Origin of the sequence: Candidatus Sulfotelmatobacter sp. (assembly GCA_036500765.1) — a bacterium.
Classification (GTDB): Bacteria; Acidobacteriota; Terriglobia; order Terriglobales; family Acidobacteriaceae; genus Sulfotelmatobacter.
In genome coordinates this window covers 1,611,532-1,842,217 of record DASYBM010000004.1, presented here as the reverse complement: position 1 = coordinate 1,842,217, position 230,686 = coordinate 1,611,532, and the positions used below count along the sequence as shown (strand labels likewise).

Genomic DNA, 230,686 nt, shown 5'->3' with positions numbered 1-230,686 from the left:
ACCCGCTTCGCAAGCGCTGCATTTACCGTCGGAATGCGGTTAATCGTCCGCGACACGGTAGCCGTCGAGACCCTGGCGCGCTTCGCGATTTCCCGTATGTCCATGTGATGCCCTGCCTATTTAGAAACACACGCTGTCGCCTCGACCGCACCGCGATCCGTTCCACCACACGACGGCGCCGGGTTGCCTAAGAAGTCTCGCCCGCCGTTATTCTCAATCGCACGCCCTGAATTAATCGCGGGAGATCCGGCTCGCAAACCGTATCCAGAGACGCTATGGAGGCCCGCCGTCGCGGCCCCGGGCGCTTGCAGCATCGGATTGGTGAGCAAAGCATGGGGATCCTGAGGCGCGTCCGTGCCTCCAAAATAAATGTTCGAGTCGAAAACGTTACTTGTACTTTTGCCAGGCCCCGGCGCGGTGTCGTAAGACCCATCCGGATTCCCCGTCACTCCGTACGAAAAGAATCGCGCCGTCCCGTCGACGTAGAAGATGTTGTTATAGAAGTAGGTATCCGCGGCCCACCCGGTCCAGTCCGTGTGGAGAACCACGTCCACGTTCTCCTCCTTTCCGACGTAGATCGTGTTGTTGTAGATGAGCGTGTTTTTGACCGGACCGGAAAGTTTGATGCCGCGATGATGATCGTTCTGGCTGATGTTGTAGCGAACGATGGTGCCAACATTTCCCGCGCTCACGCTCGGACTCTGGCTGCCTTCGTTGCAAATCAGCAGGAATCCGCCGTCGTTGTCGTGGCTGTAGTTGTACTGGATGATCGTATTGCGGCTGTTCCAGTCGGAGTCAAACCCCTCCGCATCGTGCTGGCCGTGGGTTCCATAAACTTCGTTGAACTGGATGATGGTGTTGTCGGCGCTCCACGGCCAGATGCCGACGTTGTAATCCTGCGAACGCTGACTGGCATGGGAGACGACGTTGTGTTCGACAAGCGCGCCATCCGTCGCGACATTGACGATGCCGTCGCCGCCGATGTCGTCCAGAACGTTGTTGCGAATCACCACGCCCAGGCTGGGATACCATTTCGAGCGCATCCAGTGAGTCGACCATCCCATGATTCCGCTGCGATCGACACGCGAAATGCGATTGCCCTCGATGCGCAGATCGACGAAGCGGCTCGGCCTGGAGTCGCCGATCGCGCTGTAGTCAATTCCGCCGTTGACCTTTTCTTTCTCCGTGCCGTTCACATCATGAATCGTGAGATTCCTCAGATAAATGTGATGCAAATCGCCGACATTCTCCGCAACCACATGGACGCCGCGGCGAATTGTTGAATTGTCTTCCTGGTTCGTAAGCGCATGGTTCGTAAGCCCCCGGTTCGTAATCTCCAGGTTCTGAATTTCCCAGTACTCCTGGTTCTTGAGCAGAACCGCGTCCTCGGCAAGCCCGTCGCCGTTAATGACAGGCAGCGCATCGCCGCCATACTTGTCGATGACAACAGGATGCTGCGCCGTGCCGGAACCCTTAGGCCAAAGCTGCCCGGTCCAGGTCGAACCGGACTTGAACAGGATGCGATCGCCAGGATTAAAGTTGGTGGCGTTGACTCTAGTCAGAGTCCTCCAGGCCTTCTCCGGCCGAATGCCGGAATTTGCGTCGCTGCCGTAGCGCGAGTCGACGTAATAACTAACGACTCTGTCTTTGGGGGTTCGCGATGAACCGGGCAGGGCCTGGGCCCCAATTCCGCCCAGAGTGAGAAAAAGCAAGAGAACCGAGGCCATAACAAAGCGTCGGAGCTGTAGTTCTTTCGCTGAACGATGCTTTGCAGGCATTTGGGTATCCGCAGTCTGTACGGCTGGCCGCTCAAGGCGACGGAGACAACTGCCGAGGGCGAAACTCTCCGGCTGCTTTGGTCAGAAGTCGAAGCGAATCGCGAATTGCCCGGTTCGCGGGTTATCAATGACTCCAAGAATTTCACCAAAGGTGTCCATGTTACCTGGGGTTTGGATCAGCGACTTATTGCCTCCACAACCGTTGATGTTGTAGTAGTGGCGGTTGAACAGGTTGTAGAACTCAGCCCTGAAGGACAGCTTGTATTGCCCCTCAGAGCCCATCGGAACATATTTGAGAATGCTGGCATTCTCGTTGGCTTGGCCGGGGCACCGCAGTGCGGAAAGATCAAGAGGGCCAGTTCCCAACGTGCCCGGGGCGGGCGCGCTCGCCACACTCTGCGGCATGTAAATATCCTGCGGGGGAATAATCGTCTGGCCGGATGGTATAGGCACAAAATGCCTCGGGTTCGACGGACCGCTGAAACCCTGCAGGTTGAAGTTGGGATAAAGATTGCCCCACATCGGCCAGTACTGATTATTCACAACAGCCTGGAACGGTTGACCGGATGTGTACAACACTAGCCCGGAGAGCGTCCATCCGCCTACAATTCGATTCACAATGCGGTTTTGACCGGCCAACCAACGCTGTCCTCTGCCAAAAGGTAACTGGTAGCTTACAAATCCCTTCACGATGTGTGTTTGATCGTAGTTGGTGAGGGAATGAGCGGCCGCACCTATGTTGCCGAAATCTTGAATCGCAGTGTAATAATTGTTGCCCTCCTGCTGCGCCGAGAAAGTGTCGCCTTCCTGGCGGGAAAGCGTGTAACTCATGTCCATAGTCAATCCACGCCCTGTGCGCTTTACCACGTCGATGACCATGGAGTCGTAATAACTCTGACCCAACGGTAGACCTACATAAATTAGGTTGGGATAATACCAACCAGCGTAAGTGTAGGGGTTAAAGAAAGACTGCGCTACCTGCGGGTACGGCGTGATGGCCTCCATTAGAGTTCCGCAGAAGCCCGGATAGGGATAGGCTATTCCGTAACCTGCTGCGTCCGACGGAGAGCAAACGGGGTTGCTGTACGCATTAAGACCCGGAATCTGCTGGGCCAACTTCAGGAAAGTGGAAGTCGAACCTTGGTTCCAAGCTAAGGCAGTATCGGTAAGACGATGGCCGCGGTTCCCGACATAGGCAGCTTCGACGCGCATGTTCGGCGTCAGTTCGTACTGCACGCCAAAATTGAAGGCATCACTGTAACCTACACGCAGCGCTCGCGGATCGACGCTGACCAGCGGAAACAAATATTCGGGGCAGGTTGGTTGCGTGGCGCCGCCGCAGGAATTCTTATTGCCCGGCTGGAAAACACCGGGATAGCCACTGTCCCAGTTAAAGGGAGTGCTGACTTGGTTGGTGCCCTTGAAGCCAGGCGCAAAGCCATTCGGGACACCATCAAAATACGGGACGCCTGGCGGAAAGTAGATGATCCCGAAAGAACCGCGGAACACGGCTTTCCTCCAGGGTGAGTATGCAAAGCCAATCGTCGGTCCGAAGTTCGCAGCGTATTCATTTTTCTCGAAACTGTCGCTGCCGTTCTTGGCATAGACGAGAGTACCCGGAATTCCAAGGGTGGGGTCGATAGCGTGAAGGTCGTAGTTTGCCCAGGATCCGTTTTTCTCGTGGAACCGGAAGTTATAGTTCCAGCGCAGACCCAGGTTCAGAGTGAGATTGGGACGGACCTTGTAGCTGTCCTGGGCATACAGGGCCATCTCCTTTTCCCGTCCGTACAGATTGAAGGGTGTGGTCTGGCTGGCAGTGTTGACATTCCCCAAAAGGAAACTGGCAAACGCGAAACCAACTTGATTGCCGTATCCCTGGCTCGGAGCGCCGGTGGCATTGCTTGAGAAACTGAAGGAGTTTGCCCCCGAGCCGCTGTGACTGTTGACTTGCTGAGCATGAAAATCGCCGCCGAAAGTAATATTGTGTTTGCCTTTGATCCAGGTCACGGTGTCCCCGGTGATCATTGTGGCGCCCGCGGAGTTTCCCTGCCAAACGTTCCCGATTCCAGTTTCGGTGTGTGCGGTCGAGTCGCTGAATGAGATCGAGGGGAAGTTGTTTGCACCAGTATTGCCAAAGCCGAGCGTCGAGTTCCAGTTGGAGGGAGCCGTCGGCAGACTGCCGTTCCAGTACCAGTTGTAGGTGAGGTTCAGTACATTCATAAGGTGAGGAGAAAATGTGTGGGACTCGCTCACCCGCCATTCTTGCGAGCGCACCAACTGAAGCCTGGCCTCGGAAAGTGGCCCCCCGTCCGAGCTTCCTGCTGACCAGAGGCCTCCACTGTCGTCCAGCGTCCGGGGGCGGTGGTTGTAGACCCAGGACCCCGAGAGCCAATCGTTGCGGGTCAGGCTGTGGTCCAGTTTGATCACGATCTGGTTCGGGGTCTGCGAGGGGCTGTTGTCGATAAGACCTCTAAGGTTGCTGTCGATTCCGGAAAATTCAGGCGTGTAATACTTCTGATAAATCGGGATAATCTTTTGCGCCACCGCGCTGAACATGGAGGTGGGAATCGCATTTCCGACAAAGACCGCTCCCGGATCGTTTGGATTGAAGATGGCTCCGGCATAGATTGGATTGCCGTGGACGTCGGTACCGAGCAACTGGGTTGTGTCCAATAACGCGCTGAAGTTCCCGCCCAGAAAATCCGCGGTCGGAACTGTGGCGGCCGGTCCACCTAGCCGGAAGTCGTTCTGGGTATAACGCTCGAATGCGCCAAAGAAAAACGTCTTATCTCGAAAGATTGGACCGCCCAGGCTTCCTCCCCAATCCCAGGCTCGGGCCTTGCTTTTTCGCAAGCCTTGGTTGTCATTGGTCCAGGTGTTCGCGTCGAGCAGTTCATTATGGCCGTAGAGGAATGAGGACCCGTGGAACTTATTGGTCCCCGATTTCAGGCTGAAAGACATGACGCCGCCGCCGGTGATAGCGCTTTGTGCGTCCAATCCGCTGGTTTGCGCCTGCAGTTCCTGTACGGCTTCCATACTGGGACCAGTTTCCAACGAATCCCCGGGAATATTCGCTGTGGCCGATGTGCCGTCGACCGTGTAGTCCTTGGTGAACCATTGTCCGCCATTCACCACTGCACCGTACGGACTGCTAATCGGAGAGTACCCGGGGGTGATGGCCACTGCAAATTCCTCAGCAAAACGCCCGCCGCTATAGATACTCAGCGGCAGGTCAGTTACTACGCTACCTTTCATGTTCGTCCCAAACGACCCGTTTTCCTGATCTAGGACTGGCGCATCGGCAGTTACCGTCATGGATTCGCTGATCTTTCCTACTTTGAGGGCGGCATCGATGCGGGCTACCTGGGTCGATTCCAACGTGATGCTCGGGCGAAGGAGAATATCGAACCCCTCCTTCTTGAATTCGACCGAATAGGGTCCCGGCGAGAGATTGGGGATGACGTAAATTCCGTCCTGGTTGGAGACGGTCTTAGTGGGCACATTCGTGTCGGTATTGGTAGCTGTCACTTCCACACCGGGAAGCAAGGCGGCCGACGTGTCCCGGACCGTGCCGGTAATCGAAGCGCGATTGACCTGGGACCATGCACCCTGGCTTAACGTCACGAGCACAATTGCAAAAAGAAGCGATAGGAACGCCGACTGGGGAGCCCGCCGCATAATCTCTCCTGTGGGCTCGACTAGGAGCCCGAGTAATCGTTTACTCGCGTATAAATGGAAAGGCACTTCGATGATGCAAAATCTTTGGGACCGCCAGAAACCATAGTCCCGCTTGCACTCGCTTGTCAAGCCATAAGTCTTACGGGCATCACCGAAGTGAGGCGAGGCGATATTTGCGTAAACGTTTACTGCGGTTCTCATCAAACCTACGGGAACCGGACGCCGGCGTCATCTGCTCGGTATTCCACTGCGACGATCCTGCCCTCTAGTTCCACTGGTTCTTCCTCGGCCGATGAGCACTCAATCTCCACCGCTACTCCCGGCTTCAAAGCGTTGTTCTTGATTTCTCCCACAGCCCACGACAGGCCGCTCCAGATCACCTTGTCGTAGTCAATCTCGACGGGCAGAGATTTCCCTGCCTGCGATGCGCGTAGAACAAATATCTTACCCATGTTGGTACCATTCGGCGGTCCACCCTTCCAACTGCGCATGATGCTGCCATCCTTCGGGGACCGCTGCCGCATAATAACCCGCAGATCGCCCTTGTTGGGAGCAGTGAATTCGGCGCGAATCGTATTCTTGCCAATCGGCGAAAATGTCGCTTCCAGAGGCGAAATCGAGTGCGGGATGTCGACATCCTCTTGTACGCCAAGATCGTACTTCGCGTTGGCATACTTTCCGAATCCCACCACCGCCATCTGCCCGGGTCCGAGCTTGATCTTGTCAATGGTCAGCGCGGGCTGAAATCCAGCGTCCCGAAAAATCACCTGCCCGCCCGCTAGTTCCCCCTGCTCCCGCGAAAGGCGCGGCATTTGAATTTCTTCAATACTCTGGGCCGGGTTCATCACCACGTAGACCGCTCCGTCGGGGTCCAGCGAACCAAAGCCGTAAGGCTCGATGTCTCCGGGGATTCCGCCAAAGGTTTTCGTCCGTCCCTCGGACTGCAATTGCAGGTAAAGCGACTGCACTTTGGCGAACCAGCGGGCGTCGTCATCGGTCAGGAACTCAAGGCTGCCGTAAATCGTATTCACCCAGCCGCCGCGCGCCATCATCAGGAGTAGCGCGCCTTTCCAGGCATGCGTTTTGCGGTAATAGATGGTGCCGGTGTTTCCCAGCATGAAGCCGGTGGAGTCGATCCGTTCCAGCGGCAGAAAACTCTGCTCGTAGCGGCGGACCATGTGGTCGCTGTAGATATCCAGCGATCGCCAAAAGTTCATCTCCGGCACGTCCGAAGGCCGAGGATCTCCGGAATACAGCGAATCGAAAACCTCGAGCCAGCGCAGGTCCACAACGTTGCGGAAAGGAAAGGGCCCGGACGTCGACTCGACGTCACCCCCAAAGCCATTGAACGCGACCAGCACCACATCGGGATTCCGCTGGCGGAACTTGCGGAGCGCCTCGCGAAACGCATCCACGTTGGCGGCTCGAATCTCTTCCGGGCTTTTCCTTTTTGCAGTTTCCGGAGTGGCGGCGCCGAAATCGACAAAATCAAATTTGTAGATGCGGATGCCGCGGTCGTACCAGTACTGCAAAGTGTCCATGAAGTTGGGCAGGAAGCCGCCTTCGGAAAACGACATCGAGCCCTTTTTCTCGGTCAACGAATCCTGCCATTCGGGAGCGGCGTTGATCTTTACCAGCGTGTTGGTACTGAACCAGAGGCCGGGCAGGATACCGTTGTCGCGGCATTTCTTAATCCACGCGTCCGGGCCGTTGGGCCAATTCGGCTTGCGCCACGTCCGGTAGCCGCCATTCGGATCGAACCAGAACGCGTCAATGGTGTAGTAATCGAAACGAACTCCGAGACGCCGCAGACGAAGAATTTCGTCCAGCTCCCTCATGGTTAATTCTTCGGTCAAAGGAATGTTGTCGGAGAGTTCGTCATAGGCAGACCAGTTGTTGTAGACGAATATCGGGTCGCGAACCAGCGGCGCGCCGAGATGGCTGCTGGTCCAGGGCTTTGGGTGACCAGAGATGTTCTGTGCCGAATCCTGGGCGATGAGACCACTGCATCCCAGAAGAGCGATGAGAACGAGATAGAGAGGCGGGGCGACTCGTGCCATCTTGAAAACATAAATCAGGACTTGCTGCATTCGGCTTCCTCGGATGTCGATGAATTATAGCCGCCGCCTTTGCGCCCGGTTCTGGCTGACGGACACTCACACAGGAATCGCGTAAGCGCCGAGATTGTCCGGGCTCACGAGCTAGTCGAGCGCCCGCTGAAATCAGGCCGCGTGCTCCTAGCCATTCATGAGATAGCCCATCGCCAATCCTCGAACGAAAAGGGTGGACGGCTGGCCGAGGTTCTTAAGGGCGGGCGCAACCACTGAGATGGGCGCCCCATTCTTCGCGCTCTGTGCGAAGACCGGGCCGCGATGCCGCATGCAGCGCCGTTTTTGGCTTTGCGAAAATCGCAATGACGCGTCACGCACGCGCTTTGTCGATCATCGCCTCCCACATGCCTTTCGATTTCAAAATAATCTCGACGGCCTCGCGGATCGCGCCATGCCCGGCTACAGCTTGTGTCGTATAGTGCGCGACTTTTTTCACCTCAGGGACGGCGTCGCCCACCGCAATGGCCAGCCCGGCGCGACGCATCAACGGAATATCCGGCAAATCGTCGCCCACATAGGCCACTGCGGAATCGTCCACGCCGGCCGTATTGAGAATTTTTTCGTACGCGGGCATCTTCAACGGCTGCTTCATGTAAATGAATTCCATCTTCATTTCGTGGGCGCGACGCAGAAGTGCAGCGCTTTCGCGCCCGGTGATGCATCCGGTGCGGAGTCCCGCAGTTTGTGCCAGGGTCAGCCCTTGGCCGTCATGCGCGTCAAATGTCTTGATTTCCAGCGCCACGCCGTCGGGTTGAGAGAGCAGAGTAACGCCGCCGTCGGTCATGGTGCCGTCAACATCCATCAACAGCACCTTGATTTGCGACGCGCGTTTTTTCACAGCGGGAGAGATTGTAGCCGGAGAAATTCTTGCCTTGTTTCTCTTCGCAGGTCGAGCCAATAGCGCCTCCACTCAAAGATGAAAAATGAACGATGAGAAATGAAAGATTAATCAAAGTGTAAGCGAAACTTCGGATTCCCGCTAAACCCAGTCTTCATTTCTAAAGCACGGCGTCGTCCTAAGGCGCGGTATCATCTCGAGCGTAAGTCAACCCTGCGGCGGCTTCAATCGCGCAGCCAACCGCCATCCTGAATTGCGCGTGAACGGCTGCGCGTGAACTGCGTTCAGCGCACTTCACGCGCAATTGGAGCGAAGTCCTGCCTCACCGGTGCTTAATGAACTCGCCAGTCTGCAACTCCGTCATCGCCTCGCGCAGTTGCTCCTGCGTGTTCATTACTATCGGTCCATACCAGGCGACCGGTTCCTCGATCGGCTTGCCCGATACCAGCAGGAACCGAATTCCTTCCGGTCCCGCCTGCACCGTAAGTTCGTCGCCGCGATCGAACAGCACCAGCGAATGATTCCGAGCGTCATACTTGGCGGGTGCATTCGGATCGGCCGTCTGCTCAGTCAGCACCGCACGCGGATCGGACGCATCCCGAAACGTTCCCGATCCGGCGAACACATACGCGAAAGCATTCCGCGTAGTCTCGACCTTGATCCGCTTGCGTTGTCCTGGCGCAACGGAAATATCCAGGTAGTTCGGATCGGCGGCCACGCCCTCTACCGGTCCGCGCTTGCCCCAAAACTCGCCGCAGATCACGCGCACATGGGTGCCATCGTCGTCGGTCACTTCGGGAATCGCGGTCGACGGAATATCCTGATAGCGCGGGTCGGTCATCTTCAGCGATGCGGGCAGGTTCGCCCACAACTGAAAGCCGTGCATGCGCCCTTGCGCATCGCCCTTCGGCATCTCCTGATGCAGAATGCCGCTGCCCGCTGTCATCCACTGCACGTCGCCCGCGGTCATCTTGCCCTGGTTACCCAGACTGTCGCCATGCTCGACCGATCCGGCCAGCACATAAGTGATGGTCTCGATCCCGCGGTGCGGATGCCACGGAAATCCGGCGCGATAATCGTCAGGATTGTCATTGCGGAAATCGTCCAGCAAAAGAAACGGATCGAATTCCTTGGTCTTGCCAAAACCGAAGGCGCGTTGCAGTTTCACGCCCGCGCCTTCCATGGTGGTCTTGGTTTGAATAATTTGTTTTACTGGTCGCAGTGACATAACTACTCCCCTCTTTTCCGCGCCACACGGCGGGATCTAACCCGTGCCATGCGGCAAAATTTAGGTCGTGATGCAATTTAGCTTAAAGCTACAGCGTTACCGGGCGGAGCCCTTTTCGGCGTTGCGAAGCATCGCGGTCTCAACCGAAGCGGCGCGTATGCCAAAGCATACCGCCCGAAACGTTACGCCTTCATCTTCTTAAGCCTTGATAAACTCAACTTCCAGGTCGATGGTGACTTCTTCGCCCACTACAATGCCGCCGGTTTCCAGGGCCGCATTCCAGGTCAGGCCGAAGTCTTTGCGATTGATCTTGGTCGTCGCCGAAACTCCAACCCGGGTGTTGCCCCACGGATCTTTCATCGGCGGCGTCGGCCCTTCTACGCTAAAAAGAACCTTTCGCGTCACGCCATGAATCGTCAGGTTGCCCTCGACCTCCAGTTCTCCATCCCGCACCAGGCTGATGCGTGAAGAGGTGAACGACAAGGTCGGGAATTTTTCCACATCGAGGAAGTCGGCGCTCTTCAGGTGCGCGTCGCGTTGCGGCTCGCGGGTTTCGATCGAGGTTGCATCGATTACCGCCTCGACCTTCGATTTCGACAGATCGGTTTCGTCCAGAATCAACTTCCCCGAGACTTTCGTGAAATGTCCTTTTACGTTGGAAATCATCATGTGACGGACCTTGAACTCGGCATGACTATGGGCCGGGTCGATGTTCCAGGTGGTTGCGGTCTGCGGTGCAACTGGTGTGCTCATGGTGTGGTATCCTCCTGTCGGAATTGGATGCGTGGAAACGATATTCGTTGCAACGAATACATGCTTGCAATAAGACCGGACTAAAGCTTCCAATATCGGGAAAGCCCCGCCGGGAAAGACCTTCATGATACTTCGTGCCGTGTGGTTTAAGCCGTTTCACCCAACCTGGGCCCGGGCGGCCCCCAGCAACTCCGAAAGCGCCCGTAACTGCTCTTTGCTCAGGTGCCCTAATTGCCGCCGGTGGGCTTCCACGACTGGAGGGTCAAGGCTGGCCAGAAGCTTCAGCCCCTCGGGCGTGATCCGTGCCATCACCATCCGCCGGTCCACGTTCTCCCGGCAGCGCGAAATCAGTCCTCGCTTCTCCAGGCGATCCAGCAATCGTGTAACATCGGGATCGCGCGTAATCATGCGGCAGGCAATTTCTCCGCATGGCAGTCCCTCCGGCGTTCCCCGCAGGATGCGCAGCACGTTGTACTGAGTTGGCGAAAGGTCCCCGCCGCCCTTCAGTACCTGCACCAATCCGCGCGAGAGCATATCCGTGGTGCGCGCCAGATCCAGAAATGCAATCTCTTCCGGACAACCCACGCGCCGTTTCCTGCTTGTCTTCCGTTCCTTCACTTACCCGATGATAGTCGTTGTAACGACTATTGTCAAGACGCAATATTTCCGGGGGATCGCTGTACCCTCAGTTTTCTAAACCGCATCGTCATCCCGAGCCGGCCCGTTCTTCAACCGAAGCCGGGGGATCTCAGTCTCAACCAGAAGCGGCGCGCAAACTAACCTGCCCTGCCTCAAACGGTTTAAAATCCCTCTATGCCTTCCTTCATTACCGATCGACCGGAATGCTGGCCTGCGCTCCCGCTGGACTCCTGGAAAGACACTTACGCCACCCTTCACATGTGGACCCAGATCGTCGGCAAAGTTCGCCTCTCGCTCACGCCGCTCGTCAACCATTGGTGGAATGTTCCTTTATATGTCACCGCCCGCGGCCTGAGCACCTCGCGCATTCCGTACTGTGACCGCTCGTTCGAGATCTGGTTCGATTTCACCGAGCATCAGCTCATGGTCGAAACCAACGACGGAGCCATCATGAAGCTTCCGCTCGCGCCGCTGTCAGTGGCCGAGTTCTACCAGGAATTCATGAACCTGCTGCACTCGCTCGACATCGAAGTCAAGATCTGGCGAATGCCAGTCGAAATTCCCAATCCCATTGCCTTCGACCAGGATCACACCCATGCCTCCTACGATCGCGTACCGGTCGAAAACTTCTGGAGGATTCTGCTCTCGGTCGATGCCGTGTTCCATTTATTCCGCTCGCAGTTTATCGGCAAGTGCAGCCCCGTTCACTTCTTCTGGGGAAGCTTCGACCTTGCTGTCAGCCGTTTTTCCGGCCGCCGCGCTCCCGAAAAACCTGGCGCCGATGGCATCACGCGGGAATCTTATTCCCACGAAGTCAGCAGTGTCGGCTTCTGGCCGGGCAGCGGAGACATTCACGAGGCTGCCTTCTATTCCTACACCGTGCCCGAGCCGCAGGGATTCCAGCAGGCTCGCGTCCGTCCCGATGCGGCGTTTTACGACAAGCGGGTTGGCGAATTTCTTCTGCCCTATGCCGAGGTTCGCAACGCTCAGTCGCCGAGCTCATCCCTGCTCGACTTCTGCCAGAGCACCTACGAAGCCGGCGCCAACTCCGCCAACTGGGATCGCCAAGCGCTCGAAAGATCTCGAAACGTCGAGAGATCTGTACCCATAGAGCGAGATGACCCGTTGAGGAAGCCATAAACTTCGCAATAAAACGTAGCGCCGGCGTCCCGCCGGCTGTCCCGAGGGCGTCCCGCCCTCGGCCCCCCGGAGCAAATATCGGGCTGCAAGTTTTTATGCCTGCGTCCGCGGCGGCGGGCGAGACGCTCCGCCGCAACAGCCGGCGGGACGCCGGCGCTACTCATTAACCTTCGTGTCTTCGTGGTTGACAATTTTGATTCGTGACTTCCAACGCCTCGCACAGTTTTCTGACCTGTTCCTCGAGCACAACGAACCGTTGGTACTCGTGCCCTTCCAGCGATCCCATCGAGATTCGCTCGTTGCGATAAACCATCGGACTCGGCAGCACACTCCTCAATCCAACATGAATCTCCCTGACACCGGTCTGCTCGACCAGACTGCGCGCGTTCCCAGGTTTAATGCCGCTGCCGGCCATGATGTCGATTCTCGATTGCGCCCTCTGCACCAGTCGCGCGATCGTCTCTTTTCCTTCCATCGCGGTCGTCTCGCCTCCCGAAGTCAGCACTCGATTGACGCCGATCGCGACAAGGTCATCGACCGCGCGAAGCAAGTCGGCAGTCATATCGAAGGCGCGATGAAAAGTCACGGGAAGCGGCCGAGCCTCGTCCACTAACTGTCGCGCTCGCGCGACATCAACATTGCCATTCAAATCGAGCACGCCGAAAACGACCGCGTTCGCTCCGAATCGCTTGGCGAGCGCGAGATCGCGGCGCATAGTTTCAAATTCATCCGCGTCGTAGCAGAAGTCGCCGCCGCGGGGGCGGATCATGACGGCAAGTTCCAGAGAAACTGCGCTCCGCGTCATTTCAATCAATCCCGCGCTCGGCGTGATTCCGCCTTCAACCATGCTCCCGCAAAGTTCCACTCGCGCCGCTCCGCCGCGCTCCGCGGCGACCGCCGAGGCAACCGAATCGACGCAGACCTCGACCAAAACCTTGGAAGCGTTAGGAGTCATGGAACTCAACGCGCGCTACTTCATCCGCCGCACAAACATTTTGTTTATCGCGAGCCCAGCAACAAAATAGTTTCATTCATCGCTTAACAACATCCTGTCATTCCGAGCGAGGCATTGCGATTGGTTTTCATCAATCGCACTGCGCAGTCGAGGCATCCGTTGTTGTGTTTGCCACGGGGCCACAATCGCAAGCATGTCACGCAATTCCCAGTTGTTTCTGTATCTGCTCCAGCGGCACGCCCTTGGTTTCCGGAACCATGGTCTTCACCCAAATCAATTGCAGAACCATCATCCCGGCGAAAAACGAGAAAACGTAGCCCGGCGGAAAAGACGCAACCATGCGGGGAAAGAAAGTTGTGAGCAGCGCGGCGAAGATCCAGTGCGTAAAACTGCCCAGAGTCTGGCCCTCGGCGCGATGACGATTGGGAAATATCTCTGAGATGAAAACCCAGATCACCGCTCCCTGTCCAATCGCGTGGGCGGCAATGAAAGCAAAAATGCACACCGGCACAATCGAGAAATGACTGGTAAAGAACGCCCACGCGACCAGGCCGAGCGAGGCGATGTACCCAAATGAGCCAATATAAAGAAGAGTGCGTCGCCCCAGCCGGTCTATCAGCCACAAGCCAATAAAAGTAAAAATCAGATTGGTCGCGCCGATGCCGATCGACTGCAACAGCGCGGTCTTCGCTGCCAGGCCGGTGAGCTCGAAAATACGAGGCGCGAAATACAAAATCGCATTGATGCCGGACATCTGATTGAAAAACGCAATCAGTATAGCGAGCAGGATCGGCTTCTGAAGGCTCATCGTCCAGAAATTTCCAGACGACGATTGCTCGGTCGATGCCGCGGTAATCGCGTCGGCCTCGGCCGCAATTTCAGCCTGTGAGCAATCAGGCTCAATTCGTTGCAACACGTCCAGCGCCGCGTCACGATCGCCCTTCCGGCTGAGCAGCCATCGCGGGCTCTCGGGCAGTCCGAAGCAGAATACCGCGTAGAGCAGCGATGGAAACGCGGCCACGCCCAGCATCCATCGCCACGCATTTTCGCCGACGCCCGCCAGCAGCGCATTCGAAACAAATGCCATCAGGATGCCGAAAACAATATTGAACTGGAACATTCCCGCCAGCCGCCCACGATGTTTCGGCGGTGCGATCTCGGAAATATACATGGGCGCGACCACCGTCGAGATGCCAATGCCCAAACCTCCGATCACGCGTGCGGCGATGAACGCGCCCACATCGGGCGCCCACGCAGAACCGACCGCGCCGACAAAATAAAGAATGCCGATCCATAGCAGCGTCGCCTTGCGCCCGAAGCGATCCGCCGGCCATCCTCCCAGCAGCGAGCCAACCACGGTGCCGTACAACGCCGACGCCATCGCAACGCCGTGCAGTTCGGGGCTGAGTCCCCAGAGCGACTGAATAGTTTTTTCTGCACCAGAAATAACGACGGTGTCGAAGCCGAAAAGAAATCCCGCGAGCGCCGACGTCAGCGACCAGAAGAAGATGCGAGCGTTCATATGCAAGCATTCATAAAAGATAAGCGCGGAGCTTACCACAGATGCGGGTGTCAGGCGTCCGACTTCAGACCTCGGCTCTCCGCCGTTACACCCGCTAAGGTATGCGATGTTTGAAGTCTAAAGTCTGGGGTTCCAAAGTCGAAAGTTCGAAGTCGAAAGCCCGAAGCCGAGATCTGACGCCGATCTCCGACGCCCGACTCTAGCTTTTCACCAGCGGATAACCCTTATCGCGCCAGCCCCGAATGCCGCCGTCCATTGAGATTACCTTGGTATAGCCCATCTTTTGCAAGTTGTCGGCGGCCAAGGCTGAACGAAAGCCGCCGCCACAGTAAAGAATCATCTCGGCGTCGAGATCTGGAACCCGTGCCTCGATGTCGCGCTCGATGATGCCTTTACCTAAGTGAATGGCGCCGGGAAGGTGATCTTTGGCGAATTCGCTCTCCTCGCGTACATCGATCAGCATGAATGTATCGCCGTGATCGATCCTGCGTTTCACTGCATCGACGTCCGTCTCGCGCACGCGAGTTTTGGCGTCGTCGACAATCTTTAAGAATCGTGGAGGATGTTCGTGGGCCATAGGCATTCCTTTGCAATAAAAGCTGAATCAGTCACGACCATGGTATCAAGCGCCGCTGAGAAAGCGCACTCTGCGGTGCGACGGAACCCTAATCGCAGCGTCCGCGTTTCAATTAACATGAACGCGTGCCATCAAAAGGAAACGAACGTCGCATCGGCCTGGCGCGCGCGCTTTCGAAGCTGGGCTATTGCTCGCGTTCGCAAGCGGCGCAGTTGATTCGCGCGGGACGAGTGCGAGTGAACGAACTGGCGCGCCGCGATCCCGGGACGCCGGTTCATCTCGCGAAAGATTGCATCCAGGTGGATGGTGCGGCGATTGATGCGCGGGAGAAAATTTATCTGATGCTCAATAAGCCGCGCGGATTGGTGACGACCGCCTCCGACGATCAAGGTCGCGAGACAGTTTATTCCGCGTTAAAGAACCCCGGCCAGTCGAGCCCCCAGGCGACGCAATGGGTCGCGCCGGTAGGCCGCCTGGACAAGGCCAGCGAAGGACTGCTCTTGCTGACGAACGATTCCGAGTGGGCCGCGCGCATCGCCGCGCCCGAGACGCATCTTGAGAAAATCTATCACGTTCAGATTGACACACTCGTCGACGAAAAGTTTGCGCAACAACTCGTTCGCGGAGTGCGGGAGAAAGTGCAACAGAAAATGCAGGAGAAAATGCGGGGGAAAGACTGGGAGAAAAACGGCGATGCGCCGTTGCTGCGCGCTCGTCACGTTCGCGTATTGCGTTCGGGCGAGAAAAATTGCTGGCTCGAGATCGTCCTCGACGAGGGCAAGAACCGCCAGATTCGCCGCATGCTGTCTTCGGTCGGAGTCGAAGTGCTCCGCCTCGTGAGAGTGGCGATTGGTCCGCTACGGCTCGGCAAGCTGGCGAAGGGAAGCCATCGTCCCCTCACCGATGAAGAAAAGCGGGCGCTCGACCGCGCCATGGCTAAGAGCAGGCGTCAGCCGTTTGGCGTTTGGCGTCAACCCCAGACCTCAGGCGTCAGGCATCGGACCTCAGACCTGAAAAGCACGCGCGCCGCGAATAGCTAGTTTCGCCGGAAGGTTTTGCGGGACGGAACACGGAAGTCGAAGGTCGAAAGTCTAATGTCGAAAGTCTAAGGTCCAACGCCAGACGCCCGCCGCTCGCCTTTCTGCTAGACTCGCCGCTTGCCCTGAGGACTCTTTCGCCAGATGAGTGATCTGACATTTCTTCCCGCTGTCACCCTGGCGCAGCAAATTTGCCAGAAAATGATTTCAGCGGTCGAAGTGTGCGATGCTCATCTCGCGAAGATAGAACGGCTCAATCCCAAACTGAACGCGTTCGTGCAGGTGGACGCAGAGCAGGTCCGCCGCGAAGCCCGCGATGCCGACGCCGCCGTAAGGGCTGGCAAACCCCTTGGCCCGCTGCACGGAGTCCCCATCAGCATCAAGAGCTCAATCGACGTGACGGGCATGCGCTGCGAAGCCGGCACACGGCTGCGCGCAGGAAATATCGCGACCAAAGACGCTCCGCTGGTGGCGCGCCTGCGCAACGCAGGAGCGATTGTTCTCGGGATGACCAACACGCCGGAATTTTTGATGGCGTGGGAGACAGACAATATTTTGCACGGTCGCACTAATAGCCCGTGGGACCTTGCTCGCACGCCCGGCGGATCGAGCGGCGGCGAAGCGGCCGCGATTGCCGCCGGCATGTCCGCCGGTGGAGTGGGCAGCGACGGCGGCGGTTCCATCCGCGTGCCCGCGCATTTCAGCGGTATCTGCGGCCTGAAACCTACGCCGGGGCGGGTTCCGTCGACCGGGCACTTTCCGCCGCCCGGCGGCCCGTTCTCTTTGATTGGCGTGGTCGGCCCCATGGCGCGCACAGTCGCCGACGTTTCGGCGCTGTTCGAAGCGATGCAAGGTCCCGACGATGCTGACCCTTGCGCGGCGCCGGTTCCTCTGTACTGGCTGCGCGAAGACGAAGCTCGCAATCTACGCATCGGTTATTTCGAGGACGATGGCCGCACACCAGTGACTCAGGAAACTCGCGCCGCTGTGAGAACCGCCGCCGAAGCCTTGCGTGGCGCGGGGTTTCAAGTCGAGTCATTTCGTCCCGAAAGTTTAGAAGAAGCGCGAGTGCTGTGGAAGAAATTCTTCGTCGTCAGTGGCGGCATGCTGATCCGTCACATGTTTCGCGGACGCGAGCAAGACCTGAGTCCGACGCTGAAGCAGTTTCTGGAATGGTCGGCGGCCGAGCCAGCGCTCACCGGCGAGTCGCTGCTCGAGGCCTGGATCGCCCGCGACGTTCTGCGCGGAAAGTTCCTGGCGCAAATGCGAAAGTATCCGATTCTGCTGTGCCCGGCCGCGGCCATCCCAGCCTTTCGCCACGGCGAGCGTAGTTGGACGATCGACGGCAACTCTGTGAGCTATCTCGACGCCTGGAGTTATGCCGAGTGGTTCAATCTGCTGGGCAATCCCGCCGCCGTGGTTCCGGTGAACTACTCGGCCGAGGGCCTTCCGATCGGCGTACAGATTGTTGGCCGCCCATGGGAAGAAGAGCAGGTACTGGCCGTTGCCGCCGCGCTGGAGAAGGAATGCGGCGCGTGGAAGATTCCGCCAATCCGCTAGCGGCCGCCGAAACTTCCCCTCCGTTCGTGTATGGTCCAATAGTATTTTTGTATTATTTCGCGCGCGACCCGACCTGTATAAGTTTGTCTCCGCAAGATTTCAGTCCCTGTGGACCTGAACTCTCTGCGATCTTCCGTCGTCGCAATACATACGGGGTATGCCAACATCCAAAGGATTCATCGGCCGGACTCTCTCGTGGCTCGTGGTTTTTCTCGTCGTATCCGCCGCGTACCTCTACGCCTTTCCGCAGCCGAACATTTTCTATGCAGCCGTAGTGCTGCTGCATGCGGCTGGCGGAGTGCTCGCCGCAATTCTGCTGGTCCCCGCTTTTCTCCGTTTGATGCGCACAGGCAGCTTTTCCGAGCGCGCGGGCTGGTTGATGATTGCCATCGGCGCCGTCGTAGGACTGGTCCTTATTAAAACGGGTACGTCACGTTCCGAGTGGAACAAACTTTATTTCCACATCGTGATCTCCTTGGCCGGAGTCGCACTGCTCATCGCCGGATGGCTGGGCCAGCGCGCGTGGCATGACGAAAGGCCGCGGCGGGCGGGCCTAGGCGCGGCCGCTCTGCGGGCTGTGATTTGCTGCGCGGTGGTTGCCGGCATCGCCTACGGCGCGCGATACCTGCGCCAAAGTTGGCAGACGCGCAATCGCATCGAGAATCCGGCGATGCCCCCCGACAACATGAACGGCGAAGGCGACGGACCCGAAGGCTCGTTCTTTCCCAGTTCGGCGCAGGTTTACGGCAAGCAGAAAATTCCCAGCAAGTTTTTTATGGAGTCCGACTCCTGCAAGCGCTGCCACGAAGATATTTATAACCAGTGGTTCAGCTCGGCGCACCATTTTTCTTCGTTCAACAACCAGTGGTATCGCAAGTCGATCGAGTACATGCAGGACACGATCGGCACCAAGCCTTCAAAGTGGTGCGGCGGATGCCACGATCCCGCCGTGCTCTACGCGGGGCTCATGGACACGCCGATCAAGCAGATCGTGCACCGGCCCGAGGCGCAGGCCGGGCTGGGCTGCATGATGTGCCACTCCATCGCCAACGTGAAGAGCACGATGGGGCAGGCCGATTTTTATCTCGAGTATCCCAAGCTGCACGAGTTGGCGGCCACGCAGAATCCGGTGGCGCGTGCGCTCCATGATTTTGTAATTCGGCTGAATCCCGAACCGCACCGCCGCGTTTTCCTGAAACCGTTCATGCGCGACCAGACGGCCGAATTCTGTTCGACCTGCCACAAAGTTCATCTCGACGTGCCGGTGAACAAATACCGCTGGTTCCGCGGCTTCAACGAATACGACAACTGGCAGGCCAGCGGAGTTTCCGGGCAGGGCGCGCGATCGTTTTATTATCCGCCCAAGCCGCAACAGTGCGCCGATTGTCACATGCCCGCGGAAAAATCGAATGACGCAGGGAACCTCAACGGCGTCGTGCACTCGCATCGTTTTCCCGGCGCGAATACGGCGGTACCGACGGCGAACGAAGATGCAGCACAGCTGAAGTTAACCGAAAATTTTCTAAAGAGCGGCGCGCTGACGGTCGATATTTTTGCACTGTCACCGGCGCAGGCTCCGCTCAAACCGGGCGCGACCACGCAGTCGGAACTTGCGACCACCTTCGCGGTTGGCGAAGAAGCCGAGAACAAGATGACGGCCGAGACCAGCGGAGAGGCTGCTCCCATCACAGCGCCGCTGAACCTGGTGCATCCTGCGCTGCGGCGCGGCGATACCGTGCGCGTCGATGTCGTGGTACGCACGAAAAAAGTCGGCCACTTTTTTCCCGGCGGCACCGTCGATGCCTACGACACATGGCTCGAGCTAAAAGGCACGGACGACAAGGGCCAGATAATTTTCTGGAGCGGCATGGTCGAAGACAACGGGCATGGTCCGGTGGAAAAGGGCGCGCACTTTTACCGCTCGTTGCAAATCGACGCGCACGGCAATCCCATCAACAAGCGAAACGCGTGGGCAACCCGCGCCGTCGTTTATGTGCGCCTGATTCCGCCCGGTGCGGCTGACACGGTGCACTACCGGATGCTGATTCCGCAGAACGCGGGCAACAACATTACGCTGCACGCGCGGCTGTGCTACCGCAAGTTCACGTGGTACGGAACGCAGGAAGCCTTCGCGGGTGTGCCCGATCTGACCAAACTGAATGCGGTGGCGCCGGACTACGACGACCGTCCCACTCTATTCACGGCGTCACTGAGTGGCGTTTCCGCGAAGCACGAAAAAATCCCCGACCTGCCCATCGTTGCCGTTGCCGAAAATGAAGTGACTCTACCGGTAGTCGCGCACAGCGCGCCCGCAGCCGAGCCTAAGACGATTGTCCGAAAAGAAGAGTGGCAGCGCTGGAACGATTTTGGCATTGGATTATTTCTGCAAGGGGACTTGAAAGGCGCAGCCGCGGCTTTCGTGAAAGTTACCGAGGCGGACCCGAATAATCCCGACGGCTGGGTAAACATTGGCCGCTGCGCTGTGCAGGAAGGCGACATGGAGCGGGCTCGCACCGTGCTGGAGAAGGCGCTGGCGCTGTCTCCACAGCTGGCGCGGGCGAACTTCTTTTATGCGCGAGTTCTGCGCGCCGACGGCAACTATGAAGGCGCGGCGGCGCGATTGCGCACCGTCCTGGCGCAGTATCCGCGCGACCGGGTTGCCATCAACGATCTGGGGCGCGTTCTTTTCTTGCAGCGCAAATACAACGAGGCCGTAAAAGTGTTGCAGTCCGTGCTGGCGATCGATCCTGAAGATTTGCAGGCGCACTACAACCTGATGCTCTGCTACAACGGCCTGGGCCAGGAAAAACTAGCGAAGGAACATGAAGCACGCTATATGCGATTCAAAGCCGACGAGTCGTCGCAGGCCATCACCGGCTCTTACCGCCAGCTTCATCCCGAAGACAACAATGAGCGTCAGGCCGTGCATGAGCACGTGTCAGTACCGCTGCTGGCGCTCAACTCGAACCATGGAGGGGCGGACGCCCCGTCCGCCCGGCCGGACAAAGCCCGGCCTGTCATCGTGTCCGCGGCCGGAGGCTCAAAATAAAATGTTTCCTCAAAGCAAACATTTCTCCACAGAGCTGGCGAGCCGCGGAAAAAAGAGACCATTCGTTCTTCTCTGTGCCTCTATGTCGCCGTGGTTGCTGCTCTTGGCGGCTGTTTCACCAAGCCCCGCCCAGCAACTTACCTTTCGCGATATCACCGCGCAAGCGGGCATCCACTTCACCCACAACAACGGCGCCTTCGGCAAGAAGTGGCTGCCGGAAACCATGGGGCCAGGCTGCGCATTCATCGACTACGACAATGACGGATATCCCGACATCATTCTGATTAACGGCTCTGATTTCGCGGGACATCCTCACGCCGGAGCCACGACCTTAAAGCTATACCACAACAATGGCAACGGAACCTTCACCGACGTTACGCGTAAAGCCGGCCTGGCGATTCCAATGTTTGGTTTTGGCGTCGCCGTTGGTGATTATGACAATGACGGCTTCGACGATATCTTCGTCACCGCGCTCGGCCAGAGTCATCTGTTTCACAACAACGGCAACGGCACGTTCTCTGACGTTACAAAATCCGCGGGCATGTGGGGTCCGAGCGAGTTTTCCACCAGCGCCGCCTGGGTCGACTACGATCGCGACGGCAAACTCGATCTCGTCGTTGCCAACTACGTGCAATGGAGCGAACCGGGCGATCTGTATTGCACCATCGACGGCGCGCACAAATCCTATTGCACTCCGGAATCATACAAAGGCACAGCAGTGCGCCTCTGGCGCAACCTCGGCGGCGGCAAGTTTGAAGACGCTACGCAGAAGGCCGGCATGGGCGACCCCACATCGAAAAGTCTTGGCATCGCGGTCCTCGACGCCAACGGCGATGGCTGGCCCGACATTCTGATCGCCAACGATACGCAGCCCAACAAACTTTACGTCAATAAAAAAGATGGAACGTTTGAGGAGCGCGGCGTGGCCGCCGGCATTGGCTTCAGCGAGGATGGCATCGCGCGCGCCGGCATGGGCGTAGATGCCGCCGACTACGACCGCAGCGGCCATGCCAGCATCATCATCAGCAACTTCGCCAATCAGATGGTCTCGCTGTATCACAACGAGGGCAACGGCCTGTTCGTCGACGAAGCGCCGCAATCGGAAGTGGGCCGGGCCACGCTGGTCACGCTGGGCTTTGGCTGTTTCTTTTTCGATTATGACAACGACGGCTGGCCGGATATTTTCGTTGCGGATGGCCACATCGAAGATCAGATCGAGAAGGTACAGAAACGCGTGACTTTTGCGGAGCCGTCGCATCTATTCCGCAATCTCGGCGGTGGAAAATTTACTGAAGTGACGGCGCAGATGGGCAGCGCCTTTGCTGCGCCCAAAGTGGCGCGGGCTGCGGCGTACGGCGACATCGATAACGACGGCTTTCTCGACGTTTTGCTGACGACCAACGCCGGACCGGCTTATTTATTCCACAACGAAGGCGGCACGAATCACAGCTTGCGTGTGAAACTTGTCGGCACGAAATCGAATCGCGACGGCATTGGTGCGATCGTTCGCGTGAATGCCGGCGGTTCTGATAAGGGTTTTGATAAGAATGATAAGCAGTGGAAGATGCTGCGTTCGGGATCGAGTTACTTGGCTCAAAGCGAACTGGTGCTGACGTTCGGTCTGGGGGCGCAGAACAGAGCAGACACAGTTGAGATTCAGTGGCCGAGCGGACAGGTCGACAAGCTTTCAAACATCGACGCCGGGCAAACTGTCACTGTGCAGGAAGGCAAGGGAGTGATTGCGAACCGGGCATACGGAAAGCCGCGTCGCTAGGCAGACTCTGCTGAGATGTCATCCTGAGGAGCGCGATAGCGCTCCGAGGGACCATACGAAACGAACGAAGCGGCAATGCGGTGAAACGGAATCAACGGCGCTGGCAAGACGGTCCTCGTCGACGCTATCGGATCGCGGATGTCGGCGTAAGGTCCCTCACAGCTGCTTCGCCGCTGTTCAGGATGGCAACTCTTTGTTGGGCGTTTACCGCGTTCTTGTAAGTCTGCTCGGGACCACGCGCGGTTTGATTTTGCAGGTACACTTGTAGCGAAATGAACTTGCGAATTTCTGTTGCTCTTGTGGCGATGCTGGCCACCGCCTTCGGTTTTCTGTCTCCATCGTCCCAGCCCAATTCAATCGAAGCCGCGCGCCTGAACAATCTGGGCGCGGCCTACATGAATCAGCAGCTTTTCGAAAAGGCGTTGAAGTCGTTTCGGCAGGCGGCGGAGGCCGATCCAAAACTTGAAATCGCGCGACTGAATGAGGGCATTGCGTATCTGAATTTGCAGAAAGTAGATGAGGCCAAGGCCGCTCTCGAAGATGCGGTCAAGCAAGACCCGAAGAATCCGAATGCGTGGTACGGCCTGGGTATGCTCGCCAAGAACATGGGTGACGCGGCCGCGGCGATCGATGCATTCAAGCGCGTGATCGAGATCGATCCGAATGACGCCGACACCTGGTATTTCCTGGGCACAGCGTATTCGCAGGCCAAGCAATTTCCGCAGGCGATTGAAGCCTTCGAGCACGCGCTGAAGCTGCAACCGTTGCATGCATCGGCAGAGTTTGGATTGTCACGCGCCTACCAGCAGTCCGCCGACGTGGACCACGCCCGCGAGCATCTGAAGAAATTCCAATACATCACGCAGAATAAAATCGGCGCTCCTATGAGCCTGGCCTACGGCGAGCAGGGCCAATATTCGCGCGCGGTCGAGTCGCCGTCGGCGGTGTTGAAGCCGCCCGCGCCGATCAAGGTGCGGTTTGTGGATGTGACGAAAGAGGCGGGGATTGTCACAATCGCGTCGAACTCTCCGTCTGACTCCTTCGAACCCGGTGCCTGTTTTCTCGACTACGACAACGACGGCAGGATTGACATTTTATTCCCTGACAACGGTGCTCAGGGAGGTATGACGCTATACCACAATCTCGGCGATGGAAAGTTTGAAGACGTCACCCGGAGGGCTGGGCTTGATGCCGGTTTGCACGGCGCCGGCTGCACCATTGGGGATTACGACAACGACGGGGCCGCCGATATAGTGTTAAGCGTCAACGGGCGCGTGATCCTTTTGCACAACGAGAAAAACGGAACGTTCAACGACACGACGCAGGTCGCGGGTCTTGAGAATGCTGGGTCCGACGGCGGTCTCACCTTTATTGATTACGACCACGATGGAGACTTGGACCTTTACACGAGCGTTCCTTTCGTAAAGCTGCACGGCCCGGCCAACGCACCTGTCGCTGCCAGCCTTAACAACATGTGGCGCAACAACAATAACGGAACGTTCACTCGAGTTACGGACCAAACGGGCCTGGCTTCGAGCGCCGCTTACAACGCAGTGGGAACAGACTACAACAATGATCGCGCCATTGATCTAGTGGTCGCGGATAGTGGCCCGACGATCTTTGAGAACCCACGAGAAGGGACATTCCTACCGCGCAAGCTCTGGTCCGCTCCGATGCCGACAGTAGTTGTGGGCGTTACCGTTCTTGATTTCGACCACGAAGGCTGGATGGACCTAGCATTCACGCACGCGGGTAATCCCCCCCTCACTCTCTGGCGCAACAATCACGGCAAGTCATTCGATCGCGTGAAGCTGCCCGAAACAAACTGGGTTCGTGCATTCGGCGTGGCCGCGTTTGATTACGACAACGACGGCTGGGTTGACCTCGTCGCGGTCGGCGAGACGAAAGAAGGCAAGGGCGAGATCAAACTCTTCCGCAATCTGGGGCCGGATGGTTTCAAAGATGTGACCGCCGACGTGGGGCTCGACAAGATTCAGCTCAAAGATCCGCGGGCGATTATTACTGGCGACTACGACAACGACGGGGCGACCGATCTGCTGATCACTCAGAATCACGGGCCGGCGGTGCTGCTGCGCAACGAGGGCGGGAATCAGAATCACTGGCTGCGGCTGGCGCTCAAGGGATTGGCCGACAACAAGTCGGCGATTGGGACGAAGGTGGAAGTGTTCGCGGGCGGGAATCGGCAGAAGTTTGAGATCTACGGATCGAACGGCTACCTCGGACAGAACTCGCCGTATCTCACGGTCGGACTGGGCGATTCCAAAGACGCCGACATTGTCCGCATGCTGTGGCCGACTGGCGTCCTGCAAGACGAGATTCAGATTGCCGGCGACCGGCAGCAGGATTTTCTTGAGATCGATCGGCGGGGCAGTTCGTGTCCGACCTTATTTGTGTGGAATGGCGATCGCTACGAGTTCGTCGCCGACATGCTGGGCGCGGGCGTGGTAGGACACTGGGTTGGACCGGGACAGCGCGACGTCCCGCGGCCTGTGGAATACGTCAAGATTCCTCGCGATGCGATTCGGGAGAAAGAAGCGGGCGTCGGGCGTCAGGCGTCAGGCATCCGGCGTCAGACCTCAGACCTCGGACCTGAGAACTCGGCGCAGAGCGTTGGGCCAACGACCGACGACCGACGACCAATGACCGTCCTGAGTTTTCGTTTCATGGAGCCGCTCGAGGAAGCCGTCTATCTGGATCAGGTGCGCCTGCTGGCGGTGGATCATCCGGCGGATACGGACGTTTATCCCAACGAATATTTCGCGTCGAACCCGCCGTATCCTGCGTTCAAAGTTGTGGTGAGCCGTGACGCGCGTCCTCCGGCTGGTGCAGGGGATGAGCATGGGCACGACGTGCTGCCGGATTTGCTGGCGCATCGTTATGTTGGCGATTTCGAGGTGACGCAGTTTGCGGGATTTGCTAAGCCCCATACCCTGACGCTGGATTTGGGGAAGGCTTACGGCGGCGGTCCGCTGTGGCTGCTGCTGCATGGCGAAGTGGAATATTTTTCCGCCAACAGCATGTATGCCGCGGCGCAGGCGGGGATCGAGGCGGTGTCGCCGTATGTCGAGGCATTGGGGGAAGATGGGAAGTGGAAGCGCGTGGTCGACGACATGGGATTTCCTGCCGGCGGTCCGCGGACGATGACGGCTGATCTGACTGGCAAGTTGCCGCCGGGCACGCGGAAGATTCGCATGACGACCAACTTGCAGGTTTATTGGGACAGCATTCTGATCGACCGCACTGAGCAATCAGTAGCGCCGGCGTCGAGGCGGCTGTCCGGTGGGCGTCCCGCCCACCGCGATCGAACCGAAATATTTGCCGCAGGGTTCCAAGGAGCCGGCGAGACGGCGCGTCGTGCAAGAACGACGGCAGATCAGCCTGACTCCCGCGCTGAGAGCGAGACGCTCTCAGGACAGCCGGCGAGACGCCGGCGCTACGATTACCGTCTCACTCCGGTTCCCTTGCTGCGGGCTAATCTGGAGTTTCACGGGTATCCGCTGAAGATTGAGGGCAAGCCGGCGGGGAACGTCCAGTATGTGTACGAGAAGGCGAGTGCGACCGGGCCGTACACGCGTCCGGCGGGAACGTATACGCGGTATGGAGACGTGTTGCCGCTGCTGGCCGCAACCGACGATAGGCTGGCAGTGTTTGGGTCGGGGGATGAAGTGCAATTGGATTTCGATCCTGCAAAACTGCCGGCGCTTCCTGAAGGGTGGGTGCGCGATTATTTCTTTGCCGCTAATGGTTACGAGAAAGACATGGATTTCTACGCGGCGGAAGGAAATTATGTTGCGCCGCTGCCGTTCTTGAGTATGGGCGAGTATCCGTATTCGGCGAAGAAGTCGTTTCCGCTGGATGATGCGCATGTGAATTATCTTCTGGAATACAACACGCGGCACATGTCGGGGAATGAGCAGCGTGGATATTGGTTCGATTACGGTGATAACAGATAAAGCGAAATGACAACGCTCTACCGCCCAGTTGGCTTGAATGAACTAGCGCTGATCTACGTAACTGGAACACGAAATCGTCGAGCTTCGCCGGCTTCGTCACCTCGTTCGAAGTCGAAGACCAATATCTGTCGCACCACCAACGTCACGTCGTGGGCTCGGCAGTTCACGAGGAGTACTGGATTCCCGGGAAGCAGTTGCCCGATTTCAACCGTGCGATTCGCGGAGAGATTGAAGTGGAAGGCGCGTTCTTCGGAGAATCGTTTGTAGGCTTTGTACCAGAGAACTTTGGCTTCAAAGGAAAAAACGCTACGGAGCAGCTCGTCATCCTGGCGCGTAGTTGGGACTACAGCCGGATGGACTTTGTGCTGGAAGTTTCGACGAATCAGAAAGCCGTCTACGTGCATTGCCTCTTCTGGATGGGGCACGATTTTTCACGTTTCGGTATCGAACCTGAACCAAAGCGTACAGCGCTTGCAGGAGTGGTCGAAGCATGGAACTACAGCAACATTACGCCGAGGCTTCCCGCTGTGTTCGCAAGGGCGTTCTCGCGAACCTGATTACTCGACTACGGAAACGTTTTAATATTGACATTTCCCGCCCTTCCATAATCCAATAGCCGGACCCATGGAAACCACCGCTGCTCCTGCTGTTCCGCGCCTGCGTCGCACGCTTACTCTTTGGGATTTGATTTTTTACGGGATCGTCCTGATCCAGCCCATCGCGCCGGTGCCACTCTATGGCGTGGCTCAGAAACTTTCTGACGGACACTTCGTAACCATCATTCTGATCGCGCTGTTCGCCATGTTGATTACGGCCGTCAGTTACGGGCGCATGGGAGCACTGTATCCGACGGCGGGATCGGCTTACACCTATGTCGGGAAGGGGTTGAACCCGCATCTTGGATTTCTGGCGGGCTGGGCGATGATTTTGGATTACTTGCTGCAGCCGCTCATTAATACGGTCTGGATTGCAACAGCGTTGCATGAGCGTTATGTACACCAGGTTCCCTTTGTGGTGTGGGCTTTGCTGATCGCGGGCATTATGACCGTGCTGAACCTGATTGGCGTCAAAGCGTCCGCAACCGCGAACAAGGTGCTGCTGGCGGTTATGTCTGTTGTAGTCGTCGCGTTTGTCGTGCTCGCTTTGAAATATTTGTATGGCGGGCAGGGATGGGCCGGCCTGTTTTCGTTGCAGCCGCTTTACAATCCGCAGACCTTCAACGCACATAAGATCATGACCGCGACTTCGTTTGCCGCGCTCACCTATATCGGCTTCGACGGCGTCACCACGCTGGCCGAGGATGTAGAGAATCCAAAGCGCAACGTTCTGCTGGCTGTGGTGCTGACCTGTATTTTTGCCGGCGTGTGCAGTGCTTTCGAGGCTTATTTGGGCGCGCGCGTGTGGCCCGACTGGCAGTCGTTTCCAAATCTTGAAACTGCTTTCATGGACATTTGCAGCCGGGTGGGCGGCGTGGTTTTGTTCAATGCCATGGGCGTAATTTTGATTGTCGCGGCGTTTGGCAGCGGACTGACGGGCACGCTGGGCGCGGCGCGGTTACTGTTTGGCATGGGACGCGACAACGTGTTGCCGAAGAAGTTTTTCGGGCAGCTGAAACCGGGTACGAGCACTCCGACCAACAACATTCTGCTGATTGGGGGGCTGTCATTTGTGGGCGCGGTTTTGCTGTATCACATTGGCAACGCCTATGAGCATGCGGGCGAACTGCTGAACTTCGGCGCATTCCTGGCGTTCATGGGGGTGAACTTTGCCTGCTTCTGGCAGTTCTCAGTGCTCGCAAGCAAGAATGGCGGCGAGCGGCGGCTGGTGCGCGACGCGATTCTGCCGATAATCGGTTTCCTCTTCTGCCTGCTGATCTGGCTCAACCTCAATATCATTGCCAAGACCGTAGGCGGGATCTGGTTCGCGATTGGCCTGCTCTATGTGGGCTACAAGACGAACTGGTTCCGTTCCGCGCCGGTGATGATCGACTTTAGCGACTCATAGTTGGAGCGATTGAGTAATGTTGTAATCGAGTAACTGTGTAATTTGTTATCCGACTGCTTCGGCTGCCTCCTTTTTATTCCTGTCCTCCGATAACACTTCAGTTCAAAACGTTAGGAGTGATCACTCCCACAACGGGCGAAAGCCTTGGGTCAATCAAGGCGACCTATCTTTGCGCCCTGGCGTTCGGATGCCCCTCTGTCCCTCGCTCGCATGGGGAGGTTGCGGGGGCCGGGAGTTTCCTAGGACTAGCGCGGCTCACATCCGGGCCCTACGAGAGTGAGTGTCGCGCAAAAGTGGGGTCGAGGTAAAGGTTGGATGTCACATGTGTGAAAAGAATGTTGTGGAAAAGATTGGGAAGTTGTGCTTGTTTCGCCCGTGATGACGGCGAAAGTTTTAGAAACGTCGGAGGTGTTCCGCTTCCGACGCCGAGGGCGGAGACGCCCTCGGGACAGCCGGCGGGACGCCGGCGCTACGGTGAATCGATCTCACTCTATGTTCCAGCCGGTAACTTCGACTGTGGGTTTCGCTGCGCCTAATTCGCTGGCGCGGTAGGTTGCGGTGAGTTCGCGTTTTTCGCCGGGCATTAGAGAGATGTAGTTGTCTTCCCAGACTACCGGGAGGATTTCTTCGCCCTTCGCGCCTTTATTGACTTTCAGGCGGACGAAGAAGGCGAGGTTCTTGCTGGGGTTTTGCAGCGTGACATGAGTGATTTCTTCTTCGCCTTTTTTCTCGCTGCGGTCCATAACTTTTAGCTTTACCTTCGGCAATTGCGACAGCGCGGTATAGTCCGCGTAGGAGGCGGTGGGTGTCACATACCAATTGCTTTTCGCCCAGTCGAGGGTTTCGGGTTTGGTGGAGAGCCAGTAGAAATTGGAGCCGACGAGTTTGCCGGTGGAATCTTCGAGGCGCAGCGAGAGAAAATAGGTGTTGCTCAAACCGCTGACGTCGGGGAGAACGAAGATCTTTGCCGTGCTGTCGGACGCAGCATCGACGGGATTCGACTGCGTGAACTTCTCGGTCATGTCGAGGTTGTAAATTGTCGTGGTGAGCTTCAGGCCCTTCACATCTTCATACTGGCTGCTGACGACCCAGATCGAGTGATCGTCGTAGCCGTAGATCGGGTGAAGAGATTCCATGGCGCGTTTGGCGCCGAAGTAGCCGCCGCCGGGGCGCAGGTAATAATCGTAGAGGTGCCAGATCATGGAGGGCCAGGCGTTGTTGAGCATCCACTGAACCACGCCGGTGGACTGGTACTTATTGCGACTGTAGGCCTCGTACATGGCGCGGACGCCTTCGTAGGTCTGCATCTGCGACTTGGCGGCGAAGTCCTCCACGTTGTCGGATTTGCCATAGCGATTGGTTAAGGCTTCGGTGAAAACGCCGATGGTTTTGAATTCGCCGCCGCCGGCGTGGTAGTTCCAGACATCGTCGATAGGCCACATGTGGTCCTTGCCCACCATGGCGCGGATGCTTTCGACGGGCGGAACCGCCGGCCCCATGCTGGTCTCGGTATCGAAGCCGTAAGCGCCGCCGCAGCCGCCGGGATTGCACAATTTGCGGCCGGGCTGACCTTCAGGAGTGTCGACTTCCCAATAGCTTGGAGCTATATATTCGTAGGGGCCGCTCATCTTCATGCCGCTGTCGCCGGTGACGCTTGTCTTTTTTCCGGTTGCCGATGAAACCACCGGATTCGGCCAGAGCAATTCTTTTTCCACATCGAGATACATCTGCTCAACGTCCGGCGGAGCGGCGTTGTCGCTGCCATTCAGCCACATGACGAGCGCAGGATGGCTGCGCAGGCGGTAGATCTGATCGCGCAGGGACTGCTTGGCAATTTCAAAATCCTGGGGCTGCCAGTGCGCCCAGCGCTCCCAGAAATCGCAGCAGCACCACCCGGCCATGACGAGGATGCCCTGGCGGTCGGCGAGGTCGAAGAATTCCTGGGTCTCGAGTTTGCCTTCGAGACGGATGGTGTTGAGACCCAGGTCGCGGACGTAGCGGAATTCGTCATGCATGCGCTGGGAATCTTCGCGGAGCATCAGATCGGGAGTCCAGCCGCCGCCGCGAATCAGGATGTTCTTGCCGTTGATGTGGAAGGCGCGGCCGCCGACGGAATTGAGGTCGGAGGTGATTTCGCGAATGCCGAAGTCGGTGCGCGAGCGGTCGCTCACGGCGCCGTTGGCTTCGAATTCCATGGTGAGCGGATAGAGATTCGGTTTACCCATTTGTTTCGGCCACCACAGCCGAGGGTTCGAGAAGACGAGTTGCTGGAATTTATCGGGCGTAAAGGTGACGTCTTTCGCTTCGTTGGGCGCGAGTTCTACATCCTGTTCGAATTTGACGCTTTCGATTTCGCCTTTGAGCTTGCCTTTGACCGGCTGGTTGGTGCCGTTCTTCAGTTGCGCGGTCACGGTGAGTTGTGCGCTGTCGTTCGCGGGCGTATTCACTTTGGACACGACCGTCGGATAGCGCAACGCGACGGGGCCGCTGGTGGTGAGGTAGACCTCGCGCCACAGTCCCATGTTCTTGTCGGGAGGCGCGGGATTCCAGTCGACGAAGGTGATGGCGAGATTGTGCTCGGTGGGAGAAAAAACCTGTACTGCCAGGACATTCTCCGAACCGGGCTTGGCCGCTGCGGTCACGTTGAATTCATAGGTGCGCCACGCGCCGGCGACATCGTCGTCTTTGGCGATTTGTTTTCCGTTGAGCCAGATGTTGGCGCGATAGTTAATGCCGTTAAACTTCAGCCAGACGGTCTTGCCCTTGTAGGAGGTGGGCACGGTGAACTGCTTGCGATACCACCAGGAGACGGCATAGGGACTGTCTGGGGCCATGGCGATGTTGGAAAAATTGGAACCGATGGGATAGTTCACGCCGGGATAGTCGCGCAGGTTCATGGCGAAGAGAGGGTCGGGGAAAACTTTTTCTTTGACCAGCGCGGCGACGACAGTGGTGGGGACGGTGACTTCATGCCATCCCTTGGGAGCAAATTGCGGCGTGGAGATGACCTCACCCTTGGCTTCGACTTTGGCGGAGGTTTGCAGGGACCAGCCGGCGTGAAGTGGCAGGCGGGGCTCGGCCGCGGGGTTTTGAGCGATGAGGGATGAAAGCAGGAGGAATGGTAGAGCGAATGCGAGGCGCCGGCTTGGGTTCATGATGCTCCTGGGAATTGGGTGGTCCTGAAAAATCTATCGGAGAATGGATACCATTTATATTAATTCGTTTCAATAGCGGAGTTTGGGAGGGTTGGCAGAGCCGGGCGCGTGGGCGGTTGAGCGAGAGATCCTTCACTTCGCCCGAACAGCGGCTCCGTTTGATTGGATACGACGTTGGATGACAACGTTTGAGGGGTGCGGGCTTGATGTGGTTCAGGCTTGTGGGTGCGGGTTCCTGCGCGGGCCGCGCGGCTGGTTTATAATTAGCGATTCGCCAGTCTACTTTTTCGTCGTTCTACTCTGGAGTGATAAGAAAATGATTCGATTTTTGCAGACTCAGGGGCCTACTAAGAAGATTGTTCTTAGCGGCATTCTTCTCGTGATTTGCGGCGCAATGGTGATTACGTTTATTCCAGGCGGCCTGACATCTGAAATTACGGGCGCGCCCGGCAAGGGCACGATCGCGAAGGTGGATGGCACCGAACTGAGCACGGACGAGGTGCGCACGACGGCGCGGCAGATGGCGCAGCAGGACGCGCAACGGTACGGCGAGATGGCGTCGAAGATCATGCCGTTTCTGATTCAGCAGGAGACGCAGCGCGCGGTGGAGCAGTTGATCGGCCGGCAGGCGCTGGTGAGCGAAGCGGGGCGCATGGGGCTGCGCGCGACTCCGGAGGAAGTGAAGGATGAATTGCAGCACGGGCGTTATGCGGCGACTTTTTTCCCCGGCGGCAATTTCATTGGGCAAGTCGAATATGAAGACATGCTGCAACGGGCGAATCTGACCCCCACGAAGTTTGAGGAGGCGGTGAGGACTGACATTCTGCTGACAAAGTTGCAGGCCCTGATTTCGGGGACGGCCACGGTGAGCGAGGCGGAGATTCGGGAGCAGTTCATCAAGCAGAATTCGAAGGTGAAGTTCGATTATGCAGTGCTGAAGCAGGACGATTTACGCAAGGGGCTGCATCCGACGGACGCAGAGCTGAAGGCATTTTACGAGAGCCATAAAGCAAGCTACGCCAACTCGATTCCGGAAAAACGCAAGGTGAAATATGCGGCGATCGAAACGAATAAGGCGGAGGCGAGCGTGCAGGTCACGCCGGACGATCTGCGGGCTTATTACGAGCAGCATCGCGATCAATACCAGGTGCCCGAGCAGGTGAAGGTGAGCCATATCTGGATCAAGATGCCGCTGCCCGGCGATGACGGCAAGGTGGACGAGAAGAAGGTGGCGGAGGCGCAGCATCGCGCCGACGATCTGTTGAAGCAACTGCGGAGCGGAGCGAGCTTCGAGGAGGTGGCGAAGAAGTATTCCGAAGACCCCGGCAGCGCGAACGTGGGTGGTTCGCTGGGATGGCTGGGAAAAGGTCAGGCGACGCCGGAGTTTGAGAAAGTTGCATTCTCGCTGCCCAAGGGGCAGATCAGCGATGTGGTGAAGAGCAGCGACGGCTTCCACATTATTCGCGTGGACGACAAGCAGGAAGCGCACACGAAGTCTTTGGACGAAGTGAAGGGACAGATCGAACCGATTCTGAAGCATCAGAAAGGACAGCAGGCGGCGCAGAAGCTGGCGGAATCGCTGTTGAAGGACGCGCAGGCGCAAGGGCTGGATGCGGCGGCAGCGGCCAAGAGCGTGCCCGTCATCACGTCGGATTATTTCACCCGCAAGGATATGCTGCCCGGGTTGGGGCCGGCGACGCAGTTTATGGATGCGGTGTTCAGCGCGAAAGAAGGAGCGCCGCCGGATTTGGCTCCGGCTACGCAGGGGATTGTTGTGTTTCAGTTGCTGGGAGTGAAGCCGGCAGCGACGCCGACGTTTGAAGAGATTCGCAGCAAGGTCGAGGAAGAGTTCAAGAATGAGCGTTCGCAGACGCTGCTGTCGCAGAAGGCGCAGGAACTTTCGGATCGGGCCAAGGCCGAGCATGACTTGAAGCGGGCCGCCAAAGAACTGGGCGCGACTATGAAGACCAGCGACTTTGTACTGCCCGACGGACAAGTGCCGGATGTGGGCTCGATGGCGGGGCAGGCGGCGGTGGCCTTCAGCATGAAGCCGGGAGAGATCAGCGGTCCCATCAGCAACGGCGCGGACGTTGCCGTCCTACAGGTGCTCGAAAACCAGCAACCGAGCGAGGCCGATTTTGCCGCGAAGCGGGACCAGATCCGCGATCAGTTGCTGCTGAATAAGCAGCAGGAGCGCTTTGGCATGTTCGTTTCGAACCTGGTCGACGAGATGACGAAATCGGGAAAGATCAAGCGCAACGAAGAAGAAATCAAGGCCTTGAGCCGCGCCGGCAGCGAGCAGGGAATGTAGCGGCGTTGCTATGTCATTTCCGCGCGCCGCAGGCATCCTGTTACATCCCACGTCGTTGCCTTCGCGCGGCGGAGTCGGCGATTTTGGGCCGGCGGCATATCGGTTTGTAGATTTTCTGGCATCCGCCCGGATGGGCCTGTGGCAGGTTCTGCCGCTGGGACCGCTCGGGTATGGGAACTCGCCTTATTCTTCCACGTCCGCATTCGCGGGAAATCCTCTGCTGATCAGTCTGGAGCGACTGGCCGAGCGCGGCTGGATCGATAAGTCGAAGATCGAGCCAGCGAAGATCAGCTCCGCTTCCGCATCGGGCGCCGTCGATTACGAACAGGTTTTTGCGCAGAAGATGCCGCTGCTGTTTGAGGCGGCGCGAAACTTTGTGCGCGGAATCCCCGCTTCTCGCGCACAGAACGCGCGAGAAGTGGGGATTCCGGCTGCCGGCGATCCGCCAAATCGGTTTCAACTGTTCTGCAAGGAAAATTCCTGGTGGCTGGACGATTTTGTGCTGTTCGACGCACTGCGGGCCCGGCAAAAACTTGTGAGCTGGAATGAGTGGCCGCGAGAACTGGCGCATCGGGAGGCGTCGGCTCTGACGAAGGCGCGGGAAGAATTGGCGGACGACATTCTGATTCGCAGCGCGTTGCAGTTCGCGTTTTACGAGCAGTGGCGGGCGCTGCGGCGGTATTGCGCGGAAAGGATGATCCGGGTGGTGGGCGATGTGGCGATCTTCATGAATCACGATAGCGCCGACGTTTGGTCGCATCGCGAGTTATTCCGGCTGAATGAAAATTTGCAGCCGGAGGTGGTGGCGGGCGTGCCTCCGGATTTTTTCAGCGCGACCGGACAACGTTGGGGGAATCCGCTGTACCGGTGGGATGTGATGAAAGAGCGCGGGTACGAATGGTGGGTGCAGCGGCTGCGCTGGGCGACGCAGAACTGCGACTGTATTCGGCTGGATCATTTCCGAGGATTCGATCAGTTCTGGGAAATTCCTGCGGCGGATGCGACTGCGGAGAATGGGCGTTGGGTGGACGGGCCGCGCGACGATTTGTTTGTGAAACTGCGTGAGACGCTGGGCGGGCTGCCGTTTTTCGCCGAGGATCTCGGGTACATCACGCCGGAAGTGCACGCGTTGCGGGATCGGCTGCAAATTCCCGGGATGGCCGTCTTGCAATTCGGCTTCGGAGATGAAGGCGCGCATATTTATCTACCGCATCGGGCCGAGGGCAAAGTCATGTATACCGGCACGCATGACAACGACACCGTGACGGGCTGGTGGAAGTCGGGAGCGGCCGAACAGGAACGGCGCAATGCGGAGATTTATATGGGGCGCGGCGACGATGGAATTCATTGGGCGTTTATTCGCGCGGCGCTCTGTTCTCCCGCGAATTTGAGCATTATCCCCCTGCAAGATGTGTTGGGGTTGGGGAGCGAGGCGCGGATGAATACGCCCAGCCTGCATGAGGGGAACTGGCGGTGGCGGTTCGATGCGGAGTGGCTCAGGGGCGAGGTCGCCGCGAAGCTGGCTCTGTTGGTGGAACTGAGCGACCGGCTGCCGAAGGCGCCGGTTGCGGTGACGGATGAGGAGTTTGCCGCCTGAGTCGGTCGTTGGTCATTGGTCGTTGGTCGTCGGCCTTCGGTCGTCAGTCGTCGATCGTCACTTGTCGATCATCGATCAGTTAATCTGTGCTCCTTCTGTAATCGTTAGCCGCGGTTCTTAATCGCTTCCCCACGCCGAATGGTTTAAGCTAACCGCCTGCGGCTAAAGACCGAAGACCGAAGACCGACGACCAACGACCAACGACCGAAGGCCGACGACCCACGACCAACGACTAAAGACCAACGACCGATTTTATGAGTGAAGCGACTGTCGAAGCCGTCCGGGGAACTGGCGTGGAGCCCATCATCGAAGCAGTGGGGATCGAGAAATCGTATGCCCAGACCGACGGCACTCGGATTCAAGTCGTCGGGCTGACCAACCTGGCCGTAGAAGCAGGGAAGATTGTTGCGTTACTGGGACCGTCGGGCTGCGGAAAGTCGACGCTGCTCCGCATGCTGACGGGGCTTTCGGAGCCAACATCAGGAAAGCTATTGTGGCACGGCAAGCCGCTGGAAGGGCAGACGCCGAACGTCGCAATCGTGTTTCAGAGTTTTGCTCTGTTCCCCTGGCTCACTGTACTCGAGAATGTGGAGGCGCCGCTGGAAGCGAAGGGAGTGGCGGCGGTCGAGCGCCGCAAACGCGCTTTGCGGACTCTCGATACCGTGGGTCTGGACGGTTTTGAGACCGCGTACCCCAAGGAACTTTCCGGAGGCATGAAGCAGCGCGTGGGATTCGCGCGGGCGCTCGTGGTCGAGCCGGAAGTTCTCTTCATGGACGAGCCATTCTCGGCGCTGGATGTTCTCACGGCGGAAAACCTGCGTGGTGAATTAATGGAGCTTTGGTTGAGCAAGAAAATGCCGGCCAAGGCCATTTTTATTGTCACCCACAATATTGAAGAGGCGGTGATGCTGGCGGATCGGGTGATGGTGCTGGGGAGAAATCCGGCGCGCATTCGCTCCGATTTCAATATCCGGATAAATCAGCCGCGGGACCGCAAGTCGGGGCGCTTTGTGGAGTTGGTGGACTACATCTACAAAGTGATGACCGAACCGGAGGTCGAGCATGCATTGCCGGACGCAGAAACGACGGCGGAAATCATTTTGCCTATCGGCGGGCTGACGAAAGAGGCTTTGAAGTATGCGTCGAAGAAGCAGGAAGCGCCGGTGCGAACGTCCCGCTACCAACAGCTTCCTCATGCGCGCGTGGGCGGAATGGCCGGCCTGATCGAATTATTGCACGATCGCGGAGGGCGCGAAGACTTGTTCCGCCTGGCGGAAGAACTGGTGATGGATGTGGAGGATCTGCTGCCGATTGTCGAGGCCTGCGTCCTGCTGGGATTTGCGAAGCTGACGGAAGGCGATGTGCAGATCACGCCGCAGGGAGTCAGGTTTGCCGATGCCGATATTCAGCAGCGCAAGGTTCTGTTCCGGCAGGCGGCGCTGGAACATGTCACCATTCTGAAACAGATCGACAGCATCCTGAAACGGAAGTCGGATCACTCGATCGCGGACGAATTTTTCCACGACATCCTCGACGAGCATTTTGCCGAAGATGAAGTGCTGCGCCAGTTCGAGACCGCGATGAATTGGGGGCGCTACGCCGAGATTTTCGATTATGACCGCGAGCAAGGCCGATTGGTGCAGACCGAGCCGCAGTCCGCGGCTGAGGGTGCGACGGCGGCCGAGTCGAGCTCTCCTCACTGAATCCAGGGCGAAGACTGCCTGCGAGGCCGTCGGAGGGATTCACCAATACGAGATCCTTCGCTACGCTCAGGGTGACAGACCGGAAATATCACTGCTGAACAAATTCGCCAATAAGAAATCGGCATGAAGAGATCCACCACATTCAGAGGATTTTCGGCGTATCGAATCTGGACGCAGTTACCCGGCATTGAGATCTCGTACTTGCCGGATGTGCTGATGTTCGGGGCGGGGATCGCTTTGTTCTATGCGGTGCTGATGGTGGGGCGCACGTGGCTCGGACCCTTCACGCCGGAAGTAGAGATCTCGCGGAGCTTGTGGGCCCTGCCTGCATATGCGGGATATTCGCTGCTGCGCATCGCGATCGCATACGTTCTCAGCCTCGCATTCACGCTCGTCTATGGATACGTGGCAGCGTATAACCGGCGCGCCGAGCGCTTCATGATTCCGCTGCTGGATGTGTTGCAGTCGATCCCCGTGCTCAGTTTTCTTCCCGGCGTGATGCTGGCGATGGTGGCGCTATTTCCGGGACGGCAACTGGGCGTGGAGGCGGGCGCCATCCTGCTGATTTTCACCGGGCAGGTTTGGAACATGGCGTTCAGCTTTTACGCCTCTCTGAAGTCGATCCCGAAAGAGATGCGCGAGGCTGCGAAAATTTACCAGTTCAGCTGGTGGCAGCGCTTCATTGAAGTGGAGTTGCCGTTCGCGGCGATCGGGCTGGTGTGGAATTCGATGATGTCGGTGGCGGGCGGCTGGTTTTTTCTGATGGCCTGCGAGATGTTCGTGCTGGGCGCGCGCGACTTCCGTCTCCCAGGGTTGGGATCGTATCTCCAGACCGCGGCCAGCGCGGGCGACACGCGGTCGATTCTGTGGGGCGTCGGCACGATGGTCGCAGTGATCGTGCTGCTCGACCAGTTCGTGTGGCGTCCGGTGATCGCATGGGCGGAGAAATTTAAAGTGGAGCAGGTCGAAAGCACCGAGACGCCGGACTCATGGGTGCTCGACATGATTCGGCGTTCGCGAAGCCTGGCGCGAATTCGCGAGAAGACGGTGCGACCGTTGGGCGAGCGGCTGATGCTGTACTTTTCGCGCGTGCGTGCGAGCGGCCAAGATGAGCAGCGCAGTGCGTGGAAGATTTGGATTACGCGGGTGCTGGCAGTCGTGGCGCTGGCGGGGATGAGTTATGGCGTGGTCCGCGTCGTCATGATTTTAACTGGACTCCAGAAGGCCGAGGTGCAGGAGGCCTTTCTGGGGCTCGGCGCTACGTTTCTGCGGGTGAATCTGACGTTGCTGATTGGAGCGTTGTGGACGATTCCAGCGGGGGTGGCGATTGGATTTAATCCACGGCTGGCGCGGATCGCGCAGCCCCTGGCGCAAATTGCAGCGTCGGTGCCGGCGACGGCGCTGTTCCCGGTTGTTCTGCTGCTGCTGATTCGCGTGGGCGGCGGGCTGGGGATTGGGTCGATCGTACTCTTGCTGCTGGGAACGCAATGGTACATATTGTTCAACGTAATTGCCGGAGCCATTGCGATTCCGACGGATTTGAAGGAGTGTTGTTCCGTCTTTCGGATTGGCGGGATCGAGCGCTGGAAGAAATTAATCCTGCCGGGGATTTTTCCTTACCTCATTACGGGTATGGTGACTGCGTCGGGTGGAGCTTGGAACGCGAGCATCGTGGCAGAATATTTTCACTTCAAGGGGCAGATCTATACGACGGTTGGATTGGGCGCGACGATTTCTCAGGCCACCGACGCCGGGAATTTCGATTTGCTGCTGGCCGCGACCATGATGATGGCGGCGACAGTAGTAACCATCAATCGGCTGTTGTGGCGCAGATTGTATGCGCTGGCGGAAACGCGATATCGGCTGGAAACGTGATGGGGCGCGGGCCGTTGGGCGCCGCCGACTGCGATAAGCCTCGCGTTGCTCGGCTGAGGCGGGCGTGGCGCCCACCCCCTCCATTTTATCGGTGGTTACTGCTGGTTACTGTCCGACTTCGTTAACCTCCATTTCATCAGTTTTTAACTTGACCTTCATGTTGCTGCAACGCGATTGCGCTATTGATATGAAATGCCCTCAGACCATCTGGATGCAGATCGTATGCAAAACGATCCTGTGCTCGTCGATCACGTTCCGGTGGATCATTCTCGGCTTGATCAAGCGCGGGCCGAAGTGTTGTCGCGCGTGGTGGAGTTTCCCGGCCTCGCGCGAAAGTTTGCTCCTGTCGACAAAGTGAGAGATTTATACCGGCGAGTGCAACAGTCGCCGAGCGGATTCCATCTGGAGAACCTGCTCGCGGAGATGCGCGTTGGATTGCGCGTGGGGGAAGCGGATCAAGCGCGGATTCCCGCAACAGGCGCGGTGGTAGTGGTGGCGAACCATCCGTATGGAGTGTTGGATGGCGCGCTGCTCACGGTTTTGCTGACGCGGGTGCGGCCCGACGTGAAGGTGCTGACCAACTCTCTGCTCGGGGATGTGCCGGAGTTGCAGAAGCATTGTATTTTTGTGGACCCGTTTCATACCGATCACTCGGTGGAGTCGAACCGGCGGGCGATGCGCGAGGCTTTGGCCTGGTTGCGGCAGGGCGGCGTGTTGGCGGTGTTTCCGGCCGGCGAAGTCTCGCACTGGCAGATGCCGGGGGCGCAGATTGCCGACCGGGAGTGGAATGCGACGGCAGTGCGTTTGATTCGCAAAACCGGAGCGACGGCGTTGCCGGTATATTTCTGCGGGCACAACGGCGTGGGATTTCAGTTTATCGGCATGCTGCATCCCAAGCTGCGTACGGCATTTCTGTTGCAGGAGTTCCTGAAGCAGGAAGGCAAGACCGTGGAAGTGCGCGTAGGCAGTGGCATTGCGGCGGATGCGGTGGAAGCGATCCGCGACGATCGCGAGGCGATCGCGTACTTGCGCTGGAGAACTTATCTCTTAGGGCGACGCAGCAAACAAGAAGTATCCTGGCCGACCGCATTACGGTCAAAACTTGCATTCAAAATTCAGGAACCCTTGGTGGATCCGATATCGGCCGAGTCGCTGGCGGATGAAATCGAAAAGCTTCCGGACGATCGCTGCCTGGCGGAGAACGGCGACCTGGCCGTCTACCATGCAGCGGCGCCAGAAGTACCACAAATGCTGCAGGAAGTGGGGCGGTTGCGCGAGATCACGTTTCGCGGTGCGGGCGAAGGGACGGGAAAGAGCGTAGATCTCGATCCGTTCGACGATTATTATTCGCACATTTTGTTGTGGCACAAAACGAAGCGCGAGTTGGTGGGAGCTTATCGCGCGGGCAATACAGCGGAAATTCTGGCGCAGCACGGCGTGAAGGGCCTGTACACGAGCACGCTGTTCCGCTACGACGACAGAATTTTTCAGAAGCTGGGCCCGGCGCTAGAGTTGGGGCGATCGTTTGTGAGGCCGGAGTACCAGCGGCAATATGCGCCGCTGTTGCTGCTGTGGAAAGGAATCGCGCGAATGGTAGCGCGGCGGCCCGATGTTCCAGTGCTGTTCGGTGCGGTCAGCATCAGCAACGATTACAACGAAGCGTCGCGCGAAATGATTTGCCGGTTTTTTGAAGCGCGCATGCAGGAGGACGAACTGGCGGGAATGATTGAACCGCGGCGGCCATTTCGTCCGGCGCCGTTGCGCAGATTCGATTGCCGCGCGATGCACCATGCGTTGCGCGACTTAGATGAGCTTTCTGAGCCGATCACCGACGTGGAAGCCGATGGCAAGGGGCTGCCGATTCTGCTGCGGCAATATGCCAAGATCGGCGGCCGACTGCTGGGTTTTAACGTGGACCGCAAGTTCTCCAATGTTGTTGACGGCTTGGTCGTGGTGGATCTGCGCAAGACTGAACCTGCCGTGTTGGAGCGTTACATGGGGCGGGAGGGCGCGACGAGATTTCGCGAGATGCACTTCGCTTCTACGGCTGGCTAATCTTTAATTCTTTCGCTGCGGAATCTTCCGCTCCGGCTTCTATCGCCGATCGCAAGCGGGTTGCGTTGGCAGGCAGGGCGCAGGCTTGCGCGGCGTCGGCGAGAGCGGCTTGGAGATTTTCTCCCAGACGCGCGAGTTCTTCCTGAGTCATCAATCCCTGCATGCGCTCGAAAAGCTGACGCTCTTCTTTGCGGATGTGCGCGGACATGCGCTGCGCGAAAGCGGACAAATCAGCCGCATGCATTTTGCCGCCTTCTGCCTGGGCGAACCTGGCGCGTAGAGCTGCGTGGTCGGCGATCAGATCGTCGACTAACGGGACCAATTCCTGAAACTTGCGCGCCCCCGGGAACAACACCTGTTCTTCGGCGGCGAAATGAAAACCAATCTCCATCTGAAACTGCTGGGCGATTTCCGCTTGCCAGGCGGAAAGGTCGGCGTCGCCGATGGGCGAGGCGCGGTCGATTCGCACGCAAAGCGCCAGAGCGTGCTGGTGCTGACGGGAGAGCGGAATCAGATTTTTATCGCGTAGCATGGCTGACTCCTGCCTTAGATTTCCGTGCGTAGCATTCCGATCGCGCCCGGTTCTGCTTCCGGTTCAACGGGATCGATTGCCGGCCGCACGGTGAGCCAGTCGGTGCGAACTCGCTGCCATTCTTGAATAAGCATGCCGTTGGCTTCGAAGAAGCTGCGAATGCGATAGCGTTCCCAGCCTGCGATTTCTTCAAGAATCGGCGCCAGCACCGCAAGCGCGCTGGTGCTGAGCACGGTGCGTTTCGCGATCTGCGAAACGTCGGTCGATTCGGACACCGCAATGGTAAGGCCGTCGCGTGAATTGATGTGCAGCATGACATGAATATCGGAGCTGCCGTCTCCGGTGTAAATCACGTGATCGGGGCCGGCGACCTGCTGCAACAGCAGATTGTTTAGGACGGCGACTTTGCCGTAGCCGGCGGTGGCGCGCACGATGGTGTCGATTTCGCCCGAGGGCTTGTAGAGAAATTCGGTGCCGTAGATGTGATCGGGCGGAACAATGTCTTCAAGCGCCGAGCGGACGATCTCGACCGGCGCGGCGGAAAGAACGTAGAAATCGAACTGGTGGCCGTCAATGCCGGTGTCGAGAAGCTGATAGAGCAGCTTGATGTCGCCCTTGAGGCGAATGCGCTTGCCGACTTCGTGGAGATGTTCCTTGCGAACTTTGGCCTGGAATTCAGGGTCGTGCAGCAGCAGATAGGCGAGCTCCGCGCCCTGTTGCACGAGGTTGATCTTGGCCATGCCCTGGGCCTTGCGTTCGAACTCTTCGATGGGAATCCCGACCAACTCGGCCAGCACGTAGCCGGAGTCGTTGAAGGTGAGCGTCTTGTCGAAGTCGCTGGCGAAGATGTAGCGTTTTATGGGTTTATCTGCCATAGGTATTCGATTCGGGTTGGGGTTTAGCGCGCCATAAAAAGAATTGATTGGGATTATATGCCCGGATGGTTGCCTGGGGTGTTAACAGAATGTTTGGGCCGGGCGACAAGCGCATGCCTTTACTAAATTCGCAGCCGCGTCCAGAATAGAGAGTCCAGCGCGGAGGAACGGCGTTGGTGACTGGGGCGGCGGCCAGATCTTGACGCGGACGCAAAGCTAAATACGATATGAATTCGAAAGAGGAGATCTCATGGCAGTGGCGACGGGTGAACTGATTCGGGCGATGAACTATGTGGACGACATTACGACGACGCTGCGTCGCATGTGTCTGTATATTCCCAGCATGAACGCGGAGGAGCGAAAACGGCTGGCGGAATATTTGCGCGCGGCTCGCGGCGCCGTCGATACGGCTCTCGCCGATCTGGAAAAGGCGGACAAGTAAGTGGGCGAAGTTAAGACGATTGCCGTCATCGGCGCGGGAACGATGGGGCGCGGCATCGCGCACGCCGCGGCGCTGGGCGGGTATCGCACGGTGCTGGAGGACTTGATTCCCGGCGCTCTGCGCAAGGCGGAGAGCGAAATTCGTGCCAATCTCGACAAGGCCGTGGAGCTGAACAAAGTAACGGCTGCCGATGCGGACGCGGCGTTTAAGCGATTGGAATATGCCGGATCGGTGGAAGAGGCCGCCCGCGAGGCCGACCTCGTCATTGAAGCGGTGCCGGAGGAGATGGAATCGAAGATTGAGATCTTCACGCTCCTCGACAAGATCTGCCGGCCGACGACGATGCTGGCGTCAAATACGTCGTCGCTCAGCGTGACGGAGATTGCGAGCGTGACCTATCGCGCGAAGAAGTGCGTCGGCATGCATTTCTTCAATCCCGTGCACAAAATGAAGCTGCTCGAAATCGTACGCGCGCTCGAAACCGACGACGAAACGCTGGCTACGGCGTTCGAAGTGGGCAAGCGCATGGGCAAGGAAGTTGTGGTGATCAAGGAGTCGCCGGGGTTCATCACCAGCCGCATCAATGCCATGATAGGGAATGAGGCGTTTTATATGCTGGCGGAGGGAATTGCGTCGGCGGCAGATATCGACAAGGCACTGAAGTTGGGACTGAATCATCCCATGGGGCCGTTCGAGTTGGTCGATCTGGTGGGGCTGGACACGCGGCTAAGCATTCTGGAGTATCTGCATAAATCGCTGGGGGAAAAATTTCGTCCGGCGCCGCTGCTGGTGCAGTATGTGAAGGCTGGACGGTTGGGAAGGAAGTCGGGACGCGGGGTGTATGAGTATCCGGAAGTGAAGCCCGCAGGCTGATCCTGCATTAATCCTAAGGCGTTGGGGTCCGTGGTTCCCACCCTTCGCAAAGAACGCGAAGGATGGGGCAGCCTTTTTTCGTGGTGATGCAGAGCGTATTTGTTACCTTCGGCTGAAGTTCATGCCTGCCAGGGTTGTGATTGTTTCCTCTCTCACTCCTTTACTTGCCAGTAAGACATGAAAGCTCTCGCCCATGCCGGCGGGGGTGACCAGATGCTTGAGTTGGAGCGCGACTTTGGCGCGTTCCTGCGGCAGGTGGCAATCTTCGAAGGCGTCGGCAAATTCTGTGGACTCGCCGATGCCCAGCAAGAATTGCGATTGCGTGATTAATTTCTGTGGATGCATGCCTTGCTTTTCTGCGGCGGCGGCGAGGGCGGTGAAGTTTATGTCGGCGGTGATGTCCTGCTCCCCGGGGGCTTCGTAGGGATCGGCGCTGACCGAGTGTTGGCGAATGGCCTTGAGCGTGCCGCGATGGCGGCCGGCGAGTTGCTCTTCGCGGGTGTATCCGTAGTCGATGGCGAGGAAGAATCCGCGGTCGATGGTGGCGAGAATTTCGTTGGCGTATTGTTGCGCGGCCAGGGCGACTTCTACTCGTTCGCCGGGTTCGGGGTGAATCGAGTAGCGATCGAGGAATTCCAGTTCTTGCGGTGAAGGCGGCGCCCAGGTTTCGACGAAGCGGCCGGCGTGGGCGTCGATGCGTAGAGAGCCTCGCGGGCTGACGATTTCGACCGGGAGGGCATCGAAGAATTCGTTGGCGAAGAGGATGACGTCGGCCTCAAGGGCTAGAGCCCGTCCCCCCGAAGCTGCATTCCGCACGACTGAAGTCGTGCCCTTCCCGATTGTTTCGGATTCGACCATTTCCGATCCGCAAGCGCCGTCTGCCAGCGAAGCCTTTCCGGCTTCGAGATGCCGGCTCAGAGTCGCTTCGATTCTTTGGCGCAAGGCGGGCGAGCGTTCGATTAACTCGTAGTGCAGAGCGTGGAAGAAGTCTGGGAATTTCTTTTCCGACCAATCCAGCATATCTTGCGCGAAGAGGCCGCGGCCGGCGCCGAGTTCGATGAGCGTGATGTCTTCGGGCGAGCCGAGCACACGCCACATTTCGTTGAACTGGCGGGCAAGCAGGCGGCCGAAGACGGCGTGGACGTCGCTTGCGGTATAGAAGTCTCCGGCTTTGCCGAATTGCGCGGCGTGGCGCGAATAGTAGCCGAGGTCGGGATAATAGAGGCAGAGTTCCATGTAGCGCGAGAAGGGAATCGGACCACGTTCGCGGATTTCCTGCTCGATCTTTTGGCGAAGCGGGCTCATGGGATGGCGAAGTTGAGAATAAAATGTTGGCGGCTAAGCCTGCTTCCTGATTTTAGAGGATCGCAACAGCGACGTGCCTTCTGCGGTAATTTCTTCTAACACATTGTTACCTCCGTACTTATCCCCTCCATCACAAAGCGCGCGACAATACAGCAGCCGGACATACGTATGCACGCGTTTTCTGATATTCTCATCAGTTTTCCCTGAGGTGCTGGATCGTGGAGAAGCGTGGCCTCAAATATCATCGCGGGCGAGTTGGAGAAGCTCTGCGCGAGGAAATTGAAACGCTCGTCGAGGGCGAACTGGCTGATCCGCGCATTGGTTTAGTGAGCGTGACGGCGGTCCACATCGCCGAGGATGGCCGCTCGGCGCAGGTCTGGGTGAACGTAGAAGGCGGCGACGCCGATGCCGACGAGAGCCTCGAAGGATTGGAAGCGGCGAAGGAATACATCCGGCACGAACTGGTCGAGCGCCTGCATCTGAGGCGCGCTCCGGAATTGTACTTCCGGCTCGACCGGGCGGAACAGGAAAAGGCGCGGGTCGAAGAGTTATTGGCGCGGGCGAAAAAGCGGATCAAGACAAGCAAGACGAGCAAGGAACCCGGTGGAAAAAAGGCATAATGGCGTCGAGGATGTGCTCCGGCAGATCGGACGGCACGAGCGATTCGTGCTGACCTCTCATGCCCGCCCCGACGGCGACGCCGTAGGCTCGGCGCTGGCCTGCTGCCAGGTCCTGCGCGCCATGGGCAAGCACGCCGATGTGGTGCTGCACGATGGCGTACCTCGCATCTACCGCTCGCTCCCATTCGCCGACCAGGTCGTGCATTCCAGCCGTGTGCCCGGCAGTTACGAAGCGGCGATCATTCTGGAATGCGACAGCATTCACCGCACGCGCCTCGAAGGCCTGGAGGACCGCGTGCTGATCAGCATCGACCATCACGTCAGCGGACGCCCCTTCGCCCACGTCAACTGGATCGATCCACACGCCGTGGCGACGGCGGAAATGGTGTTTCGCCTGGCGCGGGAAGCGGAAGTGAAATCTTCTCCCGAAATTGCGACCTGTCTTTATACGGCGCTGATGACCGATACCGGTTCTTTTATGTTTCAGGGCACGAATGAGAATACATTTGCCCTGGCGCGCGAACTGGTGCTGGCCGGAGCCGATCCCGCGCACTGTGCCCAGGGAATTTATTTCGCCCACTCGGCGGCGAAGATTCGTCTGCTGGGCGAGGCTCTGCGCAATCTGAACATCGACGGTCGTATCGGCTACGCCTTTGTGACGCAGGAACAGATGGAACGCTGCGGCGCGATCGAAGAGGATTGCGAAGGCCTGGTGAACTACGTTCTTTCGATCGGCGGCGTCGAGGTTGCCGCGTTCTTTCGCGAGCTGCCCGAGGGCCGTTACCGGGTCAGCCTGCGGAGCAAGGGCAAACTCGATGTGGCTCAGGTCGCGGAGCGCTTTGGGGGCGGCGGCCACGAATGCGCCAGCGGATGCTCCGTCGAAGGCCCGCTCACCGAAGCCGTCCGGCAAGTTCTATTCCAGTTGCGGCGCGGTCCTTCCGTACAATAGAAAAACAAATTGCAGATTGTTGATTTCAGATTGCAGATTGTAAATCTATCTGCGGGTAGCGGTTTCGAATCTGAAATCTATAATCTGAAATTTATTCATGAGCAACCGTACCCGCACAGACGTACTGCTGATGGCTGGCTTCTGTGCGTTCTTGTTTTTCTACGGCATCGGCCAGTTTGGACTGATCGGGGCCGATGAACCGCGCTACGCCCAAGTGGCGCGCGAGATGCTGGAACACCGCGACTGGATCACACCCACACTGAGCGGCCGTCCTTGGCTGGAGAAGCCGCCGCTGTATTACTGGCAGGCGATGCTGGCTTATTCCGTGCTCGGCATTAGCGGCGTGGCCGCACGGGTGCCCGCGGCGATTGATGCGACGCTGCTGGTGATTGCGATTTACCTCTTCTTTCGAAAATTTCGCCGCGGCGTGGAGGTGGACGCGGCCCTCATCACGGCGTCGTCCGCAGGCGTAATCGGCTACGCTCGCGCGGCGTCCACAGACATGCCGCTGGCCGCGGCCTTCGGCGTCGGCATGCTCGGGTGGTGGGCATGGCGCGAGAGCGGGAACAAAGCTTACTTGGCATTGTTTTATGCCTGCATGGCGCTGGGCATGCTGGCCAAAGGGCCGGTCGCGCCGTTTCTGGCGGCGGTCGTCATCGTGATCTTCGCGCTGGCCGCGCGAGAACTTCGACTCGTGGTCAAGACACTGTGGCTGCCGGGTGTTGTTCTCTTCTGTGCGATTGCGTCGCCGTGGTACGTCGCCGTGCAGATTCGCAATCCGCAATTCTTTCGCGAATTTATTCTTGAACACAATCTGGCGCGCTTCTCCAGCAATCTCTATCACCATCCCGAACCGTTCTGGTATTACCTGCCGGTCACGCTGATGTCGTTGTTGCCGTGGACGGTCTTCGTGATCGCGGCGTTCGTCGAATCGGTCCGGACATGGTGGTCGGAGAAAAGCTGGGCGCGCAAATTGACCTCTGTCGAACCTGATCTGCAATTGCAATTCACTCTGTTCGCCTGCTGCTGGCTCGTCGTGCCGGTCGCATTCTTCTCCATCTCGCAGTCGAAGCTTCCCGGCTACATTCTTCCCGCCGTTCCCGCGGGGGCGATTCTGCTGGCGGATTACTTGCGCCGCCGTCTTGTGCGAGAAAAAGATGAACCTGCCTCGAAGGCGCTCGTGCTGCTGCATGCGCTGGTGGCCGCCGCGCCGACCGTTCCTTCTCTTTTGATTGCTTATCTCGTAACGCAGCACCGACTGCCGGCGGGACGGCCCATGCTGATCTCGCTGGCGATCACGTTCGTGCTCGCTGCTGCGATTGCCCTCACGCTGACCAGTCGCTTGCGCCTGCGCATGCTGCGTTTCGTGACATTGATTCCCGTAGTGCTGTCGGTCGCCGCGGCGCTGAAGTTCGGAGCCAACTCTCTCGATCAGACGCTTTCCGCACGTCCGCTCGCTGTCGAACTCGCGACCTTTGAGACGCACACCTTGCCGGTCGCCGTCTGCGGAGTTCGCCGCGAACTGGAATATGGCCTCGCCTTCTATCGCAACCAGACCGTCGCGCGCCATGAAGTGGGAAGTGTCCCGGCGGAAGAACATCTGCTAGTCGCGCCTCCGGCGTGGAAAGGTAATGTCACAAAAATGACGCAGGGCCGACGCGTGTCCTTCCTGGGCCACTATGCTCCGCAGGATGTGGATTATTATTGGGTGTCTGCCGCGGGCGCTAAGCCATAATTCCACGCGGACCGACGAAAGTCTTCAAAGAGCTATGACGAAACAAAATGTCTGGGAGTTTTTGCGGAAACAGAAAGGGACTTATTCAGTGTCGCACAATGGCCTTCTGCTATCCGATAGCATCCCTGAGGAGTGGTTTGAGCGCGAAATCTGCGTACGCTACGGATTCTGCGAACGCGAATGCAAACAAATTCGTCATCATCTGGATACGTCCGACAAGTGCATTGTTGATTTAAGTGCTAGCAGTCCGTCAAGTTTGACAATTCGTGCGTAGACTGTCTACTGGCGCGGTCCTGCGATGGCGGCGCGCAGGTCGCCAACAGGCGGTTACTGAAACAGGCACACCGCCAGTAGCCAGCGACGGGCGTCTGATCGCCTGTTGCTGCTCGGTATTCACCCAGTTTGCCTCTGCTGTGCGAACCAACTACACTCGGATTTTTGCCGCGATGAATGCCGTTATCAGCCAGCGGCAGCCGCGGCCGGAGCCCGTTTGGAGATCCTCGACCTCAGGCACTTTTCTTCCGTCGATCTGCGTCCACTTCTCGAAGACGAGACGCAGCTCTGGGCGCGCCTGCTCTCGTGGGATTATTCCGGCTCAGCGGAAATGATCCTCCGCTACGTCGATGCGAAAATTCTTCCCGGCTATGCCGCGGTGGACCGCGGCCGTGTCTTCGGCTACTCGTTTTTTGTCTACGAAGGCAGCAAGGGAGTGATCGGCGACCTCTATGTCGCCAACGGCAATCGCCTGCCCAATGCCCGGGAAGTCGAATTGAAGCTGCTGACGCACGTGATTGAAACCTTGCAGCAGTCGCCTGGGATTCACCGGGTGGAGGCGCAACTTTTGGCGCACGAGGCCAATGCGGTTTCACGTCCATTTCTCAATACCGGATTCCAGCGCCATCCGCGCCTGTTCATGACTCTGCCGCTGGGGAAATTCGAATCCCAGAAAATTCCGACGCATGCCGAAGTGGAAATCCGCCCGTGGATCGACAGTGATTATCAACCCTCGGCCGCCGTCATAACCGCGGCCTATCGCGGCCATGTCGACGCCCAAATCAACGACCAATACCATACGTTGAGCGGATCGCTGCGCTTCCTCAATAACATCGTGCGCTTCCCGGGATGCGGCGTCTTCGATGCGGAATCGTCTTTCGTGGCCCTCGACCGGAACGCGAAAAATCTGATCGGACTGATTCTGTGCTCGCGCGTCCGCCAAGACGTCGGCCATGTTACCCAGGTGTGCCTGCTGCCGGAATACCGCTCGCGCGGAATCGGTGAGTCATTGCTCGCAGCCACGGAAGGCAGTCTGAGGAAGAGAAATTTCTCGCTGCTGTCGCTGACGGTGACCGAAGCCAATATCGGCGCGGTCGCCCTGTACCGCCGATTGCATTACCAGTCGAACCGGATTTTCGACGCGTTCGTGTGGGAAGGGTAAAGAAAGCTATTGGCTATTAGCTCTTGGCCTTTAGCCTTGCCGTGGTTGTATCGATCCTCGTAGACAATCTCGGAAACAGCGCAGTCTTTGACTTTGGTTCAAGCTAAAAGCTAAGAGCTAAAAGCTAAAAGCTATCTGCGCAGCAGCCACATGGCCCAGCCCGCGACCAGAACCCCGCCCAGAAACATGGCGAAGCAATAGAGGCCGTAGCGAACCATGTCGCGGGTCGTCTCGCGGTGCGTGATGCCGAACACAATCGATGCGAAGAGCGCAAACACCAGCGCCGCGCTGAAGTGATTGAGGGTAATCGTCACAGCGGCGGTCTCCACGAAAAGGTTTTAGCCGATAGCCGAAAACTGAGAGCTGATAGCTGCATTACCGTTTTTTCCCGATAGCGATGTGATAGGCGTCGGCGACGGCGATAAAGTTCAGCAGTCCCGCGACGATCATAAATTTCGTGCCGTAATCCGCGGTGGCGAAGGCAATCGCGCCCTGACCCCAGTCCATGGCCAGCGTCACGATGTAGAATCCGCCCGCACCCACATCGCCGACGAAGCCGAGAATATCGAGAATGTCGCCGCCGTTGGCTCGATAAATGCGGCCCTGCATGGCGAGTCCGAGCAGGAACAGCGCGGCCACCGAAACGAACAGCAACAGGCCGCGGATCCAGCGCTTCTGGATCATGTGCCCGGCGCCTGGAATCAGCCAGCCCACGGCGGGCGCGAGCACGCTCATCATGCTGACTGGTTCAGCCTGCGCCACTTTCGTTTTCTCCGTCATTTTATCCGAAGCAGAATTCGCCATTCAGATGTTCACAATCTCGCGTTGGATTTTTCCCGTCACCTCGGCGGACTTGTCGCGCACCAGCACGTTGACCTCGCTGCGCACCCCAAATTCCGGCAGGTAGATGCCCGGCTCAATCGAGAAGCAGGAGTTGGGAAGAATCTGCCGCTCGTCATGAATTTCCAGATCGTCCATGTTGGCTCCATTGGAATGGACGTCTGTGCCGATGGAATGTCCGGTGCGATGGATAAAATAATCGCCGTAGCCAGCTTTCTGAATATGTCCACGCGTGGCGCGATCGACTTCCCAACCCGCGATGCGGCGGCCGGAATTGATTCCATCGAGAACGGTCTTTACGCCGGCATCGCGCGCGTCGCGCACGATCTCAAAAATTTCCTGCATGCGGCCCGAAGGCGCCGCGCCCACGAAAGCCATCCAGGTAATGTCGTAGTACACCGCGCCCGGTGCGTTTTTCTTGCCCCACACGTCGAGCAAGACAAGGTCGCCTTCGCGAATTGGTACAGGGTGACTCGAATGCGGCTCGTAGTGCGGGTTGCCGGCATTTGCGTTCACAGCCACAATCGGCGGATCGCCGGTCTGCAAATTATCGCGGCCGAAGGCTTCCATGAACCACTGCTGGATTTCGTGCTCTTTCGTCCCGCCATTGCGCACGCGCTTGCCGATTTCTTTGAACGCTTCCGCCACGATGGAATCGATGCTGTCGCGCGCCGCGAAGTGCGAGGCGATCTGCGCCTGGTTCCAAGTCGACTCGAACTGCGCCACCAGATCGGCTGAACTCACCACGTTCTTGCCTAATCCGCGAAGCAAATCAATCGTCCCGCCATCGACCAGAGAAATCGTAAACACGCTGTTGTTCGGCGAATACTGCATGGCCAGGTCGCGATGCTGCGCCAGGATTGCCTTCAACTTCTCGAACAACTCCTGCCAGCCCGCATATTGATGCTTCTTGCCAGGCAGGGAATCAAGATGTCCGGCTTCAATCTTGTGAACCAGTTTTACAGGTTCGCCTTCGGCAGGAATCAGATAGAACCAGCGCCGAGTGACCATCAGGCTCGTGGGCAGGCCGAGCACGCGATAAGCGATGGGGTCGCGATGATGATGGTCATAGAACAGCCAAGCGTCAATATTGCGTTCCCGCAGGGCAGACTGGATGGCAGCGAGATCCATGGGCAAATTTCTATTGTAAACAAGACACTGGATTTGAGCGAATCGCTCAGTGTCGACCAGAGAGGCGCCATGGAAGCCCTCGAGCGGCCGTGCAGCCTTAAATGCAGCCCTAATTGCGACCGGAGAAGGCAAACCGCAGCTTGCGGCAGTCAATTCCAAACCGCAGTAAACTCGAGCAACGCCTAGTTAGCTCCATATTTTTCTATATTGTTGTTAACAAACAACTTATGGCTCGCCATAGAGGTTGGGGAGGAGGGGCAGGTGCTGCCCGAGCCAAGGAAGCCTTCCTAACGGTTGATGAACTCGCTTCAGGGATTTGATAGATGTTGGCTCCCTCTATCAACCGTGGGCTGTTATCTAAGCGAAAGTACCCCACCGCTCTTATTGCTGTGTAAGCGTCCGGTCGTGGCCGTGTTGACATTGGTGAGAGCGTGAGGGATAAGTGTCCACCTGAGAAACAAGTATCCACCTGAGAAACAAGTATCCACCTGAGAAACATATGGACACTTGTTGAGATACTGATGGAGCCTACTTTGGCGTGGGCTGAACTCGCTGGTAGCGGTAACCGCGAGGCTTGAACTGTTGATTGAGGTAGGTGCCTTTGGATTCGGCGGCGAGGAATGCCGCGTGGTCTTCGGCGGGCACATCGAAGTACTGATAGACCTCACCCGATTGACGAAATTCCAGTTCCAGCACCCGCTCCTGGGGAGCATAGCCGATGCTGACGATGCTGCTGGACTCTACCGGAAGTCTCTGGATTCTCTACGCCCTTCCGGGCTGATCTTCCACTTGGATGCGGAGCAGGGCAGCGAAGGAACTCGCGGCTTTAGGGGTTGATCTCGTCGGTGAAGATGCCCGAGTCTATAATCCGACATAGACGAACCATCAATCCGAACTAGACGGAGGTTCCGCCCGGCATGGACGATACCGATCACGCGCTCTTTCCCCGCTTTTCCGCCGAACTGGTGGCCACCGCGCTCAAGGACACGCCGGTCGTCATGGTTACGGGCCCGCGTCAGTGTGGCAAGACCACATTGGTTCGCGATTTGGTCGCGGGCGATCGTGAATTCATCACCATGGACGACGACACAGTTCTGGCGGCAGCACGCAGCGATCCAACTGGGTTGGTGCGCGCTCTCGATCGAACTACCATTGACGAAGTACAGCGAGTGCCCGATCTCCTCCGGGCCATCAAGAAGTCAGTAGATGAAGATCGCCGCGCCGGTCGGTTCTTATTGACCGGCTCAGCCAATATCCTGACTCTGCCTCAGGTCTCAGAGAGTCTAGCTGGTCGCATGGAGATCGTGAGCCTTCTGCCGCTCTCACGGGCTGAAATCCGAGGTAAGAAGCCGGGGTTCCTCAAGGCAGCATTCGATAGCAAACTTGGCAAACCTGCGGAGCCAATGATCGGCAAAGACCTGGTACATGCCGTGCTGATTGGCGGTTACCCTGAAATGCTTCGACGTGCAGATCCAAAGCGACGCCAGACGTGGGCGCGGGATTACATAAGGGCCATAGTGCAGCGGGATGTACGCGAAGTTGCCGACGTGGAAAAACTCGACCAAATGCCGCATCTGCTACAGGTTCTTGCCCACCATTCTGGACAGCTCACCAATTTCACGCAGATAGGCGGCCAAGTTGGGTTTGACGACAAGACCACCAGAAAGTATGTGTCTATTCTGGAGCAGTTGTTTCTCGTTCGCCGGGTGGAACCGTGGTTCCGGAACCAGTTGAAGCGTCTGGTAAAGACGCCCAAGCTGCATTTCCTTGACTCCGGTCTGCTCGGCGCGCTCTTAGGGGCTACCGCGGAACGGATCGCGAATGACCGTTCGATCTTCGGTCCGCTGCTGGAAACATTTGTTTTCTCTGAGGTGTTGAAACAGGCTTCGTGGTTCGGTGAGAACTGCGCTGTGTACCACTACCGGGACAAAGATCAGGACGAGGTTGATCTGGTGATCGAAATGGGGAGTGGTGTATTGGTCGGCATCGAAGTCAAAGCGAGTGCTACCGTGAATGCTAGGGACTTCAAGGGACTCCGAAAGTTGGCGGAGGCCTGCGGCGATAACTTCAAGCTGGGAGTGGTTCTCTTCGATGGCGAAAGACCGGTCCACTTTGGCGACCGTCTTGTGGCTGCGCCAATGTCTTGTTTGTGGGCGTGACCCGATTTTCTCGGCGATCGCGCGCCGCAAGCGGACGCAGGTGTTGCAACAGGTCATTCCTTACCAGGTATTGATGACACCCATCGATGTTCTCGTGTTCTTTGTTGTGGGGAAAATGGCGCGAGACCGGAAGGTGTGTAACAGATATGTAATCCTTGCTCGATAGCATTCTGCGGATAAAATATTTAGTTTCAGTACGATAGCTTTCAACTCCTCGGCTACCTGCGACGCAAAGTCCGCTGCGTCTACTGCAGAAGCTAATCGCATGAAGAGAGCTGGGTCTGCTAGCCGCGTATTCATTGGGTTTTTAGAGTGGTGCCGGGAGGGGGAGTCGAACCCCCAAGACCCGAAGGTCGGCGGATTTTGAGTCCGCTGCGTCTGCCAGTTCCGCCATCCCGGCTCTACCAAAAGTAAAAATGTGAAACTGTGAAATAAAATGTGAAAGTTCTGGTGGATCAGCACAGGGCAGCCGCCATTCTTCTTCGTGAAGCGCTTTCTCGGCGAATCGCGGAAGCATAAGATGGGCACCCGTGTGAGATTCTAACACCCGACGGCCTCACAACCCCATCTCTAAGTTATGCCTTGCTTCTTGTTCCTCAACTTGCTTCTTGTTCCTCAATTTGTGAAGAACTCCATCGAACAACACGAACGGGACGGGATTCGCCGACTACTTTGGGCCGCCTTGCTGGTGGCTGCGAGGCTCGCTTTTTCTCCGACGGAAATACCGATGGTGTATCTTTCCAAGATGAGGGGTTCAATGAAGCCAACTGATTGTGTTCGTACGATGGTTCTGTTTGTGCCGATACTCTTGTGTGCCGGATCGTTAATGGCCCAAAACGCCCAGCCATCACTCTGGCAGATCTACGAAACGTCTCTGAAAAAGGCGAAATATGTCGACTTGACCCATACCATCACTCCGTCAACTCCGGTTTGGCACGGTTTCAGCCCATCCCGATTTTCGCGGACTGTTGATCCTGCCACGAACGTACCGTACACATACGAGAAAGACGGTTTTGAGGCGACCCATTACGATCTCTCGACCGATCAACTGGGCACGCAGCTGGACCCGCCGGCCCATTGGAATCCGAGCTATCCCGCCATTGACGAACTGCCGGCAACGTATGCGATTCGTCCACTGGTCGTGATCCCGATATACGAACAGGCGGCCAAAGATCCCGGGTATCAAATGACGGTGGACGACATCAAGAACTGGGAGAAACGCAATGGGCGCATTCCGGAAGGAGCCGTGGTATTCATCCGTTCAGATTGGTCCAAGGACTGGCCCAGTCCCGATCTGGCGACTCGAAAACAGTTTCCTGGAGTAACACTCGCAGCTTTGAAATTTCTTCATCTCGAACGCCATATTCTTTTCCACGGGCACGAAGCACTCGACACAGACACGACGCCTACGCTCGAAGGCGAGGCATGGCTCTTAAGGAATGGCTACACGCAAGCGGAAGGCGTCGCCAACCTCGATAGGGTCCCCGAAAAGGGAGCTCTGGTTGCCATCGGCTTTCCAAAACTCGGAGGAGGAACGGGTGGATACGCTCGCTATATCGCGATTTGCCCGCCAGACTGGAAATATGGAGTCTCTGTCGGTGAGGTGCCGGAAGCTCCGATGAACAAATTGGGCCACCCTTTGCATTGGGACGCGAAGGCAGGCATGCGCATCCGGTAATCAAAATGAAACGGCCACGCCGCGCTGCTGTCAGCGTTTTGCTTGTCCTTTCCCTCTGGCTCGCTTCCACGAATGTGGCATCGAGCTACTCGGTCTTGACCCACGAAGCAATCATCGACGCGGCATGGGAAATCAGCATCCGTCCGGTCCTATTGCAGCGTTTTTCAAATGCAACTCCAGAGGAACTGAAGCTAGCCCATGCCTACGCTTATGGCGGTGCGATCATTCAGGATCTCGGTTACTACCCTCACGGCAGCCACTTTTTCAGCGACCTGACCCACTATTGCCGGACCGGAGACTTTATCCTAGCTTTGCTCCGAAACTCCGAGGACATCAATGGTTATGCATTCGCCATCGGCGCTCTTTCTCATTATGCCGGGGACATTGCTGGTCACCGGATAGGCATCAATCCTTCAGTGCCTATTCTCTATCCGAAGTTGCGGGAAAAATACGGCAAAGTTGTGACCTATGAAGAAGATCCGCTGGCGCATATCAAGGCGGAATTTGGATTTGACGTCCTGGAAGTCGCACGGCAGCGTTACGCTCCCGACAGCTATCGCGATTTCATCGGGTTTCAAGTCGACGTTCCATTGCTGGAGAAGGCTTTTCGCGAAACTTATGGCCTGGAGCTTAAGTCGGTTTTGACGGATGAGAATAAAGCTTTCGGTTCATACCGGCATGACGTCAGTCAACTCATTCCTAAGGCGACTCGAATTGCCTGGACTCTAAAGAAGAACGAGATCCAAAGAGACGAACCCAGCATGACCAAGCGGAAGTTTCTCTACAATCTTTCGCGGTCAAGCTACGAAAAAAATTGGGGTCGAGCTTATCAGAGGCCGACACCGTTCGAACGCTTTCTGGCATTTCTCTATAAGCTGCTTCCCAAGTTTGGTCCCTTGAGGGTGCTACAGCTTCGCACTCCAACGCCTCAGACCGAACACATGTTTGAAGCGAGTTTCAATGCCGCCTTGGACAGTTACAAGGCTCTGCTGGTCCAGACGGGCAGGGGAACGCCAGAAGTCCCCGATGTGAATCTGGATACCGGCGGCAGTACCTCTCCCGGAGTTTATTTCATGAATGACAACGTCCGTGCGAAGCTGCTCGAAAAGCTTGCAGAGCAGAATTTTGCACGGGTGACAGCCGATCTTCGCGCCAATCTTTTACACTTTTATTCGGATCCCGATGCACCATATGCGACTAAACGCAAACCAAAGCAATGGAACAAGCTGCAAGTGGACCTGAAGCGATTGAAAGAGTCTGTCCCCACTACGTCAGCGGGTGACAGTCAAGGCGACGGGCAGTGAACCCGCTTTTCCGACGCGAAGTGGATGGAATAGAACAACCGCACGTATTTCGTGTTTAGATACCGCCTATGAACATTCTGTCCTCACTGTTCTGCTTCTTTCTCGCCGCGATTGTAAGTGGGGCTGTTCTGGCTGAGGTTGATGTTGGTGAACCTAGTTTTTTCGCCGCATCCACTCAGATGGCGGTGGTCACCACGGCGGATTGGAACGCTGTCGAAGGATGGCTGCAACGATACGACCGGGCTATTCCCGGGGCTGCGTGGGTGCCTGTAGGTGAACCCATTTCCGTCGTGGTTGGTAAACATGGCTTAGGGTGGGGCGTCGGCGTGGTTGCGATCGATTACCCCAAAATTCGCGACATGTCCGACCCGGTCAAAAAAGAAGGAGATGGCACGGCGCCTGCGGGTGTGTTCGCCTTAGGCACTTCGTTCGGATACGCGACCGAGCCACTGCTGGGATCAAAGATGCCGTATCTGCACCTGACGGCGTCGATCGAATGCGTGGATGATCCAAACTCCAAGTACTACAACCGCGTGATTGACCGGTCCGCTGTCTCTCCCGACTGGAACAGTTCGGAACACATGCGGAGCATCGGCGAGTACCGTTGGGGCATAGTCATAGATCACAATGGAATTGTTACCGATGTCAAAAGCCATCCGCCCGTGCCCGGAGCCGGCTCGTGCGTCTTCCTTCACATTTGGCGAGGTCCTGGCCAGGGCACCGCTGGATGCACAGCGATGCCGCAAATCGACCTGGAAACCTTGCTCACGTGGCTCGACCCGAAACGCAAGCCTCTGCTGCTGCAACTGCCGGAAGCGGAATATGCGCGGCTAGTCAATCGTTGGAAGCTGCCTGCTCCAGCCAGCGTTCCTCCGAAGTGAGCGAAATCTCTACTGTCGGAGATCTTCAAACTTTACATTCAGGATTGGATACGCTTTCCAGTCCTTGTAGTCGAAGTGCCACCACTCCTCAGGGTAGACCGTGAAACCCTGTTTTTCCATTGCTTCGCGCAGCAAGGTACGGCGAGCGCGCTCGTCCATGGTTCCGCCGGCGTAGTCGGCATAGGCGCGATCCGACATCTCGTCGTATCCGCTGGGCATTTTCACTTCTTTGCCCGTTTTCAAATCGTATAAGGAAAGGTCCACGGCGCACCCGCGGTTATGCTTCGAGCCCTCGGCTGGATTGGCAACGAAGATTTTCTTGTCATCGGGAGTGGCGTCCCAGAAAATTTTCGTGACATACCATGGGCGGTAGCCGTCATGGATGATAAGGACGTATCCGCGAGCCTTGAGCTCGCGATTGACACGAACCAGCGCTTCCGCCGCTGGCCGCTGAAGGAACGCCCGCGCCTGAGTGTATACGGGTGTACCCAGGAAATTGTTCGTGGTGGCGTAACGGATATCGAGCTTGATCGACGGATCGAGCTTCACCAACTCCACTAACTCAGGTTGGCGGAAAGCTCCCTGCTCGGCTGGCGGCTGCGCCTTTAGCGCCTCTGCGCGCAGCTCTTCTACCGGACGAAGAGGTGCGATACGGAAGCTGGCCTCTTGCGCGAAACCGACTTCCAACAGCAGAAGAAGACAACAAAGCTGGACGAAGTGGTTTAGTCTGGGTTTCATGGATATTTATTTCAACTAGCCTGGCATCGAATTTGACATTTCTGGAAACTTCATCCGATTACTTCGTGTTCGGTTCTTGCGGAATCGCTTCGCCATCCGAACGCGGGTCAGCTCCCGCAAAATTTACACTCCGATTTTTATCCCTCACCACAGCTTCGCCTTGCCCCACAGTAAAGGAAAACGGTTCCAGCAATTCGATCTGATGACCTCGCTTTGCAAGCTCCGCTCTTACCTCGGCCGGAATTGATGGTTCCATCTGCACATCACAACCCTCAAAAGTTGCCTTGGTGAATCGCGGCTGTTCGAGCGCCGCCTGCACATTCATTCCGTAATCCACAACGTTTGCGACAAACTGCGCGTGGGCCTGCGCCTGGTTCCAACCCCCCATAATCCCGAAGCCAATATGTATATCGTCCTTCTGCATGAACGCCGGAATGATCGTGTGCAGAGGACGTTTGTGGCCCGCCAAAGAATTTGGAAGTCCGGGCGTCAACTGAAATCCCGCTCCACGATTATGAAACGAGAAGCCGAGCCCGGGCGCGACCAATCCTGTACCGTAACCCGCAAAATTGCTCTGAATCAGCGAAACGATGTTGCCGTCTTTATCGATCGTAGAAAGATAAATCGTCGAATTGCCGTGCGCGTCGAGCATTGCCTTAATGTCTGAAGGAACCACCTCGCATGCGGCTTTATCCATCTTGATGAGTGCGGCACGCTGCTTGGCGAGATCTTTGGACAGCATCTCCTTGACGGGCACAGGAGTAAAGCGCGTATCACCCACGTATTTATACATATCTGCATAGGCTAATTTCTTCGCCTCGATCATCACATGCAAGGCATCGACGGAGTTGTGCCCATACTGGCTCAACGGAAACTGTTCCATGATGTTCAGCATGGTTAAGGCGGCAATCCCTTGACCATTCGGAGGTAACTCGTAGATCGTCCACCCGCGATATGTCGTGGAGATCGGGTCAACCCACTCGGGCTGAAAATCCCTGAAATCTTCGACCGTATGGGTCCCGCCCCGCGCTCGCAAGAACTGCACCATGGTATCGGTCATGGCTCCGTTATAGAAGGCGTCTCTTCCATGAGCTGCAATCTGGCGCAGCGAATTCGCAAGCGCCGGGTTCTTGAATTCATCGCCTACTTTCGGCGCTACGCCGGTCGGGAGATATGTTTCCTTGTATCCCGGTTGCTGCATCAGGCTTTTGGCAACCCAGTAGCGCGCATTTCTCTCGGCCAGCGGGAAGCCGTTTTGCGCATAGTAAATCGCAGGCGCGAGAAGTTCCGTGAAGGGCAAAGTACCGAACCGGCTCCGCAGCGCATCCCATCCCGCCACAGTACCGGGAACGTCGACGGTCTCGACGCCGATCGGATTGATATGGTCGACGCCGTGCTCTTTCAGGTAATCAATCGTTAGCGACTTCGGAGTCCAACCGCTTGCATTCAGGCCATAGAGCTTTCCGGTCTTCGCCTCGTAATAGACGGCGAACAAGTCCCCGCCTATGCCGTTTACATACGGCTGCACTAAACCCATCACGGCATTCGCGGCAATTGCCGCATCTACTGCGTTGCCGCCCTCTTCTAAAATATGGGCCCCTGCCTGGGAGGCAAGAAACTGCGGAGCTGCCACGATTCCCATCTTCGTCACGACCATCGAGCGGCCCTGCCCCGGCACAGAAGAAAACTGCTGTGCTGCAAGCGTCGAAGAAACCGATAAAAGCAGAAAAGCGGCAAAAATCTTCACGACGACCCTTTGGGAAATTATCATTTCAACTCCACGCGCGGTCTATTTTTTGGTGCTCAAAACCGTCAGTTCAAGTTCGTGCGTTTTCTCCCCAATTTAGTGTCGAGGGAAAACCATCGCTTCAACAGTGATTCAGAGAAATTGGAAAATCCGGTCGACGGCTACGCAATTGCGCCGATTGCAATCACTGCGAACATCTCAATACTCCAGTTGAAATACTTTTTGACCTGTGAGCGCGGCAATCAAGAAATGATTCCCGGCCTCAAGTTTAGACTTGAATTCTGCGACAGAATATACAGTCGGCGCGACGTCTCTCGCTCTTGAGTCCACTGAATCTGCCAGTTCTGCCATCCAGGATCGAGAGAGGCCATTGTACGGCAGGGCTGGCGAATTTTGAATATGTCATGCGGGCTGCGGATTCTTCACCGGCACTGCGATCACGGGCAACTCGACGCGGAAGGTGCTACCGTGACCGGGGCGACTCTCGACCGCGATCGAGCCGTGGTGCTGAGTGACGATCCACTGCGCGATGGCCAATCCGAGTCCGGCGCCGCCGCGGCTTCGGGCTGGGTCGACGCGGTAGAAGCGCTCGAAAATCTTGGGCTGGTCTTCTTCGGCGATGCCGATCCCGGAGTCGTGCACCGTAATCGCCGCGCTTCCGTTTTTCGACTCGATCGACAGGCGCACAGAACCGGGCGCGGAAGTGTATTTGAAGGCGTTATCGAGCAGAATGTCCGCGAGGCGTCGCAGCAGCGTCTCGTCGCCGAGGACAAACAAATCGGAACCGGATAAATCTGGAAGTGAATCAGCGAGTGCATCGGGAAGTGAATGGGGAACGGAGTCGGTACGACCGAGGCTGCCGTAGAACTCAAGGTTGCGAATGGTGGCCACTTGCCGCCAGCCTTCGACCATGTCGCGCAACAGTTGCCGCAAGTCTACCGGTTGCAGATCAAGCGTCTCGCGTCCGGAATCAGAGCGGGCCAATGACAGCAACTGTTCGATCAGCGCAGTGGTGCGTTCCGCCTCCAGCAGAATGTGGCGCAGCGATTCTTTGTATTCGGCTTCTCCGCGCGAACGCCGCAATGCCAGCTCGGCTTCGGTGCGGATCAGCGACACCGGTGTTCTCAGTTCGTGGGAAGCGTCGGCGGTAAATTGCGTGATGCGCAGAAATGCGGACTCGATCCGGTCCAGCATCTCATTTAATGTGTCGGAGAGGCGTTGCAGTTCGTCGCCGGTTTCTAATTTCTGGAGGCGGCCGCTCAGGTTCGTTCCGCCGACCTCGCGCGCGGTTCGCACCAACGCATCCACCGGGGATAAGGCTCGCCGGCTCAACCAGTAACCTCCGCCCGCGGCCGCCAGGAACAGGAGGGGAGCAAACATCAGCAAATAAAAACGGAACAGCCTCAGGGTTTGCACAACATCGTCCGCCGGGGCCCCCATCTCGACGGTGAAGACATGATTGTTGGCGTTGATCTTGCACAGAATGAAGCGGAGGGCATGGCCATCAATCAACTGGCTTTTCATGACCGGATGTTTGACGTGGTTCGGCGGGAAGAGTGATGGGTGCGCCTCGATAAATGGCGCACGATAAATTAGCTGATTGTCGTCCGCGTAAATGGCCAGGTAATCTCCGGCGTGCTCAATGCCATAAGCCTCGTTTGTTTCCTCTTGTAGTTTCGCAATCGTGGCGTCTTTCTTCTGCGCCTCAAGAAAGCTCTTCAGATCGTCGACCTGGGTCTCCAGGCCATCGTCGACCAAGTCATAGAGATTATGCCGCAGGATGAGCCACATGCCGGCGCCGAAGACGAGCTGGGCCAGGGCAAATATTGCCAGGTACCAGAACGTAAGGCGCACGCCGATGGAGAGTTTTTGCATGCTGGTCTGCTTCGCTTGGCTGCTCAGATTGCTTCTGTCATGCGAGCCCATTCTGCCGAACCACGTAGCCGACGCCGCGAATCGTGTGAATGAGCTTGGCCCGGCCGGGTGCATCGATCTTATTACGCAACAGGTGCATAAACGCGTCGAGAGTATTCTCTTCAATTTCCCGGTCAAACCCCCAGACCGATTCGATCAGCGCCCGGCGGGAGACGACCTTGCCGGCGCGGTACATCAGTCGCTCCAGCAAATTGTATTCAGTGCGGGTCAGCGCAATCCGTGTGTCTCCGCGCAGAACTTCTCTGCTGGCGGGATCAAGAATTAAGTCGGCGACCTGCAAACTGACGTCCTGCGCCGCGAGGGCGCGTCTCTTCACCGCCCGCAACCGCGCCATCAGTTCCTCGAACGAAAACGGTTTGGTCATGTAATCGTCAGCGCCCAGATCGAGACCGCGGACAATGTCGGGGAGGGAGTCGCGGGCCGTCAGCATCAGAACGGGAGTCCGGACTTTTTCCGCGCGCAGGCGCTTGGCCATTTCGTAGCCGCTGAGCTTGGGCATCATGATATCGAGAATGATGACGTCGAACTCAAAGGACTTCGCCAAAGCCAGGCCCTCGGCGCCATCGAATGCGCACGTCGCGATGTGGCCCTCCTCAGTGAGCCCCTTGCGGAGCAAGGCGGCCATACGCGCTTCGTCTTCTACGATCAAGAGCTTCATCGCATTCAGAGCCAGCTCCTATTTTCAGTTTGTGACCGATCAAGTTTCAGTTTAAGACGGATCGAAGGTTTGGAGTCAGGAACCTGAAAAAATATTAATTTGACGTTCATTGTTCCTTCACACGTCGATTCTAGGATTTCCGGTTATAAGTCATTTACATCAAGCGTCCAGATACTCAGGGGACTGACAAGACGGACTCCGTCGCTACCGGGATGTCTGTCCCGATTCAGCATTTCTTGTACTGCAAGGAGCTCATGTCATGAAGCAAGTTTATTCCTACCTTACCCATTCTCCATCCCTCAAGTGCGGAGCCGTAGTAGTGGCGGGCGCACTGCTCCTGCTTGCCGGGATACCGGCAGCCTATGGCCAGATAGATCGGGCGGAGCTGGAAGGCACTGTGACCGATCCGAACGGAAGAGTGGTGTCGGGCGCAGTCGTCAAGGTGCTTGCGGTCGAGACAGGGTTAAGCCAGGAACAGCCGTCCAATTCGAGCGGCTATTACCGTTTTCCCGGTCTGGCAGTCGGCAAATATACGGTCACAACGACCGCCGCCGGTTTTCAGACGAAAGTGGTGCAGGACGTTATCCTGCGTGTTGGCCAGACGCGAACATTAGACGTGCAACTTGGGGTGGGAGCGGTTAGCGAGCAGATCGAGGTCAAGGCGAACGAGTTGGCGAATCGCACTTCGGCCGAAGCCGCGACGGTGATTGATACCGAACAGATCGCCAATCTTCCGAATAATGGCCGCGATTGGGCTAGCTTCACGCTGCTGGCGCCCTTTGCGCAGGACGATGGCGGCGGCGATCAGCGCACCATTCGATTCGCCGGCCGGGCCCGCGACGACAATAACTTTTCGATCGATGGCGTTGACGCCGGGGGCATCCAGGAGCAGGCCCAGAAATCGCAGACTCGCTTGCAGATTTCGCAGGATGCAATCCAGGAATATCGCGTGAACAGCGCCGATTACGACGTCGAGTACGGCACGCAGTCGGGCGGACAAATCGACGTCGAAACCAAGTCGGGCACTAATAATTATCACGGCTCGATTTTTGGATATTTTCGGAACTCCGTTTTTGACGCGCGCAACTTCAACGACTACAACCTGGCCAATCAGCCTGCGATCCCGCCGTTTCGTCTGGGGCAGTACGGATTAACCGTCGGCGGGCCGATCAAGAAAGACAATACGTTCTTCTTCATCAGTTACGAGGGCCTGCGGCAGTACCAGTCGATCACAGAAAGCGGAGTATACGTCCCTGCCGGGCTATGCTGCGCCGCCTTCGACCCGACGCTCGGCGAACCGCAGAATATCACCGTTCCCTACCAGCAATATGTCTTAGATCAAGCCAACAGCCTCGGCTATGGATCGCAGATGTGCCAAATCATGCAAGCTTTTCCCTGGCGCGCGTCGGTGGGATCGATTGATGGCTGCTCGCCGCGGTTTGTTCTTCCCGATAGCGCCTTCCAGTACATGGGAGGCGGAGGCAGCGCGAATCAAGACGATGTCACATTCGCTGCGCCAACCATCGTGCATGAAGACACGTGGCTGGTCCGAATTGATCACAAAATCAGTGAGAAGACGCTGCTCTACGGTCGTGCGCAGCGCGATATCAGCCTGGTCGATGCGCCCAATGGCAACTCCAGCCTGGCGACCGATAAACTGCAGACCATCAATCATCCAGCGAATTACATGATCGCGCTGCAGCACACGTTTGGTCCGACCCTATTCAACGAAGGCAAGTTCTACGTGAACCGGGCGCCGTTCCATAATCCACAGGCCAGCGCTCTGCCCTATGCGGTGAGCACCGACAATTTCGTGGGCCTCAATAACGACAGCGCGGACATTGAGGTCGGAACGACCTATGGCTTAATCGACAATCTGACCTGGTCCCACGCTCGCCATACGTTCAAAATGGGTATGGAGTATCGAAGGGTCCGCCTGAACCAAGGCCAAACCTCAAACAACAGCCTGACCTTTGGTGACGACTATTCGTTGTCCCAGGCCTCACTGACGAGTCTTGATTACATCGCTCCGTGGTGCTGTCATAGGTTGCGCCGCAATTTCTTCATGCCGTATTTCCAGGACGAATGGAAGGCAACTCCCACCCTCACCCTGACGGCGGGGCTGCGCTGGGACTACTACGGCGTCGCGCACGAGGCGACCAACCGTACGACAGTATTCGACGTTAACCAGTTTCACGGCGTTTGTTTGGGAACTGGATCTTTCAACGTTCCTCCGGTTTCACCGAGTCTGGGCCCCATCAATACGCCGCCGTGTCCTGCACATCCCGCCCTGTACAACGCCAGTTATGTGAATTTTGATCCGCGGTTGGCTCTGGCGTGGGCTCCCGCCGCTCTGCATGGGAAGACTGTCATCCGCTCGGGCTTTGGTATTTATCATGGTGCCGCGCAAAATGACGACTTGAACGCAGGTCTGGAGAGCGACACATTCCGCGTTCTGATCAACAGCTTCGCCGCTGGTCCCAATTTGCAGTCTCAGTTCCAGCAACTCGATCCCACTTTTACGGGACTCAATATCGGCAAACAAGCCAGCCATCCCCGAGCGCTGCAACGGCACGGGCGGCGCGATTTGTACGTGGAATCGTGGACATTGGCCGTGGAACATCAGTTGCCTGCCAATTTCTTAGCCTCGGCGCAATATCTTGGCAGCCGAGGAGTGCGGCTCTTCTCTCGCGGCGCGGTAAATCTCTGCACCTCGCCATTAACATCGAACGTTCTTCCCGGCAACCCCGACAGCGTCCCTGTCACAGATTGCCAGCGCACACTCGATCCCTATTACCTGCCCGATCCGTCCAATCCCGGCTACACGACCTCCGATCCTTTCGGATCGGTCGACTACAAGAGCGATATCGGCTCCAGCACGTACAACGCGCTTGGACTGTCTCTCGAACGTCGCTTCAAAGCAGGCCTGGAGTTTCAGGGGCGCTATACCTGGTCTCATTCCATTAACGACGGCTCTGTCGGTGGGGGCGAGTCGAATGGACCGGAGAATGTGAATTGCCTTCAGTGCGACAAAGGACCGAGTATTTTCGATGTCCGCAACAACGTCGCCGTCAATGCCGTATACGAACTTCCGTTCGGTCCGGGAAAGCCGTACCTCAATTCTCCTGGAGCTGTCGGCAAAATACTTGGAGGCTGGCAGCTGAGCAGCATTGGCCTCTGGCATACGGGCCACCCTTTGACCGTCTTTATGGATCTTCAGAAGAACAGCATCAGCGATCCGAACAACCCATTCGTCGGACTTCCGTTTACTTACCTCCTTCCCAACGGCGACGATCAGGATACTCAACGTCCCGACATCATTCCGGGAGTGCCGTTGACATTGCCGCATCAGCAGCCCGCAGTCGGGGGAGCCGCGGGGTCGCCCTACGTCAACCTCGCGGCATTTGCGCCTCCTCCGGTGGACGCCAACGGAAACTTCACTCGCTTTGGCAATGAACCGAATGGAGCCATTCGTGCCCTGCCTTACTGGCAGATCGATCTGGCACTGACCAAGGAAACAAGACTGACGGAGCGCACATCGCTGGAGTTTGCGGTGCAGGCGTTTAACATCTTCAACCACGTGCAATTCGCTGATCCCAGTCAACTGAATCTGGCTTACGATACCCCGGGTGGGGTAGGCGGCCTGTTCCCTGAATCAGGGTTCGGTTACATCGATACAACGGTGAACTTCAACAACAACAACGATAACGCCGCATCGCCGAACACCGGCACCGGGCTGCCGCGGCAGTTGCAATTCATGGTGCGAGTGAAGTTCTGATGGGTGCGGTTGTCCTTCAGGCAAATTTCAGCACGGGCGTGGGAGAATAACCTGATTTCAAAGCAGGAGCCTTTACCGATGAGTTCGCGACGCAACCCTCTCCCGCGTGCTGTAGTCGTATTGTTCGCGACCGCGACTCTGCTTGCGCTCACCTGCTGCAATAAGACGAGCGCGCAGACGTCGCCTGTTGATTTGAAGCTCGACGTGAAGACCCCGTTTCGCTTTGTCGCTTACGGGGATACGCGTTTCCACGATCCCAAGGATTTCGAGGCGGCGAATCCTCCTGTGCGGATGGCGCTGGTGCAGGCGATTGCCGATGCCAATCCGGCATTTGTATGTTTCACCGGCGATATTGTCCTCGACGGCTTCGACGCCGATGACTGGAAGGTATGGGACAGCGAGACCGCGATATGGCGCGAAAAGAAAATCCCGGTCTATCCCGCCCTGGGCAATCATGATTTGCACGGGGACGAGAACGTGGCCCTCGGCAACTATTTTCAGCGTTTCCCCGCCCTGAAAAACAGCCGATATTATTCCGTGCGGGCCGGCAATCTGCTGATGCTGGTGCTCGACAGCTCGCTGGACGAAGCTGGTGGGCCACAAAGCGTGTGGCTGGCCGACAAGCTCGATCACGTCTCGGCGGATGTCGAGTTTGTCACCGTGATGTTTCACCATCCGCCCTACACCAGTTCGTCCGATGAAAAGAAATATGGCGGCGGGCACTCGGCCCGCCCCACCGAGTTGGCTCTGGCGAAAACGCTTGAGGAGCGCCAATCCCACGCCCGTTACCGAATCGTGGTTTTCTCCGGACACGTGCACAATTACGAGCGCCATGAACACGGCGGCGTGACTTATTTTGTGTCGGGCGGCGGAGCCGCGCATGCCTATCCCATTGAGCGCGCTGCCGACGATCCATTTCAGAGCAAGGAAATCAATTATCATTATCTGATGGTCGAGGTGGACCGGCACCAGATGAATATAACCATGAACCGCCTTGACCTGACCGGCGGCAAGCCCGTCTGGACGCAGCCGGATTCGGTAAAGATCACAGTCCCCGCGGTTGCCGCGGTGCACGCAGCCGGCAAATAACTGCAACGCAGGCGCAGGGGCTACTCTGCGTTTGGGCAATTCCTACTCCATCGTTTATCCTGAATAGTTGTCTTGGCGCTCACCGAACACAGCGTGGGCAATCAGTCCGAACTCATTCCTGCGACGCATTAGCTAGCGGCTAAAAGCTAGAAGCTTTCCTATGAAAACTGGCATTATTGGCCTGCCCCAGGTAGGCAAGACATCTCTGTTCCGCATTCTGACGAAGGCGCACCTTTCCGCGACCGCCAATAATCCGCGCGAGGCCCATATCGGCGTGGCCAAAGTGCCGGACGATCGCCTCGATCGGCTGGCCGCGCTCTACAACCCGAAGAAGCTCACGCACACATCCGTGGAATATGTTGACGTCGGCGCGATTGGGCAGGACGCGCTGAAGGAAACTGCTTACATCGGCCACTTGCGCCAAGTCGATGCGCTGGCCCTGGTAGTGCGCGTGTTCGAAGATCCGATGGTGCCGCTGGTGGCTGAGATCGATCCTCTGCGCGACATTAAGAACGTCGAGTTCGACCTGATGGTCAGCGATCTGGGCCAGATCGAAAAACGTCTGGAGCGGCTGGAAAAAGATCTCAAGAAGATGAAGACGCCGGAACTCGAAAAAGAATTCGAGCTGCTCAAGCGCGCCAATGCGCATCTGGGAGCGGAGAAGCCGCTCCGCGAAATGGAAATGACACCGGAAGACAAGAAGCGCATTCGCGGCTTCATGTTCCTCAGCGAGAAGCCGATTTTCTATGTGCTCAACATCGGCGAGTCGACCGAGCTGGGCAAAGAACTAGACGAAGCCGTGAGCAAGTACGGGCTTACCGAAATTGCCGCGCGTCCCAACGCGGCGGCCACGGCGATTTGTGGCAAGGTGGAAGCCGAGCTCGCAGAAATGAGCGACGCCGATGCGGCTGAATTTCTTTCCAGCTACGGCCTGAAGGAAAGCGGGCTGGTCCGCCTCATCCGCACGACGTATAAACTGTTGGGCCTGATTTCATTCTTCACCGCCGGCGAAGACGAATGCCGCGCCTGGCAAATTCCCGCCAACAGCCGCGCTCAGGAAGGCGCTGGAGCCATCCACTCCGACCTGGAAAAACATTTCATCCGCGCCGAAACCATTCGCTGGGACCAGCTACTCGAAGCCGGCTCCGAAGCCAACGCCCGCGCCAAAGGCACGCTGCGCCTGGAAGGCAAGGACTACATTGTGCAGGACGGGGATGTGATGCACATCAGACACAGCGGCTAGGCAGTACCGAGTTGCGAGTACCTAGTACCGAGCGTTTCGCTGTAGGCTATCTGCCATGGCGCAGCATTACAAAGACTTGATCGCGTGGCAGAAAGCAATGGACTTGGTGAATGCCGTCTACAACGTGACCGATGCGTTTCCCAAGCGGGAGGTGTATAGCCTTACCGATCAGATTCGTCGAGCGGCCGTCTCGATCCCTAGCAATATCGCAGAAGGGCAAGCCCGTTACAGCAACCGCGAGTTTCTTCACTATCTGCGCCATTCTCGCGGTTCGCTCGCAGAACTTGAAACTCAGATCCTCATCGCTCAGCGGAGGAGCTACCTCTCGGAATCGCAGGCAGCGGAATTGCTGAAGCGCGCTGACGAACTAAGCCGTATTCTGAGTGGTCTAATCAGTTCTCTTCAGGAACGCGAGCGCAGTCGATAGGAAGGTTCGGCTCGGTACTAGGTACTCGGTACACGGTACTCAGCACACATGCACCCAATCATAATAAGCATCCTGTTAGGCCTGACCGCTGCCGCCGCCAACGTGTTTGGCGGGGCGATCATTGTGCAGCGGCACTGGGAGCGGCGCTATCTGCGCTACTTTGTCGCACTGGGCGCGGGATTCATGCTGGCCACGGCCCTCGTGGAGATGGTTCCCGAGAGCTTCGAGCTGCGGGGAAAGGCGGCGGCATTTCTTGTTCTCCTTGGCTACTTGATCGTCCACTTTTTCGAGCACACGGTCACGCCGCACTTTCATTTCGGCGAGGAAACGCATCGCGACGAATTTATCCACTCGCACAAGGGATATTCCGTATTGCTCGGGCTCATCATTCATACGTTCTTCGACGGCATCGCCATCGCATCGGGATTTCTGGTGTCGAATGCGTTGGGCTGGCTGATTTTTCTCGCAATTTTTCTGCACAAAATCCCGGAGGGCTTCACGGTGAGTTCGGTGATGCTGGCCAGCGGGCGCAGCCGCGGGACGGCCTGGGGCGCGTCGATCGTGCTGGGGGCGTCGACGCTGGCGGGCGTGCTGACCATGGCACTATTGCGCCATCACGTCGGCGCCGGGCTCCCACTGGCGGCGGGAGTCACGATTTATGTTGCGGCCTCCGACCTGATTCCCGAGGTCAACAAAGAGCCCGCCATGAAGATGGCGCTGCTGGTATTTGTGGGAGCTGGGCTTTTCTTGCTGCTCGACCGTCTGTTTCGCGTCTAACTGGGAGTAACAGAAGCGTGGATCAGATTTAGTTCTTGTGCGGCGGAAGCGCCAGAATGTGCAGAGCCGGAATCTTCTTGAAGTCCTTCACATCCGAGGTCACGAGAATGTCGCCGGCCCCGGTGATTGCCGCGGCGAAACAATCGGCGTACGGCAAACCATGGCCGGCTTTCAGCTTCGCGGCGCGTGTCGTGGTGGATTCGTCGGCATCCATAATCGTGAGTGGAAGCATCTTGACACGATCCATAATCCTGACGGTCTCGGCGAAGCCCTCGGCCCCTGCGATCGTGTAATAAACCTCGCCCCAGTTGACGACCGACATGCGCAGCGGTTGCTCCGCATCTCTGGCTTCGCGAAACAGTCGGCTCACGACATCCGCCCCAGGCCCGCCAATCAGAAAGCGGTAGAGTGCATTCGCATCGAGCACGTGCACTTTCATCGCAGCGGCCGGTCGCGCACGCGCTCGATGCGAGCAGGCACGCCTCGTCCGGCGAGCACGCCTTTCATGCCCTCGATAAACTCATCCGTGACTGGCTGAATAAACAGGCGCCCTTCTTCTTCCAGGAAGGCGACACGTGTCCCTTCCTCAATCTGAAATTTGCGCCGGACGTCGACCGGAATCACAACCTGGCCTTTGGCTTTAACGGTTGCATACTCAATAGCCATAGTTAAGATTATACATCATCGGTTGGACTACTTAGATGTGGGTAGTACTTCTAATAGTTAGTATTACTAATTGGCCTGTGTTGAACATGGGGCGTACACCGCGAGATGCTACTGCCCGGTAATGAATTCACCCAGATCAGGAGCGCTCGCCGCCTCTCCCGGGAGGCTGGTGACGCCAGAGGCGGAAAGAGTCAGGCGCAAAGCGCTCTGATGCTGGTAGAGGGTCTGCGATACGTAATTCTTCTTCGCCTGCGCGCTCACGATAACAGTAGCAATGTGGCCTCCGCCATTGGCGCTGTCGCTGGCATCACCCTCGTCGAAGGTGATGATCAGCAAGCCGCTGTTCTGGAACGCTGAGTTCGAGATCAAAGGAGCGAGATTCGCTTGCATCCACTGGTCCGCTTGCGCCAGCGTCCCGTCGTGGGCGTCGTTGAGAACATCGGGAACAATGAATGAGTATTGCGGCAGCGCGTTATTGGCGAGGTCGGAAGCGAACTGCGAGAATGGGACGATGTTGCCGGCCTGCGACGAATCATTCTGAACATCCGAGAAGTACGTAAACGGATTATGGTGCCGCAGGTAGGGATAAACATCGCCGCCGAGATATCCCACAGACGGCAGAGCTTCGGCATAGCACTTCCAGCTTTTGCCCGCCTTGGTAAGTTCCCGCGCGACATTATCGTCGGTGATGATGCCGGAAAAATTGTCGTCGGTCGTTTCTTCCTTGCCGGTGGTCAGCATGAAGTAGTTCGGAAGCGAGGGATGCGCATTCGCGAAATATTGTGCGGCCAAGCCATATTGCTGGGCCAGGCCGTTCAGGTACGGCATGTCGGTATTGCCAATCACATCGGAGTAAGAATGGTTTTCGAGAATGACCACCGCTACGTGCGAAAATGCGATCTGATTAGCAGGGGCAGAGGTAGGAGCCGAAGTTGCAGAACTGCCGCCTCCGCAGGCTGTACTCAACACACAGCCACAGAGCGACAGAACGATACTCGGGAGTGAATTAATTTCGAGTAAACGGCGCACAGTTCCTTTGACCGCACCTCAGGATGCGATTCTTGGTTGCCGCGCCCGCCTTCTCGGTTGTCTCTCCTTTTCCGGTTTATCTTTCCTCACTCGTCCCGCGAGCATCCCGCACAAAGCAAAAAGCCTCCGCTGGCGGAGGCTTTCGCTTGCAAGAGTTACTTTTAGTTGACGGTAACGCTTACCGGAACCGACGGAATTCCGTTGGCGACGACCTCCAGCGAACTCGCGCCGGTCTCCATGGTTGCGGGAACGTCGATGTTGGTGGAAACGATGGCCGAGCCCGTAGCCACTGCCATCGTGCTGTGGTTGTGAGTCTTCGCATAGAACACGTGGCCGGTGCTGTTGTTGGTAATGCGCACCAGCGGATAGTTGGTCGCGGTCTCATACTCATCGCCGAAGGCGGCAGCCTGCGAAAGCCCGTTGAACTGCGTTCCGGAGATCTTATATGTCGATCCACGGGTCAGGCTGGTTGTGACCGACTTGATGGTCGGAGCCCAAGCAGCGTCATAGGTTCCCGATGGATTGTAGACTTCGGTCCCGCCAACCAAGACCTGGCCGGTCGGCAGCATCATTAAACAGCCGGGCGTGGATAGGGTCTGGATAAATGTTGTCCCGTCCCACAGGTAAGACCCGAAGGTGCCTTCCACCAGCACATCTCCGCTAGGCAGCAGTACCGCGAAGTCGTCGCCCGCGTTGTCGCCATTCGGAAAGTCAGGACCAACCGTCCATTTGCCCGTTTTCGTATCGTAGATTGCCGTGTGCCCGGCGCCGCTTCCCGTGCTGGTATACGAACCGGTCGCGAATACGGTGCCGTCCGGACGCAGAATTGCAGGCCCGATCTCTCCCGGCGGGTAATAGCACAGCGAACCATTGGGGCCGTAATTGATGCAACCGAACGGTGAAGGCGAATGCAGATCGACAATCGTGCTCCCTGCTGTGGACCACTTCCTGGTGGCCGGCAAAAACCGCTCCGAGTTCGGTGCGTTCTTCACGTCCATGGTGAGCACCGAACCGTCGGGCAGCAGCGTCCAACCTTCTTCGGCGTTGAAATCGCTTTTGCCGGCTCCTGGCAGCACAGTCCAGGTCAGGGTCTTGGCATTGAGCAGAGCCATCGTCATATGCAACTTGTCGCCGACCATGAAGGTACCGTTCGGCAAAACCACTGACGGCGAGTCTCCAATGTAAGGCCAGCTCGTGGGGGCGGGAAGATTCGTCCAGGTGTTGGCCGCAGGATCGTAAATGGCTCCCAGATTGGTCAACGTGAAAGCGCCATTCAGGTATTCGCCGCCGGTGATCACCACGCGCCCGTCCGGCAAAGTTGCAGAAGCAAAGGCATCCGCCGAATATCCCGCCGGCAAGCTTGCCATCTTCGCCCACGTTCCGTTGACGTAGCTGCCGGTATTGTCGGGAGTGAGCTTATACCAGTTAGAGTCGTTGTTGGACTGGCACAGGACCGTGCCGTCGGTCAGCTGAAAGCAGAGTTGGGCGCCGGCTGGTGGCTGATGCGCCAGTCGCTGAAGAGTTTGTGTGAAGGCAGCGCTGGAGGCCGCGAACACCAAGGCAACTGCAAGGAAATACTTTCTGGGCAAAGGCATGTTCCCACCTTTTAACTTTAGACTGGAAATCAGAACCCTCAAGAACTGCGTCGGCAAGAATACAACAGAAACCCCTATAGCTGACGAGCCCGGGGCAGAATTGACGGTTTATTTACAAAAGACGTAGCCCCGGCCGCATTCGTCCGGAGATCAACTATTACGGATTCATTGCCGGGCGGATGACGCAGGCGGACGAATGCGTTCGCCACTACGTTCTGTTAGTCGACCGTGTGCTTGGCCGTGTAGCCGTCGCGCGCGACCACGTCGATCTTGACGTCTTTCCCCTTTTGATCTCTCACTTTCAGCGGGCTGCCGTCGGGACCCACCACCTGCACTTTCAACTTGCGGTAAGTGCCGTCCAGCTTCGAGTTGGTTGGGGCGTACGAGAGGGTGTACTGATTGCGGATGTCGTTGGAAATGTCCTGGAAATCTTCCGCGTACTCGGCTTGAAAGCGTGGAAAATAAGCGCGGCCGCCGGTCATGGCGGCGAAAGTCCGTACTTCGTTGTCGCCTTGCAGGTAGTCCATGTGCCCGACCGGGATGCCCATGCCGTGCGCGTTGTGGCAATAGTAAGAGCCGGGATGAGTCTCGCAATATTCGCGCAGCATGAATCCGACGCTCATCGGAAAGATGGTGACATCTTTGGTGTCTTTGATCTTCTTCATGATCTTGTCGAGCGTCAATTTGCTGAAGGTGTCGACGCCCGTTGTCACGAGGATGATGTATTTTTTTCCTTCCACCCGGTCCAGGCGATCCAGCGTGTCGTAGAGTGCGTCGAAAAGATTGGTCTCGGCGAAACCGGGAATGCGCAACTGATTCAGCGCCCCGTAGACGGCTTTCTTGTCCTGAGTAAAATCGACCAGAATATGCGGCTGCATGTCGTAGTACGACACGGCGACCCAGTCATCTTTTTTAAGCGAATTCGCGAACGCATAGGATGCCTGTAGCGCATCCACCAGGAAAGAGTAGCTCGTCGATGCGAACTCCACCAGCAAGACAGCCGTAATTGGAGCCTGCGAGACGCTGAAGTGAGTAACCTGCTGGGGCACGCCATCTTCGATGACGCGGAAATTGCCCTGCTTCAATCCAGGAATAAACTGTCCATCTTTGGTTGTGACCAGCACGTCCACATTGACCAGCGGCACGTTCACTTTTAGCGAATAGTCGGGAATGTCCTCAAGCTTTTTCGGTGTAGGTGGCGGAGGCGGCGGGGGAGCTTCCTCGGCTTTCTTTTTCGGGATCGCATACGGACCGACGTTGTCAGTAGGGCCGCCCGCTTCATCGGGAACTTCCTGTTTCTGCTTGCCATTGCCTTCAGTTTGCGAGGACGTTTGGGAAGAGGTTTGCGCCGGAGTCGAGGTCGGCGGCGTCTGCGTTTGTTGGTCCTGCGCCGCCCCTGGAAGCGATCCGTAGAACAGGATCAGGCTAACTGCCGTCACCAAGATCATACCGGTCCGGCGGCGGTTTTTTCCCTCTAACATCTTATTTTTACAATGATTAAACATGGTGATCCCTGAAAAGTCTCTGTGCTAGTATAGACGCAAGGATTCGCAATTGGGATGTTTTGCCCGGTCCCAGTAATTTCCCCTCCGTGCAACGAGTCGCAGTTGGTCTGAGTCTAATCTGTGGTGGAGGCCCGTTGGCGGGTCTCTCGTGTCGGGGCATTACATGAGAAAAGGTTCTGCGCTACTGGTCCTGAGTCTTTCCCTATCCACTATTCTTCTGGCCGCCCAAACCTCCCAGCCCACCATTCCCGTGGATCAGATTCACGCCGGAATGCGCGGCTACGCCCTCACCGTATTTGAGGGAGTCAAGCCGGAGTCGATGGATGTGGAAGTCCTCGGCGTTCTGCATAACGCGAACGGGCCGAAGGGCGACATTATTCTGGTCCGGCTGCACGGCGCCAAGGCGGAATACACGGGCGTAGTCGCGGGTATGAGCGGCAGTCCGGTTTACCTTAACGGAAAACTCGCAGGGGCGCTGGCGTTCCGCATCGGGGAGTTCTCCAAGGAGCCGATCGCCGGCGTGACACCCATCGCCGACATGCTGGAGATCAATGCGCTCGACGGATCTCCGGCGGAAGAGGCGACCGCGACCAAGCCTGGCGTGACCAATACTGCTGGAAAAACCTCCGGGCCCGGCGAACCCGGCACACTCCCAACTTCGACCTTGGATTACGCCAGCTACCTCAAACCCATCGACACGCCGCTGGTTTTCAACGGATTTTCGGAAGAAGCGGTGAAGCAATTCGCCGGACAGTTCGCCGCCGCCGGCGTCGTCCCCGTGATGGGCGCGGGCGGAATGAGCAACGATAAGCAGCCGGAGCCGCTCGAGCCCGGCTCGGCCGTCAGCGCCATTCTGGTGCGCGGCGATATGGATATTGCGGCGACCTGCACGGTGACTTACATCGATCCCCAGCGTCTGCTGGCCTGCGGACATCCGCTGCTGCAATTCGGTTCTGTCGATCTGCCCATGAACAAGGCAGAAGTACTGGCCACGCTGCCCTCGCCGCTCAACGCTTTCAAGATCGTCAACACTACTGAGCAGGCCGGCGTGTTTGTGCAGGATCGCCATACTGGTATTCTCGGCGTGTTCAACAAACAGCCGGAGATGATTCCGGTGACGCTGACCATCCACAACGGAAGCGGCTCCAAAGACTTCCATTACGAAGTGCTCAATAATCCGCGCCTGAGCCCCGTAGCGATTATGGCGACGGTATTCAACGCACTGCATGGCGTGAACGACTACGGCGAGGAGATTACTTATCGCCTGAACGGCAGCATTAATGTGAAGGGCTTTCCCGAAGTCGGCCTGAAAAACATGTTCGCGCCGGTCGAGAGCGGACAGCCTGCCGCCATGGCCGCCGCGCTTTCTCTCGGCGAACGCTTCGGCCGCATTTACGACAATCCCTATAACGCCCCGGCGGTGAAGAGCGTAAAGCTCGATTTCGACTTAGTGCGCGAGCGCCGCTGGGCACGTCTCGAAAGCGCGCGAACCGATGTTACCGAAGCCCGTCCCGGCGATCAGATTATTGTGGAAACTGTTCTCGCTCCGTACCGCGGCGAAAGAGTCGTGCGCCAGATTCCGGTGAAGATTCCGACTTCGGCGAGTAAAGGGACTCTGCGCATTCTAGTCAGCGACGGCGACACGCTCGATCGCGTCGGCCGCACTAATCCCGCCTTCGGCCGCAAACTCGACCTGGCTTCGACGATTGCGTTGCTCAATAAAGAGCACGCCAATAACCGCCTCTACGTGTCATTGCTGGAAGCCGACCCCGAGGCCCGCGTCGCCGACAAAGTCATGCCCACCCTGCCCATCAGCGTGATGAACATCATGGACGGCATGCGCGGCAACCAGGAGATGATCGTGAGCGGCGAATCCAGCGTAGACGAAACTGCAACGCCTCCGCTGGACTACGTGGTGAGCGGAGCGCAGTTGTTGACGGTAACGGTGAAGTAGAAGCAACAAGGCTGATAAGGACTTAAGATTGGACGCCCGCTTCTCGTGGTTTTCGAGAAGCGGTGTTTTCACTCAAAACCAGCAGAAAATGCCCTTTTCCATGTGCCGGAACCCATGCGTGGCCACCAGGGCGATGATCATCTGCGTGCCGTTATATCCCGCGTGTACCAGAAAACTGGCCCCCACCGAACCGGTGGTCGCGCGCACTATTCCACATACGACGCCGACTAGAACGATGACCAGCGCCGCTCCCCAGGCCCATCCGTATTGTGGCAGATGAATCAATCCGAACGGCAACGCCGTCAGCACCACGCCCCAAGTTACACCCAACCGCCGCGCCACCACCGGATACATGAATCCGCGAAAAAACAACTCTTCCATCAGCGGTCCAATGCTTACCGCGATAATGGCCAGCAGATAAGCGTCACGCGGACGATCGAACAAATGCTCGAACGGCGTATCTTTCGGCATGGGCAACATGCTCTGCAGCGCGCCCAGCCCGATCAGCAAGGCGCCGCCCAGCGCCAGAAGCTTCCAAACTCCCGACTGTGGCCAGTTCCACTTGACGGCCGGCCAAAATGCAACGTGATATTTGCCTTCGACCAGCATCACCATGCCAGCGGCCACTGCGGCATAGATCAGAAACTGCGAAGCCAGCAACAAAATCGGCTTCTGCGCCACCGCCGCCAGGTTCGAGTGCGGATACACCAGCCAAAGCGCACCCACCAGCACGATGAGTTGCAGCACGATCATGGTTACGAACGTGAGTACGGCGAGCAATAAGACATCCCACCCGCTCCATACCGGATCGCGCGGCGGCGGCGTGGGAACCGAAGGAATGTTTGCGGGCGCTAACAACTCGGGCGCGTCCACCACAGGCGACTGCGCATTCACCACAAGCGGCTGATCGAGCGGGGGCTCAACCGTCGGTTCAAACTGCGGATTGTCTGGAGATGAAATTGGATTGCCTTCCCTTCAATGAAAACGCTTTGTAGCGCCGGCATCTTGCCGGCTGTCCAGAGAGCCCGCCCTGAGCCTGCCGAAGGGGCGTCACGCCCTCGCCGTTGAAGAAAGAGAGACACTCAAAGCTTTTGAAGACATCTCACTGTCGCCCGCGGCGGGCGAGACGCCCGGCCGGACAGCCGCCGGGACAGCGGCGCTACTGTCGAGTATCGTCTAGTTATCCGGCGACTCTTTTCCCATTCCCGAAATATCCTGCCAGCGCCTGCCCGGTATACGACTTCTTTACTCGCGCCACCGCCTCCGGCGTGCCCTGCGCGACGATGCGTCCGCCGTCTTCGCCGCCTTCGGGACCGAGATCGATGATCCAATCCGCGTTGCGAATGACATCGAGATTGTGTTCGATGATGATGATCGAATTGCCCAGGTCGGTCAACCGGTGCAGGACATCGAGCAACTTCTTCACGTCATCGAAGTGCAGGCCGGTGGTCGGCTCGTCGAGTAAATATAGAGTCTTGCCGGTCTGTCGCTTGCTCAATTCGCGCGCCAGCTTGATGCGCTGCGCCTCACCGCCGGAAAGCGTAACAGCAGATTGGCCGAGATGAATATATCCCAGGCCAACGTCGACCAGTGTCTGTAGCTTCTGCTTCACCTGTGGAATGTTTTCGAGAATCGGCAGCGCATCCGAGACTGGCATCTCCAGCAAGTCGGCAATCGAATATCCCTTGTACTTCACCGCCAGGGTCTCGTGGTTGTAGCGCCGCCCGCCGCACACTTCGCACAGAACATAAACGTCGGGCAGAAAATTCATCTCGATGCGGCGCTGACCTTCGCCCTGGCAAGCCTCGCACCGCCCGCCGGAAACGTTGAACGAAAATCGTCCGGCCTTATAGCCGCGCTCGCGCGATTCCGGCAGCATGGCATAGAAATCGCGAATCTGCGTGAACATTCCGGTATAGGTCGCCGGATTCGACCGCGGCGTCCGCCCAATCGGCGACTGGTCGATGCGAATGACTTTATCGATGTGCTCCGCCCCCGAAATCGCCTTGTGCTCGCCCGATTTTTCGCGCGACCGGTAAAGCTGCCTCGCCAACGCGCGATAAAGAATGTCATTGACCAGCGTCGACTTGCCCGAACCCGAAACTCCTGTCACGACAGTCATCACGCCCAGAGGAAACGCGACATCCAGATTCTTGAGATTATTTTCCTTCGCGCCGAGAATGGTGAGCGCCGCTCCGTTGGTCTGCCGTCTCTCGGCCCGCATCGCAATCGACGTTCGCCCCGAGATGTACGCCCCGGTGAGCGAGTCGGGATCGCGCATGATCTGCTCCGGCGTGCCATGCGCCACCAGGCTCCCGCCGTGCCGCCCCGCTCCGGGGCCGAGGTCGACCACGTAATCCGCGCGTCGGATGGTCTCCTCATCGTGCTCGACGACCAGTACGGTATTTCCCAGATCGCGCAGGTTTTCCAGCGCATTCAGCAGCCGGCCGTTGTCGCGATGATGCAATCCGATCGACGGCTCGTCCAGCACATATAAAACTCCACGCAGCCGCGATCCAATCTGCGTCGCCAGGCGAATGCGCTGTCCCTCGCCGCCCGACAAACTCGCCGCGGAGCGATCAAGCGAGATATATCCCAGCCCAACATTGTTCAGAAATTGCAGGCGCTCGACGATTTCATGCATGACGCGTCCGGCAATCGCCGCCTCGCGTCCAGCCAGTTTAATCCCCTGCGCCACGCCGAGCGACCGGTCCACCGACATGGCGGTGAAATCGGCAATCGACATCCCGTTCACTTTGACCGCCAGACTTTCGGGTCGCAGTCGCTTGCCATGGCACGCCGGACATTCCGTCGCCGACATGTGATCCATCAGCCAATCGCGGTAGCCTTCGGATGTCGACTCCTCGAGATTCTGTTTCAGATATCCGAAGATCCCGTGGAAGCCGGTCTTCCCCCCGCGTCCTGTCTCGCCGTTCAAGAGAAAATCCTGAGTCTTCTCCGGCAGCTTCTCAAACGGAGTGCTGAGATTGATGCCGTACGCTGCCGCCACGATCTGCAGCTGATGAATCAGATTCTGCGACGCCGACCCCGGCCCCAGCCCGCCCTCCAGCAACGGCTTTGACCAGTCGCTAATCACCTTCGCCGGATCGAAGTCGTACTTGCTGCCCAGCCCGTGGCATTCCGGGCACGCGCCATACATGCTGTTAAAGGAAAACGACCGCGGCTCCAGTTGCGGCACGCTGATGCCGCAATCCGGACACGCCAGCTTCTCGGAATAAAGCTGCTCTTCTCCGCCGACCACCGCAACCTGCACCAGTCCACCGGCCAGCTTCATCGCCAGACCGACCGACATTTCCAGGCGATGCTCAATCCCCGGCTTCACCAGCAGGCGATCAATCACGACTTCGATGGTGTGATTTTTGCGCTTGTCGAGATTGATCTTGCTGGGATCGATCAACGCTTCGTCATCCAGGCTGACCAGCTCGCCATCAATGCGCGCGCGGGTGTAGCCATGCTTGACCAGCGTCTCCATCTCTTTCTTGAATTCACCCTTGCGTCCGCGGACGATCGGCGCCATCACCATGACGCGATCTTCAGGACTCAACGCCATCACCCGCTGGACAATCTGATCCGCCGACTGCCGGCTGATCGCGCGCCCGCACTTGGGACAATGCGGCACTCCGATGGAAGCGAAGAGCAGGCGAAGGTAATCGTAGATCTCGGTGATCGTCCCGACAGTCGAGCGCGGGCTGCGGCTGGTAGTCTTCTGCTCGATCGAGATCGATGGGCTAAGTCCATCAATTGCATCCACATCCGGACGTTCCATCTGGTCCAGAAACTGCCGCGCGTAGGCCGACAAAGTCTCCACATAACGCCGCTGCCCCTCGGCATAAATCGTGTCGAAGGCCAGCGATGACTTCCCCGACCCGCTCAGCCCGGTCACCACCGTCAGGGTATTGCGCGGAATCTCAACGTCGATGTTCTTGAGATTGTGCTGGCGGGCGCCCCGGACAGAAATCTTGGTAATAGCCATTTAGTAAGGGTCTGAAAGCCGATTGGCCAAAAAAATCGGTCCAATTGGCCTTCCGTAATGTCGACAGGTAACCAGACTTGTCCGAAAGTGGAATTGCACAGCTCTACTCCGTATCTTAGTCGTTAACAGCGCGGACGGTCAACGCAGGGTAGATTGAAAACGCAGTCGTTAGTCGTTAGTCGCTAGTCGTTGGCCGTCAGTCGTCAGTCGTCGGTCGTCGGGGCTTAAGCTTAAGGGTTTGGCCAACGACCAACCACTATCGACCACGACGATCTTGAGATGGAGTCGGTAAGCTGTAGCCAATTTTCTAGATAGAAGGGTTCTTCCGTGATCTCGATATTGATGCCCGCTATCCTCTTCTTAACCGTGATCGCCACCGTTGGCCTGGGCGTTTTCGCCGCGTATGCCGCCGTCATCGTCATCCTGAATGCGTTCGGCCGCAGTTCGAAACCGCAGGCCGAGTCAGGCCGCCCACGTCTTGTATTGGTTCCCACCCAGACCCACGCCAGCGGCGATTGAGACCTTACCCGTCGTGAGCCGCATCACACGTTACACCCGTCACGATGCGATGGTCACGATCTCCAAATTGTCACTTTTGCTTTCGCGATGAACCAGGACGGCATCGTTTCTTCGTTCGAGGAGCAGATCTGCGACCATGTCTCCGCAACGAAGGTTGTGAATGGAAAGCTGAGCAATACCCTCGGGAAGATAAGGCTGATCAAACGTAATGCGCTCGCGCTCGGGTTGCAGCGAAATCCCAAGGCATCCCTCGAGAATAAAGAACGGAGCCGCGGCCGCCCAGGCTTGCGGCGAGCACGCCACCGGATAGAGCGTAGGCCCTTCCGCCGGACGCCGCTTCAACCCACAAAACAATTCCGGCAATCGTCGCAAGTCGACTTCGCTGCTCAGATCGAGCAGTGCCAGCAAGATTTGCCCCGCCAGCTTCTTGCGCCCATATTTCGCCATTCCATTCGCGATGATGGAATTGTCGTGCGGCCAGATGGAACCGTTGTGATAGGACAGCGGATTGTAGCGGGCCTCCGGTTTCGCCAGCGTCCGAATACCCCAACCAGTGAAAAAATCGCTGCCGAGAAGATTTTCCGCCACCCGGCGGCCGCGTTGCGGCGATGCGATTCCCGTATAGAGGCAATGGCCCGCGTTCGAGGCTTGTACCCGGCATGGCCGCTTGCGGCCGTCGAGCGCCAAAGCATAGGTTCCGAGATCGTCGCACCAGAATTGTTCTTCAAATTTAGTCCGTAAAGTTTCCGCCTGCACTTCGAGCTCGTAGCGCCGGTCCGCATCTCCTAAAACGCGGCTCAGGCGGGCGGCGGCAAGTTTCGCGGCATACACGTATCCCTGCACCTCGCATAGAGCGATCGGCGGTTCCGCGATTTTTCCATCCGCGTGGAAAACCGAATCGTTGGAATCTTTCCACCCTTGTTGCACCAATCCCTTGCTCGATTGCCGGGCATACTCGACGAAGCCATCCCCGTCGACATCTCCGAAGTCATCGATCCAGGTGAGCGCGCGCTCAATGTGCGGCCACAATTGTTCCAGAAAGGGGCGGTCGCCGGTGCGATCGAAGTAGGCGCCCGCAAGCACAATAAACAACGGAGTCGCATCGACGCTGCCGTAGTAGCGTGCGAATGGGACTTCTCCGGTGGCCGCCATTTCGCTGCGGCGCATCTCATGCAGAATCTTTCCCGGCTCAGAGTCGGCAACCGGATCCGTTCTGTCGGCCTGCGAGAATGCAAGATAGTCCAGCACGCCCTTGGCGATCTCCGGATTCAGCCAAAGCGTTTGCAGAGCGGTAATGATGCCATCCCGCCCAAAAACTGTGCTGAACCAGGGAACTCCCGCGTAGGGATAGTTGCGTTCAGGATTCCCTGCAATCATCATTTGCAGGTCGGACATCGAGCGCGCAATCCAGTCGCTGAAGCGGGAGTTCGAGCTCGTGATTTGGGGAAATTCTCCGGCTACGGCTGCCAGTTCGGAACTCGCCGAAGAAAATGCCTCCGTATACCCGACGGAAGCGCTTTTCTCGGGCTCGCACGAGACCACCACTTGCAGCGGTATGCGTTCCTTTGGCCGCAGAGTTAATTCGAATTCCAGCGCGGTCGGGAAAGCGCGCACCGGCGTGAGGTCGCTCCGAACTGAAGTTTGGCGGAGCACGCGGTCGAGTCCTTCATAAGAAAGGAGGACCGAACTGTCTGAGACTCGATCTTCCAGCCGTCGTCCGCGTCGCTCCCGCAGCGTGCCCCGGACCTCGAAAACGTCGGCAAAGTCGGCATCGAACCCAAAGCGCACCGGAACTTCCATCTCTTCGAGACCATGATTCACGAAAAGAACCCTCTCGAAACAGGAGTCGCGCCACAAAAATCGCGAACGAACCACATGCAATGCACCGCGATGAATCGCAATTTGGTCGTCGTGAAATACGTCGAGATTGGAAAGATCGGCGGTGAAGAGAAAATTATTCGTCGCCACCGTCGAACTCAACAGCAGCGGCCGCGCGCCCCAGAGATTCAGGGAGAGCTCCGAAAGATGGCGCATGCCATCGTAGAAAACACCTTCCTCGCCCAGTCCCGACGTCTGCACGTCCCCCAACCGGTCGAATACGAAAAACATCCTGCCATATTTCAGTACACGGGCCCGATCATCAACGGGAGACGAGGTAGTCGCTATGTAGTACTGGGGGTGGACGATTCCACTTCGATCCACTTCAACACTCCCTTTTGGAGCGCCGACTGCGGCGCGGCTCTAACCAAATCTGGGTTGACCAAATCTGGGCTCACCAAATTTCGGCTCACTAAATCGGAGCTCATCAACTCTTGGCTAACCAAGTCTGGATTCGCTGAGTCCGGGTTGACCAAATCCGGGTTCACCAACTGTTGGTAAATGTCAAGATAGTTGCAGGTCATACGTTTATCGGTGAAGTTGCGTTCAAAATGTCGGCGGCAGTCGCGGCGGTCAATTGCATCGATCCGGTTTACCGCCTCTACCGCTTCGTCGATATCGTTTACCAGAAAACCGGCGACACCATCGAGGATGATCTCAGGAACCGACCCATGCGGAAACGCGATGACCGGCGTCCCGCAAGCCAGGGCTTCGATCATAACCAGGCCAAACGGCTCCGGCCAATCGATAGGAAACAACAGGGCCGTTGCGTTGCCGAGGAACTCGCCTTTCTCCGAATTGCCCACTTCGCCCACAAACTCAATGAGCGGATTGTTCAACAGCGGCTCAATGGTGCGCTCAAAATAACGCTGGTCCGCGCGGTCAATCTTCGCTGCCACTTTTAACTTCATTCCCGCACGGGACGCAATTTCGATGGCACGATCCAGGCCTTTTTCCGGAGAAATGCGCCCGAGAAAGGCCAGGTACTCACCGCCATCCGGATTGAAAGGCAGAGACTTTGGCGGCATCCCGTGATGAACTGTTCCCAGCCAGTTCGCCCATGCCAGCGGCTTGCGCTGGGCATCGGAAATCGATACCAGAGGCATTTCGCTGAATTCTTTATAGAGCGGAACCAAGTCGGGAAGATCGAGCCGGCCATGCAGCGTTGTCACGGTCGGAACTTGTGAGCGCCGGCTCATCGGAAAGTGCAAATAATCGATGTGAAAATGAATCAGATCGAAGTCTTCCGCTTCGCTGAAAATTCGCTCGAGCATCAGCATATGATGCGCCAGCGGATCGATGCAGTCCGCATCCAGCCTGAGCGCCTTCTTGCACGCGGGCACCAACCGCGCTCGCGTCATAGAGTCGCCGCTGGCGAACAAGGTCACGTCGTGTCCCAAAGCTACCAGTTTTTCCGTAAGCCACGAGACTACTCTCTCGGTTCCTCCGTAAAGGCGGGGCGGAACGCTTTCGTAAAGTGGCGCAACTTGAGCGATCCTCATGCAGAACGGCCTCTCCTTCATAAAAATCCCGCTTACCGCTTTGAGATGTCATTCGTCGCGCTCGGGTTGGCGATAGGTCCGTTCGCAGATTATGGAGGGGCGGACACCCCCGTCCGCCCGGCGCGCAGCGCCCCCCGGACGAGGCGTCCCGGGGCTCCATCATGCTTTCTAGTAAATCACCTTCAACGAAAACTGAATCTGCCGCGAAGTTCCGGAGGTTTTGCTGATAATTCCAAACCCACTGCCCCGCACAATGTTCGATGGCAAACTAAAATTCACCATGTTGAATACATTGAAGAACTCTGCGCGAAATTCCACCGTTCCCAGTTCCGCATTGCCGCGATGCCCGAACGGCGTGTCCTTGATCATCGCGATGTCAAAATCATGGTATCCCGGCCCACGAAAAGTATCGCGTCCCAGGGTGCCGAAAAAACCAGAGTTAGGGCCACTCCCGCCCGGAAGGTCGATCGGAATATTGAAGAAGGAAGCGTTGTTCGCGCCCAGGCCGAAATAGTCATCGCGCACCGGACGGCTAGTCGAAAAATGTGGCATCGAGACCAGATCGGGCCGGTCGGTGCCTCCCGCGCCAGCGCCCGTCTGCTGGATTCCCGAATACACGCTGAAGGGCGATCCCGTGGTCAAAGCCGTTATGTTGAGAAACTGCCAACCCGTGGTCAGTGGCCTTCCTAGAGGCTTCAGAAATCCAATCCGGTCGAGCGGCAGCAACTCAATCACGCTCACGTTGAACGCGTGCGTTACATCGAATGTGGACGGTCCCTTCTCCGCCGACGGATTCCAAGGATCTTGCGGCAGCGTTTGCAGAATCGTTCCCGCGGTGCCGAACAGCCCGCCCAGTACCGCGCTGCTGTCGTCAATCGATTTCGAATAGGTGTAGCTGGCCTGCAATCCCAATCCTGCCCGAGCGGATGTCTTGCTGGCACTGGCCTGCAAGGAGTGATAGCTGGAATGCGAACCGCTGGACATGATGAGCTCCGGCCCATAGCCTCCGATGGCCTGCCCCGAAGAATTGAATTGAGTAAACGGCGCGTGCGCGGGGTCAGCCCCGCCATAACTGTTCGGCGAATAAACTCTTGCCAGATGAATTCCCGCCGTCGCCACATACGAGACGTTCACCTTCACATCGCGAAAATCATGATCGACGCCAGCCGTCCAACTGCCGATATAGCCGTTGGCAAAATTCTTGGCGATGCCGACGATGGTGAGCAATTGCGGATTCCCGGGCGTACTCGCCGCCAGATCACGCTGGAATCGCGGCAAGTCAATCACAGTATTCGCGGGCACGTCCTGGCTCCGGCCCGTGGCGAATATCGGCTGGCCCTGAATGTTGTAGGCCGTCGGCAGATTCACCGGCACAAACGTATTTTGAAACGGGACCGGCAAACCCGGCAGCGCGCTGACGTAGGGCGCAAAAACAAATGGGATTGAGGCCGTCAGAAAATTGTCCTGCCATAAGTTGGGAAGAATCGTGGTAATGGCCCCGCCCGCATGCAGCACCGTGTGCGCGCCCACCGCGTAATCCAGCCCCAGCCGCGGCCCCCAGCCGTTCCAATCCTGATCGTATGGCGGCTGCGGATTGATCAAATACGCTTGTGTGGCTGAGCGATCCCAATAGGGCACGGTCTTGCCATCCGCTCCCAGGAATATTGGACCCGACGTCCGCTTGGTCGCCTCGTGAATGCGGCTGTTCACTTCGTAGCGCAGTCCGTAGTTCACGACGAGTTGCGATGTGGCTTTCCAGGCATCCTGAAAATAAAAGTTGTAAGCCTCGCGGCGCACCCCCGCCTCGTTGAACTTGTCGCCTACGGGTGTGATATTTGCCGCCGCGTTAATGCTGTACGAGTAGGGCGTCGCCGTAAGCAATCCTGTCAGAGAGTCCGGCAGCGGATCGCCCGGGTTGATGTTATGCGTTCCGCTCGCCGACGTGATCAGCACCGGCGAGTATGCCGTTCCTCCGCCAAATTCGTAAGCTCCATTCGGATTGGTCCCAAAGATCGTCGAGTCGCGATTCGCCCGGAGTTCCACTCCCCATTTGAAACTGTGCGGGCCATGTATAAGCGCGAAATCCTGCTTGAACTGATAAAGATTGCCGTAAGATCCGAAAATCGATCCCCCCGGCGCGTTGAAGCCCTGAAACAACCCATCCGCAAATCCCAGTGCAGGCTGGGTATGGTTAATCGCCGGGAAGAAGGGCGTGCTGCGAATGTATCCCAGAGAAGTTTCCGAAGCGAAGTGCGGAGAAATCTTGCGCACGTAGCGCACGCCCGCGTTGCGCTGATGATCGAAAAACTGCACCCCGAAACTAGGGTCGATCGCCGTCTGGTCTGGATTGGTCAGCGGCCCCGTCACCTGATTCAGGCTGAATCGCCCTAACAGCGAAGCCTTATTCGAGATCCGGTGGTCGACGCGTATCGAAAACTGATCCGTCGTGGTGACGACCTTCGACGATGCCGCATATGTGCGATCTCCAAACGCGCCCCCAGGCTGATTCGGCATAGGATATTGATTGAGCACCGCCACGATTCGCGGATCCACCGGAATTGTCAGCGTGTCGCCGGGAAACGTAGCCGTGTCGACTCCCTGCCGCTCGGCTGCGGTCGGCACCGGAATCACCTGCGTCGTGCCCAGCACCTGACGAAAACCCTGATACTCGCCAAAATAAAAGGTGCGATCGCGCCCGTCATACACTCCTGGAATCACGACCGGGCCGCCGTTGGTAAATCCAAATTCATTGCGCGCAAAAGGTGGAATTCGCCGTCGGCCCGTCGGGTCCTTGTAATCGAAATAATTGCGCGCGTCGAACGCGGCATTGCGCAGAAATTCAAACACGCTTCCGTGAATCTGGTTGACTCCCGACTTCGTCACCACATTCGTATAGCTCGCTCCGCCGTGCCCAATCTCCGCCGGCATTACGCCAGAATTTGCCTGCACTTCCTGAATCGCATCGACGTTAAAATTGGAGAACGTTGCCCCACCTAATTCCGGATCGGTGGTGTCGAAGCCGTCAAGAGCAAACACGGTGGCCGCGCCGCGCTGGCCGTTGACCGCAAACTGCTGCGTAAAATTGGCCGCGCCATTGGCATCGGTCATAGTCCCGGCCGCCAGCAGCAGCAGCTTGCTGAAATCCCGCGCATTCAGTGGCAGACTCGAAACTTCCGTGCTGGAAAGATGTTCGCCCCCGCTGGCCTGCGGGGACGCCGCCGCAGCAGCGGCGAGGATACGCAATTCATTCCCTTGAGAGGAAAGTTGCAGAGATGAACTCAAACCGCTTTCCTCTGTGACCACAAACGGTGCGGCGGATTTCCATTCCTTATCCGCGATCTTCACGGAAACTTCGTATGTTCCGGCAGCAATGCCTTCGAATACAAACCTGCCATTCGCCGCCGTGGTCGCGCTGTAGTCACGACCCGCGGCCGAGTGCACTTTCAGCTTCGCCCCAGCGATCGCCTTGCCCGACCCATCACTCAACACCCCTCTCCACGACGCTCCCGAAGCGGCGTGCGCGAACGGAGTTAGGAGCAAGGCAAGACCAAGACAGAGAATACAAATCCGATTTTCCACGGCTCTAAGCATGCGGCAGGAATTATACGGTGCAATCGACTAGCGCCAGCATCTCGCCGTCGGTCGAGGGGATCTTGCACGCTTCAACGATCGAGACGCCCGCTCGGATTTACGTACTTACAACGCCGCCGGCCCTGCGTGGTAGCATTTCCTTACGGCGCTTCCGTCTTCCGGAACTCAATGGCCCGCATCCGCTCCATCGCGCTCTGCATCGTTTCCGCGCTTTGCGGAACATTCCTCTTCTCTCTTCCCGCCCCCGCCGCCGAGCCGCCCTGGCTGGAAATTCACTCCGCCCATTTCACCGTCATCACCGACGCGGGCGACAAAAAAGGCCGCGAGGTCGCGCTCCGCTTCGAGCAGATGCGCGCCGTCTTTGCGAATCTTCTAACCAAGGAACGGCTCAACCAGTCAATTCCGCTCACCATCCTTGCCTTCAAGAATGACAAGACCTTTTATCAGGTCGCGCCCCTGCGCCAGGGCCAGCCCATTACTGTGCCTGGATTCTTCCTTGCCGGCGAAGATCAGGACTTCATCGTCCTGAACCTGTTCGAAGAAGAATCCTGGCGCGCCGTAGCGCACGATTTCGCCTTGATGCTGCTGGGTTACAACTATCCGCCCGCGCAAGGCTGGTTCGACGAAGGCCTCGCCGAATATTTCAGCTCGATTCACATCGACAACAAGCAAGCCGAAATCGGCGGCGACCCTGAGCTTGTCCCCTCGCTCACCGAAGATCTGTTGGCCAATCAGACCGTGACCACGCCGCCCAAATCACTTACCGAATTGCTGGGCGCACAAGTCTGGCTGCCGTTGCCCGATCTCTTTACCCTGAAACATGATCCCTCGACTCGCAATCAGGGCACGCACCATATCCTCTTTTACGCCGAGTCGTGGATCGTCATGCACTACCTTCTCCACGAAAAGAAGCTGCCCGAAACCGGAGCCTACTTCGACTTTGTTCTGAATCAGCACCTCCCCGTCGAAGACGCGATTCAGAAGGCCTACGGCATGAGTTCTGCGGATTTGGAAAAGAAAGTGAAGGATTATTTCCACGCCCAGACCGGGCTCTTTGCAGCCGTCGATGCCGCTCGCCAGACCAACGCTCCGAGCGAGGAAGACCCCGCGAGTGCGATCGGCCCGGGCCAGCCCTACCGCTTCCCGGTTCCCGTCACACCCGACGACTCAGTGATTACCGCAAATCCGATTCCCGAAGCGGACGAGCGCGCGCTCTACGCCGAAGTCGCCATCCGCATTCCCGAACGCCGCGAACTCGGCCTGCAACAACTGCATGCGTTGGCTACCGCGGCCACCCTGGCCGACAAGAAATTCGAATTGAAAAAGCAAGAGAGACGGTCGAGCGAGGATCCCGACCTGCTTCCCACCAACGCCGTCGGCAGTCCTCTGGCTCACCGCATTCTGGCCTGGGACCACATCGGGCACGGTGAATTTGACGACGCCTCGACCGAACTCGCCGACGCCGCTGCTCTCAATCCGCGCGACATGTGGTTGCGCTATTACTTGTCGATCTTGAAATACCGTATCGCGCAAACCAAGCATGCCGACATCCAGGGCCTGCCCAACATGATGCTCGACCTCAAGGCGGTGCTCGAATGGTATCCCGAGATGGCCGGAGCTTACGACCTGCTGGCCCTTGCCCGCAACGAAGGCGGCAGCACGCCCGCTGCCCTGACGGCCGAACGCGCCGCCATCGGCCTGAGCCCGCGCAATGAGTTCTTCATCTATCACCTGGCGCAGATTTATGTGGCCAGCAAGAAATGGGAGGCATCGCAGATTCTGCTCGAGCGCCTGAAAGGCAGCAACAGTCCGCAGATCGTCGCCCTCGCCAAGGAACTGCAAGAAACTTCCGGAGCCGAAAAAAAATACGGCATCGCACTCGGCGCGGGAAATGGGCCGCAACCGAAATTTGCCCCTCAGAAGTCTCCCTTCGATGTACTCGAGGAAGATGCTGCCAGACGCGCCGCCTCCGATAAAGCCGCCCAAGCCGCCGGACCGGAAGATGCGCGTTCCACCAAGTATCTACGCGGCCGCCTGATTGCAGTCGACTGCACGCAAGCTCCTGCCGCCGTTCTCAGCGTCAACGCCGATGGAACAGTCCTGAAGCTTCGTGCCTCCGACTACAAATCTCTGCTTCTGATCGGCGCCGAAAACTTCTCCTGCGACTGGCGCGACCGCCAGGTCACAGTGAACTACAAACCTTTGGGATCAACCAGCGGGGACTTAGTCTCGCTGGAAATGCGATAACAGTGAAGCGACGACGTTGTAGCGAAGGCTGCTCAGAAGTTCTATACCATCCTGATGGAACCCGGGTACTGCGCCACCAACGAATCGTTGGTCAGTAGCGTTACACCTTCAACCGTGGCCTGTGCCACTACGACTCTGTCGAAAGGATCTTTATGAAGCGGCGGCAAACTCTCCGTGGCAACCACGTGATCGCTGAGGATGGCCAACTCGACGTACCCGTTATCCAATAGCCCGCGACGTAACAGCCGCGTGTCCGCCCTGAAATCTTCCCGGCCCAACCCCAGGTTTAATCGCCACTTCCTTCCTTGAACTTCAGGTCCAGCAAAAAACCCTCCCACAGGGAAATGGGAGGGTTTCGGGAATTGTTCGCAGGTTATGCGCGGACGACGTTTGCCGCTTGAAAGCCTTTGGGGCCCTTCAGCAGGTCAAACTCCACGGTCTCTCCTTCATTGAGCGTGCGGTAGCCGTTCTCCTGGATCGCGGAGAAGTGCACGAATACATCTTCCCCCGTGGAGCGTTGGATAAATCCATACCCCTTCGCCCCATTGAACCACTTTACTGTACCTTTCTCTCTCACGGCAAAAACTCCTTTCACAATCGCGAAGAATGGTTCTCCGGCTGAATCGATCGTCGCCCCGGTCGATTGAAGCCCCCCTCAATAAAGCCGGTAGAACTTTGAGTCACGCCCTACGATGTGTAGAAGAAGTACCCCAAAAAAGGAAAAGACTCCTCAGTCGCCCCCGCGGAATCCATCCGCGGCGAGAACTTCGGAGCCCGACAATTTGGCGCGTTTCTACCACACCTACTAAAGATCAACCACTCGCTTGTCTCTCTACCGGGACCACTTTCCGGTATTGAGGAACAGATAATAAGCAGTATTAAAACGATTCGCAAGATAAATTAGAAAGGAATCGTAATGTGACCACCGGTCATTCCAGATAACTTTTACAAGGATAAAGAAATAACTCAGTAACCACTGGAAGAACTTCGGGTTACTTCTCTGGCGCTCGGTTCAAAAACCTATCGCGGAATGTTGAACCCTCGCGCTTCGGCGCTGGGGTTTGCCTAAGAGCCAAAAGCCGAAAAGTAAGACCCAAAACGTTTCTGGTACGATTGGACCGTCCCGTGTCCGACCCTCCTTTCACCGCACCGCCGCATACCGATACCGTACGGCAGCGTACAGTAGTCGGCCCGGCGCGCGATTCGCCTAGCCTGGGCTCGCGCAGACCCGGTTCGCGCAGCTTGCTCGTCTCCACCATGAAGTACTTGATGCGGACCGATGTTCACACTTTCGCGTTCTCCGTCGCGGCGAATTCGATACTGGCGTTCTTTCCCTTCGTCGTCCTGCTGCTGACTCTGATCCGCCGCGTCTTTCATTCCCGCGTCATGTCCGACGTCATCATCGAACTCCTCCGCGACTACCTGCCGGCGGGTCAGGATTTCGTGATCCGCAACCTCAATTCCATGGTCAATTCGCGCCAGCGCGTGCAGGCGGTATCGCTGGTCATCCTGCTGGTGACTTCGTCCGGTGTGTTCCTGCCGCTGGAAGTGGCACTCAACCGAATCTGGCGCTTCGAGAACAATCGATCCTACCTGGGCAATCAATTGATCTCGCTTGGCCTGGCCTTGGCCTGCGGCGTTCTGGCCTTGCTCTCGATCGCGCTGACCGCGGGGCCAGTTGCGTTCATGGAATTCTTGCTTCGCGGCTATGGCACCGGCTTTGTGCGCCTGATTGGATTCCTGATGATGAAAGTTTTCGCCATCGCCGCCAGCATCGCCATTTTCTTTCTCATCTACTGGCTGCTGCCCAACGGAAAAGTTCCGGCGCGCACGGTGCTGCCCGCGGCGGTCATTATGGGACTGCTTTCTGAGGCATTGAAATACGCCTATATCCTTGCTCTGCCCTGGCTGAATTTTCAGGAAGTCTACGGCCCCTTCGCGCTCTCGGTGAGCATGATGTTCTGGGCTTTTCTCTCCGGCCTGCTGCTCCTGGCTGGCGCCAATCTTTCCGCGGAAGAACATCTGCAACGTTCCCTCTGATTGCATCTTCAGGCTTCGGCTACTGCACCGGCACGTTGGAAAAAGCGATTCCGCGCCTGCGGTTGATGCGGCAGATAATGTTCTCCAGCATTTTCGGCAGCAGGTTGACGCCTTGACTGGGCATGAGTTCGTTCTTTACCAGATAGTCGTCGGCGCCCTCTTCCATCAGTTTCTCCCGGTTCTTCTCCGAGAGGCTGCTGACTACTACGACGGGGATCTGGGCGGTCCGGGCATCGGTTTTCAATTGCCGCAGAACTTCGGGTCCGCTCATCTTGGGCAGGATCATGTCCAGCAAAATCAAGTCCGGTTTATGCTCTTGCGCCATTTGCACAGCCATTTCTCCATCCTCGGCGCAAATCACTTCATATCCCGCTTTGAGCAAGGCAGACTCATTCTCTCGCCGCATGGGTTTGCTGTCTTCCACTAAGAGAATCTTCACGTTGCTCTCCCTCGCGCTGCGCTTTCTATCGGCAGCGGTGCGGAGAGGCTTTAGATTCCATTCTTCGCAAACTCTAACCGCTGAGTATGCTTATGTCTGCCTACAGCAATTTCCGCGAACCGATCCCCCTTGCCCAAAAAGGCCGCCTGCGACTCGCAGACGGCCGACGGTTTATTCTTTTCCTCTTCGTGCTGATAGCTGATGGCTGAAAGCTTGCACTATTTCTTCGCCTCTCCAATCGAGATCAGTTCGACCTCAAAAACGAGCGTCGCCCCAGGCGGGATACCGGGACGGCCCTGATCGCCGTAGGCCAGATCGGCCGGGATGAAGAGTTGCCATTTCGAGCCGACCGGCATCAATTGCAATGCCTCGGTCCAGCCTTTGATTACTCCGCCCACGGGAAACGTTGCAGGTTGTCCACGCTTGTAGGAACTGTCGAACTCGCTCCCGTCGATCAGCGTCCCTTTGTAGTTGACGGTCACGGTGTCGCTCGCAGTCGGCTTCGGTCCGGTGCCGGCAGTCAGGATTTTGTACTGCAATCCGCTGGGCAGCGTCACAACTCCGTCTTTACTTTTGTTCGCCGCGAGGAACGCATCGCCCTCTTTATGGCCGACGGCGGCCGCTTCTTTGGATTTGGCCTCCATTTTTCCTCGCATCTCGGTTTGCAATTGCGTTAGGGCGGCCTTCTCTTCGTCTTCGGTCATCAACATCGTTTTGCTGCCGGCCAGAGCGTCTTTCAATCCGCGCGCGGTGAGGGCGGGATCGATAGCTGTATTCACGCTTTGCCGGCGCAGATCGCCGCCGATTTTCATTCCCAGCGCGTAGCTCGCCTTTTCTTTTTGGGTCTTGAGAGTAAGAGTAGTAGCGGATTTTGCGCTTGTGGTCGCTTTCTTGGCGGCCGGAGCCTGCGCTTTTGGGGCCGGAGTGGAAGCGGAAGCCGGTGCTGTCGGTTGAGCTGCGGGGGCAGCCGGAGTCTGCTGCGCCGGGGCATAGCCCAGAAGCATCATCCCGGCGGCCAATAGTTGAAACACTGTGGTGAGCGGTTTTTGCATATCCAGCTATTGTCCCATTGCGCACACAAGATGGGCAAACGCGCGATTGGGATTCGCGGGCGGGCGAAGCGGGATGGGCGCAACTTCTGGCCTCGGTTCTCGCTCTTTCGGTGGCGGATATCTCATATCAAAAAAATTAAAAAATATCTTTGAGCTAAAATCCTTGTTTGCATGTAGTTGCGCGAATTTTGATATGGCAGGCGTCCCGTAAAATATTGAGCGCGAGGGACTTAGATATCAAAATACTGCGAAATAAGGAGTTAGAGGGGGAATTTTCGGGTTGCTCTTGCGTTGTTAGAGTTCTGGAGTCGTATTGCTTGTAGCTAAACACTACGGAACCATTTTAACATCCGCATCCGCCCCGAACGGTCAGTTGGTCGCGGTATGAGGCTGCGAGAGTAGGAGTTAAGAATATTTGCGGGGGACTTGACAGGTTCTAAAGCACGAAAATCGGACTGTCTTTGATTCTTGGGAACGTCCCGTCTGTCCCCGGTTTTCCCCCGGTTTTCCCTTGATTCTTGGGAACGTCCCGTCTGTCCCCGGTTTTCCCCGGTTTTCCAGCGTACTTGCCCGGACCGCCAAATGCATCTATGTAGAGAAGGCGGTTGTTACTGTGGCCTAGGATTGGCAGCCACGCCTGAAAGTACCGTTTGAGAATTTCATGCTTCTTAGCTGTATGCGGTTCTATCGGCCACAGCGTTTCTGTAATCGAGCTCATGCGCCAACCTCATGCCCGTCATTCGCAGGTTGAATGATAAGCGAGGTTGAGGAGCAGATCACAGAAAATATTCACCTTGTATTCGCCTGTGACCGCTGCGGGATTTGCTAAAAGGACGCGCAATGTCGGTTCTTTAAGTGGACTTAAACCATTTATAATCATTTGCATGCAAGATATTGCTTAACGGGATATGCTTGGTCCCTGAGGAGGACCCACTTTGTTGGCGGTGCGCGCGCGATTAGCAGCCTTGGGCTACCCGGCGGCTTTTCTGCCGGTGTCAAACCTCGTTGTCGTCTGCGCGGCGTCTAGGTTCCGCCAAGCGCTTTCTCTCGATCAACAAGCTGGTGGCACGCATCCTCATGTGCTTAACCGTTCCACGCAGCAGTTGCGATAGCTCTTTCAGAGTCGGTTCCAGATCACCGTCAGTTGCGGCCGCTGCCTTCGCACAGAGTTGTCGTATGCGGTCCTCGATTCTGCGTTGAGGGGGAGGCATGAACGGGCCGCAACGAGTCTATGTCTCAAAACGGTGATTGCGCGATACCCTACAAGTGGTATTGCTTCTACAGCGTTCGCCTGAGTTGCGGCCGAGAGTGGTGCAATTTATAGCCGTCTAGCGAAAAAATACCACTGCGGGGGTTCAGGTGCTCATATCGAACCCTTGTCCCGAAACGGCGAGACGATCTTTTTTGCCTTCAAACAAACCATTTAGCTCCATAACGAGTTCATCGAACTTCCGGGCATTTTTTTCCCCGGCGATTTGAGCACATAACTCAACCATTCGATTTCGTTCCTCGGGTGTCATAGTGCCGTAAGTTGCAACTGGCTCACCAACTTTGGCAAAGTTCTGAACTTTTAGAACCAACCTTCACCACCCACAATCGCATCGTCGGTTCACTCGAGCCAAAGGCAGGCTTTAGTGGGCAACCCGCTGGCGAATTCACCCATGAGGTCGGGTACGTCGGTAATTAACCGCCGGAGGCGAAACCGAAATATCATCGTCGAGATCATTTTGGGCAAATGATTCTCGGCAAATCGTTTTTAGCAAATCACGCGCGCGGAGAGTTCTATGAAGCGAGTTGCGCTACAAGGTTTGTGTATTGTTGTGCTGGCGGGGAGTATCAGTTACGGGCAGTCGCTGGCCGACGCCGCCCGTGCCAACCGCAAGCAGAAGGGCGACGTCCCCGCGAAGGTGCTCACCAGCGACGACTTGGTGGCAACTCCCACAGCAGAAGTAATTCAATTAATTCCCGGCTCAAGCGCCAGCGGGCAGGGAACGCTGGTCGCGCCGGGCAGAGGAAAGCATAGTTATCGGGTGATTACGCTGGATGCCAGCCGGTTTCTGGCTGGAGGCACAATTCATATTGCGATCACGGTAGGGGACGGGGAATCGGAAGCGTCTTTCGATTTGTACCCAGAGGGCCTGGCGCTGCCTTCCGAGGGATTCCCGAATTCTCTAGCCAATGCCGTGAACGTGCATAGGGAATCTGGCGCAAAGATCAATTATCACTTTGCCCATGGAGCAGTGTTCCAGTTCGCTGCCGAGGGGAGTTGGAATGCAAAGGCCGGCGCCACGAACACCTACAACTTTGTAATCGATGTGGACAGCCCGACGCGGTGATCCGCCGAGCTACTTCTTATTTTTATTTAGCTGTGCGTTTTTTTGGCTGCGCGTTTCTTCGCGGCGCTCTGAGCGCGGGCCGCGGAGTTGGCCTTCACTGCGGCGCGAATGAGTTGTTTGAAAGCAGCTTCGTCGATCTTCTCCCCTTGGCGAATATCGATGGCGCGCCGCGTGTTTCCTTCCAGGCTGGAATTGAAAAGCTTCTTCGGATCCGCGAGGGAGGCTCCGCGAGCGAAGGTGAGCTTCACCACTTGCTTGTAGGATTCTCCGGTGCAGACGATGCCGTCATGCGACCAGATGGGAGTTCCGGGGTTCGTTGGCTTCACCCATTTCCACTCCTCCTGGATGTCGGGGTCGGCATCGTGGATGAGCTGACGCAGACGAGCCAGGGTCGCTCCGCGCCAGTCCCCCAGGTTCTGAATCCGTTCGGTGATGTTCGCGGATGCGGCTTCGCTATTCGGATGATTGGTCGGCTTCATGTTCTCCTCCGATTGTTGTCGATCGTCTTCTCTTCGATCATATTCTCCGTAAGATTAGCGCCGGTACGATAAATCAACATAGCCGTTCTTGTACGCGATTACGTTTTTCAGATGCCACTGCTGCTCGGTAGCGGAATCACCGAATAGATGCAGTCCGTCACCCAAGGTGACCGGCGCGATCATCAATCGGATTTCGTCCAGCAGGCCCAGCTTAAGAAAACTCTGGGCTAAGATGGCACCTCCCACCAGCCAGATGTTTCTGTATCTAGGCGCGAGTATCTCATCGACCAATCTTTTGAGATCGCCGGAGTAGAACTCGACGGTCTTCCTTGTGCTTGTGGATCGCAGTTCTCGATTTGTGACCACGACCGTCGGAGTATCGCCGTAGGGCCAGCCGAGTTCGAGCGCGTGCTCATAGGTGCGAGAACCCAGCACATAGCAGTCGATCGACTGGAGGACCTCAGATTGGGCAGCGTCAGCGCCCTCATCCGTAACCCCTTTTTCATAGACGTCGGAACTGTCCATCCACGAAATCGTGTTGTCCTTCTTGGCGATAAAGCCATCCAGGCTGGAGACTACGTGCAGGGTTATGATTGATTTCATTGGCGACTCCCGCTGAAAAGCTTCGAAATTCCAAGCTTAGACTCTTAGCCAACCACGGAACCCCCTGCCGGCATAGTAGGACTCTGCGCCATTGTGATAGAGGAAGACACGGCCGAAGCGGCGATCGCCGAAGAGGGCGCCGCCGAGTTTTCTCATAGCGGGCGGAGTTTGCAGCCAACTCGACGTCTTGGTGTCAAAAGCTCCGAGTTTCTGTAGCTCTTGATATTGTTCTTCGGTCAACAGCTCAATGCCCATGGCGGCTGCCGCGTCCATCGCGTTGTTTTTCGGTTTAGCTTCTTTGCGGGAATCCAACGCTGCGCGGTCATAGCAAAAACTTCTGCGGCCTTTCGGACTTTCCGGAGAACAATCAAAAAAGATGTATTCGGCCGTGGTTTTATAGTGACCAACCAGATCCGGTTCGCCGCCAGTTTTCTCCATTTCGCTGAGGGACCACAGTTTTTTGGGATTCGCTTCCAGCCTGGCTTTTACTTTGGCCCACTCGAGACCTTCATGGCGGTTCAAGTTTTTCTCAAAGCGGGCTTGCAATGTTCCGAGTAGTACTTCGCGTTGTTGCGGGGACAACTCGTTTTTTGTCTTAGCGCCTTTCATATCTGTCTTCCTCTTGCAAGGGCAGGGTACGATGCTGTTTGTAGCATGAGATTTTCGGTTCAGTCAAAAACTCGGGCGCAGAGCCGCATCTCGCCGACCCTCGCAAAAGCCGCGAGGATGGAGCGGCCTTTTTCATGGTGATGCTTAGAAACGAATCCGACCGGTATTTACGGACCTCAGATCGGATCGCGATAGCGGCGCAGGCGCACCGCTCCTGCCAGGAATGCGGCGGCCACGATTAATCCGATCCAAAGGCCAGGGCTCAGCAGGAACTCGGCCAGGGTAAATGGCGTCATATTCTGCATGGCGCTGCTCTGCGCCGGGTAATCAATTGCGGCGGGGCCGCCGACGAAGCGGGCCAAAAGCATGGCGCCAAAATGCGAGGTATTGAAGGCAATCTTTTCGACGAAGCCGATGGCGAGCAGTGGCAGACTCGCCCACAGTAAGGGAGCGCGACGCGCCCAGGCTGAGACCAACAACATCCAGCCATAGAAGGGCGCGTAGTAGAGGCCGTGCATGAATAGCAGGTGGTACAGCAGCATTACAGACATCCGGATTAAGGGCAAATGTGTCCAGAGCGCAGCGACGCTCTGACCGCTGGTCAGCAGAGCTACCGTGCTCAGGAGGAGCATGATCACCTGGATGACAACAGTGATCGCCCAGGTGAGCAGCGGGAGAAGCAAGAGTGGAACGCTCGCCTTCGAGAGCACGACGGTGAGATCGGAAACCGGCATCGACTTCCAGAACAGGATGCTGCGATCGCGACGTTCGCCATACAACGCGTCGAGGCAGTAAAAGACAGCGACGATGAGAAAGGTCCCCATGAGCAGAAGGGCAGCGACGTTATAGTGCTTCTCGATGATGTCCTGCCGCTGCATGTGGTCGCTCAGGGCCATTGCGGCCCGCATCTTTTCGGGCAGATGAACCATGCTGATCAAAAAGCCGACGAGAATAAGGGCGGCGACTGCCAGAGGCGCAATATATAGAGAACGGTTCTCCCACAGTTCGCGTCGAACCGACCAGTAGAAGGGATGCGGCGCGGATGAGGCCGGGGTAGGGATCCGCGGTGAGCCCAACGACTCGAGTGTGGCGTTCGATGGACTGGTCATACAACGACTCCTTTATTTGAACTTGGAGTTGCGCCCGGATTCGCGGTTGCTGTTGCGCTTGCATTACCGCTCATCACGGCGACAAACAGGTCCGTGATGTTCGGCGTGCGGACTTCACCCAGCGCGGCGAGTTGGTTGCGGCCGATCTGATTTCCTCTTAGATCGAATAGCAGGAAGGTGCGGCCGATTATCTGGCGCTCATGAATCGGCTTGAGAGCGCGCGCGGTTGCGAGCTGCTCAGGATTCGCCGCCAGTTCCACGTAGCGCGACTCGATCTCTTCCATGCTGCAATTGAACACGATGCGGCCGCGGTCGATGAACATGAGATCGGTGAGGACGTGCTCGACCTCTTCGACTTGATGCGTAGTCACGACGACGGTGCGGCGGCCGTCGAAATAATCGTTCAATAACGAATCGTAGAACTGTTTGCGGTAGAGGATGTCGAGGCCGAGTGTGGGTTCGTCAAGCACCAGCAATCTGGCGTCGATGGCCATGACCAGAGCCAGATGCAGTTGCGTGACCATGCCTTTAGATAGTTCCCGAACTTTTTTCTGACGCTGGATGTTGGTCTTGGCCAGGAAGCTTACCGCCTTGGCGCGGTCGAAGCGCGGGTGAACTCCGGCGACGTAGTCCAGCGTTTGCGAAACCTTGATCCAGCGAGGAAGGACAGCTACATCGGAAATAAAACAAACATCGCGCATCAGATGTTCGCGCTCGTTCCAGGGATCGCGCCCCAGAACCTTCAGTTCTCCCTGATAAGGAGTGAGGCCGAGAATCGCGTTCAGGGCGGTGGTCTTGCCGGCGCCGTTCGGTCCGATGAGGCCGACGATGCGACCTTCTCTTATATGCAAATCGACCCCATCAAGCGCAATGGTCCTGCCGAAGGACTTGCGCAAACCGCGGGCTTCGATCACTGCCGGTTCGATCTTTGCCGGTTCGGTCATTGCCGTTTCGATCACGGTCATGGCTTCGGTTTCTCCTTTGCCGCCTCCAGCAATTCTTTCGGAGTCAGGCCGAGGCGCTGAATGGTGGCGTGAATCCTGGGCCATTCTTCCGCCAGAAATTTCTGCCGCTCGCCTTGCTTTAGCATGCTCCGTGCGCCCGCGTTGATGAACATCCCGAGGCCGCGCCTGCTCTCGACCAGACGCTCGTCCACCAGTTGCTGATAGCTCTTCAGGACCGTGAGCGGATTTACCCGATACTCGGCGGCGACGGTGCGCACCGAAGGCAACGGATCGCCCTCCTTCAGGACGCCGTCGAGTATCATCGCGACCACGCGGTCGCGAAGTTGGCGGTAAATCGGTTGACTGTCATTCCACTCATGATCCATTGAGGGTTCCTAGATCCTCGGCACAGTTGCGCTCCCATCATTTTGTCCGCTGCAGGTCCATGTGAGCGTGCATGGGTTTGTCTCCGGGCATCATATAGGTCCAGTCCTCGGTATGGTGATTGGCGTCGATGATGGTGAAGACGGCGTGATTCATATGTCCGTAGTCGTTGCCGCCGGAGAGATCGGCAAAATCGAATTCCACCGTCTTGCCGTCGGCTGATTTGCGAGCCACCATATGCGGCCGATTCCCGGCGTCACAATAGTGGACCAGATTCAGATGATCGCCATCCAGGTAAAGCATCGTAACGGGATGGTCATGCTTGGTCGGATCGTCCGGCATGGTTGGGTCCATCATCTCGTGGACAATTGAGTTTCCACGGGAGGTGACCCGAAGAGTTGCCTTCGCGAGCGTTCCGGTTGGAATCTCTGGGGATGGCGGGTCGGCGGTCACGGGGCCTTGCCAATTGCCCGCCAGAGTTTTGAGTTCATCAAAAGATTTCTGCGCGTCGGACTGGGCAAAAGCCACAGCCGAGAGCGACAGCAGAACGACGGAAAGCATAAAACGATGGAATTTCATAGTTTTCTCCTGAGGACTTCGTTTTTCGAGCCAGCCGCTGTGAGCAATCAACAGATACGAGCTCGATTTCACAGTGTTATACTTAACTATAACACTACATAACATGTCAAGAAGTTTTTTGCTTCTGAGTCGAAAAAAAGTCAAAGGGACGTTGGCCGGTCCGTCCTCTAATCTCTAGCGCAGACTTCGCAGCAGACAAAGCACTCGCGCTCCGGCCACCGGCGCGGTTCCGAGGTAGTTCCAACGCAAGCATTTTTCCGAGATGTAGCAAAATTTTTCATCATTGACAGCGGCTCGCTCGCAAGGTATCCAGGGTCGTCGCCTGTAATCAGTTGGAATTCGGGGACCGGGGGTCTTAACACGGACGCCGTCCTGTGGGTTCTGGTCACAAGCGCAAACGGGAGTGGAACGGCAAAACTGTACGCGTACTCAGCGCTGCCCAACCACCTTGGTCAGTTCCCCCAGCTTTGGTCCGACTCATTGAACGGCCCCTACGCGACTAAATTTATGGTACCGACGGTGATCAACGGATGCGTATACGTCGGCGGCCAGAAGCCGAATGCCACCTGCAGCGCCGGGAGTTGCCTCGGGAGGGTGGTTGCGTGGCACTAATTCGAAATGGGTGGGTGACCTATGAAGAGTAACAAGCCTAAGATGAACTACCTGTTCGCCTTGGTATTATTGTGTCTGACAGCGCTGACAGCTCAAACAGGCCTGCACTACAAATTTGCTCCAGCCGGAAACTACCCGGGGGCTACGTATACAGTTCCCCTCGCCATAAGTTTCGCTCATATCGTCGGCTACTACGTGACGCCATTCGTTAACCATCCGTATATCCAGACTGGTTCAGCCTTCCTTGATGCGGCACCGCCGGGCACCTCCACCTCTTATCTCTCCGGTATCAACAAAAACGGGATAGCGGTCGGAGGATATTGCTCGGCCAGTGGCGGGTGCAACCCCGAGGTCGGCGAAGTTGGGTATACGTATAACTTCAAAACGAGAAAGATACAAACGATTACTTTCCCGCTAGCGGGTGCGGCGACAACCGCATTCGGCATCAACGACTTGGGCACAATCGTGGGCGGCTATTGCCCTAACGCTGTAGTTTGTCCGCAAGGCGCATTCAGTCCCGCCTCCGACGGTTTCATAGACACGAACGGAGTGTTTACTACTTTGAATTACCCGGGAGCGCAAGATACCAGCGCTTTTGCCATCAATAATTCGGGCGCAGTGGTGGGAGACTACATCATAAACAACACCGGGCCGCATGCTTTCCTTTACCAAAGCGGCACATTCACCAACATCGATTTTCCCGGATCGAACTATACGGAAGCCACGGCGATCAACAATCTTGGTGTCGTGGCCGGTTTTTTCACCTCGACCAGCGGTGCGGCTCACGGCTTCACGTACTCCAATGGTACCTTCACCCAAATTGATCGGCCCGATTCACCGAATGGGTCCGGTGTAACCGGCATCAATGACCGCGGCGACTTGGTGGGCGTTTGGTATCCCTCCACTGGGTTCGGCAAAACCTTCGAGGCGATCCCAGTCAAATAAGCCGGCCCAGCCACAAGGCCTACGAATGAAAGCAGAGCTAAAGGCGTGGCCACATCCCTGCTGCTGTGCCTGACAGCGCTTACAGCTCAAACGGGCGGTCGGTTCCGTCCCTTCCTGGCGCGGTTGTATGTTTTTGAAGCTAAGGCTGGATCTCGTACACGACGCCGCACCCGGCCGGGCATAGGCCGATCTGGCCACCGTTGAACGCCGTGCCGAAGAAGTTTCCGGCCGCATCGCAAGGTTGGGGGCAGCTTTTGTCGTGCTGATGCCTCAGAAAAGTCCTCGGGTTATAATCTCTCACCCATGCCCCTGACCGCTGGCACGAAGCTTGGCCCTTATGAGATTCAATCGCCGCTGGGAGCGGGCGGCATGGGAGAGGTGTACCGTGCCCGCGACGCACGCCTGAATCGCGAAGTCGCGATTAAGATTCTGCCCGCATCTTTCTCCCGCGATCCCGAACGTCTGCAACGATTCGCGCAGGAATCGCGTGCAGCGGCCGCGCTGAATCATCCCAACATTCTTTCTATTTTCGATATTGGCGAGGACCGCGATGCGCCCTACGTTGTTTCCGAACTTCTGGAAGGCGAGACTCTTCGCGACCGTCTGCGCAACGGTGCGCTGCCCTCGCGCAAAGCGATCGACTACGCGGTGCACATCGCCAGCGGCCTGGCCGCCGCTCACGATAAAGGAATCGTCCATCGCGATCTGAAGCCGGAGAACATTTTCATCACCGGCGACGGGCGGGTAAAAATTCTCGACTTCGGCCTGGCCAAGCTCACTCGCCCGGAGGAAGATCTCTCCGGCAACGCGCCTACGCAGCAGGTCGGCACCGAAGCCGGAACCGTGATGGGCACTGCCGGGTACATGTCGCCCGAGCAGGTGCGCGGCAAGCCCACCGATGCGCGCTCCGACATTTTCTCTTTTGGCGCGGTGCTGTATGAAATGCTCTCCGGCAAGCGGGCATTCCACGGCGATTCTTCCGTCGATACCATGAGCGCCATTCTCAAAGAGGATCCGCCGGAACTTTCCGAGACCAACCGCAATGTTTCGCCGGCGCTGGAACGGATCGTCCGTCATTGCCTCGAAAAAAATCCTGCGGAGCGTTTTCAATCGGCGCGCGATGTGGCTTTCAATCTGGAAGCTCTGACCGATATCTCGACTACCGGCCGGGGCGGCGTGCGGGCTCTGCCGGAAGAAAAACCAGCTGGTCGCTGGCTGATTCCATCTGTGGCGGTCTTGCTTTTGCTGGCGTCATGGGCGGGCGTCTATCGTCTGGGTCGCGGCGGGGCGCGCCCCGCGAATCCAACGTTTCATGAAGTCACGTTCCGCAATGGCACTATTTGGGACGCGCGCTTCGCGCCGGACGGCCAGACCGTGATCTACGGCGCCGCCTGGGACGGCCGCCCGCAGGAAATTTTCTCCACTCGTTTCGACAGCTCCGACTCTCGTTCCCTTGGCTTGCCGGCGGCGCAAATTCTTTCCATCTCGTCCAAAGGCGAGATGGCCGTCTCGCTGCATCCTGGGGTTTCCGGTCCCTTTGCCCAGGCTGGAACGCTGGCGCGCGTTCCTCTCGCCGGCGGCGCTCCGCGGGAAATGCTCGACGATATTCTTTGGGCGGATTGGACGCCGGACGGACAGTCTCTCGCGCTGATTCGCAATGGGTTGACGCGCCTCTCGTATCTGGAATTTCCCGCGGGCACCAGGATCTATGAGCCCAACGGCTGGGTCAGCCACGTGCGCTTTTCTCCGGGCGGAGATTTCCTTGCGGTCGCCGATCACGTTGCCGGCGGAGACGACGGCCGCGTCGTCATTCTTGACGTGCATGGAAACCACAAGGCCAGCTCTTCTTATTACACGAGTGTCGAGGGTCTGGCCTGGGCACCCAGCGGCAAGGAAGTCTGGTTCTCGGCCGTGCCTGCCGGAGCCGCGCGCTCCATCTATGCTCTCGACTTCGCCGGCAAAGAGCGCCTTATCTATCGTTCGCCCGGCGGACTGACGATTCATGACATCAGTCGAACCGGTCTTGTGCTCCTAACCGCCGACAAGTCTCGCCTTTCGCTCTCTGCGCTACCACCGGGGGAGACGCGGGAGCGCAGCCTCTCCTGGTTTGACTGGACGTTGCTCCTCGACATGTCCGCCGACGGCAAGACTCTCTTGTTCTCCGAGACCGGAGAAGCCGCGGGCGCCAACTACAGTCTTTATCTGCGCAAGACCGATGGCTCACCGGCCGTTCGGCTGGGCGATGGAGGCTTTGGCGCTCTTTCTCCCGACGGCCAGTGGGTAATCTCCTCGGTGGGAGCGCCAGCCAAGTTAACTCTCCTGCCTACCGGCGTCGGCGAACCCAGGCAACTCACTGACGACAAAACCGACCACTACTACTTCGCCTGGCTGCCGGACAGCAAATCCATCGTCTACACCACAGCCGAACCCGGTCACGGCCCACGCAGCTACTTGCTCGATCTTCAGGGTGGAACGCCCCGCCCGCTCACGCCCGAAGGCACTAGCGGCAGCCTAGTCACCCCCGACGGCAAATCTCTTCTCGCCAGCGACGGCAAGCGCCAGCGCTGGCTCTACCCCATTGCCGGCGGCGAGCCACAAAAAATCGACGTCGTCATCAACCCCGACGAACGGATCATGGGCTTTTTCCCCGACGGCGCGAGCCTCCGCCTGCGCACCCTGACTATCCCGAGCCAGATCAGTCGTGTCGACCTCGCAACCGGCAAACGGGAACTATTGCAGCAAATCGCTCCCGCCGATCCCGCGGGCGTGATGAATCTCCCCGTCATCAAATTCAGCGCCGACGGAAAATCCTACGCCTACTCCACCGGCAGACTTCTCTCCGACCTTTACGTAGTTGATGGGCTAAAGTAGCCGTCTTGTATTGCAGACATCAGCAACACAAACGGCGCCCCATTCTTGCGCGTTCTGTGCGCAAGAGTGGGAACTACGACTGTGCGTGCCTTGTGATTTTCGTTTGGCTATCAGAATCCTGGCGGTCGCTCTCCAACCACGCCAAAGGCGCGCTCCAGCGCCATGCCGGCGTTGACCATGGTTCCTTCTTCGAAGAGGCGGCCGATCAGAGTGACGCCGTGCGGCACCCGGCGCGGAGGATTGAACCGCGGCAGGGGATGCGCCGGGTCCGGAGCCCAGTCGCTGCGGGCCATTGCTACTTGGACGAATCCTGCACGCAGCACCAGCGCCGGATGTCCAGTGAAATTTGTGATGGTCAACATCTCGTCGCGTACCGACGGAACCAGGAGCAGATCGACGTGGGCGAAAAGCCGCGCCATTTCTTCGGCGACTTTGCGGCGCAGCCGGTCGGCCTGCACGAAGTCGACGGCCGAAAGAAACCGGGCCTGACGAAAAATGTTGGGCCACGCGTCCGGCACTTGCGCTTTGAGTTCTCTGAGTCCGCCGCCGAGCGTGAGTTCCTCGAAGGCGGCCGCGCCCTCCGCGAACAGAATCAGATTGAGCGAATCATACGGCCAGGCGGGAATTGAAACCTCGACTGGAAGCATGCCGAATCTTTTCACGACGTCGACCGCGGCGCGATCGACTGCCGTCGCTGGATTTTCATTCATCCACTTGGGAAAATATCCAACTCGCAATCCGGCCACGGTCGCACTCGCATCAAAATCGAGGCGGCTGGCCACGCTGGCCACGTCGCCCGCATCCGGGCCGGTGATCGTGTGCAACACCAACATGGCGTCTTCGACGCTGCGCGTCATGGGACCAAGTTTGTCGAGCGACCAGCAGAGCGTCATTGCGCCGGTGCGCGCCACGCGGCCGTAAGTGGGGCGCAGCCCAGTGATGCCGCACCGCATCGAGGGGCTGATAATGCTGCCGCCGGTCTCGCTGCCGATTGCGAAACCGACCAGCCCAGCCGCCGTGGCCGCGCCCGGACCGGCGCTCGATCCCGACGAACCTTCTGCGAGCAGCCACGGATTCATCGTCTGGCCGCCGAACCAGATGTCGTTCAGGGCCAGCGCTCCCAGGCTGAGCTTGGCCACCAGCACAGCGCCCGCCTCGTGCAGACGCTTGACCACGACGGCGTCATCCGATGGCACGCGGTTGCGAAAAGGCTCTGCGCCGTAGGTGGTGGGAATGCCCGCGGTGTCGAGCAGATCCTTGGCGCCCCACGGGATGCCATGAAGCGGTCCGCGATACTTCCCAGCCGCAATTTCGGCGTCGGCTTGGCGCGCCTGCCGCAAGGCCAGATCGCGCGTCAGCGTGATGACGCAATGCAGCTTGGGATCGAACGTTTCAAGACGCTTCAGATAGATGTTGGTGAGTCGTTCGGATGTCAATTGGCGGGTCTCGATCCAGCGCGAGAGGTGGGTGACCGGAGCGAAGGCGATATCTTCGTCTCGCGCGGGGAGTTTCCCAGCTTCGATCTTGCTGCGCACAAAACGCTCACGCTCCGGCCCGGCACTTTGACTCGGCAGCACGGGATTCCATCGTGTCGCGGGAGCAAGCGTAGTTTCCAGCGCCACTTTGCGCGGCCCGGTACGCCGCTCGTATAGAGCCGCCATGGTCTTGCGCCAACTGCCCGCCGCCTGGGCGCGTTCGGTGGCGGTCATTTCGAATTGCACCAGCTTTTCGGCTTCGGCAAAGGTAGTTGGTGTCACTTCCGGCCCAACCGCTGGACCGGCTCCGAACGCCGGAGGTGCACCCGGCGGTGGCGCTTCAGGATTCTGGGCAGGCTTTGGCTCCGCCGTGTTCGTACTCTGCCCGCGAAGCGCAGCCGCCGCACCCAGCGCTCCCAGCGATGTGATGAACTGTCTCCGCGATTTTGCCATGAAGCCTCCGCAGGGCATTGTAGCGTCAGACGCGAAACGCCTTTGCTAATCATTCCGCGTAATCCACAGGTTGCTGTGACATCGGTCACAGCTTTCGTGGGTGGGTCTCGATTAGGCTCGTCCCGGTTTCCCCGGTTCCCTCCGAGCAGATGTCATATTTCGAGGTCTCCCCAATGCCTGGGAGAAGTTGCGCTCGTCTGCTCGTTATTTCGCTGCTGATTGTGTCTGCTGCGCCGATGCGCGGACAGGCGGATCGGCTCGGCGTTTCGCAGAATGCGGAAGTTGGGACAGCCCCGTCCATTCTGGATTTATATAGCCTGCGGCCACCCCGGACGGGGGCGTCCGGGGCTCCACTTCAGCCCCCTCCAATCAGGCCCGTCGGATTCCACCTGATCGCCAGCGCGGCCGGGACGATTTTCTCGGGCACTGTCACGAGCGTGGCGCGGCGGCCTTTTTCCCGCGGCCAAACCGTCGAGACGGTGGCGATTACATTCCACATTGAGAACGCGATTCGAGGCGCCGCGCCGGGCCAGGATCTGACCGTTCTGCAATGGACGGGCCTGTGGTCGGCGGGGCAGCGCTATCGCGTGGGCGAGCGCGTGCTTCTTTTTTTATATCCACCGAGCAAGCTGGGACTGACCAGTTGCGTCGCCGGGCCGATGGGACGTTTCACGATCGATCCGCGCGGACGCGTGCTGTTGACGGCACAACATCTTTCATCTTTTAAGGCCGATCCCATTCTGGGCGGGAAAGCGCTCGCCAGTTTCAGCGACTTCGCCCGGGCGGTCGAGCGCGCTGGCCAGGAGGAGTAAGTGCGATCCGAGGCATCGCAATCCAAAGCATCCGCTGAGACGACGGCCGACACGACGATCCTCAAAAATCGTACGCCGCGAATGGTGGAAACATCGGCGGCGCGGGCGTTCATCGTGCGCCTGGCCTTGGCATTGGCAATCGTGTTGCTGTTCGCCCTGCTATCCCGGGCCGGAGGCCCGAAATACATCGCCGGGACGGCATACTTTAACGCCTCCATGACCGGGCAGCCGCTGGTGTGGTCACAGGGAGTCGTAACGTATTACACAGATCAAGGAGATCTCAGCCCGGTCCTGCCCAACGCGTCCGCCAACAGCTTCGTCGCCGACGCCTTCAGCCAGTGGACCGCCGTTCCCACGGCGGCGCTTGCTATCACAAGCGGAGGCCAACTCGCCGAAGACGTAAACGGTACCAACGTTACGCTGAATTCCGACGGCACCATCTCCATGCCCGCCGACATTCAGCCGACTGCGACCGCCACGCCCGTGGGAATTGTGTATGACCTCGACGGATCGGTGACCGATGCCTTGGTCGGCGCGGGGGCGGGCGATGCCAGCCAGTGTTTCTCCAATGCGGTCTATGGCGGCGACGACAACTATGGAACATCGGCGAATTTTCAGCATGCGCTGATCGTGATCAACGGCCAGTGCGCGCAACAATCGTCGCAGCTCATTGATGTGGAGTACCGCCTGGTCCGCGTGATCGGGGGAGTGCTCGGGCTGGGCTGGTCGCAACTAAACACCAACGTGCAGAGTTTAGACCCATTTCCTACGCCCGACGACTATCTGGGATTCCCCGTCATGCACTTCGCCGATCCTCTAAATTGCGTGCCCATTACGATCTGCTACGCCAATCCTTATCAGCTCGCCATGGATGACGTTGCATCGGTGTCGCGGCTGTATCCGGTCACGGCCGAGAACCAGCAAAACTTCAGTGGCAGCCAGATATTTTCCGCAGTCACGGCGCGCATTCATGGGTCGGTATGGTTCGCCGACCCGCAGGGAAATCCCACACAGGCAATGCAGGGAGTCAATGTCGTGGCGCGCTGGATCGATCCGACTACCAACCTGCCCTCGGGCCGGTATGCCGCGTCCGCGGTCTCCGGCTTTTTGTTCGCTGGCAACGCAGGCAATCCTATTACCGGCTTCTATGACGCGCTTGGAGACCCCCTGGCGGAATGGGGATCGAATAGCGCAGACGTGGAAGGTTTTTTCGACCTGGCTGGACTGCAAACGCCGAACGGCAGGAGCGCGCAATACCAGTTGAGCGTGGAAGCTCTCGACCCAACCTGGTCGACCGATGTTGGCCCGTACACGCCCGGTCCGGTCGCGCCGTCGCCTGCCTCGCTGGTCGTGCCTACCACGGTAACGGTAACAACGGGCAATGACGTTGAGCAGGATATTGTGATGGGCGGCAGCGCGCAGCCTCGGCCGCACGCCGCGTCCACATGGACCGCTCCGGCGGCGTTGCCCCTGGGGGCAGATTGGCAATCGACATTCAGCGGCTATGGAGATCTGTCGTACTTCCTGTTGCCCGCGCAAGCCAATCGCACATTGTCAGTGGCTGTAACTTCTCTCGATGAATATGGCAATCCCACGCTGCTCAAAGCGCAGCCGGTAATTGGCATGTGGGCGGCTTCGGATTCGCAAGGCACGGCGCCTCCCGCCTTTACTCCGTCGCCCTTCAATCAGCTCAACAATGGGCTCACGCGACTGGACGCGCAAATCAATACCTCTACGAACTTCCTGATCGCAATATCGGATGTTCGCGGCGACGGCCGGCCGGATTATCGCTATCACGGATATGTGCTGTACGGCGATTCCGTGGTTCCGGCGCGCGTGGGGGTGAGTGGGGGCGCGATTACCGTGCAAGGCACGGGCTTCAATGCGGGATTGACTACCACAATCGGCAGCACGGTGGCGGTTCCGTTCGTGGTAAACGCCGGTCAAATGATTCTGGCTGCGCCTCCGCGGGGAGATGGAGTAGAAAACATTACTATCAGCGATCCGGTCAGCGGCGGCTCTTCCGCGATGACCGGCGTGCTGACTTATGGCGCGGCGGCCACCGACAACATTGTGCTATTGAGCGGCCTGAATCCGCCGACGCCGGTCGGCACGCAGGCTACGAACGCCGTACAGGTGCGCGTGCTGGCTTCCGATGGCGTGACGCCGGTCAGTGGGGCCACGATCGTTTGGAGCAGTACCGACCAGCTACAGCTTTCGACGTGCTCCGGAACTGCGTCTTGTACGGTGACCAGCGATGCAAGTGGATATGCAGTCACGTGGGTTACGCCTGCGGCCTTGGGCGTGGCCACGGCCACCGCAACCCTCGCGCCGGGAGCGTATAGTCCGGCGAAATCGGTAACCGCAACTGTTGAGGCGACGGAATCGAGCGCCGACATTGGAGTTTCGGCGGGTTATCTTTGGATCGCTGAGGGCGCCACCGTTAGTATTCCTCTGACCGCGCGCGTGTTGAGCAACGGCGTCGCGCAGAACAATGCAAGAGTTAACTTTAGCCTGATCAATGGCTCCGGAACGCTGAGCGCCGCCAGCGCGCAAACCAGTTCCACCGGTTACGCGACCGTCACGCTGACGGTTACAGAAATCGAATCGTCGCTACAGGTAAATGCCTGCGCGGTTCTGGCCAACAACCCGTGCCGACCCATTTATGTAACTGCGGTACCGCTCGCCCAACAGAATTTGCAGACGGTGTCGGGAGCGGGCCAGGTCTCAACCGGAGGGGCGTTTCAGCCGGTGCAGGTTAAGGTAACGGATTCTTCCTCGCCGCCGAATCCGGTGATCGCGGCCAACGTGGCGTTTCTGACCACTGTGCTGCGGCCTATCGGAGCTTCTGCCGGCGAAAACGGAAGCGATCCGGTAACGCCCGTGATCTTGAACGTGAGCCAGAGCAGCGTTACGACCGATCTGAACGGATTGGCGAGCACAGCGCCCTCGGCCGCAGGCTTTAGCGGCCCGCTCGAAGTGGACGTCACCGCCACGGCGGGGATCAGCACCGTGCTCGACTTTCCCTTGGACTTGTTCCCGTCTCCGACCATGCCGGACAAGCCCGGCCCCACTCCGCCCATCGTCGGTCGAGCCCCATGCCCGTGTGGGGCGGACACTCCTGTCCGCCGCTTTTGACGTTGATTTTGAGTCTGATTTTTGCTCTAGCCTTTGACTTTAACTTTGTTCTTGCAGTGGTTTCGGGTGAGCTTCGAGCAGAGAATACAAACTCAAATCAAAACCAAGAGCAAAATCAAAACAGCGGACAAAGCCTGCCCTGAGCTTGTCGAAGAGAGTGTCCGCTCCACACAACTACTTCCACTACTTCCACACGAACTATTTCTTTGTTCCCTGATCTTTTGTCCACTGATCCACCCAGGCGTTTACCGTCTCATACCAGAGCCGCGAGTTCTGTGGCTTGAGCACCCAATGCCCCTCGTCGGGGAAGTAGAGCATCTTCGATGGGACGCCTTCCATTTGCAGAGTGGTGAAAAGCTGGAAGCCCTCGCTCACGTCGAGGCGGTAGTCGCGCTGGCCGTGGATGACCAGGGTTGGCGTCTTGAAATTTTTCGCGTACTGGTGCGGCGACCACTTTTCGTAGCTGGCGCGGTTGTCGTAGGGCGTGCCTTTGAACTCCCAGTCGTTGAACCAGAGTTCTTCGGTCGATCCCCAGGCCGACTCGGCGTTGAACATGCCGTCGTGCGACACCAGGCATTTGAAACGATCGGTGTGGCCGAGGATCCAGTTGATCATATATCCGCCGTAGCTGGCGCCCAGCGCGCACTCTCGGTCTTTATCAATAAAACCGTAATGCGCCTCGGCGTAGTCGAGGCCCTTCATCAGGTCTTCATACGGAGCGCCGCCCCAGTCGCCGTTGATGGCGTCGATGAACTTCTGTCCGTAGCCGGTCGAGCCGTGGAAGTTGATCATGATGACGACGTATCCGCTGGGCGTGGATGAAGTTGGCGCCGCGAACAGTTCGGGATTCCAGCGATAGCTCCAGTCATCTCCCCAGGCGCCTTGCGGCCCGCCGTGAATGAGGAACTTCACGGGATATTTCTTGTGCTCATCAAAGTTCGGTGGCTTGACCAGGAAGCCTTGGACGCTTTCGTTATGCGCCCCAGTGAACCAGAAGGATTCGAGTGGGGGCATCGAAACTTGAGACAGAAGTGCATCATTGAAATGAGTGAGCGGTTTGCCTGGAGAGTTATCTTTTTCGGTGCTTATCTCGCTAAGAGGTTCAGCGTAAATTTCGGTCGGATGCTGAAGTGACATTCGTGTAAATGCCAGGGTTTTGCCGGCAGGCGAGACATTCAGATCGTCATCAAATGTAGCGGTAGGGAGCGGCGGATACATGGTAGTCGCCGCTTCGCCCCGTAGCACGTCCCACCATCCTCTGGCCGGCGCAAGAGGCCGATCGATGTCCACAAATGTTATTGACGAGTACTCGTCATTCTGGAAGCTAAGGAATATCCGCCTGGAATCAGTTGCCCACGCGAATGTCCCAACCCATGCGTCAAACCCTTCCGTCAGATTCTTCTTCTCGCCCGTCTTGCGGTCGTAGAGCATCAGGCGGAAGCGGTCGCTTTCGTATCCGGGACGCTGCTGGGCTCGGTAGGCGATGTAGCGGCCATCGGGCGAATAGAGCGGAGTCGAGTCGCTGGCGGGATTGTCGGCGGTGATGTTCTTGGCGGGCCCTCCCGTGACCGGGACGATCCACAGATCGTTGTTGGTGGAAGCGGCTGGATTCTTGTCGTGGTTCGAGGCGTAGCAAATTTCCTTTCCGTCGGGCGAGAAAGCATAGTTGTCCTGCCCGCCCAGCGAGAACACGGGTGAATCGTAGTCACCCGGAGTTAAGTCGCGGGGCGGATGGTTATCGATGACGCCTTCGGGCGAAATCGCCGTCGGGGTCGGAAGCGTGGCTACGTAGATATGCGTCCGCTTGCCTTCCCTGTATGCGTTCCAGTGGCGATAGAGGAGATGGTCGAAAATCTGCGCCTTGACTTTGGATTTGCGCGCCTCGGCGAGCTTCCTGGCATTGCACGCTTCGTCTATCTGACCACCGACCTCGCCATCGCACTCGGGATATACATCGGAGGTGAAGAGAATGTTCTTGCCGTCGGGAGACCACAATTCACCACTCGCTTCGGTCGCGATCATGGTCAGGGGAAAAACACGGTCCACTTTGCCGGAAGTATCGTCGAAATCGGCAATCCAGACTTGCGAACCGTTTTGTTTCGTCGAGAGAAAGGCGAAGCGCTTGCCATCGGGGGCCCAGCGCGGGCGGTCGCCGTCTTGATTCGGGATTAGCTCGCGTTCCGTGGCTCCCACGTCTCGCAAATTCGGCGAGACCCTTCGACCTTGCTCAGGGCTGGCGTGGGGCACCCCACTTTTGTCTTGATCCCCACTTTTGTCTTGATCCACACTTTTTTCCTTTGTCATTCCGACCGTAGCTGGATGCGAAGCATCCTGCGCAGTGGAGGAACCTGCTTTTCCGTCGTTCAGCGGGACGATCCAGATGTGCGGCATTTTGGTGTTGGCTTCGAGGTTGACGTCGGTCACGCTGAAGATGACCCACTTGCCGTCGGGCGAGACTTGCGGATCGCCCACGCGCTTGAGCTTCATCATGTCTTCGAAGGTGAAGGGATGCTTGGTCTGGGCGAATGCGGGCAGCGTGAATGCGAAGAGAAGAAGAGAGAGTAAAAAGCGGCGCATGAGCGACCTCCGCAACAAACGGATGAGTTTAGCAGGGAGAGGCGCACGGCTTCTAGCCGCTAGCTCGCCATCCACCCTGCTTTGTCATCCTGAGGCCTGCGTTTTTTGCAGGCCGAAGGACCTATGCAACTTGTCGACCGCAAATTCGCCGCCGGCAAGTTGCATAGGTCCCTTCTACTTCGCTCAGGGCAGGCCCTTCGGCGACAGAGAACGTCGCCTCAGGATGACAGGGCTTTTATGGGCTTTTCCACAGCTTGGTGTTTGCACGTCACTGACAGACCTGCACAGGTCTGCCATGCTGCGGAACACATCCGCATGCACCCTCCCAAAACATATTTCGTCTACATCATGACGAACCGCTCGAAGACGCTCTACACCGGAGTGACAAACAGCCTCATTCGCAGAGTGCGTGAGCACAAGGACGGTACCGGTTCCAGATTCGCTGCGAAATACAAACTCGACCGTCTGGTTTATTTTGAGCGCTTCCAAGATGTACACGATGCGATCGAGCGCGAAAAGCGGATCAAGGGCTGGCTGCGCAGCAAGAAGATCGCATTGATTGTCTCGGTCAACCCGGCGTGGAGAGACTTGAGTCTGGAGTGGTATGAGCGGCACGCGTTTCAGCCGGATGCCACGACTGCAAATGGCACGAGCGTCCCTACAAAAGCCACAAAATTGTCATCCTGAGGCTTGCGTTTTTGCAGGCCGAAGGACCTATGCAATCCGCGGCGAGTTGCATAGATCCTTCGGCGACAAGAACGTCGCCTCAGGATGACAAGGGACTTTTTGTGCGTCCCCTCTTAGCGCTCCTTTTTTTCCAGAGGAGGGGACGCCGGCGCTATGCGTTAAAGCCAGGGATTCACCAGGGGCACACCGCAATCTTGGAAGTCAGAAGTGTTGCGAGTGGCCAGCGTAGCCTTGCGGGAACGGGCAATAGCGGCGATCTGCGCGTCAAGTTCGGCGATCGGGTGGCCACGTCCGCGGCGGGCCGCTGCGATTTCCGAAAATCCCCGGGCTGCTTCTTCGTCGAAGGGAAGAATGCGACCGAAAAAATCCTGAGCGAAGACGACTTCGGCTTCCGTCGAGAGCCTGTCGTGACGCTTCCCTTTGGGAAGAAGCTCGATGCCGTATAGAATTTCCGCCATGGTTATAGCGCTGGTGTAGAGTTCCGTGGACCGGTGCTGCGACCACCACCCTAACACGCGAGGCGAAGGAACTAACTGCATTATCTCCGAGATCACATTGGTATCGACGATTAGCATTGCGGCAAGTTCTCAACGAATGCCAGGATCGCGGATCGGGCCACGAGGAGGAATCTTCAGGTCAACGCCTCCTAAGGCGGCAAAACGCCGGTGGATTTTTTGGCCGAGATCTTCGGACTTTGGCTCGGGACGAGCCAGAGCCGCTTCCAGCAATTCACGAGCTTCCTGCTCCATAGAGTGGCCGTTGCGTGCCGCGCGTAAACGCAGGCGACGCTTGGTATTCTCCGGGAGGCGGCGGATGGTGATGCTAGCCATAGGAGAAATGATAGCACTGCAATCATTGATTGCACAGGGGCGGGCGTCGGGCATCAGAGCTCCAACCTCGGACTTCAGGACCTTGGTTACAGCCCTCTTCGTCCCGGGCAGACTGCAACACGCTTCGTTCGCCTGACGCCTGACGCCTGACGCCCGCTCTTGCCGGCAACCTCTTTTCGTCTCTGGCATCCAAGTGAGTGGCAGAACTGCAGCGCCCTTCCCTCCAGCCTCACTGAGCGGAGAGGGGTTGGAGGGTCGGGTTGCCGCGGTGTGGCGTTTTCGCGTTTCATACGACACTCTTGGCGTTTCGTACAACGCCGGCACGACTATTGCTCATCCGATAAACTAGGCTTATGAAATCGGTATCCGCTCGTTTCCTGTGTTTATCTCTGCTGGCCTGCGCGCTGGCCGCTTTGCCTGTGCGCGCACAGGAAGGCCCGCTGTTGAGCGACCCCCCCAAGGACGCTACCCCGGAAGAAATCATCAAGCGGTTCTCGGCCAAAGAGACCGAGTTTGCCAAGGCGCGGGATCAATACACGTATCGCCAGGATGTAAAGGTTGAAACTCTCGACGGCTCGACCGTTACGGGACAGTATCACGAAGTGTTCGACGTGATGTTTAACGATCAGGGCAAGCGCATCGAGAACGTGGTCTTCGCGCCGCAGTCGTCGCTGGAAGCAGGCGGAATTTCCATGGACCAGGGCGACTTTGAGGACATCCGGCATCGCCTGCCGTTTGTGCTGACCGAGGCTGACCTGCCGGAATACAACATTCTCTACGTTGGGCAGCAGCAGGAAGACGAGGTGCACTGTTATGTGTTCGACATCGCGCCCAAGAAGATTGAAGGCAAGAAGCGCTACTTTCAAGGGCGCATTTGGGTCGACGACCACGATTTTCAGATCGTAAAAACTTATGGCAAGTCCGTACCGGATATTCGCAAGAATCACGGCAACGATGAGAATCTTTATCCCAAGTTCACTACCTGGCGGCAGCAGATTGACGGGCAGTACTGGTTCCCGGTCTATACCCGGGCCGACGACGAACTGCATTTCAAGCTACAGGACGTGCACATCCGCGAAATCGTGAAGTATGAAGACTACAAGCGATTCGGGGCCAATACGAAGATTCTGTATCAGGGCAAGGAAATTCCCAAGGATCAGAAGCCGCCGGAGCAGAAGAAGCCGGACGAGAAGGATCCGAACGCGCCACAGAAGTAGGAGCTTTTTCAGCGATGCTAAATGGGAGAGATTCTCTTACAGCGAAGGGTCTCCTGGCTCTTGCTTCGGGCGTTGCTTGACCGGAGGCTGATTTATCGGGTCGTTCACTTCAATCATGCAACGCCGTGGCACATGGCCCGAGCACGTTAGCAGCGCTTCGCCATTTTCCGAAGATTTTATGAACTGCCCCTGCGTCAAGGTTCGTTTTCCGCCGTCTTTGAACTTGATGACACAGGCCGTCGAAGCGGTGTGGGTCTCGTCATAAACCTCGACCAGCATGCAAAACAGGGTGTCATCCTTCACAACCGACGCGTGGCCGATCATGTCCGGCCCATCGGGATGATTTCCCTGCCGGCTCTCGATGAACGAGGTAGGGTGAACAGGTTTTGCCTCGTCTTGGCCAAATGATGCGGCGCTACAAAGGACTACCAACGGAATCAGGATGGGAAAATTGGGTTTCACGTGCGCCCCTCCGCGTAGCTTGAAATTAGCAGCTTCTTTCGGAACGCTAGTAGAACAAATACTTCCGCCACTTATCGTCGGATCGTCCCATCAGGCGCATGATGTGGCGGCTGGTGTGTAGGTTGAAGGCGCGGGGTTCGCGCATCAGCTTCATGCCGGCTTCGGCGGGATACTGGTTGCCCTTGCGGCGGTTGCAGGTGTGGCAGCAGGCGACGAGATTTTCCCAGGTCGAGGAGCCTCCGCGGGAGCGGGGGATGACGTGGTCGAGCGTAAGTTCGCCCGAGGGCAGCACGGTGGCGCAATACTGGCAGCTATTGCGGTCGCGCAGCAGAATGTTCTTGCGGGAGAGCGCGCGGCTCTGGTGCGGAATGCGGCGGTACTCGAGCAGGCGGATCACCGACGGCAGGCGCATGGCCACGCGGGGCGAGTGCAGGAAGTGTCCATTCTCTTCTTCGGTCATGGCCACGCCCTTCAGGACAAGGACCAGAGCGCGGCGGGCGGCGCAGACGTTGATGGGCTCATAGGATGCGTTGAGTACTAGAACGGGTGCAAGCAGAGCATGGCCATCGCCCGCGCGGTGCGCCGCCGCCGCCGCCGGCGAGAACAGGCCGGCGGCGTGCCGGGAGCTTGCATCGTACTGTTCTGTTCTCAGCGACATGTATCAATCCCAGGTTCAAGGTTCCAGGGTTTCAGGTTCAAAGTCTTAGAATTCCAATTCTTGGCCGGCATTCTTAACCTTTGCAACCTTGAAACTTTGAAACCTAGCTTTGCCTAGCTAACGGCCTTAGCCACGATCTCTTCATCCTGCTCGACATCATCCTGCTCGACTTCGGCTCCGTCCGGCTGAAATTCAGCATAATTAGATGCCAATTTCAGGGTGCGCGCCACCGTAGCGACCCATACGCGCGATGCTCCGGCCCGGCGCAGCACGCGGGCACATTCGGTAGCCGTGGTGCCGGTGGTGTAGACATCATCCACCAGAATTACTTCACGTCCAGTGACTTCCGGGGCACGCGCCACGGCGAAAGCTCCGCGAAGATTCTCGCGACGCTGGTGGCTGGTCAATCCGATTTGCGAATGCGTGTCGCGGGTGCGCAAGAGCAAATCGGGAATCAACTGCAAACGCTGGCGCGCGGAATAGACCTTCAATCCGGCTCGGGCGATCAATTCGGACTGATTGAAGCCCCGCTGCCGCCGTTTGCTCTTATGCAGCGGCACGGGGATGACGGCGATGCGACCGCGATCGAAAAGGCCGGCCTGCTCAAATGAGGGTTCCAGAGCCGCGAGGGCCTCGGCCAGCATGCGTCCCAGAACGTTAGCTGCTGGGCGCACGCCGTTGTATTTCAGCAGATGAACCAGTTCGCGGAGCCCGCCGTCGTAACTGCCATAGGCCACCGCCCGGGCAAAGGGACGGTCGATGCGACGGCATACAGGACATCGCCGCAGCCCATCGGCGTCGATCTCGGCGTAGGTCGAAAGCACGCGCTCGCCGCAAACCGAGCAGGTCTTGCCGCGCACCGGATGAATGCGCCCCAGGCAATCCAGGCACACCGGAAGACGGGAGATATTTAGCAGAGGCTCGGCGCAAATGCGGCAATCGGAAGGAAACAAAACCGAGAACAGACTTTCGGAAACTCGGACCCAAAAAACTCGTCCAAAGCTGGACGGTCCAGAGCTGGATGGCGCGGGCTGCGACGGCTGAGCCGGAACAATAGAAGGCCCCACGACTGCGACGCTGGCGTGGTTCGCCCGGATTCGGTCCTCGCTACTGCTGAAGACGGCCTCCTCGTCATCCCGCGAGGAATAGTCCGCCGCGGGCGATGGTTCTTGTCTGTCAGTATAGCGGCGATGGCCGCGCTAGGCAACGTTGCGAGTGGACGTGGGCGCCGGCGCGGGTTCCTTACGCGGCATGATCCTTGGCGTATCCGAGAGTCGATCCCGCACCGCGGTAAAAATCAGGCGATAGTCACGCCGGAAACATTCGCCGCAGCGAACCGGCTGTAGAAGAAACAACGGCAAAATATACCGTTCGGTGAAGGTGCGCCGCCGTGAGCGGAAACCTTCTTGGCTGGCGCAATCGCGGCATCGGTACGGGGGAATTAAAGGCCGATCGGGGGAGTCGCTCATATACTTTACACCTCGGGAAGACTTGCGACGAAGCGAGCTGGAACCGATTAACTCTATCTTACACCTGTCGAAGCTTCTCGGCGAGGCCCTCGGTTACGGCTAGCCGCGTTGTAAACTGCGCGCCGTCCATCTCTGCGTTCTTTGCGGCATTTCTTAGCGTTCTTTGCGGTTAAGAGCTGGCCGATTCTAGCCCTCAAGGAAAAACCGTAATTACAAAGTGCGCCAAGAAATGCCGCAAAGAATGCAGAGGCTAAAATAAAGAACGCAAGACTAAATTTAAGATACTGTAGTGCTTCACCGCGAAATCCCAAGCTGAACTACGGTACGCTTGATTGCATAACGACGTTGGATGACACTGCGGAATGCAGAATTTCGAACCGAAGCGGTGGCCAGCTACCCCCGGCCCCAACTGTGTTCAATGCTGGGTGGATGCTGCAAGGTTTGCATCACCACGCAGTACTGTTCTGTTTTCGCTTGCAACGCGGCGAGTTGCTCGGCGGTGGCTTGGGGCGCGCGGACTGAGAAAATGATGCGGATGCTCTGAAATCCGACCGCAGCCTCTTTGGAGAGTCCCAGCGTTCCCTGCAGATCCAGATCGCCCTCGACTGTCACATCAATGCCTTCGGTGGGGATGCCCATGGCGGCGGCCACCATCTGGCAGGTGATCTGGGCGCAGGCGGCGAGCGCGCCCAACAGAAGGTCGCCGGAGCAGGCGCCGGTGCCGGCCCCGCCAACTCCCTGGTGGGCTTGCGCCTGGTAGACGGCCCGTCCCAGGTCTACGGAACAGGAGATAGGAGCGTCCGTCTGGGTGCCGCGCGCCGTCAGGGTGATCCAGGAACTGGCCGGATCCTTCCGGTAGTGGTCTTTGAGCGGTCGCTGCAGCGCGCGAACATCCATGAAATTGGCTCCTGAAATCTGGGTTATTATAAACCGCGGCGGGATAAAGGCGCGGCGCCGTGGGGACGCAGTTTGGCTGACGAGCGGGAGCGATTAAGCAGGAGATCCTTCGGTTCGCCTGAAAAACGGCTCCTCTTGATTGGAAAACGACGTTGGATGACATCGCTTTATACACCAGCCCGCCTCCGTCAAAATCTATGAAGCAGCCGCTCACGCCAGGACTGACGCCCTCGACTCTGTCTCCCGGCATGCGGCTGGGCGGGTACGAAATTATCGAACGGCTGGGCGCGGGCGGCATGGGCGAGGTGTATCGCGCCCGCGACACACGTCTTGATCGCGAAGTCGCCCTCAAGACGCTTTCGCTGGAGCGCTGTTCTCAGCCGGAAGCGCTGGCGCGCTTCGAGAAGGAAGCACGCTCCGCCTGCGCTCTGAATCATCCGAACATCGTCACGATTTACGAACTGGGGCAGAGCAACGGCACGCGCTACATCGCCATGGAACTGGTGCAGGGCGGGACGCTGCGCGACCTGCTGATGGCTGGACCGCTTCCCTTTCGCAAAGCCGTCGTTATTGCGGCGCAGGTCGCCGACGCGCTCGCCAAAGCGCACGAGATTGGGATTGTGCATCGCGACTTGAAGCCGGAGAACCTGATGGTCTCAGGCGATGCCACCGCCAAGATTCTGGATTTCGGTCTGGCGAAATTGCGCGCCGTCGACCCCGCTTCAGACTCGGAGGCTTCGACCAGCATCACCGAAGACGGCACGGTGATGGGCACAATCGGGTATATGTCGCCGGAGCAGGCGACTGGCCGCGAGCTGGATTTTCGCTCCGATCAGTTTTCTTTTGGCTCCGTTCTCTATGAGATGGTGACCGGCTTGGCTGCGTTTCGCAAAAAAAATCATGCGGAGACCACGGCCGCGATTCTGCGCGATGAACCGGAGCGGGCGCGTATGCTGCAAGCACCGCCTCCCTTTCTTTGGATTGTGGATCGCTGCCTGGCGAAAGAGCCGAAAGATCGCTATGCTTCCACTCACGATTTGGCTCGCGACCTGGCCGCGGTGCGCGATCGCGTCGCCGACACTCCGGCGCGCCACGCGGAGACCCGTCCTAACCATCTTCCCATCCCGCGCACGGCATTGATCGGACGCGAATCGGAAGCGTCCGCGCTGCGGCAGATGCTGCGCCGACCGGATGTTCGGCTGGTCACGCTCACCGGTCCGGGAGGGATAGGAAAGACGCGACTCGGGTTGCAAGTGGCGGCTGAGATCGCGGGCGATTTTCCGGGAGGGGTGTGCTTCGTACCTCTGGCAGCGGTGGCCGACCGCGGCTTGATCGCATCCGCCATCGCGCAGGCGGTGGGAGCGCGGGAAACCGGTAATCAATCGCCGCAGGAAAATTTGAAAGAATACCTGGCCGCGCTGGACCAGCCGATGTTTCTGTTGCTCGATAACTTCGAGCACCTGGTTTCAGCCGCGCCAGTGATTGCGCAGTTGCTCACGACCGGCCCGCAGCTGAAGGTGGTGGTGACGAGCCAGGCGCCGCTGCATGTTTACGGGGAACATGAATTTCCGGTGCCGCCGCTCGCCTTACCGGACCTGAATTCGATTCCATCTGTGGAAGTACTGTCGCGCCTGCCGGCGGTCGCGCTTTTTGTGGAACGGGCGCGGGCTGTGAAGCGGGAGTTCGCGCTGACGCGGGAAAATGCCGAGGCGGTCGCGGCGATTTGCGCGCGGCTTGACGGGTTGCCGCTGGCCATCGAACTGGCGGCGGCGCGCATCAAGTTGCTGTCGCCTTCGGCCATGCTGGCGCGACTGGAAAGCCGCTTGAATCTTTTAACTGGCGGCGCCCGCGATTTACCTTCTCGCCAGCAAACTCTGCGCAGCACCGTGGACTGGAGTTATGGATTGCTCAATCCCGCCGAGCAGACGCTGTTCCGCCGGCTGGCGGTCTTCACCGGCGGCAGCACTCTGGAGAGCGTGGAAGCGGTGTGTGACACCAAGGGCGATCTTGGCCTTGATGTGCTCGACGGCATGGCGTCCATGGTCGATAAAAGCCTGGCGCAGCAGGTGGAGCAGGTCGACGCGGACGCGCGATTTCGTTCGCTTTCGACGATTCGCGAATATGCTTTGGAGCGTTTGGCGGAGAGTAACGATGAAGCCGCGACACGCCGCGCCCACGCCGCTTATTTTCTGGTGCTGGCCGAAGAAGGAGCGCAGGATGCGGCCGCACATCCGGAATGGCTCGACCGTTTCGAGACGGAGCATGACAACTTTCGCATGGCGCTCGATTATCTGGTCAAGACCGGGGATGCGGAGTGGGGCATGCGCCTGGGCACCGCGCTGTTTCGCTTCTGGGAGACGCGGGAACATCTTACCGAGGGACGGGATGCAATCGCCAGGTTGCTCGCACTGGAAGGAGCCGCGACGCGCCCCAAGCTGCGCTCGCGCCTGCTGTTCGCGGGCGCTGTGCTGGCCGGCGAACTGGGGGATTTCGGCTCAGCGCGGCAACTCTTCGAAGAGAGTCTCGCGGCCTGTGTCGATCTAGACGATAAGAGCGGCGTGGCTGTGGCGTTGAATGCTCTGGCACTCAACGCTCGCGATCGTGGAGATTTGACCAGCGCGTCGCTGTTATTCGATCGCTGCATCGCGATCTGGAGAGATCTTGGCGATTTGCCCGACGTGGCTCGCGCCCTGTCGAACCAGGCCAACCTGATGAAATTGCAGGGCGACTACGCGCGGGCGTCTTTGCTTTACGCTGAGTGCCTGACCATTTTCCGCCAGGCCGGAGACGGCGCCGGAGCAGCCTGGACGCTGAACTACCAGGGCGACGTGGCTCGCGAAAAAGGCGACTTCGCCGCCGCACGCTCCTACTGCGAACAAAGTCTGGCGGCGTTTCACCAATTGCACGATGGCTGGGGAGTTGCGAGCACACTTTCCGATCTGGCCACATTGAGCTGCGATCAAGGGAACAACACCGAGGCGCGAGGCCTCTACGGTCAAAGCATCAGGTTATTTAAGGAACTGGGCCACAAGCGGGGCATCGCCCGGGCGCTGGAATGTCTGGCGGCCAGTGCCGCGGCGCAATCCCATGCCGAGCATTCGTTGCACCTGGCGGGCGCGGCGGCGGCGCTGCGCCAGAAATTAGGAGCGCCGCTAACGCCCGCGGAAGCGCCGCGCCTCGAAAAGGCTTTGGAATTTGCGCGCAGAACGCTGGGCAATGCGGCGGGCCTGGCGGCGTGGATGGAAGGCTGGGCCATGCCGGTGGAGCAGGCCATTCAGGAAGCGCTGGGTACGGACGCGGAGCTGAAGCTGGCCATGCCAGATTCGTCTTCCAGTTCGATCTCGAAGATTCAACCTGCTTAGTTCAATTCTGGTTAGTTCAATCTGGTTAGTTTCAGCCCGCGCTGCTGGGATCGATGAGTCGCCGCACCGCCGAGATGCGATTGGCAGGGATCCCGACGCGGCGGGCATGATCGCGAACGGCATCCTCATCGGGGGCGAGGTACACGCAATAAACTTTGTCGCCCGTGACATAGCTATGCAGCCAGCGAATTTCCGGGCCCATGTCTTTGAGCACGCCAACCGATTTCTTGCTGACTTCCTGAATTTCCGCGTCTGACAAATTGCCTGCGCCGGGAATCTCGCGCTCGATCACGAATTGCGGCATGGCCACCTCAACGAAGGCTTATGGTAGCAGATTTGACGCGGGCCCAACGCGGAGCCCGTGCTGCCCTGAGCCCCCATCCGGAGCGATGAAGTTTGTAGGGAGCGGGCACTCTTGCCCGCTGGTTTGGGGCTCCGGCCAGCCGGCGGGCAGCAGCGCCTGCTCCACCGGCGCCTGCACCCTTGTCATGCGCCTTCGCCGCATGCTAAGGTGCGCCGTTGTCTAGAATGTGTTTGGAACTATCAACCTTGCTCCCATCCCACGCCCTAAAAGGATCCCAGCGATGAGCAGCGCGGAAATTGGAACGCCGAAGAAGCATGTCCCATTTGTACCTGTGACGATGGAGATGAAAGAGTTCACGCTGCGGGCAATCCTGCTCGGGCTGTTTCTGACGATCATTCTGGGAGCGGCCAATGCTTACCTGGGTCTGCGAGCCGGCATCACCATTGCCGCGACATATCCTGCGGCGGTGATTGCCATGGCCGCGATGCGCGCGTGGAAAGGTTCGCTTCTGGAAGAGAACATTGCGCGAACCGCAGGGTCTATCGGAGAGTCGGTGGCTGCGGGAGCAATTTTCACTCTGCCGGCATTCGTGCTGGCGAAAGCCTGGCCGTCATTCCGGCCACAGGATGCCTATTGGAAATCGACGGCGCTGATCATGGTGGGCAGCATCCTGGGAGTTTTATTTATTTCATTGGTGCGACGGGGCATGGTGGAAGATCCGGAATTGCCCTTTCCGGAATCGCTGGCGGCGGCGGAGATTCACAAAGCGGGACAGCGCGGCGCGCAAGCTGCCAAATATCTCTTCTGGAATATTGGCGTCGGCGGAGTGATTTATATTCTAGGAAAATTTGGCCTCTTTGCCGCCGACACGGACCTTAGCGTTGGCGTCGGCACACTCGGACACAGTCAGGTGCGGCTCGGCAACACCGGCAGCACGCAAGTGCTCGCCACTGGCGGGACCACGGTGTTCGCGGCGCCCAGCGTGAGTCCGGCCTATCTCGGCGTGGGATACATCATTGGGATCAGGTTGGCGTCGATCCAGTTTGCCGGCAGTGTGTTGGCCTGGGGGCTGCTGGTTCCCTTGTTTATTTATTTTCTGGGGCCGCAATTGAGGAACTATATTCCGGCGGACACACCCGACAATTGGGCGAATATGGCGGATGCCGTGTGGCGATACATTGTGCGCCCGATCGCCGTGGGCGGAATGCTGGTAGGTGCGGCCTACACACTTTTCAAGATGCGCGCCAGCCTGACCGCCGGGCTGGGCAAGGCATTCGCGGATTTGCGCCAGACCGCGGAACAGCAAGCCAAACTGGCTCGCACGGAACGTTACATGAGTTCGAAAATAGTCTTCGGACTGATCGCCGGAATGTTTGTTCTGATGTGCGCTCTTTACATCAGGATCTCGGGTTTATTCATGCCCGCGATTCTGGCGGCGGTCGTGATGATCCTGGTGGGATTTTTCTTTGCCACCGTGTCGGGCAATCTGGTGGGATTCATTGGCTCGTCGAACAACCCGATCTCCGGCCTGACGCTGTCGACCTTGCTGATTGCGGCGATACTGATGGTGTTACTCGGAGTGGCGGGACCTTCGGGAGTGGCGGCCGTGCTCGGAGTGGCGGCCGTGGTCTGCGTTTCGTCGGCCGTGGCCGGGGAACTCTTGCAGGACTTCAAAGTCGGGTACATCCTGGGCGGCACACCGGCAAGAATTCAGACTGCTGAATTGATCGCCGTTGTGGTGGCCAGCCTGGTGATGTATTGGCCGATCATGCTGCTGCATGAGGGCAGCATTAAGGCTGGGGGCGTGGGCTTTGGGGGTCCCGAGCTTCCCGCGCCGCAAGCAGGTCTGATGGCGACTCTGGCATCGGGAATTGTGGGCCACGATATGGCGTGGCCGCTGGTGGTGGTGGGAATTCTGTTCGGGATCTCGATGATCATGATGCAAGTGAAAAGTCCGATGCTGGTGGCGGTCGGCATGTATTTGCCGTTCAGCACGACGTTTGCAATTTTTGTAGGCGGAGTCTTTCGCACCATCGGAGATTGGGTCGCCGAGCGTCGCGGCTTCAACAGCGCGCAGAAAGCGCGTGTGGAAAATGCCGGAGTGCTGGTGGCTTCCGGGTTGATCGCGGGCGAAGCGCTCCTGGGCCTGGTGTGGGCAGGATTGCAGTTTGCGCCGGCGCGATTTACATCCTGGACCGGACCCGATGGCAAACACTATCCGCTGCTTTTTCACCATCCCTCGTACCTGATCGGAGGAATGATCGTGCTAATGGGGCTGGCGGCCTTGATGATCGCGACGCCGGTATCGGCTGCCGGAGATCCGAGCGAACCAGCGCCGCCAACGGCGATCATGTAAGTTCGATAACCACGAAGGACACGGAGAGACACGAAGGAAATCTGGAATTCCCTCGTGCAACTTTGTGTCGTTCGTGGTTTAGTGTTTTTATGTCGATTGCGGAAAATATCGCGGCGATTCAGGAGCGGATTGCTTCAGCCGCCCGGCGAGCCAACCGCGAACCGGAAGGCATCGCACTGATGGCAGTCAGCAAAACCCATCCGCCGGAACGCATTCGCGAAGCTTATGCTGCTGGGTTGCGTCTGTTTGGGGAAAACCGTGTGCAGGAGTTTGCCGGGAAAGCAGGCGCGCTGGCCGATCTTGCAGCAGCCCAGTGGCACATGATTGGACACTTGCAGACGAACAAAGTTGCCACGGCAGCAGAGTTGTTCAGCGCGGTGGATTCGGTCGATTCGGTAAAGCTCGCTGAAAAGCTCGACGCGGCGGCCCGAGCATTGGGCAAGAAACTTGGCGTGCTGATTGAGATCAATGTCGGCGGCGAGAGTGCGAAGAGCGGTGTCGCGCCGGATTCGCGCGAACTGGAAGAATTGCTCGTCGCTGCGCCCCGATTCGAGGCGTTGGAATTTCGCGGACTGATGACCGTGCCTCCGTTCACTGACGATCCCGAGCAAGCTCGGCCAAACTTCCGCAAGCTGCGCGAATTGCGCGACACGATTGCCGCTCGCAAACTTCCTGCGGTTGGGATGGACGTGCTTTCCATGGGCATGTCGCACGATTTCGAAGTGGCGATCGCGGAAGGATCGACCTGCGTGCGGGTGGGGACCGCGATTTTCGGGGAACGAATAAAAACTTAACGCACTCTCAGTGTCCTGTCATCCTAAGCGGCTTTTTTTGCCGCGAAGGATATATGCATTAAGGTGGCGCCGGCGAGCTACATAGATCCTTCGCTTCGCTCAGGATGACCAGTGCTCTTATGAGGGAAATGTTTGCGATTCATGAAAACGGCGATGGGGCGAGGTTCGCGGTCAAGGTTCATCCTCGCGCGAAGAAAAATGCTGCGGCGAAGTGGGCGACGCGCTGAAATTGTCGTTGACCACGCCTCCGGTAGAGAGTCGAGCGAAAAGGCCCGCGTCGAATTGTTCGCGAAACTTTTGAAGGTGTCGCGATCTTCCGTTACCATTGCGTCCGGCTTGAACAGCCGGAATAAAGTAATTCGCGTGGCGGGAGTTACAGCGGAGTACGCGCGGAGCGATTGCGCGGCTGACGTCGACCAGCGCTTTCGCGCTGCATTTCGCTGGCAAGAGTACCCGCGCCACACAAATAATCAGGAGCTACTTTGACCTTCTCGCAACGCTTTGAGGAAATCCGCACCGGATTCGAGCGGCCGTTTTGGATTGCGAATATCAGCGAACTTTTTGAGCGGCTCTCTTATTACGCCGTGTTCGCCGTTCTGGCTCGTTACTTGCATGAAGGACTGCACTTTGATGTTCAACGCGCCAGCAGCCTCACTGGGATGTTCGGCGGTTGGGTTTGGATCATCGCGGTATTTGGCGGCGCGATCGCGGACCGCCTTGGTTTCCGCCGCGCCCTCTCGCTCGCTTATCTGTTTCTGACGATCGCGTATTTCTCCTTAGGTTCAATTGGCGCACAGTGGTTCGCGCCTGTGCGCGATGCCGTGCCTCTCGGGACGCTGGTCGCATTCGTGCTCGTGCTGCCGGCGCTGGGCGTCGCGCTGGTAAAGCCGAGCGTCGTAGGAACCACGGCCCGCGCCTCCAAAGAAAATGTCCGATCGGTGGGATACTCCATTTATTACACGCTGGTCAACGTTGGCAGCACAGCCGGACCCTATCTTGCTTCGTGGGTGCATCGACACGCAGGTATGGAAAGTGTCTTTCGCATGGCCGCCATCAGCGTGTTCGCAATGCTGTTCTTTGTTGTGCTTTTTTTTCGGGAACCACGGCAAGCCACCGACGCCCCCGCAGCCAGCCTCGCGCAAGTCGGAAGAAACTTTCTCACCGTTCTTTCCAACCCGCGCTTCATGCTTTTCTTGCTTATCTTCACGGGCTACTGGATAGTTTTCTGGCAGGAATTCATCGCCCTGCCGCTCTACATTTCCGGTTATATCGACGCAAAGGCAGATACGGAGCTGATTCTGGTGACCGATCCACTGGTCGTAATTTGTTTCACGATGGCGATCGGCTTCTTAACCAAGAAGATGCACGCTTTTCATGCCATCGTGTTGGGCACACTGATTTCCAGTCTGGCATGGATTTTGCTCATCGTGCATCCGTCGGTGTGGATGGCGGTGGCGACGCTGGTTGTAGTTGCGATCGGCGAAATCGTGCAGCAGCCGCGTTATTACGACTACATCTCTCGGCTCGCGCCGCCCGGGCAACAGGGCACGTATATGGGTTTCGCATTTCTACCGCTGGGCATCGGATCCTTAGTTGCGGGCAAATTTAGCGGATGGCTGATTCACCACTTCGGCGAAGAGAGGCACCGTCCGGAACTGGTCTGGTGGTCCGTAATTGCGGTCGGCATGGTTACAACTTTGTTGCTGTGGATTTATGACAGATTCATCCGGGTCGAGACGGAGGAAGTGAAGTAATGGCGCGGGCTTCTCAGAAGATCAAGCCGGCGCAACCCGAAACATTGTTCGGCACTCCGTTGGAGGTTGCAGAGCAGATTCGGATTGCACTGAAAAATGGCGGCTCGGCGGAGCATGCGGCTGGAGTGCAATGGTTTTTCAAGGAAGCGATAGAGTCGCACGGTTGGTATACGGCGGCCCTGCGGCGGGCAGCGCGGCGCTGCCGACTGGAAATTTTGCGGGAGCACGACTTCGATTTTCTGGTCGCGGTCGCGGATGAATTGTTTACAGGCCGAGTGCTCGAAGAAAAAGTCGCCGCCGTATTTTTGTTAGAGAAGCTGGACGATCGGTTTGGCGATCGCGAATTTCGCAAATTCGAGTCGTGGCTCAACCGCATCGGCAGCTGGGCCGATCATGATGGATTGGTGCATTGTCTGATCTCTCCCATGGTCGCGGCGAATCCGGCGCGAGTGGCGGATGTATTCCGTTGGGCAAAGTCACCGAAACGGTGGCACCGGCGGGCGGCCTGCGTGGCGCTGATCCGCGGAGCACGGGCGAAGATGTTTTTCCGTGAGATCGTAGACCTCTCCGATTCGCTGCTGGCCGACCGGGACGACATGGTGCAAAAAGGCCTCGGCTGGCTTTTGCGCGAGACGGCGAAATTTGATGCGAAGCGCACCGTACCGTATCTGACGAAGATTCGGGGGCGTGCTCCGCGGTTGGTGTTGCGTACGGCGTGTGAGACGCTGCCGGCGTCGGTAAGGAAGAAAATTCTCGCTACGAAATCATAGGGCCGGTTTGTACCGTCTCCTTCGACTGCGCTCAGGGCAGGCTCTACGGGACAGGTTCAATCTTTCTGACTTACCCCAGGGCATACGCCCCGGGCTAACACATGTCGCCGCTCCGCGACTGAAGCACCGCGACCATTACGCCTCTGCTCGAAGTCGACTTTCGAGATGCGCAACTTCATTTCAGAGATAACTGAGCCAGGCGTCGCTTCTTCGCTGCCGTACGCCAGCGAACCAGCGGCACAACGGATACAACGTCACCACTACAATCGCCCAGACCAGGTAGACGATCGGCAGAGAATATCCCCAGCCTGGTGGCTGGGTGAAAGGAAACTGACCGAGAGTAGGAGATTGGAACATCCAGTAGACGTGGCCGTAACGCGCGTAGCAGACTGCGATCGCAAGGAGATGAATGAGTGGGATGTGGAGCAGATAATAGAACATGGGGACTTTGCCGAAGATGAGCGCGGGCGCAGCCACCGGGGGGTTGCCGCATCCACTGCCCAAAGAAACAGTGTGGCTGGGCCCAGAGTCATCAGCAGATATAGCAGCGACGGTGGGTATTTCGTAGTGTTCAGAAATGACAAGACGGTGAAGGCCGCCGACCGTTGCGTGCTCCAGGGTTGCGGATCGCCATAAATGTTAATGGCGCGAAGAACGATAAACGCTGCCGTCAGGCCCACACCGAGACGCAACAGGAAAGTCCTGCGCCGATCGGCGGGCCAACTATAAATCTGCCCGAGACCGTAGCCAACCGCTGTGACGCCGATCCAGGGAATGAGCGGATAAGGCACGAATACGGTATGAGTCGGAGTCTCCAGCACGAAGCCGGGACCATGAAGGATCGACAATAGCCAGGATGTCGGCTGGACAGAGTCGAATAAGTTATGCGTGGCGATCATCACGACGCCGAAAGCCGTGACCGCAGCCGGCGGCAGATAAACCAGAGCGGAGAGCGCGATCATCGCCCAGCCCAGCGCCCACAGCACGATCAGCATGGTCACGTGATAATCGAAGTTGAATTGCCATCCGAGGTCGCGAGTGACCACCAACTCGAGAAAAATAAGCCACAGGCCGCGCGTAAAGAGGAAACTCGACAGTTCGCTCGTGGACTTTCGCCGGCGCGCCAGGAACGCGCCGGTTCCAGTGAGCAGAAAAAAAGTAGGCGCGCAGAAATGCGTGATCCAGCGCGTGAAGAAAAGCGGGATCGTGGTGGTCGCAGGGTCGGTCGGATTCACGCCGGAGTTACTGAAGAAATCGCGGGTATGATCGATGGCCATCAAGATCATGATGAGGCCGCGAACCACATCGATCGATTCGAGGCGGGCGCGCTTGGCGGCGACATTGACAGTGACGGATTCAGCGAGGGCAGACATCTTAGGGCCGTAGCAAGAAAGTCTAGCAAGAATTACGAGCGCCGTTCTCATGCGTGAACACTCGCTACTTCCCGGCCTTCTCCGTTTTTCGTTGTCCCTGTATCGAGGCGGGTTGTGCGGTGCCCGAGATTGATTTGCCTTACGCACAGGCTCATCATCCGATTGTGAGTTTATGCCACGATCTGCGAGCGAACGCCATATTTCTCTCCTGATGACTTGACCTTTGGGGAGGGACCGAAACGCCCGACTATGGTTTGGTGTGAATCAATAGGAAAGAACGGCAGTGCTGCCGGATTTCTTCCTCCCCGGCCGTTTTGCAGAAGCGCTATGCCTGCTGTGTTTGAATCGTCTTTGACAAGCCAGAAGCACACCTTCTATCTTGTTATTTCTGCGAAAAAAGGACCTCAATCATCAGGAGCGGCTGGCAGCCTGCTCTTCACAAAGTTGAAATTCCGGGAGGAAGTTTGCGCATTGTCCTGATGAAGAAGGTTCCAGAAGAGCCTCTTCTGCTGCGACGCTGGAACGAACTGGTCGTGCAGATGGAACGGCCCCAGGTGTTCTATACCTGCGAATGGGCGCTCGCTGTGCAGTCCGCTTACCACGCCGCTCTAAAGCCGCTTCTGTTCCTGGGTTACGACGAGGATGACCTGGTCGCTGTGGCTTCTCTTGCCACGGACGCGAGCGGCGACGAAGTGAGCTTTCTGGCCGCGAATACTGCGGACTATTGCGAATTCCTGTGTCATCCCCAGCGGCGCGCGGAATTCGTCGAGGCGATTTTCGATCGGCTGAAACAATTAAAGATGGGCACTCTGAAGTTGGCCAACCTGCCCGCCGACTCGGCGACTCCGAATGCGCTGCGCACCGCGGGCAAGAAGTATGGCTTTCACGTTCACCTGCGGCCGGCATACTCGTGCCCCCAGGTCGAATTGGGGTCGGCCGCGCAACGGCAAGAGTTCAAGACCATGGTGAAAGGCAAGCGACAGCTGCGCCGCTGCCTGCGCGCGCTGGAGCGTGAGGGCCCTGTGACCGCCACCTACCTTCACTCCTGGAACGAGATTCAGGCCGCGCTGCCCGCGTTTTTCGAAGCCCATGTGGCCCGCTTCCAGGCAAGACAGCGCACCAGTTTCCTCGAGACTGGCGAGCGCCAGCTCTTCATGGAGGATCTCGCCAAAAGGCTCTCCGACTCGGGAATCGTGACTTTCAGCAGCTTCAAGATCGCAGACCGGCCGGTGGCCTGGAGCTTTGGTTTCCAGTTCCACGAAGGCTGGTTCCTGTATCAGACGACGTTCGATATTCGCTGCGAAGAAAACTCTCCTGGCTATTGCCTGCTGGCGAAGATTCTGATCGAAGCCTGCGACATGAGTTCCATGGCGCGCGTGGATTTGGGGTTAGGAGCCGAGGGCTACAAGGAATGGTTCGCCAATAGCGCTCGGCAGACGCTTTACGCTGCCGTCACGGCCTCCACCGTACGTCACTGGCGCGAGATTACGAGATACCGGATTGCCACCGAAGTGAAACGCTCCCCCCGGCTCGAAGCCGCAATCCGCAACGGCCTGTCCCGATTAGGACTGTGACCATCGCCTGTCCGGCGGAATCCAATTCGGTCTGCATTTCACGCTTTTTTCTTTGCCGGAAGTATCTTTCTAGTTACTAATTGCCCCTCCATTTCCATTGACCGCCGCAGTTGGGGCGCTCAATCTCTTTATTAGGGGCATCGTGTCGAATACATTGGATCCCCTGGGCAAAGAGCTTCCGGTCTCAGCGAGCCCGGGAGAGTAACGACGGAGAAACCAGCATGACCGCCTATTCACAAATGGACTACGAAAGGCTGCTCGAGATCGCTGCCGAGGAGGCCCATACCGCGGGTCTGTCGAATGAAGAGTATGAGTCTTTGTCCATCGAACTTTGGCGTAAATTTGGCGCAGAGAGAGGACTTGCAGAGTACCACGCACCCGCAACAGTCTTACCTCGAACGGACTCGCACTGCCCGTTACGCAGCGCATTCCCAGATCAGAAGCCGAAACCAAGGCTGTATGCTGCGATCCTTTCGATGATTGATCGATAAACGATTGATCGATAAGCGATTGATCGATAAACGATTGATCGCAATAAGCTGCAACTCTACTCGTACCGCACCGCCCAATCAGCCAAGTCTATTTATGAACAGTCGCGCCCGCAGGGGATTGTCCAAGACCGGCGCCATAATATTCGGCTAAGGCGCGCCGCTCTTCCTCCGTAAGGTCAGATGCGATGCTGCGCATAGGCATGTCAATGTCATTGGCGCGAGTTCCGGCCGCGAATTTCTCGAGCTGCGTGAGAATGTAGTCGGCGTTCTGCGTCGCGAGGGACGGAGCCCCCATCTTATGACCGACCGGGCCGTGGCAGGCCTGGCACGGTGGAATCCCTCTCCCGGCGTCGCCGCTGGCGATGAGTCCCCCTGCTACCCCCGTATCGGCCGGTCTTAGCGGGGCTTGAGGGAATGCCCTCGTGTCCTGCGGGTCAGGGGAAGTCGGAAGCATGGAGTAATACGCCGCCAGGTCGGCGGAATCTTTGCCGGAGAGTACGGCAGCGATCTTCTGCATCACCGGCGATTCGCGTTTTGCGGATCGGAAATCTTCCAGTTGCTTCCACATCACCAGGGGATCCATTCCGGCTAAATTGGGGATTGCCGATTCCGCGCTGAAGCCTTCGGTCCCGTGGCAATGTTCGCAACGCCGCGCAATGAACAATCCGCGCAGAGCAGCGCCGGCGGAGGCAGTGGCGATGGTTTCTCTGGTCCAGGCAATATTGGAAGGAATTCGAAGTGGAGGGGGAACGTTTTCTCCCGCTCGATCTACGGCCGCGCCTAGGGCAGGAAGAAGCGAACTTGGCCAAACTGTAAGCGGTATGGCCAGAGTCAGAATGGCCGCCCCGACCCACCCGGCGCCGACCCATCTCCCGCCGACCCATCTCCCGCCGAACCATCCGGTGCGTTGGGATCCCAGAGCAGGTGCTTTAACGCGATTCACAGTTCACCCTTTGCGTCGAACTTAAAGACTGAAACTGGTTTTGGGAAACGACTATCAGCCGCGACCTCATGGCAAAGTGCCCAGGCCCGCAAAACTCGTGGCAAGGCATGGCGAAAGTCCCCAAGTGTGAAAACTGGAAGCTCGCCTGGCTCACCGCACCCGGCACAACCTCAATGCCGTGTTCTGTTCCGGCGATGGTCAGCATGTGCACCGCGTCCGCGCTGGTCAGGCGAAAGTGTACGGTGACGCCGGCGGGCACCAGCACGCATTGCGGCACAAAAAGATACTGTTGCGCAATCATTCTCACCGTGACCGAGCCATCCGGTTCCCGTGCCGATCCCAGGTTGCTCTCCACAAATTCTCCCTGCAAGTGCAGCGATGTCGGATCCAACCTGTTCTGAAGGCCGAGCCACCGGCCGGCCGCCCTGGCGAGAATGTCCGGAAATCGTATCGTGGCCAGCGTGAGCACCATCAGACCGATGGGCACAATGGTGCGGAGAATCTTTCCTTGCATAGATCGACCCTTCAAATTCTAGCTCACTCGACGAGGCCGCAGACGACTTGAGATAAAAGCAGGCAGGGCTCTACGGCTGCGCGATGATTGCAATGGAGGGCGATTGTACGTTTTGCGAAAAGAAGAATCCGCTGCCCTACTCGTACCGCAGCGCCTCGATTGGATTCAGGCGCGAGGCCTTCAGCGCCGGGAAGAATCCCGAGACGATCCCGACCAGCGAGAGAATCACGAACGAAATCATCATCACGCCCATCGAGGCGTGCAGGAAGATTGCGCCTTCGTGGTCGGCGGTTTTGTAGAACTCGTCGTAGAGCGGCATGGGCGGGATCGCCCACGTCAGCAGTTCGGCGACGGCCATACCGATCATGCCGCCCACGAATGTGAGCACCAGCGCCTCCAGCAGAAACTGCACCAGGATATGGCGTGGGCGCGCCCCAATCGCCTTGCGCAGGCCGATTTCGCGCGTGCGCTCGGTCACCGACACCAGCATGATGTTCATCACGCCGATGCCGCCCACGGCCAGCGTACACACGCCGATCAGTCCCAGCACCGCCTGCAACCCGTAGGAGAACGCGTTGACCATCGCGCGGTCTTCAATCGTGTCCCACTCCGGGGTGGCCTTATCGTCCTTGGGATCGAAGTGGTGCCGCCGCGCGATCACTTCACGAGCCGCGGCCAGCGCCTTCTTGTTGAGTTCCGGCGCGGTCGGCTGAATGATGATCTCGTCGGGATCGCGAATGTTTTTCAAATCACGCATCAACGCAAAGGGGATGAACCCGTTGTCGTTATCCGGTCCCTGATACATCGAGTCCTGAATTTTGTTGCGCATGGTGCCGATCACTTCAAAATCGAGGCCGCCGATTTCAACGTACTGGCCCACGCCGGGCGCGCCCTGAAACACTTTCTTGGCGGCCGCGTAGCCGAGAATCACCACCCGCCGATGGTCGGCGAAATCGCTCTCGTTAAAGTAGCGGCCATCGGCCAGATCGAGCTTGCGCATCTGACCATACGGCATATCGACGCCGCGTACCTGGATCGAAACCACGCGCGTGCCAATCTTGAATCCGAAGTCGCGGTCGATCTCTCCGCTCACCGCGCGCACAATGGGCACTTCGTCGCGAATCGCTTCCACGTCCTCGAGTTCGTACTTGACCGCCTTGCCGGCGCGTTGTCCGCCCGCCTGCATGCTGGTCTGCCCCGGCCAAATCACGATGACGTTGTTGCCCATGTTGAGGAACGCGTGCAACACGCATCCCCCGAGCCCCTGCCCGTAGGCCAGCAGCAGCACCACCGACGCCAGGCCCCACACGATGCCCAGCATGGTGAGCGCCGACCGCATGCGATCGCGCATCAGCGACTGCCAGCCTTGCGAAATGAGTTCCTTGAAGTACATCGTCGAGTCGTCAGTCGTCGGTCTTCAGTCGTCAGTGCGTAGTCGCCCGCCGATAGTCGGTGGCTGCGGCAGTTACCCCACCCTCGCCTGTCATCTAAGCATGACCAACGACTAACGACCGACGACCGACGACGGTCCTACTGAATATGAATATCTCCCGAGCCCGTGCGCACCCGCAGAAGCGGCCCGCCGCCGCGCACTTTGCCACGAATCTGTTTGTGCGAATCGCCGATGCGGCCCTGCACAGTCGTCTCTATGGGTTCGCCCACGTCGACCGTCCCGGAACTGGTTGAGATATCGGCATCGAAGGCTGCGTTGGAGGGCAGACGAACATGCACGTTGCCCGAGCCAGTCTGAATCTCCCACTCGCCCGTCTGCGTGCCTTCAGCTGTGACGTCGCCGCTTCCGGTCTCGCCATGAAAGCCGCCCTGGACGCCTCGCGCGGTAATGTTGCCCGAGCCGGTGTGCAGGTCGATGTCGCCCGCGGACGCTTCCTCGATCTCAACGTCGCCGCTGCCCGTGCCACCGCGTACCGGGCCCGAAATCTGCCGGGCCCGAATGTTACCCGATCCGGTCTGCAAGTGAATTTCGCCGGTCAGGTTGGCCAGCTTCACATCGCCCGAGCCGGTTTGCGTATCCACGTTGCCGCGTGTGCCTTCAATGGTCTGATCTCCCGAGCCACTGCGAGTGCGGACGACAGTGTCGGCGGGCACAGTAATCTCGTAATCGACCGAGATGTTGCGTATGTTGACGTAGTCGATGTGAATGCCATTGCCCTCCTGCCGGATGGGAGGATTCTGCTCGATCTGATGAACGTCGCCCTCGCGGCTGCCCATTAGCCAGTGATCGCCAACGTAGATTTTGCCGCGGATGAAGACCGATCCCGAGCCGCCGGCGCGAACCGTGACGTCGCCGGAGTGGGTGAGCACCTCGAGATCGACAGGGCCGCTTACGGTGAGCGTTCTTTCGAAGCTGCCCTGCGGTGTCGAAGCCATAGCCATCGTCGAGGAGAAAAGCACGACCAGCACGATCGCCGACATCGCAACTGATGTTGCGAATGGCGTTGCAAACGGGTTTGCAAATGGGTTTGCAAATGAAGATCGGCCGGACACGGATACAGAAGAGAGAATGCGATTTTTATTCATAGCGTAGTGACTCCACAGGTGTCATATCCGCGGCGCGCTGGGCGGGATACATGCCTGCGGTCACGGTAATCAACGAAAGTGTCAGAATCGAAGCGATAATCGAGATCCAGGAAACGATTGGGTGCGGAACGAAGTCAGGAAGCGGCAGCGCTTCCATAGCCGAACAGATTCCGATGCCGAAGCTGAGCCCAAGCACGCCGCTGACCACCGTGAGCATGGCTGACTCGGCGAAAAATTGGCGCAAGATATCGCGTTTCGTCGCGCCCATGGCCTTGCGCGTGCCAATCTCGCGGGTGCGCTCTGTGACTGACACGAGCATGATGTTCATCACGCCGATGCCGCCCAGGCACAGAGTCACAATCGCCACGCACCCGAAAAAGAGCGTAACCACGCCGAAAATCTTGTCCAGCAACTTGGCGCCTTCCATGGTGTCCCAAATAAACAGCGCGTCTTTGTCGAGAGCGTCAAAGTGATGCACGCGCGCCAGAACGCTTCGCACCTGAAGAACGGCCGCCTCGTGTTCTTCCGGATCGCCAACTTCAAAAACAATGTCGTCCAGATAGCCTCGCAAGATTCCAGCGCCGGGCTTGGTCGGCGGCGGAAAGTCGCGCGATATCGCCGAGTACGGCGCGAATAAGTAGTCGTTGTCGGGGCCGCTGTAATTCGAGTTCTGCTTTTTCTCCAGCAAAACTCCAACCACTAAATAAGGAACACTCTGCACCAGCACGGTCGCGCCGATTGCGGGCTGCCCCGGAAACAGTTGCCGGTAGGCTTTCGAACCCATCACCAGCACGCGCCGCGCCTCGCGCTCGTCGTCGTCGGTGATCCGCCGACCTTCTGAAATCTTCAGCGAGCGGAAATCCTGATAGGACGGCCACATCCCGACTACGCCACGACTCGCCAGATTGTATTGGCTCACTTCAGGAATCGTTCGCCGCAATTCGGGACTGACATTTCTGACCAGATAACATTCGTCGCGAATCAACTCCGCATCGCCGACGTTGAGATGAATCTCTCTGCCCGCGGCGCGCCCGCCCACCTGCGAACTGGTGCGTCCGCCCCACAGGATGACCAGATCCTTGCCCAGGCTCTGCATGTGCTTTTTCTGGTCGACGCTGAAGCCGCGCCCCAGTCCTACCAGGATAATCACCGACGCGATCCCCCACACGATTCCGAACATCGTGAGAAACGTCCGCATCTTGTGAGCCCGGAAGGTGGCAAAGGCCTGGCGCAGAATTTCGGAGAGAGTCATCGGAGTTGCGAGTCCTGAGTCGCGAGTCCCGAGTTCAGATTGTGCGGTCGGAAGGGCGTCTGTCTATCGTCGCCCAGCGATTCTTTCATTGACTTGATCAAACCGCTGAGCACCCTTCCCAGTTCGTCGGTCTGTTTAAGCAACTCGTCCACTCTTGCCTTCGACACATACTTTCGGTCTTGGGCGATCAAAAGTTGAGTTTCAATTTCGGCGAGCGAACCTCGCGCGAGTCGCAGGAATCGGACAAATTCTCGATTTGTGTAGTGAGCTTGTCCTTCCGCAATGTTGCTCGGAATTGAAACTGCCGCCCGTCGAAGCTGGCTCATCAACCCATACATCTCGTTTTGTGGAAACGAGTCGGTGACCCCGTAAACGCTTTTGACGAGCTCCATCCCTTTCTTCCACGCGACTAAGTCTCGATAACTCATGGTGAGCCGGACTCGCGACTCAGGACTCTCAACTCGGGACTAGGCTTTACTGCAACACCACCTGATCGCCTTCCTTCAGCCCGCTCAGCACTTCGGTCTTCGCGCCGTTGGAGATCCCAATGTTGACCGCCTTTTTATCCTTCCCGTCCTTGGCTTTCGGGTCTGGCACTTCAACCGACGCCTTCTTGTCTTTATCGTAGAGGATGGAGCCTTCAGGAATTTGCAGCACGTTCTTGTGTTCTTCGAGAATGATTTCGGCGTTGGCGGTCATCTCGGCTTTGAGCTCGCCGCCAGGATTCTGAATCGACACGCGCACTTCGAATGTCGTGACATTGTCTTTCTCCACACCCATGGGAGAAATTTTCGTTACTTTGCCCTCGAAGGTCTTGTCCTTAAAGGATTCCACCTTGATGCGCGCCCGCTGGCCCAGATAGACCTTCCCGATGTCGCTCTCGTCAACCTTGCCCTTCACATAGACTTCGCTGGTATCGCCCAGCGTCATGACCAGCGTCGCCGAAGAACCCAGCACCAGGATCGAGCTGACCGCGTCGCCCATTTCCACGTCGCGCGAGAGCACGATGCCATCGATCGGCGAAATGATGTCGGTGTAGCTGAGTTGCTCCTCAAGCTGGGTGAGGTTTGCCTGGTCCTGCGCGACCTGCGCTGTGGCCTGCGCAATCTTCGCCTTCAGCACAGTCACCTGCGCCTTCGAGACGTTCTGCTTGTTCAGCGCCATCTCGTAATTCTTCTCCGCGTCGTCGAGCGCCGAAGCCGAAACCACACCGTCCTTCGCCATGCCGGTCGCGCGGTCGTAGGCGCGTTTCAGCAGCGGAACGTCGGGGCCTTCGGCATCGACTTTGGCGCGTTCGAAGTCCGCCTTCGAACTATTTAGGTTGGCCTGAGCAGCTTCCAGCGCGGCCTTGGACTGTTCCACCTGCGCTTCAATCTCGACCTTATCGAGTTGAGCCAGCAATTGGCCTTTCTTTACGCGGTCGCCGTAGTCCACCAGAAGCTTCTTCACAATACCGCTGGCCTTGGACTTCACTTCGACCTTGGTGATCGGCGTGACCTTGCCGGTCGCCACCACGCTCTTGGCCAGGTCGCCTTTTTCCACTTTGGCGAGCTTCGACGGATCGATCTTAGTGCCGCCACGGGTCGCCGCGAAGACTCCGATGGCGATGAGGAGGACAATTGCCAGCCCGACGCTACCCCAGATAATCAGTCTGCGACGCTTCTTCTTAGTATTGCCGTTACCGTTCACAACGCCTCCTAAATTGTTACTGCGAATTGTTGCTGCCAAGTGGGATAAGGAGCGCTTCCGCTGCTCTCAAAGGTTTGTACGGGCCCGGTATTGCTTTTGTTCCTGCGATTTCAGAACTATGATTGAATTTCTGTCCGGATGCGGCAGTCGCCGCCTCGTTACTGCTAACCCATCGCCCGCCTGCCCAGTTAGACCGAGGGTCTCATAATAAGGATAGCCGATCCAGCCCCAATTTTTGTGACCCGCACATGAAAAGTAGCGCCGCCGTCCCGGCGGCTGTCCGGCGGGACGTCCTCGCCCGCCGCGCCGAAAGCGCAACCGGTGACGCAGCATTCCTACTGAGAACTCAGAACCGAGAACTGAGAACGGCCTTTGAAATGTTAGAATTGCTCTTCCATGATCGCCTTTGTGCTGCTCCGGGTCTTTCTGATCCTTCTCCTGGTGGCAGCCAACGCCTTCTTCGCGGCAGCAGAATTTTCCCTGGTCAGCGTACGCGATACTCGCATCCAGCAGCTCATCGCCCAGGGACGCATTGGTGCGCGCATCGTGCAGCGCCTGCATGCCCACCTCGACGAAGTTGTCAACGGGGTTCAGCTCGGCATCACCATGGTCAGCCTCACTCTGGGTTGGATCGGCGAACCCATGGTCGCCCGCCTCGTCGAAGGCATGCGATTTGTCCATGAAGTTCCGCACGCCGCTGTCTACGCTCATGCTATCGCCATCGGCATCGCCTTTACCCTGATCACCTACATGCACGTGATCCTCGGCGAACTGGTGCCGAAGACGCTGGCTTTGCAGAGGGCCGAGCAGGTCGCCCTTGCCGTCGGCGCGCCGATGGAGGCTTTCCTTGCCATTGCCAGCCCCATCCTCTTCTTTATGCGTCGATCCGGCGGCCTCGTTTTGCGTTTGTTCGGAGCCCAGCAGGCGCGCCGCGGCGGCGCGGTGCACTCGCCCGACGAACTCAAGCTCATCGTGACCGCCAGCCGGCAGTTTGGCCAGATCCCCGAATTCCAGGAAGAGATGATTCACAGCGCCATTGAACTCGACAGCATTACCGTGCGCGAGGTCATGGTCGCCCGCCCCGATATTTTTTCCATTCCCTCAGACCTGATACTCGACGAAGCGCTGGCCCGCGTCGTCGAGGGCCAGCACTCCCGCATCCCGGTCTACGATCCACAGCGCGGGCCCGAACACATTGTCGGCGTCCTTTATTACAAAGATCTGATGCGCTGGATGCGCCTGCGCCTCAGCAATCTCGGCCAATCCACCTCGACGCGCATCTCGCGTATGCAGATCAGCCAGATCATGCACGACGTGCTGGTTGTGCCCGAAACGAAAGTCTTGGCCGAATTGCTGGCCGAGTTCAAAGAACGCCGCCGCCACCTCGCCGTGGTAGTCGACGAATTCGGCTCGACCGCCGGCGTGATTACAGTCGAGGACATCCTCGAACAACTGGTCGGCAATATCGAAGACGAATTCGACGTTTCTCCGCGCGAGCCCGCGTTCGAAGATGAGTCGGTGATGGTGCTCGAAGGCTCAGTCAACATTCGCGACCTCGAAGCCCAGTACGGCCTGACCCTGCCGCGGGACGCCGGTTTTGAAACCTTAGCCGGATTCATCCTCGCCCGCCTGCAAAAGATTCCGGCCCTGCACGATTCCTTCGAATACGATGGCCGCCGCTACACCGTCGAAGAATTAGACGGCCACCGTATCGCCAGAGTAAGAATCGAGAAAACCGCCAAAGTCGAAGACGAAGCCGAAGCCGAGGCCGCAAGGGGGTAGGCGACTAAGCGCAGCGCCAAACCGACGACCGGCGACGAACGACCGACGACCAACGACCGAATGCTCACCCGCCTCCTCCAACGCGTCCTCTACACCCTGCCCGTAATCTGGCTCGTTGTGAGTCTCGTGTTTCTGCTCATCCACCTCGTCCCCGGAGACCCCATCGCCCAAATGCTCGGCGAAGGCGCTCCATCCGCCGACATCGCCGCAACGCGCCACGCCTACGGCCTCGATGCCCCGCTAGGCGAACAATACCTGCACTACTGGAAAGGCGTCCTGCACGGCGACCTCGGACGCTCCATCCGCTACAACCAGACCGTCACGAAGTTAATCGCCCAGCGCTATCCCTACACGCTGCGGCTCACGCTGGCGAGTCTGTTCGTCGCCATCGTTCTTTCGATCCCTGCCGGAGTTCGCTCCGCCCGCCGCCGCAATCGCTGGGACGACCGCCTGCTCTCCATCGTCAGCCTCTTCGGCCTGTCGTTCCCGAACTTCGCGCTCGGGCCGATTCTGATTCTCCTGTTCGCCATCAAGCTGGGATGGCTACCCGTCTCCGGCGCGGGATCATTCGCCAATCTCGTGCTGCCCGCCCTGACCATGGGCAGCGCGCTCGCCGCGATCCTGACCCGCATGGTGCGCACGTCAATGCTCGAAGAGTTAAGCCAGGACTACATTCGCACCGCCCGCGCCAAAGGCCTCCCCGAACGCACCGTGGTATATCGCCATGCGTTGCGCAATGCGATGATCCCAGTTTTAACGGTGCTGGGCCTGCAATTCGGAGCGTTGCTCGCCGGCGCGATCGTGACCGAAAAAATTTTCTCCTGGCCCGGCATCGGCCGCCTCACCGTCGACGCCATCTCCGCCCGCGACTATTTCCTGGTGCAAGGCTGCATTTTGGCGATCGGATTGACCTACGTCGCAGTGAACTTCCTGACGGACGTTCTGTACTCGGTGGCGAACCCGAGGATCAGACAATGAAAATAAGATTTGTTCTGCATCCCCTTTTTGGACAATAAAACACCGTTTGATAGGCTATTCCCATGGCAATGTGCAGAGGGCGTTTCAGCGCCGATACAACGGCGCTCTTGAGTGACGTATACGAAAATGAGGGGATGGCCGGGTCAGAAATGATAACCGGTACCTATACCTGCATCGTCTGCGGCCGCACCGGCCTTCATGCGAAGGAATATGGGGGCGAGTGGCTTCCCGATTCACACGAACGATTACCGCACAAACTTGTAAACCGTTCAGGCAAACCTGGCTACTACAAACAAGTTTGGCGGTGAAGAACGTCGGCTCTTTCTGATCGCCCGGATCGAATGTGTGCGAAAGGCCAGAATCCATCACACCAACTCAATCAGCACCCGCTGCCCCACCAGCGCCGCCGCCCGCTGCAAACTTGACAGCGTAATATCGCGTTTCGGATCGAGAATACGATCCACCTGCGACCGGCTCGTCTTCAGCAAAACCGCCATGCGCGCCTTGGAGATCTTTTTCTTCTTCATAGCTTTCGCCAGTTGCCACGCTACGACTTCTTTCGCGGCCTGGGCCTGCGCTTCCTCAAAGATGTTCTCTTCTTTCAAGAAGTCGTCGATACTCGATCCCAAATTCTTCTTGCTCATTGTTCCAGCTCCCTTTGCCGCTTGCGCGCCAGCATCAAGTCGCCGAACTCGTGCCATTAGAGTACCATATAAAGTACAGGCCCCCGGCCGTATTGCAAAGTGTTAAGCTACAGGCTACACTAGCAAGTGAAGATACAGAGCTTCGCGCACAAAGGTCTGAAACGCCTCTACGCGGACGATGTTAGGAAAGGCGTTCCGCCGGACGCGGTCGACAAGCTCCGCAAAATGCTGGCGTTTCTCGATAACATGGAAAATCCGGAAGAGCTGCATTCGCTTCCTGCGTGGAAGGCACATACGTTAACCGGCGATCGCAAGGGCGCGTGGAGTCTCAGCGTGACCAGGAACCTGCGCTTGACCTTTCGCATCGATACTAAAGAGCGTGAAATCTTCGACGTCAATCTGGAAGATTACCACTAGGACAGAAGGAGCATCCTCATGCCGATCAAGAACCCGCCGCATCCCGGAAATTTCATCCGTACCGAAATCATTCAGCCCGCAGGCCTGTCGGTTACTGCCGCCGCCGCCGCGCTGAAAGTCTCCCGGCCCGCGCTTTCCAGCCTGCTGAATGGGAAGGCGAACCTTTCCGGCGAAATGGCCCTCCGCATCGAAAAAGCTTTCGGGGTGAAGATGGATACACTCATGCGAATGCAATCCTCTTACGACATCGCCCGTACTCGATCGCGTGAGCACCGAATCCGCGTCCGCCGGGTTCCTCAGCGAGGGATGCGAGACTTCAAAGATCTCATGAGGAAGTATCGCGGCAAACTTGAGTTCGCCGGGCTGGACGAGTGACACGTCGAGATTAACAAAGGGCGGAGCCGACGCCCCGCCCTCATCTAACCCAACTTACGCCGCCGGCATCATCTTCTGCATCCGCTCTTTCATGTCCTGGGGCGACACGTCTTCGACGTGCGTGGCAATCCCCCACAGATGTCCGAACGGATCTTGAATGAAACCGGAGCGGTCCCCGTAGAACTGATCCTGCACCGGCTTCAGAATTTTCGCGCCCTCTTTCGCCGCGTTTTCAACCACGCGGTCGACGTCGGGAAGATAAACATAGAGGCTTACCGGACTGCCGCCGACAGTGGCCGGGCTGGTGTGTCCTTGCCCCATCTGAGGATTTTCGTCGGCCAGCATGATGTGCGAGTTGCCGATCTTCAATTCCGCGTGGCCGACTTTGCCGTCGGGACCATTCATGCGAACGGTTTCCGTGGCTCCAAAAACTTTCTTGTAATATTCAATGGCTTGGGCTGCGCCCTTGATAACCAAATACGGTGTGACGGAGCTGTAGTCCTTGGGAATATACGAGACTTTACTCATGATTTCCTCCTTAGATGTGGGTTCAAGCTGAGGTTACGGCGCGCACGCGGAGAGATCATGCGCTCCCGGCATTATTCTTTATGAGAACATATTTCGCGAACGCTCTCAAGCCGACCGACGATTTCTAGATTATGTCTACCGCCGCTATCTCGCGAACGCGCCGCGGAGTTGCGGGCCGCATTGCGACTAATGCCCGCCACAATCCGCTGGCGGCAATCGGAGTCGTGCTGGTCGTCCTCTTCATGATCTTCGCCTTGTTCGCGCCGTGGATCGCGCCGCAAGACCCGGCGTCGATTCATCTGCCCGCGCGCCTCGACTCTTCTTCCAGCGCACACTGGTTCGGCACCGATGAACTCGGCCGCGACATTTTCTCTCGCGTTATCTACGGCGCGCGCATCTCCATGCTGGTGGGCAGTTCCGTCGTCTTAACCTCTCTGGGGCTTGGACTCATTATTGGATCGATTGCCGGCTACTACGGTGGCGCCATCGACCGCTTCGTCAACGTCGTTCTGATGAATGCATTTCTCTCTTTCCCCGGAATCCTGCTGGCCATCGCCTTCATCGCCTTTCGCGGCCCCGGCATTTTCAATCTCGTACTCGCCCTTTCCCTCGGAGGATGGGTGGGCTACGCGCGCCTGGTTCGCGGGCAAGTGCTGGCCGCCCGCGAACGCGAATTCGTCGAAGCGGCGCGCGCTCTCGGCGCCAGCGACTTGCGCATCATCGTGCGCCACATTCTGCCCAACATCATTCAGCCAGTTGTCGTGCAGGCCGCGATCGGCATGGCCGGAGCCATTCTCGCCGAAGCCACCATGAGTTTTCTCGGACTCGGCGTTCCCCCGCCCACTGCCAGTTGGGGAGCGATGCTCAACGACGGCCGCGCTCATCTGTTCGACGCCCCGCACCTCGTATTGTTTCCCGCGCTCGCCGTCATGCTCGCGGTGCTCAGCTTCAACTTCATCGGCGACGCCCTGCGCGATTATCTCGATCCGCGGTCGCGCATCGAAGCCGGCCTCTAGGCCCACGGTCTACCCCAAAGCCGATCGCTCCTAAAAATCCAATCCGCAAGTTTGTGATAATGCGCCACATGGCCTGCTTGACGTGAATCGCAAATTGCAATAGTATTATTGCGAAATGAAATATAAGCCGCCAGGGGGCATTCGGTGAAACTGGGCGAGAAAATTCGGTATCTGCGTGAGGTCGAAGGATCGCTGCGCGGACTGGGTCGCCCCCTGACCCAGCTGGAACTCGTCCGCGCGATTCGCGAAGAGGCAGGTAAGGGCCGCAAACGGGCCAAGGGCACGACGATCAGCCAGTCGTATCTCTCGCAGATTGAAAACGGCGCGCGTCCGCACATGACCCAGTCCTCGCGCGCGCTGCTGGCGAAGTTTTTCAAGGTGCACCCCGGCTTTCTGGTGGATGACCCTGCGGGCTACCACGCCGAGCTGACGTCGGACTTGCGCACCACCGAAGGCCAGCTCGACGTTTGGCTGCTGCAAGGCTCGGAAAAATTCGCGAACGATCCCGACGTCAGCCAGGTGCTGATCAAAGCGGCCCGCGAGAAAGACACGCGGCGTTGTTTCCTGCTCTTGGGCGCAATCCTCGATACGCCGGAGCTGGCGGACCGCTTGCTGGAAGCGCTGCGGCCCGAACTGACGGCTGGCAACGGCAATCATCGCCGTGCGAACGCGCGTACCACCGATCGCGCCACGACCGAGCGTGGCGCGACCGGGGAAGAGAGGCGGATGCGATGACCTCGATAGTTCTAGCTTGGGTGATGCCTGCGATGATTCCGGCGATGACTTTGACCAGGCTCGATTGGTCCGATTTTTATCTAATCTGTTTCGCGGTCGGCTTCTGCTTCAGTTTTTTTTCGTTCGTCTTTGGAGGCTCGCGCTTTGGCCGCCTGCACCTGCCGCATTTTCATGGCAACGCGCATGTTCCGCATCTGCCAGCGGCACACGGCCCAGGAGCGCACGCTTCGGCGGCGGGCACGCAGGGGCTACGCGCAGGGCGTGCATCCGTGTCATCGACGGACTCGAATCCGAACACGCCCATGCACAACGGCGTTTCGCCGTTCAACTTCGTCACGCTCACTGCTTTTCTGGCGTGGTTTGGCGGGACCGGCTATTTGCTCACGCGCTTTTCATCGGTGTGGGTTGGTCTGGGTTTAACGCTGTCGGTAGTTGCGGGACTGGTCGGCGGCGGAATTATTTTTCTGTTCCTGAGCAGGGTTTTGATGTCGGACGAAGAGAACATGGACCCTGGCGATTACGAAATGGTGGGCGTGCTCGGACGCCTATGCGTTTCGATCCGCGACGGAGGTACAGGTGAAGTCTTGTATTCGCAAGCCGGTACTCGCCGCGTCTGCGGCGCGCGCAGCGAGGATGGCAGCGCCATAGCCAAGGGAACCGAGGTCATGGTCACGCGCTACGAGAAGGGAATTGCTTACGTGCGCTTGTGGAGCGAAATGTCAGGAGATCGTTAGTCGCTTGTTGCCGAACCATTGTTCACTGCCGTACTCGAAGACCGTACTCGGAGATTCTATGAATCGCAGCTTCTACAAACCGGCAGTCTGGCTGATGTGGCTGGCGTTCGCGATGACGGCTCTGAACTCCTGGCGAGCCTGGGACCAACTCCCCATGCGGATGGCTGTACACTTCGACGCCAACTGGCAGCCCAACGGCTACACGTCGCGCGAAGGAGCAGTAATGCTCGGACTCGGCGCTATGGGCGTACTGGTGCTCTCGTTCACGATCTCCGCTTTGATTGTGCATGCACTGAAACCAAGCTCCGCGTGGCCGATGCTGATCGTGTTCTACATAGTGATCGCGATTCTGTGGTACGTCAACGACTCGATCGTGAAATGGAACCTGCAGCAGAACGAGCAAGCGCCGCGGGCTGCGCTCGTTTCACGTAGCGGCGGACGCATTCATCCGCCCGCACTAAGTCAGTAATGCCCGGGTCGGTCATGCCTGGCCCGGATGAATGCGTCCGCCGCTATGTGATTCGATACGCGCCACGATGGAGCGCTCGCACTAACAAATTTTAGATTTACAGGAGGCGTTATGGGATTGGGATTGTCGTCAATGGTCACGATCTGGATTTTTGTCGGGCTGGGAGTGATGGTCATCCTGTTTTTGATGAGCGGAATGGCCAGGCTCTATCGCAAAGCCGGGCCGCACGAGGCACTCATCGTCTACGGCCTGGGTGGAACGCGCGTCGTGCAGGGGCACGGCACTCTCGTTTTCCCGATGGTGCAAATCTGCAAGGATCTGTCGCTGGAGCTGATGTCGTTCGACGTGGCGCCGCAACAGGATCTATACACCAAACAAGGCGTCGCGGTCACGGTGGAAGCCGTCGCGCAGATCAAGGTCAAGTCGGATCGCGAATCGGTGCTCACTGCGGCCGAGCAGTTTCTCACCAAGTCCGATCAGGAGCGCGAAGGCCTGATTCGCCTGGTCATGGAAGGCCACCTGCGCGGCATCATCGGTCAGCTCACGGTCGAAGAAATCGTCAAGCAGCCCGAAATGGTGTCCGACCGCATGCGCGGCACTTGCGCTGAGGACATGAACAAGATGGGGCTGGAAGTCATCTCCTTCACCATCAAGGAAGTTCGCGACAAGAACGAGTACATCACCAACATGGGCAAGCCGGATGTGGCGCGCATCAAGCGCGACGCCGATGTCGCCACCGCGGAAGCGGACCGCGACACGGCTATCAAGCGAGCCGCGTTGACGCGCGAATCGGCTGTGGCCAAGGCGCAAGCCGATCAGGAGCGCGTGCTCGCCGAAACGCTGTCGCTGGCCAAGCAAGCCGAGTCCCAGCGCGACCTGGAAATCAAGAAAGCCCAATACCTGGAAGTCACCAAACGCCAGCAGGCGCAAGCGGATAAGGCCTACGACATCCAGACCAACATCATGCAGCAGCAGGTCATCGCCGAACAGGTGAAGGTGCAGCAGGTCGAGAAAGAGCAACAGGTGAAAGTCCAGGAGGCGGAAATCAATCGCCGCGAAAAAGAATTAATCGCCACAGTGCTGAAAGGTGCGGAGATCGAGCGTCAGCGAATCGAAACGCTCGCGGCCGCCGAGAAGCAGCGTCTGATCGCGGAAGCCGAAGGCCAGGCGTCGTCGATTCGCGCGCAAGGCGAAGCGGAAGCCGAAATCATTTTCAAAAAGGGCGAAGCCGAAGCCAAAGCGATGAACGTGAAAGCCGAGGCCTATCAGGAATACAACCAGGCGGCGGTTATCGACAAACTGTTCGCCAGTATGCCGGAGATCGTGAAGGCATTGGCCGCTCCGCTGGCCAACGTCGACAAGATCACAATCGTCTCCACCGGAAACGGCGACGCGTCCGGCATGTACAAAGTCACCGGCGACATTACGAAGATGGCGGCGCAAGTGCCCGCGCTGTTCGAAACTTTGTCCGGCATGCCGCTCGGCGATTTTCTCGGCAAAGTCCGCCAGATCGGCGACCGCGTCCCCAAGCCGGCCGACTCGCCGAAACCATAAGCGGGCGTGTGGGGAACGGGGGGTGTGTGGGGACGGGCGCCTTCGCCCGTCCCGCGAAGCGCAGCGAGGCGAGCAGCGCCTCAGGAGCAGAAGTTATGGCGAGCAAACCAAATTACGTGGCTCTAGGCCTGTCACTGGGAGCGGCCCTTGGCGTAGCCGTCGGCGTCATGGCCGGAAATGTCGGCGTCTGGCTCGCCCTCGGCGTCGCCATTGGAATGGTCCTGGGCGCCTCATTCCCCCGCAGAGAGCCGAAGTGTCCGCAGTGCGCACAGATCCACCGCGCCCACGAAATCAGAAGCAAGCAGCTCCAAGCCAGAAGCTAGGAGCTAGCAGCTAGAAGCTTTCTACAAAAGGAGTCCACCATGGCATTACTAGAACGCGTTTCTACACTGGTCCGGGCCAACCTCAACGACCTGATCGACAAAGCTGAAGACCCGGAAAAGATGATCAAGCAAGTGATCCTCGACATGCAGAACCAGCTTCTGCAAGTCAAAACCCAGGTCGCGATCGCCATCGCCGACCAGCATCTGCTCGAGAAAAAACAGAAAGAGAATTCGGACAAAGTGGCCGAGTGGATGCGCAAGGCCGAACTCGCCGTCGACAAAAAAGAAGACGACCTGGCGCGCGCGTCATTGCTGCGCGTGGAGAGCTATCGCGAACTCAGCGAAAACTTCTCGCAGCAAGTCAGCGATCAAAAAGCCCAAGTCGAAAACCTGAAATCTGCGCTGCGCCAGCTCGAACAGAAGCTCACCGAAGCGCAAGGCAAGGCCGATGTGCTGATCGCGCAGCATCGCCGCGCCCGCGCCGTAGGCAAGGCCAGCGACGCCCGCATGGCCTCACGCGATGGCTCGAAGACCGCGGCCTTCGAGCGGATGAAACGCAAAGTGGCGCATTCCGAAGCCGTGAGCCAGGCGAAGTCGGAAATCGCCGGCGACAACCTCGACGATCGCCTCGCCGCGCTCGAAAAAGAAGACCGCATCGAGCAGTTGCTGGTGGAGTTGAAGTCGAAGCGCGGCGCTTAGGCTTGTGTGACGAATTAAGCGTGGAGCGGGCACTCCCTTCGACAAGCTCAGGGGCAGGCTCTCCCGCTTCTCTCAATGGCCGCAGAACAGTTGGCACAAAGGAGGCAGTGTGACCGGGCGTAGTAATCGTTTGTTTACCGCCGCAGGTTCGTTGGCCCTGGCAATCGGCCTGACCCTGCATCTGTGGGCCGGAAGCGACTTTTCCCATTTCGCCAGCGGGTTTTTCCTGGGAGTGTCGATCGCCCTGCTGATATTGGGATTGACGCGCCCGTCGCGGAGGACATGGAGGTAGAGTATTGAATGCCATTTACAGATGGCAAATGGCATCCTATAATGCCATTCATGACACTCCAACTGACTGTCGACAAGGCTGGACGCGTGGTGCTGCCCAAGCCGGTGCGCGATGAACTGCAACTTAGTCCTGGCGATAGGCTGGAACTGGAAAGTTCAGAGCAGCAGATTGTTTTGCGACCGGTACGCGGAACTGGCACTCTACGCAAGAAGTGCGGGGTCTGGGTGTTCAGCAGCGGCGAGCCCCTCTCGGCCAAAACCGTGAATGATACCCTCACCGAAATTCGGCGGGAGCGCGACCGCAAAAACCTTGGGGAATCCGCCATCGCTCCGCGCAAACGAGGCCGGACCCGTTGAAATGGTTCTTCGACACCTCGGTTCTCATCCCAGTTTTTAATGTAGAACACGAGCATCACGAGGCGAGTCTGGCTGCTTTTGTAGCTGCCAACAGAGAGAATGCGTGCTGCTCGGCGCACAGCCTGGCCGAACTTTATTCGGTTCTTACCCGCCTGCCCGGAAAACATCGCGTAAGCGGCGAGCAGGTCTTGTTCTTTATCGAGGGCATTGAAGAGCACCTGACGATAATCGCACTGAACAGCCGTGAATATTCCTCTGCGATTCGAGAGGCCGCCGCGATGGGCATCGTCGGGGGGCTGCTGTATGATTTTCTGCTAGCTCGGTGTGCGCGAAAAGCCTCCGCCGAAGTGATCTACACTTGGGATATCCAGGATTTTCGGCGTCTCGGACCTGAAGTGGCCAGCCGAATCAGAACGCCCTGAACCTCGCTGCCCCTCATTGGCCCTTGGTCCAATCCTCAACCTGCAAATGCTTGACACGCTGAAACACCCGATCATGAGTGACCAGCACCGCGCCTGCGGCGACAGCGTGGGCGGCGATCAGCATGTCCATATTGCCGATGGGCGTGCCTGAATCTTCGAGAGCGCCGCGCAGGGTTGCGTAATGCTGCGCGGCGGCCGAGTCCCAAGGCAGAATCTCCACCCGCAGCAGGAATTCATCTACTGCCAGCTTGAGCGGCGCAGCGTCCGGTCTACGGGCCACGCCGAAGCGCAACTCGGCCTCTGTCACCGCCGAAATCCCAACTTCCGACATGGGCACTTTCAGCAGCCGTTCACGCACTCGCGGAGCGTTACCCTTGATCACATAGCTCGCCATGTTCGTGTCGAGAAGATAGCGAACCGGCATTAGAAGGGCTTCCGTTTTTGCGGCGGGGCGTCAAGCCGATTCGACAGAAAGTCTTCGGGAATATCAAGCGTGTCCGCGAGATCGAAGAAATCCTGCCAGGATTCGGGGCGGCGCGAGAGAATGACATCCCCGGTGGCGGGATCGCGGCGCACGAAAACCTCTGCACCAGTAAAGCGAAACTCGGCGGGCAAGCGGACCGCCTGACTGCGGCCATTGCGAAAGAGTTTAGCGGTCTGGGGCACGGTTGCACTCCTTGGTCGATACCACAGTCTATCACACAGTATCGATCATAGTATAGATCATAGTATCGATCGTTGTATAGATCGTTTTCGGTGTTCGTCCCGTTCCTTTAGCTTGCGGCTGAAAGCCGTGTCCAGCACGGCCTCCAGGCCATCCTGCCCGATTCTTCCCGCATCTAATCATCGCGCTCTTCGGATCTCAAACCGAGGGATATACATGAGGTATTTGGCAGCGGCGGTGTTACTTGCAATAGGACTGATTCTGGTGGGTTGCGGTTCGAACGGTTCCAACCCTTCCAATATTAACGGCACGTGGAACGCCACATTGACCGACACCAATAACGTTACGGCCTTCACGTTCGGCACCTCGCTGGTAGTGAACAGCGGCGGATCTCTGACCGTCTCCAACTTCACGTTCACCAGTAACTCGCCCTGCTTTGTCTCCGGCGAAACCCCGAGCGGGTCGTTTACGTTGAGTGGAAACTTCAATGGCCAGGTCAATGGCGCGTTCGGGTTCGTGGTGAAATCCGGGACTCCAGCGGGCAATTCCCTCACACTCACTGGGACGGCCACCGGCAACACGATTTCCGGCAATTGGACCATGTCGGGCACCAGTTGCACCGGCTCCGGCTTTTTCACCATGAAGAAAGCGTAAGTTTGCGGCTCTGCTTTAGGTAGTGGTGCAGCTTAACGTTCTAAACGGGATTGTCATCCGAGCGTAGCCGTTCTTCAGGCGGAGCGAAGGATCTCAGGCTTAACGAGCGCGGAGCGTAAGCCCTGCACCACTATCCCCCTTAGCATCCATTGACGGCCCTGCCCGCATCTCTCTATTCTCGTAAGGACCCCAATTCCAAAGGACGGTACATGAAGAAGCTTGCAATCCTGATGGTGCTGGCGCTGGAACTCGCAGTAGCCGGCTGCGGCAGCACCACTCCCAGTACCACCACCAATACCTCCACCAGCGGCAATTGGGAAGCGCAGTTGATTGGAGGCACAGGCGAGGCCAGCAAGCTGAACTTCATCACTGCATTTAATGTGGAGAACTCCGGTCCGCTGTCGGATATCACCATCGGTTTTATTAACCAAGGCGCATGCTTTGCCACCCCGGTAACCGGCCCCACTACCACCGAGACTGGCTCAGCCTCCTTCACGACCAATACCTCAACCGATCAGGTCACCGGCGCCCTGACATTTTCGATTACGTCGGACTTGTCGGTGAATCAGCTTGTGCTAACCAGCTACCCAAACGGCCTCACCGGTACCTCGAACGGAACCACCACGACGACGGGAACGCTGAGTAACGGCGTTGTGATCGGCACCTGGCAATTGACAGGCGGTGCAGGGGATCCCAGCTGCGCCAACCAAAGCGGCACTTTCCTGATGTGCCAGGGCACGAATACTTGCACGGCGCCCTAAGCGCGCCCTAGCTAAAGTCCACCGAAGCCTGCGAATCCCGCCGCCGCTGTCTTGCTGCATTGTCCCGCCCTTCCTTCCTCGGACCTCGCTGCTATACAGTGGGAGCGATGAAGCTCTCTTTGCGGCAGATTGCCGAAGCAACCGGAGCGCGCCTGATAGGCGAAGCCAACTCCGAGGTGAGCGCTGTGGCCAGCATCGAATCGGCAACCCCGGACGATCTGGTTTTCGTCGAGGACGAGAAACATCTGACCGCAGCTTTGCAATCTCCGGCGGCAGCCGTGATTGCGGGAGAATTCGCAGCTAAGCCCGCAGCGAACCTCGCGGCCACTGCGAGCGCCAAGCGGCCGCTTCTCATCAGCGATCATCCCAAACTCGCTTTTGCCCGTGCGGCGCGTTTGTTTCGCGAGATCCCGCAGTCTGATGGAAATACGCCGCTATCTTCGCACTCAGCGTCGTTACACTCAACAGCCATCATTCATCCTTCGGCAAAACTTGGGGCGGGCGTCATCGTCGAAGAATCCGTCGTTGCCGCCCAGGCGCAGATCGGCGAGCACACGCGGATTGCCGCCGGTTGCAACATCGGCGCCGAAGTGAAGATTGGCTGCGACTGCGAGATCTATCCCAACGTCACCATTTATCCCGGCACCACGTTGGGCGACCGCGTCATCGTCCACGCCGGCGCAGTGCTGGGCAGCGACGGCTTCGGCTACGTGCGCGATCGCAAGACTGGACATTACGAAAAATTTCCCCAAGTCGGTCGCCTCGTCATCGCAGACGACGTCGAGATCGGGGCCAATACCACTATCGATCGCGGCGCGCTGGATGAAACCCGCATCGGCCGCGGCACGAAGATCGACAACCTGGTCCACATCGGCCACAACTGCCACATCGGCGAAGACGTCGTCATCGCCGCCCAGACCGGCCTTTCGGGAAGCATCGTCATCGAGAATGGCGTCGTGTTGGGCGGCCAGGTTGGAATCGGCGAGCACGCACGCTTGGAAGCAGGCGTGATGCTCGGCGGACAGGGCGGAGTTCTGCCCAACAAAATCCTGCGCGGCAAAGGCGTTGCATTCTGGGGAACCCCTGCACAGCCGCTGCGCGATTATCTGAAGCAGTTGGCTGCGCTGGCGCGGCTGGCAAAAATGAAGACACCAACTGAAAACAAGAAAGAATTGAAAAAGGATTAAACGTGGCCTTGGTCGTCATTGGCGGACACTCGCGCAGCGTCGGCAAAACGAGCGTGGTTGCGGGTCTGATTGCAGCCTTGCCTGAGTTCGCCTGGACCGCCGTAAAAATCACACAGTACGGGCACGGCATCTGCTCCGCCAACGGCGAAGCCTGTGACTGCGCGACCGCCGATCATTCGTGGGCGATCACGGAAGAACACGACAGAACTGGCAAGTCCGACACATCGCGATTTTTAGTCGCGGGTGCGGTGCAATCGTTGTGGGCGCGCACCGAACAGGGCCGCCTGGCCGAAGCCATGCCGACTCTGCGTCGTCGACTCGAAGGCGCACGCAACGTGATCATCGAATCGAACAGCGTGCTGAAATTTCTACGCCCGGACTTATATCTGACAGTGCTCGACCCCGCGACCCCAGATTTCAAGAATTCAGCGCGCGAATTCCTCGACCGTGCGAATGCAGTTATTCTGCATCAATCAATCGAAGGAGCGGCGTGGCAATCCGTCTCCCTGAAGCCAGTAGCGAATTGCCCAATATTTCGAATCACACCGCCAAACTACGTAACCAAAGAAATCGCAGATTTCGTCCGCGCAAGCCTGACAGAACGAATTCAAGCTACTAGCTAGCAGCTAGGAGCTAGAAGCTAGGAGCTAGGAGCTAGAAGCTAGAAGCTAGTAGCTAGCAGCTAATAGCTGAGAGCTGAAAGCTTCTTTTGTTATCCTTTTCCGTGCGGCAAATCCACTCCAGCGCGTGGCTTCTGATCGTACTGTCGGCGATTCTTCAGACCCTCATCTTTCCTCTTCCCGGCGTTTACGTGCTCTCGTGGTTCGCGCTTGCTCCGCTCATTATCGCTCTCCTGCGCGCGCGGCCCGCAAGCGAACTTGAAATTGCCGGCTCCGTTCGATTGCGCCCGGCCACGCCGGGTCAGGGATTTCTTCTCGGCTACGCCTGCGGAATCCTCTGGTACGCCGGCACCTGTTACTGGATCTACGACACCATGCGGCAGTACGGCGGTCTGAGCGCTCCCGAGGCGGTGCTGACGCTCTTTCTCTTTTGCTGCTATCTCGGCCTCTATCACGGATTTTTCGGCCTCCTGATCAGCCTGCTCGCTGGCCTGGCCGGCGACTTCCGCCGTCCGCTCGTGCTGGCTCCGTTTGTATGGGTCGCCGTCGAGTTGGCGCGCACGCGCATTACAGGTTTTCCCTGGGACCTGCTCGGTACCGCGCAGGTCGACAACATCGCACTCTGCCACATCGCCGGATGGACGGGCGTCTACGGCATCTCGTTTGAGATTGTGTTGGTCAACGTCGCGCTGGCCGCGGCATTTCTGGTTCCCCGCCAGAAACGCTTCGCACTATTGGCTGCGGCATTAGCGGCCGCCGCAGTTTTGCAGGCGGGGCGGTTGATCGATGCTCCTCCCGCCAGGGCAGATCATGCGGCGCTATTGGTGCAGCAGAATATTCCGGTCTCGATTCCGTGGACTCCTGCCTATCTTCAGCAAACGCTGAATGAATTGACAGGGCTCAGCGTGAAATCTGCGGCGAACGATAAATCACGCGCCCAAGCATCCGCGGCCGCAGAAAAGATCGGCCTGATCGTGTGGCCGGAGTCGCCTGCCCCCTTCTTCACCAACGACCCGCGATTTCGCACCGCGATCAGCGAGATGTCTCGCCAATCCAACGCATGGGTGATCGCCGGAGCGATCGGAACATCACCGGCATCTCCGGGCAGCACGACATCGCCGGTGTTCAACTCCGCCGCCTTGGTCAGCCCCAGCGGCGACTGGACGGCCCGCTACGACAAAGTCCATCTCGTTCCCTTCGGCGAATATTTGCCGTTTCCAAGCTTGTTTTCATTCGCCGGCGGCTTGACCAAAGAAGTCGGCGAATTTCGGCACGGCGCAGCGCGCAATCCTCTTAATGCCGGCGGCGAACAACTCGGCGTATTCATCTGCTACGAATCCGTCTTCCCCGACGAAGTCCGCCAGTTTGCCAACGATGGCGCTCAGGCGTTCGTGAATATTTCGAACGACGGCTGGTACGGCGACAGCGGCGCTTACGCGCAGCATCTAAACCAGACTCGCATGCGCGCCATCGAAAACAATCGCTGGCTGCTGAGCGCGACCGATACTGGCGTTACCGCCTCGATCGATCCCTGGGGTCGAGTCGTCGCACGAATTCCGCGCAAAGAGCGCACCGCGCTGGTCGCGCCCTACGCGCTCACTTCCGTAACCACCTTCTACACTCGTCACGGCGATTGGTTCGCATTCGCCTGTGCGATAATTTCTATGGGAGCGCTGCTCACGCGCTTCACACTCCGCGATCCCATACTTCGCGATCCCAAGAAGGTTGGCCTGTCCTCATGAATCAAGAGCTGGTGCTGGAATACGAGAAGCTGGGCAAGAAGGTCCACGAACTTCGGGAGTATCTTTGACGCGGAAAAAGTCCGCACGCAGTTAGCCGAAATCGAGAAGCAGTCCGCCGACCCTAATCTCTGGTCGAATCAGCAACGATCCCAACAGGTAATGCGCGAGAAGAAGCGCCTGGAGCAGGTTTTGGCGCACGATGCCGAGTTAGCGCGTCGCGGCGAAGACATCGCCGCCTACTTCGACCTCGCCAAAGAGGGCGAAAATGTCGACGCCGACTTGCAACGCGAAATTACCGCCCTCAGCGATCTGCTCGACAAACTCGAAACCGAGACGCTGCTCTCGGGCGAGAACGACGCCCGCAACGCCATCGTCACCATTCATCCCGGAGCCGGCGGCACCGAGTCGCAGGACTGGGCCGACATGCTGCTGCGCATGTATCTGCGTTGGGCGGAGCGCCAGGGCTTTGAGACCGTGCTCTACGATTACCAGCCCGGCGAAGAAGCCGGCCTGAAGTCCGCGACCTTCGCGGTGAACGGCGAGTACGCCTTTGGCCTGATGCAGAGCGAGATCGGCGTGCATCGCCTGGTGCGCATCTCCCCATTCGATCAGGCCAAGCGCCGGCATACTTCTTTCGCCAGCGTCTATGTTTCGCCGGAGATCGACGACAACATCGAAATCGTCATCAAGCCGGAAGATATTCGCATCGACACTTACCGCTCCAGCGGCAAGGGCGGGCAGCACGTCAACACCACCGATTCCGCGGTTCGCATCACGCACATCGAAACCGGCCTGGTGGCCAATTGCCAGAACGAGCGCTCGCAGCACAAAAATAAAGAGCGCGCCATGAGCATGCTGCGCTCCAAACTGTATGAATTCGAAATGGAGAAAAAGCGCGCCGCCACCAAGAAGATCGAAGACTCCAAGCTCGACATCGAATTCGGATCGCAGATTCGTTCCTACGTGCTCCAGCCGTATCGCATGATCAAAGATCACCGCACCAAGACCGAAGTCGGCGACGTCGACCGCGTACTCGACGGCGATTTGCAGCCCTTCATTCGCGCCTATTTACTGGCGCGCCGGGGAGAGAAGCAGTAGAGAGAGCACTTTTATTGCAAGCAAGTAGGTGTCATCCTGAGGACCGCGCTTTCTGCGGGCCGAAGGACCTCTGCATTTTGCCCGCAGAGTGGCGCTGCCAGAAGAATACATAGATTCTTCCGGCCGCACAGAACGCGCCCGTCAGGATGACAAGTAGTAGGATGACGAATACTAGATGGTTGCTCGCGCGTGCCGGAAAATGATCAAGGTTCCACATCGTCGAAAGGAATTTGTAAAACTCGGTCCTCGATTCCTGCGCGCCTTCGCGTTCGCCGCCGACAAACACAAAGACCAGACCCGCAAAGCATCGACCATTCCCTATATCGCACACCTGATGGGCGTCGCATCTCTCGTTCTCGAAGCCGGAGGCGACGAAGACCTTGCCATCGCCGCCCTGCTGCACGACGTGGTGGAAGACTGCGGCGGAGCCCCCATGCTCGGGGAAGTCCGCCGGCGCTTTGGCAAGCGCGTGGCCAAGATCGTTGAAGATTGCACCGATGCCGACACTTATCCCAAGCCTCCGTGGCGCGAGCGCAAAGAAAAATTCATCGCACAGCTGAAGGTGTCGGATGCGGATACACGCCTCGTCGCCGCCGCCGACAAATTAAACAATGTCCGCTCCATTCTCAGCGACTACCGTGCCCTCGGCGAATCGGTCTGGTCACGGTTCAAGGGTGGACGCGAAGGCACGCTTTGGTACTATCGGACGTTGCGGGATATATTTCTTGAGCACCCGCGAAATCGCATCACGCGCGACCTGGAACTGGCCGTGAACGAATTGGATTCGCTGGCGCTTGAATCTCAAGCGGAAGAGAAAACAATTTCCGGCCGTCGCACCTCTCGTCGCACCGTGCCAGCTACCGCCAAGGCCTGATTGCATGCCACGCACCATCGATCAAATCCGCGCTTCGAAGCTGCCCTCCAATATGATGCAGTTCGCCGCGCGCGGCGCCTTGCAGGTGCCCGCAGCGGAAAATATTGAAATCCTCGTCCATCTCGCGCGGCACAATCCGGTCTTCGGCGAAGTCGCTAAGATGACTTTGGCGGGATGGGACGAAAAGTCCTCGATCGCCGCCGCCGCCGACCCCCAAACCCCGTCCGAAGTCCTGAATTATTTCGTCTCGCCCGACAATCTGCGTCCGAAATTGTTTCCCGCTCTTCTCGAAAATCCCTCGATCTCCGAAGGCCAACTGGTCAAAGTCGGCGTCGGCGCATCGAAGGAATTAATCGAGATGATGCTCGCCAGTTCGAGAGTGCGTTCGCTGAACGGCGTACTTCAGGCGCTGCTGGCGAATCCGTATCTGGAGAAGCCGAAGGCGGAAGAACTGCGCAAGCTGTTGGCGACGGCTGCCAGCGATGCCGTTCCTGCGCAGGACGCCACGCAAGATAATGCTCCGGCCGCCGAAGATAACACGTCCCCTGTAGTGTCCCCAATCAAGGCAGTACCCGCCGGTTCGACCGAGGCGCTGGACTCAACGGCAACCGCGGAGGCCGCTCCCGATCCCGAAGCCGATGCCGTTGCCTCGGCCTACTTCGAGGAACACGCCGAAGACATTGCTGCGCAGGGCGAGAAACCGTTTCAGGCCATTGGCGGAATCGTTGAGTTGCTTGGCGAGAATTATTTTCCAGTTCACGATGTTGCCCAGGCTCCTGCGCCGGAGCCTGCGGCAGCGGCTCCCGCCGCGCCAGCCGCTGCTCCCGCGAAGAAGCCGGCGGCCCCGGCCGTACGCGAGAATGCGCTCCAGAAAATTAACCGCCTCGACATCAAGGGCCGCATCCAGTTGGCATTGAAGGGCAACAAAGAGGAGCGCTCGCTGCTGATTCGCGATGGCACAAAAGTTGTCGCGCTGGCCGTCCTCGAGGCCCCAAAACTTTCCGACGGCGAAGTGGAAAAATTCGCCAGCCAGAAAAACGTGCTGGAAGCCGTGCTGCGCCAGATTCCGCTCAAACGCAAGTTCATGAAGAACTACAAAGTCGTGCGCAACCTGGTGGCGAATCCGCGCACGCCGCTCGATCTGGCGCTCGGCTTGATGAAACACTTGTTATCCGCGGATCTCAAGGCCGTCTCCGGAAATAAGGAAGTGCCCGAAACGGTCCGCAAACTGGCGATGAAAATGTTTAAACAGAAAGAAGAACAAGCCGCCAAGAAGTAAAGCAATGCGGTTTCGCGTATCGGAGATGTCATCCTGAGCGGAGCCGTTCTTCAGGCGAAGAGAAGAGCCTGCCCTGAGCGGAGTCGAAGGGATCTCAAGCTCAACCGGCCAAGCACGTACCTCAAACTTCACTCATGCCAGCCGATCCCATCGCCGACCTCCTCAAACAAGCCCGCACCATCGCAGTCGTCGGCCTCTCCCGCAATCCGCTGCGGCCCAGCCATGGCGTCACCGCCTACATGCAAAGCCACGGATATCGCATCATCCCGGTGAATCCTCAAATCGACGAGTGCCTTGGCGAAAAGGCCTATGCGTCGCTACTGGACGTGCCAAAAGCAGAAAAGATCGATATCGTGAATATCTTCCGCCGTCCCGAATTCGTCGAAGAAATCGTCGACCAAGCCATCCAACTCAAAGTCCCGGCCATCTGGATGCAGGAAGAAGTGATTAACGAGCGAGCCGCCGAGAAGGCCCGCCAGGCTGGAAGTTTCGTAGTGATGGACCGATGCATCCTCAAAGAACATCGCGCGCGACTGCGCTAGCCTTAGTGCCCAACGCCGACAAACACCACGCTGGCGTCGTCGCGGACACCTGATCCATTGGAGAACGCCCGCACGTCCTCCACAATGCTCACCGCCGAAGCATCGGGCTTCGCCGCGTGTTCAGCGAGACGGCCAAGTCCGTACTCTTCCTGATTCGCATTTTCAGCTTCTGTGATGCCGTCGCTGTAGAAGACGAGCTTCGATCCTGCGGAGAGCGAAATCTGCGTTTCCGAATAATCCCCGCACCCGAGGCCCAGCGGCAGTCCCCGTTCAGTCTCTAAGAAGTGCTCGCCATCGCCGTCGATGAACAGCGGGCGCAAATGGCCGGCATTGGCGAAGACGACATTGCGCGTAGCCGGATCGAGCACCGCATAAACCATGGTCACGAATTTTCCGGCAGGGAAGTCATTGACCAGCAACTCATTCAGCTTGGTCAGCACCTCGCCCGGAGTGCAGCAGGCTTCGGCGAGCGAACGCAGCACGCCGCGCGTCGCCGACATCAGCAGCGCGGCCGCCGTGCCTTTTCCCGAAACGTCGGCCAGCACCAATCCCCAGCGTCCGTCAGGGAAGGGAATGAAGTCGTACCAGTCGCCGCCCACCGCACGCGCCGGCACGCTCAAACCAGAAACGACAAAGCCCGGAATATATGGCGAACTTTTCGGCAGCAGCGCCTGCTGAATCAGGCGCGCCTCCTGAGCTTCGCGGTCCATAACCGCGCGTTCCGCACGCTCGTACTGAAATCGCCGCGCGTTGTTCACGGCGATCGCCACATGATCGCACAGCGCCTGCAAAATTCTTAATTGCTGCCGCGGAAAAGCGTCCAACTCGTGGTGCGACGCGGTGAACACTCCCACGAGCCGCTCGCCCACGCGCAGCGGAATGGCGACTTCCGACTGCGTCGGGTTCTCGCATCCGATGTAGTATTCATCCTTGCGCACGTCGGGCGCATAACGCATCTGTCCCGTCGAGGCAACATGGCCCACCAATCCTTCGCGGCCAATTTTCAGGCGAAATCCCTTGCCATTCACGGTGCATCCGCGCACTCCCGTCATCACCATGTCGCCATGTTCTTCGTCATGCAGATAAATGCTGGCCTCGAGGCAGCCAAAGGAGTCGCATACTTCATTGACCACGCTGTCGATGAGTTGGTCGAGATCGAGAATCGAAGTGATCCGCTGCGCGGCTTTTTGCACGCGTTGCAGATCGTCGATCAGATCGATGGGCACAGGACGAACGGGAAGAATCTCGCTGCCGGCGGCGCGGGGAGTCGTAGCCATAAAAACTCCTATTTGACGCGGAAGGTGGCTTGTCCGAACACGTACAGATGTCAATCAGATGTCCGAGAGGAGCGTTACGATTCTTTCTTTGAGGCTAGATCGGAAGACAAAGAATGGCCCCCGGAGGCCCGCGAACGCTGCCGTTTCACCTCTTCCATGCGCTCGCGAATGCGTTTCTCCACCCCTTCGTTTGTTGGCCGGTAATACACGCGGTCGCTGAGATTGTCGGGCAGGCATTGCATGTCGGCCACTTTTCCTTCGAGATCGTGGGCGTACTGATAATCCTTTCCGTAGCCAAGCCCTTTCATCAAACGAGTGGGAGCGTTGCGCAGGTGCAGCGGTACGGCATCGGCCGCAGTCTGCTCAACATCCTGCTGGACCTCGCCGTAAGCCGTGTACAGGGCATTCGATTTGGGCGCGACCGACAGATACACAACCGCCTGCGCCAGTGCGAGGTTGCCCTCGGGCATGCCGATAAAGTCGACGGCATCACGCGCCGCCATGCATAGCGGAAGCGCATTGGGATCGGCGAGGCCTATATCTTCGACGGCCATGCGCACCACGCGCCGCGCCACATACAAGGGATCCTCACCCGCCTCCAGCATGCGGCCCAGCCAATACAGCGCCGCATCCGGATCGCTGTTGCGCACCGATTTGTGCAGCGCGGAAATCAGGTTGTAATGTTCTTCACCCGACTTGTCGTACAGCAGAATCCGCTTCTGGAGCGCGTCGCGAACGATGTCGTCGGTAATCTCACGCGATGGCTCTTCCCCGGGTGCCCCATTTCTCGCGTCTTTTGCGAGGAGTGGGGATTTTGCCAGGCCCGCGGCGACCTCCAAAACGTTGTAGGCACTGCGAGCATCGCCGCTGGTGTAACTGGCAATTTTTTTCAGCACATCGTCCGAAGCCGTCAGATTCTTGTCGCCGAGTCCGCGCTCGTGGTCGGCCAGCGCGCGCCGCAGGAGCAGCACGATCTGCTCTTCCGTCAGCGGCTTCAGCACATACACGCGACAGCGCGACAGCAACGCAGAGTTGATTTCAAACGAAGGATTCTCCGTGGTCGCGCCGATCAGCCGGATGTTGCCTTTCTCCACATGCGGCAGAAACGCATCCTGCTGCGCTTTGTTGAAGCGGTGAATCTCATCGATGAAGACAATGGTGCGCGTGCCGTACTGCCGCGCTCGCTCGGCATCGGCCATGACCTGCTTGATCTCTTTGATCCCCGCCAGCACGGCGGAGAATTCAATAAACTCCGCCCTGGTCATGCCGGCGATAATCTTCGCCAGCGTAGTCTTCCCCGTACCCGGCGGTCCCCAGAAGATGAGCGACCCCGTGTCGTCACGATCGACCTGCGTGCGCAGCGGCTTGCCGGGACCGATCAGATGTTCCTGCCCGACAAATTCATCGAGCGTCCGCGGCCGCATACGATCGGCCAGCGGCCGGGTGGCATCGGCGGCGCTGCCGGCATTCGGGATGGGTTGAAAGAGGCTCAAGGCAATTGTCCTGTTTCAGCTTAAACCATCGGCGTGCCTGGAGAATTGTCATCCCGACCGAAGCATGTGCTTTCCGAAGGGAAGGGCGGCGGAGTGGAGGACCTGCTGTTTTCAGCCAGCGAGTCAGTGCCGATGAGCTTGATCGCCGCGAATCCCCGTAAGTGATTGACTCTTCGTGCAAGTGATTGAAAAGTCGTAGAACGGCCCGGGGGCCCGCAGGACGCGCGACCGCACGGCGGATGATGTCATCCCTGCCCCGAGGAAAGATCGTCGCTGCCAGGCCCATTTCCGGCTCGGGAAAGGGCATTGCAGGGGGCGATCCGTAGGCTGGAAATTCGGGACCGTCTCACCCAGTTCATTATACGTACATACAAGTAATGCTAAACTGTATGTACAGAATCGAATACTTTCGTTTCGGCAAACCGCAGCTCCGGCGTCGCCGCCAACGCGCCAACTTCCATTGCGTAACGATAAAACAAACGCAAGCCTTCCAGACACCCGGCATCGAGCCGATAATGAATATTCTGGGTAAGGTAGCTGCGCACGTCGGCTTCGGTCAGATTGAGGCGCGGCGCCCATTCGCGGACGATCTGATTGAGACTGGAAGGCTCCAGCCCGTGATCGCGAGATTTCTGAAAGACAGCCGGCAGATCCAGCGACGGGGCAGCCTCCGCTAACGCCGCCGAACGCACTGCCCAGAAGGCGAAGACGAACGGCTTGCCGGTGTGGCGAATCCATTCTTCCGCCAAGTCCAGCGTGTGGAAGCGCGCGCGATCGACTTTCAGCGCGGGATCGCCAATGAGCAGTCCGGCATCGTGCTCGACCAGCATCTTGTCGATGTCGGGTGGCATCGGCGTAAAGATTCTTCCGCCGCCCAGCCACTTCTCAAACAGAACTTTGGTCAACGCCACCGACGTCATGGACGATGTATCGAGCGCGATGGTGCGAATTGTCTCTACCGGAACCTTGCTGACCAACAATATTGACCGCACCGCTCGCCGCGAAGCGATTGCGACGTCGGGGAGTATCTGGAGGCCAGGGATCTCCGCATACGCGGCCGCCGGAATGATGCCGATATCGGCAGTCCCCTCCGCCAGCGCCCGCGCGCATGCCGAGGGCAGCGTGTACGAAATATCGAAGTCGCGGCCGGCCTGGCCGTGCTCGAAATCCCACATCAGGGGAGCGGTATTGAGGTAAGAAATGGCGGAAATACGGAAACGGCTCATCTTTCCACAATTTTAACTCAAACCTTGTGACGGATAACCTTGACTTGCTTCTCCGCCGGTGATTACAGTCCGCTCGGAGCGAATTGTGTCCAACGCCGCGGTATCCGCGTCATCGTCATCATCCTCGACCCATCTGCTGGAATGGCTGGCCATTTCGCTGACTCCCGGCCTGGGCCCGACCAGGGCGCGCAAGCTGGTGGAGCATTTCGGCTCGGCCGCAGCTGTTTTCCGCGCGTCTTTGACAGAGCTTGAGAGCACCGGCATTCAAGCGGTCTCGGCGCAATCGCTGGCCACGGGCAAGTCGGCGGCTCTGGCGCGCGAAGAGATTGCACAGGCCGCATCGATCGACGTGACCTTGCTCTCGCTCGACGATGCCTCATACCCACCGCGCTTGAAGGAAATTTACGATCCGCCACTGATTCTGCGCGTGCGCGGAAATGTTGATGTGCTGACCAGGCCTGGCATCGCGATGGTGGGCACGCGCCATCCCACGCCTTATGGTTCGGGCATGGCCGAGCGGTTGGCATGCGATCTCGCCGCGCAGGGGCTCGTCATCATCTCTGGCATGGCGCGCGGTGTCGATACCGCCAGTCATCGCGGCGCGATCTCCGCCAAAGGCAAGACTGTCGCGGTGTTTGGCACGGGCGTCGACGTGATTTATCCCAAAGAAAATTCGCGTCTCGCCGAACAGATTCTGGCTTTGGGCGGCGCGTTGATCTCGGAATTTCCTCTGGGCACGTTTGCCGCGCCGCAAAATTTCCCCATCCGCAACCGGATTATCAGCGGCATGTCGTGCGGCGTGCTCGTGGTGGAGGCCGCGGAATATTCCGGTACGCGCATCACCGCGCGCTGCGCCCTTGAACAGAATCGCGACGTCTTCGCCGTGCCCGGCAACGTCACCAACAAAAATTCCTGGGGACCGAACACACTGATCAAACAGGGCGCCAAGCTGGTCGCGACCTGGGAAGATGTGTGGGAAGATCTCCCGGCAGAAGTACGACTTGCATTGACTCCGCCCGCCTCGCCTGAATCTCCCGGCGCCTCCTCCGCATCTCTATTCCCGGACGAAGGGCTCCCTCCTCACGAGAAGCGAATCCTGAGCCTGCTGAAAGCCGACGAAGCCACGCACATCGATGAGATTGTCGAAAAGCTGGAGGCGCAGTTATCGTCCTCCGAAATTTTCGCCGCGCTCTTCGAACTCGAGCTCGCCGGCAAAGTGCGGCAGATGCCGGGGAAGAATTTTGTGAAAAGCTTTTAGCGCTCTTGGCTATTGGCCTTTGGCTCTTGGCTTGAACCATTCAGTACCGAGGAGGCGCCTCATGAGAAATTACAAGGACTTGCGGGTTTGGCATGAAGCACATCAGCTTACTTTGGCTGTCTACAAAGTAACAATGACGTTTCCCAAGGACGAGCGCTTCGGGATGATCAGCCAGATCCGACGATGTTCTTCTTCGATTGCCGCGAACTTGGCGGAAGGCTGTGGGCGAAGGTCGGATGGGGAGATGGCTCGATTTGTCCAAATTGCGATGGGTTCCGGCTCAGAACTCTCCTACCATCTTCTTTTGGCGAAAGACTTGGGCTTCCTGTCCGAAGAGGGTTTTACGCCGCTGAACTCGCAGACTGAGAGAGTGCTGAAAATGTTATCCGCACTCTCCGCAAAGATCAGAAATATCTCCGCGGCGTAAGGATTCAAGCCAAAAGCCAACAGCCAAGAGCCAAGAGCTTTCTTGCAGTAACTTGTTGCATCCCGCCAATTCGTGCTAGCTTCGAAAACGGAATTAAAGGAAACAGAGGATCCATTGTCTAAAGGTTTAGTCATTGTCGAATCGCCGGGTAAGGCGAAAACCATCCAGAAATATCTGGGCAAAGGCTTCACGGTCGAGGCCTCCTACGGCCACGTGCGGGATTTGCCCAAGAGCACATTGGGCGTGGACACGTCGAACGACTTCGAGACGGATTACGTCGTCATCCCCGGCAAAGAAAAAGTTGTGGCCAAGCTGAAGAAGCTGGCGGGCGCGGCGGATTCGATTTATCTGGCGCCTGACCCGGACCGCGAAGGTGAAGCCATCGCTGCGCATCTGGCGTTTGAACTCGGCGACAACGGCAAAGGGAAAAAAGCCAAGAAAGTAAAGTTAAAGAAGGGTGAAGCGGAACCGCCTCCGCGCATTCAGCGCGTCACCTTCAATGAAATTACCAAGCGCGCGGTGCAGGCGGCATTTGAGCATCCGCGGGCGATCGATCAGAATCTGGTCGATGCGCAGCAGGCGCGGCGTGTGCTCGACCGGCTCGTCGGATATCAGGTTTCGCCACTGCTTTGGGATAAAGTGCGTCGCGGCCTGTCGGCGGGACGTGTGCAGACCGTGGCTCTGCGATTGATTGTGGAGCGCGAACGCGAGATCAAAGCGTTCCAGAAGGTCGAGTACTGGACGATCGATGCGCACCTTGCGGCCAACAAGCCGCCGGCGTTCGATGCGCGGTTTCTGGGCAAGGGCGAGGAAAAAATTGAAGTCACTAACGGCGAAGACGCGGAAAAGATTCGTGCCGCTCTAGAGAAGGCCGACTGGATTGTCCGGGCGGTTGATAAAAAAGAACGCCGCCGAAATGCCGCTCCTCCGTTCACGACCAGCAAGCTGCAACAGGACTCGTCGCGCAAGCTGCGCTTTAGCGTGAAGCGCACCATGATGATCGCACAGCGATTGTATGAAGGCGTGGAGTTGGGCGAAGAAGGCTCGATCGGCCTCATTACTTATATGCGTACCGACTCGGTGCGGGTTGCGCCGGAAGCGATTCAGGAAGTGCGTGAATATGTGGGCAAGGAATATGGCGCGGCTTACCTGCCGGAGAATCCAAACGCCTATAAAGACAAAAAAGACGCGCAAGGCGCGCACGAAGCCATTCGGCCGACGTCGGCGATGCGTCATCCCGACCAGATCAAGCAGTACTTAAAAGAAGATGAGTTCAAAGTCTACAAGCTGATCTGGCAACGGTTCGTTGCTTCGCAGATTATGCCGGCGGTCTTCGACCAGACGACGGTCGACATCGACGCGAAAAATGGCAACGAAGTTTTCTGGTTCCGCGTGACCGGATCGGTGCTGAAATTCGACGGCTTCCTGCGCGTCTACGAAGAATCGAAAGAAGGCAAGGACGAAGAAGACGAGGAGCTGAAGCACAAGCTGCCCGCGCTCGAAGCCGGACAGAAACTTACTCTCAGGGAATTGAAGCCGGAACAGCACTTCACCGAGCCGCCGCCGCGCTTCAACGAAGCGTCGCTGGTGAAAGAGCTGGAAGAGCGGGGCATTGGCCGTCCGTCGACCTACGCCGCGATTCTGACCACGATTCAGGAACGCCAGTACGTGCAGAAAATTGGCGGCAAGTTTTCGCCCACGGAGATCGGCCTGGTCGTCACCGACCTGCTGGTGGAAAACTTCCGCGACATTTTCGATCTGCAATATACCGCACGTCTGGAAGAAGAACTCGACGAAATAGAAGAAGGCAAAGAGAAGTGGCAGGACGCCATGGCCGACTTCTACAAGAAGTTCACCAAGGATCTCAAGTATGCCGAAAAGCATATGGAGAACATCAAGCGGATGGAGAAGCCGACCGACGAGAAGTGTGAAAAGTGTGGCTCTCCGCTGGTGATCAAGTGGGGCAGGCACGGATCGTTTTATGCGTGCAGCACCTACGATAAAGAAGATCCGAACACCTGCACCTTTACCAAAGAGAATCCGATTAATTTGCCCGATCTCGATTCAGCCGACGTGCAGGAGACTGGCGCCGCGGAAGAATACTGCGAAAACTGCGGCCGCGTGATGGTGCTGAAGCGCGGGCGCTTCGGGCAGTTCATGGCATGCACGGGATATCCCGACTGCAAGACCACGCGGCGTCTCGACCAGGGCAAAAAAGTTCCCGACATTCCGCTCGACGAACTGTGCCCGAAGTGCGGACGCAACATGATGATTCGCCACGGGCGTTACGGGGAGTTCACGACGTGCAGCGGATATCCCGAATGCAAGTATGTGAAGCAGAACTTTATCGGGGTGAAGTGCCCGGAGTGCAAAGAGGGCGAACTCGTCGAGAAGCGCGCGCGCAAGGGGAACACGTTTTACGGTTGCGGAAATTATCCCAACTGCAAGTTTACTTCTGCGCACAAGCCGATCCCCGAGAAGTGCCCGAGTTGCGGCAGCGAATATCTGGTGGAGAAATTTCTCAAAGCCGGGCCGGTGATCGCGTGTCCGAATAAAGAATGCGATTACGAGCGGCCAGCGCCGCCTCCACCGCCGGAAGCGGCTGCGACCACAGCGTGATCAAGACGGCTTCCGGCTCTCGGCTTCGGGCTTCCGGAAGGCGAGCGCCAAATCTAAAAATTACACGGAGAAAACTATGGCCAAGAAACCGACCACAGCCGATGCTCATCTGATCCTTGAGCTCTACGATCTGCGCCGCGAGGCCGAGATGCGCAAAGCCCGGAAGTGGTACGTGGAGCAGTTTTTCCCAGAAAGCGCCGACGACTGCCTCAAATTGGTTTGGGCGATGGGGACGCAAGAAAACGCCTGGATGCGCCAAGTGGGCGGCTACTGGGGAATTGTCGCGTCATTGGTACTGACCGGTGCATTGAACGAGGAACTTTTTCTGCAACCGCCCTTTAGCGGTGAAATGTTTCTCATTTTTGCGAAGATTTATCCATACCTCAAGGAAATTCGCGCAAAGATGGATGACCCGAACATCTTCCTCAGCATTGAGAAAGCCATCACGCGCACGAAATGGGGACGTGACCGCCTGCAATTCACCTTGAAGCGAGTCGAGACCATGCGCGAGCGGCGGAAGGCGCTGGCCAGTTCCTAGCTCCGAGCTCAAACCCGCTAACCTTGAAAACATGATCGTACGGCGGCTTCTATTTGTATTTTCCATGCTTCTTCCATCTAGCCAAAGGTTTTGTTTTCGCTAGCCGCTAGAAGGCAGCAGCTGGAAGCTGTCGTTCTGATATCCTAGCCTGCTGTGCGAATGATCTGGTGGTTCCTGATCCTGGGCGTGAGCACGCTGGTGGTAGTGTGTGTGGCGATTGCCTTGTATATGCACTTGCGGCGGAATCTCCAGAAAGGGCAGGCTTCGCAGGAAGATCCCTCGCGCGAAGCAAAGCATCGCACGGACAGCATTGAGCGGTGATCGATGAGGATGAGGCGTTGAAATAAAACGCTGAGATCAGAAAGCGGCTTGGAGATCGACATGGCAAAGTCAGCAATTCGAGTTTTGGAAACTCCGCAAGAGCGGGCTCTCGAAGCCTCGCGACAGGTCGCGCTCGTCGTGGGCGCGAGCCTGGTGGTGGCGTTGTGCGCGCGCATTACGATTCCCCTGATGCCGCTCACACCAGTGCCGCTGACGGTGCAGAATCTAGGCGTACTGCTGGTCGGGCTGATGCTGGGCAGCCGCCGCGGCTTTGCGGCTCTGGCACTTTACTTGGTGGAAGGCGCGGTCGGGTTGCCGGTGTTCAATCCCACCGGTCCGGGAGGGATCGCCCAGTTGCTGGGACCGACCGGCGGATTCTTGATGGTGTATCCGTTCGTCGCGTTCCTGGCGGGATATGTTTTCGAGCGCGGAGAAAAGTCGTTCGTGCGTGCCGCGCTCGGAGGTCTTCTGGCGGAGTTGTTGCTCTTCGCCGGCGGTTTGAGTTGGCTTTATGCGTTCACGCATTCGCTGGCCAAGGCGGCGTATCTCGGCCTGTACTGGTTCCTCGCCGCGGAAGTCATCAAAGTAATGTTCGCTGCCGCGATTGCGACTCGCTGGCGCGGCGCAGTTAGGCGATAGATTCGTTTACCTGGTCCGGCGACTCGTGGAAGAGCGGCCCTTCAGGGCCGCGTACTGTGCCGAAGGGAATCGGGCTTTAGCCCTGCGGGCATAGGATATCCCCGCTTGTGTTTCTATTGGAGTTCAAGATGACAGCAGTATCCGAAACCGCAAAAGCGCCGGGCAGCAGTGCCTCCGGTCAAGTTCGAGAAATTACCGTGGCTCACAGCCCCGACTCCGACGACGCCTTTATGTTCTACGGCCTGGCCACGAACAAGGTCCGCACGCCGGGTCTGCGTTTCACCCATACGCTTTGCGACATTGAGACGTTGAACCAAAAAGCGCGCGAGGGCGTCTACGATGTGAGCGCAATTTCGTTTCATGCCTATCCCTACGTGCACGACAAATACGCGCTGATGACCTGCGGCGGCAGCGTGGGCGAGGGCTACGGCCCCATGATCGTTTCGCCGCGCGCGTTCACGACCGACGAAATCAAAACGAAGAAGATCGCCGTGCCGGGTACGCTTACAACGGCTTATCTGGCTTTGCAGTTATTCGCTCCCGGAGTAGAGACCGAGGTCGTGCCGTTCGACCAGATCATTCCGCAGGTGCTCGAAGGAAAATATGAAGCTGGCCTGATCATTCACGAAGGCCAGCTGACTTATGACAAGTCGGGCCTGCACCGCATTGTCGATCTCGGCCGCTGGTGGCAAAAAGTGACCGGCCTGCCGTTGCCGTTGGGAGGCAATGCGATTCGCCGCGCCCTCGGGCCGGAGTTGATGCCGCTGGTTTCTGCCGCTCTGCGCGAGAGCATACAGTACGGGCTCGATCATCGCGAGGAAGCTTTGTCGTACGCGATGCAGTTCGCGCGCGATCTTGACACGCAGTCCGCCGACAAGTTCATCGGGATGTACGTGAACGAGCGCACGCTCGACTATGGCCCGGACGGTCGCGAAGCCGTCCGCCGCCTGCTTGACATGGGGCACAAGGCGGGCATCATCGGGCCGGAGGCGAAAGTGGATTGGGTGTGAGGGAAGTCGCTATTGGCTCTTAGCTCTTGGCCTTTAGCTTATTACCTTGCATCTTTTGGAACGACGCGCAGCTTTCTTGCTCTGCATGATGTGATCCAGGTTTCTTCCCCAGTAATCAGACGTTGGGGTTGAGCCAAAAGCTAAGAGCTAAAAGCCAAGAGCCAAAAGCTTGCCGCCCCAAACTCTCCTCATCGACGCCGACGATACGCTGTGGGAGAACAATGTCTACTTCGAGCGGGCGATCGCGCGCTTCATTTCGTTTTTGAATCACCACGAATTCTCGCCGGAGCAGGTGCGCGGAGTGCTCAACGACGTGGAGCGCGAGTGCATCGTGACGCACGGCTACGGCCTGCACAGCTTTGCGCACGCGTTAGTGAAGACTTTTGAACGCCTGAGCGTCGAGCCCGTTACGGCTGAGTTGCATGCCCAGGTCTTGAGTTTTACGCACGCTATTACCGATCATGCGATCGAGATGCTGCCGGAAGTGCCCGAAACCTTGCAGTATTTATCCGAGCGTCATCGTTTGATTCTCGTGACGAAGGGCGCCATCGCTGAACAGAGCGGCAAAGTCGAGCGCTCGGGATTGAAGAAATATTTCGCGGCCGTTGAAATCGTGGCCGAGAAAAATCCGGAGGCCTACGCGCGCCTGGTTGAAAAATACGGCTTTGCCTGCGAGTGCACGTGGATGGTGGGAAACAGCCCGAAGTCCGATATCAATCCCGCGCTCGCCGCCGGCCTCCACGCCATCTTCATTCCACATGGCGATACATGGATCCTGGAGCACGAAGAAGTGAATCCCGCTCCGCCACGGCAGAAATTGCTGATCATTGGCCGCTTTGCCGAGCTGCGCGACCATTTCTAAGTCAAAATCCTTAACCACAGAGGGCACTGAGGAACACAGGGGAAGAAAAAAGCCTCTGTGGAACTCTGTGTCCTCTGTGGTTAACGCTCTTCGCCGTAGTCTTTACGCTGTACAAGTTTCCCCACCAATGCCCGCGATGGCACGCCCGTGGCGGAATCAGCTTCGTCACCACATTTCCATCTTCGCCACTACCGCATCAAACTAACCAACACGAAGTCTCGCTCAGGGCCTTCCCCGCATGCTACGCTCATGTTGCTCTGCGATCTGGCTCCCACTTCGTCAGTGGCGATTCGGACCAACAATTTACGGCGGCTGCTGCAAACGGTTGAGGCGCTTTCCGAACTCGGTCCCGCGCTGACGGCGGAGCGCGAGTTCTCGGAAACGTCGCGGCTGATGCTGTCGGCCATCATGGAAGCGGCGGGCGCGCGCGAAGGTGCGCTCCTACTGTTCAACGACAAGCCCGCGATGCTGACCGCGGCCGCGGCACAGGGATTTGCCCTGATGCCCGATCCCGCCTTCATTCCTCTCCTGCCCAAACATGTGCATGCGCTCACCGCGGCGCGCGGCCCCATTGTTCTCAACTCGTCGACGTATTCGGTGTTCCTCAGTTCCAACGGCAACGTCGCGCCGGAACTGTTCAAATGCCTTGCCCCTCTGAAAGCGGGTGGGCGACTGGCGGGAGTCGTCGCTCTGGGCCGGCGTCCTGGTGACGCGCTGTACGAAGACAGCGAACTCGACGCGCTGGAAATGCTGTGCAGCTACGTTGCGTTGGCGGTGCAGAATCACGCACTCACGCAGACCATCGCGCAGCGGGTCTCGGAAAATCTGCGGCTGATGGCATCGCTGCACGGTTTCTATGACAACGCGCTCGAAGCTTTTGCCACTGCCATCGATGTGAAGCACGTCAACATTCACGGCCACTCGTTGCGCGTCGGGCGCTACGCCGCCGCTATCGGCGAGGCGATGGGCATGGACCCGGGCGAAGTGGCTGCGCTGCGCAGCGCGGGATACCTTCACGATATTGGAAAAGTCGCGGTCGATCGCCGCCTGTTCGGCAAAGCCAGCGCGCTCGATCCCGACGAAGTTCGCGAGATGGCCGACCACACCACCGTCGGCCACCAGATCGTCAGCAGCGTGCAGTTTCCCTGGCCGAAGATTCCCGAGTCCGTGCGCTGGCACCATGAGCGCAGCGACGGCTCCGGCTATCCCGACAAACTGGTTCAGGATGACGTGCCTCTGGCGGTGCGTATTGTGGGCCTTGCCGACTCGTTCGACGCCATGACCAGCGCGCGTCCGTATCGCGCTCCGCTGTCGGTGGGCAGCGCCCTGAGCGATCTGGTGCGCATGGCGCCGGAGAAATACGATCCCAATGTGGTGCAGGGATTGCTGATTCAAGTGCGCCGCGACGCCGTGCGCAGCAATCGAGCGCCACTGCTGGAAGGCATGTCGGTGAACATCGCGGCCGCCGACATCGATCAGCTGGCCGCTACTTTGCAACACAAAGTCTCGCGCGGCAGGATGTACTTGGCCAAAGAAAGCGGCCATTAGGCTCGAGACTTCCAATCCGCTGCTAATCGTGCTCCCAAAGCCGTTATTCCCCGGTTAGTTTCGGATTCTCCGAGAATCCGGTCCAATCGCAACTTTTTCTCCCCCAAGGGTTCATAATGAGAGCACCTACTTTGTTGGGGAGTGATTCCTGAGAGCCCGCCTCATGAAATTCAGCGCGATGAGATTAAGCGTCGGCAAGGTTGCGTTGGTTGCTGCGTGCCTGAGTTTCGCCTGGGCCGTCCCGCAATTGCTCGCGAAGAAAAAAGACCAGGCGGTCGATACTGCGCTCACCGAACAGAAACGGGCCGTGCATGCGCTGAATCGCCTCACCTTCGGTCCGCGGCTCGGCGACGTCCAGCAGGTGGCCGCGATCGGGGTCGACCGCTGGATCGATCAGCAGTTGCATCCGGAGAAAATTTCCGACAGCGCTGTCGAGGCGCGTCTTGCGCCCTTTCGGACGCTGCGCATGAGTTCGAAAGAAATCGTCGAGGAATTTCCCGACAACCAGGTGATCAAGCAGATCATGGAAGGTAAGCGGTCCATGCCATCCGATCCTGCGAGACGCGCCGTGGTTGAAGTGCAAATCGCGCGCATGCAGGAAAAGCAGGAAAAGAAGGGACGCAAAGAGGAAGCCGCGGCTGCTGTGTCCGCTCCGGCTGGACCGGCTGCGAGCGATACTGCGAAGACAGCGGAAGAGCTGGCCGCTGCCGCCGCTGCTACCGCTGAGCCGGCCGCAGACGGAAACATGATGAGCACAGAGCCGGCGAGCGCAACAACCGCATCTGCCAACGAAATGACGATGGCGCCTAAAGCCGGGACCAAGCCCCTGGACGATGCCGAGGCCGCCCGCCGCCGCGAAGATCGTCTTTATGGCGATTTGAAAGTGCAGGGACTGCTCGATCTTTCGCCTGACCAGCGCTACAAGAAAGTCATGTCGATGTCTACCGGCGAGCAGTTGGAATTCTCCGACTCCCTGCGCGGCAAGGGCGAAAATTTTCTCGATGGCATGGACCCCAAGCAGAAAGAAACGCTGATGGCCATGAACAATCCGCAGGCCGTGGTGCTCTCGGAACTGGTTCAAGCCAAGCTGTTGCGAGCCATCTACAGCGACCGTCAACTGGAACAGGTGATGACCGATTTCTGGTTCAATCACTTCAACGTCTTCGTCGGCAAGGGTCCGGAGCGCGAGTTCCTCACCAACTATGAGCAGGAAGTGATTCGTCCGCGGGCGCTGGGCAAGTTTGAAGATCTGCTGTTGGCCACAGCGAAGAGTCCGGCGATGCTTTTTTATCTGGACAATTGGATGAGCGTCGGACCGAATTCCCAGCAGGCGCAGGGAATTCCTGCGCGGCCCATGCGCGGCGGCTATGGACCGTACGGCCGTCCGCGGCGCTTTCCTTATCCTGAACAGCGGCCAGGAGCGAATCCGAACGGGAAGCGGAAACAGACAGGGCTGAATGAAAATTATGGCCGCGAGTTGCTGGAACTGCACACGCTCAGCGTGAACGGCGGCTACTCGCAGCGCGATGTCACCGAAGTCGCCAAAGTTTTCACCGGCTGGACGATCGAGAAGCCCTATGAAGGCCTGGGTTTCCGCTACGATCCCCGCATGCACGAGCCTGGCCCGAAGTTTGTGCTGGGACACAAAATCAAGCCCAGGGGCGAAGACGAAGGCAGGGAAGTGCTGCACATGCTCGCGACGAGTCCGCAGACTGCGCATTTTATTTCGTTGAAGCTGGCGCAGCGCTTCGTCTCCGACGATCCGCCGCCCGCGCTTGTCGAGCGCATGGCGAAAACCTTCGAGAAGAAGAAGGGCGACATTCGCGAAGTCCTGAGCACGCTGTTCCATTCGCCGGAGTTTTGGGCCGACACGGCTTATCGCGCCAAAGTGAAAACGCCTTTGGAATTTGTCGCATCGGCGGTGCGCGCGACGGGCGCCAACGTTGACGATGCCTTTCCTCTCGCGCGGCAGATCGGCAACCTGGGCATGCCTCTCTACTCGGCGCAGCCCCCCACCGGATATTCGATGAAGGCCGATACCTGGGTGAGTTCGTCGGCATTGCTCGGCCGCATGAATTTCGCGCTGGGCCTGACGGGCGGCAAAGTTCGCGGCGTGAAAGTGGATGCCGTGCAGTTGGCCGGAGGTCCGCCTCCACCGCCAGATGCCACTACTGCACTTGCCGCGCTGGAAGCGAAGTTGCTCGCCGGCGATGTGTCGAAGCAGACACACGACTCGATCATCGCGCAGATCGAGGCCCCGACGAAGAATGCGATGCCGGACGCGGGGATGCAGGATTCGAAGGCTCGCGGCGATGCGATGAAATTGCCGCAGCGCAAGCCCGACGCGCCGCATCCGCCTGACGCGAGCACGATGGCTGGGTTGTTGCTGGGTTCGCCGGAGTTTCAGAAGAGATAGCTGCTAGCTTCTAGCTGCCAGCTAAACAAGACCGCTATATTGCTTCGTACTTAAAAAGTCGCGTCGAGATTCTTAAGAATGCATAGGAGCCAGATTTGCTAGGAGCTAGCAGCTAGGAGCTGTCGTCATGTCCATCACCCGTCGAGTTTTTCTTCGCAACGGCGCGCTGGCCGTAGTCGGCACGGCGGCGGTGCCGAGCTTTCTGCAACGCGCGGCTTTTGGCGCCGTCGAGAGCGGCGGACGCAACAAGCGTCTCGTGGTGATTTTTCAGCGCGGCGCGGCCGACGGACTGAACATCGTTGTGCCTTATGCCGAGCCGCAGTACTACGTCATGCGGCCGAGCATCAACATTCCGCGCAAGTCGGTGATCGATCTCAACGGCTTCTTCGGGTTGCATCCGTCGCTCTCGCCATTTCAGCCGCTGTGGCAGCAGGGACATCTGGCCATTGTGCACGCCGCGGGATCGCCCGATACAACACGGTCGCACTTCGATGCGCAGGATTTCATGGAGACGGGAACGCCCGGGGTGAAGATCACCGAAGATGGATGGCTCAATCGGTCGCTTCACACTCTGCCCGCAGGCGGGACGATGCCGGCGAAGAATTCTCCGTTTCGCGCGATTGCCCTAGGGCCGTCGGTGCCGCGAATCTTGAGCGGTTCCGCGCCGGCGGTCGCGATGAATAACATCAACGACTTTTCGGTGGGCGGAAAAAATCCTAAGGCTTCGCCTGCTGCGAGCGCGTTTGAGGCGATGTACGATCACTCGTCCGACAGCATTCTGCATGGGACCGGCGAAGAAACCTTCGACGCGGTGAAAATGCTGAAGGCTGCGAATCCAGAGCAATACACGCCCGCCGCGGGAGCTAACTATCCCAAGGGCCGCTTCGGCGACGGACTGCGGCAGTTGGCGCAGTTGATCAAAGCGAACCTGGGCGTGCAGGTGGCGTTCGCCGACATTAGCGGCTGGGACCACCACGTCAACGAAGGCGCGGTCGAAGGCCAACTTGCCAATGTGCTGACGGAATTTTCACAGTCGCTGGCAGCATTCTGGACCGATCTCGGCGATCTCGGTGAAGACACGGTCGTGGTGACGATGTCCGAGTTCGGACGCACCGCGCGCGAGAACGGCAATCGCGGCACCGATCACGGCCACGCTAACGTGATGTTCGTGCTGGGCGGGCCCGTGAAAGGCGGCAGAGTGTACGGGCGCTGGCCGGGGCTCGACCAGTCGCAACTCTACGAAGGCCGTGACCTGGCTTTGACCACGGACTTCCGCCAGGTGATCGGCGAAGCCGTCGCGCGCCACATGGGCAACAAAAATCTGGCGGCGGTGTTTCCGGGATATGACAATCAGCCGGGGAGATTTCTGCGAGTGCTCGGCTGACAAGTTCGGCTGCACGGTTTCAGGACTCAGAGTCTTCAGGACGAGATCGCGTATTGTCGCGTGTAATCGACCCACGCCTCAGCGGCGAGAAACGTAGTCGTAAATCCCAGCCAGAACGCGATCCCAAAAAACTCATGAGGAGTGAGCCGGCGGAAGGCGAAAAACATACCCACAATCGGGCGCGTCGTGGCTACACCCAGGGCGGCGCCGAAGGCGCGAATCATCCATTCGCGATGCCGCGCCACTTCTTTGCGGCGAATGTGCAGGTAAGCTTTGATCAGGCAAAACAGAAACACGATGGCGAAGAGCGTAGTGGCCGCGGTTTCGTTGGGCCCGCCGATGTTCATCTTATAGCTCATGACCAGCGCGGAGACCCCAATGATGAGTCCGCAGAGCATGAGCACTCGTCCCATCCAGCGATGAATCTGCAAGTGCTTTCGTCGAATGCTGGGCGAGAACTGGAAGGGTGCCAGCGCAAGGAAGAGTCCTCCCGGCAGAATGTGGAGCAGCGTCAACGCCATGTGGCGCGCGAATCCCGCATCGAGGCCGGCGGCGGGAGAGGAGTTTCCGGCGGAGAACCGCACCGGCCAGAGCAAAACCAGCGTCCGGCGTGTGACCGCGGCAATCCCGATGAAGGCGAGAAAACCGACTGCGATCCAGAGCCAGCGGGTTGCATGTTTTGATACCGGCATGAATGTCTCCGAGATCGTTTCTATATATTATACATATTGTATGATTAATATATATTCATGAGCCCGAGGACTTACCAAATGGGGCAGCGCCAGGCTGCCGTCGACCAGACCAAGGAGCGGATTCTGGAAGCGGCGCGCAAGTTGCTGCTGGCGGAAAGCTTCTCAGAATTCACTATGGAGGCGGTGGGGCGCGCGGCCGACGTCTCGCGCCTTACGGTGTATTACCAGTTCGACTCCAAGGCGGGACTGCTCGAGGCTTTGTACAACTACCTTGCGCGGCGCGGAGAGATGGAACGACTCGCGGATGTCTTTCGGAAAAGTGGCGATCCGTTGAAAATGCTGAGCGATTTCATCGTGGTGTTCGCGCGCTTCTGGGCTTCAGATCGGGAAGTGATTCGGCGATTGCACGCGTTGGGCGCGATCGATGCCGAAATCGGGCAGGGACTCCGGGCGCGCAACGAACGCCGACGTAAGGGCCTGATGGTTATCGTCGAACGCTATTGCAACAGGTATCCTCCGCTGACTTCCAAAGAACTTCCCGTTGCGATTGACACGCTGTACATGCTGACCAGTTTCGAAACCTTCGACGCGCTCTCGCAAGACGAAAGATCCATGGAAGAGGTCGTCGATGTCATCCGCAAGATGGCTCATCTCGCGATCCGGTTCACGCCTAAGTTTGTGGGTCACTAGAGCTCGCACGCGGGTTCATGAGTCAGGACGGCGGCTAGATTTCGATCAGCACATCGCCGTTTGCGATTTTCAGCGGGTAAATCGCAACTCTTGTCTTCGAGTCTTGTTCGGCTTGGCCCGTTGTGGGGTCCCATTCCCAGCCGTGCCAGGGACAGACGATCTTGCCGCGCTCGATGGTGCCTTCGCCGAGCGGACCGCCGCGGTGCAGGCAGATGTTGTCCATGGCGCTGAAAGTGCCGTTCACGTTGGCGACGCAGATCGTCTTTTCGCCGCAGGGGAATTCTTTGGCTTCATCGGCGGCGGGTAGTTCGGATTGCGTGGTGAGCTTGATGAAAGTTGGCATCGTTCGTCTTCGTGGTTAGATGCGCCTCGCTGCGCTTGGCGGGACGGGCGAATGCGCCCGTCCCCACACAACCCCTTCCCCACACGTCATTGCCCACATGAGCCGTTTTGCTGATAGCTGAAAGCTGAGAGCTGACAGCTTATTTGGGTTGCAGCGTTTGCGCGATCATTACCTGGCGCTTGAAGTTTTCGACCATGTTGGGGTCGAGGCGGACTTCGGTGGGCTTTCGGGCCAGCGTCATGGTGTCGATTTTGTCCTGTAACTTAAGCAGGGCGTAGAAAAGATTTTCCGGGCGTGGTGGGCATCCGGTGACGTAGACATCGGTCGGAACTATTTTGTCGACGCCCTGCAACACGGCGTACGTATTGAACGGACCGCCGACCGACGAGCATGCGCCCATGGAGATCACCCACTTCGGATCGGGCATCTGATCATAGATGCGCTTTACCACCGGCGCCATCTTCAGGGTCACCGTGCCGGCGACGATCATCAGATCGCTCTGGCGCGGGCTGGGACGAAAGACTTCCGAGCCGAAGCGCGCGATGTCGAAGCGCGACGTGGAGGAGGCGATCATCTCGATGGCGCAGCAGGCCAGGCCAAACGTCATCGGCCAGACGGCAGACTTGCGCGCCCAGTTGAAAACGTAGTCCACGGTCGAGATCATGAAATTCTTTTCGAACTTGTTTTGCAGCCAGCCCATGAATGGCCTCTTTAAGATGTCCGGCTTAGATGTCCGGCGGAAGGTCTACACTGGCAGTCTAGGTAAGGGGCGGGACGGTGTCAAACCCCGGGTCTGGTCTGAGATTCGACATGGAACAAGTTTCGTACTTTTCGAATCTCCGAGAGTGGGATAAACGTAGAGCAGCACACAATATGTTTTCGCCGGGGGAGATCAATGGAATGCCAGACCAAGGATGACCTGGAGCAGCACCTTTCGGATGTACGCACAGTCGCCAGCAGCCGTGGACTCAACTCTGAGGAACGCGAGGCAGTGACGCGGGCTGAGCGTTTCGCTATTGGTCTCGTCCGGGAACACGATGCTTCGGGTCACGGCGGCAAGCGCTGTCCATTCGCGACGCAGCTTTGGTCGGAATAGGTTGGGCAGAGGGTGGGTTTACCGGGAATATACCTTGCCCTGGTTAAGGGTTCCACGTATTATGTGGGCATGAACATTACGCTCTCCCTCGACGACAAGCTGGTTAAAGAAGTTCGAAAGATCGCGGTCGAGCGCGATACTACTTTAACGGCGCTGGTGCGGGCGCATCTGGAAGCACTCGCCTCCGAGCACGCCAAGTCGGGACGCAAACGTCGCGAGGTGGAAGCGCTGGAGCGGAGCTTCCGGGAAGTGAAGATCAACTACGGGAAGAGAACTTGGCGTCGGGAAGATCTTTATGACCGGCAAAGTCATTATCGGTCGGAGCATCGGTCGGGAACATGAGCAGTCGTGATTTCCTGGACACCAACATTCTGCTCTGTGCCTACTCTCCTGTCGATTCGCGCAAGCAGAAAATTGCAGACGAGTTAGTTACGCGGGCGGTCTTGGGCGAGTTGGTGATTTCCGCGCAGGTGCTGGCCGAATTCGCATCTGTGCTGCTGCACAAGGTTTCGCCGACGAAGACTCCCGACGAAGTCAAGAGGATCGTCGATGTCCTCGGTCCAATCTCAGTGGTGGTTCCGGATGGCGACATGGTGCGGCGCGCGGTTGAGGCGCACGCCGCTTACGGCATCCACTTCTACGACGGCATGATCGTGGCCGCTGCCGAGCGCGCGGGATGTGAAAAAATCTGGTCTGAAGATTTCAATCCGGGACAGGAATATTTCGGCGTGACTGTGGCCGACCCGTTTTCATAATTCAGATTCCTGCGCTCCCCTCGTAGAACTGTGATCGCGATCACGCGCTGCTGGCCAGACTAGACGGGGCTTCCCCAAAAGATTTCTTGCGATGTTGCGCAGATGTTTTCACCTTCACCTCGAGCAGAACCTTCCAAATCGCCCACAAGTCTTTATTCTACTGAGGCTTACTAGAATTGACACTTTGGTACTCGAGGTGCAAATTGGGGGCAGTGCCTTAATCTCTCCCTCATTAAGGCGCGAGCCACGCGTCGTTCGTCTTCGGACTCGGGCGAAGTAACTCCTAGGAGAAATGTGCATGAAGAAAACTCTATTACTGGCTGTCTTGGCACTGGCCCTGCCGATGGCTGCTTTTGCCGGTAGCGGTATCGATTACACCAACAGTGGCGGCACCTTGTCGGGCACGAGCAGCGGTCTTACGCTGAGCGGATCCGTTCTGGTTGCAGTCAATGGGCTGAATGGGGGCGGGCTGATCACGGGCACTGACCTGGGCAGCGTCACCTTCTCAACCGGAGCGCTCACCAGCGGATCTCTGCAAATGGGAGGCACGTTCGCGGGTGGCGGATCGTTCACCATCACTGGCAATGGCAGCAACGGAATTCCGAACGGAAGTCTATTCTCGGGAACTTTTTCGGGGCCCGTAACCTGGACGCTCGTAACTCTGGCCAACGGAACCCATAACTATACCCTAACCGGCGCTTTGTCCGGTTGGAATGCAGCCGGAGCCTCGATTATGGGTGTGACCGTGCAGTTAACGATCAACACCGGCAAGGGCTTCTTCAACGGCAGCACCACTATTTCAAGCGGTGACACCAACATGGTAGTTCCCGAACCGGGTTCCTTGACCCTGCTCGGAACCGGATTAATCGGTTTGGCGGGAGTGCTTCGCCGCAAGCTGACGGTCTAAGCGTTTCACTAGATGCTGGAAAATGAAACCCCGCCGCGAGGCGGGGTTTTATCTTTGGTGGTCGGATTGGCTATGGTTGGTTTTGGCGTGTTCATCGCTCGGGCTTCGCCCGTCGCGGGACGGCCGAGGCGGCCCGTCGCCGTATGAGCTGTTGCTAGCTGCGGAGATCGGACAGAGCTTTGCGGGCTTCGGCGTGATCGGGACGCAGCTTGACCGCCTTCTCCAATTGCTGGCGCGCCAGCGAGGACTTATTGTCCTTTTCATAAGCGAGGCCGAGGTGGTAGTGAAGATCGGCATCGTCAGGTTCGCCGTGTTTTTCGCCCAGCCGGAGGGCTTCCTGGAACTGGTTGATGGCGGATTGATAGATGCCTTTCTGATAGTAGGCCCAGCCTAAAGTATCGGCGGCGTTGGCAGAATCCGGCATGCCGCGGCGCGCGGTTTGCGCCAGGCCCATGGCTACATCGACGTTGCCGCCCTGCTCGAGCATCACATAGGCCAAATTGTTGGATGCGAGAGGATGATCCGGGGCGATGCTGAGCGCCTGCTGATACATGGCTTTCGCGTGATCCCAGTCTTTCCTGGCTTCATACAGTTCGCCGCAAAGAATGTATAAAGAGGCTTCCCGGGGATTGTCCTTGAGGGATTGCAGGTAGAGCGCGAGCGCCTGATCGGCGGAACCTTGCTGAACCTGCACCTTGCCCAGCTTTTCCAGTGCGTCGGTGTTGTTCTTGTCGAGTTCTATTGCTTTGCGGAGCGCGGCTTCGGCGCCGGGAAGATCCTTCTTGCCGTTGAAAAGCGCGGTGCCGAGAAGATCGTAGAAGTTCGCAGTCGTCGGGGACTTGGCAATCTGCGCGTTGGCTGCGGCGATGGCTTTGTCATACTGCTTTTCTGCGAAGTAAGTATTCATGAGGCCGCTGAGGGCGTCGGCCGACGACGGGTCTTTGTCGAGCGCCTGCTGGTAGAACTTTTCGGCCTCGGGGAAGTGCTTCTGGGCCAGTTGGACATTTCCTAACTGGACATAAGGGGCGGGACTCTGCGGCGCCCGTTGCAGGGCTTGCTGGGCGTCCTGCTCGGCGTCGGCGTATCTCTGACGGGCGACTTCGGCGATGCCCTTGAGCAGGAAGCCGTCCGGCGAATAGGGCTGGGTGGTAACAATTTGCTGCCCAGCCTGTAGCACCGCGTCGATATCGCCGCGCCGCAAAGCCATTCCCGCCAGGGCACGCTGCGCGTCCGTCATATCCGGACGGAGCCGAACCGCTTCGCGCCACTCCGACTCGGCCTGAGTGGCATTATTCTGTTGCGCGAAAGCGTTCCCTAACTGGTAGTGCGCGACGGCGTTGTCGGGATCGTTCTTCAGCGCAGTTTGGAGGGAATCAACAGCGCCCCTGGCATCATTCTTCCGTAGCTGCACCTGGGCCTTGTAGACCAGGGCATCGACGTCGTGCGAGTTGGATTTGAGAATCTCATCGTTGAGTTTGGCGGCTTCGTCGAGGCGGTTCTTGAGAATCAGGATCTGGATATAGTTTTTCTTGATGGTATTGTCTTTGGGATGGTCGGTATAGAGAGAACCATACTCCACGATGGCTTTGTCCAAATCGCCGGTGGCGAAGTAGAAATCGCCGAGCATGCGATAGCCTTCGGGATTGCCGGCCAGATCTTTCTTGGTTTGACGCAGGAAGGATTCAATCTCATCCTTCTTTCCTTCCTGCATGAGAAGCCGAACCAGGGCGGCGCGGGGATCCGGACTCTTGGGATCGACGGTAATGGCACGGCGGTACTGCTGCTCGGCTTCCGGCAAGCGGTTACTGGACTGAAAGAAACCGCCGAGGGCAAGTTGGGCGTTCATCGCCTTGGGATCGACTTCGGTAGCTTTTTTGAAAAGGCCCTCAGCCTTATCGGGTTGATGGACCCGCATTTCGAAGATGGCGAGTAGCAGATAGCTCTCAGAGCGGTAGGGATCGGACTTGATTGCCTGCTCCATCTCCTGTATGGCGGCAGGAAGATTGTCCTGCGCGGCGTAGAAGTTGGCCCAGGCTTCGTGAGTGTCGGGGTTATCGGGCTGTTTTTCGCGCAGAGCATCGAGATGAGGCTGAGCGTAGTTGAGTTGTCGCCCGGAGATCAGGAGGTTGGCCAGATCGACGCGGGCGGTGTAATTGTCGGGGAACAGTTCGACCGAGCGCGACAGTTCCTGCGCAGATCGTTGCCAGTCGTGCAATTTCAAATAGGTTTCGCCCAGCTTGTAATGCGCCTGCGCGAAGCGGGAATCGATCTGGAGGGCATTGGAATACTGGATCGCGGCTTCGCGGTACTTGCCTTCGGCGTAATATTTCTCGCCGCTGTCGAAATATTTCTGTTTGCGCGCGTTGGGATCCCGCGAGCATCCGGTGACGAACATCGCAAGCAGGGAACAGGTGAGCAAGAGGCGAACGGAAGTGGCACAACTCATCGGTATTCTCCAATGGCAAGCACGGAGGCAATGTGCATGATTTTTCGGGGAGGATCTACCCATCATATTGTAAGCCAAGAAAACGGCCAAAGTTACTCCTGTTACTTTCGGTGGCTAGCCGGGGCCCCCAAAAACTGCGGAACACGTCAGCGAGGGATGTAGTCGTCGAGCAACGAAACCACCGTGCCGGAGAAGGGCATCAGGCGCTGTTGGGCGGCGATGGAACTTTCTCCGGGAAGCATGGCCGTCGAGATGCGCACCAGGGCGCCGTCGCTGCGGTTCATGCGGATGGCATCGGCTACCAGATAATACTTGGCCCAGTACTCGCTGGCGATTCCGCGATCGTGGGCCCAATACCAGTACAAGACCAGCAGGCGGGAGTCCCCTTTGGCGATGACGTAACGGTTGACCGGAAACGGCGCATGACCCGGCAGAGAAAGCTGGATGCGTTCGCTTTCCACGGGCAGCCATCCTGCGCCAGGCAGGCAGTTCTTGGGCGAATGAATGGTATCGCCCGCGCGCTGGCTGGGAAAATACGCGATGTACAGATTGACGGTTGGACTCAGGTTGGTTTGTGGCGAATATTCGCGTAAGAGGAAGTCGCCTGGGCCCAAAATGTCGAGCGTCTCCTTGTCGATGGGCAAGTCGGTCGCCTTCCACGCGCCGAACTGCTGGGGGAACGCATTGAGGGGCAGTCGCTTGGGGAAGACTTCGTTGCGGCCGCGCGCCTGGAGCAGGACGGCAGTAAGTCCGATCAGGGCGGCGGCGGCGATGAAACGCATTTTCAAAGCGCTTTCTCCGCTTCCACCGGCCAAATCAGGCATATCGCCCGGTGTAGGAGATACATCGCGACCAGCGCAATCAGAAAGATAAACAGACCCCAGGAAGCGTGGAAATAGCCTTCCGCCTTGTCGGGATCCCAGTATTGCACCAGCAGGCCGGTTCCAATAATGCGCAGACTGTTGGCGGCGACTGCGATGGGTACGGAAGCAATGGCCAGCACCACGCGGACCGAGGTTCGGCGATCCATCAGATAGCCGTAAATGATGGCCAGCGTAACCAGAGACATGAGCGAGCGGATGCCGCTGCAAGCCTCGGCTACGTTCAACGGCATGGCAGGAAGATTGATTACGTTGCCCTCGCGGAATACGGGCACGCCCAGCCAGGGCAGAATGACGGCGGCGGCTTGCGAGTCCAGTAACTGGAGCGGAAATGTGATCTGGTTAAAGACGATGGTGGGGATCGGGATCATCAGAATCAAGAACGCCAGCGGAAACAGAAGAGCGCGAAAGTAGTTCCATCCCCAGAAGAGCACAATCAGGCCGGCCAGCACGAGTAGCATGGAAGAGCGAGCGAGAAAAAGTTCGGCTCCAAGCTGACCCACGACAAACACAGCCAGACCGAATAGTAGCAGCACCAGACCGGACCAGGAGGGGTCGAGGGGAATTCTGGCCAGGCGGTGGCGCTCCTGCCAGATGACAAAGGCGGAGAATAACGGCACGAAAAAGCCGTGAGAAAAATCGGGATTCTGCCACCATTGACTGACGAGGTGAACGAGGGTGGGCCCGAAGAGCCACAGAGACAGAGCCGCAATAATCGCAAGCTGGTACCACGAGGTCGATGCAAGCCATCCTCGTCGTGGAGGCTGGGAGACTTGCTCGATTTGCGCCAGAGAATTCAGAGATAGAGATCCTATTACCTGGGTGAAATCTCAGCATAAGCGAGAGCTGAGAGCCACGCAACGTTAAATTGGGGCCTGGGATACACCAAAATAACGTAGCCACCCGCGGTCCGCTGAGTGCCGGCAGAGGCACGGAGTTCGAGGGCGGAAGCCGTCGAGAAGCGGCAGCAAGAGTGCTACCGACTAGCGGGGTGTGGACGCGGCCGGCGAACTTGCCGTTTTTCCGGTGATCACGCCGATTCCGAGGCCACCAACGGCGCCCGCCAGCACTCCAATAACCGCGAGAAATGCGATTCGGTCGAACAATGAACGGCGTTTTTTGCGCATCGTCTACGCTCCTGAAAAAAATTGGGCCAAATGCCGGATGAGGCGCGATTCTAGCCCTGCCACCGACAGCAATGGTTACGGCCAGGTTAAATCTGCGGAAAGTACCAATCCCTAGGGCAAGGTTGCGCGAATGCATGAGATACTTTCATGGGATTGAATCGGAAGCAAGGCGATGAGCTCCGAATCGCGGGAAAGCGAGTACTGGATAACTTTTGAGTTATTGTCGAGGCAATTAAATTCAGGCAGCGTGGCAGATATAAACGGTTACAATTTACGGCAAGTGTGCTTGGAATGCTTCCACCGTTAGCGCTGGGAGTCAGACAATGTGAGAAAAAGTTTTCCCACAAAACCCATTGGATTGTTGATTGAAGGCTGAAGGCTACTATAGATTTCTCTCCCCCGTGGCGTTTCCAATTTAACTCTAAGTTATTGAAAATAGGTATAATATATCGTTCTCTACCGAGATCTGCCAGCCGCGAATCGGGTGGCAACACTCGTGCAGGAGAGGCAAGAGTAAGTTCTGTGCAGTTTGAACGGGCGTCAGGTGAAAGGTAATAATGGGCAATATCTTGCCTAATGCTGGACGAGGCGACGGAGAAGGCTTGGCGGCGGCGCCGGCGGAAATCGCATTTGTCGAAGGGGTAAGCGCCAGCATGCGCCCGGTCGAGGCGGTAATCCGGGAACTGGCGCAGAGCGAAGTTCCGGTGCTGGTGCTGGCGGAAGCCGGATCGGGCAAGCATGCGACAGCATTGCGGATCCATCGCATGTCGCGAAGGAGTGCGCAACCTTTCCGCTGGTTTCAATGCCTGGGCCTGAAGCCGGAAGAATTGGAGATTCTGGAAGAACAAGAGATTGCCGGAGCGAGTGCGGGGACGATTTATCTCCAGGAGCTGGCGGACTTGAGCGCGGAAGGGCAGGACCGGCTGTTGGAGGCTCTGCCTCAATCGTCAGGCAAGAGCACGGAGGGTAGCGAGCGGGCACGACTGATTTGCAGCAGTGCGCGCGATCTTGAAGTCGAGGTCAAGCGGGGCCGGTTTCGCGAAGATCTTTACTACCGCATCAGCGGCGTGTGCCTGCGCCTGCCGCCGTTGCGCCAAAGAAAGGAAGACATCCCATTTTTGATGGGATATTTTCTGCGCAAATATGCCCGCGATTTCCGCCGCACAGTTCCCGACCTGAGCGCCGAGACGCTGCGTTTGTTTCTGGACTATGCCTGGCCAGGGAATTTGCGCGAACTGGAAGACGCGGCGCGAGTGCTGGTGGCGCTGGGGGACGAGCAGGTGGCGCTGGGCGGACTCCGCGCTCTCTTGCGTAGACCGGAAGCGGGGGGCAATGCCGCGGGAATTTCTCTGAAGGCCGCATCGAGAGCGGCTTCGCGCGAAGCGGAAAAAGAGTTGATCCTGAATGCGCTGAAGCGCACGCGCTGGAACCGGCGGCGGGCCGCGGTCGAGTTGCAGATCAGCTACAAGGCCCTGCTCTACAAATTGAAGCAAATTGGATTCGAAGGATACGGAGCCTAGCTCCCGGAGACGTCGATGACGAAAGTGATGAAGATAGGAGTGTTAATAGCGACGGGCCTGTTGGCGGCGGGTCTGCCGGCGCAGTCCGGCGAAGTGGCGAAAGCCGAGGCCGGCAAGAGCGATAAGGCAACTGTACAAACTGACAAGTCCGCGGAGCAGGCGCCCGCGCTGGCGCTCGACTACGTCATCGGAGCCGACGACACGCTGCATATTTCGGTGTGGAAGGAGCCGGATCTTTCCGAGACGTTGCCGGTGCGTCCCGATGGAAAAATCTCGATGCCGCTGCTGAACGATGTAACGGCGGCGGGGCTCACGCCGTTGCAATTGAAGGATTCGCTCACCGAGCAACTGAAGAAGTACATTTCCGATCCGCGGGTGACGGTAGTGGTGACGGCGATGAATAGCCGGCGCATTTTCGTGACCGGAGAAGTGGCGCATACCGGGCCGATGGCGCTGCTGCCGCACATGACTATGCTGCAGGCGCTGGCTCAGGCCGGCTTCACGCAATTCGCCAATCCCAAGGCGACTTATCTGCTGCGCAATGAAAACGGGAAGCAAGTGAAGCATCCGTTTAATTACAAGGAAGTGGTGAAGGGAAGGAATCCAGAACAGAATATTGTTTTGCAGGCGGGCGACACGATCGTCGTTCCCTAAGATCAGTCGTTCCCTAAGACTGTTCCGTGGCATCGTTCTGCAAGAATAGTTTTGAAGGAAAGAGATGAGCCAACGTAAGAACATCTGGATTCTGGGCATGCTGGTGTGCGCGCTGTGTGGAGCGTGGGCGCAAGACACGTCCACGCCGCCGGCTGGTGAGCCTGCTCCGCAGACCACTGCTCCGCAGACCACTGTTCCGCAGAGCAGCCCGCAGGAGCCTGTACCTGCCTACGGGCAGGAAAATCCCCCGCCCCCGGTCAGCGACAATCCTCCGCTGTCGGGACTCGATCTGCCGTCGCTGGAACCGCACGCGGCGCCGCTGAGTTACATCCAACCGGGAGCAACCTTCAGCGAGTCGGCGGACTCCAATGCGGGCGACACCGCGGGAGGCTCGGCCTTCTCCTCGATTACTCGCGGGATCGGAAGCGCAACGCTGAAACGATTGTGGAGCCACTACGACCTGGCCATGGATTATGCCGGCGGCGTCGCCTACTACACCCTGCGGGGCATTGGCTGGAAGACGCTGCAGCAGATGGATCTCGATCAGAAGGTCACGTGGAAGCGGGGCCAGCTGTCGCTGCGCGATAGCTTCAGCTATCTACCGGAAGGCAACTTTGGATCCTCTTATGGGTCGACGGGCTCGCAGGGAATCTCGTCCCTGGGAACCACGGCCTTCGGCAGTTTCTTCGGAGGGAGCAGCCTGGGAGCCCTCGGACAGGTCTCACGCATGACGAATGTAAGCCTGGCCGACGTTTCGGAAAGCCTTACGCCCAAATCCTCCATCACGGTAGCGGGAGGCTACGCTTTTACGCACTTTTATGGCAGCGATCAATCGACGGGGGTGAATTTCATTGGCAGTTCGCAAACTTCCGGACAGGTAGGCTACAACCGCACTCTGACCACGCATACCCAGATCGCCCTCGTGTACGGATATCAGGCGTTCGATTTCTCAGTGTTTGACACGGCGTTTCATTCGCACGTAATCCAGGGCATGTACGGGCACCGGATCACGGGACGAATGGATTTGCTGATTGGAGCCGGGCCGCAGATCACCCTCATCAGTTCATGCCCATTTTTCTTCTCTGGAGTGTGCCTGAGTGGCACGGTTCCGAATACCAAGCTGGGAGTTGCAGGACAGTTTCGGCTGCGGTACAAGTTCACGAGAACGTCGCTGGATTTGCGATATGAACGATTCGAGACCAGCGGATCGGGAGTTTTTGCAGGAGCGCAGAGTGACATTGCGCGGGTTACGGCGAATCGTCCGTTATCGCGGATTTGGAGCGGCTTCGCCGATATTGGATACGCGCACAACGTTCGCCTGCAAGGTCTAACGCAGTCGGAAACAGCCACTTGCAATCTGCCCGGGCAGTCGAATCCGAGTCTGCCGCCATGCCCCGGGGTCGACGCGAACGCGTATTCCTTTGGTTTCGCGGGAGTCGGAGTACATCGGCCGTTTGGCCGAGAATTTCACGGGTATACGAGCTATCAGTTTAGCGAGTTGTCGTTCGATCGTTCCTACTGCGGGACTGGTGCTGCCTGCGGCAGGATCTCGAACCGGAACGTATTTACAGTTGGATTGGACTGGACTCCCCGCCCGATCCGGATTGATTGATTTGCAGGGCCGCGCATGCCGAACCTTGAGATTGAGGAAGAGCGCAAGGTAGGGATTGAGGCCGGAAGGACACGAAGATGATTCAGAATCGCGAATTAACGATGGACGACTATCTTTCGATGCTGCGCCGCAGGGCGAAGGTAATCCTGATTCCGGCGCTGATCGCGCCGCTCATCGGATTTCTGGTCTCTTATTTTTTCACGCCCAAGTTCACCTCGTCGTCGACGATCCTGGTGGAGCAGCAGAAGGTGCCGGAAAAAATGGTGCAGCCGATTGCTTCCCAGGACTTGACTTCCCGCATGGAGACGCTGCAACAGCAGGTACTGAGCCAGCCCAATCTACAGAAGGTGGTGGACAAGGTGTTTCCGGGCAGGAACAGCCAGGAAGCCAGCGAGATAATCGACGATATTCGACTGAATATGAGAGTGGAACCGGTGGTATCGGATCTGTCGTTATCGCAAAAGAAGCCAGGGCAAACTCCGCCGACGCCGGCCTTTAATGTCACCTACACCTATCGGAATGCCCGAGAGGCGCAGCAGATTTGCAATGAACTTACCGGCCTGCTCATACAAGAGAACCAGCTCTCGGTTCAGGCCGCAGCCCATGGCACCAGCGCGGTGTTGAAAACAGGGTTGGACGATGCCAAAAATAGGCTGGACGAACTGGACAAGAACCTGGCGCAGTTCAAGCAGAAGTATGTGGGACAGCTTCCGGGAGATGAAGAGAATAACCTGAAGATCCTGTCGGGGCTGAACTCGCAACTGGAAGCGAATACGCAAACGCTGAACCGCGCGCAGCAGGATAAGACCTACACCGAGTCGATGCTGGCGCAGCAATTGGGAGCGTGGAAGTCGGCGCAAAGCTCGACCAATCCGCAAACCCTGGAAAAGCAGCTCTCCGACTTGCAAACCGCGCTGCTGGGACTTCAGGCCCGCTATACCGACGACCATCCGGACGTGATCAAAACCAAAGCTGACATTGCGGAAGTAAAGAAGAAGCTGGCGGAGATCAACAAGGCGTCGACGGATCCGACAGACACCAGCAACGACAAGGCTTCGGCCACCGAGCCGCCGGAGATTCGTCAATTGCGGCTCCAGGTGCATCAGTACTCCGATCTGATTACAGCAGCCACGCGCGATCAGGGGCGGCTCCAGAAAGAGATCGCCGTCTATGAGGGACGCGTATCGCTGAGCCCGGCCGTCGAGGAGGAGTACAAAGGTCTGACCCGCGACTACGACAACCAGCAGAAGACGTACCAGGATCTGCTGGCGAAGAAGAGCGACGCCGACTTGACCGCGAACATGACCAACCAGGAGGAAGGTGAGCGGATGTTTCCGCTGAATCCGGCGGACCTACCGGACGCGCCCAGTTTTCCCAATCGCTGGCTCTTTGCGGCAGGCGGGCTGGGGGCCGGGTTGGCTTTGGGTGGCGGGCTGGCCATGTGGCTGGAGCTGCGCGACAGTTCGATCCGCACCGAGGCCGATGCCGAGGCGGCGCTGGAGCTGCCCTTGCTGATTTCGGTTCCCTGGGTGGGAGTCGTCGCCGAGCCCGTAAAGAACGGGAAGTTCAAGTTCTGGAACCACGACAAGAATCCTGAGGAGCACAAGCTAACGATCGGAGTCTAGGCCAGGCTGGATTCAGGGACAACTATGTACAAAGAGTTCTACGGACTAAAGGCGAATCCGTTCAACGTGAACCCGGACCCGCGTTATCTGTTTCTGACGCGGCATACCGAAGAGGCGCTGGCGTGCCTGACCTATGGCATTCAGAGCCGCAAGGGCTTCGTTCTGCTCACCGGGGAGGTGGGCACAGGCAAAACCACGCTCATCAACAAACTGCTGGAGTGGCTGCGGCTACAGCAGGTGGCGACGGCTTTCATTTTCAACTCGCGCCTGAACGTGCCACAGTTTCTGGACTACATGATGGCGGATTTTGGCATCCCCTGCGATTCGAGGGCCAAGAGCCAAGTCCTGCTGCGGCTGTACAACTGGCTGCTGGACCGCTACCGGGCGGGAGAGACTGCGGTGCTGATCGTAGACGAAGCACAGAATCTTTCCGAGGAAGTGCTGGAAGAGATCCGGATGCTGACCAATCTCGAGACCTTCACCGAAAAGCTGTTGCAGATCGTGCTGGTGGGGCAACCGGAGCTGGAGCAGAAGCTGAAGCAGCCGCAGTTGCGCCAGTTGCGCCAGCGGTTGACCTTGCGGGCAAGAACCCACGCGCTGACCCCCGACGAAACCAAGGCTTACGTGCAGCAACGGTTGCGCATAGCGGGCTCGAATGGGCAGCAGATATTCGAACCGGAGGCGGTGGCTGCCATTCACCGCTATGCCGCGGGAATTCCGCGCGTGATCAACTTATTGAGCGAACACTGTCTGGTGAGCGCGTTTGTGGACCAACAGAAGCTGATCGGCGCGGCGGTAGTTGACAATGTGGCGCGGGATTTCGATCTGGGCGACAACACCCCGTCGGGCACCATGACCATATCGCCGCCGGGCGGGACCGAGAAGTTTGATTTAGTGGACGCATTGCGGTCGCTAGCCACGCTGGCCGACCGTTTACGCGAAGAAGAGAAGGACCTCCCCGACGAAAGGAAACTATGAGCCGTATTCATGAAGCATTAAAGAAAGCCGAGCAGGAGCGGGCCGCGAACCAGGGGGTCGCGGTACAGCCCAGCTTTGCGCCGCCGCCGCCCGTGGCAGATTCACCGTTATATACGGAGGCGCCGGCATCTCCAATGGCGGCGGAGTCGTTGGTAGCCGGAATGCCGGTTTTGGCCACTCCGTACGGGGTCGAAGCGCTGCTGGGGCGATGTCCACAGTTGGAGTGGAGGCCTGATTTGAGCACGATGTTGTTCATGAACGGCGACGACAGTGCACGGGGCACCGAAGAATTTCGCACTCTGCGATCGCGGCTGTACCATATGCGCGAGAAGATGACGCTGAAGTCGCTGCTGGTGACGAGCGCGCTGCCCAAGGAAGGCAAGTCGTTCACCTCGGCGAATCTGGCCCAGGTGGTAGTGCGGCAGCATGGGCGGCGAGCGCTGCTGATCGACGGCGACCTGCGCGGTCCCCGTCTGCACCAGGTGTTGGGTACAACGCCGGGACCCGGCCTGGCGGAATATCTGCAAGGAAAAAACGACGAGTTTTCCGTTATGCAGAGGGGACCGATGGAGAATCTATTTTTCATTCCCGCCGGTACCGGCATCGAAGATCCCGCCGAGATGGTGGGCAACGGGCGGCTGAAGATTCTCTTGCAGCGGCTGGAGCACCTCTTTGACTGGATTATCATCGATTCGCCCCCGGCGGTTCCGGTGGCCGACGCCAGTTTGCTGGCCAAGGCTTGCGACGGGGTGTTGATGGTGGTGCGCTCGAATTCGACGCCCTCCGAAATGGCCCGCCGGGCGCGACTGGAATTTCCCGACCAGGCCATGGTAGGAGTCGTGCTCAACGGTACCAGGGAAGACGCAGCGCCCTACCAGCGTTATTACTACGAAGCTTACGAGAAGAAGACGACCGAGCCCAAGGCCTAGGGGGGGAAGTGATCCGGCTTTTCAGAGTCTACTACCCTGCGCGAACGCTGGTACTGCTGGCGGTCGAGACGCTGATTGTCTGGTCTTCCTTTGTAGTGGGAACCCTGGCGAGAAGCCCGGACGACTGGCTTCTGAATCTGAACAATCAGCTGCTGATCGAAGGCGGATTTTTCAAGATCCTGTTGGTCACCGGGATTGTGCTGATGCTGTCCCACGGGCTGGATTTATACGATTCCTCGAGCCTGGTCGCGAAGTGGGATCAGACGTTTCGCCTTTTGCTGGTGCTGGGGCTGGTGGCGCTGACGCTGTCGGCGGTGGGCTATATCTACCACTATTTTTTGCCGGGCCGCGATTTTTTGCCGCACGATTCCGCGCTTTTGGGCCTGGTCATTTTGACCTTCTCGCTGTTGGGCTGGCGGGCGGCCTATTCCTGGCTGGTGCAACAGAAGTATTTTCGCGAGCGCGTTTACGTTCTGGGCACAGGAGAGCGGGCGCAACGAGTGCGAGATGGGCTGCGGCAGCGCTCGGAACTGGGCATTGAAGTGGTGGGCTGGACGGGAGACATAACCGGAGAACTGAACCGGGAGAGCGTGGCCAGGCATCTGCTGGGGTTGGCTCAGGAGAACGGAGTGCATCGCGTGATCGTGGCCATGCCGGATCGGCGGGGTACTTTGCCGGTGGAAGAGTTGATGAATCTGCGGCTGGCGGGCGTGAAAATGGAGGAGGCAACGTCATGGCTGGAGAAAATTTCCGGCCGGATTGAAGTGGAACAGCTATATCCGAGCTGGCTGATTTTCGCCGATGGCTTCCGCTTCAGCAGCTTCTTCCGGCTGGTGCGGCGCGTGCTGAATTTTCTGGTAGCCCTGCTGGGAACGGTGATCTCGCTGCCCCTGCTGCCGTTTGTGGCGCTGGCGGTCAAGTTCAGTTCCCCGGGGCCGGTGCTCTACCGGCAGCGGCGGGTGGGGCGGGCCGGCTCAACGTTTTATTGCTACAAATTTCGCACCATGCGGCAGGATGCGGAGGCGGATACTGGCGCGACCTGGGCTACCGATAACGATCCTCGCATTACGCGCGTGGGAAAGTTCCTGCGCTCGTCGCGGCTGGATGAACTTCCACAGTTGTGGTGCGTGTTGAAGGGCGATATGCACTTCGTGGGGCCGCGGCCGGAGCGGCCGGAATTCGTGGAAATGTTGAGTAAAGAAATTCCCTACTATGGGGTTCGCCACACGGTCCGGCCGGGAATTACGGGCTGGGCGCAGGTGCAATACAAGTACGGCAACACGATTGAGGATGCCCGCGAAAAGCTGCAATACGATTTGTTTTACATCAAAAATGCATCGGTGGGGCTGGACTTCTGGATCGTCTTCCAGACCGTCAAGATCGTGCTGTTGGGGCGTGGAGCGAAGTAACGGGCCGGCCAGGCCGGCCTTGGTCCAGGGGAAGTGGTCTCCAGGAGACGGGTTTTCCGGGACACCGCTTGCAGGACATCGGTTTGCGGGATCTTCATCTGTGGGATAGGGAGGGACTGGCGTGAGATGGGCGTTCTGGCTGTCGGCGGGGTTGGTTGCCTACACCTATCTGGGCTACGCCTGCTGGTTGCGCGTCCGCCTGCTCTGGCGCGCGCGGCCGGTGCAGCATGGAGATGCTGCGCCGCCGGTGTCGATCGTGATGATCGTGCGCAACGAGGAAAAGATTCTTGCCGACAAGTTGGAGAACCTGCTGAGCCTGGATTATCCGGCGGAAGAATGCCAGATTATCGTCGTCTCGGACGGGTCGACAGATGGGACGGAAGAGATTCTGCGTGGGTATGCGCGCGATCCTCGGATTCACATCGTTCTGAATCAGTTGCCGCAAGGCAAGGCGTCGGGATTGAACGATGCCATTCAGTTGGCACAGGGAGAAGTTGTAGTGTTTACGGATGCTCGGCAGAAGATCGAGCCTCAGGCTGTGCGCCGGTTGGTGGAGAACTTCGCCGATCCGGATGTGGGATGTGCGAGCGGGGAATTGATGTTGGGCGATATGGATGGCGGCGAGAGCAGCCAGGGACTGAGCCTGTATTGGAGGATCGAAAAACAGGTTCGCAAACTGGAGGCGGCGTCGGGTTCGGTGGTGGGAGCAACCGGGGCTCTCTACGCAGTGCGCCGAGTATTGCTGACGGTGGTGCCGGCGGGCACGATTTTGGACGATGTTTACTTGCCGATGCAGGTGGTGCGGCAGGGCAAGCGAGTGGTGCTGGACGAGCGGGCGCGAGCCTGGGACCAGCCGAACCTGGGTGCAGGCCGGGAATTCTCGCGAAAGGTCCGCACGCTGAGTGGCAACTATCAGCTTCTGCAACTCGCACCCTGGCTCTTGAGCGGAGAGAATCCGATCCGCTTCGAGTTTGTCAGTCACAAGCTCTTGCGTCTGGTGGTTCCGTTTGCGCTGGCGATGTTGCTGGCGGCCTCTTTCTGGCTGACGACTCCCTTCTACCGGGTCATGTTGATCCTGCAACTGGTGTTTTACGCATTGAGCGCGCTGGCGCTGAGCAGGATGGTGAAGGGCGGCGCGCTGGCAAGGCTCGCGGATGCGGCTGGAACTTTCGTCCTGCTGAATGGCGCCGCCGTGGTCGCGTTGGCGAACTTTTTGGCGGGCCGGCGCGCCGCCTGGACGCGGTAGAGGAATGGGAACATTTGCAATATTCGATCGGAAGGCATGACGGGTGCTTCCAATCATGAAGGGAAAAGGGAACACTTCGCATGAACAACACGATATCTGAGCGTGATCAAGCCGAGATCGAGCGCAGCGCGGAAGAGGCGCGTAGAACCATCCTGGCCGGCATCGACCGCGCTCAAGTCGATCGCTATTTAAATCCTCCGTCCGATACTCCCTATTCTCTTGAGTACGCTTTTTATCTGCTGGGGGATGTACGCGGCAAGACGGTAGTCGATCTGGGATGCGGCACGGGCGAGAATATTGTGCCGCTTATCGAGCGTGGCGCCCGTGTGATCGGGATTGACATTTCTCCGGATCTGATTGAATTGGCGCGGCAACGAGTGCAAAAGGCAGGCCTGGAAGCAGCCTTAAAGATCGGTTCGGCCTACGATACGGGTCTGGAGAGTGGATCGGTCGACGTCATATTTTGCATCGCTCTGATTCATCATCTGGACATAGCGCGGGCCCGCAACGAAATGTTGAGGATCCTGGCGAAAGGCGGGGTTGTGATTCTGAAGGAGCCGGTTCGATTCTCCAGGACGTACGCTTTTCTGAGAAGCTTGTTGCCGGCGCAGGAGAACATTTCGGAGTTCGAGCACCCGTTGACGCGTGAGGAACTGGCGACAATGACGGAGCATTTCGAGGCGCAAGAGGCAAGATATTTCCGATTGCCGTGGTTGCCGATCGTTGCCAAAGTGCTGCCGTTCATGCGCCGGGCGGCGTGGAAAGCCGACGGTTGGATGTGCCGGCACTGGCCGGCGATGAAACAATATGCAACCACTGTCACGATGAGGTTGGTGAAGGCCGGGGCTTAGTCTTAGGCGGCATGGCAAGAATACGTTTATGACGGTGCAAACCATAACGACCGCAGGGAATGAGAGAACGTTTCGGAGGCCGGCTCAGGCTGGTTCCGACGGGCTCCGCAAGTTCCTGTTCGGCGCTACGGTAGTGTTTTGTTGGCTTTATTTTTACCGGCCGGAGGATTACATTCCCGGGCTCACTTATATTCCGATGGCAAAAATCGCCGGCATCATTGGAATGGTGGCGTTCCTGATCGGTATGATGGGCGGCGGCGGCAAAACGAAAATGCCGAGAGCCATCCAGATTCTCTGGCTGCTGCTCGTGCAGGTGACCATGTGCGTCCCGTTCGCGATCTGGAGGGGCGGGGCTCTTTCCACGGTGATCGACAAGATCTCGAAAGGCGTGGTGGTTGCCACCTTGATCAGCATGGCCGTGGTGAGTGTGCGCGAACTGCGCAGGCTGCTTTGGATCCAGGTGAGCGCAGTCGCTCTGGTGACCTTCATTTCCATCTTAGTGGGACACTCGAAGGACGGGAGGCTGGAAGGAGTTCAGAAGAGCATTCTGGAGAACCCGAACGATCTTGCCATAAATATCGCGATCAGTTTTCCCCTGGGCTTAGCCTTCATGTTGCGCGCCAAAGGTCTCAAGAAGGTCGTATGGCTGATCGGTCTATTGTTCATGGGCTTAGGCGTGGTCCTGACTTTATCGAGAAGCGGGTTGCTGGCTTTCATTCTCAGCGTCGCTATTTGCGTATGGGAATATGGAATCAAGGGGAAACGCAAATCCCTGGTTGGGGCGACCATCGTAATCCTGATCGTGGGTTTGGGCGCGGCACTCTCGACCTCGCACTACCGAGCCCGCGTGGAGAGTATTTTCCTCGGGAATATTGAAGGTTCGCACGATAAGGGGTCGCGCGAGGCCCGCAAGGAGCTCTTGATAAAGAGTATTAAAGTTGCGGCGGCACACCCGTTATTTGGGGTGGGACCGGGTTGTTTCGTACTCGTGGATAAGGGTTGGGTGGTGGCGCACAACACGTATACGGAACTGGCGGCGGAAGATGGCATCCCTGCGCTGGTGCTGTTTCTTCTGGCGATAGCGGCGGCGTTTAGGAATCTTGCCCTGGTTCGGAAATCCCGTCAGTATGCGGAGGATCCGGAATTCAAGCTTTTCACTCAGGCCTTGGGAGCGGGAATTGTGGCGTATCTGGCGGGAGCCTGTTTCGCCTCAACCGAGTACCTTTTGTATTCTTATCTGTTGGTGGCGTACTCGTGTTCCATGGTCCAGATCATTAATCAGCCCTGGACCGGCCCGGCGCCGGCAAAGAAGGGTCAGCGTTTCAGTGGTGCAACGTATCGCCGCTTTGAGCGGCCGCAGCCAGTCTATAACCGCTGATGCTTTTGTTCCGGTTGAGCCTGGGGAAGTGAACTGTCGGCGGGACCTAATCCAGTCTGGGTAACGAATAAGGAGATCGGCCAGTGTGCGGGATAGCAGGCGTAGTCGGCAGGCCAGGCGAGGTCATCCCGGCGGACGACGTGCGCCGGATGTGCCAGACGATCGTCCATCGCGGCCCCGATGATGAAGGCATCTACGCGCATGGCCCGGTGGGACTGGGCATGCGGCGGCTTAGCATTATTGATCTGGCCGGCGGAAAGCAGCCCATCCACAATGAAGACCAGTCGGTCTGGGTGGTGTTCAATGGGGAGATCTACAACTTTCCCGAATTGCGCCGCGAACTCGAGAGCCGAGGGCACCGGTTCTACACCCACAGCGATACTGAAGTAATCGTTCACCTCTACGAGGAGATGGGAGCGGATTGCGTAAAGAAGTTGCGCGGCATGTTCGCCATCGCCCTCTATGACGCGAAGCGGGATTCCTTGTTGCTGGCGCGCGACCGACTGGGCAAAAAGCCGCTGCACTACGCCCTGCACCGGGGCCGTCTGCTGTTCGGATCGGAGATCAAGACGATTCTCGCACTCCATCCGGAATTGGCCGAGGTCGATGCCGAAGGCTTGCTGCAATATTTTTACTTCGGATATATTCCCGATCCGCACACCGCGTTCCGGGGCATTCGCAAGCTGCCTGCGGGGCACTTGATGGAGTTCCGCAACGGCGAAGTGAAAATTCGTCAGTACTGGGACCTGCCAAAGTACGGCACGCATCCGGCGATTAGTGAAGATGAATGCGTGCAGGAGTTGGAGCGCCGGCTGGAGGAAGCGGTTCGCATTCGGCTGATCAGCGATGTCCCCCTTGGAGCGCTGCTGAGCGGAGGCGTGGATTCTTCCATCATCGTGGCGCTGATGGCGCGCACCAGCGCGAAGCCAGTGAAAACTTTTTCCATCGGTTTTCAAGAAGAACGATTCAACGAAGCGGAATATGCGCGGCTGGTAGCGGAGCGCTTTGGCACGGAGCATCACGAACTGATTCTCGATCCGGATCTCGATCAGACTCTGCATTATCTCTCGGGGATGCTGGAAGAGCCGTTTGGGGATTCTTCCATGCTGCCCACCTATTACGTTTGCCGAATGGCCAGGCAGGAAGTCACCGTTGCTCTGTCGGGCGACGGCGGCGACGAATTGTTCGCCGGGTATGACCGCTATCTGGTGGCGATGGAACGGCCGAAGTTCGATCCATTACAGCGCTGGCTGGGGCCGATCTATCGCGATCGAATTCATGGGCTGATTCCGGCAGGAATGTACGGGAAGAATCTGGCATGGAATGCGTCGCTGAACGATCGCGATCGTTATCTGGACGGAATTTCGTTTTTTCCGGCGCTGCATCGGGAGCGGGATTTGTTTACGGCGGATTTTCTGGAAAGCGCGAATCGGCTGCCGGATCCGCTGCTGGAATGGCAGCGGCTCTACGACTCGGCTCCGGGCGAGGACCGGCTCAGCCGGTTGCTATATCTCGATACCAAGACTTATTTGAATTCCGACATTCTGACCAAGGTCGACCGCATGAGCATGGCCACTTCACTCGAAGTGCGAGTTCCGATGCTCGATCACGAATTTGTGGAGTGGGTGAGTTCTCTTCCCGTGGAATGGAAATTCAGGTCGGGAGTAAGAAAACATATTTTGAAGAAACTGGCGGAGCGGCTGGGGATTCCGCCGGCATTGCTGCAACGGCGAAAACAGGGGTTCCAAATGCCGCTGGTGGATTGGATGCGGAGCGAAAAGAAAAACCAATTCTGGGGCGTGCTGCTGGAATCGAGAACGTTGGAGCGTGGTTATTTCAAGCCTGACGCCGTGCGCGCGCTCATTGACGAGCATGTTCGCGGACGGCGCAATCGGTCGGGGCTGCTCTGGCGCATGCTGGTTCTGGAGTTGTGGCACAGAAATTTCATGGAAAGCCGATCGGGTTGGACGTCCCCGCGCCGTGCTCCCGAGATTCGCAGCCACGAGGCACGTGCGCTGCTGCCTCCGATGGAAATACAAGCGCAAACGGGAGCTACTACCGACTGAGGAAGTTTTATAAATGATGACGATGATTCCCAATATCTCAACCACGGGCGTAGACCATGACGCGCAAGCGGGCGGCCGCAGCGTAGCGCCGGTGTTTGTGGTGGGCTGCGGGCGGTCGGGAACGACGCTGCTCTATCACATGCTGTTGTCTGCCGGGAATTTTGCGGTATACCGGGTCGAATCCAATGCGATTAACCTGCTGGAGCCGCGATTCGGGGATTTGTCCCAGGACGGCAACAAGATGCGGCTGCTCGAAGCATGGTATGACAGCCGGCTCTTCACGTTATCGGGATTGGATAAAGAAGAGATTGCGGCGAAGGTGATGAGCGAATGCCGGAACGGCGGGGATTTCCTGCGGATCATCATGTCGGAGATGGCGCGGAAGCAGGGCGTGCAGCGCTGGGCAGACACGACCCCGGAGCATCTGCTGCACTTGCATCGCATCAAAGAAACCATCCCTGAGGCGCTGGTCGTTCATATTATTCGCGATGGGCGGGATGTTGCGCTCTCGACCGAGAAGCAAGGGTACATTCACCCTCTTCCGTGGGATCGGAAGTCTCCAAAGATGGTTGCGGGACTCTACTGGGAATGGATGGTGAACACAGGGCGGCGGGACGGCCGAGATTTAGGCGGGGATTATACAGAAGTTCATTTTGAGGAATTGGTCGGCAAGCCGCAGGAAACTTTGACCCGACTGGGCGAGTTCATCGGGCAGAAACTCGACTATGACGAAATCCGGAAAGCGGGCGTTGGTTCGGTGAGCGCGCCGAACAGTTCTTTTGGCGACGCGTCGAAGGCGGATTTTAATCCGACCGGGCGCTGGCGCAGCGGATATTCGGAAGAAGAACTGGCGACCTTCGAGGGATTAGTCGGACATACGCTGGAAGAGAATGGATATGAACTGGCGACTAAGGATCGCGACGCGTTAAGCCGAGCCGACCTGCGGCGCATGCGGGCCATGTACCGAAAGTATTTCGACGCAAAGTTATATCTTAAAGCTAAGACGCCTCTTGGACAGTTGCTGGTTACGCGGGATCTGTCGTGGATTTAAGATTGCGCAAAGTAACGTCGAATCCTTACCTGCTCTTCCCGTCGACGATGTCCCGGTAGAAATCAAAAACGGCCTGAAGATTGCTTTCGTCGCCGCCGGCGATCGCCTTGCGCTCGCTCGGACGATCGAGTTCCTGCTCGACGGCCCGCAAAAGTGCCTGCGGATCGGATTTCGGTATGAGGCTGACTCCGGCGGGCCGCATGCCGTTGTCGGAGGCAATGACCGGCGTTCCCAGTTGCAGCGCTTCGCGGACGGATAAAGCGTCACCGTCATAGAGCGTAGTGCGCAACATGAGGCGGGAACGGGAGATGGCCTGCACGGTCGATTCATGCGGGACATCACCCGCAAGGAGGATGTGTTGGGCACACGGACTAGAGTGAATGAGAGTTCGCAGGCTGGCTTCGAGGCTGCCGGAACCGATCAGCAATAGTCCCGCACCCTGGAATCGCTGGCGAACTTGCGGCAGGACTTCGATCTGGAGAGGCAGATCATATTCGGGCTCGAGCAAGCCGACCGAACTCAGAACTGGATTGTGGCTGGCGAAGAAGTCTGCGAGCGCTGCGGGCAAGGAAGAGGACGGCTCGCGCGGAAGGAATGCGTACGGCGAGATTAGGCGGATACGTTGAGGAGGGACTCCCATTTTTTGGAAGAAGCCCATGATTTCGGAGTTCACAGCAATGAGGCCATTGAACCTGCGCAACACGAATCCTGCGAACGATGCTGGCCCAAGCGCCTGGCCCTCCGGCGTGGAAGGGAAGCCGCCGGAGTGAAACGTCATCACGGATTTCGCGCCGGGACAGGCAGTGCAAATCCACGCGAGCGAAAGAAGGCGCGTCGTCAGCATCCCGCCGATATGCAAGTGGATTACGTCATATTTCAGGTGTGCGAGAAGTTGAAGGAGTTGAAACGGGTTCGCTGGGTAGTAGACTTCATCCGCGTCGGGCTTGCGATGGCGAGTGATGTTGACGACGGCGCAAGGGACATCGCGCTTCAGCAGAAAAGATCGAATGGCAACGAGATTCGTCTGCACCCCGCCGTGCGGGGGCGGATATGGCCCGAGCAGAAGTACTCTCATGGCTCAGGGGCAGCCAGAAAGCGGTCGAGGTCAAGCGCGCACGGAGAGTGTTCGCGCGCGGACTGCAACATGCGCAGGCAACCGAGAGTGGCGCGGACGCCGTCTCGAACATTAATGTCTGCGGGTTTGCCTTTTCGCAGGGCGGCGAAGAACGCCTGCATCTGGGCGTCGTAGCCTTTTTCCGCAAACCAGCTGGTGCGCTTGCGCACCAGGCCGGCGCGGACGACAGACTCGCGGAAGTTTTCCGCCGAGGCGCCCACTCCGGAGGCGAACGCTTCGACGCGCTCTCCGCCTGAAGTGCGGCTGCCGACTGTGCAGTAGGTTAGATTGGCGATAGAACCATCGGCGAAGGAAAAGCTGGCGACGAGGTTATTCTGGCCGATGGGATCTTTCGCGCCCGTGGGGAGCGAGGATGCAAACACCTCGACCGGTTCCGACTCGAGGAGCCAGTACATCAGATCGACAAAATGGCAGGCCTCTCCGAGAATAGCACCGCCGATAACGGGATCAGCCATCCAGTAGGAACCTGAGATGCCGGGAGAATTCACGCGGCAGTTGAGGACCGCGGGCGCGGTGCGCTTCGCGATTTGCTGTTTGAGGCTAATATAGCTTGGAGCATAGCGGCGATTGAAGCCGACCGTAAGTTGCCTGCCGGACTCCTGCACGGCCTGCGCGAGTTCACGGCATTCCTCTTCGGTGAGAGCCATCGGCTTTTCCACGAAAACGTGTTTTCCGGCGCGCAAAGCCGCCAGGGCCTGAGCGGCGTGTTGTTGGTTACGGCTAACGATGACGACGACCTGCACCGCAGGGTTGCTTAGAATTTCGCCGTAGTCCGAGGTGCAGTACTCCGCGCCAAAGCGTAGTGCGTAACTTTTGGCGCGCGAGCCACTGCCGGACTGGATTGCGCGCAGGCGCGCGCCTGGCGTCTTCTTGAGATTCGGCAGGTGAACCCAGCGCGCGAGATTGCCGGCTCCGACCAGGGCCACGCCGAATTCAGAACCACCAGCGTCGCTGCGATTGACTTCGATTCTGCCTGCCGGCGGCGCAGCGGCGACCGCGTTTGCAACGTCCGCGGCGGGATACTTGAGCAGGACTGCCAGACTATTCTGAGTGGAGTCCATGATTACGTCGTAAGCCCGGGGCGCGTCTTCGAGAGGGAAGCGGTGCGTGGTCAGGCCCTCGATTTGCAATCGCCCCTGAGCGGCGAGACGGAGGAACTCTTCCATGTTGCGTTTTTCGGTCCAGCGCACGTAGGGCAGGGGATAATCTCGCCCTTGTTTTTCGTAGGTGGAGTCGTAACTCCCCGGACCGTAGGCGCGCGCCATGAAAACCTGAATTTCCTTGAGATAACTTTCGTACCAGGGAAAGTTGAGTTCGACGGCGCCGACGTCGACAATGCGTCCGCGGTCGCGGCAAATTTCGACAGCCACGCGGCAGGGGGCGTCCGACTTGGCGGCGGCCGCGATGATGGCGCAGTCTACGCCGATTCCGCCGGTGATCGAACTTACTTGCTGCGAAAACTGTCCGCCGCCCAGGAGGGCAGAGTCCGCGCCGAGTTGGCGAGCCAGTGCGACGCGGTCCGGTTTGAGGTCAGTGGCGACGACAAATCCACCTTGCAGGCGGGCGAGTTGGGCAATTAATTGCCCAACTAATCCCAGGCCAATTACGGCGACCTTCTCCCCTAAGGAGATATTGGCAATGCGAACTGCGTTCAGGGCGATGCTGCCGAGAGTGGTGAAGCAAGCATGTTCGAAAGCTACATTGTCGGGAATCCTGGCAACCAGATTTTGGCCCACCAGGATTGCTTCAGCATGCCCGGTACCCTCGCCGCCATAAGCTACGTGGTCGCCTACTTCGAGGTCGAGAACATTGCTGTGTTTCTGGATGATGACACCGGCTCCGGAATAGCCAAGCACTGCATACTCGCTGAATTTCGCCAGCACCTCGCGGGTTGTCCGTAGCGGGCCTTCGTTCCTCATCACATCGAGGATCTTGCCGATGTAGGAGGGATTTTCGGCGACGGCTCCCAGCGCTCCCCCGCGATGAATGCTGGCCGTCTCGGTGCCGCTGCTGATCAGGGAGTAATGGGGACGGACAATGACGTGATGAGGCGCGACGACAGGGTCCGGAACCTCATCGACGACGATCGTGCTCAACCCCTTTCGCAGCAGTTGCTTCATGATCTCCAGTCTGGTGCGCGATTCTTTGCGTGTCGGTTACCGAGCCTCGCTTACCGGGCCCCCATGGTGGCATGCTCAATGGCATCGAGATCGGCGCCGATGTCTTTCTGGTCGGCGGCGGCGTGCTTGAATTTGCTGGCTGGAGTCAACCGGTAGTCTCCGCCGTTGCCATCTTTGAAATTCGTAAAACCTACATCGGCCGCGTTGCCTAAGGTTTTGTTGTCCTTCGGCCAGCCTCCCCCACCCCCGATGATGATGTTGTGGTGAAAAGAGTAAGAGGAAAAGCAATCGTGGAAGACACCCTCGGGTGTATTACGCGCTGGCATGGCCGAGCAATTTTTTTCTATTCCGCCCCCAGTCGTAGAAATCGGTTGCGAACCGGTTGAAAAGATACTGTTAGTGATGGAAAGGCCAGACATTCTGGGGTCAACGCGCGGGCCGCCTAGGATGAACAGGCTTCGGGGAGGAAAAGCCGTAACATGATCGATTCTGACATCGTGCAGTCTGGGTGATGCCGATTCACCGGGCGTCATCGAGATCTGTGCGAATACGCCGAACCCATTGTAGAATTCGGGCTGGATGTCGTCCACAACGACATCGTGAATGCTATAGCGGCCGCCATCCTTGGCCGCGCCGCCGTTAGAAGAAACTCCATTGCCAATCTGGAAGCCGCTGGCGACGTGGCTGATCCAGCAATCCCGAATGGTGACGTCGCTAACAATGCAAGCTGGGCAGACATTGGATATGCCAATCGCCTGGTTCTTGGGCGTCAGCAGAATGGCGAAGCCGGCCTGCGAAAAACCTCCCCAGGTGTTTTCCAGAATATTTCCTTCGAACAGCACCCGCTGTGCGTTTTTGAGTTCGAATAAATTCTTGACGATGAAGGGACTGCCGTCGACGCCGCCGACAAATCCGGGTTGACCCTTCATCCAGGTCATGGGCTTGAACAGATGGTTGTGGCGAATTTCGATGTCGGTGGGAGTTGCCGTGGCCTGCGAGCCGCCAAGTTCGATACATTCGGCGGCGGATTCGAGGAAGTTGTTGACAATCTTGAAGGGTCCCATCAGATCGTCGCCGACTCCACCGGCAATGGCCTGGGAATCGGTGCAACCGCCGGTTTTGGCCACGCAATGGAAATCGGAAAAGTAAGAATCGACCACCGCGGCGAAACGGAGGTGGCTGAGCATCACGCCGCGCACAGTTTCGTTGTGCGCGGTCCCGTGGATCCACATGCGGTCGTACACGATGTGGTCGGCAGTCGTTTGTTTTTCGGGACCGATCAGGTTGTACACGACCGCCGGCGATTCCGCGCGTGTGACCTCCAAGCCGATCAATCGGTAATGGTTCGCTCCTTGCGCGAGCTGGACGGGTCCCGAGCCGCCCTTGCCGGTAAATTCGATTTTGGCCAGTACGTTTTCCGGTGAAGCGCACGGGTAAGGCGGACGGCCGGGAAGAGAAGAAATGCCGGCATAGCAGGGAGTAAGGCGAGTGCCGGGCGGAGGAAGCTTCGCATCAGGAGTGCTGGTGCGAATGACGATCCAATGCGAGTCGTCGCACTTCTTCTCCGGCAGGAGAAGCTTGTTGAAGGTGGCTCCAGCCTGCAATTGGACGGTGTCGCCGCAGGACGCGTTGGCGATGGCCTGGGAAGGGTCTTCGCCGGCATGCACCGTCACCGTCTTGCCGGGCGCCGGCGTCGCCTGCAAGGAACTGTCGATGTAAGTCCTGGGCAATTCGGCAGGTCCATCAAAGTTGCTGGGAGAGGAGTTCTTGTTGAGAGATTCCTGGCTCAGAGCGGAAAAGCTCGCCGCTGAGAGCCATGCCAGCAGGACCCAAACGAACCGGCGGTTCAACCAATAAGCAGTCCGGTCGTGACGGGGAGACCTCATGGCAGAAGGGCGTTTCATTGGGCACGTGAGGAGAATCCGCGCAAGAAAAACCTCACTTCAATTTATCAGATACCGAATCTCCGTGAGAAGGGCAGCGATCGGGCAAGAACGACCGGCAGAAAGTGGGGCGGCGGCTGGGACGAGTGTGATGAGATTTCCCGATCCCACCCGCCCGACCGCGAGCACTATTGGGTAATTTGTATGGTTTTAATAGACACCGACGGTGTCGGCCAGAATCGTGGCGATGTCGGCCCCCAGGTCCAGGCCATCGGTTCCGGCATTCTTGTAAGGGCTGGTGCTTTGCAGTTGATAGTTTCCACCGTTGCCGCCGTTGTACTTGACGAACTCAACCGCCGCGACGGATGAGGGGAAGTAATTGCCGGAAGGATAGTCGCCGATGGGATCGACGGCGGGCGTAGCGATAATCGCGTTGTGGGTAAAGGTGTAGGAACTGAAACACAAACCCAGCGCGGTCAGAGGCTGAGGATGATAGGCGCAATCTGCCGTGCCACCGCTGCCCGTAGTGCTGGTGACAGAGGTTCCGCCGTTGACGATGCTGTTGGTAAACACGAAATTGTTCATGGGGGGATTCATGCTGAGATCATCGCCCAGGTTCAGCATGACGTCGGGCTGGAAGGCGGTGATGTGATTGATGGTCACAGATTGCAGAACAGGCGCTCCCTGTCCCATCGAGATCTGAGCGAAGTCACCGTTGCCGTCATATTTTGTCGCATCAATATCATCGATGGTGAGGTCATGAATGCTGTAGCGCTCGCCCGCCAGGGGCGCGCCTCCATTGGAAGACATGCCGTTGCCGATCTGCATTCCGGCGCCCACGTGACTGATCGTGGTGTAACGAATGGTAATGTCGGTGACTTCGCACGACGGGCAGACGTTGGACGTTCCGATCGCCTGGTTCTTTGGCGTAAGCAGTATGCCGAAGCCGGACTGCGAGAAGCCACCCCAGGTGTTTTCCAGGATGTTGGCTTCGAACAGGACGCGCTGCGCGTTCTTGAGCTCGAACAGGTTCTTAACAATGAACGGATTGCCGTCCACTCCTCCGACATATCCCGGCTGCCCCTGCATCCAGGTCATGGGTTTGAACATGTGATTGCGGCGAATTTCAATATCGGTGGGAGTCGCGGTGGCAGTGCCGCCCCCGAAAATGATCGATTCGGCGGCAGCCTCCAGGAAATTGTCGACAATCTTATAGGGGCCCATGACCAGGTCGCCCAGACCTCCGGCGATCGCCTGCGCGTCCAGGCACACTCCCGTTTTCGAGACACAATGAAAGTCAGTAAAGAAAGAATCCACGATTGCGGCGTAGGTGGATCCGGCCAGCATCACGCCGCGCTCGGTTTCGTCCTGGGCAGTACCGTGAAACCAGCAGCGATCGAAGATAATGTTGTTCGCCGCGTTGCCCTGATTGAAGGCAAGGTTGTAGACGATCCCGGTGCCAGGAGTTCGGGTGATCTCGAGACCAATGAAGCGGTAGTGGCTGGCGCCGTTGAGGAAAGTGATGGGCCCGCTCGCGTTGCCCGAATACTGGATCTGGGCCATCACATTTTTGGTGGAAGCGCAGTGCAAGGCCGGGCGGCCGGGAAGGGACGACACGCCGGCGTAGCACGGAGTGATCCGCGTATTTTCTGGAGGCAAACTGCTGTCGGCTGTGCTGGTCCGGATGATGATCCAATGACCGTCGTCGCAGGTTTGCGCAGGGAAATTGAAGCTGCCGGTGAAAACTGCTCCAGCCTGAAGGGTGATGGTATTCCCGCACTTGGCGCTGTTTAAAGCGCTCTGAAAGTCTCCACCTTTGGCCACGGTAATCACGCTGCCCGGCGCGGGGGTGTCGGCCACGGCGCTCTGCATGTAGACGCGCGGAAGCTCCGCCGGGCCGTCATAAGTTCCCGAAGTGGACTGGCTCATCGCAATGCTGAGCGAACTGCTCACGGTCGATGACATGGAGTCTGTAACGGAAGTTGTAAAGGGGTAGGTTCCAGTCAGCGAAGTAGTCCCTGAAACAGCTCCGGTCGTCTTGTCCAGCGATAGGCCCTGCGGCAATGATCCGGCTGTGATTTGCCAGGTGTACGGCGCTACGCCTCCGCTGGCCGCCAGGCTCGCACTGTAGGCAGTGCCGGCAGTTCCAGAGGGCATGGAGTGGACGGAAATTGCGAGCTTGCTGACGGGGGAGACCGTGACTTGGGAGGTAGCGACCACGCTGCCTTCGGCCACGCTGGTGGCGGTTACAGTAGCTTTGCTCGAAGCGGATACGGACGGCGCGGTGTAAAGGCCGCTGCTCGAAATTGTTCCCGAACTGGCTTGCCACGTGACCGCTGTGTTGCTGGTCGACGTCAGCGTAGCGGAGAACTGTTGTTTGGCGCCGGAAGACAGCGTCACTGTGGCGGGCGACAGGGTAAGACCGATTTCATTCATCGCGAGACTGAACGATGCGCTGCTGCTCGTCGAGGATGCGTCGGTGACGGAAGTCGTGAAGGGGAAGGCTCCATTCTGCGACGTGGTGCCCGAAATGACTCCAGTGGTTTTATTGAGGGAGAGACCTTGAGGCAAGGCCCCGGCGCTGATTTGCCAAGAGTAGGGCGCCGTGCCTCCGGTGGCCGCGAGGTTTGTGCTGTAGAAAGTGCCCGACGTTCCAGCGGGCACGGTAGAGCTTGAAATCGCGAGCTTGCTGACGGGGGAGACCGTGATTTGGGAGGAGGCGACAACGCTGCCGTCGGCCACGCTGGTGGCGGTTACGATCGCTTTGCTCGAAGCGGATACGGACGGTGCAGTGTAAAGACCGCTGCTCGAAATTGTCCCCGAACTGGCTTGCCATGTGACCGCTGTGTTGCTGGTCGAGGTGAGAGTAGCGGAGAACTGTTGTTTGGCGCCGGAAGACAGCGCTACTGTGACTGGCGACAAGGTAATGCCGATTTTATTTAGCGGCACCACCGTGATTTGAGCCCTCGCGATCATGCCCGCATCTGCCGAACTTGAGGCAGTTACGGTCACGGTGGTCGATGATGTTACGGAAGGAGCTGTGAGCAATCCGTCTTGCGAGATTGTACCCGCAGTTGTGCGCCAGATGATGACCGCACTCGGTAAAGTCCCGCCCGTCGACGGTAATCTGGTCGACGCGAAACTAGTGGGAGTGACAGTAGAGACAGGCAAAGTTGCCGAGAACAATTGCTGGCTGCCGGATGAGATGGTAGCTGTGGCAGGAGACAGCCGGAGCGCGCCGTTTGCGGATTTGGAAGTGGATGGTTGCGTCGCAGATGTCGGAAGGCCCGCGCAGCCGACGGAAAAATAAGCCAAAGCTGAAAGAAAAATTGCAATTCCAATTTGCCGGACAAGACCTGCGGATGCCTTGCGTTGTTCTGAATCGGGGGATGGGTGCAAGAACATTTGGGGGCCCTCACATGATCGAGTCGCGGGGAATCTAATTTGCGATTCGCCTCGATTTAATCTAGAGAGAGAGGGAGGATGGGAATAGATAACAGAGGACACTGGCCAGTTGGCGCACGAAAGGACACACTGGGAGATGTCCGATGGGCCAGGGCCCTAAAAGCGCGGGAGAGAAAGCAGTTGGGCCTGTGGAAAAGACGCCAAACTTACGTGTCAATTTTTGAACGGTCGAGAATATAACCGCGAAGCGAGTCGTAATTGGAGTTTCCCAGCACACTTCTGGCTGCTTCCCGGGCGCTTTCCTTGAGTTTTGTTTTGAGCAACCCCCGCCCCCGGCACTGTTCGATGAATACTTCTTCGCTAGTGCCGCTCAATACAGCGACACGATTCAGATGAAGGGGATCTGTGCTCGCGAAGTTCATTCCCGTACGACTGGTAGCCATGGTTCGGAAAGGAGCGGCCTTCACGGCTGCGAGCACGCGGCGATCCCATCGTCCGCCGGGACAAGAAAAGTGCTCCACGGGAACGCCGGCGATCTGCTGGAGGCGCTCTTTTGCGCCGGCTGTCTCCTCGCGAAGGCGAGCGTCGTCGATGTCGGGAAGATACGGATGAGTCAGGGAGTGGCATCCGATTTCAAATCCCACCGCCGCTAAGTCTCGAACCTGTGCTTCCGTCATGTATCCGGGCTTGCCGAGAAATTCGACGGTGATATAAAACGTGGCGCCGAAGCCGAACTGTTGCAGAACCGGGGCGGCGGAGATGAGATCGGTTTCGCAGCCATCATCAAATGTGAGGCAGACATCTTTGATGGCGAAGGACTGGAGGGCCTGGGTTACGTTCTTGGCTTGCCAACCCTCACGGGCGAGGCGGGCGATATGGCTGCGAAAATCGGCATCGGACAAGGCGTAGCGCGTGTATCCGGGCTCGGCGTGGCACAAGCGCCTTCCGGGAACCGCCAGTTCGTGATACATGAAAAACACTGTGCCGTTTTTGGCCATGTCGAAATGTTCCCGCCGACGATGATCTTCGTCTGATTATGATCTCGCTTTTTGAAATGCGCGCTCGAAGAAGCTCAGCCAGTCACCTAATTCTGGCAGGGGATCGGCCCACTGAAAGTTGTCGTGGAAGGTGCCGGGCACCGGCGTCATCACTGCCAGGAGCGTGCGCAATCTTCCCGGATACGGCCTGGGGTAGCCTGCCGGAGCTCCGCGCCACACTTCCGCGAGATGGCGAAAATCACCGAGCAGCCAACGACATGCGACGCCGGTACGAAATGAATTTTGCTTTTCCATATCGTCCGATTCTGCCATCCGCGCCAAGAGCGCTGGGAAGTCCGCGCCCGCGTAACAGGCGAGGGGCAGGGAATTCCAGAAACGGCCGTTAACTTCCATGAAGACGGGCGGCTGTGCTGGGACCTGGCGGAACTCCACCATGGCGACGCCGTGCCAATGCAAAGCCTGGAGCATGGCGAGAGACGCGCTGCGAACCTGCGGGTCAGGCTCGACGCTGACGCGAAGCGCGCTGCCAGACCCGGTAGGATAAACGTCGCGGATGCGGCGGTGCGCGAACTCTGCCCGCAATTCGCCATGGTGCATCAACGCGAAGTAACCTGCGCCTTCGCCGTCGACGAACTCCTGCACCAGAATCCGGGAGCAGGTCCGGCTCATCTCGCGATAGAGGATCTGAAGATCTTCTGGCGTTTTGGCGTAGCGGGGACGTCCGGTAGTTTGCAGCGCACCGCTGGATTGAGTTTCGACCGAACTGCGCGGCTTGAGGACTACTGGAAACTTTATCGCATGAGCCGCTTCGCGAGCTTCGTCCGCGTTCTCTACAAGGATGGTGGTCGGGACGGCGATTCCTAGAGAAGCCGCCAAGCGCACCGTTTCTTCTTTGTTAAACGCGCGCAGCACGTCCTCATGCGAGGGCAAGACGAGCCGAGCCCCGGTTGCGAGTAGCGAGTCGCGCTGGGCTGAGAGTGGAAGTGTAGTGGCTTCCGTCATGGGCAGCACTAGCGTTCCGGCCTGGTACGCGGCTACTTCGGAAATTCGCGCGACGAAGTCAGAGGCGCTCGCTTGCGGTGGAGGGTAGCGGAAGCTGCCGGATGAATAACGAGACCAGCCGGCCTTGGACCAAGAACTCGACTCGCCGACGAGAACTTGATGCCCGGCTTTCGCCAGGGAGCGTACGGAGGCGACTGCCTGGTTCTGGTTGCCATCCAGCACCAGAATTCTCACGGCTGCACCGGTGAAATGGCGATGCGCTCTTTCTCTTTGATTTGACCGGAGCGGAAAGCGGCCGCGGAATCGCGGAGCACTTCGGCGAAGAGCCGCGCGATCTGCGACCAATCGTATTTCGCGGCGAGCGCGGCAGCATTTTGTTCGCAACTGCGGCGCAGTTCGGGGTCACGCAGAAACTGTAGAATGCCGGCGGCAAATGATGCCGCATCGTCGGCGATCAGCAGGTCGCGGCCATGAGTTACGTCCAAACCTTCCGCGCCGATGGAGGTAGAAACCATAGCCTTGGCCATGGCCATGGCTTCGAAAATCTTGAGTCGCGTACCGCCCCCGATGCGTAGCGGAACGATCACCACGGTGGCCGATCGCAGATAACTGGCGACTGAAGGGACCGTTCCGGTTACTTCGACCGATGCCGAGGCGAGACGTTGCACACGCGGATGGGGATTGCGGCCGACGATCTGAAAGCGCGCGGCTGGAACAGACGCCAAAATGGTTGGCCAGATGTCGCGGCAGAAATATTCCATGGCGTCGATGTTCGGTTCCCAATCCATGGAGCCGGTAAAGACGATGACGGGAGGAGCGGCGGAAGCCGGAGGCGCGACCTGATACTGTTCAGTGTCGACGCCGGTAGGGACGACTGTAATCGGGCAGCGGGGCGATAACGTCAGCATCGCGTCGCGATCATTATCGGAGACCGCGATGACATGGTGAAATCTTCGCAGGGCGCTGGTTTCATAGGACGACATTTTCCGGGACTCAATATTGTAGGAGAGCTTTCGGAGGGGAGATGTTTCGGTGCGCGCCATGCGCCTCCAGAGCATGGTTTCGACATTGTGTTGAAAGAGAACGACGGGCGCAGACAGACTCGCGGGAAAATTCAGCGACGCCGAAAGAAAATCGCACACGGCCACGTCGAGGCTGCGATCGGACAGAAGGCGAGCAACTTCTTGTCGAACGCTTGCGTGCGTGAACTTTCTGACCGCGTAGGGAGCCGTGGACGGAAGACGGAGAACGTAATCCAGAGACTGCGCGAGACCGCCCTCGGGCGCGGCGGTGTGGATGGTTACGGCGCCCGGCAGACGCTGCGTGACGGCGGTTTCGTACTCCAGGTCGCGAGGTCCGCCATAATACGACAGGAGCGTGACATCATGGCTTCGCGCCAGATGCCGCAGAATATTAAACGACCGGATCTTGCCTCCGGTGTCGACCGGCAACAGCTTTCCTGCCTTGACCCAGAGTATTTTCATTGGTCAGTGAATTACCAGCACAACCCCTCGTACGAGTTCGACGAGGCCGGGCGCCGAGCCTTTTCCAGGTTTACCAGATCGACTACGAAGTGGCTGGGGCGGAGTTGGGCTTCGAGAGTTTTCCGCTCGATGCCGCGCGTGCCAATAATAACCACGTCGGCGTTTGCCAGCACGTCCGCCAGATTCGAAGAAAGCAGGGAACCGATATGGGGAATGACGTCTTCGATGTATTGCCGGTTGGAACCGATGAGGCGTCCCAGGGAAACATTGTCGTCCCAGATGTGGAGCTTGCAACCTTCTCCAATCAAACGCTTGACTAGTTGCACCTGCGGACTCTCCCGCAGATCGTCGGTGGCGGCCTTGAAGCTGAGGCCCAGCATGGCGACATTTTTCTTTCCCGTGCTTAATACGATGTCGAGCGCGCGATCGATATGGGCCTCGTTACTGGGCAGAATCGATTCAAAGAGCGGCAACTCGAGATCGAGTTCCTTGGCGCGATAGGTCAAAGCGCGCACATCTTTGGGCAGGCACGAGCCGCCGAATGCAAATCCAGGTTTGAGGTAACTCGAAGAAATATTCAGTTTGGTATCGGCGGTGAAGATCTCGACCACCGCTTCGGCATCGACATCCAACTCCTTGGCTAACGTGCCGACTTCGTTGGCAAAGGAGACTTTCACGGCGTGCCAGGCGTTGCAGACATATTTCGCCATTTCGGCGGAGCGGAATGAGGTTTCAAAAACGCGGCCCGGAACCCAGGCGTAGAGGTCGCGAAGAATCTGGCTGTGCGCGGGATCGGCGGCTCCAATGATAGTGATGGAAGGCTCAAGAAAATCGGCAACCGCTGTGCCCTCGCGCATGAACTCAGGATTCACGCAAACTCCAAAGTCGCGTCCGATTTTCTTGCCGCCCGCTTTCTCTAAAGTGGGAACGACGATGGTCTCCGCAGTGCCCGGCAATACCGTGCTGCGCAGTACGATGAGGTGGAAGGAATCTTTCTTGCGGAGGGCGGCTCCGATTTCCTGACAGACCGGGCCGATGTGGCCCAAGTCGAGTTTACCGTTGCGCATGCTGGGAGTGCCCACGCAGAGGACGGAGATCTCGGTGTCGAGAACAGCTTTTTCGGAATCGGACGTGGCGCGGAGCCGGCCGGCCTTCTGCGATTCGGCAATCAGGTCGGCCACCGCTGGCTCAACAATGGGACTGCGTCCGCTGTCGAGGGCCGCGACCTTGGCCGGGCTGAGGTCGACTCCGGTAACCCGGTTTCCCTGGTGCGCCAGGCAAGCAGCCGTGACGGTTCCCACATAACCTAACCCGAAAATGCTGATCGTCCGGCCCATTTGTACCCTTCTCGTCTTTCGAATGGCGAAGTTCTAAGATAGCCGACGGCGCGAATAGCGGCAAACCGCGCGGGTGTTGCAGCCCGTCTTTTAACGTGAACTTAATATTCTGACACCACGGTTGTGCTGTGCAACGGCGGGGAATTGCCGCTAGTATGAAGGAGCATGGATGCAATGGACCAACGCCCGGAATCCCTGGCTGCGGGCTCGCAGGGAGTGCAGGAATTGCGGGAGAGGCAAGCGTCGAATGGTCGGCCGACGCCTCGACCAACCCGGTCGCGCCGGAGAATATTCTTCCTGGTCGATTCCTTGAACGTCGGAGGCACCGAGACCCAGGCCGTCGAGTTGGCGACACGGCTGGACTCCGAGCGTTATGAAATTACTCTGGGTTGTCTGCGGGCGCGTGGCCCGCTATTGGAGAAGTTGGCCGGAACGTCTGTTTCTATTCGCGAATTCTATCCCGAGGGCGGCTTCGATTCGGTCCGCGGTATCTATCAGATGCTGCGCCTCGCGGTGTTTCTGCGTCGCGGTGGTTTCCGTATTGTTCACACTCACGACCTGTACGCGAATCTGCTGGGCATCCCGGCGGCGCTGCTGGCGCGTGTGCCGGTCATCATTTCGAGTCAGCGCGACTTAGCGCACCTTGATTTATATAAGACGCGGCGCCGCGTATGGGTTCGCCGTTTGCAGAATCTTTCAACCGCTGTACTCACCAATGCGAATGCGATTCGAGACGCGATGCAGACCGAGGATCATTTTGCTCCCGAGAAGATTCGCGTGATTCATAACGGTGTGGACGGGGAGAGATTCAATGGGGGTTCGCGAGATCGGAGCTGGCTTTTGTCCGGTGGGGAGGCGGAAAAGCAGAAATGGATTGTGCTGGTGGGAAACATGCACAGCGATGTCAAGGGACATCCCTGGCTGATTGCCGCGGCAAAGGCGATCACGGATGAGTTTCCTGAGAGCCGTTTTGTGCTGGCTGGCGACGGAGCACTGAGGAAGGACTTTGAAGCGCAGGTGGCGCAACAGGGACTGGAGCGCCATTTCTTATTTCTCGGACGGCGCGACGATGTTCCCCGCATTCTGAGCTGTTCCGACATTGCCGTTCTGCCCTCCCGGGCCGAGGGTTTGCCCAACGCGGTTTTGGAATATCTGGCGGCAGGCTTGCCCACTGTTGCCAGCCGGGTTGGAGGCAATGCCGAGATCATTCAGGACGGCAGGACCGGGCTGCTGGTTCCCCCGCAGGATTCGTCCGCGCTCGCGCAGGCCATTCTTCGTCTTTTGCGCGATCCCGGGTTGGCAAGCAGCTTAGGAGAGAATGGCCGAAAGTCCGTTGCGTCGGAGTTCAGTTTTCAGCGGATGATTGAAAAAACCGATCAGCTCTATACCGAACTGTTGCGCGCGCGAGGTGCGGAATGAGTTCGCGGGCGGGGGACTGGAAGCGCGTCTATCGGCGCGCACTAGGGATGGAGCACGGGGAAATTGGTGACCGAATCCGCCAGTTGGCCATGGCGCGTCTCGACCTGGCGCGCTACAAGGCGGGTGCGGAGTTTGCGCCTGCGATGAACTCGGTTGCTTCGGGATCGCAGCCGACGTTCTTCTTCTCGACCGATGAGGTTCCGGGTCTGATTGAGAGATTGCGGCAGTCGTTCCCACAGGAGGCAAAGCAGATCGTCGAACGTGCCGAGCGAATCTGCGCGCATCGTTTCGACTTGCTGGGCTACGACGGCGTGGACTATGGAGAGGAGATCGATTGGCATTGCGACCGCGTCCACGGAATCCGAGCCCCGAAGTTGCCTTGGTACCGGATAAAGTATCTCGATTTCGACGAGGTGGGAGACAGTAAAGTTACGTGGGAACTGAACCGGCACCAACATCTGGTCACACTGGCAAAAGCATTCCGCCTGACGGGCAACGAGAAGTTCGGCGTGGAACTGTTTCGCCAGTGGCATCACTGGCACGGTGAAAATCCATATCCCATCGGCATTAACTGGGCCAGCAGTCTGGAAGTTGCGTTTCGCAGTCTGTCTTGGCTGTGGCTTTATTTTCTTCTCGAGGATTCGCCAGCGATGCCGGCTGGGTTTCGAGCGGATTGGTTGCGCGCCCTGGCAGTCTCCGGGCGGCATATCGATTGCTATCTATCTACATATTTTTCACCGAACACCCATCTGCTGGGCGAGGCGGTCGCGCTGTTTTTCATCGGGACGCTGTGCCCTGAGATTCCCTCCGCCTGGGATTGGCAGCGGCGCGGATTGCAGATCGTGCAACAGGAGGCTGAGCGGCAAGTACAAAGCGACGGGCTTCATTTCGAGCAGTCGATCTATTATCACGTGTACGCCCTGGACTTCTTCCTTCATACCGCGGTGCTGGCATCGGTGAACCAGATCTCAACTTCATCTGAGTTCGATAAGACCTTGGAGCGCATGCTGGAGCCACTGGCAATGCTGGCTCGAAGTGGCACCATCCCGCGGCTGGGCGACGACGATGGGGGCCGGCTGTTCGATCCCTCGCGAAACCGGGTGGAGCATCTCCTTGATCCGCTCGCGACGGGCGCGATTCTGTTCGGGCGCGGCGACTTCAAGACGATTGCTGGGGGTCCTCGCGAGGAAACCCTGTGGCTGCTGGGAGAAACAGGCAGCGAAGAATTCAACCGTTTGCCCCCCGTTGAACCTGCGGGGAACTCGGTTGCATTCCGCGGGAGTGGACTCTACGTGATGACAGGGCAGGACGCCAAGCTGCAATTGGTGATAGATGCCGGCCCGCAAGGCGCGCATACCGCAGGCCACGGACACGCCGATGCCCTCAGCCTGACGGCAAGCAGCAACGGACTCCCGTTGCTCGAGGATTCAGGAACGTTCGAATACGTGGGAAGCGATCGAGGACGCGATCGTTTTCGCGGCACTCGGGCACACAACACTCTGCTGGTGGCGGACCAGGATCAGGCCGAACCGAACGGCCCTTTCGGTTGGGGCAAACTGCCGAACGTCCAGGCCGAGGGCTGGATTGCAGGGAATACGTTCGATCTGTTTGTGGGCAGCCACGATGGGTATTCGAGATTGTCGAATCCTGCGATTCACCGGCGCTTCGTTTTTGCGCTTAAAACCGGCTTCTGGCTGGTGCGTGACCTGGCCCTTGGTTTTGGTGAATATCAACTCGATCTGTTTTGGCATCTGGGGCCGGGGCTAAGGCCGGTGAGCGGACGCGAAGACGTTTTTATGAGCGACGGGGTTGGCCTCCAGTTTGTGACCGAGGAAGGCCACGGATGGACTCAAATTACCGAGGTGGAGTTGCACTCGCCCGTGTACGGCAAGCGGGAAAATCACAGCGTGCTGCACTTCGCGACACGAGCGAAACTTCCGACAGAGTTTGTAACCGTGCTGCTGCCGGTTTCCGAGACTTCGCGTCCACGACCCAAACTTGCGAGGATTGTTCCGATGGAGGCATCCGCGACAGTTGCTGGCTACGGCTACCAGGCCGGATCGGAACGCAGTTATGTATTTTTCGGTCAAGGCAAGCCGTGGAAGGGGGACGCTTGGAGCAGCGATGCAGAATTTCTGTACTGGGGAAATACGGAAGATTCTGCAACGTTAATTTGCTGCAACGCAACCTATGTGCGCTGGAGCGAACTTACGATTATGACTGCCAAACGGGCCATGTTGCGCTGCGAGATCATCGAACGTGCGGATCGCTTAGAGGTAGTTTCTTCGAATTCGGAGTTGGCGGAAGTTGACCGCGAAGGATGGAAGATGGTTCGGGGCATGCATCGGGATAAGGACAGCCCGCAACTCGCGGGTAATGTGATCGCGGAAAAAGAACGCTGGGAAGGGAAAAACTGAATTCATGTGTGGAATTTGCGGGATCTTTTTTTCCGAGCGCGATTGGCATGTCAAGGGAGACGTGTTGGCGGGCATGAACCGCCGCATTGTGCATCGCGGGCCCGACGACGAGGGCTTCTTCGTGGAAGAGAATGTCGGTCTGGCCATGCGTAGGCTGAGCATCATTGACGTCAAGAGCGGACATCAGCCGCTGGCCAATGAAAATCGTGACGTCTGGATCGTTTTCAACGGCGAAATCTACAACCATGCAGAGTTGCGGAGGGGACTGGAGGCGCAAGGGCACACCTACCGCACGCACAGCGACACAGAAACCATCGTCCACCTGTACGAACAATATGGCCGCGATTGCGTGACGCATCTGCGGGGCATGTTCGCGTTTGTGATTTGGGATCGCCGCAAGCGCGTACTGTTCGCGGCGCGGGATCGCCTGGGAATTAAACCCTTTTACTATCGCTGGGATGGCAAGTCGTTCCTGTTCGGGTCGGAGATCAAGACGATTCTGGCCTATCCCGATGTGGAGGCCGAGTTCAACCGCGGCACGCTCGCGGAGTATCTCGCGTTCGGCTACGTCACCGGACCGGAGACCATGTTTGCCGGAATCCGCAAGCTGATGCCCGGGCATACACTGCAACTTTCCGAACGCGGCGAACCGAAGATCGAGCGCTACTGGGACCTCACGACCGAAGTGGATCGCGAAGTTCGTCCGCACGAATACTATGTGAAGAGGTACCGAAAACTACTGGAAGATGCAGTGGAATCGCATCTGATGAGCGAGGTCCCGCTGGGAATGTTTTTGAGCGGCGGGCTGGACTCGAGCGCCGTGGCCGCGCTGGCCACGAAAATTCGCGGAGACCAGATTCAAACCTTTGCGGTCGGTTATGGGGAAGAGCAGTTCAGTGAATTGCCCTACGCGCGCCAGGTCGCTGCCCACATCAAGTCGGACCATCATGAAGTCCGTCTGAGTCGCGAGGAATTTTTCGCCAGCCTGCCGCAGTTGATCTGGCATGAAGACGAACCCGTCGTTTGGCCCTCGAGTCTGTCCTTGTATTCCGTGGCCAAGTTGGCTCGAGAACGCGTGACGGTTGTGCTCACAGGAGAAGGCAGCGACGAGACCCTGGCCGGCTATACGCGCTATGCGTGGACTCTGTTGAATTCGAAAATGGACCGGACGTACCGGACGCTGACACCGGGATTCCTGCGGCAGGGATTGCGCTCGGCGCTGCACGCTGCGCCTTTTTCTGCCGGGCTGCACCGCAAACTGGAGCATACATTCCTGATGAAGGATGGCGCGGACTGGGCGTCGTTTTATTTCGACAATTTCTACTCGGCGTTTCCCGGCAGCGAGCTTCCGGAGTTGCTGACGCCCGAGGCGCTCGCGAGTATGGGGCAACCCTATGCCGGGTCGATGAGCGCATGGGAACGTTCGTCGTCCCGATCGTCTTCTCCGACATCGTCAGACTTGCTGCACCGGCTGCTCTATACCGACATCAACAGTTACCTGATTGAACTGCTGATGAAGCAGGACCAAATGAGCATGGCAGCCTCGATCGAGAGCCGGGTGCCGTTTCTCGATCATCCGCTGGTGGAATTCACGGCGCGCATTCCAGCGAGCGAGCAGATCCGAGGGATGGCGGGAAAATTTATTCTGAAAGAAGCGGTGGAAGATCTTTTGCCAGCGGACATTGTTTACCGCAAGAAAATGGGCTTCCCGACGCCGTGGGCCTATTGGCTGGCGGGTCCGCAACTGGAGGAGATTGAGCGGCTGCTGACGGATTCGCGCAGCACGGCAAGAAATCTCTTTCGCATCGAGACGATCCGGCGAATCTTTGCCGAGCATCGCGCCGGGCGCCGCGATCACGGCAATCGCATCTGGCGATTGTTGAATCTCGAACTATGGCAGAGAGTATTTCTCGACGGCGAAATCGATTCGGCGATAAATACCGCGCAGACCAATGCGGTCGCCGGATGAGCCATCCTACGGCACTCCTTTCGAGAACCTGCTGATCCATGCTGAGGAAAGCCAAGCTCGCCGCACTCGGTCTGCTGAAAAGTGCCCGCGTACTTAACCGGGTGGCCGACAGCGCCTGGAGGCGGCAGCGCTTGCTGATTTTGTGTTATCACGGGATTTCCCTCGAAGACGAGCACGAATGGAGACCGGCGCTCTATATGCGCCCGGATCTTCTCGAACAGCGATTGGAGGCTTTGCTTGCGCTGCGTTACTCGGTGCTTCCCCTGGGCGAAGCTCTTACGCGGTTGCGTGTGCGCGATTTGCCGCCGCGCAGCGTGGCCATTACCTTCGATGATGGCGGCTACGATTTTTACCAGCAGGCTTGGCCTCTGCTCAAGAAGCATGGACTACCGATAACGGTCTATCAATCGACCTATTACACCGATCACGAGATTCCGATCTTTAATCTGATGTGCTCCTACCTGCTATGGAAGCGGCGCGGCGAACTGTTGCCTGCATGCTCTCAACTCGGCCTCACGGAAAATCTGGATCTGCGGAGTGAAGCGGGGCGGCATCGAGTCGTGCGCAGCCTGATTGAGCGTTCCGAGCGGGAGAACCTGAGCGGAAATGACAAGGATGAGATCGCCCGGGAATTGGCGGAAATGTTAGGGATTGACTATGGCGCACTCGTGGCCAAGCGCATCCTGCGATTGATGAATGCGCGCGAGGTGGCGGAAATCTCTAAGGCTGGGGTGGATGTGCAATTGCACACTCATCGTCATCGCACGCCCAATGAGGAGAAAGGGTTCCGGCTGGAGATTTCCCAGAATCGGGAAAGGGTCTTAGCCATGACCGGGCGGCCGGCGGTTCATTTCTGTTATCCAAGCGGCGTGTATCGAAACGAATTCTTCCCGTGGATGGAGAAGGAAGAACTAATTTCGGCCACAACGTGCGATGCCGGATTGGTGGATCGGCGATCCAATGCATTCCTGCTTCCGAGATTTGTGGATACTTCCGGGCGCACTCAACTGGAATTTGAGAGTTGGCTCAGTGGCGTGGGGTCGTTGCTCGCAATTCGCAGGGCGGCGTCGCAACGCTATACCTTGCCGGAAGAATAGGCCTTTTGGCATTCAGGTTAATTGCGTGCCCTCCTTGCTTCCACGGTAAATGTGCTGCCGCTGGGACCGCTGCCGCGGATGAATGAAGAATCGACGAATCCGGCTCGCTGTAACGCGATCCGCATTCCGCGCTCGGTCTGGAACGATTCCGTTCTTCCATTTGCGAACCCGATCGTGTTGCCGGTCCAGTGGAACAGTAGACCGTTCGCCATGACATACAGACGAAAAAACGTGGGAACCGGTCGCGGCAGGGCATGGCGGACAAACTCGTTCATGGTAAAACCGGGAAGATGAAGACTTAACGACAGAGCGCCACCGGGGATGAGCACACGATAAATTTCTGCGAGGGTGAGCGGAATGTTCATATAGGGCAGAGCGACAGAGGAGACCACGAAACCAAAGCTCTCAGCTTTGAAGGGCAACGATTCGCCCACCGCTTGCAGAAAACGGCGATCGGAAAATCGCGTTTTGGCGATCCGCAGACGGCCTAACTCGATATCGAGCCCGGTGACCCAATCCGAAGAGGTGACGCCCCAGGCAGCCAGATCCTGTCCGGTCCCGCAACCTAAGTCGAGAACTCGCATGAACCGCTCCTCCAGATTCTGCCTGGAAATCGACTCGGATACTGAACCGCAAATTTTATACTGTGCGGGAAACTGATCGATGCTTCCGAAGGCCGGAGATCCGATCTGCGTCAGCCGCGAGCAGAGCCAGCCGCCGATGCCGGGAGATGAGATTGCAGGGCCGACAGCAGTTCCTGCCGCAGCAACGGTCCGCTGGCCATCAGGCCGGTGAGAAGCGGATTGCGATTGTTACAACGCAGCGGAGCGTTGTCGAGCGTGGCGACGAATCCTCCGGCGCTTTCGACCAGCGCGGCGCCGGCGGCCACGTCCCACTCATTCTTCGGCGTCAGCGTGAACGTCACATCGGCTTGGCCGGCGGCGACGAGTCCTAGTTTGTAGGCCACCGACCCCATGGGGCGAATCTGATAGTCACTGCTCTGGAACTGCTGCCACTCGCCACGTTTGACTTCACTGCGGCTGGCCAGAATTAGCGAACCCTGCAAAGTGGTTCGCTCGCTCGGGCGCGCCGGCTGTCCGTTGTAGAGCACGCCGGAATCGATGGCGCCGACGATGGTCTCGTTGGTCGCAGGGTTGCAAATTCCACCGGCCACCGGCCGGCCATTTTCGACGAATCCGATGGAAACGCAGAACTCGGGAATGCCCTGAACAAATTCACGGGTGCCATCGAGCGGATCGACCACCCACACTCGGCTCTTACCAAGGCGTGAGGGGTCGTCGACGCTCTCTTCCGAGAGCCAGCCCTCGCCGTCGCGCAGCAAATTCTGGCGTAGTACTGCGTCCACCGCGCGGTCGGCCTCGGTCACGGGATCGTGGCCGATCTTGTATTCGGTCGCAATCGCGCCTGGAGTAAAGCGCGCGAAAACGATGCGAGCGGCGTCGAGCGCGGCTTCGATGCGATTGAGAATGTTCGAGTAAGAAGAAGTCATGAAGTCCTTGCGCTCAATTCGTTAAACGTTATTAAGCAGGCCACAACATGCGGGCTCCGGTGATCAGCAGCAAAGCGCAGAGCATACGGCGCAGCCAGAGCATGGGGACCCGCGTGGCCAGATGCGAACCGAGCAGCCCCCCGGGAATGGACCCAATCAGCAGCGAAACGACCAGCTTGGGATCTACGTTTCCAGCCTTGGACTGAAGCCACCCGGTTACTCCGAAGAGTATGACTGCATGTACGACATCAGTCCCGACATTGATCTTGGGGGGGAAGCTGTAGAACAAGAGAAGCAGCATCATGATGATGCTGCCCGAACCGACCGAGGTCATGCCCACGATAAAACCGACGCTGAGGCCGATTGCCACCATGCCTGCGAAACCTTTCATGGTCGGCGCACGATTCGCGATGCGCTCTTCGATTCCTTTCTGCAGCAGCAGCAGAATTGGAATCACGATCAGCAGCACACCCACCGCCAGCTTGATGAAGCTGTTAAGACTGCTGCTACCGTAGACCGAGCGGATGTACATCAGCAGCTTTACCCCTGCAAAGGAGCCTGGGATACTTCCCGCCGCCAGCGCGAGGACCACTTTACGACGGACCGTCCCGTTCTTCAGGTGCAACAGTCCTGCCGGAATTTTGGTGAAGAACTGGAACAGCGCATCGGAACCGACGGCCACGATCGGCGGGTAGCCCAAGCCGAAGATCAGAATGGGAAGCATTAGAACGCCGCCTCCCACTCCAGTCATTCCGATGAGGATACCCACACCAAAGCCCACCAGGATTTTGATCGCTATCACTGGCAACATAATCGGTCCCTCCCCGCGTTACTCTCCCTGCCTTACTCTCCGGCCTTACTGACGCCGATGAAGCCTTCGCGCTCCAGGTGCAGAATAATTTCCTGAGCGGCTTCTTCGGCCGACAACTCGCCGGTGTTAATGGTTACGTTGGCATCCGCCGGGACTTCGTAGGGATCAGAAATTCCTGTGAATTCTTTGAGAATGCCCGCGCGCGCTTTGGCGTAAAGTCCCTTGCGGTCGCGTTGCTCGCAGACTTCGACCGTCGTGGCAATGTGCACCAGGATGAATCCGCCGTAAGGCTCGATCATTCCGCGCACGTGTTTACGGGTGGCATCGTAGGGCGCAATGGGAGCGCAAATTGCGATGCCGCCGTTCTTGGTGATTTCCGACGCAACATAGCCGATGCGGCGAATGTTGATGTCGCGATGTTCTTTGGAGAATCCCAGTTCCGACGAAAGATGCTTGCGGACCAGGTCGCCATCGAGCAACGTCACCGGACGTCCGCCGACTTCCAGAAACTTAGTCATCAAAACGTTGGCGATGGTGGATTTGCCCGAACCCGAAAGACCAGTGAAGAAGATGGTGACGCCTTGCTTGGCGCGTGGCGGAAAGCTGCGCCGCAGTTCCTGCACAACTTCCGGGTATGTGAACCACGCGGGAATGTCGCGGCCCTCGTTGAGCCGGTTGCGCAGTTCGGTGCCGGAAATATTCAGAACCTTGTCGCCCGGTTTCACTTCGTTGTCGGGAACGTAGCGGTCCTCGCCGTCGAGGTAGACCATCATCTGGAAATCGACCATGGTCACGCCGATGTCGGCTTGGTGCTTCTTGAAAAGTTCCTGAGCTTCATAGGGACCGTAGAAAGGCTTGCCATCGCCTGCCGTATCGTTGCCTGGTCCGGCATGGTCGCGACCCACAATGAAGTGCGTGCAGCCATGGTTCTTGCGAATCAAGGCGTGCCAGATAGCTTCGCGAGGTCCGCCCATGCGCATCGCCAGCGGAAGAAGAGCGAGCTTCACGGTTCCCTGGGGGAATTTGGAAAGCAGGAGTTGGTAGCAGCGCACGCGCGTGAAGTAGTCGACGTCGCCAGGCTTGGTCATGCCCACGCTGGGGTTGATCAGGAGATTGGCTTCGACTTGCTTGGCAGCGCGGAAGGTGAGTTCCACGTGAGCGCGGTGCATGGGGTTGCGAGTCTGAAACGCAACCGTACGACGCCATCCTAAGCGGGCAAATTCAGCCCGCAATTCCGCCGGAGTAAGGCGCAGGGTGCGGAAGTCATAATGCGAAGGGCCTTGCAAGCCCTCGATGCGTCCACCCACATACCATGGATTCGAAATGTTCATGGTGTAGTTGGAGCCCGGATGAGCCTTGCTGGTGCTGTTAAAAACCGCTTTGGCTTCGGCCGCGCGGTCGGCCTGCCAGACTTCTTCGACGTGCAACACGGCCAACATGACGCCTTCGGCGTCGCGCAGCGCAACTTTGCTGCCGCCGGCCGTAAGCTTCTTGGCAAATTCTTCGGTGACGTCAAGCGTAATCGGAATGGGCCAGAGAATTCCGCTGGCCAGACGCATGTTATGGCAAACGCCTTCGTAGTCGGCTTTATTCATAAAGCCGCGCAGCGGAGAGAAGCCTCCGCTCATCAGCAGCTCCAGATCGCAAACTTGGCGGGCAGTCAGATCCCAGGATGGCCACTCGCGAGAGTGGGCTTTCAGTTCCGCGGCTTTTTCGGTTGAGGCAAGCAGATCTACCAGTTCGCCGCCGTGCGGAGCAATCAGATGACTAGTCGAAGCAGACAAGCGTGAGAACCTCCCAGGTTCGTTTATTTTGGATTTAGTGCAATGTAAATTCTGCAACTCGCAGAGTGAAGCAATGGAATTACGGACAAGCTAACCGGGGGGACGTGCTAGCGAGACGACAAATGTTGCGGGCCAGTGACCCTTGATTAGCTCCAGTGTAAATCTAAAGAAACGTCATCGCTTGCTCTCGCAATTGCCATGCCGGAGCGGTTTTGGCAATTGTACTGTAAATTGATAAGGATAAAAGGTGAATGTCGAATTTTTTTGCAGAGCGGCCTGATTTAGTGTGCGGCCCTATGCAAATTGTTGCGCAGGAGAGGGAACGTATTCCCCCGACAATATTCTAGCTGTGCAGGTTCTTGCGCAGTTTTCGTATCCGATTCAGTAATCAGACTAACCAATGTCAGACCGACCGATACCAAAGACGAGCGCTCATGGCAGAGTGGTCCGCTTCGGTTAAACTGCAACCAGCCGGGCGTTTCCTGCAGCGCGTTGGAAATGGAAAATGAATGAAAGATTGGATCAAGAAAGGGATTGTCGCCAGCGGAGCATTGCGCTTGGCCGGAGACATGCGCGCTGCTGGCGCAGCGATTCTGATGTTCCACTCGGTTCTGCCCGACCCCAGCCTCCAAGTGGATTCGTTGGGAGACATCGTCCATTCAGGATCCGAATTTACCGCGCAGATGGAGCTGCTCGCCCGCCACTACCACCCGATTAGTCTGGACGACGCAGTCGACTGTTTGTGCGCCGGCGAAGCCTTGCCCAAACGTTCCGTGGTGGTGACCTTCGACGATGGTTATGCCGACAACTTTGAGGTCGCAATGCCCGTGCTCAACCGGTTGGGCGTGCCGGCGATCTTTTACGTGACGGTCGATTGCATCGAAAACCGTAAATTGCCCTGGCCCAGCCGCTTGCGATTCGCTTTTCGCCGTACGAAGGTGAACGCATGGGACAATCGGCTGGGCAAATCCTGGATGCTCACGAGTCCTTCCGACCGAGAGGCGGCCTTTCTGCATGCCTGTGATCGCTGTTGCCAACTGAGCGGCGTAGCCCAGGAAGAATTTGTAAGCTATGTCGAGCGGGAACTACAGGCCTGCCTGCCCGGCGAGTCCAGCGCCCTAATGATGACCTACGATCAAGTACGAGGGCTCATTCACCACGGGCATCTTGTCGGATCGCATACCATGACACACCCGAACATGGCCTATGTGAAGGAGGACGAAGCTCACCGCGAGTTCACCGACTCGAAGCAAAGACTCGAGTCGCAACTGGGCGCGCCGATTCGGCACTTTTCCTATCCGTGTCCTGCGCTTTCCCCGCACTGGAATGATCGTACTGTGCAGCAAAGCCGCGCGCTTGGTTACGAGACAGGAGTCACCACCAAGAGCGGACTAACCCGACCGGGGGATAATGTGCTTTGTCTGAACCGTTTGCGTCCGACCAAAACGGTAGAAGGCTTGCGATGGAATCTGGAAAGCGCTTTTGCCGGACGGACTGTGTGATGACACTCAAGAACGGGGCTCTCGCGGCTTGGCAAGAATTCTAGTTTTGGATGGGCACAGTTCGGCGGCGCTGTCGGTAACCCGGTCTGCCGGACGTGCCGGACATTGGGTGGCGGTGGGTGCGAATCGAGGCCTCCTGGCCCCGGCCGCGCTCTCGCGCTATTGCAGCGCCAGCCTCGCGTATCCCGTTTCCACCAGCGAATCCGAAGCGTTTGTGGACGCGATTCTGGAGTTCGTACGCGCCCATACGATCGACCTGGTGATTCCTGTAACCGATTGGACTCTTGGCCCTCTCTCGGCACAACGGCAGCGCTTTGCAGGAATCTGCCGCGTGGCAATGCCCTTGCCGGAATCGCTCGAACTTGCATCGGACAAATATGGCACTGTGAAGCTGGCGGAATCGATTGGGATCGATGTGCCACGAACTGTGCTTGCTGGCTCGAACGCGGATTTGGCGCAGTTCCAGGATGGCCCATTCCCCGTCGTCGTGAAGGATCGATTCTCGGTGCGGTGGATCAACGGAAAGGCTGTGTTCGGATCGGTGGCTTACGCCTACTCGGCTGCCGAACTGGAAGGCAAGGTCAGCGAGCGTGTCCGGATGGCCGGAGATGTTCTGGTGCAAGAGTTTACGTCGGGCGCTGGAGTCGGGTTCTCCTGCTTTGTGACCGCAGGAAAAGCGTATCTGCCGTTCCAGTGGCAGAGAATCCGGGAAGTAGATCCGCGCGGGTCGGCCAGCAGCGCCAGGAAATCTGTTCCCTTGGATCCGTCGGTGGTCTCTCGGAGCGCGCGGCTGATTGTCGAGATGGGTTTCGAGGGAATCGCGATGGTGGAGTACAAGAAAACGGATGACGGACGCCTTATATTGATGGAGATCAATGGACGCCCCTGGGGTTCGATTGGCTTGCCCGTGGCCTGCGGAATCGACTATCCCAAGTATCTTGTCGATTGGTGGATGCAAGGAACACTGCCGCCGCAGGAGACCTCGTATCGCAACAACGTTATCTGCCGCCGTGTTGTGGGCGAGTTGACTCATCTCAGCAACATCCGTGCAGGACGTCCACCCAAATGGCCGGGGGCATACCCGAGTTTTTGGCCGAGCCTTTTGACGATGGCTCTGCCTTGGCGTCCCGGCATGTGTTACGACGATCTGTGGTTGTCGGACCTGCGGCCTGGAGCGGCCGGGGTTCGGGAATGGTTCCTTTCCCGCTGGAGAAAGAAAAAAAACTAGATCGCGGGTTTTCGTGGGCTGAAAGCAGGTTTCTCGACTTCGCAAAATAGCGCGCAACTGCGCCATTTTGCTCCGCTCGAAATGACAGATTTTGAGAAATCGGAGTTCCGCAGAAACAGGCGTGATCAGCGACCGGAAACCTGGGGCTCGGCGGGACTGGTCGTAGACGGAGGCGAAGATAGAACCGTCGAGGCCAGCAGGTTGTGAATGCAGGTTCGCAGTTGCCGTCCGCAGTATTGCGTGGCCGCAAGGTCGCCGAGATAGGGATCGGGGATTTCGCGATATTGCCAGGGGCCTTCAGCGTAGGCGCTGAGCATGTACATCTTCTCCCGCGCCTGCGGATACAGCGTGAGCAACTCAGCCAGATTCTGAAAGTCCATGGCGAAAACGCAGTCCGCCTGCTCGACCATCTCGGGGGTAAGCAGCTTGGAGCGGTGTGCAGCGACGGAAATGCCCAGCTCCGCCGACGCCTCCTGCACCCACGGGTGAGCTTCGCGGCCCGGGGAGGCGTGCAGGCCGGCCGACACAATTCGGATCTGCTCTTCCAGCCCGGCTTCGTTGGCGGCTTTTCTCATGAGCAACTCTGCCATGGCGCTGCGCATGATATTCCCGAAGCAGACAAAAACAAACGACCGCGAAGAAGCCGGAGCCCGGCGCTGGTGCGCCCGGCGAACTCCCAGCACGTCGCGCAGTCGTAGAGCAGCGTAGATGCGGCCTGCTCCAGGTCCGAGCCGGCGCACGACGCCGCGCTGTTGCAACAAGAAAGGCGGAGTCAACTTCCGTAAAACGGCCTTGGTTACGGTTTTGAGGGATTGCGGAGTCTCGTCGGTCACAAGCGCTCGCTTCCAGCGGAGCCGGATCCCGCGGTTGCGAGGGTACGATCCGAAGCCCGGTCCGAAGTTCGGTCCGAAGTTAATTCATATCCCAGACTTTGCATCAAGCCGCCCCATGCCGACTCGATCGCAGCCACCGACTCCGGAGTAAGCTGAGTTTTCCATCCCCCGGAAATCGCGGAGCGGACGAAAGGCTTGTCGCTACGCGTGTGCTTGGTCAGCACCCAGTTGGCGGCTTCTTTTTTCTCCAGAGCGCGCATCCGCTCCGGGGAACTCAGTTCGATGGTTCGCTGCAAGGCGGCGGAATTGGAGTCGATCTTGCCAAAGGAACAGCGATCGAGGAAAGCGACGATGTCGGCGAGAACCGTCACCGGGTCGCGCTTCATATCCTCGTAGCG

Annotated in this window: 193 protein-coding genes and 1 tRNA gene (2 of these 194 running past the window's edge); 103 read left to right on the top strand and 91 right to left on the bottom strand. The window is 58.0% G+C overall.

Going from position 1 to position 230,686, the window contains the following annotated elements:
- The 8 genes from VGM18_10690 to VGM18_10655 all read right to left on the bottom strand — a co-directional run.
- Positions 1 to 104 carry the 5' end (the start) of a LacI family DNA-binding transcriptional regulator gene (locus tag VGM18_10690; protein HEY3973463.1) on the bottom strand. 943 nt of this gene lie to the left of the window's left edge, so the window shows 104 of its 1,047 coding nt (coding positions 1-104); it begins with the start codon at positions 102 to 104; its stop codon lies beyond the left edge, outside the window.
- A gap of 12 nt (positions 105 to 116) precedes the next feature.
- Positions 117 to 1,727: a right-handed parallel beta-helix repeat-containing protein gene (locus VGM18_10685; protein HEY3973462.1), complete on the bottom strand. Its 1,611-nt coding sequence runs from the start codon at positions 1,725 to 1,727 to the stop codon at positions 117 to 119.
- A gap of 132 nt (positions 1,728 to 1,859) precedes the next feature.
- Positions 1,860 to 5,456 (bottom strand): carboxypeptidase regulatory-like domain-containing protein, encoded by a 3,597-nt coding sequence (locus VGM18_10680; GenBank protein HEY3973461.1) that lies wholly within the window; start codon positions 5,454 to 5,456, stop codon positions 1,860 to 1,862.
- 206 nt (positions 5,457 to 5,662) lie between these two features.
- On the bottom strand, positions 5,663 to 7,546 hold the full coding sequence (locus VGM18_10675) for a hypothetical protein (protein ID HEY3973460.1): 1,884 nt from the start codon (positions 7,544 to 7,546) through the stop codon (positions 5,663 to 5,665).
- Positions 7,547 to 7,877: 331 nt separating this feature from the next.
- Entirely contained in the window at positions 7,878 to 8,405 is a 528-nt protein-coding gene (locus VGM18_10670) for an HAD hydrolase family protein (protein ID HEY3973459.1), read from the bottom strand.
- 322 nt (positions 8,406 to 8,727) lie between these two features.
- Positions 8,728 to 9,633 carry a pirin family protein gene (locus VGM18_10665; protein ID HEY3973458.1) on the bottom strand — a complete coding sequence of 302 codons (906 nt, stop codon included), beginning with the start codon at positions 9,631 to 9,633 and terminating at the stop codon, positions 8,728 to 8,730.
- A gap of 198 nt (positions 9,634 to 9,831) precedes the next feature.
- Positions 9,832 to 10,386: a YceI family protein gene (locus VGM18_10660; protein ID HEY3973457.1), complete on the bottom strand. Its 555-nt coding sequence runs from the start codon at positions 10,384 to 10,386 to the stop codon at positions 9,832 to 9,834.
- Between the two features lie 156 nt (positions 10,387 to 10,542).
- Positions 10,543 to 10,971 (bottom strand): MarR family transcriptional regulator, encoded by a 429-nt coding sequence (locus tag VGM18_10655; GenBank protein HEY3973456.1) that lies wholly within the window; start codon positions 10,969 to 10,971, stop codon positions 10,543 to 10,545.
- Positions 10,972 to 11,199: 228 nt separating this feature from the next.
- On the opposite strand from VGM18_10655, the gene VGM18_10650 reads away from it, so the two are divergent.
- Complete coding sequence (locus VGM18_10650) at positions 11,200 to 12,165, top strand: DUF5996 family protein (protein ID HEY3973455.1); 966 nt, start codon at positions 11,200 to 11,202, stop codon at positions 12,163 to 12,165.
- Between the two features lie 163 nt (positions 12,166 to 12,328).
- Here VGM18_10650 and VGM18_10645 read toward each other — a convergent pair whose 3' ends face one another.
- From VGM18_10645 to VGM18_10635, 3 genes are all read right to left on the bottom strand, one after another.
- A complete protein-coding gene (locus tag VGM18_10645; GenBank protein HEY3973454.1) occupies positions 12,329 to 13,120 on the bottom strand; it encodes a copper homeostasis protein CutC in 792 nt (263 codons plus the stop codon).
- 196 nt (positions 13,121 to 13,316) lie between these two features.
- A complete protein-coding gene (locus VGM18_10640; GenBank protein ID HEY3973453.1) occupies positions 13,317 to 14,642 on the bottom strand; it encodes a sugar porter family MFS transporter in 1,326 nt (441 codons plus the stop codon).
- Positions 14,643 to 14,841: 199 nt separating this feature from the next.
- Positions 14,842 to 15,219 (bottom strand): rhodanese-like domain-containing protein, encoded by a 378-nt coding sequence (locus VGM18_10635; protein ID HEY3973452.1) that lies wholly within the window; start codon positions 15,217 to 15,219, stop codon positions 14,842 to 14,844.
- Positions 15,220 to 15,344: 125 nt separating this feature from the next.
- On the opposite strand from VGM18_10635, the gene VGM18_10630 reads away from it, so the two are divergent.
- The 7 genes from VGM18_10630 (at position 15,345) to VGM18_10600 (ending at position 28,617) form a co-directional block, all read left to right on the top strand.
- The gene (locus VGM18_10630) at positions 15,345 to 16,259 is read left to right on the top strand and encodes a pseudouridine synthase (protein ID HEY3973451.1); all 915 of its coding nucleotides are present in this window, start codon (positions 15,345 to 15,347) and stop codon (positions 16,257 to 16,259) included.
- Positions 16,260 to 16,400: 141 nt separating this feature from the next.
- Positions 16,401 to 17,816: an amidase gene (locus VGM18_10625; protein ID HEY3973450.1), complete on the top strand. Its 1,416-nt coding sequence runs from the start codon at positions 16,401 to 16,403 to the stop codon at positions 17,814 to 17,816.
- A gap of 157 nt (positions 17,817 to 17,973) precedes the next feature.
- On the top strand, positions 17,974 to 20,865 hold the full coding sequence (locus tag VGM18_10620) for a tetratricopeptide repeat protein (GenBank protein HEY3973449.1): 2,892 nt from the start codon (positions 17,974 to 17,976) through the stop codon (positions 20,863 to 20,865).
- An 82-nt stretch (positions 20,866 to 20,947) separates the two neighbouring features.
- Positions 20,948 to 22,639, top strand: coding sequence for a CRTAC1 family protein (locus VGM18_10615; GenBank protein HEY3973448.1), 1,692 nt, complete (start codon positions 20,948 to 20,950; stop codon positions 22,637 to 22,639).
- A gap of 278 nt (positions 22,640 to 22,917) precedes the next feature.
- The gene (locus VGM18_10610; GenBank protein ID HEY3973447.1) at positions 22,918 to 26,613 is read left to right on the top strand and encodes an FG-GAP-like repeat-containing protein; all 3,696 of its coding nucleotides are present in this window, start codon (positions 22,918 to 22,920) and stop codon (positions 26,611 to 26,613) included.
- Positions 26,614 to 26,762: 149 nt separating this feature from the next.
- A complete protein-coding gene (locus VGM18_10605; protein ID HEY3973446.1) occupies positions 26,763 to 27,170 on the top strand; it encodes a hypothetical protein in 408 nt (135 codons plus the stop codon).
- 67 nt (positions 27,171 to 27,237) lie between these two features.
- Positions 27,238 to 28,617: an APC family permease gene (locus VGM18_10600; protein HEY3973445.1), complete on the top strand. Its 1,380-nt coding sequence runs from the start codon at positions 27,238 to 27,240 to the stop codon at positions 28,615 to 28,617.
- 485 nt (positions 28,618 to 29,102) lie between these two features.
- Here the strand turns inward: VGM18_10600 and VGM18_10595 are convergent, their stop codons facing one another.
- The gene (locus tag VGM18_10595; protein ID HEY3973444.1) at positions 29,103 to 31,772 is read right to left on the bottom strand and encodes a glycoside hydrolase family 2 protein; all 2,670 of its coding nucleotides are present in this window, start codon (positions 31,770 to 31,772) and stop codon (positions 29,103 to 29,105) included.
- 316 nt (positions 31,773 to 32,088) lie between these two features.
- Here VGM18_10595 and VGM18_10590 point away from each other — a divergent pair, with 316 nt between their 5' ends.
- The 5 genes from VGM18_10590 to VGM18_10570 all read left to right on the top strand — a co-directional run bounded on the left by VGM18_10590 (position 32,089) and on the right by VGM18_10570 (position 41,313).
- Positions 32,089 to 34,083 carry a peptidyl-prolyl cis-trans isomerase gene (locus VGM18_10590; GenBank protein HEY3973443.1) on the top strand — a complete coding sequence of 665 codons (1,995 nt, stop codon included), beginning with the start codon at positions 32,089 to 32,091 and terminating at the stop codon, positions 34,081 to 34,083.
- Positions 34,084 to 34,093: 10 nt separating this feature from the next.
- Positions 34,094 to 35,680 (top strand): 4-alpha-glucanotransferase, encoded by a 1,587-nt coding sequence (gene malQ, locus VGM18_10585; protein ID HEY3973442.1) that lies wholly within the window; start codon positions 34,094 to 34,096, stop codon positions 35,678 to 35,680.
- Positions 35,681 to 35,934: 254 nt separating this feature from the next.
- Positions 35,935 to 37,383, top strand: coding sequence for a nitrate/sulfonate/bicarbonate ABC transporter ATP-binding protein (locus VGM18_10580; protein HEY3973441.1), 1,449 nt, complete (start codon positions 35,935 to 35,937; stop codon positions 37,381 to 37,383).
- 123 nt (positions 37,384 to 37,506) lie between these two features.
- Positions 37,507 to 39,258: an ABC transporter permease subunit gene (locus VGM18_10575; GenBank protein HEY3973440.1), complete on the top strand. Its 1,752-nt coding sequence runs from the start codon at positions 37,507 to 37,509 to the stop codon at positions 39,256 to 39,258.
- 222 nt (positions 39,259 to 39,480) lie between these two features.
- Entirely contained in the window at positions 39,481 to 41,313 is a 1,833-nt protein-coding gene (locus VGM18_10570) for a GNAT family N-acyltransferase (protein ID HEY3973439.1), read from the top strand.
- Here the strand turns inward: VGM18_10570 and VGM18_10565 are convergent.
- On the bottom strand, positions 41,300 to 41,845 hold the full coding sequence (locus VGM18_10565) for a hemerythrin domain-containing protein (GenBank protein ID HEY3973438.1): 546 nt from the start codon (positions 41,843 to 41,845) through the stop codon (positions 41,300 to 41,302). The two genes, VGM18_10570 and VGM18_10565, sit on opposite strands and share 14 nt — an antisense overlap.
- Before the next feature lie 14 nt (positions 41,846 to 41,859).
- Positions 41,860 to 42,720, bottom strand: a complete 861-nt coding sequence (locus VGM18_10560) for a haloacid dehalogenase-like hydrolase (GenBank protein HEY3973437.1) — start codon at positions 42,718 to 42,720, stop codon at positions 41,860 to 41,862.
- A 250-nt stretch (positions 42,721 to 42,970) separates the two neighbouring features.
- Between VGM18_10560 and VGM18_10555 the strand changes: the two genes are divergently transcribed.
- Both VGM18_10555 and VGM18_10550 read left to right on the top strand, forming a co-directional pair.
- Complete coding sequence (locus tag VGM18_10555) at positions 42,971 to 43,162, top strand: hypothetical protein (protein ID HEY3973436.1); 192 nt, start codon at positions 42,971 to 42,973, stop codon at positions 43,160 to 43,162.
- Complete coding sequence (locus VGM18_10550; protein HEY3973435.1) at positions 43,163 to 44,035, top strand: 3-hydroxyacyl-CoA dehydrogenase NAD-binding domain-containing protein; 873 nt, start codon at positions 43,163 to 43,165, stop codon at positions 44,033 to 44,035.
- Positions 44,036 to 44,137: 102 nt separating this feature from the next.
- On the opposite strand, the gene VGM18_10545 is transcribed toward VGM18_10550, so the two are convergent.
- Positions 44,138 to 45,340 carry an SAM-dependent methyltransferase gene (locus VGM18_10545; protein HEY3973434.1) on the bottom strand — a complete coding sequence of 401 codons (1,203 nt, stop codon included), beginning with the start codon at positions 45,338 to 45,340 and terminating at the stop codon, positions 44,138 to 44,140.
- Positions 45,341 to 45,558: 218 nt separating this feature from the next.
- Between VGM18_10545 and rbfA the strand changes: the two genes are divergently transcribed.
- From rbfA to VGM18_10525, 4 genes are all read left to right on the top strand, one after another.
- Positions 45,559 to 45,960, top strand: coding sequence for a 30S ribosome-binding factor RbfA (gene rbfA / locus VGM18_10540; GenBank protein ID HEY3973433.1), 402 nt, complete (start codon positions 45,559 to 45,561; stop codon positions 45,958 to 45,960).
- Positions 45,944 to 46,909: a bifunctional oligoribonuclease/PAP phosphatase NrnA gene (locus tag VGM18_10535; GenBank protein ID HEY3973432.1), complete on the top strand. Its 966-nt coding sequence runs from the start codon at positions 45,944 to 45,946 to the stop codon at positions 46,907 to 46,909. The genes rbfA and VGM18_10535 overlap by 17 nt, the downstream gene beginning before the upstream one ends.
- 97 nt (positions 46,910 to 47,006) lie before the next feature.
- On the top strand, positions 47,007 to 48,644 hold the full coding sequence (locus VGM18_10530) for a glycosyltransferase family 39 protein (GenBank protein HEY3973431.1): 1,638 nt from the start codon (positions 47,007 to 47,009) through the stop codon (positions 48,642 to 48,644).
- A gap of 490 nt (positions 48,645 to 49,134) precedes the next feature.
- The gene (locus VGM18_10525; protein ID HEY3973430.1) at positions 49,135 to 50,079 is read left to right on the top strand and encodes a GNAT family N-acetyltransferase; all 945 of its coding nucleotides are present in this window, start codon (positions 49,135 to 49,137) and stop codon (positions 50,077 to 50,079) included.
- A gap of 131 nt (positions 50,080 to 50,210) precedes the next feature.
- Here VGM18_10525 and VGM18_10520 read toward each other — a convergent pair whose 3' ends face one another.
- From VGM18_10520 to VGM18_10505, 4 genes are all read right to left on the bottom strand, one after another.
- Positions 50,211 to 50,408, bottom strand: a complete 198-nt coding sequence (locus VGM18_10520; GenBank protein ID HEY3973429.1) for a hypothetical protein — start codon at positions 50,406 to 50,408, stop codon at positions 50,211 to 50,213.
- Positions 50,409 to 50,454: 46 nt separating this feature from the next.
- A complete protein-coding gene (locus VGM18_10515) occupies positions 50,455 to 50,883 on the bottom strand; it encodes a DUF6677 family protein (GenBank protein ID HEY3973428.1) in 429 nt (142 codons plus the stop codon).
- Positions 50,884 to 52,050 carry a Xaa-Pro peptidase family protein gene (locus VGM18_10510; protein ID HEY3973427.1) on the bottom strand — a complete coding sequence of 389 codons (1,167 nt, stop codon included), beginning with the start codon at positions 52,048 to 52,050 and terminating at the stop codon, positions 50,884 to 50,886.
- 528 nt (positions 52,051 to 52,578) lie between these two features.
- Positions 52,579 to 52,779 (bottom strand): KTSC domain-containing protein, encoded by a 201-nt coding sequence (locus tag VGM18_10505; GenBank protein HEY3973426.1) that lies wholly within the window; start codon positions 52,777 to 52,779, stop codon positions 52,579 to 52,581.
- Positions 52,780 to 53,015: 236 nt separating this feature from the next.
- On the opposite strand from VGM18_10505, the gene VGM18_10500 reads away from it, so the two are divergent.
- The gene (locus tag VGM18_10500) at positions 53,016 to 54,209 is read left to right on the top strand and encodes an ATP-binding protein (protein ID HEY3973425.1); all 1,194 of its coding nucleotides are present in this window, start codon (positions 53,016 to 53,018) and stop codon (positions 54,207 to 54,209) included.
- Positions 54,210 to 54,522: 313 nt separating this feature from the next.
- Here the strand turns inward: VGM18_10500 and VGM18_10495 are convergent.
- Positions 54,523 to 54,609 (bottom strand) — tRNA-Leu (locus tag VGM18_10495).
- 357 nt (positions 54,610 to 54,966) lie between these two features.
- On the opposite strand from VGM18_10495, the gene VGM18_10490 reads away from it, so the two are divergent.
- The 3 genes from VGM18_10490 (at position 54,967) to VGM18_10480 (ending at position 58,072) form a co-directional block, all read left to right on the top strand.
- Positions 54,967 to 55,887, top strand: a complete 921-nt coding sequence (locus tag VGM18_10490; protein ID HEY3973424.1) for a cyclase family protein — start codon at positions 54,967 to 54,969, stop codon at positions 55,885 to 55,887.
- Positions 55,854 to 57,191, top strand: coding sequence for a zinc dependent phospholipase C family protein (locus VGM18_10485; GenBank protein HEY3973423.1), 1,338 nt, complete (start codon positions 55,854 to 55,856; stop codon positions 57,189 to 57,191). Before VGM18_10490 ends, VGM18_10485 begins: the two co-directional genes overlap by 34 nt.
- 68 nt (positions 57,192 to 57,259) lie before the next feature.
- Positions 57,260 to 58,072 carry a hypothetical protein gene (locus VGM18_10480; GenBank protein HEY3973422.1) on the top strand — a complete coding sequence of 271 codons (813 nt, stop codon included), beginning with the start codon at positions 57,260 to 57,262 and terminating at the stop codon, positions 58,070 to 58,072.
- Positions 58,073 to 58,081: 9 nt separating this feature from the next.
- Here VGM18_10480 and VGM18_10475 read toward each other — a convergent pair whose 3' ends face one another.
- The 4 genes from VGM18_10475 to VGM18_10460 all read right to left on the bottom strand — a co-directional run bounded on the left by VGM18_10475 (position 58,082) and on the right by VGM18_10460 (position 63,150).
- Positions 58,082 to 58,810 carry a M15 family metallopeptidase gene (locus VGM18_10475; GenBank protein ID HEY3973421.1) on the bottom strand — a complete coding sequence of 243 codons (729 nt, stop codon included), beginning with the start codon at positions 58,808 to 58,810 and terminating at the stop codon, positions 58,082 to 58,084.
- A gap of 58 nt (positions 58,811 to 58,868) precedes the next feature.
- Positions 58,869 to 60,581 (bottom strand): gamma-glutamyltransferase, encoded by a 1,713-nt coding sequence (ggt, locus tag VGM18_10470; GenBank protein ID HEY3973420.1) that lies wholly within the window; start codon positions 60,579 to 60,581, stop codon positions 58,869 to 58,871.
- A gap of 378 nt (positions 60,582 to 60,959) precedes the next feature.
- Positions 60,960 to 62,432, bottom strand: coding sequence for an ATP-binding protein (locus VGM18_10465; protein ID HEY3973419.1), 1,473 nt, complete (start codon positions 62,430 to 62,432; stop codon positions 60,960 to 60,962).
- A gap of 37 nt (positions 62,433 to 62,469) precedes the next feature.
- Entirely contained in the window at positions 62,470 to 63,150 is a 681-nt protein-coding gene (locus tag VGM18_10460; GenBank protein ID HEY3973418.1) for a response regulator transcription factor, read from the bottom strand.
- Positions 63,151 to 63,409: 259 nt separating this feature from the next.
- Between VGM18_10460 and VGM18_10455 the strand changes: the two genes are divergently transcribed.
- The 5 genes from VGM18_10455 (at position 63,410) to VGM18_10435 (ending at position 70,464) form a co-directional block, all read left to right on the top strand.
- Positions 63,410 to 66,928, top strand: coding sequence for a TonB-dependent receptor (locus VGM18_10455; protein ID HEY3973417.1), 3,519 nt, complete (start codon positions 63,410 to 63,412; stop codon positions 66,926 to 66,928).
- Positions 66,929 to 67,006: 78 nt separating this feature from the next.
- Positions 67,007 to 68,017 (top strand): metallophosphoesterase, encoded by a 1,011-nt coding sequence (locus VGM18_10450; GenBank protein HEY3973416.1) that lies wholly within the window; start codon positions 67,007 to 67,009, stop codon positions 68,015 to 68,017.
- A 160-nt stretch (positions 68,018 to 68,177) separates the two neighbouring features.
- On the top strand, positions 68,178 to 69,260 hold the full coding sequence (gene ychF, locus VGM18_10445; protein HEY3973415.1) for a redox-regulated ATPase YchF: 1,083 nt from the start codon (positions 68,178 to 68,180) through the stop codon (positions 69,258 to 69,260).
- A gap of 55 nt (positions 69,261 to 69,315) precedes the next feature.
- Positions 69,316 to 69,687, top strand: coding sequence for a four helix bundle protein (locus VGM18_10440; GenBank protein ID HEY3973414.1), 372 nt, complete (start codon positions 69,316 to 69,318; stop codon positions 69,685 to 69,687).
- Positions 69,688 to 69,735: 48 nt separating this feature from the next.
- Positions 69,736 to 70,464, top strand: a complete 729-nt coding sequence (locus VGM18_10435) for a ZIP family metal transporter (protein HEY3973413.1) — start codon at positions 69,736 to 69,738, stop codon at positions 70,462 to 70,464.
- A 28-nt stretch (positions 70,465 to 70,492) separates the two neighbouring features.
- On the opposite strand, the gene VGM18_10430 is transcribed toward VGM18_10435, so the two are convergent.
- The 5 genes from VGM18_10430 to VGM18_10410 all read right to left on the bottom strand — a co-directional run bounded on the left by VGM18_10430 (position 70,493) and on the right by VGM18_10410 (position 75,193).
- Entirely contained in the window at positions 70,493 to 70,903 is a 411-nt protein-coding gene (locus tag VGM18_10430; protein ID HEY3973412.1) for a type II toxin-antitoxin system VapC family toxin, read from the bottom strand.
- Positions 70,900 to 71,130 carry an AbrB/MazE/SpoVT family DNA-binding domain-containing protein gene (locus VGM18_10425; protein HEY3973411.1) on the bottom strand — a complete coding sequence of 77 codons (231 nt, stop codon included), beginning with the start codon at positions 71,128 to 71,130 and terminating at the stop codon, positions 70,900 to 70,902. Before VGM18_10425 ends, VGM18_10430 begins: the two co-directional genes overlap by 4 nt.
- 108 nt (positions 71,131 to 71,238) lie before the next feature.
- On the bottom strand, positions 71,239 to 72,099 hold the full coding sequence (locus tag VGM18_10420) for an alkaline phosphatase family protein (protein ID HEY3973410.1): 861 nt from the start codon (positions 72,097 to 72,099) through the stop codon (positions 71,239 to 71,241).
- A 221-nt stretch (positions 72,100 to 72,320) separates the two neighbouring features.
- Complete coding sequence (locus VGM18_10415) at positions 72,321 to 73,754, bottom strand: hypothetical protein (protein ID HEY3973409.1); 1,434 nt, start codon at positions 73,752 to 73,754, stop codon at positions 72,321 to 72,323.
- Between the two features lie 218 nt (positions 73,755 to 73,972).
- Positions 73,973 to 75,193, bottom strand: coding sequence for a VWA domain-containing protein (locus tag VGM18_10410; GenBank protein HEY3973408.1), 1,221 nt, complete (start codon positions 75,191 to 75,193; stop codon positions 73,973 to 73,975).
- 229 nt (positions 75,194 to 75,422) lie between these two features.
- Between VGM18_10410 and VGM18_10405 the strand changes: the two genes are divergently transcribed.
- Positions 75,423 to 77,213, top strand: coding sequence for a SpoIVB peptidase S55 domain-containing protein (locus tag VGM18_10405; GenBank protein ID HEY3973407.1), 1,791 nt, complete (start codon positions 75,423 to 75,425; stop codon positions 77,211 to 77,213).
- 72 nt (positions 77,214 to 77,285) lie between these two features.
- On the opposite strand, the gene VGM18_10400 is transcribed toward VGM18_10405, so the two are convergent.
- Together VGM18_10400 and uvrA are read right to left on the bottom strand one after the other, a co-directional pair.
- A complete protein-coding gene (locus tag VGM18_10400) occupies positions 77,286 to 78,110 on the bottom strand; it encodes a type II CAAX endopeptidase family protein (protein ID HEY3973406.1) in 825 nt (274 codons plus the stop codon).
- A gap of 283 nt (positions 78,111 to 78,393) precedes the next feature.
- The gene (uvrA, locus tag VGM18_10395) at positions 78,394 to 81,207 is read right to left on the bottom strand and encodes an excinuclease ABC subunit UvrA (protein HEY3973405.1); all 2,814 of its coding nucleotides are present in this window, start codon (positions 81,205 to 81,207) and stop codon (positions 78,394 to 78,396) included.
- 327 nt (positions 81,208 to 81,534) lie between these two features.
- Here uvrA and VGM18_10390 point away from each other — a divergent pair, with 327 nt between their 5' ends.
- Positions 81,535 to 81,726: a hypothetical protein gene (locus tag VGM18_10390; GenBank protein ID HEY3973404.1), complete on the top strand. Its 192-nt coding sequence runs from the start codon at positions 81,535 to 81,537 to the stop codon at positions 81,724 to 81,726.
- A gap of 39 nt (positions 81,727 to 81,765) precedes the next feature.
- On the opposite strand, the gene VGM18_10385 is transcribed toward VGM18_10390, so the two are convergent.
- From VGM18_10385 to VGM18_10375, 3 genes are all read right to left on the bottom strand, one after another.
- Positions 81,766 to 83,928, bottom strand: coding sequence for an amylo-alpha-1,6-glucosidase (locus tag VGM18_10385; GenBank protein ID HEY3973403.1), 2,163 nt, complete (start codon positions 83,926 to 83,928; stop codon positions 81,766 to 81,768).
- Positions 83,889 to 85,106 (bottom strand): glycosyltransferase family 4 protein, encoded by a 1,218-nt coding sequence (locus VGM18_10380; GenBank protein ID HEY3973402.1) that lies wholly within the window; start codon positions 85,104 to 85,106, stop codon positions 83,889 to 83,891. The genes VGM18_10385 and VGM18_10380 overlap by 40 nt, the downstream gene beginning before the upstream one ends.
- Before the next feature lie 168 nt (positions 85,107 to 85,274).
- Positions 85,275 to 88,595, bottom strand: a complete 3,321-nt coding sequence (locus VGM18_10375; GenBank protein HEY3973401.1) for a TonB-dependent receptor — start codon at positions 88,593 to 88,595, stop codon at positions 85,275 to 85,277.
- Between the two features lie 270 nt (positions 88,596 to 88,865).
- Between VGM18_10375 and VGM18_10370 the strand changes: the two genes are divergently transcribed.
- Positions 88,866 to 90,944, top strand: a complete 2,079-nt coding sequence (locus tag VGM18_10370) for a hypothetical protein (protein HEY3973400.1) — start codon at positions 88,866 to 88,868, stop codon at positions 90,942 to 90,944.
- A gap of 41 nt (positions 90,945 to 90,985) precedes the next feature.
- On the opposite strand, the gene VGM18_10365 is transcribed toward VGM18_10370, so the two are convergent.
- Both VGM18_10365 and VGM18_10360 read right to left on the bottom strand, forming a co-directional pair.
- A complete protein-coding gene (locus VGM18_10365; protein HEY3973399.1) occupies positions 90,986 to 91,171 on the bottom strand; it encodes a hypothetical protein in 186 nt (61 codons plus the stop codon).
- 146 nt (positions 91,172 to 91,317) lie between these two features.
- On the bottom strand, positions 91,318 to 91,521 hold the full coding sequence (locus VGM18_10360; protein ID HEY3973398.1) for a cold-shock protein: 204 nt from the start codon (positions 91,519 to 91,521) through the stop codon (positions 91,318 to 91,320).
- Positions 91,522 to 92,069: 548 nt separating this feature from the next.
- On the opposite strand from VGM18_10360, the gene VGM18_10355 reads away from it, so the two are divergent.
- Positions 92,070 to 92,984 (top strand): YihY/virulence factor BrkB family protein, encoded by a 915-nt coding sequence (locus tag VGM18_10355; protein HEY3973397.1) that lies wholly within the window; start codon positions 92,070 to 92,072, stop codon positions 92,982 to 92,984.
- 19 nt (positions 92,985 to 93,003) lie between these two features.
- Here VGM18_10355 and VGM18_10350 read toward each other — a convergent pair whose 3' ends face one another.
- The 3 genes from VGM18_10350 to VGM18_10340 form a co-directional block, all read right to left on the bottom strand.
- A complete protein-coding gene (locus tag VGM18_10350; protein HEY3973396.1) occupies positions 93,004 to 93,423 on the bottom strand; it encodes a response regulator in 420 nt (139 codons plus the stop codon).
- 218 nt (positions 93,424 to 93,641) lie between these two features.
- Positions 93,642 to 94,475, bottom strand: coding sequence for an FKBP-type peptidyl-prolyl cis-trans isomerase (locus tag VGM18_10345; protein HEY3973395.1), 834 nt, complete (start codon positions 94,473 to 94,475; stop codon positions 93,642 to 93,644).
- Between the two features lie 1,355 nt (positions 94,476 to 95,830).
- Positions 95,831 to 96,055: a hypothetical protein gene (locus VGM18_10340; protein HEY3973394.1), complete on the bottom strand. Its 225-nt coding sequence runs from the start codon at positions 96,053 to 96,055 to the stop codon at positions 95,831 to 95,833.
- A gap of 204 nt (positions 96,056 to 96,259) precedes the next feature.
- Here VGM18_10340 and VGM18_10335 point away from each other — a divergent pair, with 204 nt between their 5' ends.
- Positions 96,260 to 96,811 carry a hypothetical protein gene (locus VGM18_10335; GenBank protein HEY3973393.1) on the top strand — a complete coding sequence of 184 codons (552 nt, stop codon included), beginning with the start codon at positions 96,260 to 96,262 and terminating at the stop codon, positions 96,809 to 96,811.
- A 26-nt stretch (positions 96,812 to 96,837) separates the two neighbouring features.
- On the opposite strand, the gene VGM18_10330 is transcribed toward VGM18_10335, so the two are convergent.
- From VGM18_10330 to VGM18_10300, 7 genes are all read right to left on the bottom strand, one after another.
- Positions 96,838 to 97,290 (bottom strand): DUF1801 domain-containing protein, encoded by a 453-nt coding sequence (locus tag VGM18_10330; protein HEY3973392.1) that lies wholly within the window; start codon positions 97,288 to 97,290, stop codon positions 96,838 to 96,840.
- A 54-nt stretch (positions 97,291 to 97,344) separates the two neighbouring features.
- Positions 97,345 to 97,893: a dihydrofolate reductase family protein gene (locus tag VGM18_10325; protein HEY3973391.1), complete on the bottom strand. Its 549-nt coding sequence runs from the start codon at positions 97,891 to 97,893 to the stop codon at positions 97,345 to 97,347.
- A gap of 36 nt (positions 97,894 to 97,929) precedes the next feature.
- On the bottom strand, positions 97,930 to 98,502 hold the full coding sequence (locus VGM18_10320; GenBank protein HEY3973390.1) for a DUF4256 domain-containing protein: 573 nt from the start codon (positions 98,500 to 98,502) through the stop codon (positions 97,930 to 97,932).
- Positions 98,503 to 98,678: 176 nt separating this feature from the next.
- Positions 98,679 to 99,611 (bottom strand): ABC transporter permease, encoded by a 933-nt coding sequence (locus VGM18_10315; protein ID HEY3973389.1) that lies wholly within the window; start codon positions 99,609 to 99,611, stop codon positions 98,679 to 98,681.
- Positions 99,608 to 100,576, bottom strand: a complete 969-nt coding sequence (locus VGM18_10310) for an ABC transporter ATP-binding protein (GenBank protein HEY3973388.1) — start codon at positions 100,574 to 100,576, stop codon at positions 99,608 to 99,610. Before VGM18_10310 ends, VGM18_10315 begins: the two co-directional genes overlap by 4 nt.
- The gene (locus VGM18_10305) at positions 100,573 to 100,941 is read right to left on the bottom strand and encodes a GntR family transcriptional regulator (GenBank protein ID HEY3973387.1); all 369 of its coding nucleotides are present in this window, start codon (positions 100,939 to 100,941) and stop codon (positions 100,573 to 100,575) included. The genes VGM18_10310 and VGM18_10305 overlap by 4 nt, the downstream gene beginning before the upstream one ends.
- A gap of 37 nt (positions 100,942 to 100,978) precedes the next feature.
- Positions 100,979 to 101,518, bottom strand: coding sequence for a hypothetical protein (locus VGM18_10300; protein HEY3973386.1), 540 nt, complete (start codon positions 101,516 to 101,518; stop codon positions 100,979 to 100,981).
- Between the two features lie 633 nt (positions 101,519 to 102,151).
- Here VGM18_10300 and VGM18_10295 point away from each other — a divergent pair.
- Complete coding sequence (locus VGM18_10295) at positions 102,152 to 103,075, top strand: hypothetical protein (protein HEY3973385.1); 924 nt, start codon at positions 102,152 to 102,154, stop codon at positions 103,073 to 103,075.
- Positions 103,076 to 103,378: 303 nt separating this feature from the next.
- Positions 103,379 to 105,946 carry a protein kinase gene (locus tag VGM18_10290; protein HEY3973384.1) on the top strand — a complete coding sequence of 856 codons (2,568 nt, stop codon included), beginning with the start codon at positions 103,379 to 103,381 and terminating at the stop codon, positions 105,944 to 105,946.
- A 110-nt stretch (positions 105,947 to 106,056) separates the two neighbouring features.
- Here the strand turns inward: VGM18_10290 and VGM18_10285 are convergent, their stop codons facing one another.
- Positions 106,057 to 107,874, bottom strand: a complete 1,818-nt coding sequence (locus VGM18_10285; protein ID HEY3973383.1) for an amidase — start codon at positions 107,872 to 107,874, stop codon at positions 106,057 to 106,059.
- 173 nt (positions 107,875 to 108,047) lie between these two features.
- On the opposite strand from VGM18_10285, the gene VGM18_10280 reads away from it, so the two are divergent.
- Positions 108,048 to 108,686, top strand: a complete 639-nt coding sequence (locus VGM18_10280; GenBank protein ID HEY3973382.1) for a hypothetical protein — start codon at positions 108,048 to 108,050, stop codon at positions 108,684 to 108,686.
- Positions 108,687 to 111,824 (top strand): Ig-like domain-containing protein, encoded by a 3,138-nt coding sequence (locus VGM18_10275; GenBank protein HEY3973381.1) that lies wholly within the window; start codon positions 108,687 to 108,689, stop codon positions 111,822 to 111,824.
- A gap of 198 nt (positions 111,825 to 112,022) precedes the next feature.
- On the opposite strand, the gene VGM18_10270 is transcribed toward VGM18_10275, so the two are convergent.
- Positions 112,023 to 114,401 (bottom strand): S9 family peptidase, encoded by a 2,379-nt coding sequence (locus tag VGM18_10270; GenBank protein HEY3973380.1) that lies wholly within the window; start codon positions 114,399 to 114,401, stop codon positions 112,023 to 112,025.
- Positions 114,402 to 114,716: 315 nt separating this feature from the next.
- On the opposite strand from VGM18_10270, the gene VGM18_10265 reads away from it, so the two are divergent.
- A complete protein-coding gene (locus tag VGM18_10265; GenBank protein ID HEY3973379.1) occupies positions 114,717 to 115,088 on the top strand; it encodes a GIY-YIG nuclease family protein in 372 nt (123 codons plus the stop codon).
- Positions 115,089 to 115,246: 158 nt separating this feature from the next.
- On the opposite strand, the gene VGM18_10260 is transcribed toward VGM18_10265, so the two are convergent.
- Both VGM18_10260 and VGM18_10255 read right to left on the bottom strand, forming a co-directional pair.
- Positions 115,247 to 115,663 carry a type II toxin-antitoxin system VapC family toxin gene (locus tag VGM18_10260; GenBank protein ID HEY3973378.1) on the bottom strand — a complete coding sequence of 139 codons (417 nt, stop codon included), beginning with the start codon at positions 115,661 to 115,663 and terminating at the stop codon, positions 115,247 to 115,249.
- 12 nt (positions 115,664 to 115,675) lie between these two features.
- Positions 115,676 to 115,918 carry a hypothetical protein gene (locus tag VGM18_10255; GenBank protein ID HEY3973377.1) on the bottom strand — a complete coding sequence of 81 codons (243 nt, stop codon included), beginning with the start codon at positions 115,916 to 115,918 and terminating at the stop codon, positions 115,676 to 115,678.
- Positions 115,919 to 116,271: 353 nt separating this feature from the next.
- On the opposite strand from VGM18_10255, the gene VGM18_10250 reads away from it, so the two are divergent.
- A complete protein-coding gene (locus VGM18_10250; GenBank protein ID HEY3973376.1) occupies positions 116,272 to 117,135 on the top strand; it encodes a hypothetical protein in 864 nt (287 codons plus the stop codon).
- Positions 117,136 to 117,171: 36 nt separating this feature from the next.
- Here the strand turns inward: VGM18_10250 and VGM18_10245 are convergent, their stop codons facing one another.
- From VGM18_10245 to VGM18_10230, 4 genes are all read right to left on the bottom strand, one after another.
- Positions 117,172 to 117,597, bottom strand: coding sequence for a hypothetical protein (locus VGM18_10245; protein HEY3973375.1), 426 nt, complete (start codon positions 117,595 to 117,597; stop codon positions 117,172 to 117,174).
- A gap of 46 nt (positions 117,598 to 117,643) precedes the next feature.
- Positions 117,644 to 118,255 (bottom strand): HNH endonuclease, encoded by a 612-nt coding sequence (locus tag VGM18_10240; GenBank protein ID HEY3973374.1) that lies wholly within the window; start codon positions 118,253 to 118,255, stop codon positions 117,644 to 117,646.
- 113 nt (positions 118,256 to 118,368) lie between these two features.
- Positions 118,369 to 119,208, bottom strand: coding sequence for a ComF family protein (locus tag VGM18_10235; GenBank protein HEY3973373.1), 840 nt, complete (start codon positions 119,206 to 119,208; stop codon positions 118,369 to 118,371).
- Positions 119,209 to 120,117: 909 nt separating this feature from the next.
- Complete coding sequence (locus VGM18_10230; protein HEY3973372.1) at positions 120,118 to 120,621, bottom strand: OsmC family protein; 504 nt, start codon at positions 120,619 to 120,621, stop codon at positions 120,118 to 120,120.
- 197 nt (positions 120,622 to 120,818) lie between these two features.
- Here VGM18_10230 and VGM18_10225 point away from each other — a divergent pair, with 197 nt between their 5' ends.
- Positions 120,819 to 123,983: a protein kinase gene (locus tag VGM18_10225; protein ID HEY3973371.1), complete on the top strand. Its 3,165-nt coding sequence runs from the start codon at positions 120,819 to 120,821 to the stop codon at positions 123,981 to 123,983.
- A 31-nt stretch (positions 123,984 to 124,014) separates the two neighbouring features.
- Here VGM18_10225 and VGM18_10220 read toward each other — a convergent pair whose 3' ends face one another.
- Entirely contained in the window at positions 124,015 to 124,287 is a 273-nt protein-coding gene (locus VGM18_10220; protein ID HEY3973370.1) for a DUF4242 domain-containing protein, read from the bottom strand.
- 280 nt (positions 124,288 to 124,567) lie between these two features.
- Between VGM18_10220 and VGM18_10215 the strand changes: the two genes are divergently transcribed.
- From VGM18_10215 to VGM18_10195, 5 genes are all read left to right on the top strand, one after another.
- On the top strand, positions 124,568 to 126,643 hold the full coding sequence (locus tag VGM18_10215; protein ID HEY3973369.1) for an oligopeptide transporter, OPT family: 2,076 nt from the start codon (positions 124,568 to 124,570) through the stop codon (positions 126,641 to 126,643).
- Positions 126,644 to 126,732: 89 nt separating this feature from the next.
- Positions 126,733 to 127,437, top strand: coding sequence for a YggS family pyridoxal phosphate-dependent enzyme (locus VGM18_10210; GenBank protein ID HEY3973368.1), 705 nt, complete (start codon positions 126,733 to 126,735; stop codon positions 127,435 to 127,437).
- 141 nt (positions 127,438 to 127,578) lie between these two features.
- Positions 127,579 to 127,923: a DUF167 domain-containing protein gene (locus tag VGM18_10205; GenBank protein ID HEY3973367.1), complete on the top strand. Its 345-nt coding sequence runs from the start codon at positions 127,579 to 127,581 to the stop codon at positions 127,921 to 127,923.
- A complete protein-coding gene (locus VGM18_10200; protein ID HEY3973366.1) occupies positions 127,920 to 129,191 on the top strand; it encodes an MFS transporter in 1,272 nt (423 codons plus the stop codon). Before VGM18_10205 ends, VGM18_10200 begins: the two co-directional genes overlap by 4 nt.
- Positions 129,191 to 129,961, top strand: a complete 771-nt coding sequence (locus VGM18_10195; protein ID HEY3973365.1) for a DNA alkylation repair protein — start codon at positions 129,191 to 129,193, stop codon at positions 129,959 to 129,961. The genes VGM18_10200 and VGM18_10195 overlap by 1 nt, the downstream gene beginning before the upstream one ends.
- 260 nt (positions 129,962 to 130,221) lie before the next feature.
- Here VGM18_10195 and VGM18_10190 read toward each other — a convergent pair whose 3' ends face one another.
- Complete coding sequence (locus VGM18_10190) at positions 130,222 to 131,334, bottom strand: heparan-alpha-glucosaminide N-acetyltransferase domain-containing protein (GenBank protein HEY3973364.1); 1,113 nt, start codon at positions 131,332 to 131,334, stop codon at positions 130,222 to 130,224.
- A gap of 464 nt (positions 131,335 to 131,798) precedes the next feature.
- On the opposite strand from VGM18_10190, the gene VGM18_10185 reads away from it, so the two are divergent.
- Entirely contained in the window at positions 131,799 to 132,908 is a 1,110-nt protein-coding gene (locus tag VGM18_10185) for a GNAT family N-acetyltransferase (protein ID HEY3973363.1), read from the top strand.
- A 579-nt stretch (positions 132,909 to 133,487) separates the two neighbouring features.
- Here VGM18_10185 and VGM18_10180 read toward each other — a convergent pair.
- From VGM18_10180 to VGM18_10150, 7 genes are all read right to left on the bottom strand, one after another.
- A complete protein-coding gene (locus VGM18_10180; protein ID HEY3973362.1) occupies positions 133,488 to 134,342 on the bottom strand; it encodes a c-type cytochrome in 855 nt (284 codons plus the stop codon).
- Entirely contained in the window at positions 134,329 to 134,856 is a 528-nt protein-coding gene (locus VGM18_10175) for a hypothetical protein (protein ID HEY3973361.1), read from the bottom strand. Before VGM18_10175 ends, VGM18_10180 begins: the two co-directional genes overlap by 14 nt.
- A 136-nt stretch (positions 134,857 to 134,992) precedes the next feature.
- On the bottom strand, positions 134,993 to 136,249 hold the full coding sequence (locus tag VGM18_10170; protein ID HEY3973360.1) for an ABC transporter permease: 1,257 nt from the start codon (positions 136,247 to 136,249) through the stop codon (positions 134,993 to 134,995).
- Between the two features lie 137 nt (positions 136,250 to 136,386).
- The gene (locus tag VGM18_10165) at positions 136,387 to 137,289 is read right to left on the bottom strand and encodes a DUF4097 family beta strand repeat-containing protein (protein ID HEY3973359.1); all 903 of its coding nucleotides are present in this window, start codon (positions 137,287 to 137,289) and stop codon (positions 136,387 to 136,389) included.
- Between the two features lie 97 nt (positions 137,290 to 137,386).
- A complete protein-coding gene (locus tag VGM18_10160; protein HEY3973358.1) occupies positions 137,387 to 138,646 on the bottom strand; it encodes an ABC transporter permease in 1,260 nt (419 codons plus the stop codon).
- Positions 138,643 to 139,074: a four helix bundle protein gene (locus VGM18_10155; GenBank protein ID HEY3973357.1), complete on the bottom strand. Its 432-nt coding sequence runs from the start codon at positions 139,072 to 139,074 to the stop codon at positions 138,643 to 138,645. Before VGM18_10155 ends, VGM18_10160 begins: the two co-directional genes overlap by 4 nt.
- 46 nt (positions 139,075 to 139,120) lie before the next feature.
- The gene (locus VGM18_10150; GenBank protein ID HEY3973356.1) at positions 139,121 to 140,374 is read right to left on the bottom strand and encodes an efflux RND transporter periplasmic adaptor subunit; all 1,254 of its coding nucleotides are present in this window, start codon (positions 140,372 to 140,374) and stop codon (positions 139,121 to 139,123) included.
- A 357-nt stretch (positions 140,375 to 140,731) separates the two neighbouring features.
- Here VGM18_10150 and VGM18_10145 point away from each other — a divergent pair, with 357 nt between their 5' ends.
- On the top strand, positions 140,732 to 142,117 hold the full coding sequence (locus VGM18_10145; protein ID HEY3973355.1) for a hemolysin family protein: 1,386 nt from the start codon (positions 140,732 to 140,734) through the stop codon (positions 142,115 to 142,117).
- A gap of 60 nt (positions 142,118 to 142,177) precedes the next feature.
- Complete coding sequence (gene nikB, locus VGM18_10140; GenBank protein HEY3973354.1) at positions 142,178 to 143,095, top strand: nickel ABC transporter permease; 918 nt, start codon at positions 142,178 to 142,180, stop codon at positions 143,093 to 143,095.
- Positions 143,096 to 143,460: 365 nt separating this feature from the next.
- Here the strand turns inward: nikB and VGM18_10135 are convergent, their stop codons facing one another.
- Entirely contained in the window at positions 143,461 to 143,739 is a 279-nt protein-coding gene (locus VGM18_10135) for a Fis family transcriptional regulator (protein HEY3973353.1), read from the bottom strand.
- 126 nt (positions 143,740 to 143,865) lie between these two features.
- Here VGM18_10135 and VGM18_10130 point away from each other — a divergent pair, with 126 nt between their 5' ends.
- Together VGM18_10130 and VGM18_10125 are read left to right on the top strand one after the other, a co-directional pair.
- Positions 143,866 to 144,156, top strand: a complete 291-nt coding sequence (locus tag VGM18_10130) for a type II toxin-antitoxin system RelE/ParE family toxin (GenBank protein HEY3973352.1) — start codon at positions 143,866 to 143,868, stop codon at positions 144,154 to 144,156.
- A gap of 18 nt (positions 144,157 to 144,174) precedes the next feature.
- Positions 144,175 to 144,531: a HigA family addiction module antitoxin gene (locus tag VGM18_10125; GenBank protein HEY3973351.1), complete on the top strand. Its 357-nt coding sequence runs from the start codon at positions 144,175 to 144,177 to the stop codon at positions 144,529 to 144,531.
- Between the two features lie 54 nt (positions 144,532 to 144,585).
- On the opposite strand, the gene VGM18_10120 is transcribed toward VGM18_10125, so the two are convergent.
- Positions 144,586 to 145,059: a VOC family protein gene (locus tag VGM18_10120; GenBank protein HEY3973350.1), complete on the bottom strand. Its 474-nt coding sequence runs from the start codon at positions 145,057 to 145,059 to the stop codon at positions 144,586 to 144,588.
- 131 nt (positions 145,060 to 145,190) lie between these two features.
- Between VGM18_10120 and VGM18_10115 the strand changes: the two genes are divergently transcribed.
- The 10 genes from VGM18_10115 to VGM18_10070 all read left to right on the top strand — a co-directional run bounded on the left by VGM18_10115 (position 145,191) and on the right by VGM18_10070 (position 151,659).
- Positions 145,191 to 146,075 (top strand): ABC transporter permease, encoded by an 885-nt coding sequence (locus tag VGM18_10115; GenBank protein HEY3973349.1) that lies wholly within the window; start codon positions 145,191 to 145,193, stop codon positions 146,073 to 146,075.
- 144 nt (positions 146,076 to 146,219) lie between these two features.
- Positions 146,220 to 146,810, top strand: coding sequence for a helix-turn-helix transcriptional regulator (locus VGM18_10110; GenBank protein HEY3973348.1), 591 nt, complete (start codon positions 146,220 to 146,222; stop codon positions 146,808 to 146,810).
- Complete coding sequence (locus VGM18_10105) at positions 146,807 to 147,544, top strand: hypothetical protein (GenBank protein ID HEY3973347.1); 738 nt, start codon at positions 146,807 to 146,809, stop codon at positions 147,542 to 147,544. The genes VGM18_10110 and VGM18_10105 overlap by 4 nt, the downstream gene beginning before the upstream one ends.
- A 58-nt stretch (positions 147,545 to 147,602) precedes the next feature.
- Positions 147,603 to 148,013, top strand: coding sequence for a DUF1648 domain-containing protein (locus tag VGM18_10100; protein ID HEY3973346.1), 411 nt, complete (start codon positions 147,603 to 147,605; stop codon positions 148,011 to 148,013).
- A 111-nt stretch (positions 148,014 to 148,124) separates the two neighbouring features.
- Positions 148,125 to 149,567, top strand: a complete 1,443-nt coding sequence (locus VGM18_10095; GenBank protein ID HEY3973345.1) for an SPFH domain-containing protein — start codon at positions 148,125 to 148,127, stop codon at positions 149,565 to 149,567.
- 95 nt (positions 149,568 to 149,662) lie between these two features.
- The gene (locus tag VGM18_10090) at positions 149,663 to 149,890 is read left to right on the top strand and encodes a hypothetical protein (protein HEY3973344.1); all 228 of its coding nucleotides are present in this window, start codon (positions 149,663 to 149,665) and stop codon (positions 149,888 to 149,890) included.
- Between the two features lie 39 nt (positions 149,891 to 149,929).
- On the top strand, positions 149,930 to 150,589 hold the full coding sequence (locus VGM18_10085) for a PspA/IM30 family protein (GenBank protein HEY3973343.1): 660 nt from the start codon (positions 149,930 to 149,932) through the stop codon (positions 150,587 to 150,589).
- A 109-nt stretch (positions 150,590 to 150,698) separates the two neighbouring features.
- Complete coding sequence (locus tag VGM18_10080) at positions 150,699 to 150,881, top strand: hypothetical protein (protein ID HEY3973342.1); 183 nt, start codon at positions 150,699 to 150,701, stop codon at positions 150,879 to 150,881.
- 50 nt (positions 150,882 to 150,931) lie between these two features.
- Positions 150,932 to 151,237, top strand: coding sequence for an AbrB/MazE/SpoVT family DNA-binding domain-containing protein (locus VGM18_10075; GenBank protein HEY3973341.1), 306 nt, complete (start codon positions 150,932 to 150,934; stop codon positions 151,235 to 151,237).
- The gene (locus VGM18_10070; protein HEY3973340.1) at positions 151,234 to 151,659 is read left to right on the top strand and encodes a PIN domain-containing protein; all 426 of its coding nucleotides are present in this window, start codon (positions 151,234 to 151,236) and stop codon (positions 151,657 to 151,659) included. The genes VGM18_10075 and VGM18_10070 overlap by 4 nt, the downstream gene beginning before the upstream one ends.
- A 13-nt stretch (positions 151,660 to 151,672) precedes the next feature.
- Here the strand turns inward: VGM18_10070 and VGM18_10065 are convergent, their stop codons facing one another.
- Positions 151,673 to 152,083: a type II toxin-antitoxin system VapC family toxin gene (locus VGM18_10065; GenBank protein ID HEY3973339.1), complete on the bottom strand. Its 411-nt coding sequence runs from the start codon at positions 152,081 to 152,083 to the stop codon at positions 151,673 to 151,675.
- The gene (gene vapB, locus VGM18_10060) at positions 152,083 to 152,325 is read right to left on the bottom strand and encodes a type II toxin-antitoxin system VapB family antitoxin (protein ID HEY3973338.1); all 243 of its coding nucleotides are present in this window, start codon (positions 152,323 to 152,325) and stop codon (positions 152,083 to 152,085) included. The genes VGM18_10065 and vapB overlap by 1 nt, the downstream gene beginning before the upstream one ends.
- Positions 152,326 to 152,539: 214 nt before the next feature.
- Here vapB and VGM18_10055 point away from each other — a divergent pair, with 214 nt between their 5' ends.
- From VGM18_10055 to VGM18_10015, 9 genes are all read left to right on the top strand, one after another.
- Complete coding sequence (locus VGM18_10055) at positions 152,540 to 152,977, top strand: hypothetical protein (protein HEY3973337.1); 438 nt, start codon at positions 152,540 to 152,542, stop codon at positions 152,975 to 152,977.
- Between the two features lie 209 nt (positions 152,978 to 153,186).
- Positions 153,187 to 153,738 (top strand): hypothetical protein, encoded by a 552-nt coding sequence (locus tag VGM18_10050; GenBank protein HEY3973336.1) that lies wholly within the window; start codon positions 153,187 to 153,189, stop codon positions 153,736 to 153,738.
- A 107-nt stretch (positions 153,739 to 153,845) separates the two neighbouring features.
- Positions 153,846 to 154,925: a UDP-3-O-(3-hydroxymyristoyl)glucosamine N-acyltransferase gene (gene lpxD / locus VGM18_10045; protein HEY3973335.1), complete on the top strand. Its 1,080-nt coding sequence runs from the start codon at positions 153,846 to 153,848 to the stop codon at positions 154,923 to 154,925.
- Positions 154,926 to 154,927: 2 nt separating this feature from the next.
- Positions 154,928 to 155,548: a hypothetical protein gene (locus VGM18_10040; protein HEY3973334.1), complete on the top strand. Its 621-nt coding sequence runs from the start codon at positions 154,928 to 154,930 to the stop codon at positions 155,546 to 155,548.
- A gap of 86 nt (positions 155,549 to 155,634) precedes the next feature.
- On the top strand, positions 155,635 to 157,287 hold the full coding sequence (gene lnt, locus VGM18_10035; GenBank protein HEY3973333.1) for an apolipoprotein N-acyltransferase: 1,653 nt from the start codon (positions 155,635 to 155,637) through the stop codon (positions 157,285 to 157,287).
- A protein-coding gene (gene prfB / locus VGM18_10030) for a peptide chain release factor 2 (GenBank protein HEY3973332.1) occupies positions 157,284 to 158,385 on the top strand; the annotation gives its coding sequence in 2 pieces (ribosomal slippage) (positions 157,284 to 157,352 and positions 157,354 to 158,385; 1,101 coding nt in all). The genes lnt and prfB overlap by 4 nt, the downstream gene beginning before the upstream one ends.
- A gap of 199 nt (positions 158,386 to 158,584) precedes the next feature.
- Positions 158,585 to 159,259: an HD domain-containing protein gene (locus VGM18_10025; GenBank protein HEY3973331.1), complete on the top strand. Its 675-nt coding sequence runs from the start codon at positions 158,585 to 158,587 to the stop codon at positions 159,257 to 159,259.
- A 4-nt stretch (positions 159,260 to 159,263) separates the two neighbouring features.
- Positions 159,264 to 160,538, top strand: coding sequence for a hypothetical protein (locus VGM18_10020; protein ID HEY3973330.1), 1,275 nt, complete (start codon positions 159,264 to 159,266; stop codon positions 160,536 to 160,538).
- A 134-nt stretch (positions 160,539 to 160,672) separates the two neighbouring features.
- Positions 160,673 to 161,080 carry a CoA-binding protein gene (locus VGM18_10015; GenBank protein HEY3973329.1) on the top strand — a complete coding sequence of 136 codons (408 nt, stop codon included), beginning with the start codon at positions 160,673 to 160,675 and terminating at the stop codon, positions 161,078 to 161,080.
- 2 nt (positions 161,081 to 161,082) lie between these two features.
- Here the strand turns inward: VGM18_10015 and VGM18_10010 are convergent, their stop codons facing one another.
- The 3 genes from VGM18_10010 to VGM18_10000 all read right to left on the bottom strand — a co-directional run bounded on the left by VGM18_10010 (position 161,083) and on the right by VGM18_10000 (position 165,076).
- Positions 161,083 to 162,357, bottom strand: a complete 1,275-nt coding sequence (locus tag VGM18_10010; protein ID HEY3973328.1) for a GAF domain-containing SpoIIE family protein phosphatase — start codon at positions 162,355 to 162,357, stop codon at positions 161,083 to 161,085.
- 74 nt (positions 162,358 to 162,431) lie between these two features.
- The gene (locus VGM18_10005; GenBank protein ID HEY3973327.1) at positions 162,432 to 163,850 is read right to left on the bottom strand and encodes a replication-associated recombination protein A; all 1,419 of its coding nucleotides are present in this window, start codon (positions 163,848 to 163,850) and stop codon (positions 162,432 to 162,434) included.
- Positions 163,851 to 164,230: 380 nt separating this feature from the next.
- Positions 164,231 to 165,076, bottom strand: coding sequence for a menaquinone biosynthesis protein (locus tag VGM18_10000; protein HEY3973326.1), 846 nt, complete (start codon positions 165,074 to 165,076; stop codon positions 164,231 to 164,233).
- A gap of 85 nt (positions 165,077 to 165,161) precedes the next feature.
- Here VGM18_10000 and dprA point away from each other — a divergent pair, with 85 nt between their 5' ends.
- The 11 genes from dprA to VGM18_09945 all read left to right on the top strand — a co-directional run bounded on the left by dprA (position 165,162) and on the right by VGM18_09945 (position 178,098).
- Positions 165,162 to 166,334 carry a DNA-processing protein DprA gene (gene dprA, locus VGM18_09995; protein HEY3973325.1) on the top strand — a complete coding sequence of 391 codons (1,173 nt, stop codon included), beginning with the start codon at positions 165,162 to 165,164 and terminating at the stop codon, positions 166,332 to 166,334.
- Between the two features lie 61 nt (positions 166,335 to 166,395).
- Complete coding sequence (locus VGM18_09990) at positions 166,396 to 166,761, top strand: four helix bundle protein (protein ID HEY3973324.1); 366 nt, start codon at positions 166,396 to 166,398, stop codon at positions 166,759 to 166,761.
- A 114-nt stretch (positions 166,762 to 166,875) separates the two neighbouring features.
- Positions 166,876 to 169,380 (top strand): type I DNA topoisomerase, encoded by a 2,505-nt coding sequence (topA, locus tag VGM18_09985; protein ID HEY3973323.1) that lies wholly within the window; start codon positions 166,876 to 166,878, stop codon positions 169,378 to 169,380.
- Positions 169,381 to 169,456: 76 nt separating this feature from the next.
- Complete coding sequence (locus tag VGM18_09980; protein HEY3973322.1) at positions 169,457 to 169,918, top strand: hypothetical protein; 462 nt, start codon at positions 169,457 to 169,459, stop codon at positions 169,916 to 169,918.
- A 159-nt stretch (positions 169,919 to 170,077) separates the two neighbouring features.
- On the top strand, positions 170,078 to 170,239 hold the full coding sequence (locus VGM18_09975) for a hypothetical protein (protein ID HEY3973321.1): 162 nt from the start codon (positions 170,078 to 170,080) through the stop codon (positions 170,237 to 170,239).
- Positions 170,240 to 170,299: 60 nt separating this feature from the next.
- The gene (locus VGM18_09970) at positions 170,300 to 170,878 is read left to right on the top strand and encodes a biotin transporter BioY (GenBank protein HEY3973320.1); all 579 of its coding nucleotides are present in this window, start codon (positions 170,300 to 170,302) and stop codon (positions 170,876 to 170,878) included.
- Positions 170,879 to 171,006: 128 nt separating this feature from the next.
- A complete protein-coding gene (locus tag VGM18_09965) occupies positions 171,007 to 171,888 on the top strand; it encodes an MqnA/MqnD/SBP family protein (GenBank protein HEY3973319.1) in 882 nt (293 codons plus the stop codon).
- A 169-nt stretch (positions 171,889 to 172,057) separates the two neighbouring features.
- Complete coding sequence (locus VGM18_09960; protein HEY3973318.1) at positions 172,058 to 172,750, top strand: HAD family hydrolase; 693 nt, start codon at positions 172,058 to 172,060, stop codon at positions 172,748 to 172,750.
- Between the two features lie 249 nt (positions 172,751 to 172,999).
- A complete protein-coding gene (locus tag VGM18_09955) occupies positions 173,000 to 174,298 on the top strand; it encodes an HD domain-containing phosphohydrolase (protein HEY3973317.1) in 1,299 nt (432 codons plus the stop codon).
- Between the two features lie 178 nt (positions 174,299 to 174,476).
- On the top strand, positions 174,477 to 176,714 hold the full coding sequence (locus VGM18_09950; protein ID HEY3973316.1) for a DUF1800 domain-containing protein: 2,238 nt from the start codon (positions 174,477 to 174,479) through the stop codon (positions 176,712 to 176,714).
- A 127-nt stretch (positions 176,715 to 176,841) separates the two neighbouring features.
- Positions 176,842 to 178,098 (top strand): DUF1501 domain-containing protein, encoded by a 1,257-nt coding sequence (locus VGM18_09945; GenBank protein ID HEY3973315.1) that lies wholly within the window; start codon positions 176,842 to 176,844, stop codon positions 178,096 to 178,098.
- A gap of 35 nt (positions 178,099 to 178,133) precedes the next feature.
- Here the strand turns inward: VGM18_09945 and VGM18_09940 are convergent, their stop codons facing one another.
- Positions 178,134 to 178,790 (bottom strand): DUF2306 domain-containing protein, encoded by a 657-nt coding sequence (locus tag VGM18_09940; GenBank protein HEY3973314.1) that lies wholly within the window; start codon positions 178,788 to 178,790, stop codon positions 178,134 to 178,136.
- A gap of 57 nt (positions 178,791 to 178,847) precedes the next feature.
- Between VGM18_09940 and VGM18_09935 the strand changes: the two genes are divergently transcribed.
- On the top strand, positions 178,848 to 179,480 hold the full coding sequence (locus VGM18_09935) for a TetR/AcrR family transcriptional regulator (protein ID HEY3973313.1): 633 nt from the start codon (positions 178,848 to 178,850) through the stop codon (positions 179,478 to 179,480).
- Positions 179,481 to 179,514: 34 nt separating this feature from the next.
- Here VGM18_09935 and VGM18_09930 read toward each other — a convergent pair whose 3' ends face one another.
- Positions 179,515 to 179,823 (bottom strand): Rieske (2Fe-2S) protein, encoded by a 309-nt coding sequence (locus tag VGM18_09930; protein ID HEY3973312.1) that lies wholly within the window; start codon positions 179,821 to 179,823, stop codon positions 179,515 to 179,517.
- 139 nt (positions 179,824 to 179,962) lie between these two features.
- Positions 179,963 to 180,523, bottom strand: coding sequence for an NADH-quinone oxidoreductase subunit B family protein (locus tag VGM18_09925; GenBank protein ID HEY3973311.1), 561 nt, complete (start codon positions 180,521 to 180,523; stop codon positions 179,963 to 179,965).
- A gap of 465 nt (positions 180,524 to 180,988) precedes the next feature.
- Between VGM18_09925 and VGM18_09920 the strand changes: the two genes are divergently transcribed.
- From VGM18_09920 to VGM18_09910, 3 genes are all read left to right on the top strand, one after another.
- Complete coding sequence (locus VGM18_09920; protein ID HEY3973310.1) at positions 180,989 to 181,261, top strand: hypothetical protein; 273 nt, start codon at positions 180,989 to 180,991, stop codon at positions 181,259 to 181,261.
- Entirely contained in the window at positions 181,258 to 181,674 is a 417-nt protein-coding gene (locus VGM18_09915; protein HEY3973309.1) for a PIN domain-containing protein, read from the top strand. Before VGM18_09920 ends, VGM18_09915 begins: the two co-directional genes overlap by 4 nt.
- Before the next feature lie 298 nt (positions 181,675 to 181,972).
- Positions 181,973 to 182,581: a PEP-CTERM sorting domain-containing protein gene (locus tag VGM18_09910; GenBank protein HEY3973308.1), complete on the top strand. Its 609-nt coding sequence runs from the start codon at positions 181,973 to 181,975 to the stop codon at positions 182,579 to 182,581.
- A gap of 154 nt (positions 182,582 to 182,735) precedes the next feature.
- Here VGM18_09910 and VGM18_09905 read toward each other — a convergent pair whose 3' ends face one another.
- From VGM18_09905 to VGM18_09890, 4 genes are all read right to left on the bottom strand, one after another.
- Complete coding sequence (locus VGM18_09905; GenBank protein ID HEY3973307.1) at positions 182,736 to 185,027, bottom strand: tetratricopeptide repeat protein; 2,292 nt, start codon at positions 185,025 to 185,027, stop codon at positions 182,736 to 182,738.
- A 146-nt stretch (positions 185,028 to 185,173) separates the two neighbouring features.
- On the bottom strand, positions 185,174 to 185,809 hold the full coding sequence (locus VGM18_09900; protein ID HEY3973306.1) for an EpsI family protein: 636 nt from the start codon (positions 185,807 to 185,809) through the stop codon (positions 185,174 to 185,176).
- A gap of 2 nt (positions 185,810 to 185,811) precedes the next feature.
- A complete protein-coding gene (xrtA, locus tag VGM18_09895; protein ID HEY3973305.1) occupies positions 185,812 to 186,621 on the bottom strand; it encodes an exosortase A in 810 nt (269 codons plus the stop codon).
- 270 nt (positions 186,622 to 186,891) lie between these two features.
- Positions 186,892 to 187,035, bottom strand: a complete 144-nt coding sequence (locus VGM18_09890; protein ID HEY3973304.1) for a hypothetical protein — start codon at positions 187,033 to 187,035, stop codon at positions 186,892 to 186,894.
- Positions 187,036 to 187,592: 557 nt separating this feature from the next.
- Between VGM18_09890 and VGM18_09885 the strand changes: the two genes are divergently transcribed.
- The 12 genes from VGM18_09885 (at position 187,593) to VGM18_09830 (ending at position 202,354) form a co-directional block, all read left to right on the top strand.
- On the top strand, positions 187,593 to 188,555 hold the full coding sequence (locus VGM18_09885) for a sigma 54-interacting transcriptional regulator (protein HEY3973303.1): 963 nt from the start codon (positions 187,593 to 187,595) through the stop codon (positions 188,553 to 188,555).
- Positions 188,556 to 188,570: 15 nt separating this feature from the next.
- Positions 188,571 to 189,209: a polysaccharide biosynthesis/export family protein gene (locus tag VGM18_09880; GenBank protein HEY3973302.1), complete on the top strand. Its 639-nt coding sequence runs from the start codon at positions 188,571 to 188,573 to the stop codon at positions 189,207 to 189,209.
- A 64-nt stretch (positions 189,210 to 189,273) separates the two neighbouring features.
- Positions 189,274 to 190,821: a hypothetical protein gene (locus VGM18_09875; GenBank protein HEY3973301.1), complete on the top strand. Its 1,548-nt coding sequence runs from the start codon at positions 189,274 to 189,276 to the stop codon at positions 190,819 to 190,821.
- Between the two features lie 77 nt (positions 190,822 to 190,898).
- Positions 190,899 to 192,446, top strand: coding sequence for a Wzz/FepE/Etk N-terminal domain-containing protein (locus VGM18_09870; GenBank protein HEY3973300.1), 1,548 nt, complete (start codon positions 190,899 to 190,901; stop codon positions 192,444 to 192,446).
- Between the two features lie 24 nt (positions 192,447 to 192,470).
- Entirely contained in the window at positions 192,471 to 193,424 is a 954-nt protein-coding gene (locus VGM18_09865; GenBank protein ID HEY3973299.1) for an AAA family ATPase, read from the top strand.
- Entirely contained in the window at positions 193,421 to 194,353 is a 933-nt protein-coding gene (locus VGM18_09860) for a CpsD/CapB family tyrosine-protein kinase (GenBank protein HEY3973298.1), read from the top strand. Before VGM18_09865 ends, VGM18_09860 begins: the two co-directional genes overlap by 4 nt.
- 8 nt (positions 194,354 to 194,361) lie before the next feature.
- Positions 194,362 to 195,762: a TIGR03013 family XrtA/PEP-CTERM system glycosyltransferase gene (locus VGM18_09855; GenBank protein ID HEY3973297.1), complete on the top strand. Its 1,401-nt coding sequence runs from the start codon at positions 194,362 to 194,364 to the stop codon at positions 195,760 to 195,762.
- Positions 195,763 to 195,883: 121 nt separating this feature from the next.
- A complete protein-coding gene (locus VGM18_09850; GenBank protein ID HEY3973296.1) occupies positions 195,884 to 197,008 on the top strand; it encodes a glycosyltransferase family 2 protein in 1,125 nt (374 codons plus the stop codon).
- A gap of 80 nt (positions 197,009 to 197,088) precedes the next feature.
- On the top strand, positions 197,089 to 197,859 hold the full coding sequence (locus VGM18_09845; protein ID HEY3973295.1) for a methyltransferase domain-containing protein: 771 nt from the start codon (positions 197,089 to 197,091) through the stop codon (positions 197,857 to 197,859).
- 28 nt (positions 197,860 to 197,887) lie between these two features.
- Positions 197,888 to 199,237: an O-antigen ligase family protein gene (locus VGM18_09840; GenBank protein HEY3973294.1), complete on the top strand. Its 1,350-nt coding sequence runs from the start codon at positions 197,888 to 197,890 to the stop codon at positions 199,235 to 199,237.
- Positions 199,238 to 199,320: 83 nt separating this feature from the next.
- Entirely contained in the window at positions 199,321 to 201,303 is a 1,983-nt protein-coding gene (gene asnB / locus VGM18_09835; protein ID HEY3973293.1) for an asparagine synthase (glutamine-hydrolyzing), read from the top strand.
- Between the two features lie 13 nt (positions 201,304 to 201,316).
- On the top strand, positions 201,317 to 202,354 hold the full coding sequence (locus VGM18_09830) for a sulfotransferase (protein HEY3973292.1): 1,038 nt from the start codon (positions 201,317 to 201,319) through the stop codon (positions 202,352 to 202,354).
- Between the two features lie 25 nt (positions 202,355 to 202,379).
- Here the strand turns inward: VGM18_09830 and VGM18_09825 are convergent, their stop codons facing one another.
- The 4 genes from VGM18_09825 to VGM18_09810 all read right to left on the bottom strand — a co-directional run bounded on the left by VGM18_09825 (position 202,380) and on the right by VGM18_09810 (position 210,468).
- Positions 202,380 to 203,429, bottom strand: a complete 1,050-nt coding sequence (locus VGM18_09825; GenBank protein HEY3973291.1) for a glycosyltransferase — start codon at positions 203,427 to 203,429, stop codon at positions 202,380 to 202,382.
- A complete protein-coding gene (locus VGM18_09820) occupies positions 203,426 to 205,609 on the bottom strand; it encodes a Gfo/Idh/MocA family oxidoreductase (GenBank protein HEY3973290.1) in 2,184 nt (727 codons plus the stop codon). The genes VGM18_09825 and VGM18_09820 overlap by 4 nt, the downstream gene beginning before the upstream one ends.
- Positions 205,610 to 205,659: 50 nt before the next feature.
- On the bottom strand, positions 205,660 to 207,495 hold the full coding sequence (locus VGM18_09815) for a hypothetical protein (protein ID HEY3973289.1): 1,836 nt from the start codon (positions 207,493 to 207,495) through the stop codon (positions 205,660 to 205,662).
- 207 nt (positions 207,496 to 207,702) lie between these two features.
- Complete coding sequence (locus VGM18_09810) at positions 207,703 to 210,468, bottom strand: putative Ig domain-containing protein (GenBank protein HEY3973288.1); 2,766 nt, start codon at positions 210,466 to 210,468, stop codon at positions 207,703 to 207,705.
- On the opposite strand from VGM18_09810, the gene VGM18_09805 reads away from it, so the two are divergent.
- Positions 210,467 to 210,802: a hypothetical protein gene (locus VGM18_09805; protein ID HEY3973287.1), complete on the top strand. Its 336-nt coding sequence runs from the start codon at positions 210,467 to 210,469 to the stop codon at positions 210,800 to 210,802. The two genes, VGM18_09810 and VGM18_09805, sit on opposite strands and share 2 nt — an antisense overlap.
- A gap of 301 nt (positions 210,803 to 211,103) precedes the next feature.
- Here VGM18_09805 and VGM18_09800 read toward each other — a convergent pair whose 3' ends face one another.
- From VGM18_09800 to VGM18_09785, 4 genes are read right to left on the bottom strand one after another with little or no spacing between them, the layout of a single operon-like run.
- A complete protein-coding gene (locus tag VGM18_09800; protein ID HEY3973286.1) occupies positions 211,104 to 211,895 on the bottom strand; it encodes a polysaccharide deacetylase family protein in 792 nt (263 codons plus the stop codon).
- Between the two features lie 36 nt (positions 211,896 to 211,931).
- Positions 211,932 to 213,131 carry an ATP-grasp domain-containing protein gene (locus VGM18_09795; protein HEY3973285.1) on the bottom strand — a complete coding sequence of 400 codons (1,200 nt, stop codon included), beginning with the start codon at positions 213,129 to 213,131 and terminating at the stop codon, positions 211,932 to 211,934.
- Positions 213,128 to 214,381 (bottom strand): glycosyltransferase family 4 protein, encoded by a 1,254-nt coding sequence (locus tag VGM18_09790; protein ID HEY3973284.1) that lies wholly within the window; start codon positions 214,379 to 214,381, stop codon positions 213,128 to 213,130. Before VGM18_09790 ends, VGM18_09795 begins: the two co-directional genes overlap by 4 nt.
- A gap of 11 nt (positions 214,382 to 214,392) precedes the next feature.
- Positions 214,393 to 215,718 carry a nucleotide sugar dehydrogenase gene (locus tag VGM18_09785; GenBank protein ID HEY3973283.1) on the bottom strand — a complete coding sequence of 442 codons (1,326 nt, stop codon included), beginning with the start codon at positions 215,716 to 215,718 and terminating at the stop codon, positions 214,393 to 214,395.
- Positions 215,719 to 215,892: 174 nt separating this feature from the next.
- On the opposite strand from VGM18_09785, the gene VGM18_09780 reads away from it, so the two are divergent.
- Genes VGM18_09780 through VGM18_09765 form a run of 4 tightly spaced genes read left to right on the top strand, consistent with a single transcriptional unit; the run spans position 215,893 to position 222,620 of the window.
- A complete protein-coding gene (locus VGM18_09780; GenBank protein ID HEY3973282.1) occupies positions 215,893 to 217,137 on the top strand; it encodes a glycosyltransferase in 1,245 nt (414 codons plus the stop codon).
- Positions 217,134 to 219,554 (top strand): alginate lyase family protein, encoded by a 2,421-nt coding sequence (locus tag VGM18_09775; protein HEY3973281.1) that lies wholly within the window; start codon positions 217,134 to 217,136, stop codon positions 219,552 to 219,554. Before VGM18_09780 ends, VGM18_09775 begins: the two co-directional genes overlap by 4 nt.
- A 4-nt stretch (positions 219,555 to 219,558) precedes the next feature.
- Positions 219,559 to 221,523, top strand: coding sequence for an asparagine synthase (glutamine-hydrolyzing) (asnB, locus tag VGM18_09770; protein ID HEY3973280.1), 1,965 nt, complete (start codon positions 219,559 to 219,561; stop codon positions 221,521 to 221,523).
- A 38-nt stretch (positions 221,524 to 221,561) separates the two neighbouring features.
- Entirely contained in the window at positions 221,562 to 222,620 is a 1,059-nt protein-coding gene (locus VGM18_09765) for a polysaccharide deacetylase family protein (GenBank protein HEY3973279.1), read from the top strand.
- Between the two features lie 17 nt (positions 222,621 to 222,637).
- Here VGM18_09765 and VGM18_09760 read toward each other — a convergent pair whose 3' ends face one another.
- From VGM18_09760 to VGM18_09745, 4 genes are all read right to left on the bottom strand, one after another.
- Positions 222,638 to 223,219 carry a class I SAM-dependent methyltransferase gene (locus VGM18_09760; GenBank protein HEY3973278.1) on the bottom strand — a complete coding sequence of 194 codons (582 nt, stop codon included), beginning with the start codon at positions 223,217 to 223,219 and terminating at the stop codon, positions 222,638 to 222,640.
- Between the two features lie 95 nt (positions 223,220 to 223,314).
- On the bottom strand, positions 223,315 to 224,130 hold the full coding sequence (locus tag VGM18_09755; GenBank protein ID HEY3973277.1) for a 3'(2'),5'-bisphosphate nucleotidase CysQ: 816 nt from the start codon (positions 224,128 to 224,130) through the stop codon (positions 223,315 to 223,317).
- Between the two features lie 31 nt (positions 224,131 to 224,161).
- Entirely contained in the window at positions 224,162 to 224,941 is a 780-nt protein-coding gene (locus VGM18_09750; GenBank protein ID HEY3973276.1) for a sulfite exporter TauE/SafE family protein, read from the bottom strand.
- Between the two features lie 32 nt (positions 224,942 to 224,973).
- Complete coding sequence (locus VGM18_09745) at positions 224,974 to 226,725, bottom strand: bifunctional sulfate adenylyltransferase/adenylylsulfate kinase (protein HEY3973275.1); 1,752 nt, start codon at positions 226,723 to 226,725, stop codon at positions 224,974 to 224,976.
- Between the two features lie 509 nt (positions 226,726 to 227,234).
- Between VGM18_09745 and VGM18_09740 the strand changes: the two genes are divergently transcribed.
- Positions 227,235 to 228,227, top strand: a complete 993-nt coding sequence (locus VGM18_09740; protein ID HEY3973274.1) for a polysaccharide deacetylase family protein — start codon at positions 227,235 to 227,237, stop codon at positions 228,225 to 228,227.
- Between the two features lie 28 nt (positions 228,228 to 228,255).
- The gene (locus VGM18_09735; protein HEY3973273.1) at positions 228,256 to 229,455 is read left to right on the top strand and encodes an ATP-grasp domain-containing protein; all 1,200 of its coding nucleotides are present in this window, start codon (positions 228,256 to 228,258) and stop codon (positions 229,453 to 229,455) included.
- A gap of 125 nt (positions 229,456 to 229,580) precedes the next feature.
- On the opposite strand, the gene VGM18_09730 is transcribed toward VGM18_09735, so the two are convergent.
- Together VGM18_09730 and VGM18_09725 are read right to left on the bottom strand one after the other, a co-directional pair.
- On the bottom strand, positions 229,581 to 230,288 hold the full coding sequence (locus VGM18_09730) for a hypothetical protein (GenBank protein ID HEY3973272.1): 708 nt from the start codon (positions 230,286 to 230,288) through the stop codon (positions 229,581 to 229,583).
- Positions 230,285 to 230,686, bottom strand: partial view of a sulfotransferase domain-containing protein gene (locus VGM18_09725; protein ID HEY3973271.1) — the 3' portion only. The gene runs 531 nt beyond the window's last position; only the last 402 of its 933 coding nucleotides appear in the window; its start codon lies off the right edge, out of view — the gene reads right to left on this strand; its stop codon occupies positions 230,285 to 230,287. Before VGM18_09725 ends, VGM18_09730 begins: the two co-directional genes overlap by 4 nt.

Coding starts and splice junctions, on each gene's coding strand:
- VGM18_10685 (HEY3973462.1), bottom strand. CDS start 1,727: ATGGCCTCGGTTCTCTTGCTTTTTCTCACTCTGGGCGGAATTGGGGCC.
- VGM18_10680 (HEY3973461.1), bottom strand. CDS start 5,456: ATGCGGCGGGCTCCCCAGTCGGCGTTCCTATCGCTTCTTTTTGCAATT.
- VGM18_10675 (HEY3973460.1), bottom strand. CDS start 7,546: ATGCAGCAAGTCCTGATTTATGTTTTCAAGATGGCACGAGTCGCCCCG.
- VGM18_10665 (HEY3973458.1), bottom strand. CDS start 9,633: ATGTCACTGCGACCAGTAAAACAAATTATTCAAACCAAGACCACCATG.
- VGM18_10660 (HEY3973457.1), bottom strand. CDS start 10,386: ATGAGCACACCAGTTGCACCGCAGACCGCAACCACCTGGAACATCGAC.
- VGM18_10650 (HEY3973455.1), top strand. CDS start 11,200: ATGCCTTCCTTCATTACCGATCGACCGGAATGCTGGCCTGCGCTCCCG.
- VGM18_10645 (HEY3973454.1), bottom strand. CDS start 13,120: ATGACTCCTAACGCTTCCAAGGTTTTGGTCGAGGTCTGCGTCGATTCG.
- VGM18_10640 (HEY3973453.1), bottom strand. CDS start 14,642: ATGAACGCTCGCATCTTCTTCTGGTCGCTGACGTCGGCGCTCGCGGGA.
- VGM18_10635 (HEY3973452.1), bottom strand. CDS start 15,219: ATGGCCCACGAACATCCTCCACGATTCTTAAAGATTGTCGACGACGCC.
- VGM18_10625 (HEY3973450.1), top strand. CDS start 16,401: ATGAGTGATCTGACATTTCTTCCCGCTGTCACCCTGGCGCAGCAAATT.
- VGM18_10620 (HEY3973449.1), top strand. CDS start 17,974: ATGCCAACATCCAAAGGATTCATCGGCCGGACTCTCTCGTGGCTCGTG.
- VGM18_10615 (HEY3973448.1), top strand. CDS start 20,948: ATGTCGCCGTGGTTGCTGCTCTTGGCGGCTGTTTCACCAAGCCCCGCC.
- VGM18_10600 (HEY3973445.1), top strand. CDS start 27,238: ATGGAAACCACCGCTGCTCCTGCTGTTCCGCGCCTGCGTCGCACGCTT.
- VGM18_10595 (HEY3973444.1), bottom strand. CDS start 31,772: ATGAACCCAAGCCGGCGCCTCGCATTCGCTCTACCATTCCTCCTGCTT.
- VGM18_10590 (HEY3973443.1), top strand. CDS start 32,089: ATGATTCGATTTTTGCAGACTCAGGGGCCTACTAAGAAGATTGTTCTT.
- malQ (HEY3973442.1), top strand. CDS start 34,094: ATGTCATTTCCGCGCGCCGCAGGCATCCTGTTACATCCCACGTCGTTG.
- VGM18_10580 (HEY3973441.1), top strand. CDS start 35,935: ATGAGTGAAGCGACTGTCGAAGCCGTCCGGGGAACTGGCGTGGAGCCC.
- VGM18_10575 (HEY3973440.1), top strand. CDS start 37,507: ATGAAGAGATCCACCACATTCAGAGGATTTTCGGCGTATCGAATCTGG.
- VGM18_10570 (HEY3973439.1), top strand. CDS start 39,481: ATGCAAAACGATCCTGTGCTCGTCGATCACGTTCCGGTGGATCATTCT.
- VGM18_10565 (HEY3973438.1), bottom strand. CDS start 41,845: ATGCTACGCGATAAAAATCTGATTCCGCTCTCCCGTCAGCACCAGCAC.
- VGM18_10560 (HEY3973437.1), bottom strand. CDS start 42,720: ATGGCAGATAAACCCATAAAACGCTACATCTTCGCCAGCGACTTCGAC.
- VGM18_10555 (HEY3973436.1), top strand. CDS start 42,971: ATGGCAGTGGCGACGGGTGAACTGATTCGGGCGATGAACTATGTGGAC.
- VGM18_10545 (HEY3973434.1), bottom strand. CDS start 45,340: ATGAGCCCGCTTCGCCAAAAGATCGAGCAGGAAATCCGCGAACGTGGT.
- VGM18_10530 (HEY3973431.1), top strand. CDS start 47,007: ATGAGCAACCGTACCCGCACAGACGTACTGCTGATGGCTGGCTTCTGT.
- VGM18_10515 (HEY3973428.1), bottom strand. CDS start 50,883: ATGGCGAATTCTGCTTCGGATAAAATGACGGAGAAAACGAAAGTGGCG.
- VGM18_10510 (HEY3973427.1), bottom strand. CDS start 52,050: ATGGATCTCGCTGCCATCCAGTCTGCCCTGCGGGAACGCAATATTGAC.
- VGM18_10490 (HEY3973424.1), top strand. CDS start 54,967: ATGAAGCCAACTGATTGTGTTCGTACGATGGTTCTGTTTGTGCCGATA.
- VGM18_10480 (HEY3973422.1), top strand. CDS start 57,260: ATGAACATTCTGTCCTCACTGTTCTGCTTCTTTCTCGCCGCGATTGTA.
- VGM18_10475 (HEY3973421.1), bottom strand. CDS start 58,810: ATGAAACCCAGACTAAACCACTTCGTCCAGCTTTGTTGTCTTCTTCTG.
- ggt (HEY3973420.1), bottom strand. CDS start 60,581: ATGATAATTTCCCAAAGGGTCGTCGTGAAGATTTTTGCCGCTTTTCTG.
- VGM18_10465 (HEY3973419.1), bottom strand. CDS start 62,432: ATGCAAAAACTCTCCATCGGCGTGCGCCTTACGTTCTGGTACCTGGCA.
- VGM18_10460 (HEY3973418.1), bottom strand. CDS start 63,150: ATGAAGCTCTTGATCGTAGAAGACGAAGCGCGTATGGCCGCCTTGCTC.
- VGM18_10455 (HEY3973417.1), top strand. CDS start 63,410: ATGAAGCAAGTTTATTCCTACCTTACCCATTCTCCATCCCTCAAGTGC.
- VGM18_10450 (HEY3973416.1), top strand. CDS start 67,007: ATGAGTTCGCGACGCAACCCTCTCCCGCGTGCTGTAGTCGTATTGTTC.
- ychF (HEY3973415.1), top strand. CDS start 68,178: ATGAAAACTGGCATTATTGGCCTGCCCCAGGTAGGCAAGACATCTCTG.
- VGM18_10440 (HEY3973414.1), top strand. CDS start 69,316: ATGGCGCAGCATTACAAAGACTTGATCGCGTGGCAGAAAGCAATGGAC.
- VGM18_10435 (HEY3973413.1), top strand. CDS start 69,736: ATGCACCCAATCATAATAAGCATCCTGTTAGGCCTGACCGCTGCCGCC.
- VGM18_10430 (HEY3973412.1), bottom strand. CDS start 70,903: ATGAAAGTGCACGTGCTCGATGCGAATGCACTCTACCGCTTTCTGATT.
- VGM18_10425 (HEY3973411.1), bottom strand. CDS start 71,130: ATGGCTATTGAGTATGCAACCGTTAAAGCCAAAGGCCAGGTTGTGATT.
- VGM18_10415 (HEY3973409.1), bottom strand. CDS start 73,754: ATGCCTTTGCCCAGAAAGTATTTCCTTGCAGTTGCCTTGGTGTTCGCG.
- VGM18_10405 (HEY3973407.1), top strand. CDS start 75,423: ATGAGAAAAGGTTCTGCGCTACTGGTCCTGAGTCTTTCCCTATCCACT.
- uvrA (HEY3973405.1), bottom strand. CDS start 81,207: ATGGCTATTACCAAGATTTCTGTCCGGGGCGCCCGCCAGCACAATCTC.
- VGM18_10380 (HEY3973402.1), bottom strand. CDS start 85,106: ATGAGGATCGCTCAAGTTGCGCCACTTTACGAAAGCGTTCCGCCCCGC.
- VGM18_10370 (HEY3973400.1), top strand. CDS start 88,866: ATGGCCCGCATCCGCTCCATCGCGCTCTGCATCGTTTCCGCGCTTTGC.
- VGM18_10345 (HEY3973395.1), bottom strand. CDS start 94,475: ATGCAAAAACCGCTCACCACAGTGTTTCAACTATTGGCCGCCGGGATG.
- VGM18_10335 (HEY3973393.1), top strand. CDS start 96,260: ATGAAGCGAGTTGCGCTACAAGGTTTGTGTATTGTTGTGCTGGCGGGG.
- VGM18_10330 (HEY3973392.1), bottom strand. CDS start 97,290: ATGAAGCCGACCAATCATCCGAATAGCGAAGCCGCATCCGCGAACATC.
- VGM18_10325 (HEY3973391.1), bottom strand. CDS start 97,893: ATGAAATCAATCATAACCCTGCACGTAGTCTCCAGCCTGGATGGCTTT.
- VGM18_10320 (HEY3973390.1), bottom strand. CDS start 98,502: ATGAAAGGCGCTAAGACAAAAAACGAGTTGTCCCCGCAACAACGCGAA.
- VGM18_10315 (HEY3973389.1), bottom strand. CDS start 99,611: ATGACCAGTCCATCGAACGCCACACTCGAGTCGTTGGGCTCACCGCGG.
- VGM18_10310 (HEY3973388.1), bottom strand. CDS start 100,576: ATGACCGTGATCGAAACGGCAATGACCGAACCGGCAAAGATCGAACCG.
- VGM18_10305 (HEY3973387.1), bottom strand. CDS start 100,941: ATGGATCATGAGTGGAATGACAGTCAACCGATTTACCGCCAACTTCGC.
- VGM18_10300 (HEY3973386.1), bottom strand. CDS start 101,518: ATGAAATTCCATCGTTTTATGCTTTCCGTCGTTCTGCTGTCGCTCTCG.
- VGM18_10295 (HEY3973385.1), top strand. CDS start 102,152: ATGAAGAGTAACAAGCCTAAGATGAACTACCTGTTCGCCTTGGTATTA.
- VGM18_10290 (HEY3973384.1), top strand. CDS start 103,379: ATGCCCCTGACCGCTGGCACGAAGCTTGGCCCTTATGAGATTCAATCG.
- VGM18_10285 (HEY3973383.1), bottom strand. CDS start 107,874: ATGGCAAAATCGCGGAGACAGTTCATCACATCGCTGGGAGCGCTGGGT.
- VGM18_10280 (HEY3973382.1), top strand. CDS start 108,048: ATGCCTGGGAGAAGTTGCGCTCGTCTGCTCGTTATTTCGCTGCTGATT.
- VGM18_10270 (HEY3973380.1), bottom strand. CDS start 114,401: ATGCGCCGCTTTTTACTCTCTCTTCTTCTCTTCGCATTCACGCTGCCC.
- VGM18_10265 (HEY3973379.1), top strand. CDS start 114,717: ATGCACCCTCCCAAAACATATTTCGTCTACATCATGACGAACCGCTCG.
- VGM18_10260 (HEY3973378.1), bottom strand. CDS start 115,663: ATGCTAATCGTCGATACCAATGTGATCTCGGAGATAATGCAGTTAGTT.
- VGM18_10255 (HEY3973377.1), bottom strand. CDS start 115,918: ATGGCTAGCATCACCATCCGCCGCCTCCCGGAGAATACCAAGCGTCGC.
- VGM18_10250 (HEY3973376.1), top strand. CDS start 116,272: ATGAAATCGGTATCCGCTCGTTTCCTGTGTTTATCTCTGCTGGCCTGC.
- VGM18_10240 (HEY3973374.1), bottom strand. CDS start 118,255: ATGTCGCTGAGAACAGAACAGTACGATGCAAGCTCCCGGCACGCCGCC.
- VGM18_10230 (HEY3973372.1), bottom strand. CDS start 120,621: ATGGATGTTCGCGCGCTGCAGCGACCGCTCAAAGACCACTACCGGAAG.
- VGM18_10225 (HEY3973371.1), top strand. CDS start 120,819: ATGAAGCAGCCGCTCACGCCAGGACTGACGCCCTCGACTCTGTCTCCC.
- VGM18_10220 (HEY3973370.1), bottom strand. CDS start 124,287: ATGCCGCAATTCGTGATCGAGCGCGAGATTCCCGGCGCAGGCAATTTG.
- VGM18_10215 (HEY3973369.1), top strand. CDS start 124,568: ATGAGCAGCGCGGAAATTGGAACGCCGAAGAAGCATGTCCCATTTGTA.
- VGM18_10210 (HEY3973368.1), top strand. CDS start 126,733: ATGTCGATTGCGGAAAATATCGCGGCGATTCAGGAGCGGATTGCTTCA.
- VGM18_10205 (HEY3973367.1), top strand. CDS start 127,579: ATGAAAACGGCGATGGGGCGAGGTTCGCGGTCAAGGTTCATCCTCGCG.
- VGM18_10195 (HEY3973365.1), top strand. CDS start 129,191: ATGGCGCGGGCTTCTCAGAAGATCAAGCCGGCGCAACCCGAAACATTG.
- VGM18_10190 (HEY3973364.1), bottom strand. CDS start 131,334: ATGTCTGCCCTCGCTGAATCCGTCACTGTCAATGTCGCCGCCAAGCGC.
- VGM18_10175 (HEY3973361.1), bottom strand. CDS start 134,856: ATGCAAGGAAAGATTCTCCGCACCATTGTGCCCATCGGTCTGATGGTG.
- VGM18_10170 (HEY3973360.1), bottom strand. CDS start 136,249: ATGTACTTCAAGGAACTCATTTCGCAAGGCTGGCAGTCGCTGATGCGC.
- VGM18_10165 (HEY3973359.1), bottom strand. CDS start 137,289: ATGTCGGCGATCGTGCTGGTCGTGCTTTTCTCCTCGACGATGGCTATG.
- VGM18_10160 (HEY3973358.1), bottom strand. CDS start 138,646: ATGACTCTCTCCGAAATTCTGCGCCAGGCCTTTGCCACCTTCCGGGCT.
- VGM18_10155 (HEY3973357.1), bottom strand. CDS start 139,074: ATGAGTTATCGAGACTTAGTCGCGTGGAAGAAAGGGATGGAGCTCGTC.
- VGM18_10145 (HEY3973355.1), top strand. CDS start 140,732: ATGATCGCCTTTGTGCTGCTCCGGGTCTTTCTGATCCTTCTCCTGGTG.
- nikB (HEY3973354.1), top strand. CDS start 142,178: ATGCTCACCCGCCTCCTCCAACGCGTCCTCTACACCCTGCCCGTAATC.
- VGM18_10135 (HEY3973353.1), bottom strand. CDS start 143,739: ATGAGCAAGAAGAATTTGGGATCGAGTATCGACGACTTCTTGAAAGAA.
- VGM18_10125 (HEY3973351.1), top strand. CDS start 144,175: ATGCCGATCAAGAACCCGCCGCATCCCGGAAATTTCATCCGTACCGAA.
- VGM18_10120 (HEY3973350.1), bottom strand. CDS start 145,059: ATGAGTAAAGTCTCGTATATTCCCAAGGACTACAGCTCCGTCACACCG.
- VGM18_10115 (HEY3973349.1), top strand. CDS start 145,191: ATGTCTACCGCCGCTATCTCGCGAACGCGCCGCGGAGTTGCGGGCCGC.
- VGM18_10105 (HEY3973347.1), top strand. CDS start 146,807: ATGACCTCGATAGTTCTAGCTTGGGTGATGCCTGCGATGATTCCGGCG.
- VGM18_10100 (HEY3973346.1), top strand. CDS start 147,603: ATGAATCGCAGCTTCTACAAACCGGCAGTCTGGCTGATGTGGCTGGCG.
- VGM18_10095 (HEY3973345.1), top strand. CDS start 148,125: ATGGGATTGGGATTGTCGTCAATGGTCACGATCTGGATTTTTGTCGGG.
- VGM18_10090 (HEY3973344.1), top strand. CDS start 149,663: ATGGCGAGCAAACCAAATTACGTGGCTCTAGGCCTGTCACTGGGAGCG.
- VGM18_10085 (HEY3973343.1), top strand. CDS start 149,930: ATGGCATTACTAGAACGCGTTTCTACACTGGTCCGGGCCAACCTCAAC.
- VGM18_10075 (HEY3973341.1), top strand. CDS start 150,932: ATGACACTCCAACTGACTGTCGACAAGGCTGGACGCGTGGTGCTGCCC.
- VGM18_10065 (HEY3973339.1), bottom strand. CDS start 152,083: ATGCCGGTTCGCTATCTTCTCGACACGAACATGGCGAGCTATGTGATC.
- VGM18_10055 (HEY3973337.1), top strand. CDS start 152,540: ATGAGGTATTTGGCAGCGGCGGTGTTACTTGCAATAGGACTGATTCTG.
- VGM18_10050 (HEY3973336.1), top strand. CDS start 153,187: ATGAAGAAGCTTGCAATCCTGATGGTGCTGGCGCTGGAACTCGCAGTA.
- lpxD (HEY3973335.1), top strand. CDS start 153,846: ATGAAGCTCTCTTTGCGGCAGATTGCCGAAGCAACCGGAGCGCGCCTG.
- VGM18_10025 (HEY3973331.1), top strand. CDS start 158,585: ATGATCAAGGTTCCACATCGTCGAAAGGAATTTGTAAAACTCGGTCCT.
- VGM18_10020 (HEY3973330.1), top strand. CDS start 159,264: ATGCCACGCACCATCGATCAAATCCGCGCTTCGAAGCTGCCCTCCAAT.
- VGM18_10015 (HEY3973329.1), top strand. CDS start 160,673: ATGCCAGCCGATCCCATCGCCGACCTCCTCAAACAAGCCCGCACCATC.
- VGM18_10010 (HEY3973328.1), bottom strand. CDS start 162,357: ATGGCTACGACTCCCCGCGCCGCCGGCAGCGAGATTCTTCCCGTTCGT.
- VGM18_10000 (HEY3973326.1), bottom strand. CDS start 165,076: ATGAGCCGTTTCCGTATTTCCGCCATTTCTTACCTCAATACCGCTCCC.
- VGM18_09990 (HEY3973324.1), top strand. CDS start 166,396: ATGAGAAATTACAAGGACTTGCGGGTTTGGCATGAAGCACATCAGCTT.
- VGM18_09980 (HEY3973322.1), top strand. CDS start 169,457: ATGGCCAAGAAACCGACCACAGCCGATGCTCATCTGATCCTTGAGCTC.
- VGM18_09975 (HEY3973321.1), top strand. CDS start 170,078: ATGATCTGGTGGTTCCTGATCCTGGGCGTGAGCACGCTGGTGGTAGTG.
- VGM18_09970 (HEY3973320.1), top strand. CDS start 170,300: ATGGCAAAGTCAGCAATTCGAGTTTTGGAAACTCCGCAAGAGCGGGCT.
- VGM18_09965 (HEY3973319.1), top strand. CDS start 171,007: ATGACAGCAGTATCCGAAACCGCAAAAGCGCCGGGCAGCAGTGCCTCC.
- VGM18_09955 (HEY3973317.1), top strand. CDS start 173,000: ATGTTGCTCTGCGATCTGGCTCCCACTTCGTCAGTGGCGATTCGGACC.
- VGM18_09950 (HEY3973316.1), top strand. CDS start 174,477: ATGAGATTAAGCGTCGGCAAGGTTGCGTTGGTTGCTGCGTGCCTGAGT.
- VGM18_09945 (HEY3973315.1), top strand. CDS start 176,842: ATGTCCATCACCCGTCGAGTTTTTCTTCGCAACGGCGCGCTGGCCGTA.
- VGM18_09940 (HEY3973314.1), bottom strand. CDS start 178,790: ATGCCGGTATCAAAACATGCAACCCGCTGGCTCTGGATCGCAGTCGGT.
- VGM18_09935 (HEY3973313.1), top strand. CDS start 178,848: ATGAGCCCGAGGACTTACCAAATGGGGCAGCGCCAGGCTGCCGTCGAC.
- VGM18_09930 (HEY3973312.1), bottom strand. CDS start 179,823: ATGCCAACTTTCATCAAGCTCACCACGCAATCCGAACTACCCGCCGCC.
- VGM18_09925 (HEY3973311.1), bottom strand. CDS start 180,523: ATGGGCTGGCTGCAAAACAAGTTCGAAAAGAATTTCATGATCTCGACC.
- VGM18_09920 (HEY3973310.1), top strand. CDS start 180,989: ATGAACATTACGCTCTCCCTCGACGACAAGCTGGTTAAAGAAGTTCGA.
- VGM18_09915 (HEY3973309.1), top strand. CDS start 181,258: ATGAGCAGTCGTGATTTCCTGGACACCAACATTCTGCTCTGTGCCTAC.
- VGM18_09910 (HEY3973308.1), top strand. CDS start 181,973: ATGAAGAAAACTCTATTACTGGCTGTCTTGGCACTGGCCCTGCCGATG.
- VGM18_09905 (HEY3973307.1), bottom strand. CDS start 185,027: ATGAGTTGTGCCACTTCCGTTCGCCTCTTGCTCACCTGTTCCCTGCTT.
- VGM18_09900 (HEY3973306.1), bottom strand. CDS start 185,809: ATGCGTTTCATCGCCGCCGCCGCCCTGATCGGACTTACTGCCGTCCTG.
- VGM18_09890 (HEY3973304.1), bottom strand. CDS start 187,035: ATGCGCAAAAAACGCCGTTCATTGTTCGACCGAATCGCATTTCTCGCG.
- VGM18_09885 (HEY3973303.1), top strand. CDS start 187,593: ATGGGCAATATCTTGCCTAATGCTGGACGAGGCGACGGAGAAGGCTTG.
- VGM18_09880 (HEY3973302.1), top strand. CDS start 188,571: ATGACGAAAGTGATGAAGATAGGAGTGTTAATAGCGACGGGCCTGTTG.
- VGM18_09875 (HEY3973301.1), top strand. CDS start 189,274: ATGAGCCAACGTAAGAACATCTGGATTCTGGGCATGCTGGTGTGCGCG.
- VGM18_09870 (HEY3973300.1), top strand. CDS start 190,899: ATGATTCAGAATCGCGAATTAACGATGGACGACTATCTTTCGATGCTG.
- VGM18_09865 (HEY3973299.1), top strand. CDS start 192,471: ATGTACAAAGAGTTCTACGGACTAAAGGCGAATCCGTTCAACGTGAAC.
- VGM18_09860 (HEY3973298.1), top strand. CDS start 193,421: ATGAGCCGTATTCATGAAGCATTAAAGAAAGCCGAGCAGGAGCGGGCC.
- VGM18_09845 (HEY3973295.1), top strand. CDS start 197,089: ATGAACAACACGATATCTGAGCGTGATCAAGCCGAGATCGAGCGCAGC.
- VGM18_09840 (HEY3973294.1), top strand. CDS start 197,888: ATGACGGTGCAAACCATAACGACCGCAGGGAATGAGAGAACGTTTCGG.
- VGM18_09830 (HEY3973292.1), top strand. CDS start 201,317: ATGATGACGATGATTCCCAATATCTCAACCACGGGCGTAGACCATGAC.
- VGM18_09825 (HEY3973291.1), bottom strand. CDS start 203,429: ATGAGAGTACTTCTGCTCGGGCCATATCCGCCCCCGCACGGCGGGGTG.
- VGM18_09820 (HEY3973290.1), bottom strand. CDS start 205,609: ATGAAGCAACTGCTGCGAAAGGGGTTGAGCACGATCGTCGTCGATGAG.
- VGM18_09815 (HEY3973289.1), bottom strand. CDS start 207,495: ATGAGGTCTCCCCGTCACGACCGGACTGCTTATTGGTTGAACCGCCGG.
- VGM18_09805 (HEY3973287.1), top strand. CDS start 210,467: ATGCCCGCATCTGCCGAACTTGAGGCAGTTACGGTCACGGTGGTCGAT.
- VGM18_09810 (HEY3973288.1), bottom strand. CDS start 210,468: ATGATCGCGAGGGCTCAAATCACGGTGGTGCCGCTAAATAAAATCGGC.
- VGM18_09800 (HEY3973286.1), bottom strand. CDS start 211,895: ATGGCCAAAAACGGCACAGTGTTTTTCATGTATCACGAACTGGCGGTT.
- VGM18_09790 (HEY3973284.1), bottom strand. CDS start 214,381: ATGAAAATACTCTGGGTCAAGGCAGGAAAGCTGTTGCCGGTCGACACC.
- VGM18_09785 (HEY3973283.1), bottom strand. CDS start 215,718: ATGGGCCGGACGATCAGCATTTTCGGGTTAGGTTATGTGGGAACCGTC.
- VGM18_09780 (HEY3973282.1), top strand. CDS start 215,893: ATGGACCAACGCCCGGAATCCCTGGCTGCGGGCTCGCAGGGAGTGCAG.
- VGM18_09775 (HEY3973281.1), top strand. CDS start 217,134: ATGAGTTCGCGGGCGGGGGACTGGAAGCGCGTCTATCGGCGCGCACTA.
- asnB (HEY3973280.1), top strand. CDS start 219,559: ATGTGTGGAATTTGCGGGATCTTTTTTTCCGAGCGCGATTGGCATGTC.
- VGM18_09765 (HEY3973279.1), top strand. CDS start 221,562: ATGCTGAGGAAAGCCAAGCTCGCCGCACTCGGTCTGCTGAAAAGTGCC.
- VGM18_09755 (HEY3973277.1), bottom strand. CDS start 224,130: ATGACTTCTTCTTACTCGAACATTCTCAATCGCATCGAAGCCGCGCTC.
- VGM18_09750 (HEY3973276.1), bottom strand. CDS start 224,941: ATGTTGCCAGTGATAGCGATCAAAATCCTGGTGGGCTTTGGTGTGGGT.
- VGM18_09740 (HEY3973274.1), top strand. CDS start 227,235: ATGAAAGATTGGATCAAGAAAGGGATTGTCGCCAGCGGAGCATTGCGC.